Genomic DNA, 222,684 nt, shown 5'->3' on the forward strand with positions numbered 1-222,684 from the left:
GGTATCAGCAACTTCCAGTGATTCATACTCTGCTTGTAAGCGGCGTTGTAACCCTTGCATCTGTGTGACGTAAATGGGCTGGAACTGCTTTATACGAGCAGCGGCCGCATCGCTTTGTGCCATTGGCTCACTGTCTTGAGCGTTTTCTGGATCACTGGTCTGACTGGCGTCGACTACATCTGACTGCTGCTGACAACCTGTCAATAAAATTATGCCGGTCAGTGTTGCTGCTAGCAGTGTTGGGGACGAGCGCCGTGGCTGAACACTCTCATTAAGAGAATTATCATAAGCCGAACGGTTATTCGCTTTATGGCTGGCACTCAGAGCGAGCTTTACTGGCAAAAATTTAAACATGAGTGTAAATATCCTTGTTAAAGCACAAATATTAAAAGCTATAGTTATCGTAGCAATCCTTTGCTAATTTACTTTTCTCAGAGTTATCGTGACCTTGTAAAGCATAAAGCATGCTTTATACTAATTCTTATCATATAGTCATTCCACCATAAAAGTATCACTGCTTTAACCCTTCTTGAAGTATTACACATACATCTATACTCGGTTGCCTTGTACTACTTTTAAATTGGATCAGCTATAGTCACTATTTATCTCTATAAGAAAATTAAATTATAAACGAGCTATCTGTATTTTTTGTTTCGTCGATAGAGCTTGTGACCAAAAATGGAATACAGGCTTCCAAAGCTTGGCAGTCTTGCCCGCGCCGATGACGAATAAAGTAATCCTGTACCATGCGTGCTTGCTGCTCTATACCATACTTAAAAAAGGGTTTCCCTACCTCAATCACATAATCATAACGACGATCGATAACTGCACCACGCACGACCTTTAAACCTTGCTGCAACTGCCAGACATGGGTCAGCTCATGTATCAACCAGCTTTGCTTGCCTAAAGGAGCGTCGCTAAAATCTGTAATCCAATCTGCAGGATTAAAGTAAATATTGCCATTAGGGCTAACGGCATAATTTTTTAGCACCCACCAAGCAGTCTTAAGCTGAACGCCATCAAGGTCAATGCTGTCACCGAATACTGAACGTGCTAGCGTCACCTCGCTCACAGTGAGTAAGCGTGATTTTTGCTGTGCGCTGCGATATAAACATCGATTCAACAAACGCTTAAATATCGATTGAGACTTCATCACTGTAATACCCTATGCTTGATAGACAACTTCTAATAAATTATGCTTGGTTAATCATGCATATTGATACTGCTCATCAATATGACTGAACCGTTAATAGGGATAAAGTCTGAAAACCAAAGTAGCTGGGACATAAGCGATACACTTAGCGAGCTTTCATTAACATAAGATTGCGTTAGCCTGTCGTGTAGACACATAGCAAATATAGTCGATTCAATTAGCCTTTTTTTATTGCTAATATCTAATTTTCATTTAAGCTCTGATATTCGTCAATGCGAAAATCATGCCAAGCAGGTAGAAAGGTTTAGCTTCGATAAAAATGATAAATATAGCGTGGTGTGTAGCGGTTTAGATGCACCCATAAAAATTTATCCACCATTGCTGTGACAGACAAATTGATCGCCGTTTAAATTGATAATAGAGAAGCCCTATGCCACCTAGTTTTCATGCTGATACTCCGCTTGCTCAGCGTATGCGCCCAAGCACACTTAATGCCATTATCGGTCAAGAGCATTTACTGGCAGCAGGTGCACCTCTGCGGAGGTTAGTAGAACAAGGGCACCTGCCATCGATTATTTTGCATGGGGAAGCAGGTATCGGCAAAACAACCATTGCTATGCTACTGGCTGATGCGGTTAATCGACCCTTTCACGCACTCTCTGCATTGAATACTGGAGTCAAACAGTTACGCGAAGTATTAGACAATAAGGACTCACTGGTATTCGAGTCGCCTGTGGTGTTCATCGATGAGATTCACCGATTTAATAAGGCACAGCAAGATGCACTACTGGGCGCGGTAGAGTCTGGCGATATCACTTTGATTGGTGCTACGACTGAAAACCCCTCATTTAGTGTCAACAATGCCCTACTCTCACGTTGCCAAGTGTATCGTCTAGAACCTCTGACACCAGAGCAAATCAGTGTGGTATTACAGCGAGCGCTGTCAGAAGACAACGTGCTAAAAGAACTGACCGTCGACTTGCAAGCAAAAGACACTATCAGCCAACTGGCACATGGTGATGCTAGAAAGGCGCTAAACTTATTAGAGCTTGCCATTCAAACGGCTGACGCTAAGCAATCACCGATTATCGTCGATGATGCATTGGTCGGTCGGGTAGCACAGACTGCACTGATCCGCTACGATAAAGATGGTGAGCAGCATTACGATATCGTCTCAGCAATGATAAAATCAGTGCGTGGCTCCGATCCTGATGCTGCACTATATTGGATGGCTCGGATGCTGGTAGGCGGCGAGCCTGCTGACTTCATTGCACGCCGTTTGGTCATTTTGGCCAGCGAAGATATCGGCAATGCCAACCCTAATGCCTTACTTCTTGCTGATGCAGCACTACGCAGTGTGCAATCCATTGGTATGCCTGAGGCACGTCTAATTTTAGGTCAAGTGGTGGTTTATCTGGCGACCAGTGCCAAAAGCAATAGCACGTATAAAGCGATCAATGCTGCGATGACGTTGGCAGAAAAAGATGCCTCCCCAGTGCCGCTACATCTACGCAATGGTGTGACCAAACTGATGCGCAGTCAGGGATACGGTCAAGGTTACGCCTACCCGCACGATTATCCCAACCATTATTATCCGCAGTCTTATTTACCAGAAAATTTAATCGGCACACGCTTTTATGAGTTTGCAGACAATCAACGAGAGCAGCATAGCAAACAATTTATGGACTGGCTAAAAACACAAGCAGCAAGTAATGACTAACCATGCATGACATGGCTCAGTTCATTATCTAATGTACGCTTTAATGCACAAATGATAGCGGTCATTGATAATACTTATGACTATTTTTGACATACTGAACGATATAGTGGGAAGATGACACAGCACATTGCGATGAAAAGCGTTAAAATGACCTCATAATGAACTATACAAGCCATTAAGTGCGTCACTTTTTATTGAATGACATTACTGATAGCGCGCTTTGCTTGACCGTAACAGCGCTTTGTATCATCTGCTGCTACAATAGGCAGATAATGCTCTATATTCCAAATCACACCTATCTATAAATAATAAAATATTGAGATTTACTATGAGTTTAAATACGATCCCTGAGATTATCGAAGACATTCGTGCTGGTAAAATGGTCGTCTTGATGGATGATGAAGACCGCGAAAACGAAGGTGATATCATCATGGCAGCGACCCATGTGCGCCCTGAAGATATTAACTTTATGATTACCCATGCGCGTGGCTTAGTCTGTTTGACTATCTCACAAGCTCGTGCGCATCAGCTGTCTTTACCACTGATGTCTGAGCGCAACGAAGCGAAATTCAGCACCAACTTTACCGTATCAATCGAAGCGGCTGAAGGCGTTACCACTGGTATTTCTGCTGCCGATCGCGCCCGTACTATTCAAGCGGCTGTTTCTGCTACTGCTAAAGCTGAAGATATTGTACAGCCTGGCCATATCTTTCCTATCATTGCGCAAGATGGTGGCGTATTGCATCGCGCTGGTCACACAGAAGCAGGTTGTGATTTATCACGCTTAGCAGGTCTTGAGCCAGCATCTGTGCTGGTCGAAATCATCAATGCTGATGGTACGATGGCACGTCGTGATGATCTAGAAATATTTGCTAAAGAGCATGATCTAAAAATAGGTACGATTGCTGATCTTATCAACTATCGTATTGCAAATGAGCAAACCGTAGAAGAAGTAGAATCATATCCTTTTGAAACTGAACATGGTACGTTCACTTTGCATCGCTTCCGTGAATTTGGTGCTGATGAGACTCATTTAGCATTAGTCAAAGGCGATGTCAGCGAAGGAATCAGCACAGTACGTGTTCATGGCTTCCATCCATTACGTGATTTATTTGCGGCTAAAAATGACATGACTGGCCGTAGTGGCTGGAGCGTACAAGCGGCATTAAAAGAAATTAGCGCCTCAGATCGCGGTGTATTGGTTTGGATTGGTAGTAACCAACCCGTTGATTTAGGGGATGCGTTAGATAAAGCTGCAGACAATGAATCGCAATCAACGCTCACTCAACAGCCGTATCGTAGCGTTGGTGTTGGCGCACAAATATTACGTCACTTAGGTGTCCGTGATATGCGTCTATTATCATCACCGATGAAGTTTTATGCGTTATCAGGTTTTGAATTAAACGTGGTCGATTTCGTTCAAGCACCACAACAAGACTAATATCTGTTGGTGTTATTGAGTCGAAAAGTTAAGCTTAAAAAAGGCACGCTACTCCAATGTTAGCGTGCCTTTTTTATGTTTGATGATTTTACTTACTCTTTCAACTCATTCACTTATATAGAATAATTCTTTGAGTTTTAGTACTCAGGCGTATGGCCAAATTTTGCCTCTAGTGCTAATAGCCGTTCACGCTCCTCGATTGTCCATGGTAATTTATCCTTTCCACTACTATCTAGACGCACCACAACTGCCTCAGCCGTCGCAACGACTGCCTGTTGTGCCGTACTGTAGTAACTGTATTCTATTACGATGCTGGTCCTACCCAAGCGCTGACAGCGCACACCTAGAAGTAACGTATCTGGATAAATCACAGGACGTAAATACTGACAGCTGGATTGCGCCAATACGGTGATCATGCTGCCATCAAACATCCCTAATGCCTGCAAATACCCAATACGTGCTGATTCAGCATAGCGATAATAAACGACATTGTTTAAATGATTAAAGGCATCCATTTCACCCCAATGAATGGGTTGATGATGAATCACTGGATAGTGAGACAATTCGTCAGGATTATGGTTTTCTGCGATAGTAGAGGCCAAATGTGATTCTTGGTTCAAACTGTCCATAATGTCATTTCTCTTATTCTTTGTATTAATAAATTTTTGGCATAATAGGGTCTGTTGAACATTAACGTTTTGGTTGATCCAAAATCTGTGTCGTTAACAACGGTGTTGGTTTTGGTGCATTAGCAATTAATCGATCTAACCAATCTATGACTTCTGGAATATTCGCAGGTGATGATTTAGTTTGCACATTGGTTTCGTTAACTGATTTTTTTGTACTTAGCGATTCTTGTTCGTCTGAATTTTTTGGCTCTGGGTTTTGAGGGACTAGACTCTGTAATTGCTTTCGTGCTTGCGTCAAATAGCTGATAAATTGATCTTGCTCACGCATATTACTGGCTTGATTTGCTAGATTCAATGTCATGATGACTTCATGAATCACGAGCTGTCTACGTGTTAGACCTGCATTGTTATCGGTGGTTTTCGTCGGAGTCGTTGTATTAGTCGCACGCTCATGACTGTGCAAAAAATCTTGAATGTTTTGGATGGCTAAGTTTTGTAGCTGCCAAGGACTGGGTTGCGAGCTTCTGGCTTGTAAACGCTCAATATCTTTCATCAAGCTTTGTTTAATAACGATGGTCAGCGCTGGTGCAATCTCATTACTACTTTGTGAAAGCTGCCAATGTAACCCTCTCAGCAACTCAATCGCTGCATTATCATTATTATCTACCAATAACCTATCAGCGGCTTGTATTTGAATACGTAATAAGTCTAGCTGGTTTTGAGCTTGACTGCTAACAGTGGCACTAGGCTTTGGTAACGTCTGTTGACTCATCGAAAATAAGCGATCATCCATCTCATTAAGACGACTGGCGATTTGCTCATTGCTTTGTAAGCGATCATTGACGTTATTTTGAAAACGCTGTTGACTGATATAGAGCCAAAACAACGCAGCGACCAGTAGCAAAATAACGAACCATTGCAGTCGCACCAACAACATATTTGCTTGCCGACGTTGTTGAACAGTCGAAGGTTCCTTAGGTAACGATTCAGAATTAATTGACATAAGGCAACGCCGTTATTGGTAGATTTAAATATAGTTAGAATAAAGAATGCAAAAAATTAATGTTTAGATCTGATCGCAGCGAGGATAGTTTCTGGCGCCAAGTCTTCCACACGCCAATAATATAGTTGCTGCTCTGCAACCATATTAGCTAAGCGCTCGCCTAGTACCACATACACAAAATCTGCTAGCTCAAGTGGTCGAAGAACTGTATCAGCAGCTGGTTCTAGGCCCTTCTCTGCCACAGCGCTAACGATGGTTTCCCAATGCTCAAAAGCAGCACCACTACTGACAACCACGATTGGCTTCGGCTGCTCTGATAACGCTATATCTTGCTTCGAACAAGATGTCAGAGAACCTTGTAGCCATTGCTGATACTGAGCCATTGCTTCTAGAGGCCTCTTACGCTCATACCAAGCAATGCTATCAACATGGACACCACGCGCCTGTAATGCATCAACCAATAATCGCCGACCACCAAGCCCACGCCATACCAGCAGCTTATCACCTGCCTGCAAACTCTCAATCTCAGGCATCGCCAACATACTTTCATTATTGGCAACTTCTGGCTGGCGCACCTGATACTCTAACTCATGAGCAAGGCTATTACTTAAGACCGCCGCCGTCGCCTCACCAACTGCAATGATATGGCTTGGTGCTTTTAAAGGTGCATCTACTTGATCATTTTCGTCATCTCGCACTTGATTCTCATGCTCCAGCATTTGCCAGACAGCTAGACCTGCAGCGGCCGCCGTTGGACTGACGATAACAAGTGCCTTATAAGCCCCTGCTAGCCACTGCTGCATCAACATAATGTCATCATCAGTCGTTGGGCGCGACTGTAGCGCCAACATTGGCATCTCAACCACACTCAACCCCGCCGCTTGTAAGTGCTGCGTCAGTGGTGCTGACCGCTCTACTGGGCGGGTATTGATGACGACTTGTGATAGCAACAGATGGGCATCCGTTGCCTGACCTTTATGCACAGATTTGGCGTAAATTGACGATGACATAGACGTACCATGACAAAAGACTAATAAAGTTGGCTTAACCACCCATCAACATCTACAGTGAGGCCGTTATGGCTAAGCTAATAAAGATACTGACGTGTTATTCAGGGTGATAAATCGCTGATAAGATATCACCAGCGCCATCGGCAAGTAGGAGCTTAGCAACATCAATACCAAGTTGATTGGCCTGTATTTCTTGCTCTTCTTGCGTACCGACTAATGTGACACGCTTTTCTGCTTTTAATAATTTGCTACCATCAGCTTGACCTACTCGGCCACGGAGCCACAACACATTACCATTGTCGTTATTACCGTTATCGCCATTGTCATCGTTATTGGCATCTGTCTCACTAGCCATCTGTAAAACAGCATAGGCTGCAATAGGCACTTGGCAACCACCCTCTAAATGACGGTTTAGCGCTCGCTCTGCGATAAGACGAATACGAGCTTTATCGTCATTAAGCGGTGCTAGTAGCTTTAATACTTCATCGTCACCTTCACGGCATTCAATTGCTAGCGCACCTTGTCCAACTGCAGGTAAGCAAGCATCAATCTCAAGCTCACCGCGTATACGCTCATCCAACTCAATGCGCTGCAAGCCACTGGTCGCTAAAATAATCGCATCATACTCGCCCGCGTCTAGCTTACCCAAACGAGTACCAACATTACCGCGCAAAGTCTTGATCTGTAAGTCTGAGCGATAGGCTTTGATCTGACACTGACGACGCAAGCTAGACGTTCCCACTACTGCGCCTTTTGGCAACTCATCAATACTATTATAAGTATTAGAGACAAAAGCATCCGTAGGTGAAGCACGTTTACAATAGACACCTAGCATCAACCCTTCAGGCAGCTGCATCGGCACATCCTTTAATGAATGGACTGCAATATCCGCTTGCTTGTCATACAACGCTTGCTCAAGCTCTTTGACAAATAATCCTTTGCCACCAATTTTGGCCAATGGTGTATCCAATATCTTGTCACCCTTAGTGACAATTTTGAGCAAGTTAATCGTTAATTCAGGATACATCTCTGATAGCCGAGCACGAATATGCTCAGCTTGCCATAGTGCTAAAGGACTCTGACGTGTGGCGATGTTTAAAGTGGTCAATGCAGGTTGCTGCGAATTGCTCATAAAGGGCCTCAATAAGTTCGGTATTATTATGTTGGTACTGTAATGTTGGGCTGTGCTGTCAGTGCTGCTCGTATCTGTACGGCATAATATCTTTGTAGTATGACACCCGTACTAAACAATGCGGAAACTTGCCTCAGAAAACGAGCGCTATACACCTGTTATAGTGAATACTGACGCAAAAAAATACCCCTATTTAAGCATAAATAAGGGTTTGATGATATGGGATGATTATTTCTCTATTAAAACAGCAAGTTACATATTTTAAGTTACATACTTTGAATTTTGTCACGTAGTGCGGGCAAGTGGCGACGACTAACGGCTAATGTCTCATCAATACCCTTGAAACGTATCTGATACTGCCCTGCATCTAATGTCTCTAAGTAGTCTAAAAAGCTAAGATTGATAATTGCGTTACGATGCACGCGAAACAGCCGATCTTCAAACTCTTGCTCAAGCTCTTTTAACGTTTCATCAATGAGTACAATGCCATCTTTATGGCGTACTTTGACATACTTCTGATCAGCCGTAAAATAGTAAATATCTTTAAGCTTAATAAGCTCTACGCCTCGGTGAGTACGAGCAGCGATATGTTCGCGTACTGGCCGTGCGGTGGGATCTTCTAGCTTACGAATTTCATTCAACTGAGCAGCATTTAGATTTTTAGCTTTATTCAGCGCTTCTACTAGTTCATCTTTATTAGCAGGCTTCAATAAGTAGCCAATCGCATTGGCTTTTAAAGCAGCAATTGCATAATGATCATAAGCCGTGACAAATATAATCGCTGGTGGGTGATCAAGTTGCGAAAGCTCTTGAGCACAGCGTACACCATCCATTTCAGGCATACGGATATCTAACAATATGATATCTGGCTGCTGCGTTTTAACAGCCATAATGGCTTCTTTACCTGTTGTTGCTTGAGCGACCACTTGATGACCTGACTCTTGTACAATTCGGACCAAACGCTCACGCGCTAGCGGTTCATCATCACAAACTACAATACGCATGCAAACTCCCATCCCTGGACAAACTTAATACTTTCAATAGACATTACAAACATACTATCACTCATTACCATTCGCTTAGCATAAAAATATTTAATAAAACCACAAATAAAAAATTCTATAATAACCGATAAATCAGGGCTAATAATAAATTTAATACGAGGCTATTTTTTGTATCTCGTTTTTCATGTTTATTTATTCACCATCAATAATAATGATTCTTAATCACTACTAAATACAAAGTAAAACAATAATATAGATATACGATGCAATATGTATGCCACGGTTATTTATTTATAAGAAAAATAAAAAATAAGTAATGAAAAAATCATCATAGACTGACGTCTTGTAGCGGATAGTCAATAACAGTAATAATTTGGGTGTTGGTCACTGTGCTTTTAATATCAGCACTTTGACCGAAATAGGAACGTAAACGCTCAGCTTGAACATAAAAACTCATGTTTTGGCGTAAATCATGATTAATGATTAAGGTTCTTTTGGGAAGGTCGACACCAATTACAATCATAACCTGATGCTGCTGCCACGTTACTTTAATATTGATACAAATAATTTCAGTGGTCATCTCAACCACATTTAGCAGCATTCGTTCCAATATACTCTGCAGGGTTAAGGCATTGATAACCATGTCATACATAACGTCTTCGTCAGGTAGATCCCATGTCACCTCAAGCTTATCTGCCAAACGGCTAGCTTCAATCGCCAAATAATGCTCACATAGAGCGATCTCTTCTTCGAAGCTAATCTCGCGCGCCCCATTAAAGCTAGCACGGAATAGTGCGGAAACGTTCTGTAGCAAGGCAGCAGCTCGTGGTGGGTTGGATTCGATAAGTGACACAAGCGTGTTAATGGTATTAAAGAAAAAATGCGGGGAAAGACGCGCTTTGATGATATCGTTTTGGGCACTCAACTTGTGCTCAAATGACTGCTTAAGCGCATTCATCTCACGATAGCGGCGTAAGAAATACAGCAAAAATATCAAGGCAAAACCACCGGCACTCACGGTATCAATTAATATATCTGGAATGAACGTCTGATGATTGTACTCGACCCAACCCATATTAATCATAATAAGACTGATTAGCGTCATTGAAATGGCATAGGTAGTCATTAGTATACTGACTACATATACCGTGACTTTAGGGATGCTCATACTTTTAAAGATATGGCGCAGATAGTCAATGATATACAGCGATGGCATGATGCTCAAAATATTTTGGAGCAACCTGCTCGAGAGTTGCATCAAAAAATCTGCCCAAGTGGCGATCTCGTAACGATGCGTCACCGTTACGAATATCGACCAAAAAAAGACATACAACAGCCACTGCCAAACTTTCATGACATCCATGAGCTTGGGCATAAAAAACTCTAAGCGCTCCGCTAGCAAGGCTACCTCATCCTTTGCTATACTCGAGTTCTTATTCTCTTGACTTGTCTTGTACCGATATGAACGCCAATTCTTCAAACCTTAGTAATCCCGAATCAAATGTAACTGCATCTGTCTCTGATTCTAGCACAGATGCCGCTACAACAAATAACAGCCCTACAAGCAGTCAGGGTCAGCAAATGTGGGGTGGTCGCTTTAGTGAAGCGACCGACAGCTTCGTTGCTGCCTTTACCGCATCTGTCGGCTTCGACCAACGTTTTGCGCGTCACGATATTCAGGGCTCAATCGCTCATGCGACGATGCTCAAAGAATGTGACATTCTAACTGCTGACGAAGTGGCCACTATCATCGATGGCCTGCAGCAAGTGTTGCGCGAGATTGAAGCCGGTGAGTTTAACTGGTCAATCGCGCTCGAAGACGTACACATGAACGTCGAATCACGTCTGACTGACATTATAGGTGCGGTTGGTAAAAAACTACATACTGGTCGTAGCCGTAACGATCAGGTAGCTACCGATATTCGTCTTTGGTTGCGTGAAGAGACGGATAACATCATCGCCCTATTGGTACGTTTGCAAAGTGGCTTGTTGGATTTGGCTGAGCAACATACCGATACCATCATGCCAGGCTTTACCCATTTGCAAACGGCACAGCCCGTCAGCTTTGGTCATCACGTGATGGCATGGTTTGAGATGTTGTATCGCGATACTGAACGTTTAGTCGATGCGCGCCGCCGTATCAATCAGATGCCACTTGGTAGTGCTGCTCTAGCTGGCACAACGTTCCCAATCGATCGTACGATTACTGCTGAACTGCTTGGTTTCGAAGGTATCTGCCAGAACTCCCTCGATGCAGTCTCAGACCGTGATTTTGCGATTGAATTTACCTCTGCCGCGTCTATCCTTATGATGCACATGTCACGCATGAGCGAAGAGATTATCCTGTGGATGTCAGCGCAATTTAACTTTGTGCAGATTCCAGATCGCTTCTGTACTGGCTCATCTATCATGCCGCAAAAGAAAAACCCTGATGTGCCTGAATTGGTACGCGGTAAAGCAGCACGTGTCTTTGGTCAGCTAATGACTCTGCTCAGCCTGATGAAGAGTCAGCCACTGGCCTATAACAAAGACAATCAAGAAGACAAAGAGCCACTCTTTGATTGCGTCGATACCCTTACCGGCTGTTTATTGGCTTTTGGTGATATGCTACCTAATATCACGCCTAATAAAGAAAACATGCGTGCTGCCACTATGAAAGGCTACGCGACCGCCACTGACCTTGCAGATTATCTGGTACGCCAAGGTGTTGCGTTCCGTGATGCCCATGAAGTGGTTGGTAATGCCGTTGCTTTGGGTATCAAAGAAGGCGTTGATTTGAGTGATTTATCATTGGCACAGCTACAGCAGTTTAGCGATGCTATCGGTGAAGATGTCTTTGATTATCTAACGCTAGAAGGCTCATTGGCCGCTCGTGACCATTTGGGTGGCACTGCACCGAATCAAGTGAAAAAGGCCGTAATCAATGGTCGGGCTCGTTTGAAAGCTTTTGCTTAAAAGCGACTTTATAACCAAGTAGTTTATTACTCTAATAATTGAAAAACACCCGCTACTTAAGCGGGTGTTTTTGTTACCATAAGCAGGTAACGTCATTTAAAATATATTTATAAAGACCCATACATAATAAGGAACGCCTTATGACTGAAACTTTTAATCCTCAAGCCAATACTGTATTTTGCCGTAAATATAAGCAAGATTTGCCAAAGATGCCACACCCGCCTTTTCCTAATAAAAAAGGTCAGGAGCTGCAAGAAACCGTCTCTGACAAAGCGTGGAAAGAATGGATCGAACATCAAACCATGCTGATCAACGAAAATCATTTAAGCATGATGGATCCTGCCGCCAAAAAGTTCTTAACCGAACAACGTGATAAGTTTTTGGATAATGAAGACTATGAACGTGCGCAAGGTTGGACACCTGAAAGCTAGCCTTTCCTCGCTTTCTGATAACCATCAAAAAACGCGCTATTTTATATAGCGCGTTTTTTTAGGCTCAAATACCAACTGAATAGTTTTTGCTAGTCTTCATCACTGTCTGACGCATCGAAATCAGAAGCTGCCATTGTGGCTGATGTTATATTGACTTGGCGCGCTGCCATACGGTCATTGGCTTCTTGTACGGCTTTTTCGACCATTGCATAATCAGAATGACGAACATCTTGACCACTACTATAGTTAATCACCAGCTCGGCGACATTTTGTGCATGATCGCCAATACGCTCAAGCGCGCGCAATACCCACATAATATTGATTACTTTTGAGACATGGCGTGAATCTTCCATAATATAGGTCATTAGTGCGCGAATAGCCGACTGGTATTCATCGTTGACCACATTGTCATTACGCATGACTTCAAACGCTTGCTCCGCATTCGACTGACTAAAGGCCTCTAACGCATTGTGTAGCATGAGGCGAACTTGATTACTTAGGTGCTGTACTTCTGAATAGCCGTACGACAATTTGCCTTGCGCGGCGATTTTATTTGCCATTTGGGCAATTTTTACAGCTTCATCACCAATACGTTCTAAATCAACCACACCTTTACTGATGGCCATGACCAAACGTAAATCACTGGCGGCGGGCTGGCGTTTTGCGACCAATAACAAAATATGCTCATCCAACTCTACTTCCATTCGATTTATCTCAAAATCTAGATCGATGACCTCTTGTGCCAACGTCTCATTTTTATCGATGAGCGCATGAATAGCTTGGGCCACTTGATCAGCGGCCCTATCACCCATGTATAGAAACAACCGAATGGCTTCGTCAAGATCTTGATCAAAACTTTTAGAGATATGCTTATCACTTTGCATAAGAGGTATTCCCTGAAATCCATATATTAGTAACGCGATGAGATTTTTAGGTTAAACGAATTGGCTCACGAAACACTATCAAACGTATCGAGCATTTTTCACTTATTGATGCTCAGTGTTAGCCATAACGACCTGTAATATAGTCTTCTGTCGCTTTCTGAGCAGGCTTAGTAAATACTTGATCCGTCTCACCCATCTCAATCATATCGCCCAAATACATATAGACGGTGTAATCAGATACACGCGCGGCTTGCTGCATATTATGAGTGACGATGGCGATCGTATAGTCTTTTTTAAGATCTTCAATCAAATCTTCGATAGCACCCGTCGAGATAGGATCAAGCGCGGATGTCGGCTCATCGAGCAATAACACTTCAGGCTTGGTCGCGACACTTCGGGCGATACATAAGCGTTGCTGCTGTCCGCCTGATAAAGACAATCCAGAAGCCTTTAGTTTGTCTTTTACTTCTGGCCATAATGCAGATTTTTTGAGTGCCCATTCCACGCGATTGTCTAGCTCAGCCTTGCTTAACTTCTCATAAAGGCGTACCCCAAAGGCGACATTGTCATAAATCGACATTGGGAATGGGGTTGGTTTTTGAAAGACCATGCCGACTTGGGCGCGTAGCAGATTCACATCGACGTCTTTACCCAAAATATTATTGCCATCAAGGTTGATACTACCTTCGGCACGCATACCTGGATATAGGTCATACATACGATTGAAGGTACGTAGTAGCGTGGACTTACCACAACCTGATGGACCGATAAAGGCGGTTACTTTTTTATCAGGGATATCGATATTGATGTTTTTCAGTGCTTGGAAATCACCATAATAAAAATTTAAATCACGAATCTGCATTTTTGCCGGCGGCATATTTTGCGGGAGATCATGAAGTGTTTGTTTGGTTAGGCTGGCAATATCGGGTTGCTGCATTTGTGTACTCGTAGACATGGATCGATTCAATAAATTGCCAGTTGTCGTATTGAATGTATCAACCGTGCTTTTGGTGCGTGTTTTGCTTGCGACATCATTCATAATATTATCCAACCTAGCTTAATTGATTTCGTATAAGTGTGAGTAAATGCTTGGTATCTTCGTGCTGTGTCATCTGACATCAGGCTTTATTTGACCTGACCTCTACTACCAATGAATCTCGCCAAAATATTGAGTACCAAGACAGAAGTAGTAATAAGGAGCGCCGCTGCCCACGCTAAAGTGTGCCAATTATCATAAGGACTCATCGCAAACTGGTAGATCGTATTTGGTAAGTTGGCAAGGGGTTGACCCATATCAGTGCTGAAATACTGGTTATTCAGCGCGGTAAATAGCAATGGTGCTGTCTCACCGGTGATTCTCGCAAAGGCCAATAACACCCCAGTCGTAAGTCCTGCTCTAGCAGCTTTGATCGTTACTTGAGTAACCATCTTCCACTTAGGTGTACCCAATGCATAGGCTGCTTCGCGAATGCTATTAGGAACCAGATTCAGCATATTCTCAGTGGTACGCACGACCACAGGAATGACGATGAGCGCCAATGCCAATGCGCCCGCCCAACCAGAGAAACTTTGACCTTTTACCATAAGCGCATAAATAAACAGACCGATGACAATAGATGGTGCCGATAACAAAATATCATTTAAGAATCGCGTGACTTTACCAAGCATGCTACCTTGAGAAAACTCAGATAAATAAATACCTGTCATCAGTCCGATAGGTGCCCCGATAAACAATCCTGAAAACGCTAACATGACTGAACCGACAATCGCGTTGCGTAACCCGCCAGCACTCATCGGTGGCGGTGTATCAGCAGTAAAGATAGGCAGTTGCACCATGCCCTGAAAGCCTTCCACTAAAAGCGTAAGCAAAATCCAAAACAGCCAAAATAAACCGAAAACCATCGCCGCCATAGCAAACCCTAGACCCACTTTATTGGCCCAGCGGCGCTTATTATATAAGCTTCTGTTATAACGCCCTTCAAAACCTGTGTTCAGCGGTGACGGTGCATTGATTGCGTTGGTAGCATTGTTAGAAGGCATAAAATGTGTTTCCCGTATTTTTATCAATACCAATAACCATCGACACTTAACTGATTGATTCACTCGAACTGACTCAATCAAACTAAGGCAATCTAGCAACTAGCGATTACCTGCTTTTTTATCCATACTCATGAGCATCAGCTTAGCGAGCGATAGCACGATGAAGGTAATGACAAACAAGATTAAGCCCAGATGTAGTAAGGAAGCCAAATGTAGCTCACTCGACGCTTCTGCAAATTCATTCGCCAAGGCTGACGTAATCGTCACGCCTGACGTAAAGAGACTTGGACTGATGTTGAAGGCGTTACCAATCAAGAAAGTGACTGCCATCGTCTCGCCCAATGCACGACCCAATCCCAAAATGACGCCACCTACCACACCTGCTTTGGTATAAGGCAGGATAATCTTGAACATGACTTCCCAAGTGGTCGCACCCATTCCATAAGCCGACTCTTTCAACAGGTCTGGTACAACCGAAAAAACATCACGCATGGTGGCTGCGATAAACGGAATAATCATGATGGCAAGTACAAGGGATGCTGTGAACATACCTAGTCCCATTGGCGCACCTGCAAATAGTTTACCGATGATAGGCAGTGGGCCAATGTGCTCAATGAACCATGGCTGAATGTGATCACCAAAGAAAGGCGCAAAGACAAACAATCCCCACATACCGTAAATGATAGAAGGGATACCAGCCAATAGCTCAATAGCGATACCAAGGGGCTTTTTTAAGAACTTTGGGCACATCTCAGTTAAAAATATGGCAATACCAAAGCTGACTGGAACCGCAATTAAGATAGCAATAAACGATGTCACTAACGTGCCGTAAATAGGCGCTAATGCACCATACTCATTGGCAACTGTATCCCAGTTATTACTGGTATAAAAACCCAAACCAAATGCTTGAATGCTCGGCCATGCGCCGACTATCAATGAGATTAAAATACCACCTAAAGACATTAGAACAAGAATGGCAAAAGCTTTGGTTGCATTAACAAACAAAAAATCGTAACGTTTTTGTTTAGCCAATTGGGACCTTAAATCATTCATAAGTGTCTCAGCATTGAATAGGGTTGAGTCAAAATATTAGAAATCTTTATTGGGTTTTATCACAGCAAGCTTAGGCTCAAACTTACTGTGATAAAACCTCTCAAATAACTACCGGAGAATAATTACTCGAGAGGGTAACTCGTAACGTGCTAAAGCCGATTTAGCAGATACCAGTTACTGAGCTGGCTTGTAGACTGGTTGTCCATCGCTACCTTTTACGTCATTCCATTTGGCTTTGAATAAGGCAACAGCCGTATCAGAGAATGGAACGTAATCTAGTGCCATGGCATCATCGTCACCTTGGGTATAAGCCCAATCAAAGAAGTTCAGTACGCCAGCCACTTGCTGAGGATTCTCTGGTTGTTTATGTACTAAAATAAAGGTCGCAGCAGCGATAGGCCATGCTTGCTCAGTCTCAGAGTTGGTAATAACTTTATAAAAGCCTTCTTGCTGTGACCAGTCGATATCACCAGCCGCTGCAAAGGTTTCTGCAGAAGGTTGTACGAAGTTACCTGCGGCATTTTTCAGCGCTGTGTGTGACATTTTATTTTGCTTAGCGTAGGCATACTCAACGTAGCCGATAGAGTTTTTCATACGGTTTACGTAGCTTGATACGCCTTCGTTACCTTTACCGCCCGCACCGGTAGCAGAGGTTGGCCATTTCACAGTCTTATCAACGCCGACGCTGTCTTTCCAGTCCGTTGACACTTTTGCTAAATAATCAGTGAAGTTAAAGGTTGTACCTGAACCGTCTGAGCGGAATACGGTAGTAATAGCAGCATCAGGCAAGGTCAAATCTGGGTTCATTGCTTTGATAGCCGGATCATTCCAGTTGCTAATTTTGCCCAAATAGATGTCTGCTAACGTTGTACCGTCTAACTGTAATTGACCAGGCTCAACACCATCGATGTTTACGATAGGTACAACACCACCGATAACGGTTGGAAACTGAATCAAGCCTGCTTCGTCTAACTCTTCAGGCGTCATCGGTGCATCAGAAGCGCCGAAATCGACAGTTTTTGATTGAATTTGTTTGATACCACCAGATGAGCCAATTGATTGATAATTGACTTGACCACCAGTCGCACCATTGTAGTCATAAGACCATTTGGCATAGATAGGCTGCGGGAACGATGCGCCTGCACCCGTGATGTTCATTGCGATATTCTCAGCAGATTTAAAACCTGCTGTAGAAGAAGATGCTGTCTGAGTGGTTGCCTCAGTGCTGACAGCGCTACTATCAGCAGCTGACTCTGTCGTTTCAGTCGATTTATTACATGCCGTAAGCACTAATGTACAACTAACGGCCACTGCTAATAACGAATAACGCATGTAAGACTCCTAAAGTTTAACAACGATACAAAAAAGCATTGTTTGTGACATGCGTGCTATCTTGACAAGTTTTTATGACAGTTTAATGACAACCTTATGAATCTTTCATTTGCTGTAATAAATGTGCAATTTGAAAAGTCTTAGAAGAATAAAGATGCGCCTACTTATTACAGCGCATTTATTAAGTAATAATTAAAGAGCGCTTATCGAAGGGAGTTCATATTCTGTGCTTATCACAGATTTGAAATCTGCTATGTAGATGAAACACCTATGGCCAAATACCATTAGCCCTCATAGCAGAATTTTGTTAGTATGAAGGTGATTCACAACACTGACAGACTCGGGGTGCGGTGTATTATTGGCTCGCTTTACTAAACTTGCTTTATTAAAGTCATCGCCTTGATACATTCGCTGAGAGATCACCCGCCGAACCTGATGCGGTTAGTACCGACGCAGGGAAGTCTTAAGCACTTTGTTATTTATAGCAAGGGACGTGCAGAAATGCCTTTTCATCTTCATTACTATCTTAGTGTGTGTGATGTACTACTAAATAGTGAAGAATGATACAAAGCTGCGTCCAACGTTTGATGAGTATCACTCACGACTATATCACTCAGTTTTAGTCGCGAATGATGCTCATGAACTGAATTTGCCAAAATTACAAATGCTACCCCCGCAGCTACTGGCGGTGTTGATTTTATTCAAAAACCAACACGCTAGGACAGCATATGACGACTTCTAATGTACAAGCAGCAAAGACCCATATCCCAGCTGACAATACTCTTCTGACTTCAGAGCCAGCTCAAACGACCAACAGTAAAGCCGATAAAAAAGCAGACGCGCTAAAAACGCCTGCTCATCGCACAGCAAGTGATGCTCGCTTCGAAGAAGATGCCCGCGATTTGCACCGGATACTTCCCGCCTCTCGTAAAGTTTATATCGAAGGCTCACGCCCTGATATTCAAGTGCCCATGCGCGAAATCACCCTTGACCCTACTCCTATACAGGGCGTTTCTGAAGGTGAGTGGGAGCAGAACCCACCATTTTATGTCTATGACACATCAGGTGTTTATACCGATCCCAATGTCGAGATTGATTTGACAAAAGGCTTGCCGAAACTACGTGAAGGCTGGATTGCTGAGCGTGGGGATACCGAACAATTAAGCGGATTGTCTAGTTCATACGGACTGGCACGCGCCCGCGATATCAGTACTGCCAACCTTAGATTTGCTCATATTGATAAACCTCGCCGTGCCAAAGAGGTCGATGGCAAAGCTGGCAACGTCACGCAAATGTACTACGCACGTCGCGGTATTATCACCCCAGAGATGGAGTACATCGCCATTCGCGAAACACAAAAACAGCATGAGCTGACCGATATGCGTCAGCACGATGGTGAGAACTTTGGTGCTAACACGCCGACGGTTATCACCCCTGAATTTGTGCGTAGCGAAGTAGCGGCAGGTCGCGCGATTATTCCAAACAACATCAACCATCCAGAATCTGAACCGATGATTATCGGACGCAATTTTTTGGTGAAAATCAACGCCAATATCGGTAATTCAGCACTAGGTTCTTCTATCGATGAAGAAGTGTCTAAAATGACATGGGCCACGCGTTGGGGTGCGGATAACATCATGGATTTATCTACTGGCAACCATATTCACGAAACCCGTGAATGGTTGATTCGTAACTCGCCAGTACCGATTGGCACCGTACCAATTTATCAAGCATTAGAAAAAGTCGACGGCGTGGCAGAAGACCTGACGTGGGAAATCTTCCGTGATACGTTGATCGAGCAAGCTGAGCAAGGGGTGGATTACTTCACCATTCATGCAGGTGTGCTGTTAGATTATGTGCCAATGACTGCCGGACGTCTAACAGGCATTGTATCGCGCGGCGGCTCTATCATGGCGCAGTGGTGCATGGTGCATCAACAAGAAAGCTTCTTGTACACGCACTTTGAAGACATCTGCGAGATTATGAAAGCCTATGATGTGGCCTTTAGTTTGGGTGATGGTCTGCGCCCAGGTTGCTTGCAAGATGCCAATGACGAAGCGCAATTTAGCGAACTCAGAACCTTGGGTGAGCTGACCAAAGTGGCATGGGAGCATGATGTGCAGGTGATGGTTGAAGGACCTGGGCATGTGGCAATGAACCGTATTAAAGAAAATATGGATTTGCAACTTGAGCTGTGTGCTGACGCGCCATTTTATACTTTGGGGCCATTAACGACAGATATCGCGCCGGGCTATGACCATATCACCAGTGCTATAGGGGCTGCGATGATTGGCTGGTTTGGTACAGCCATGCTCTGCTATGTCACACCAAAAGAGCATTTGGGTCTACCCAATAAAAAGGATGTTAAAGACGGCATCATTACTTACAAAATCGCGGCTCACGCTGCTGATCTTGCTAAAGGTCATCCAGGTGCGCAATCTCGTGATAATGCATTATCTAAAGCCCGTTTTGAATTCCGCTGGGACGATCAATTTAATCTAGCGCTTGACCCAGATACGGCACGTGAGTTCCATGACGAAACGTTGCCAAAAGACGCTCACAAAGTTGCCCACTTTTGCTCGATGTGTGGCCCTAAGTTTTGCTCGATGAAAATCACTCAAAACGTACGGGATTATGCGGCGGGGCTGAATAAAGATGCCACTAATCAAAAAGTCACGTCTTAAACGGGTAACTTTACGGATGCTCTTCATCTGATTTAAGACGTGGATACTGAGCTGGTTCATCAAGTTGGTGAAGCCAGTGCTGAGGAAATTCGTCAAGGCATGGCGGAGATGACCGAAAAGTATAATAGTGAAGGACGTCAGTTGTATAAAGAGGTGTAGCGCTTTACTTACTAGAAACTGATTAACTTAAAAAGCTTGAATCCAACCACTGGGTTCAAGCTTTTTTTATATTCTTCCTTTTAATCTCTATAAATGCCACAAAGCTAATCACCAGATAGATAGGTGTCAACACCATATAACCTAATGGCAGGACCCAAATAGAGAATAAAGCTCGACTTTCTCCCGTTGCACCTTTACCAATGACTATGTCCGTTACCAGTAGAAAGATATAGTAGGCTATCAAACTAAGAAAAGGGACTAGGAATCCGCCGGTCAGTATAACGACCCAACGATTCTCAGGCTGAGTTTCTTCACGTCGACTCATCATGAGTAAATGTAATATACCTAGCGCAAACAACGCAATGAAAGCTATAAATGGCGAGGCTGCCGTTAAAACCTTAGCCAATGGACTCAGTGGTTTCTGAATAATAAAATCAGTCTCTTTCGCAAGATTATCGTTGAAATATAATGGTTGATTCACCGATAATGCCGCTTCTTCATTATCGATATTGACAGTGACATGGTCAGTATCACCATCAAAATTTAGAGTGACCGTTGAACCTTGAAATAGCTGGCTCTGTGTATCACTCTGCTGCATAGGCTTTAAGCTATATGAATAGGTATGTCTTGCCGTCCAATCACTACCATAATAGTGTGGATGGGCATCATAAGTAGCTATGACAGTGTGCAACCCTTGTGATAAATCTACGTTGATATATTTAGACTCTGCTCTAAACGTTTGACCGTCTGTATCTGTAGGCGAGTAATAAAAGTCAGCCGTATCAAGCACCGTATCATCTTCGGCAAGTACCTCAACAGGCACTGATTGACCATCTATAGAGATTTCGAAATCACCACTTTGCTCAAACTATCCAAACCATCGAACACCTCAAACACTAATGGGAATTGCAGACCTTCACGATTGTTATATAGCTCATAGGTTACCGTATAACTATCATTATTAGTATCTTCTATAACGTCGATGTCGACCGACTCTGATATGACATCAATACTCTTATTGAAATAAGCAGCACTTGCCCAAGTTCCTGAATAGGTGACTGGTTCCATAGCTTGGCTAGAAACAGTCCAACTTAGTAACAACAACCCTATGATAGTAAGTCGAAACACAATATCTCCAAGCTTTATTAAAAATAAACACAAGTTTACTATTCATTGATAATAAAAACTATAAAAAAATCCCAGTAAACATGACATTTACTGGGATTACAAATTCGCTTTCAATCTTTAACTTTAACCCTTCGACGCCTCATAAATCTCTTCGATTGACGCATCAATGACACTGGTAAATGCTTCATCACTCTGTTGCTTACTCAAACCTTCAGTAAAGGCACGTGAAAAGCTCGCAATCATACCTGGGTTTTGCTTAAGCTTATTACAAGCATCGGTACGGCTATAACCACCCGACAATGCCACGACTTTCAATACTTTTGGATGATCAATCAGTTCTTGATAAAAACCAGATTCCTCTGGTAATGTCAGTTTGAGCATGACTTTCTGCTCATCGTTCAAACGCTCCAGATTATGCAAAATACTAGTCTTCAATATAACTTCGCACTCATGCTTTTTGCTACTATTGATATCTACTTCAGGCTCAACAATGGGCATCAAACCTTTTGAGATGATCTGCTTTGCGACATCAAATTGCTGCTGCACGACTAGCTCGATACCATCGACATTTGGCTCATAGATTACTGAGCGCATTTTAGTACCAAAGACGGGATAATTTTTTGCTTTGTCTAATAATAGGTCTAAGTTCGGCATTGGCTTCATAACTTGCACACCATTCATTTGCTCAGCCAACCCTTTATCCACTTTTAAAAATGGCACGATATTCTTATCTTCCCATAGATAGTTAGCCGTTGATTTGCCATTGACCTCACGCTCCATGGTATCTTCAAATAAAATCGCGCCAAGGACACGCTCGTTATCAAAAGCGGTGCAAGTCATCATACGGGCACGCATCTCATGGACTAAGTCGAACATAGCTTCGTCATTGTCATAATCATCACTTGTGACACCATAGTTTTCTAGCGCCTTTGGTGTGCTACCGCCACTTTGGTCAAGTGCTGCGATGAAACCTGAACTGGTTTTTACGCACTGTAATTGTTTTTCGTATTCCATTAAGAGTGCATCCTATTTTTATTGATTGAGGTCAAGTGTCACAAAACCAACTGCTTTTTGTCAACTTATATCAGCCTTGCTGTTTGTAGACAACCTTAACATAGGACGCTCTTTACGCCTATATCTGATCGGTTAACGCTTTCATAAAGTCGTCATCACACTCACGTCTTTAGAATAACTTTTTATGCTAAAAACAGTAGCGCCACACAACAAATCGCTAATAATAAACCTAATACATTAATACGATTAAGATGCTCTTTAAAAACCCCAACACCAATCAAAGTGGCGACTGCGATAACGCCAACATTCATACCAGTAAAGACGATACTGGGAGAGTCATGCATTACTTGATGGGCCCGTACATAGGCATAGATATTACCCATATTAAGCGTACCTAATAACAGTCCTGCCGCAAGCGCATTTCCTTGCCAGCGCACGCGAGTAACCAGTAAATAAATCAGCAGTAATAAACCTGCTAACCCAAAACTGACAAATAGCGTGAGTGGAAAAGCAGTGCCTTGTTTGGCAACCTGCTTGAATAAGATATCAATGATGCCATAGCCCGCCCATACGCCAAACAACCAAAGTGGAGTACGTTTAGCGTGCTGACTAATCTCAGCATGCTGTGGACGATAGACCAAAGCTGCTAATGCCAGAAATCCTAACGCCAATCCCAATATATGCGTACCCGTGATCAGCTCACCAAACAATAAGAAAGAGGCCACGATAGGAATAATTAATGATAGACGCTGTGCTGCATCGGTCGCGACCATACCCACTGCTTCGATTGTCCGACCAAGGATAATGAACACAGCAGGTAGCATTATACCGAGAGCGCCAATCACACCCCATGCGCTACCAAGGGTACTCATCCCGCTTATATCTGGTTTTAGCAAAAGCCAAGTTAATAAACAAGCCACTGGATAACCAGCAACGATGGTCTGACGTATATCTATGTTTTTTTGCCGTAAAATCTTTAATAACACTGAAACAGCGACGCTACAAAACACCGCTATCGTTAAATACACCATGAGTTTTTACCTTGTTAAACGACTATTTTTGCGTGATGACTTTTCAAAAAATCAGAAAGTTCAAAAAAATAGCAAATTCAAAAACCAGAAAGTTTGCATATGAAATTTGAGCTGCCGAAAAGAGTAGAATAATAACATGTAACAAAATATTTTTGCGTAGCTATCAATTGAATTGAGGACAAGACCTAATAACTAGGGCGTGTCCTCATTTTAAAAATGGGGATGAAAATGAGATAAATCGCAGTCAAACAAGGAAAATAGCGCAGATAATATCGAGATATTAGTCAGCTATTTGACGCTGTTTGGCAAGATTTAGCCATTTTTAACCCATTTAGATGACTATCGATTGAATTGAGGACACGCCCTAATTGACCTATACCGTTCAAATTACAATTAGCATGCAGGTCTAATTGTGAAGTTTGCTAAAATAGCGAGCAATCCTAATAACTAAAGTAACGATTCAAAACAACGAGTGATACCGTTGATTTTGGCGTACTGCTATTGATGTTTTATGACTACCTATGAATACTCTATTTCGCTTTTTTGAAACTCGCCTGCCTGCCTTCCCTGATTCCCCTATGCCGCTACCCTCACCTCGTGATGGCATGCTTAAATTTCTGTGGGTGTGTACCAAAGGTCTACGCGGTTGGCTACTGCTATTTATGCTGTTGTCAGCAGGTATTGGTATCTATGAAGCGATGCTGTTTGCTTGGATTGGTAATATCGTCGACTGGCTTGGCGTATATACACCGCAGAATTTATGGTTAGAAAAAGGCGATATGCTGCTGATGATGCTAGCAGTCATGATAGTCAGCCCATTATGGATTGCCTTATCATCGTTCATTCATTTTCAGACCTTGCAAGGCGTGTTCCCAATGCAAATGCGCTGGCGTTTTCATCAGCGTATGCTTGGGCAGTCAATGCAGTTTTATCAGGATGAATTTTCAGGGCGTGTCTCAGCTAAAGTAATGCAAACGGCACTAGCCGTGCGTGATACCGTGATGACCGTTACCGACATGTTTATGTATGTCTCTGTCTACTTTATTACCTCGGGTATTATTTTATTCAACTTAGACAGCTTACTATTAATTCCATTTATCATCTGGTTCGTCTTGGTTGCCCTGAGCATTTGGTACTTTATTCCTAAATTAAAACACACTGCCATTGTTCAGGCAGATGCCCGTGCATTGATGGTTGGACGGATCACTGATGCTTATGCCAATATCATGACCGTCAAGCTATTTAGTCATTCACGCCGGGAGCTAGGTTATGCTAAGAATGCCATGGGGCAGTTTCTAGGCACTGTCCATGCACAGATGCGCTGGGTCAGCTATCTAGAAGTCTCGACTCATCTTATCAGTGTTATTTTGGTCAGTAGTACTGCTGGTATTGGTCTATATCTATGGCAGCAAGGAGACGTCGGTGTGGGCGCATTTGCTGCTGCAACGGCGATGGCACTACGTTTGAATGGTCTGACACGTTGGATTATGTGGCAAACTGCCAGTTTATTTGAAAGTATCGGTACGGTACAAGATGGCATGCGCACATTATCAGCCCCACAAACCATTGTCGATCAGCCAAGCGCGCCCGCCCTAGATGTATCTAAAGGTCGTATCGTGTTCGATGACGTAGATTTTAGCTATGAAAGTAATAACAGTGCCGATAATATCGAAAGCCAAAATATAGACGAAGCAAAGTTACCAGCAACCTCTACTATCAAACTTCTCGATAACTTTTATTTGGACATCGCGCCAGGTGAAAAGATAGGTTTGGTTGGCCGCTCTGGTGCAGGTAAATCAACGTTGGTAAATTTACTATTACGCTTTTTTGATGTTGATAGCGGTAAAATCCTGATCGATGGTCAGGCGATTGATGCGGTTACTCAAGAGTCTCTACGCCAACAAATCGGCATGGTCACCCAAGACACCTCTTTATTACATCGTACCGTACGCGAAAACATCGCTTACGGCCGTCCTGATGCAACCGATGAAGAAATCATTACGGCTACCAAGCAAGCCCAAGCTTGGGACTTCATCAAAGACTTATATGATGATAAAGGCAATGTTGGTCTTGATACCCAAGTCGGTGAACGTGGTGTCAAACTCTCTGGCGGACAACGTCAACGTATTGCCATCTCACGTGTTATGCTAAAAAACGCGCCGATTTTACTATTGGACGAAGCAACCAGTGCACTTGACTCTGAGATTGAATTTGCCATTACCGAAAGCCTGAATGACATTATGACTGGCAAAACAGTCATTGCCATTGCTCATCGTCTCTCTACCATTGCCGCACTTGATCGACTGGTCGTCATGGATAAAGGTCGAATTATCGAGCAAGGCAGTCATGATGAGCTATTGGCTCTACACGGTGTCTATGCACGGTTATGGCATCGTCAAAGTGGTGGCTTCTTAGGTGAAGACAGCTAGGGCGTGTCTTCAATTCACTCGATAGTCATCTCAATAGGCTAAAAGTGGTTAATTCTCATTAAAAATCAGACACAAGGAGGTGTTTACCTTATGAAAGCATTTGCAAAAAGTATTAATATTAGTGGAAAACAAGCGCGCTACTATAATCTTAGTCGGCTTGCTCCGTCGGTACCATCAAACACTGCCTCACGTGTACCGGCACACTTTTATGGTGGCAATAGCTTCACTGTTGGCACCTATCTACCACTACTAGGTGCTTTGGCAACTAACTTTGACATCAAATCCCTAGCCTTACGCGGCTACTGGTACGACAAACCGCAACGTCGTCGTCTAACGCGCGAACAAGATGCCGAGATACTTATTGAATTCCTAGAAAGAACACAAGACAAGCCTGTCGTTGGTATTGGCCATTCGCAAGGAGCAACTTCCACTGCAATCGCGGCGGCCAAACGCCCGGAACTGTTTTCACAGCTATATTTAATAGAGCCTGTGACGTTTACTAAAAGACAAGCCAGACTATATAACCTATTGCCACGTAAGCTTCTGCTGAACCGTGAGCCTTTTAAGAGCACGCTAGTCAAACAATCTATCTGGTCAAATATCGATGATTATTATGAGAGTTTACGCGAGCAACGTGCCTATCGACGTATCAGTGATGCACACTTACGGATATTCGCTGAGCAAAGCTTAATCAAAAATCCTGATGGCAGCTATACCTTGATATTCGCGCCCGAGCAAGAGCTCGCCAATTATTTTGGCGCCCCTCATATTGATAGCGCACTCAAGCAGCTTAAATGTCCTTATACGTTGATTACTGGCAAGCCCACTTTGTTTATCAATGACAAAGTGCGTAAGCAGTGGCGCAAATTCGTACCGGACAACCGTATAATATCCCTATCAGAATATGGTCATCTGTTGCCGATGGAAGCACCTGAATTATGTGCTCAAATCATCAATGAGAACTATCAAAGTAGCAAGTAAGCGTATTTATGACTGACCTCTTCTCCCCTGCACCGACTGACAATCTATTGCCTTATAATGGTAATGTGAACGACTTCGGTGTTGTTGTTGAGAACTGCGACACTTTGTATGATCGCTTATTAAATGAGTTACCTTGGCAATCTGATATCGTGACATTGTTTGGACAGACTCATATCACCACACGTCAAATCGTTTGGATGGGTGAAAGCAATACTACTTACCACTACTCTGGACAATCACGCTATGCCACTCCATGGACAGACTCTGTGTTTCACGTGAAACAATACATCGAGCAACAGCTATCAAGTATTGGCATCGATACTACTTTTAATTCTTGTTTACTCAATTATTATCCGTCTGGTACTGATGGTATGGGCTATCATGCAGATGATGAAAAGGAATTGGGTGCTCAGCCAATTATTGCTTCACTCTCTCTTGGTGCCACACGCAAATTTATCTTAAAGCATAAAAAAACCCAAGATAAAGTCGAGCTTCATCTTGAGTCAGGTCAGTTAATCGTCATGCATGGTGATACGCAAAAATTTTGGAAACACACCATTACAAAAACCAAAACCGTTGCAGCGGGACGTATCAGCCTAACGTTTCGACAAATACTCTCTCATTAGATTAAATATAGTCTAGAGCGTGTCTTAGCTTACTTTCAAAACAATCTTGCCGAAAGCATCGCCTTTTTGTAGCTCATGGTGAGCCGCAACCACGTCAGACAATGGATAAGTTTGCTGAATACGTAACGTCAACGCACCATCTGCAACAAGCTGTAAAACTCGAGCCATGTCCTCACCACTACGCTGCGACTTATAACCTGCCACATTTAAGTTCTTTTGGCTGCCTGCTTCTTTAAGCTTATCAACCCAAATCGTTGGTAATACATAGACATCACCTTCAGACTTCATGACATCAAGCGCTCGCATACCTGCTTCATTACCGACTAAATCTAGTAGCACATCCGCTTGCAGCTCAGGGAATGCCTCATCCTCAGTATAATCAATCCAGCCAGTCAGCTTAGATACATCTATCAATTCATCAAGCTGGGCGTATTTTTCTGGTGAGCAAATTACCGTCACCTTGATATTATCTTGCGCCACTTTATTCATTAGTAATTGAATCAATAAATGTCCGACGCCGCCTGCTGGAGCATTGATCACCACATGCTCACCGTCTTTAATATCTGCAAACTCTACAAACTGTATCGCCGTCTGTCCGATACAAGGCAATGCACCTGCTTGCTCCAATGTCACTGATTCTGGCACTTTTGCCAGTAGCTGGGCATCGACTGCGACATACTCAGCATAACCACCACCATTGAAAGTCAGCGCAGCAACTTGATCGCCAATACTGAAATGCTCGCTATTACTATCGACCACCACACCTGATACATCGAAACCTAAAATAGCTGACTCATTATTATCGAATTTTTCTTTTTGGATAGCGGCAGCACCCCAACCTTTTCCTTGACGTGTTTTATAATCGACAGGGTTGATACCAGCATAAGCGACTTTGACTAATACTTGGTTATTTTCTAATACAGGCACAGCGACATTGTCTTGGTAAATCATCACTTCAGGTGTACCGAACTCATTGATGAGTACAGCATGTTGGGTCGTTAGTAGTTGGCTATTAGACATCGTTATATATCCTTATATATTATCGGGCGTTTTTTGCACCCACTATTTTGATTGGTATTGTTTTAATAAAACGTTAATTTCAAAACATACTGACGACTACTTTATAACGGATTTAGATGTATTTTACAACAGCGACAACTCTGCACTGATTGGCAGATGATCCGACAGCGTCGACCAAGGCTTACCAGTGTGTACCCACGCATCCTTTATCTTTAGATTTCGCACATAAATGCGATCTAGACTGAGTACAGGTAACTTGGCTGGGAATGTTGGCAACAGCTTACCATGGCAGTGTTTAAAGGCTTCCGTCATCCCTAGACTAGTGGCCAGCTTATCGCAGGACATTTTTTTCCAATCATTAAAATCACCTGCCAAAATCAGGGGCTGATCATCAGAAATTTCATGACATATATAGTTAGTAATGGCTTCGTATTGCTTGATACGATCACGCTCAAACAAGTTCAAATGCGCGCACAGCACCACAACCGGTCTCTCCCAACCTATCGGCTGTACTTCACAATGCAACACGCCGCGCTGCTCTAGCTTATTGACGGTAATATTAACATTGTGTTTTGGATCTAAAGGAAAACGGCTCAATACGGCATTGCCATGATGACCATTCTCGTACTCTGAGTTTTTGCCATAGCTATTCTGTAGCTGTAAATACTCACCGAACCACTCATGCTGTGATTGATCAGGATATTCATTGTATTGCAGGTTTCGCTTCAGGTTTTGACCTTGCACTTCTTGCAGACATAGTATGTCGGAACCAACGATATCAAGTGCTTGGGCAATACCTTGCATTTTGACTTGTCGATTTAATGGCGACATACCTTTATGAATGTTATAGCTGGTTAGAACAAAAGAGGTCGTAGTTTTCATTTTATTAGTCATAGACTTAGTATTTATAAAGTAAGGATTGATAGTGCTTCTTCAAAATTTATCGCAAAAATATTTAGTAATGTGGGGTCAAACACACATCAACATAAAAAAGCATTGATTCGTATAGAACCAATGCTTCCATGTTATACCTATCCGCCATCAATGGCTAATTCATACATAACTCTCATTGATGGAGTGTCTTAGCAAATCAGTAACGGGTTACCAAAGCAATCGGTTGATCTGCACCCATGATTTCTTCTGGTAAGAATACCGCTTTACCACCATTGTGAATGACATGCTCAATGATTTCGCCTACTGCATCATCAGTGACACCTTCGGTGGTAGCATCATCTACGATACTCAATGTTTGCGCTTGCTCATCAATTTTAGCAGACTGGATATATCGGCGGCGCACGTAAAGTGTCTCACCCACCCCTTGGAACGCGCTACGATAGATTTCTTGTAGGTCAGTTTGTAACATATTGGCACCGCGAGCTTTATCAATCTCACCCATGGCTGCTTGATGTAGCGACGTACGATAGCCTTCTACTGCTTCTTGTACACTGTCGATGATATGCTGGGCATGGCCATCTTCTAAGTTGGTTGCATTTGATACTGTGGCAATGATGTTATCTGGACGGTCGCATACTTCTTTATAATAGCCGATATTTTTGGCATCGCCCACGACCACGAGCGGCATTTTATGCTCGCCCCATAGCTCTTGCACACTCTTATCTACTTGGTTAAAGAACTCTTTTAAATAGCTGCTCTCATTGTTCGACGAGCGATCTGTGCCGCCATCTCCTGTTGTATACAGGCCATTATTTTCGATTGGGAACGGGATATTATCCATATTGTTTTGCACATCGTCGTCTTTACCTAACTCTCTAATGACTCGATCATTAGATGCTTCGATTAAACGTGCACCATCACGGGTTAGCACTACCGTATAATAATGAACCGCACTTGCCATATCACGCACCAAATCTCGAGTCGCAAAACGATGTGAAATCATAACGCGCTCAGTGGTATCGATCGGCATACGAATCACTTGCACATCTTCAGTACTGGCAAAAATAGCTAAAGTATCGAGATTTAAGTTATGATTTAGCTCTTTGGTTTTGGCATGAATATTATCTAGAATCGTGGTCGCTATACGCTTGTCGTATTCATTGGTTAAGCGTTCTTCGACTACTTTTAATTGGTTTTTTAGGGCGATTGGATCTTGATCATTGGCAGGATGCTCACGATGAGTCTTGACAAAAATACTGACCGCAGGATTAGCATTGGTCTCGCGTAAGCTTTTGAGAGTTGCTTTCATATATTGCTCCTTGTTTTATTATCATTTACTCTTAACGTTGTAGATTTTCTAGGTGTCAGTTATTAATAACTAACCACTTATGCAATGTACGCTTTTAAAACTGATAAAAAATCGAGGCCTTATAAATGCCTGCTTTCATGTGTCAGGAAATTTAATCATATCCTCTTTGATTAGGGCGTGTCCTCAATTCAATCGATAGTTATTTAAATGGGTTAAAAATGGCTAAATCTTGCCAAATGGCGTCAAATAGCTGGTCAATATCTCGATATTATCTGCGCCATTTTCCTTGTTTGACGGCAATTTATCTCATTTTTATCACCATTTTTAAAATGAAGACACGCCCTAATGTTCTATTACTTTTCTTTCGAGGCCGTACATACTTTCATATCAGTCTATGTAGTCGATATTTAATACATAGAATCTTAATACCTTACATAGAACCTTAATACCTTGGGTATCAACGCATTAACGATTATTTTTTTGTGCTATTACTTTGATGCTAACAGTAAGGTCACCCTATCTATACGACTAATTTGCAATCAAATGATGGTTCTTTGTAAATAGAAAGATTTCTATCACCATAGACATTGAGGCTTTTTGTTCCATATCCTCTGTATATCAACGACGACATTCCTTTACCCTCTATATTATGAGTACTCAGGTTGTATTTCTATCAATCGAACCCATCTTTTATATAACCTACCTATAAAACTGTAAGATACTAAAAAGCCAACGCACTGCATTTTTGGTTAATTAATATTTTTATCACATCACACTTAATTAATAATAATTCATTCACTAATATCGGATACCTTTATGACATCTATTTCTTCAGACTTACGGCTTGTCGATTTTGCTACTGCTACGCCGAGTATGTTACAAAGCCAAGTTATCGATGCTATCGATAATGCCAATGCATTTTTAGATGCGATGACAGATACCATAGATAATAGTACTTCCGCCCTAGAGGATGTGATGACTTTTGATCATATCAATCTCGCGCTAGATCGCAGTTGGGGTATCCTATCGCATCTTAACAGTGTGATGAGTAATGATGAAATTCGTCATGTACATCATGAACTACTGCCTAAACTATCAGCTTATGGCACTCGTGTAGGACAACATCAGCCACTATTTAATCGTTATCAAACGATCGTGAATGACACAGTATTTTTTGCGACGCTTGAGCCTGCGAGATCACGTGCCATTGAGCTTGCTCTAAGAAGCTTTGAGTTATCAGGAGTTGCACTACCTAAAGCTGAACAAGAAAAGTTTGCGGCCATTCAAAGCAAACTATCCACCTTATCGGCAACCTTCTCTGACCATGTTTTAGATGCCACACAAGCATTTGCACTGCCTTTACAAAAAGAACAGTTAGCAGGTTTGACCGAAAGTGGTTTGGCATTATTGGCAGATGCAGGTGAGCAATACAAAGCCCGTCAGCTTGCCAGCGATGTGCTCACGCAAGCTGATATTGAGACGCTACCAACGCCTTATTATGTGGCAAGTTTAAACATTCCTGTCTATCTCGCTATCATGACCCATGCTGATAATCGCGATTTGCGTGAGACTATGTACCGTGCTTACGTTACCCGTGCATCTGAATTTGATAAGCATACCAATGCTAAAGGTGAGTCGCTAAACAATGCTGATATCATGAGTCAAATTCTAAGCTTGCGTGAGCAAAAAGCAAAACTACTAGGTTTCGATAATTATGCAGAAGTCTCACTATCGACCAAAATGGCTGACAACGTAGCGGAAGTTGAAGCCTTCTTACGTGACCTAGCAGAGCAAGCAACGCCTACTGCTAAGCAGGACTTAGCACAACTACAGAAATACGCGAAGAACCATAGTATCGATGACCTGCAATCATGGGACAGCGCCTATATCGCTGAAAAAGTAAAGCAAAGCGAATTTAGCTTGTCACAAGAGGAAATACGACCTTACTTCCCATTACCAAAAGTGATTGATGGTTTATTTGCCATTGTTGAGCGCTTGTACGGCATAAAAGTTCAAGAGAAAAGTGAATCTGTGTCACGCTGGCATGAAGATGTGCGTTTTTATCAGTTGTTTGATGCTGACGACCATTTACTTGGCGGCTTCTACTTCGATTTATTTGCACGCAGTGGTAAGCGAGGCGGTGCTTGGATGAGTGGTTTCCAGTCGCGTTATACTTATGATGAGCAAGATCACCAACAGCTGCCTGTTTGCTTTATGGTCGGCAATTTCACGCCTGCACTTGCGGGCAAGCCAAGCTTATTGACTCATGACGAAGTATTGACATTATTCCATGAGTTCGGTCACGGCTTACATCATCTACTAACCCAAGTGACTGTCGGTGATGTCGCTGGTGTCAATGGCGTCGAGTGGGATGCAGTTGAACTACCAAGCCAGTTTATGGAAAACTGGGCATGGGATGCGGAAGGTATCGCACTGATTAGCAGTCATGTTGAGACCGGAGAGCCGTTGCCTAAAGACAAACTCGATGCACTATTGGCTGTCAAAAACTTCCAAAGCGGCATGCAAACACTGCGTCAAATCGAATTCGCCCTGTTTGATTTATTGATTCATGGGCATTCGCCAGCACTTGATTATGATGGTGTTTTAGCAACGCTAAACAAAGTACGTAGCGATATCTCTATCATGCAAACGCCTGATTATAACCGCTTTGCTAACGGATTCAGCCATATCTTCGCAGGTGGTTATGCGGCTGGCTATTACTCTTATAAATGGGCTGAGCTGTTATCTGCAGATGCCTTTAGTAAGTTTGAGGAAGACGGTATTTTTAACTCAGCCACAGGTAAATCTTTCCGCGAGTCTATCCTGTCCGTTGGTGGCAGTTTTCCAGCCAAAACCAATTTTGAGAACTTCCGTGGTCGTAGTGCCAGCATCGATGCTTTATTACGTCATAGTGGTTTTGATAGCTCTAAAAATATCAACGCTGCCAATGCTCAAACGACTCACGAGGCGATTTAAATGCGTTACCAATCATCAAGCCCTAAACGTCGGTTTTTAGCAGGCGTTCGCTGTCCAAAATGCCAAGCGATAGACGCGGTAGTACAGGTGAATATCGTGACTCCAGCACCTGATGAATACATCGAGTGTACTTTGTGTGGGCACGCAGAGCATCGCCCTGACCCTGATGCGATCAGTGCCAAAAACCATCTCGAGGATCAACTGGCTCGTGATGCAATGGTCACGGGTACAAGTGGTACAGTGAAGTTCAAATCCTAATTATCTGATATTACGCGTCAAGTCCTAATCGCTACTGGCCTATCTATCAATAGATAGGCTTTTTATTTTGAGTTTGCTATAGTATGGCTATCTATATTTCTAACATAAATCGACTACAATATGAAAAGCCAAAATATGCGTCCTTTATCAACTAAACTATCAGAAGAAAATTCTACTAAATCTTGGAAAAAATGGTTGCTAGCATTGATATTAGCAACGCTATTTATTGGTTACTTGATTTGGAAAAGTGCTTTGTCTGATACAAGCACATCTCTACCAGTCACAAAACAAATTGAAGCGACAGAGTCTATTTCTACGCCACTTAATAGTGTGACGAGCGATTTGGAAGATACAAATGTACCTGTATCTTCAAATAATCAATCGCTTGATCCTGATGCTATTTTGAGCGCGCCTTTACCAGAAACTGACAGTTTGGCCAAAGAAGAGAGCGATCGTCTCAATGACGAAACCAACCGCTTAGTTGAGCAAGAGAAGTTACTGGCTGAACAACTTGCTATGAATAAGCAGTTGGCTGACATGAAAGCAGAGCAAATTACATTGGTTGAGCAACAGATAGCTCAACTAGAAGCGAGTGGTACTGTTAAGACTGAGGTCAAATAAATTTATATTTATTATAAAGGGGCTGGCAATGGCGACTCTACAATTAACCCAGGCCCCTATTCTCACGAGTAGCGCACAACTACTTATTCTGCCAGTTAATACGGCAGGTATTCTTCTAGATCCTGTACTCACAAAATCTAAAACTTTATTTCCTGATAATTATCAACGTTACTATCGCGCGTGCCGTGATGGTAGTTTAAATGTGGGTAGTTGTATGCTCCATAAGCGTGCACTTGAGCAAGCTGGACTGGGCATAAGCAGTAATGGCAATCAACCAAGCTATATCGCCAACCTTGTTATATCAGATCATCCTTATCACCCGGTACGCATGCGTTGGTTGACAGAAGCAGTAACAGACTGTCAACAGCAGCTCATACCTTTGATACGCTATCAAGGTATCCGTAGAATTGCCCTACTTGCACGTCCGCTTATACATAATAGTGTACGGAATAACGACCCTGAAACACGAAGTTCAGGGCAATCACTTCCTTTAGATTGGGATGCTGATATTTTGCCGTTACTGATTGAGAAATTACAAGATCTGCCTAAGTTACGTATCGACGTACATGTGCCTAAAAATATTGAATTTTAAAATGGAATAAGCCGAAATGGTTAAGACAAGATAGCACCAAAAAGCACCATTATTAGCAGTGGTGAGCCTCAGTGAGTGAAAAGCTCATCCTTGCTCGTTCAACGTTATAACCTCGTCCAATATTATATAATCTAAGAATAATATCCATAAAAAAACCGCCTTGAATACTCATGAAGAGTAGCTCAAAGCGGTTTTTTTTGTACTAAATTAAACCAAACCAATTGTTAAAAATTAGTTCTGCTCAATACCTTTCATAGTCAGCTTAATGCGACCACGGTTATCAACGTCTTGAACGAAGACCTTAACGATCTGACCTTCTTTCAAGTAATCTGATACATTTTCTACGCGCTCTTCTGCGATTTGTGAGATATGTACTAGACCATCAGTGTTTGGCAATACGTTAACGAATGCACCGAAGTCAACAATACGAGCAACTGTACCTTCATAAGTTTTACCGACTTCAACTTCAGCAGTCAATGCTTCGATTTTACCAATAGCGGCTTTAGTCGCTGCTTTGTTTTCACCAAAGATACGAATCGTGCCACCATCATCGATATCGATAACGGCGCCAGTTTCTTCAGTTAGCTGACGAATCATCGCGCCGCCTTTACCGATTACGTCACGGATTTTGTCCGGATTGATTTCGATAACCGCATAGTTAGGTGCATGAGCGTTGATTTCAGTACGGCTCTCTGGCAATACTTTATTCATCGCATCTAGGATATGGATACGACCAGCATGGGCTTGCTTAAGCGCTTGCTCCATGATATCAGGTGTAATACCTTCGATTTTGATATCCATCTGCAGCGCAGTAATACCATCTTTAGAACCAGCAACTTTAAAGTCCATATCGCCAAGATGATCTTCATCACCTAAGATGTCTGATAGTACAGCGAAACGCTCGCCTTCTTTGACCAGACCCATCGCAATACCAGCAACTGGTGCTTTTAATGGTACGCCTGCATCCATCAATGCCAAACTTGCACCACAAACAGATGCCATAGAAGATGAACCGTTTGATTCAGTAATCTCTGATACCACACGGATGACATATGGGAAGCGTTCGCTATCTGGAAGCATTGCTTGTACACCGCGACGTGCTAAACGGCCATGACCGATTTCACGACGTTTTGGAATACCTTCACGACCCGTTTCACCTACTGAGAAATGCGGGAAGTTGTAATGCAGCATGAAATGGTCACGGATAGTGCCACCTAGCGAGTCAATCATGTTGACGTCACGACTGTTACCCAATGTGGTCGTAACCAATGCTTGCGTCTCACCACGAGTGAATAGTGCTGAACCATGCGTGAATGGCAGTACACCAACTTGTACGTCAAGCGCGCGAACGGTCTCAAGATCACGACCATCAATACGTGGTTTACCTGACAAAATATTGTCACGAACCGTGCGATACTTAAGGTCGTTATAGATTTCTTTAAGCTCAGTTACTGTATCAGCATAACTTTCTGACTCAGCATCACCAGCAAGCGAATCAATAATTGACTGCTTGATTTCGTCAAGCTTAGCGTAACGTTCTTGCTTGTCTGTGGTAGTGTAAGCATCTGCAACTTGCTCACCGAACTGCTCTTTCATGCTGCTTGTAAGCGCTTGATCGCGTTCAGGAGCACTATACTGTTGCTTAGCAGTACCGATCTCTTCTGCCATTGACGCAATGTTGTCAATAACGATTTGCTGTTGTTGATGACCGTATAATACTGCGCCTAGCATCTGATCTTCTGAAAGCTCTGCGGCTTCAGACTCAACCATCAATACTGCAGACTTAGTACCAGCCACAACCAAATCAAGATCGCTCTCTTTGAGCTGCTCAATGGTTGGGTTCAGTACGTATTCACCGTTGATAAAACCAACACGTGCTGCTGCAACTGGACCATTGAATGGCGCATCAGAAATAGCCAATGCCGCTGAAGCACCGATTAGTGCAGCGATATCAGCTGATTGAGTTTTATCTGATGAAACGACTGTCGCTGTGATCTGAATTTCGTTAACATAGCCTTCAGGAAATAGCGGACGAATCGGACGATCGATTAAGCGCGAAGTTAAAGTCTCAAACTCGCTCGCACGGCCTTCACGTTTGCCATAAGCACCCGGAATTTTACCCGCTGCATACATTTTTTCTTGGTAGTTTACCGTTAGCGGAAAGAAGTTTTGACCTGCTTTGGCTTCTGATTTTACGACTGCTGCGACTAGTACAGTAACGCCGCCCATGTGAACTAAAATAGAGTTTGCCTGACGTGCTACGCGACCAGTTTCGATAACAACTTGCTGGTTACCGTATTGGAATTCACGCTTAATAGTGTTAAACATTGTCATATAATATTCCTAATGTTGACTGACAAAAATAATATCAGCGCTATAAAAATCTGATATCTGTCATTAAAATTCTTTGTATATAGCCGTTTATTGACAAGGCTCCTGTTGTAGGATGATGTCAATTAGGGTCAATATCGCTACCTATTTATCTCATATATATGTCTATGATAGACATCGTACGCTTACGTATATTTGGTCGTTCAAATTTGGTTGTACTATAAATACTATCAAAGGCCTTCATACAAAAGGCATCAGTGATCAAAACTACCATACATGATATTTTCTGTGTTCTTTAAGTATTTATATTTATAGTGGCTAGACTACAGCCAATCACTCTGTAAATAATCGCTATATAACTAGCAGCCATATGATAAAACTTCCTAGGCATTATTTTACAGTGATTTATAGTCATTGACCAATGAATTGCAAAACGGCACGTATCCTGCCAGTTCGCACTTCAGTTGTGATTAAACCATCAATGTTATCGCTAATCAGCTATTTATTACTTACTCTCAGATGGCTATATCAGTTAAGACAACAACTCTTAATAGCCCATACTGATAAGCATAAAAAAACGGCGTGAAACTATTCCACACCGTTTTTAGAAAAATCTATTTTATCGATATTAGCGAGCAAATGCTAAGCGGCTTAGCAAAACCTTTAAAGTAATGCCACATACGGGCACTTTTTAATTTGGCAGCCACTCGCACTGTTGTCGCTAGATTAACGACGTAGACCTAACTGGCTAATAAGGGTGGTATAACGACCAAGATCTTTACCTTTTAGGTAATCAAGCAATTTACGACGGGTGTTAACCATACGGATAAGACCGCGACGGCTATGATGATCCGCTTTATGCGCTTTAAAATGGTTCTGTAGATCGTTGATACGAGCACTTAATAAAGCTACTTGAACTTCTGGTGAACCAGTGTCGCTTTCGCCACGTTGGTATTGAGCAATGATTTGTTCGCGATCAGTATTAGTTAGCATAAATATCTCCGGCAATGCTAAAAGCTTAAAAATACACTCGAATTTGAGTCGTTTTAAAAGCAGTAGAATAGTAAATAAAGTAACTTGCACGTCATTCAGGACAACCCTGCATTACTAGAGTTGACCTAGTGTACGACAAGCTCAATTAATTATAACGATCATTTATATGAAGCTGCTATGAGACAGTATCTAATATAGCCATCCGTTTTGAATAGTCTACTGGATACAATATCCCATCTAAACTAAATTTAAATGTGACGCTGATTATAACAAAAAACTGCTGAACTCGCAGCAGTTTTTCACATTAGTTTTACGGCTAAATTAGCTTCTATCGAAAACATCAAACCTAGTCATTTACAAACTCTAGTCATTTACAAACTCTAGTCATTTACAAACTCTAGTCATTTACAAACTCTAGTCATTTACAAACTGAGCCATCTGATAGTGCTATTTATTTTTTGATATCGCTCTCAGTAGCATTACCACCAAGCTGGTCATCTCCGAGCGGTGCCGCTGTAGTGACTTCCGCTAAGCTAGCTGGAGTACTATGTTCGCTAGGATTAATCTCTTCTGCAAGCTTTTCAATCTCTTTTTCTTGCTCGTCCATACTGTTTGATGAATTACTCATATTAGCTCCTGAATTATTATTTTTTTGGACTAACTGCGATTGCACTCATTGATACTGAAACGTGCAAACTATAAATACATTAGTATGGCTCTACTCTGGAAAACACATTGGACAAATTATTTGCTTTCTTTCGTACTTTCTACATTATCAGCAATACGGTCTGCAGCTGCTTCAGTATCTGCTGCATGATTGTTTTCAGTCTGGTCTTTGAGCGCTGCAGTCGCTGCATCAGAACGTTGTTGCTCAAGCTTAGTATCGTTTGGGTTAGAATTTGACATAATATTTTCCTTAGTTATGGTTATGAATGATTAAAGTATTTTGATGCTTGTTTGACGATTAGATAGCAAGAACTCTAAAATAGTGCTTTATCTATAGCATCAACAAAATTGGTTATATCATCTGGATTACGCGAGGTGATAAGATTGCCATCAACTTGTACTGTTTTATCTACATAATTTGCGCCAGCATTTTCTAAATCTGTCTGGAGCGTAGGATAAGCAGTCAATGTTTTACCCTTAGCGATACCTGTGTTAATGAGTATCCAAGGTGCATGACAGATAACAGCCAACGGCTTATTCGCATCATTGATAGCATTAATTATTCTATGAGCTTCTTTATTGCCTCGGATGGTATCTGCATTCACAGTACCGCCTGGTAGCACTAATGCATCATACTCAGTAACACTGGCTTCATTTGTAAAGATATCAGCAGTGAAAGTATCACCTTTATCGACATCTTGCTTCATCGCTTGGACTTCTTTATCTTCGTTAGTAGTAATAAGAACTGTCTTGTAACCTTTGTCTTTCAGTTGGTTATTAACCTCTTCGTACTCTGCTTGTTCAAAGTTATTGTGTAGTAAAAAAGCAATAGTTTTCATAATACTTCCTATCTTTATATTTGTGATTTTATATAAGAAAATTTATTATTGATTTGCCTATTTTTCTTGTTATTAGTGCCTTTTGTTTTTATTGAGCGTCGAGCCTTGGGCCGTAAAACCTTCCTTGTTAGAACTATTCCATACTAGTTTTTTATTATTGTAAGTTTTTATTATTAGCCTGCTTTTTGTTTTTCTTACTTTTTTTTGTCATTTTATTATATTAATTATTTCGTCTGGCTTTCCCTAGCTGACATATCTAATGTACAAAAAAAACAGGTTCCACCATAGGTGAAACCTGCAATAAAATGTGAGGATATGTGATTAATGTAAACTGTTAGTAAGCCAAAAAGGCTTTATCGCGACTTATTTAACAAGAATAAAACTAACGCTGAATTAATTTTTTTGGCTGTAATCGACCATTCAGACTGACTGCACCTAAACCTAAAAACTGACCGTCTTCGTTTATCAAGCGAATATCCACAGGTATTTCATGCTTTAATGGCTTCGTATCAGTAAGCTGCTCGCTATCATCTGTTTCAGAAATAAATTGCTGATTAACATTAACAGCTACTTCGTTATTTTCCAATGATTCGCTGTCAATATTGCCTGCTATATACGTTCTGATATCATCTGTCAGTTGCTCAAACACATTTAGACGTTGCCCCATATGTATACGAGTACACTGTTCAGTCGTCAATATCATTTCGGCGTCAATATTGACACAAGCATCCACTGGCATCAGCTGCCCTTGTCGACTATCCAACGCTAGCGCTTCTAAATCCGGCAAGGCAATCGCATTATCAATGTTAAAATCACCCACTTGCGTACGTCGCAATGCTGTCAGATGACCTAATGTACCTAGTGCTTTAGCAATATCTTCACCAAGAACACGTACATACGTACCTTTAGTACAAGTCACTGTCAATTGGATTTGCTCGTGATCAATTGCTTTTAAATCAATCGCCTTAATCACAATATCTCTAGAGGCTCGCTCTACTTCTATACCAGCACGGGCATATTCATAGAGTTTTTTACCGTCTTTTTTTAGTGCAGAATACATTGGAGGTATCTGCTGCTGAGCGCCTGAAAATTGCTGAGCAACTTGCTCTAATAGTGCAGTACCGAAAGTTGGAATAGCTGCTTGCTCAACGATTTTGCCATCTGCATCGCCAGTATCGGTCTGACCACCAAGCAAAATAACGGCTTCATAGGATTTGTCAGCATCAAGCTGATAATGACTGAACTTCGTTGCTTCACCCATGCATATCGGCAATAGACCCGTTGCCATTGGATCAAGCGTACCCGTATGCCCCGCTTTTTTGCTGTCATGATTCGGTGATTTAAATAAATATTTCACCTTTGACACCACTTGCTGTGAGGTCATACCTTTGGGTTTATCTACTAAGATAACCCCTGAGACTTTTATTTTATCGCATTGCTTGGATGATATAGACATAATATAAAATTACTCGTCATTCTCATTTTGTTCTGTCTTAGTGACGGCCTGGCTAATCAGATCCATCATATAATTACCACGAGCGGTCACTTCATCATAATGAAAACGCAAGCGCGGTGTAGTACGTGTCTTTAAACTATGACTGAGCTCAGTACGTAAGAAACCCGCTGCGTTGTTCAGTACGGTAACGCTCTCTTCGTGATTCGTCTTGGTCATTGCATCATTAAGCCCAGGCTCCATGATAGTGACATAGACATCGGCATATCCTAGATCTGGGCTAACCTTGACACTAGAAATAGTGACAAAACCAGTCAAACGCGGGTCATTAACTTCATCGCGAATAAGAACAGCAAGCTCACGCTGAATTTGATCGGATAAGCGTTGTAAACGTTGGTTCATTTTATTACCTTAATTTGGTAGGGCTCATTTTCATTGATTAGCCCATTTGCTTATTAATACATCTAAGGGCTGGTATTTGTTAAAAAAGGCCTAGCAGGATGTACCTGTTAGGCCTAAGTACAGCTAGATATGAAAGGTATACTAATATGCTCAGCGAATTAAGCGTATTGCATTATTAGAGACCTTTATATCGAACAGCGACTTTAGATAGTACGTGCGAACTCTTGGATTTCGAAGACTTCGATCTTATCACCAGCTTCGACATCGTAACCACGTACCGCTAGGCCACATTCCATACCAGTACGTACTTCATTGACGTCTTCTTTGTAACGACGCAATGATTGCAATTGACCAGTAAAGATAACTTGGTCAGCACGCAATACGCGGATAGGCTTGTTGCGATAGATTGTACCTTCAACGACCATACAACCAGCAGCCGCACCGAACTTACTAGAGCGGAATACTTCGCGAACATCTGCAACACCAAGGATTTTCTCACGATGTTCAGGGGCCAACATACCGCTCATTGCTGCTTTTACATCGTCAATCAAGCCATAGATGACACTATAGTAGCGAATATCCATGTTGGCAGAATCTGATTTACGACGTGCAGTAGCATCCGCACGAACGTTGAAACCTAGTAGTACTGCTTCGCTAGACTCTGCAAGTGTTACGTCAGACTCAGAGATAGGACCAACGCCTGAACTAATCACTCTGACTTTAACTTCGTCAGTTGACAACTCATTTAGTGCAGAAAGCAATGCTTCAAGTGAACCACGAACATCAGTTTTCAATACGATATTCAAGAATGACACATCGCCTTGTTCCATCTGATCGAACATGCTTTCAAGACGCATAGCGTTTTGACGTTCAAGTTGACGCTCACGCTCACGATTGGTTCTAAAGTCAGCAACTTCACGAGCTTTTTTCTCATCAGTTACTACTAAGAATTCACTACCAGCAGCTGGCGTTTCAGGCAGACCCAAAATCTCTACAGGGATAGAAGGACCGGCTGATTGGATACGTTGACCATGCTCATCTGTTAGCGCACGGACTTTACCATAATGCTCACCAGCTAGAACCAAGTCGCCTTGCTTCAATGTACCTTTTTTAACTAGGACACTAACAACAGGACCACGACCTTTTTCAAGTCTTGATTCAATGACGACACCCTGTGCAGCGCCATCTACAGGTGCTTCTAGTTCCATTAACTCAGCTTGTAAGCTAATAAACTCTAGCAAGTTGTCGATACCTTCGCCTGTTTTGGCTGAGATACGTGCCATTGGTGTATCACCACCCCATTCTTCTGATACGACTTCTTTCGTCGTCAATTCATTAAGAACGCGGTCAGGATCAGCGCCTGGCTTATCCATTTTGTTGATAGCAACAATAATCGGCGTACCAGCAGCACGAGCATGATCAATGGCTTCTGCCGTTTGTGGCATCATACCATCGTCAGCTGCGACAACAAGTACCACAATATCAGTCGCTTGAGCACCACGTGAACGCATTGCGCTAAAGGCTGCGTGACCTGGTGTGTCAAGGAAAGTAATAACACCGCGCTCGGTTTTTACATGGTAAGCACCGATATGCTGTGTAATACCGCCAGCTTCGCCATTCGCAACTTTCGTTTCACGAATTTTATCTAGTAGTGACGTCTTACCATGGTCAACGTGACCCATGATAGTTACGACTGGTGGACGCGTTTGCACGTTGCTACTACGTTCATCAACCGCATACTGTAAGTCATCTTCAACTTTAGTATCACTGACTGGAACTGGGTTGTGACCCATTTCTTCAACAAGTAGACTTGCTGTCGCTTGGTCAATAGTGTCTGACTCACGAGCCATTTCACCCATTTTCATGAGCAGTTTGGTCACTTCACGAGCTTTAACCGCCATACGTTGAGCAAGATCGGCTACTGTAATTTGCTCACTGATCTCAACGTCATAAACGATTTTTTCGACAGGTTTTTCAAATTTATGCTGTGATGCTTGCGTTGAGCGCAAACCGTTTTTACGGTTTTTGATCTCACGCTCATCTTGATTCTTACGACGACGACCACGAGCACCAGTGCTGCTTGCACCGCGCTTGATTTCGCGACGTTCTTTTTCAAATGACTCTTCTAATGCGTCACCGACTAGACCTTCAGCCAATGGCTCATCTTTACGAACTTCAGCAGCAGGCTGATCCGTGTATTTACCAGCCATTTTACGCATTTGCTCAAGTGTGCGCTTTTGCGCTTCTTCAGCTTGAACACGGCGTGTTTCTGTTTCGATTTCACGTAAACGTGCTTCTTCTTTTTCACGTGCTTCACGAGCTTTACGCTCTACTGCTGTTTCAACTTTTGGTTTCGTAGCAGCGACTTTTTTCTTCGGTTGTTCTTTAGGCTTGACTTCAACAGTCGTTTTTCCGCCTTTCTTAACAACAACTGACGTTGAAATATCGTCGTTCTTGTCATCAGATTTTTTGCTAGAGCCCAAGCTTGCACGCATCGCGGCCAAGGTTGCTGCTTGACGTTCTTCAGATTTTTTCTTAGTAGCAGCACGCTCTTCAGCGTCCTTAGCAGCACGTTCTTGCGACTCAATCATCGCTTGCTCACGCGCAGCCAATTCTTCAGCCATTTTTTCTGGATCAGGCTTTTCGAATACTTTCTTTTTACGCACTTCAACATTGACACTCTTAGATTTACCTGAAGAGCCAGTCACACGCGCAGTGCTAGTCGTTTTAGACTTGAGACTAATACGACGCTTCTCTTGCTGACCGTGACTTTGCTTTAAATACGTCACCAACTTCTCTTGCTCAACTTCTGAGACTAGGTCATCCTCTGCACGAGCAGGTAGTCCAGCATCTACTAATTGCTGTTTTACAGCACTTGCAGTTTTGCCTACCATATCTGCCAGTTCTTTGACGGTCTTATCTGCCATTTATTATCACCTACTGTCTATTATTTGCTATATGTTCAATTCAGTTGTTGGCTACAAATGATTGGGGTAAGGCTGGTATTTGTGTTGCAGTCATACCAGCACTTTATTATCGATAGCATATCACCAAAAGACAGCGATATGCAGTTACCGCTTATTCATTGAACCAAGATTCCCGAGCTTTCATGATGAGTTTTCCTGCGGTTTCAGAGTCTAAACCTTCGATATCTTCGAGATCGAAGACTGCTTGTTCTGCCAAATCATCAACGGTAATGATGTCTTGTTGTGCCATTTTATAAGCCCAACTAACGGTCATACCTTCAAGCTCTTGTAGCTCTTGACTTGGCTCTTTCATGTTCTGTTGTTTGACCAGTTCATCAGCAATGACCACTTCTTTAGCACGCTCTTGAATCATCTCAATCGCGTCATCGTCTAGACCTTCGATATCATAAAAGGTTTCAACTGGTACGTAGGCCACTTCTTCAATACTTGTGAAGCCGATATCGACAAGCGCTTGGGCTAAGTCTTTATCCACTTCTAGACGTTCATAGAATAATTCGATAAACGCTTTAGATTCGTTTTGTTGACGTTGCTGATACTCTTCTTCTAGCATCATATTAAGCTTATAGCCCGTCAATTCAGATGCCAAACGTACGTTTTGACCTTGTGAGCCAATAGCACGTGCTAACTGATCGTTGGTGCTAAAGATAATATCAGCAGTCTGAGTATCTTCATCTAAAATAATGCTGCTAACGTCAGCAGGCTCTAAAGAGCTAATGATAAATTGGGCAGGATCATCTGACCAAACCACCACATCAATACGCTCACCATCAAGCTCTTGCTGTACTGCTTGGATACGCGTACCACGCATACCAATACAAGCACCTACAGGGTCGATACGATGATCATTGGTCTTCACTGCTATTTTAGCACGAGTACCTGGCAAACGCGCGACGTTACGAATTTCAATAATTTGTTCAGCAATCTCAGGTACTTCTTTTTGCATCAATGCTGAAAGCATTTCAGGATGAGTACGAGAGAGTAATAACTGTGCACCGCGGTTTTCACGGTTTACATGATATAAAATTGCGTTGATACGTGACTTGGCACGTAGCTGCTCACGTGGCAACATCTGATCGCGTGACAAGTAACCTTCGGCATTGTCGCCCAAATCGATGATATAACCATCGCGAGTCTGTTTTTTGACTTCGCCATACATCATCTCACCAATACGTGGCTCAAAAGCATCAGCGACTAGCGCGCGCTCAGCTTCACGGATTTTTTGGATAATAACCTGTTTGGCTTGCGTGGCAGCGATACGACCGAACTCAATCGATTCAATCTGCTCTTCTTTTATATCGCCGATTGACCATTCTTCTTGATCAAGATCGGTAATGGCTAGCTGACATGCAGGCATTTCATGGTCTTCATCTGCAACCACTGTCCAATAACGATAAGTATCATAATCGCCCGTTGCACGATCGATGGCAACCCGTACCTCCACTTCTGGCTGTTCGGTGTATACTTTTTTCTTGGTAGATACCACTAAAGCGTCTTCAATCGCTTCAAAGATATCTTCAGGATTTAAGCCCTTTTCATTACTGACAGTTTCTACTACCGTTAAGATTTCACGACTCATGCTATACCTGTCCTATCATTTTTTAATTGACTTAAATTTTATAATTTATGTACTGATATTATATTTTCACCATTAGCTATAAGGCTATTTGGAGATTCAAATCTTGATTTATAATAAGCTGCTCATTAGATCAAAATAGATACATTCATAAGATGAACACTCTAGCTGATTACGCGTCTTCATAAATCAAATTGGCTTTGTCTATATTACTCAGTGCAATCTCAAACTGCTGACCATCACTTGATGTCAATTTTAGCGAGGTTGCATCGATACTGTCTAAAGTACCTGTCGCTTTACGACGCTTTTGATCACCTTCACCAATCGCTTGTATCAAACGCAAGCTGACGGTTTGACCAACATAGCCATGCATCTGCTCATCTGAGAAGAATGCGCGATCAAAACCTGGTGAAGAGACTTCTAAGATAAACTCACCGGCAATCGGGTCATGAACCTCAAGAATACCGCTTACCTGATGATTCACTGCAGCACAGTTTTCAATCGTTACTTGCTTATCTTGGGCTTGCTCTTCTGGCAATGCCTCAATATAAATACGTAACAATGAACGGTTGCCTTGTGGTGCAAACTCGATACCCCATAGTGCCACATCGCAAGCAGCGACGGCAGGGGCAATAATGTTGGTCAGTTCTGTAACTTTGGTCGAAAGCTTCATAATCTATTTATCTTTTCCTATTCGCGTATCTATCATACTTAGTAAACCGTATTGAATTTTTCATTCATCTCTTACTTATTAGTAATATGCACTTATATAGTAGGAGACACGGTCATAATATTGTTTTAAATCACAAGCATATTGTTTATGCGCTATGCCTTTATATAGGGATGAGCATAAAAAACATCAAGCTCAGCCAGACAATGCTTTTATTATTCATAAAGCAATACTATCGATAAAAGAGTGAGGAGTATAAAGATAGTGTGCTTAAGGAGCATCACTCTAATAACGGTGAGTCACGACAAGCTACAGTAGATGTTATCGTACTCTATAGAGCTAGAGCTTAACATAAGTAGAATAAAGACCGCGATAATGCTGACAGCCAGATACAAAAAAACCCACAAGCATAATGGTGGGCTAATCGCTACTGACAAATTTAGTGTACAAAACATCAGTATAAAAAGTGGTAGCGGGGGCTGGATTTGAACCAACGACCTTCGGGTTATGAGCCCGACGAGCTACCAGACTGCTCCACCCCGCATCAATCTAGAACGCACATTATAGATAGGTTTGATAGAAGTGTCAACGTTTATTTTAAACTAATTTCAAATAAAACAATTGATGACTATAAAACATAACCTTACGCTGTGCTGCGTAATAAAACTTGGTGCGATTGGGGGGACTTGAACCCCCACAGCTTGCGCCACCACCCCCTCAAGATGGCGTGTCTACCATTCCACCACAATCGCATTTTACTACTCTGTTCCATCATATCCAGTCTACTATAAAAGATACTTAAGGTAGGCATCCATAGAGTGGTACTTCTGAAAACAGAAACGCATTGTAAATCTAACGCATCAAAATAGCAAGGGCTGCATGTTTAAAAGATACTTACTGAGGATCTTGAGTCAAAGGACGCGGTGTTTGTGGTACTGAAACGGGCGCATCTAGACGAAACTGATCTTCAGCTTGCTTACGGGCATGAACAGCAAGCGTCATACTAGTGATAAAAAATATCACCGTCAACACAGCGGTAGCGCGCGTCAAAAAGTTGGCAGTGCCCGCTGCACCAAATACGGTACCTGACGAGCCAGCACCAAAAGAAGCTCCTGCGTCTGCCCCTTTACCATGCTGTATCAAAATCAAGCCGATCATGGCAATCGCCACAATAATGTGCAGGGCTAATATAAACGTAAACATGGTGGCCTCTTTTGCCGCATAATGACGACTGATAACGGTAAATAAATCTTAAGTTTAGTAGGACGTATAATCACGCCAAATCGATTATATAAATAAGGCGCATTGTACACGATTGCAAGGGCACTGTTAAACCTACTTTTGCCAACTGATAAAGACACTTTACATACAGATAGTGAACTTTATATCTAAGTGCTACATTAAGGTCTAAGTGCTAACACGACTAAATGCATTAGCAATCGCCAAAAAACTCTCTGCCTTTAATGAAGCGCCGCCAACCAATGCACCATTGATCATAGAGTCGGCAGCAAAGCTATCCGCATTATCGGCATTGACACTACCACCATATAAAACAGTCATTTCATTCAAACTATCTGCAAAACCTGCAACCGTCTGCTTTATATGCTGATGGGTTTTACTGACCTCCGTCACGGTCGGCACTTTACCCGTACCAATTGCCCAGACAGGCTCGTAAGCAATGATCAGACGATCAGATAATGAAGCAGCTATATCTGGTTGTTGAACCAATAAGTCCTTGATGACGGATAGCTGGCCATCGATTACTTCTAGTGTTTCATTTGCATCATATTGCGTTTGGGTTTCACCGATACAAAGTACCACACCTAATTCTTGCGCTAATGCATGAGTCATTTTTTGCGATAAGCACTCATTAGACTCTTGATGATACTGACGGCGCTCAGAATGACCAAGTAATGTCCACATTGCACCCGTATCAGCCACTTGCTGCGCAGAGCAATCGCCTGTATATGCACCCGTACTCGCACTATGAGCACTAATGTTTTGTGCAGCACACAATATAGGCGTACCTTTTAAACGAGTACTGACAGCTGCTAAGTGAATACAGCTTGGTGCCACCATTAAGTTGCAATGACTATTTGAAAGCTCAGTACCAGCCTCTGCTCCACTATCTATTGCTGTCAATAAGTTCTCTAACAACGTATCAACATCTTGACTCGCGGCTGGATTCTGTTTCCAATTACCTATTACCCAAGCTTTCATACTCATCTACCCTGTCTCATGTATTCCTGCCAATTCGGCTAATATGCGCGCCAGTATAACAAATAATTCCCAAGTGCTATAGTATGCTGCTATCCGCAAAGAAACAGCCTGTTAAGACAAATACTAAAATGACACTATTATAAATGATGTTTTTTACGGGCTAGTCGCTTAATAGTCTATATAAAGTTTTTAAACTAAAGTAAAGTAAAGTTCTATACTATTGCATCTACATATAAAAGACTATGATTAGTCATCTGATGTATTAAGCCGATGATGGCATATACTATTAATAACAACTATCTATTGAACCTCTTACAAAAACACCTTTTCATCAATTTTCATTAGCAACAGTCCAAGGGGCAATGATGACTGATAAAATGTGTCTGTCAAAGACTATAAATAGTATCTAAATTTCAGGCAAATATACAGAATACTTGGTATCAAGGAGAAGTCGCAATGTCTATCACATCTAATAAGTATGGTGGTTTAGCACATCAGCTAATCAGCGAAGGTATTGTTAGCGAAGCAAACATGAAAACGGCACAGTCTGAGTCGCAACAGCAACAAATAGGACTCGTATCTTATTTAGTAGACCACAAACTCGCCGATGCTTATCATCTTGCTAAGATGCTATCACAGGCATTTGGCGACCCTCTCTTCGACCTTGATGCCTTAAGCAATGATGTCGTTCCAAAAGATTTAGTAGACGAAAAAATCGTTCGTAAATTTAATGCGCTGCCACTATTTAAACGAGGTCAACGATTATTTGTCGCATTGAGTGATCCCACTCGCGTTGATGCTATCGATGCCATTGCTTTTAATTCGCGGCTGTCTATTGAAACCATCGTCGTTGAAGAAGATAAGCTAAAGAAGCGTATTGAAAGCCTTTACGCTAATACTATGCAAAACTTTGATAGTTTCAATGACAGTGACTTGAACGTCGATTTTGATGATGGTGAAGATGACGAAAGTGAAGGAGAAACCAAGCTTACTGATAGTGTAGATGAAGCACCTGTTGTAAAATTTGTCAATAAAATGTTGGTTGACGCGATTCGAATGGGTGCTTCCGACTTACATTTTGAACCGTATGAAAAAACATATCGTGTGCGATTTCGTGTTGATGGTGTGATGCAAAGCATGGCCAACCCTCCTGTGCAGCTAGCAGGTAAGATTGCAGCACGCTTAAAAGTAATGTCGCAAATGGACATCTCAGAGCGACGTATACCGCAAGACGGACGTATCAAACTAAAACTGTCTAAAAACAAGGCCATTGATTTCCGAGTGAACTCTTTACCAACCCTGTTTGGTGAAAAAATCGTCTTACGTATCTTAGATCCTTCATCTGCTATGCTCGGTATTGAAGCCTTAGGCTATGAACCCGACCAAAAAGAGATGTTTTTAGAGGCACTAAATAAACCACAAGGCATGCTACTTATCACAGGACCTACTGGCTCTGGTAAAACGGTCTCACTCTATACAGGTATTAATATTTTAAACACTGGGGCGACCAACATCTCCACTGCAGAAGATCCAGTTGAAATTAATCTAGAAGGTATTAATCAGGTCAACGTTAATCCTAAAGTAGGCTTAACTTTTGCCAATGCGCTTAAATCTTTTTTACGCCAAGATCCGGATATTGTAATGGTTGGTGAGATTCGTGACCTTGAAACGGCTGAAATTGCTATAAAAGCTGCGCAAACAGGTCATATGGTCCTCTCAACACTTCACACCAACTCTGCACCCGAAACGCTAACCCGCTTAAAAAATATGGGGGTTGCATCATTCAACATTGCCACCTCAGTCAACCTAGTTATTGCCCAGCGATTAGCACGCCGCTTATGTAAAAACTGTAAAAAACCTATCAATATTCCACGGCAGAGCCTGATCGAGCTCGGTTTTACTGATAAAGATTTAGACAATCCGGATAGCATCATTTATGAGCCAGTTGGCTGTACTGAATGCCGTGAAGGTTATAAAGGCCGTGTGGGGGTTTATGAAGTAATGAAAATTAGTCCAGATATTTCACGAATTATCATGGAAGATGGTAATGCGATAGATATCAAAGATGCCGCTATAAAAAATGGATTTCGAGACCTACGACGTTCTGGTATTTTAAAGGTATTGCAAGGTGTCACTAGCATTCAAGAAATGATGCGTGTGACCTCGGAGTAATATTTTTATAATATACATAACACTATAATTGATAAAAATAAAACCACGTATTTTATACTTTCATAAACTAGCAATAGTTTCTACGAGATATACTTAAATATAAAACAGATATATACTGGTTTTTTACGTTAAAATAAAGTATGCCGCTTTTAAATAATGAGTCAGGCATCGTTATACATCTTTGCAATATCTATATTAGACAATATTTGAGGGTAGTATCATGGCAAAAGCGAAGACCGACATGCTGTTAGACTTTGTCTATGACGGGGTGAACCGACGCGGACAGAAAGTAAAAGGCGAAACGACTAGCCGTAGTCTAGAGCTCGCGAAAGCAACTTTGCGTAAACAAGGCATCTCTGTAAAAGGCATCAAGAAAAAGCCTAAACCTCTCTATACCTTCAAAAAGTCTATTAAGGCTATCGACATTGCCATTTTTGCTCGTCAGTTAGCAACGATGATGAAAGCAGGTGTACCACTGACACAATCTTTTGAGATTGTCGCAGATTCACTGGACAACCCTAGCATGAAGGAATTGGTCTTAAAGATAAAATCTGATATCGAAGCAGGTGGCACTTTCGCTTCTGCATTGCGTAACCATCCACGCTATTTTGATGATCTCTTTTGTTCCCTTGTAGACTCGGGTGAGCAGTCAGGCTCTCTTGAGACCATGCTTGAACGAGTCGCGACCTACAAAGAAAAAAGTGAGTTGCTCAAGGCTAAAATTAAAAAAGCCATGAAATACCCGATTGCGGTAATCATAGTTGCCATTATTGTTACCATGATTCTTCTGATTAAAGTGGTCCCTGTATTTGCTGATTTGTTCGGTTCCTTTGGAGCAGATTTACCAGCATTCACAAAAATGGTTGTGAGCATGTCTGAGTGGATGCAGGCATGGTGGTTTATTCTAATCATAGTGATGGGTGGCACCATTATTAGTTTTTCAGAAGCCAAAAAACGCTCTAAGAAGTTTCGTGACTTTCTAGATCGCGCAGTACTAAAGGCGCCGATATTTGGCAATATTGCTTATCAAGCGATTATCGCGCGTTTTTCACGTACGTTATCGACTACTTTTGCAGCAGGCGTGCCACTTATTGATGCTTTGGACTCTACTGCTGGCGCTACAAATAATGTTGTATTTTATAATGCCACTCAGCAAATCAAAAATGACGTATCTACTGGTCAGCAATTACAATTTTCAATACGTTCAACCAATCTTTTCCCAAGCTTGGTTATTCAAATGGTTGGTATCGGTGAAGAGTCAGGTAGTTTAGAAGAAATGCTTGACAAAGTAGCTATCTATTATGAAAACGAGGTTGATAATGCGGTTGATGGATTAACCAGCTTAATGGAGCCAATGATCATGGCTGTATTAGGTGTGTTGGTTGGTGGCTTAGTCATTGCGATGTACTTGCCAATCTTCCAAATGGGCGCAGTGGTAGGTTAAAAGCGAATTAAAGGACTGCTATTTCATGCAATTTATACAGTTACTGCAAGATAATACGTCTATGGCTTTAGTCGTATTTGGTCTATTGGGTCTTTGTGTTGGCAGCTTTTTGAATGTGGTGATTCACCGTATGCCACTAATGATGATTTATAGTTGGAGACAAGAATGTAGCCAGTTCATGTCGGATCAAATAGACATGCCACGCGAACACACTCAACCCTTAACCGATATCGTCGCTGCTGATCAGCCTATTACTTTGAGTCGTCCTGCCTCACGCTGCCCTCATTGTAGCCATAAAATTAAGTGGTATGAAAATATACCTTTAGTTAGCTGGTTGGTACTACGCGGACGATGCTCAGACTGCAAGGCTTCTATCTGTCTGCGTTATCCTATCGTTGAGCTGGTTACTGCATTACTGTCAGTGTTAGTGATTTATAAGTTTGGGGTTAGTGCCGCTGGATTGTCAGCGTTACTGTTAGTGTGGACGCTCATTGCCTTAACAGGAATCGATTTTGATACTCAGTTACTACCAGATCGCTTAACCTTTCCTTTAGCAGGTTTAGGATTGGCCGTGAACTCACAAGGCTGGTTTGTCTCACCAACTCAATCAATTTGGGGGTTATTGCTTGGCTTTTTATCATTATGGATAGTGGTTAAGATATTTTTTCTTATCACTAAGAAACATGGTATGGGACAAGGAGACTTTAAGCTTTTAGCAGTATTAGGGGCTTGGCTCGGGCCTATGATGTTGCCATTGATTATCTTACTATCTTCTTTGCTAGGGTCAATTGTCGGAATTATCCTAATGAAAAAACAAGGTGAGAGTAAACCGTTCGCCTTTGGTCCTTACATCGCTATTGCAGGTATCGTTGCTTTGTTATACGGCTCAGAGATTGTCAGCTGGTATCTCGGTATGTATCCTTAATCGTTTATGACAATAAAAACAGGCTAGGGCAGCAAACTATCAATCTTTAATGGTCCTACTTGAAAGCTATATTTTTCAATTGGCAACTGCTACTATTATCATACCAATCAGATAAGTCATCATTATGTCAAAATACACAACCAATTCTTCACCCTACTCGCATCAATCGCAAAGCCCACAAATTAAAAGTAAGACGCTAGTAGTCGGTTTGACAGGTGGTATCGGCAGTGGAAAGTCTGCTGCTAGTGCTTGGTTTGCTGAGCAAGGTATTGATATTATTGATGCTGATGTCATTGCCCATGAAGTCGTCGCTAAAGGCAGTTCGACCTTGCGAAAAATTCAGAATAAATTTGGTGATTGGGTATTGAATGGTGATGGATCAATGGATCGAGCGGCTGTAAGAACGCACGTATTCACACATCCTGATGCATTAATTGAGTTAGAAGCAATCACTCATCCTGCGATACGCGAGACAGCAAAAGCTCAGTTAGCGGCTAGTACCACACCTTATATAGTATTGTCGGCACCCCTGCTCATCGAAGCTGCGGAAGCAGGACTGGCAAATCTATGTCAACGTATTCTCGTAATGGATGCCACTGAGGACACGCAGCTTGCACGTGCCAGTCAGCGTGACGAGCAAAGCGTGCAAAAGATTAAAGCCATCATGCTCAATCAACTAAGCCGCGAAGAGCGCAATCGCTATGCTGATGATGTGGTGCTAAATGAAAGTAATCTTGCAGATCTATACTCACAATTAGAACCACTACATCAAGAATATCTTATACTGGCCCAGCAGCTAAAGTTCGCTGCCGATTAACTTCGTATAACGCCATACCAGTGGCAACGCTCACATTTAAACTCTGTAGGTTGCCATACTCATTCCCTGACATCGGAATATAAACCAGCTCATCGCAGCTCTCCATCGTCAGGCGGCGCATGCCTTCCCCTTCTGAACCCATGATAATAGCTGTCTTACCTGTTAAATCAGCAGCATGTATCGGCTTCGCATCAGAATTGAGCGCGGTCCCAAAAACAAATACGCCTGCACTCTTTATCTGTGACAGTGTACGAGCCAGATTGGTTACACTGATGATCGGCATCATCTCAGCTGCGCCAACAGATACTTTGGAAACCGTTGGTGTTAGGCTTGCCGCATGATGCTTTGGACAAACCACAGCATCTACGCCCATTGCTACAGCAGTACGCAAGCAAGCACCGAAATTATGCGCATCAGTGATTTGGTCTAAGACTAATAGTAAGCACTGATCACGTCCAACGATAGTATCAAGCAACCCTTCGTTAGCGAAGCCTAATGGACGAGCATTTAGCACAACACCTTGATGTTGTGGACTACCACATAGTTGCGTGAGATTGTCTTTTTGCGTCGGTTGGATACTGATACCATTTGCGCTTGCCTGTGCCATAATCGCTTGTACATGGCTATCAGTCTCGCGGCCTTGCTGTACAAACAAGCTAAGCCCGTCAAGAGGACGATGTTCGAGTAAGGCATCAATTGCATGAATACCATAGAAGTAAATAGGTTTTGCCATAGTAGGCCTACTAGTTATGAAGTGATTGTTTGTAAGATGGTTAACGCCTAATTCGATAAAACAGAAAAAGAATAGAGAGATGATTGTAGCAAGTCATTGTGAATAAAGGGGTGTGACAATTGAAAAAGAAATAAACAATGCCAATTCAGTATTGTTTATTTCTTTTGAATGAGAAGTGCTTGGCATGGTAAATGATAGGCCACTAAACTATGATTGTAAGCGGCTGATTTCGATCAAAACCTGCCAATCAAATTAGCCTTCTAGGTGACAAACATACTGTACGATTTCTTCGGTACGTAAGTTAAAACCACTATTGCCTTCAACCACGAATGACTGACCTGCACGATAGTAACTGAACTCTTCTTCACCATTTGTTTTGACTTCACACTCACCGCTGATGATTTCGATACGCTCAGAGGTATTGGTGCTAAAGTGATAGTGCTCGACCAAGTTATCACAAGGCAAGATAACGCCCAATGTCTTATGTCGACCATCTTCGAACATAATAGTGTGGCTAGAACAACGACCATCATAAGATATCGTTGCTTGAGCATTGACTGTTACATTAGTAAATTGCGCCGCTGTCATAGTGGCTTCCTTATCAAATAATTATTGCAAAACTAAAAAATAAGTAACTGGGTAGAGTACCGTGAAAGTGTATATTTTAGAAAATATAGATTCTAATTTGTGTTTTCTATTGTTCTAGAACCTGTGCTCTAGCTGTGGGCGCATGCTTTACAAAGACGATATAGACTCATAGCTGAGATTCTTACCTTTAGCACTATACCCGCTTAATTTGAAAGTATTGTGACTCGTTGTCATGTAACATGAGGCATGAAAGCTAGCCAGTAAGAGTTTATCATTATGTTAGATTATGCTACCACATTATATCTATAAAGTTTGTTAAAGCGGTTAGGAAAATTTTATCTAATGCCCATTCTAGAATGTCTTTGCAGCTGAATATTTAATGCTAATATATCACTGGAATTTGATTAACTTATTCAATTTATAGCTAATATTGGTCATCGAATAACAACGACGAACCATTAGCTTTTACAAGTTTTTTAATAATATTTTTCCTTCAATTTATTGTATTCATTACTATTAAAATTTGTATTTGACCACATTTAACACCATAATATTTGCTAATTATCGTTATATAGCTAGGGCGTGTCTTCAATTCACTCGATATTCATCTAAATGGGCTAAAAATGGCTAAATCTTGCCAAACTACGTCAAATAGCTAGTTAGTATCCCGATATTATCGGCACTATTTTTCTTGTTTGACAGCAATTTATCTCACTTTTATCACCATTTTTAAAATGAAGATACGCCCTAGTGTTAGTACCTGAACGATTTCACTTTCTTATTAATCCTATTTTAGATATGGCTTTACTGTTTTATAAGTGAAGCTCATTGTCTATCATGAGAGGCGTTGATGCTAGTATCATTAACTTTACATCAGTTTGCGTTGATCGCTCAGCATGAGCTGAGTGTGGCTGAAGGCTTCAATGTCATCACTGGCGAGACTGGAGCTGGCAAGTCGCTCTTACTTGATGCGTTATCACTGTGTGCTGGTGAGCGTGCAGACAGTGCCATGGTCAGACATGGTGCTGCACATGCAGATATTTATGCGCAGTTTGATGTAGAAGGCAATAACGTCATTGCTGACTGGTTCGCTAAAAACGATAGAGCACTAGAAGAGCCGGAAGTATTGATTCGCCGTCAGCTAAGTAACAACGGCCGCTCAAAGGCATGGTTAAATGGTGTACCAGTCAGTTTGGCCGAGCTGAAAAGCCTCGGTACGTTATTGGTCAATATCCATAGTCAACATGCTCAGCAAGCATTGCTTAAACCACAGTTTGTGGTGAAATGGTTGGACGAGATGGCGCAAATCACACCTCTAGCCTTACAAACAGCCAGCAGCTATCAAACCTATCAGCAGCTCAAACGCCGCGCTGATGATATCGCTAGTCGTGAAGCTCAACGTCAAGACCGTATTCAACTTTTGCAAAGCCAACTAGCAGACATTGCCCCATTACTAGCCGTCGATTATGCAGAGGTCGAAGCAGAGCATGAAGAGCTGTCTAATATAGAAGCACTGATGCAAGAGGCCAGCCACGGTTTACATTTGCTCGATAATGATACGGATGAGCCAGATGTTATGACCTTGCTTGGGCAAGCTATTAAGCTCTGTGACAATCAAATGAGCGTCAGCCAAACCTTTGAGCAAGCGTCTGAACAGCTACATTTAGCGCAGCAGCAAATCACCGAAGTAACTGGCTTATTATCAGATTATGCAGAGCAACAACTGCCTGATCCTGAGCGCTTGCAAACACTAGACAGTCTTATCAGCTTAGGACATCGTTTATCACGAAAGCACAGCTTGCCAGCTGGTGATTTAATCGAGGAAGCAAAAGGCTGGGAGATACAATTAGAACAATTGGAAAATGAGCCAAGTAGCGATGCAATGGCGGCACAAATTGAACAGGCTTGGCAAGAATATCTAACACTAGCCACTCAGTTAAATAAAGAACGCACTAAAGCTGCACCAATTGTCAGTAAGCAATTGATCAAACAATTACAACCACTTGCCCTACCCAATGCCCGCTGTGAGTTTGTTTTTACCAAAAAAGCAGATCCTAGCCAGTATAGTGCACAAGGTTGTTTTGATATTGATCTGTTATTTAGCGCCAACGTCGGTATGCCAATGCAGCCACTGCACAAGATTGCGTCAGGTGGCGAGCTGTCGCGGATGGCACTGGTCATGCAAGTATTGCAAGCCACCAATGCGGACAATAATGCTGCCAAGCCAATGCTAGTATTTGATGAAGTTGATGTCGGTATCAGTGGAGGCACGGCGCAAGTTGTCGGTGAGTTACTACGTGAGCTTGGCCGTACGCAGCAATTATTGGCTATTACTCACCAAGCACAAGTGGCAGCGCAAGCGCATCAGCATATCTTGGTACAAAAACACCATCAGGAGCAGACTGAAAGTGAGCTGTTAATATTGACCGATAGTGCACAGGTCGATGAGCTGGCACGCATGTCCGGTGGTGTGATTATTACTGACGTCACCCGTGACCATGCTCGTAGTTTATTGACGGATGTTAAGTAAACGTTAAGGGTTTATCATTAACCTCGCATCACGGCTAAATATTTGCTTTAGTTGATTTTTTACTCACTATCGCCATATAGTGGTCTTTCATCTTTATTATTAGGTTTTGCTTGTCTCTATGTCTAAAACCAATTTGACTCATCATTTCTTAATCGCGGCGCCAGAGCTGTCAGACCCAAGGTTTGAGCAGGCGCTAATTTATATCTGCCGTCATGATAAGCACGGTGCACTCGGCCTGGTCATCAATCGTCCATTAGAGCAATCACATGTGGGTAAGCTGCTAGAAGATTTAGATATTGAGGTGACTGATCCGCAGGTGATGGAAGATTTGGCATTAGAGGGCGGCCCTATGTATCCGGAGGTTGGTTTTGTTCTGCATACTGGTCAGCCAGAATGGGCGTCTTCTTTTGCTATCTCAGAGAATGTCTGCATCACGACCAGTCAAGATATCCTTAAGCGTATCGCCGCAGGTCAAGGTGTGGGTCATTATCAGCTGTGCTTGGGTCATGCCAGCTGGGGCAAAAAACAGCTAGACCAAGAACTGAATAATGGTGATTGGTTGGTCTGCCCTGCGGATCTAAATTTATTGTTCGATACGCCATTTGAAGAGCGCTGGCAAATAGCCGCTGATAAAATCGGGATCAACTTTGATTACCTAAGCAGTGATATCGGTCACGCTTAACCTCAGATGTTCCATGAATGCAGAAATAAAAAATCAAAACAGGATACATCCGTTACTATGGTAGATAGCACTCTTATAACAGATAGCACCAATGCAATAGAGACTGATACTGGCGTTGCTGAAGCGACCGTTAAGCCACATCTTGTCTTAGCCTTGGACTATGGCGTCAAAAAAATGGGGATGGCGCTTGGTAATACCATTACCGAGACAGCGCGTGCCTTTGATATTTTAGCGATGAATAATGGTCAACCTGACTGGGATAATCTACTCGGTATTATTAAGGTGTGGGGCGTGTCAAAGGTGGTCGTTGGCCTACCGCTTAATATGGATGGTAGTAGCTCGATGCTGTCTAAGCGTGCGCATAAATTCGCTCGTCGCCTAGCGCATAGAGTTATGGAGCAGCATTTGCCAGTGGTCGTGTCACTCTGTGATGAACGCCTGACTTCAGTCGCAGCACGAGAAATCGCTTGGGACAATGGTTGGATTAAGAATGAGCGCGACCCTATTGATGATATTTCTGCTTGTATCCTGATGTCGACGTACTTTGCTGATCCGAATAGCAGTATCGCCATCGATGCAATCAAAGCAGATTAGCTTAGCAACCAGCTTGTCACTCCTATTCCAATAATTTCTGCTATATAGTGGATTGACCATATCATCTAAACGGATAAATGACTGATTATTATGACTACTGTTTCAGACCAATCCACGCAAAATAAATCGCAACATGGTTTTTCTCCGCTTGCCATTGCCCGCATTAAAGGCGCACAGCGTGCAAACCAAGTCGCAATTTATCTTATTTATGCTGCTATCTTTGCGTTCATGGTCTTTGGCACCATTGCTAGTATTAAAGCATTTCATGACAATCAACTGCTTTACCAATTGTTCTACAACTTGCCATACGCCTTGGTTGCGCTCACGATTCCCATTACGCTTTATGATGCCTTAGTCGTTTATCGTTATCGTTTAAACCAATCTTCGATGATTGCCATGAGTATCGGTATATCGACCATCATATTAATTGGTGGTCTATTATTCGCTGACACTGCATGGTTAGGGTTGTCCTGTTGGTTGGGTGTGGCATTTTTATTCAAAGTGAGCTTTAAGCGCTTTTTTAACTTTTTAGAAGTGGCTGATTTGCCTGATACTGACGAAGTGCTAGAGACAGAGATTGTAGAAAAATCAGAAAGCATATCCTAATAAGCACATCAACAAACTATCCATTATCAAACTTATCTCTTAGGTTTATTAAAACAATTATGACAACTTCAATAACAGATATTTCTATCAGCCATCATCTGGACACGCAGGGGCTTATTTGCCCTGAGCCTGTGATGATGCTACATCGAGTCATTCGCAAAGCAGACAGTGGCGAGGTGATTGAAATATTGGCGACTGATCCTGCCACCACGCGCGATATTCCTAATTTCTGTCGTCATTTGGGTCACGAACTATTGGCTCAAGAGACGCTGGCTGAGAACGTGAGCTTAGATACTGACCCTGATGAAATCAAGGTCGATAGTGATGATACTGCACCTATGAGCGTGACGCTTTATCGCTATTTGGTTAAGAAAAAAAGCGCTTAAAAACGTTCAACAACTTTAGAACACTAATAATATAAAGATATCTTTGCTTTGTACGAGATATATCTTTCACAAAAGGTAGGCTACTACGTGTTACAAACAGAAAAGCAGTATGTACAATGGCAAGAAAACGAAACTATACGTAATGCTCTTTGGTTGTCTGAAAGCAATCATATGCCACCTGCGCGCATTGTATTGGTCGATGATACAACGACCGCAGATGATGCTTACCGTTTAGCTTGCGAAGGCACATCACTGCTATGGCGCGGTGATTTCCATAATGCACGGCAATTGCTACAAGCACTTGGTCGTCGCATAGATCGCACGAATGAACGATCTGAACAGCGTAAGATTAAGAAAGCGGCGAATAAACCTAACACAGCAAAGGTTAAAGGCATTCCCAACTTATTTCATCAGCAGCGTCAACTTCAAGCTCAGCGCTCACGCATATTGAGCCGTTTGCTGCTAGAGCTTGATGCCAGTTACGTCAGCCAACTACGCCGCGCCCCTGATGTCAGTGCGGCCTGTACAGCAGCGTTTGGTGAAATTGATGAGCCATGCGTATTATCATTTCGTGATATGCAAGGCGCACTTGGCGCGGCAGGATGGCGCGAAAAAGGCGTCCCAATAGACAGCTTAGGGTTATCGATTTTCCCGCATTATGGTGTGTTTGCACCAACCCGTCATGAGTATGTGCAGCTATTGCTCGATGCACAGCTACCAGCGATCCATGATGTCGCCTATGACATCGGTACTGGCACGGGTTTATTGGCCATTATCTTAGCGCAGCGCGGCATCCCACAAGTGATTGCCACTGACTTAAATCCGCGTTCTTTGGCCTGTGCTAGCGAAAACTTTGCGCGTTTGACGTTATCTAACGTACAGTTACAGCAAGCGGATTTGTATCCAACTGATGCACCACTCGCTAACCTCATTGTCTGCAATCCTCCTTGGTTACCTACTAAGCCAAGCTCACCTCTCGAATATGCAGTCTATGATGCCAATAGCGCGATGTTGCGTGGGGTGTTGCAGGGGGCTAAACAGCACTTAGCTGAGCATGGAGAACTATGGTTGATAATGTCGGACTTAGCTGAGCATTTACAGCTACGAACTCGTGATGAATTATTAAACTTGTTTGCCGATGCTGGATTGGCAGTAAAATACCGTCTCGATACAAAACCGAAGCATGGTCGCAGTCAAGATGATACCGACCCGCTACATGTCGCACGCAGTACTGAAGTTACCTCGTTATGGTGTTTAACGCTTATCTAACAGTCAACCATCGAGTATTGAATTATGAGTCGTGATCGTGCCGTGCAACAGCGCCAACCTAAGGCGCTGGCAGTAGATGACGAACCCAGTTATATGACTGAGTTTCGTCAAGCCATGCTGGCGCGCGGTCTAGCGACACGTACTCGTAACGCTTATGTCCGCGACCTGCGCTCCTGCGAGCTGACCAATCCTATTGCCCTGACACGCTGGCAGCCTGATGACGTGCTGCACTGCTTATCAACGCTTACTCAAGAAGGCAAAACCCCACGTACCCAAGCACGCATGCTCTCAAGCTTGCGTCAGTTTTATCTGTGGATGATTGCCAGTAATCTGCGTGAAGACAATCCTTGCGAGCGTATCAAAAGCCCAAAGCTAGGACGTCCTTTGCCTAAAGATTTAGCCGAGGCAGATGTCGATAATCTACTTGCCTCACCTGATACCAGCACTGCGCTAGGACTGCGTGATAAAGCCATGCTAGAGGTGCTATATGCCTGTGGTCTACGTGTGAGCGAGTTGATTAATCTCTCATTAGAGCAAGTAAATCTAAACGCTGGCTGGCTACAAATTACGGGGAAAGGCAATAAAACACGACTGGTGCCATTAGGCGAATATGCAAACGATGCGCTAGAAGATTATTTAACGCATGCTCGTGGTGATTTGATTGCGCATTTGAAATCAGGAAATTGCCAAGCGGTATTTTTGACCGCACAAGGTGGCTATATGACGCGGCAAAACTTTTGGTATTTGCTCAAAAAGTACGCCAAGGTTGCCAGTATAGATAAAGAGTTATCACCGCATACACTGCGTCACGCTTTTGCCACGCATTTACTGAATCATGGTGCAGACTTGCGTAGCGTGCAGTTATTGCTTGGGCATAGTGATTTATCAACGACGCAAATCTATACTCACGTGGCGACGGCGAGATTGCAGAAATTACATGCGGAGCATCATCCGAGGGGATAGAATTGAGACTGAGAGATAAAATTTATGACCAATAATAACAATCAAAGTTTTGTCAGAAAGATTACTGAACACTTTAAAAACTTGGATTTTGAAACTGGTTACAATATGTTGAAAAATTCAAATTTGCCAGCTATCGCTATTTTAGAATGCCAAGGAAATGCTGAGTTTTATAAGAAGAACTATCAAGACGCTTTTGCACTCTACGGTCAGGCGAATGAAATAGACAGTAGCTATCGCATAGCCAGAGATTGTTATCTGTGGGCTTCGAATTTTTTCGCTCAAGGTGATTTGGTTCAAGCTTTTGAATACTATCAAGAATCAATTGATATAGAGCCTGATTTTGTGGACGCCTATATCGATTTAGGGGCTTTAATGGCGGACATAGGAGAGTTTTCTTCTGCGAGAAAATGTTATGAAGATGCTCTGACTATAGATCCAAATGATTCTAATATAAGAAAGAGCTTAGACTCCTTAAAAAACATGTGAAGCTAAAAGAAAGATTGAGATTATAAAATGAGTCACTATCGAGAAGTAATTATCGAGACTTACGAAAATATCAAAGGTGGTTCATCAAAAAGAATTAGAGCTCGTCCAATCGAAGGACAAGGACTTGATACGAATATGAACGTCGAGTGTTCGTTAAAAATGAGAAAGTCTTACCCTGTAGGTACTAAGTTCTTATTACAGGCAAAAGTAACAGAAAAAGAAGGCGGTAAACCCTTTCTATACGCTCACTATGATGCCGAATACAAAGTAATTAAAGGTGATTAATTACTCCATAGTAATAAGAGTATAGATATCAGTACATCTATGGCAAAATCCACGCTCATAAACCAAAACTACTATATGGCTTATTATCCACACTAAATTTTTTTCGATTAAAGTATAACTAGCACTATTAATAGTCATCTTGCTAGCATCAAGGTAGATACAAGTAAGAAACGCGATTAGCGTTATAAAACGTCAATAATCCTTAGCTGCAATCTCTTTTAATTCTCGCTACAATACGCGTATGATGTGCACGCTGTATAACTGAGCAACGCACTGCCTTTTACTTATCCATTATCTGAGAATCTCATGAGCCATAGACCACCTGCTGACCTATTAAAAAACGCCCAACACTGGCGCGAAGACATTAACTTTCGCCAAAATGTACTTGGCAAACCGTTTGACTTTTCGACCACATGGGGTATTTTTTCACCACAAAAGCTTGATGATGGTAGCTTGATGCTGCTTGATTATATTGACTTTGAAGCTGACGATGATTCTATCGACTTAGGTTGCGGCTATGGTGTGCTTGGTATGACAGCAGCGCGTGAGTGTCCAAATGGTCTGCATACGTTAATTGATAAAGACTTTATGGCAGTAGAATATGCGCGCCGTAACTGTGAGAAAAATGGTTTGAAAAATGTCGATGTACATTTATCAAATGGCTTTAACCATGTGGCAAAAGACAAAGACTTTAGCTTGGTGATGTCAAACTTGCCGGCCAAAGTGGGTAAAGAGCAGCATTATTTGTACTTCCTCGATGCCTATGCACGCATGCGTAAAGGCGGCCGTTTTTATGTAGTGACCATCAATGGTTTGCGCCAGTTTGTGAAGCGCTCGTTTACCGAGGTATTTGGCAACAGCGATAAGGTCAAACAAGGTAAAACATATACCATTACCATGGCAACTAAAGACTAAATTTCTGAAAGTGATACAAATAAGAAGCCCGCTAAAACAATATGTTTTAGCGGGCTTCTTTATGGCAAATGATATCTGGCTACATCTGCCGTTTGAGCAAATAGCCACCCAATATCGCACTAGCGATGATCGGTAGTAGCACCATCAATAATGGCGAAAACCCAGTCGCGAGCGAGACAAAACCAACCAAATCTTGCACGTAACTAAACAGCAAACCAAACAATAACGCCACTACGATACGCAAGCCTAAGCTATGTGTACGCAATGAGCCAAAGACGAATGAGCAAGCGACGATCACCAATGACAGAATAGACAACGGTGATAACAGCTTTTGCCAAAATGCCAGCTCATGACTTAAGGAACGTGTGCCTTGCTGGCCCATAAACTGACGATGTTCATACAGCTGAGTCAGAGATAAATCCTCTGCCTTACGAGTGAGCAAATACACTGACTCAGGAGCAAACGGCAGACTTAAAGTATCTGACGGTGAGATGGCTTGACTGCTATCAAAACCCTGACCGATATTCAGTTTGGTCATATTATTCAGCTGCCACTCGTAACGATACTGCTCGCTTGGTTCATCAGTAGTGGTGTCAAGTGGTTCACGACCAATATACTTTCCATCTTCCGCATGAACAGCCGTTTGCAAGCTACCATTATTATCCAAATGCCAGCGTTTTACTTCACCGATATTGCCTTGTACATCAGCATAATCAATATACAGAACGTCGCTACCATCAGGTGTCGTGCCGCCATCCTCTGCGCGCGCAAACCGTGGCTGCACTGTCCAGTAGCCACGTACCGATGTGACCAACGAACGGCTATCTGCATCGTTGATCTCTTTTGCCAATTGATTAGAAGAAGGTAAGACAAACTGATTGATCGCCAATGCAATTAACACAAAAATCATTGCAGGCTGTAGCACCCAACCGACAATGCGATATACACTCACCCCAGCGGCACGCATCACTACCAGCTCGCTTTTGTTGGCGAGTAAGCCCAAGCCTACCACGGCACCAAGTAACGCACCCGTTGGAATAAACTGCTCTAAGAAGTAAGGCGAGCGATAAAAAATATATTTAATCGCCTGACCCATCGTGTAACTGTCATCTAGTGAATCAAGCTCTGACAAATAAGAGAATACTAGCTGCAAAGCCCACAGACCTAAAACTGCGCCGATAATCGCGAGCAACGCATTAAGTTTGACGTAGCGACTAAGAACTTTTAGATTGGCAGGTCTTTTGGCAAACTTAGCTTTAGGGTTTTGAGAGCCAGTGTTTGGAGATTTAGTATTTTGAGATTTAGCATCCTGAGGTTTAGAGAATAAAGCACTCATTAAGGTTGCCCTCCTTGTGAGCCATTGCTCTGACTGTCGATAACCGTTAGTGGCTCACTCTCTTGTTTGCGAAAGCGTAATCGATGCTGCACGCGGCTGCCCCAGTTCATATAAAGCGCTAGTGCCATAAACCCAAGCACCAACCATGCATTAGCCCACACACTCACACTGCCTTTACTCACGGCATTTTTGAGTGAAATAATACCCAGTGCACAGCTGACAAATAATAGAATTGAGGGGAACAGACGTAACCAGCGACCTTGACGCGGACGTACTTGCGCGAGTGGTACGGCCAGCATAGGCGCGATAATCATTAGCCACGGTAAGGCAAAACGATACCCAAGCTCACCTTGTGCTGCTCGTAGTGCATTGGTATTGCCCACTTGCCCGCTACCAGTCGCCGCCTGCCATAATGGGCCTATCTCTTGCGTTTCGATATTGTCTTCGGTTACCGCCTCTTTGGATGATTCAGTCAACGTGATGCGATAACGATCAAAGCCCACTTGATTGTATTTCAGACTGCCTGCACCAACTTCATAACGGCGACCTTGGAATAAATCCAACTGGGTCACGCCACTATCTCCCGTGTCTACTTGTTCAGCACGATTGGCGAGTGTGATGGTGTCTTTGCTAATATTAGCATTGATAACAGCGGCTGGCAGGTCTGGTATATCTAATGATTCTGCCGTTTCTGGATCGATACTGTTACTGGTATCAACCGCTGCCTTTTTAGCCACGCTACCCTTTGCTTCAGGTTCAGACTGAATAAGTATCACATTCTGTAATTGTTTTTTATCATCACTCAAGCTGCCGACATACAAATGATAATTGCCACTACTGATAAATTCATTCGGACGTATCAAATCAAAAGCACTGGTCAACGCTTGCTGCTGCCAAACACTCTCAGAAGAGCGTACGCCCCACGGTTTTCCGACAATTGAAAGCGCAGCTTCACCGACGAACAGTGCCAATATCAAGGGTGTTATCAAGCGGGCAAGCTTACCGCGCGAGACGCCACTGGCATTGATGACGGCCATTTCTTGATCGACGTACAAGCGTCCAAACACTAGCATGAGCGCGATAAAAAAGGCTAAAGGTAGAATCAACTCTAAAAAATACGGCAAATTATAACCAATAATGGTAAATAATAAGCTGATATCCAAGTTACCTTCTGCTGCAATGCCAAAGTAACGTATCAAACGACCACCGAGCATCATCACCACTAAAAACCCCAAGACCAGAGCAGTGGTTGAGGCAACTTGTTGGGTCATGTAGCGGCGTAATATCACAATAGGCACTCTTAAAAAAGGTTAGTATTCGCACTAATCAATTACACAATTATTGACAGAGTACTGACAAATTCAAGCGCGATAATTGAGTATTATAGGGACAGCACCGCTCAGTCAAAGACTTAAGCAGGTATAAAGATAACAGCGTCACTTGTTAGTGACACCCTATAAATACTGGCGATAAAGATAACCGCTAATGCTAGCATGTTTTGCCTAAAAATGGCGGTGAAATGTGTTTGGAAACATTACATTCCTATTGCTGATAGCCCATCCCCATTCAGTGGATGATAGACCATAAAGCAGTAAATGAATTATATATTCGTTATTAGTCATATTGACAGTGAGGCTTGTAGCAACGTTTAAGTTGACCATGCTTCTGTTGTGGCGTTTTTGCTTTATTTATTTTAGAAAGGTTTGTTTGTCATTCGTATCATGTCACACGGATGACTAAGATTAATTGCTAGACTGAATGACATCTGTTGAATATTCAAAAAATATGTTTATGCCATATGGAGAAACACAACTAATGAATAAAACCACGTCTATACCCTCTACCCTACTTGAGCTCGCAGGCGGCGCATTCGATACGCTTGATTGGTCCAATTGCGCTATCGTACTTATCGATTATCAAAACGAATATGTCGATGGCGCCATGCCATTAGGGCAAGCTGGCACCAAAGCCATCGCCAATGCGCGCTTACTGCTGGATAAAGCCCGTCAGCAAGATATTCCTGTCTTTCATATCATGCATCACGGTCCAGAAAATGGTAATGTCTTCGATCCTTTGTCACCCAACATCGAGATTGTCGAGCTATTAAAGCCGCATGATGGCGAAACAGTAATTGCCAAAAAGCATCCCAATTCTTTTCACGACACCCAGCTTCAAGCACTTATTACAGCGGCACAAAAAAAGCAAATTATCTTTGCTGGCTTTATGAGCCATATGTGTGTCAGCTCAACCGCCCGCGCCGCATTTGATTTGGGTTTTCAAAACTTTGTATGCCATGATGCCTGTGCCACTCGTGACCTACCTAGTGCCACAAAAGAAACGATAAGCGCCGACGTCATGCATGACACCGCCATGGCAGCACTACAAGATAGATTTGCCGCGATGGTAACGACTGATGAGCTGGTTAATGGTTAGGGCATATCCTCAATTCAAGCGATAGTCATCTAACTGGGTTAAAAATGGCTAAATCTTGCCAAACAGCGTCAAATAGTTGGTTAATATCTCGATATTATCTACACTATTTTTCTCGTTTGACGGCAATTTATCTCATTTTTATCTCCATTTTTGAAATGAGGACACACCCTAGTTAACTATTTTACCCAATATGACTCACCATAAACCATTCATACAGTATTAAATGATTGTGTAAATTGGTACAGCAGAATGGTTCAAACTCATTACCCAAGACTTGCTAACTGCGCACTGTCATCGCAATATGCTACACTATTGTGGTTGCTCGATAGACCAAATAATCTAATAATCTGACAGGTATAAGCAATCACACAAATCCTGCAATTTTCATAACTCTAATAAGGATAACTATATGAATATTAAATTATCTCAGCACCTACCAAAGACTCATACACAAAAAATTCTAAAAAAAGAAGCAAAGAGCAAAGATGAAGCTTGTCTGGTTGTTTTAGTCGATGACAAGAAAAACATCTTAGCTGAATCTGCTCTGACCGATTACACGGCACGTATTGAGCAATTGATTGACGTGTCACACTTTAAAGGTAAGGCTAGTGAAACTGTTGTTGACTACGCATTAGCAGGCGACAAAAAAACCACCAAGCAAAACCCTGTACAACTATTATTAGTCGGTGTGGGTAATACGGATAAGTTCAACAACACTGTTCTACAAAAAATTGCCAACACTATTTATAGCAGCACGCAAAAGCGTGTGTCTTCTATCACTGTCGCATTGGGTGATGCATTAGAAGAAAATCACTTCGGTCAATTTGCACTTAATCTATTGGCAGCGAGCTACCGCTTTGATAAATATAAATCTGAGCAAGCCACGCCAATACTAACTGATATCTACCTAGTTGCTGATGCTGCATTACAGCCTGCGCTAGCATTTGCACAGTCAGTATTTGCAGGTCAAAGCCTGACTCGCGATGTAGCCAATGAACCAGGTAACATTTGCTTCCCAGCTTACATGGCAGAAAAAGCCCAAGAGCTTGCAGCGACCTATCCTGACCTACTCACCGTTAAGGTACTGGGCGAAGATGAGATGTCAGCATTAGGCATGCATTGCTTCTTAGCAGTCGCACAAGGCTCTACCAAAGAAGGTAAGCTCGTACTCATGGAGTACCGTGGTAAGTCTAACTTCAGTAGTGATGCTGGCTCTGCCAAAGCAACAACTAACAGTGCTAAAGTCAGCGGCGGTCTAAAAGCATTGGCTGATAAATTGCCAACCAAAAAAGCGGCTAAAACCACCGATGCGAATGTGCAAGCAGCAAATGATGATGCTCCTATCGTATTGGTCGGTAAAGGCGTAACGTTTGATTCGGGCGGTATCTCTATCAAGCCTGGCGCGGCAATGGATGAGATGAAATTTGACATGGGTGGCTCAGCCTCAGTACTTGGCACAATCAAAGCCTTGTGTGAAGCGCGTCTACCAATCAACGTAGTCGGCGCACTAGCCTGTGCTGAAAACATGCCATCAGGTGATGCTACTCGCCCAGGTGATATCGTCAAAGCAATGAATGGTCTATCGGTTGAAATCTTGAATACTGATGCTGAAGGTCGTTTAGTATTGGCAGATACTTTATGCTACGTACAGCGTTATCAGCCAAAAGCCATTATTGATGTTGCAACCTTGACCGGCGCTTGTGTGGTTGCACTCGGTAGTGTTCGCTCGGCTGTCTTTAGTAATGATGAAGACGTATTGTTTGACTTAGAAAATGCCAGTAACTTATCAGGCGATCTCATCTGGCATATGCCGTTAGATGACGAGTATCAAGCGCAGCTAGAATCACCTATCGCTGATTTGCAAAACATCGGTGGTAAAGGTGCAGGTGCCGTCACTGCTGCTTGCTTCTTGTCTCGCTTTGTAGAAGAAGGTCAAGCATGGGCGCATTTAGACATCGCCGGTACCGCATGGAACTCAGGTAAAGACAAAGCTGCAACTGGTCGTCCAGTACCACTATTTATGCAATATCTAAAAAATAGCGCAGACATAATTTAGTCAATCAATGACAGTCAATTTATGAAAACAATTCTATGAAGATCAGCTTTTATGTATTAAGCGAGAGTAAAGCCCAAGATTTCTTGGGCTTTATTTGTCAATTGACCCAAACCGCGCTCAATAAAAGCACGCAGTCACTGCTGATTCTTGTCGAAGATGATGCGTTACTGTCGATGCTTGATGAGGCGCTATGGGCACAAGAGACCACGAGCTTTATCCCACATCAATGTCTTTTGGATACGGGTACGCAAGGTACTGACCCTGAAGGCACCGATGTGGATGCTGCTACTGCCAATACTGATAACGTATCGCTAGCACCTGTGCTACTTGGCAACTATATGCCAGCCGATTTTAAGGGAATCGTACTCAATACTACGATACGTCCTGTTAATACCTTTATGGCAGCGACCAGTAATGCCCAACCAACTCGAGTGCTTGAGCTGATAAAACCTGATGCGACTAGTGTTCAAGAAGGTCGTAATAAGTATAAAGCCTACCAACAATTAGGCTATGAGCTGACTCATTTCAAAGTTTAAGTTGCAGCCTGCACCATCACGTCTCTTTATGTCTCACGAAAAGTACGATTTCTCATCAGAGAATATTTGCCAATTTTTCTCATATTAAGTCTCTACCTTCATCTTACGCGCTTATACCGGTTCGTGGTAAAGGTAGGCTCTTATCTTAAAAAATGCTACCATCCTTCGATTAATTTTCTGTTTTCACTATAAACGTCTTATTTACAGTCAAATTATTTCAAAATGGCGACAAAGCAACCGAGCGGAAACTGCTTATTTTAAGCAAGATTAACGCGATAACCATTTATAAATAATTTGGAATATTGACTAAATCGAGGATGTATAGATGCGTTCACTAATTGCGATGTACCAGCGTATAGGGCTAGTGCCGCTCATTATTATTGGTTTAATTTTAGGGGTGTTGATTGGTTGGCTAGCACCAGGAATCGGTATTGCATTGGGATTATTGGGCACGCTGTTTGTAGGCGCGCTAAAAGCCGTTGCTCCGATACTGGTATTTGTTTTGGTCATGGCTGCTATCAGCCAACACCGTAGCGGCAACAAAGTTTATGTCAAACCTGTACTTATCATGTATATGTTCGGCACTTTTTTGGCTGCACTGACCGCGGTAGGTGCCAGCTTTTTATTCCCGACTAACTTAGTCTTGATAAATGCAACGATTGAGCAAGTACCACCAGCCAATTTAGAAGCCGTATTGACCAACTTACTGATGAACTTGGTGGCCAATCCTATTAATGCCATCGCTGAAGCCAATTATATTGGTATTCTGGCATGGGCCATCATCATTGGTTTTGCACTGCGTCAAGCCAGTGATACTGCCCGAACAGTAGTCAGTGATTTTTCTGATGCGATCTCGCAAGTGGTCAAATGGATCATTGCGCTAGCACCTTTCGGTATCTTAGGCTTGGTTGCCAATACTGTCGCTGAAACAGGCTTTGCTTCTTTGGCAGGTTATGCACGTATCTTGATGGTACTCATCGGCTGTATGCTATTTATTGCGTTGGTCGCCAACCCTCTTATCGTGCTAGTCAAAACAGGTAAAAACCCTTATCCGCTCGTATTCAGATGCCTACGTGAATCAGGCATTACGGCTTTCTTTACTCGCAGTTCAGCGGCCAACATTCCCGTTAACATGAACCTTGCGCGCAAACTGGGCCTGCACGAAGATACTTATTCTGTGACCATTCCACTAGGTGCTACTATTAATATGGCAGGTGCAGCGATTACGATTAACGTCTTAACGCTTGCAGCAGCACATACTTTAGGTATCGAAGTGAGCTTTGCATCAGCGTTGCTACTGAGTCTGGTCGCAACGATCAGTGCTTGCGGAGCCTCTGGTGTCGCCGGTGGTTCATTGCTACTGATTCCATTAGCTGCCAGCTTATTCAACATTCCAAACGATATCGCTATGCAAGTGGTTGCGATTGGCTTTATCATCGGGGTGATACAAGATTCGGCAGAAACAGCGCTGAACTCGTCAACGGATGTACTATTTACGGCAGCAGCTGATCCGACGTATTCTCGTTAATTTATAGAAAATAAAAAGGGCCCAATTTGTCATTGAGGCCCTTTTTTATTGGTTATTCTTTACTGCTAATTCGACTACTTTGGATGGTGAATATCCACTTCAATCACTGGTGCTTGTAGGTCTAGTTGGCGTTTTAATTGGCGTAATTGCTCCACCTCATCTAACAGCTCCAGTATCAAACCAATTGCAGGGACACTGGCTTCAAAGTCGCGGCTAAGTCGTGAAGCACGGCGCACAGTGGTCAGCTGATAACCAGTAAACTGCTCACGTTCTGGTACATCATATTCAATAATATTTTCTTCAATCAATTCGATGACCCATTGGCGCTCTTGGCCACAGGCAGATACTAGCTCATCTAAGCTCATGATAATATCGGTCAATTCAGGCGAGTGTTTCATAGCTATTATCCTCGTTTGCGCTTTATTTCATCGTTATCGTATGGTCTTCATCTCTGTTGCAGTGGTATCAGATTGTTATTAAGCACTGTTACTAAGCGCTATTACCAAGCATTGCCATTAGCGTTCTATACTCGTCTCAGCAAAGGCTTGTTTTAATTGCTCATAAGCTTGGCTAGCAGCCTCAGTATTGATATCAGGATTAATAATATTCAGGGTTAAATATAAATCACCCACTTGCTTGGCTGGAATACCTTTACCTTTTAATCGTAGATTGCTACCAGACTTACTGTTTTTAGGAACCGTCACACCAAGCTTACCTGCAGGCGTACTGACCGTTATTTTTTCGCCCAAAGCCGCTTCCCATGGCGCTATATTGACAGTCTGATAGACATCAGCACCTTCTATCCTGATATTGTCTGCATGCAAGATTTTGACTTTTAGAAATAAATCACCATTTTTACCACGACCAGCACCCGCAGCACCCTGTCCTGCTAGACGAATCTGCTTGCCATCAGTGATGCCTTTAGGAATTTTAATTTTGAGCGTCTTATTATCATAATCTACGCTGCCATTGGTCTGACGAACAGGTACGTTTAATTTGATACTGTAGTCGTCACCATTATAGACCGAGGCCAAATCAACCGTAATCTCTGCATGTTGGTCTTGACCTTTGCTATCTTGCGACCCAAAGCCGCCACGTTGTGATTGGCCACCAGCTTGCCCATCAGTCGAGCCACGCGCGCCATGACCAAATGCTGAAAAAATATCATCGAAGCGAAAACCACCATCACCATAGGCTTCACCATCACCGAACTGGTCTTTGACATCTTCCCAACGGAATCCGCCCTGACCACCACTTGTAGATTGACCACCGAAGCCGCCGGCACCAGCTTGACCTGCAAATGGATTATCTAACATGGCATCATATTCAGCACGTTTGTCTTTGTCTCTGATGGTCTCGTAGGCATTATTAATCTCCGCAATCTTGTTATCAGCATCTGGATGATCGCTGACATCAGGGTGATATTGACGAACGAGCTTACGGTATTTTTTTTTGATATCGGCGTCTGAGGCGTCTTTTTTGACCCCTAAAATGTCATAGTAGTTTTTCTCTGCCATGTTATTAGTCCTCAAAATAAAAGCATGTTGATGATACTGGTATGCCAATTTTAAACGGTATAGTGTGACAGCTTATTTGACTGCGACATATCAGGTTGTGGCTATGACCTAATTATAATAGCAATAATAAATAAAGACGGTCATATAAATATTACCAATAATGATGCCAAGCTATTGCAGCATTCAACGTATCTGAGTCGTCTAATATCACATCATTATCAGCCGTTACTGTGTCAGAGTACGTCACTATCAGTCTGGCATCGTTATTCTTCGATAACTGTTGGCGTACTGTGAATTTGGTCAAATCAATGGCATTACGCCCTTCTCGTTTGGAAGCAATGTAAGATAACTCAGCACTTCGACCATCACGTTTTGCACGTAAACCAAGCTCAATACCAACATCTGCGTGTTTGTCTTGGTCATGGACAGTCGCATTGACCATACCATAGCTAAGTAAGTGCTTGCCAAATTTGGCACCTGCACCAATGCCCGCTTGCGCATAAGGGCTATGGTGGTTACCCGTAAACCAATCGGTACGAGCGCCTGTTTTTAGTTGCCAAGACAGTTTAGGCTCACCTGATAACGGTTGTCTAAGATCTTCAATCTGTTGCATGTCTAAAAATACAAAATCCGTTAACGTCCATTGACGCTCATCAAAATTATAGCCCAATGAAGCCTTGACCGCTTCAAAACGTTTATCAATATCCGTATAGGCGTTGAGTGGGTCTTTTACAAATAGTGATAAACCAACTTCTGCCATCTCATCAGATAAAACGATTTTGGTCTGCGTGGTTTTGTTGCTCAATGCTGGAGACGCTTTATTCGGGACAGGCAGTTGAGCCAAACCATTGCTGGCTGGTAGTGTAAAACGCTGACTGAGCAGCACGCTTTTAAAGGCTTGCTGCTTCGGTGTATTGTCTTGTGATATTTTATAAGTACGATGCAAAATCAAGAAATCAAGCGCCAGTGCTTTGCTCTCTTCATCCAACGTAGCAAGCGGCGCAGTGTCCTCTGTACGAATGACAGCGTTTATAATGTCTTGTATTGGCTTTGAGAGCTGTACAAACTTCTCACGCAGCTGCGTTTGCTCAGACGGCAAATAACGTACCGAAGATACGAGTGACTCAGACTCAGTTTCGCCTTCATGCTCTAATAACTGATCGAATACATAATCTGGTGCATACCAAGGGCCTATTCGCTCAGTCGTTTTTACATCGCTTATCAGCTCAAGTATCTCGCCTGAACGATAACCACAGTTTTGCTTGATGAAGTAATAGTCAAAACGAGCGGATTTTGCTTCGTATAAATGGTAGTTCAATAATTGCGTATCGAATGTATCAAGATTGAGCACATACTCCCACATATCTCGTTGCTCATTCTTAGAGTATACCGCATCTTGTTTAAAGAACTCCGCCTCCGAAAACCCCGCATCATAAAGCCCAAAAAGCCCTTTAATAGCGTACATAGCGCCATTTTCATTTGCTGGAATGCGAGCACCAAAATTGTATGAACTGTTCAGCAAATCCTCGCTAGAAAGCTCTCTGACATCCTGTGCCATAGAATCTGCATCATCTATAGGTATATTGGTCTTGACCAGTACATGGCCGAATGAGGAGGCTGGATTTTTTAGGTAATTGCTCACCAAAATCAGGCTTATTTCTTGATTGGGATCTGGTAATTGTGAGCAATTTTTAAGATCGACATTCAATTCAGGTAGGTGATGAGTGAGCCATAAATATCTGGCTGGATATTTACAGACGACGCTTTCATCGTTACTTTGCTCTATCGTTGCCAAGAGCTCTGCATAAGGATCAAAATTGCGTTTCGAACGTGGCTTGGGGTTGGTTAAATAAAAATCTGGCGAGATAACTTCGGCCTTACCATTTTTGTAAAATAATAAATGCTGCCACTGAGGATGCTTCGCCAATGACTTTAGGGTTAAGGGATCGATAACAATATTTTTATTAGTGTTTGGTTTTTGCTCTTTTACTTGCTCTCGTACTTGCTCTCCTGCCAGTGGTTGTATGCTCTGCTCAAGACTTGACAAACTATTGAGTTCGCTGATAGCCAAATGCTCTTCAATAGCCGTATCAGTGTTAGAAGCAATCTTATTTTCCTTGCCTATCATTATTGGCTCTGACGTATAAGCATTTAACTCATCAACCTCTGCCGCACCAGCTGTCGTTGCCGCAAAACAAGCTACCCATAAAAATAATTTTTGCATTTTATCCAGACACCCTAAATACATGAGCAATAAAAAACACGTAAGCGCTAGGCTTACGTGTTTTCATCATAAAATAATCAAAAGCTTCCGCATTCAAATAATAGTTGAATACCTAATACTTTTAATCTTTAGATAGCACAGCTTTGCTTAACGATATCAAATAGCGCTTCTGCATTTTGATCTTGCGTAGCAGTACGATAAGCAGAAGTTTGAGCATATTGACCATATTGTGCACGTACGCTAGCAGCTGAATCACAGTTGGCAACACTCTGTAGTGCTGATAAATGAGCGCCTTGGCCTGAAGCTAGGTCTTTTTCTACACTTGGGAATGCTTCTTTGATCAAGACAGCAGCTCTAACATTACCACCTTGGCAAGTAGCAGGAGACATAGAGTCAGAAGTAGCCGCTGTTGTACCTAAATCCCAAGTCACGTTAGAGATAATAGCAAGGATAGGGCTTGAATTACCGAACAAAGCACCACCGATACCACATTGCTTATAAATCTGTTCGATAGTACGGCCGGTATCTGCTGTCTTGAAGTTAGAACCAAGGTCAGCATTCGCTGTGCTAAACGGAATCATTGCGGCGACAACTGAAGCAAATACAATTTTTTTCAACATAAAACTTCCTTAAAGGAGGATAAAAGATAGGTTATCCGGTAATACAATCAAATTTATTTTGAGTATTTTTGATAGATATTCCAGAACATTGTTTAACCTTGCGCATTGTACAAAATAGTAAGAATATAGCAAGGTTTTTTTACATTAGTTTCGATATTTTTGATTGGGCTTATTGGACGTTAATTATGCTATATGAACAGTTTCAGTCTTTATATATTACCTATTTATGTCGTGTTGCTAGCTCTCCAGTATTTTGTCGAGCTCTTTATAAGAATCAATCTCTATAAGACCATTTTTAGAACTTATTATCTTATTACTTATTCCAAAAAATGTCTTTTTCCCTTAAAAAACAGGCATTTGACCCTAAGAGTTTTTTTACATGACAGTAATAATATGACAAGCTCCTTCTTGTAAAATCCCCCTATTATTCATACTCATAGGGAGTATAGATAACGTAGGCAAGAGTATCTGTCTATCTTATAAATTGCTTAAAGGTATTAAATGTCTTATTTAATCAAGTCTTTAGTTATCACTTTATCACTACTGCTTAGTACCACTGTTTTCGCTGGCAACACCAGTTATTATGGTAGCAAGTTCCACGGGAAACGTACGGCTAGTGGTAGTATCTTCAACATGAACTCATTGACCGCTGCGCATCGCACGTTACCGTTCGGCACGAAGGTACAAGTAACCAACCAAAAGACAAAGCAGAGCGTAATCGTAAAAATCACTGATAGAGGACCTTTTATTCGAGGCCGTATTCTTGATTTATCGAAAGCCGCTGCTGGTCAAATAAACTGTCAATTGTGCACGACCACAATGGAAATACTCTCTTATGGTGATGGTAAATACCGTAAGGAATAATGTAATAAAAAGGGAGAGCGTTAGCTCTCCCTTTTTTATGCCTGCTTATATAATCTAAAAACTGCTGAACAAACACTCAAAACCTTCTGATTGCAGTTCTCTATATAACCCCCTCTACTTGGCAGCAGATTCTATTTCCTCTAACGTCGTCATCGATAGCAATAGTTTCTCTTCGTTATTACTATGCTGCTGTTGTAGTGCTGTTTGCTCGTTGAGTAGAACAAGCAGATCAGACTTACGACTCTCTTCATACAATGTTGTATCCGCAAGCTTCTCTTCAAGCGTCACAAGCTGGCCATCAATCTTAGCCAATAGTTTTTCTGTGTCTTCTATCTCACGGCGAATAGGAGCAGTAAGTTTGCGTTGTTCAGCTGCTAATTTACGCTGCTCTTCTTTACTAAGTGTAGGTTCGGCAGCTTTACTCTTTGATGAAGTATCAGATGCTTGACTGGTATTTGTTTCACGTGAAACAAACTTCTTGCTCTCTTTTTTACTTTTTTTCTTACCAGTGTTTTTATCTGATGAATTCTCTTGCTTGCGTTTTTCTGCCAACCATTTGCCATAGTCGCCGATATCACCATCGAACTCTTCGATAATACCGTCATGTACCAAATACAACTCATCACAAACGTTAGCAATCAATTCACGATCATGCGAGACCAAGACTACTGCCCCTTCGAAGCCTTGTAGCGCGATGGTCAATGCTTGACGCATCTGTAAGTCTAAATGGTTGGTTGGCTCATCAAGCACCAAAACGTTCGGGCGCTGCCAAACAATTAATGCTAGCGTCAAACGTGCACGTTCACCACCTGAGAACAGCTCGCTTGGGGTGTCAATACGATCACCACGGAAGTCAAAGCTACCTAAGAATGAACGTAGCATCGCATCAGACGTTTTGCCTGCTAGACGACGCAGCATCTCTATCGGTGTTGCCTTGGCGTCTAAGATGTCCATTTGATGCTGGTTAAAATAGCCCAGTTTCAGCGTATCAGACATACGGTACGTGCCTGTTAATACACCAAGCTCGCCAACCAATGCCTTAATCAGTGTAGATTTACCTGCGCCATTCATACCTAGTAAGCCAAGACGCGTATCTGGCGTCACCTGTACATTGGCATTATGCAGCAGTGGTACGTCGCTATAACCAATATCTGCTTTTGTCAGCTCAATCAGCGGTGAGCTCATATTGGCTGGTTCATAAAAGCGGAACGAGAACGGGTTGTCCGCCATCATTGGTGACAATTCTGCCATACGCTCAAGTTGCTTGATACGGCTCTGGGCCTGTTTGGCTTTACTGGCTTTGGCACGGAAACGACGAATAAAGTCATCCAAATGTGCCTTGGTCGCTTCTTGCTTCTCAAACGCTTGCTGCTGCTGCGCCATACGCTCATGACGCGTGCGAATAAACTGCTGATAGTTACCCGTATAAAGGGTGATTTTTTGTTGTTCTACATGCAAAATATGACCGACTGTCGCATCCAAAAACGCTTGGTCATGCGAGATGACAATCACCAGACCCATAAAAGCATTGATCCACGTTTCTAGCCAAAGGATCGCATCCAAATCCAAATGGTTGGTCGGCTCATCGAGTAACATAAGATCAGCACGGCTCATCAAAGTTTTGGCGAGGTTCAGACGCATACGCCAACCACCAGAAAAACCTTCTACTGGTAGCTCATGCTGATTGGTATTGAAACCCAAGCCCGCCATAATTTGTGCGGCTTTAGTTGGCGTACGATAGCCATCAATTTCATCAAACTGCTGATGCAATATGCCAATCTGCTCATCACTAACGCTACTCAAATCATTCAATGAAGCATTAATCTCATACCACTGCTCATCACCACTTAATACATAATCAATGGCCGTCTGCTTAGTCGCGCCAACTTCCTGCGCCATATGTGCCACATGCCAGCTATCAGGAATGCTCACTTCGCCCTTATCAAGGGTAACTTCAGTATCGCCCTTACCCATTCGCGTGAGTAATAAAGCGAACAAAGTAGATTTGCCTGTGCCATTATTGCCTGTTAAGCCAACCTTGTGACCCGGATGTAGCTGGAAGCTTGCACCTGCAAACAATTCACGACCATCACGGCGAACACCAACGTCTTTAAATTCGATCATATAATTTCTTCATCTCAACAGTAATATAAAAAATAAGGCAATAAAAACACACATCTGGCATGCTAACTGGCGGCTATTATTTCAAACGCTTGCCCGATAGGCAAACGATTAAATAACTATTTCAAAACTAAGTATTTATTCAGATAAAAAGCCTTTGGTTTTATAATCAATTATCAGGGCCACAAAGGCTTACATTGAATGCGATAAATTCGATTAGCAGCGTCACTCTTGACAAACGATTCGCGACCCCCATTATGATATACTGCTAAAAGATAAGTGCTCACAATCAATAAAGCGTGGTGATGGCACAAATACCAGCTTGATATGGCACAAACAGCTTATATTGCTCCAATAGCTTTATCCTAATAACAGCACCCAATTAAATCAAACGCCGTGCGTATCTTTATTTGCAACCATTTCATTGCAAACCCAAACAGGACGACGACCGCATTTGATCCTAGCAACTGAGGTAGATATGAACGAATCAGCCAACCAATTTAGTCCAAGCTCCAGCCAGCCAGTAGATCCTACGGTACTAAGCCTAACCGATAGTGCCGCACAAAAAGTACGTCGCCTACGTGAAGAAGAAGGTGATAGCGACCTTATGTTACGCGTCTATGTGACTGGCGGTGGCTGCTCAGGTTTCTCTTATGGCTTTAATTTTGCCAATGAGTTGAATGAAGATGATGCCAACTTTGACAATGAAGATGTGACCTTAGTGGTAGACTCACTAAGCTACCAGTATTTGCAAGGTTCTACTGTTGACTATACTGAAGGGTTAGAAGGCGCACGCTTTATCGTGACCAACCCGAACGCAACGACTACTTGTGGCTGTGGCTCTTCATTCTCAATCTAAATTAGCGGTATCCGTGAGTGTTCATTCAGATGCCCTAGTTATTGGCTATAGCGATGATAAGTAGCTTGACGTCATCTATTAAAAGCATCTATCTGCTAGGTAGGTGCTTTTTATTCACTTGGTTTTATAGTGCATAAATGACACGTTATTCAAAAATCAGTGTGGCTTAAATATCCGCTGACATTCAGACAGATAAGCCATTGTAAAGCTTATCGTATTTGTAATCGTCCGTGGTTTTCAAGGCAGCTTTGAGCTAAACTGACGGAATTATTAATCCAATATTTACCTCTTTTATGGTCGAACGCTAGTCGTGTTTTGATCCTCCATAATAAATAACAATAGATGACTATTATGAGTAATTTTGCGAGTAGCTTTGTGAACTTTGAAATCCCTAACTGGTTTGACAGCAAGCATTTAGCGGGCATGTTACGCGGTATCGAAAAAGAAGGTCTGCGCGTTAGACCTGATGGGTATCTGGCCCAAACACCGCACCCAGCCAAACTTGGATCAAAACTCACCCATCCATTTATCACCACCGATTATTCAGAAAGCCTGCTTGAGCTCATTACTGACCCCAAGACTTCACCAAAAGAAACGCTAAACATGCTGCGTCAGTTGCATGTATTGGTATATCAAGCCATGCCTGAAGGTGAGCTGATGTGGCCACTGTCGATGCCTTGCATGCTGTCATCAAAAGATGAAGACATCCCATTAGCTGATTATGGTAGCTCTAATACTGGTAAGCTCAAGACGTTATATCGTAGTGGTTTGGGCATTCGTTATGGTCGCCGTATGCAGACGATTGCTGGTTTGCATTATAACTTGTCTTTCGGTGACGGACTCTTTGACGTTTGGCAAGCGCAAACACCTACCGCGCAAGACCAAACGCCAACAGAATTCAAAAATGAAAAATACCTTGGGCTTATCCGTAACTTCAAGCGACTAACCAGTCTGGTTCTCTATCTATTGGGTGCCAGTCCAAGCGTTTGTCCTTGTTTCTTAGCGGGTCGCGAGCATGATTTAGAACTGCTAAACAACTCAACCTATTATAAGCCGACCGCCACTAGCCTGCGTATGGGCAAGCTTGGCTATACCAATAGTGTGCAAGAGCAGCTCGATATTCGTTATAACTATTTGCCAGAATATGTCGAAGGATTGCGCCGTGCGATTCAAACGCCACATGAGAGCTTTGCGAAGCTTGGATTAGAAGATGCTGAAGGTAATCCTATCCAAATCAACAATCATATCCTCCAGATAGAAAATGAATATTACAGCCCTATTCGTCCTAAACAAATTGCGATGAGTGGTGAGACACCGACCGAAGCACTTGAACGTCGCGGTATTGCATATGTTGAATTCCGTGCTATCGATCTCGACCCTTATAGTGATGTCGGTATTCGTCTGTCTAGTGCCTGCTTTTTAGAAGTCATGGCACTGTATTGCCTGTTCAATGACTCTCCAGATCTACTCCCTGAGGAAGAAGAAGCACTGGCTATCAACCTTGAACGTGTAGTAAACGAGGGTCGCCGTGATGGTCTACACATCATCAATAATGGCGAGGAGCAATTGCTTGAGAGCTGGATGCTGACACATCTAGAGCGCATGCAGCCACTTGCCGCGTTGCTTGATGCTCATTATGGCGGCAATGATTACCGTGCAGCAGTTGCGTTAATGCAAGGCAAAGCAGGACACTCTGAGTCAACCATCTCAGCACAAGTCAATTCTGATAGTCAGCGTTTGGGCAGCCTATGGCAGCTTGGCTTTACTTTGGCGCAGCAGCATCGCAATTCGTTATTGCAGCAAACGCTTAGTCCAAACACTCAAGCTAAGTATGAAGTGCTGGCAGAAAAATCGATACTGCAGCAAGCAGATATCGAAAAAGCAGAAACAGAAGATTTTATGGAATTTTTGCAACAGTACCGCTAAGTTCTGATTACCATTTAACATTTAACATTTATAGCTGACTATTTTATAAGAGTAACTGCCCAATGCTAAAGCTAGCCACCTACCGCTCTTTGCAAGTGTTTTTGGTCATTATGACCGTAATCGGTATGAGTTTTGCGCTGTTTTTTCTACAGCGTCATTTGGGGCTTTTACCGTGCCCACTTTGTATTTTTCAACGTGTTGGCCTGATTGTCATGGGCAGTTTTGCTCTGATATCGGCAGTATTTAATCCCAAGTCTAAAGGCATGAGACTGCTATTGTGGCTCGGTAGCTTGATAGGCATTGGCTGGTCTACGGCAGTCGCAGTACGCCATGTATGGTTACAGCACTTACCTGCCGATTTAGTTCCATCTTGTGGCCCAGGTCTAAATTATTGGATAGACACCCTACCTGTGTTGCAAGTGTTCAAAGAAGTTTTCGCCGGCTCTGGTGAATGTGCTGAAATTGCTTGGACCTTTATAGGATTAAGTATCCCTGAACAGTCTTTGATTCTATTTAGCGTGCTGTTATTGCTACATGTGCTGATATTATGGCGTATCTTACGACCTGTCACCCCCTAGCCACACCGCTTAATAACTGCTTAACAAATATGTAAATCCCATACTTTTTACGCTACCATCCTTCATCTAGATAGATATAAATGCGATATGACTTGATATCTATTTAGATGAAAACTGCTTTACTACTAAGCGCTGCTGACCTGATAACCACCTCTGCTACGCCGTCTTGTCCAAAGCTCTCATTGCTTAAACAACACTCCCCTTCAAGCAATCCATAACAAAAATTCTACAGAGATATCTTCAATCTTTGGTATCTTGACCCTGCTTATTTTGTTTTCTCATTGGTTGATATGACTGAGATAGCTTTTACTCTGACGTTTGTTTTTGGCTAATGTTCCGTCTGCTTCGTATCATATCTTTTGGCAACAAAACCTCAAATAATGCCCTTTCAACGCTTATATTTCCCACTATCCTGCATTTCTGACGATAGAATCACATTGCTCATAGTATGGGTAATCTGCAGAAATATTATTTAAAAACTGTTTTTGGTGTGACCATGATATATTTTGCGCCTGTTTGCTCTATTACTTTGACTGTCATCAGACGCTATGGCCGTTTTTTGCTGGCATTACCTTTTTGCGTAGTCCTTATCAGCTGTGACAATGCTTCGTCTAATACTGATCAGGGTATGGTAAATGAAGTTATCCCTGTTGATGGCTCAGCGTCAGCTGACCTTACAAATAGCTTGTCAGATAATAGTGACGGGTTACAAGGCTCTGATAGTGAGCAAGATAACGCAGAAGGCCAATCACTTATTGCTGCTGCGCAACCAAGTAATGAGTCGAACACCTACCAAACACAGACAGATTCAAAGTCACATAGCAGCGCATTACAAGCGACGTTAATGGGCGATTATGGTGGTATGGTGCCTTGTTCGTCTTGTGATAATATCGATGTCACACTGAACTTATTCGCTGATGGCTCAGTACTCAAGACCAGTATTTACAATAGTCCTGAGACGCCACGTTCACCGCTTTTTGAGTCTGGCATCTATCGTCAAGATAATAATAAGATTACGATTGTCTACCAACAAAAACAGATTGAGACCTATAGTATTCAAGACAATCATCTTATATTGATGGACGAAAATAAGAGTCCTAATAATGACTATACCTTGTCACGTAAATAAGACTGTAGGCAGACCGTCAGATATCAACAAGTTCGAATAAATAAACACCTAAGCCAATACACCAAACAACGCCTACTTTTAAGGCGTTTTTTATTGGTCATCTAATAGTGTTTACTTTACAATGAGTGGCTGTTTACCCTGTTGATACTTTGATGACTGCTTGCTCATTCTGCAATAAAGGTCCTTGGTACGGGTAATATGTAGGCGGGGTTCGACCTATAATAATCAGCTGTTTATTCTGCTGATATTACAAACGACTTTACGTTTTCATTCTTTCAATTTATGCTCATACGGAACGTCTATGCACATTCATATTCTTGGTATTTGTGGTACTTTTATGGGCTCGTTGGCCTTACTAGCGCGAGAACTTGGGCACACCGTAACTGGCTCTGATGCCAATGTGTATCCGCCTATGTCCACCCAATTAGAAAATGCAGGCGTCACTATTGAAGCAGGCTACCTGATAGAACATTTGCAGCCAGCACCAGACTTGGTCGTTGTCGGTAATGCGATGAAGCGCGGCATGGACGTGATCGAATATATGTTGGACACAGGACTACGCTATACGTCAGGGCCACAGTTTTTATCTGAGGAAGTGTTGCAATCGCGCCACGTGATAGCCGTAGCAGGTACTCATGGCAAGACCACAACGACGACCATGCTCGCTTGGATATTGCACTATGCGGGTATCGATACTGGGTTTTTGATCGGTGGTGTACCATTAGTCGATACAACGGATGAGCGTCTACAACAAGTCTTTGCGCACAGCAGTTATTTAGGTGCAGAAAAAGCGAGTGATGATAGCTCAGATACTGGCTATTTTGTCATTGAAGCCGATGAGTATGACTCTGCATTTTTTGATAAGCGTTCAAAGTTTGTGCATTATCGCCCGCGTACCGCCATTCTAAATAATCTTGAATTTGATCATGCTGATATCTTTGCAGATCTCAACGCAATTCAGACTCAATTTCATCATATGGTGCGTATGATTCCAAGCACTGGCAAAATCATCATGCCAGCAGCGACCGCCAGTTTAGAAGACACGTTGGCAAAAGGCGTTTGGACACCTGTTTGGCGTACATCAGTGGTTGATAAGAGCGCCGCTGACAACCTTGTAAATGATAGCGACTGGCAAGCTGAGCTTATTAGCGAAGATGGTAGCCAATTTAAAGTAAGATTCAGCGAAGACCTTGATTCTGCCGCCACCGTCAATTGGGCAATGAGCGGCATCCATAATGTTAATAATGCATTAGTTGCGGTATCCGCAGCTTACAATGTGGGTGTCAGCGTCTCTACTGCTTGTGCCGCTTTGTCTGCTTTTGCTGGTATCAAACGCCGTATGGAGCTGATCGGTGATGTAAATGATATCTTGGTCTTCGATGATTTTGCCCACCATCCAACCGCTATTACCACGACGTTAGATGGTGCCAAAAAGAAGCTGTCTGACAGACGTATTTGGGCTATTATCGAACCACGTAGCAATACAATGAAAATGGGCATTCATCAAGATAGTCTAGCCGAATCTGCTGCACTCGCTGACCATACACTGTGGTATGAGCCTACAGGTCTTGAATGGGGTTTAAGAGAAGTCATCGAACGCGCTAATGCTGCAAATCCGAATATGGGCAACCAACAAGTACTGTCTAGTACTGACGCTATCATTGAATATATCGGCACACATGCACAATCAGGTGATGCGATTGTCATCATGTCTAATGGCGGCTTTGAAGGGATTCATCAGCGTCTATTAACGGCTCTACATAGTAAATAACTGAGCTGAATATAGTTTTATTAAAGTGAAAGCGTGGCATTGTTATCGACGAGCCACGTTTTTTTTGGTTTTAATAAGCATCAATCACGACCAACGTTTGCGACTTTACTACCTTTGTAACCTTTCATTTACTTATCCTATCTTCATATTAGCAAATCAATGGATTTCCTCACATAGCTCATACACTGGTAACATTTCGCGCTTACCTTTACTTCGACGCAGTGCTTACAATGTACCTATCAAAACGAGAAAATTACTATAAATGATAATAAGTTAGGAGAATACTATGGGTTTTATTTGGATGATTATTGTAGGACTGGTCGCAGGTTTATTGGCACGAGCTATTAAGCCAGGCAGTGACCCTATGGGTTGGATAATGACTATCGTATTGGGTATCGTCGGTGCTTTAGTTGGTGGTTTACTGGCTAACCTAGTCGGTATCGACGCTGATGGCGGTTTCACTGGTCTTATATTCTCAGTTATCGGTGCGATCATACTACTGTTTGCATATGAGATGATTACCAACAAACGCGGTGTATAATCGATCACAGTATTGATTGCAATTCAGTAATGACAATATAAAGAGAAGGCCTTGCTGATTGCGAGGCCTTTTCATTTGCCATACGATAAGCCCTCACCTTCGTTATTTGGTATTAGGAAGAGGTGATAGTTGCGGGAAAGTATTGATAAACATTACTTTTGCCCCCATTTATCTTATAATATCAACCCTATTTTATCCTTATCATTGAGGTAAGCGTTATGGCTTTACTCCCTATCTTAAATTATCCAGATCCACGCCTGCGCACACTTGCCAAGCCTGTCAAAGAAGTGACTGCTGAAATAAAAACCTTAATCGCGGACATGATCGAAACGATGTATGACGCCCAAGGTATTGGTTTGGCTGCCAGCCAAGTGGATCGCCATATTCAACTTATCGTCATGGATTTATCAGAAGATAAAGATAGCCCTAGAGTTTTTATTAACCCAAAGGTGACGCCGCTAGTAGAAGAGAAGCAACCGTATGAAGAAGGTTGTTTGTCAGTTCCTGAGGTTTATGATAGCGTTGAACGTCCAAACAAAGTACGTATTGAAGCCTTGGATGAGAATGGCGAAAAAATCGACGAAGAAGTAGAAGGCTTACTCGCGGTATGTATCCAACACGAAATGGATCACCTAAATGGCGTCATATTCGTCGATTATTTATCACGTCTAAAACAGACTCGCGCGCGCGATAAAGTACGTAAAGTCGTCAAAATACGTGAAAAGCAAGGCGAACAAACCGCTGAGCCACAGCCTACCAACTCTTAATGATTCATCATATAAATTGATTGTCATATAAACTCACATCAGCTAAATATTACTAATGGCTCGATGGCAATATTATGATACTCGTTTTACCCTATAACATGTGCTGTCTATACTAAAGGTTCCCTACCATGACCATGATCAAAATTGACCAATATTTTGACCCTGCCAACTGGCAGAAATTCACCAAAGCTGCTGAAGGTCGTGAGACACCGTTTTTGATGGTGGACCTTAGCCGTATTAAGACCAAGTATCATGAGATGGTTGGGTTTTTTCCTAATGCTAAAATTCATTATGCCATGAAGGCCAGTCCTGCTGTTCAGGTCATCAATCTATTGGCTGAGCTGGGTTCAAACTTTGACTGTGCGTCAATTTATGAGCTTGACCGTGTGCTTGATTGCGGTGTTGAGCCATCACGTATCTCTTATGGCAATACGATTAAAAAAGCGGATCATGTCAAATATGCCTTTGAAAAAGGCGTTGATCTATATGCGACTGACTCAGAAGCCGATTTAAAAAATATCGCGAAGCATGCGCCTGGCTCTAAAGTATTCGTTCGTATTTTGGTTCAGGGTTCAGAGACTGCTGAGTGGCCGCTATCACGTAAATTTGGCTGTCACCCTAATATGGCGATTGAGCTATTGATTCAAGCCCGAGATTTAGGCTTGGTACCTTACGGTATCTCGTTCCATGTTGGCAGTCAGCAAAAAGACGTTGCCGCTTGGGACGATGCATTAGCGAAGGTCAAATATATGTTTGACTGGATGAAAAATGAAGAAGATATCAAGCTACAAATGATCAATTTGGGTGGTGGTTTTCCAGCCAACTATATCAGCGAAGTAAACCCTATCAAAGTTTATGCTGAAGAGATTACGCGTTATCTGACAGATGACTACAACGAAGAGGACATGCCTGAGATTATTCTTGAGCCAGGCCGTTCATTAGTCGGTGGTTCAGGCGTTCTAGTCAGCGACATCGTTTTGATTTCTCGTAAATCTCATACTGATTTAACACGTTGGGTCTATACGGATGTGGGTCTATTCCAAGGCTTAATCGAAACATTAGGGGAAGCCATCAAATACCCTGTCTATACGCCTAAGATGGAAACATCAACCAGCGAAGGTACTGTGGTATTGGCCGGTCCAACGTGTGACTCAACTGATATCATGTATGAAGAAGCGGGTTATCAGTTACCAGAAGAGTTAGAGATTGGCGATAAAATCTATTGGCTAACCACTGGTGCCTACACCAATTCTTACTCATCAGTTGAATTCAATGGTTTCCCACCATTAGAAGTGATTTACATTGACTAGTTTTTTGCTCTACTGTTAATAAAAAAGCGCGGCACTGATATCAACAGTGCCGCGCTTTTTTATGCTCGTTTAACGATATCATTGATAAACAGCTACTGTACCAAGAGTGAAATAGGCACACTATTATTACTACTGATTGCCTGATTACCGCCATAGCTGGTACTTTGGTTTTGACTGTTTTGAGAAATTTGTCCAATAGTCACCCATTGTCCACGAGGCACGATAATCGTACTGTTCAGACTTTGACCTTGAATAGCATTATTAACAGAATCGCTGCGATTATAAGGTGAATTGGATCGCACCAGTTTTTCTTCTACTTGAGACAACTGTACTTCGACTTGGTCATTAGGCAGCAGTCTTGGTGTTACTGCAATTCCCTGTGTCGTTGGTAACAGTACTTGCTGCTGAATAATAATCTGTGGCTTTAGATTATAGTTATTTGCATAGCGATTGCTACTATAATCCTGAGTTAGAGAGTAGAGCGTGCCAGTGCTGATACTTGCTGCACTGCCAGATAAGGTTTTTATTTGGTATGAATTACTGCCCTGCTGCTGACTGTTATTTTGATTAATGATACCTGACCCTTGAATACCACGATTAGTAATAATGACCTGACTTTGCTGGATACTACTCTGAGCGCTGCTATCATTGCCGACGCGTATTGAGATGGTTAACGCTTGTGGTTGGCCATCTATTTGAGTCAAGAGCTGCTGCACTGCTTGATAATTAGCCGCTGTGGTGTTCAGTACTAATTTGTCTTGATAAGTTGTGACTGTACCGCCGTCACGGCTGCTGTCTAACTGCTGACGCACCGCAGGTAGTAATGTGTCACCGCCATAAGTATGAATAACATAAGTCTGATAAGTGGCAGCTTGGACAACGACAGGCAGAGCCACCAGACTGATTGCAAAGACTGTTTGACCTACGCAGCCAATATTTTTACTAGCAGTAATAGCACTGCTAAGCACCTTTATCAAACTCCGTCTAAACGTATTCATGTTTGGCTCCTAGCAGCGACTCATCATTTATTAAGATTTAGAGCATGTTGAAGACACGCCCTAGTCATTTAGTCCTAACACGTCTTGCATATTGTACTGCCCTACTTCTTGCTGAATAATCCAAGTCGCAGCGCGTACAGCACCAGCGGCAAAAGTCATGCGCGCACGGGCACGATGGGTAATCTCGACTACCTCACCGTCAGCGATAAACATCACAGTATGATCGCCGATGATTTCACCACCACGAATCGCATGGATACCAATCGTACCTGCTTCACGTTCGCCTGTTTGTCCTTCTCGGCCATAAACAGCTACGTCTTTTAGGTTCTGTCCACGAGCTTCTGCGACAGCTTCTGCCATCATATAAGCCGTACCTGATGGCGCGTCGATTTTGTGCTTATGATGTGCCTCGATGACTTCTACATCTGCGTCATTGCCAAATGCTTTTGCTGCCATCCCTAATAGCTTCAATGACAGATTCACACCCGTCGAATAGTTACCTGCATAAACAATCGAAATTTGCTCACTCGCTTTTGCCAATACTTGCTCTTGCTGCTCATTAAATCCTGTCGTACCGATGACCATCGCAACATTATGCTCAGCACAAATTTGCATATTTTTTTCAGTCGCATCAGGCAAGCTAAAATCAATCAATACGTCGATGTCTTCTACGACTACTTTTAGATTATCTACAATCTGTACCTCTAAGCGCCCGATAGCGGCAACCTCACCGGCATCAGCCCCTACTAGGCTCGATCCTTGACGTTCAATCGCTGCGCTCAATGTCGTTTGCTTGTTGTCTTTTACCGCTTCGATAAGCATACGGCCCATACGACCACCTGCTCCAATGACACCGACTTTGATGGTTTGTTCTTTTACTTGTTGACTCATATCTTTGTCCTAAATGCTTTGTTTTTAGTAAAGGTGCTTTTAAATACTATTTATCGTAAGTTTAGCAAATATCCCTACCCGAGTGGCTTTTTATACGCTCAGCAAAAAGCCCAATAGTTTCACGTGAAACTATTGGGCTCAAAACAATGACGTTGTTCAGTTAAGCAAAATTATCAGTCAAATAGCTCGCCAATCTTTTTGAAGAATGACTTTTTATGTGGTGACTGTTGATGCTTGCTGTCACCATCTAACGTATCTTGGAATTGACGTAACAAGTCTTTTTGCTCACGAGTTAGATTGACTGGTGTCTCGATGACGACACGGCAAATCAAATCACCTTTCATGGTCGTACGAACTGGCGTCACACCTTTACCGCGGACACGCAGTAATTTACCACTTTGCGTGCCTTCGGCAACCTTGATTTTTACTTTACCATCTAACGTTGGGATTTCGACTTCTTTACCCAATGCTGCATCAGTGATGCTCACTGGCACATCCATATAGAGATCGGCACCTTGACGCGTGAAGACGTTGTGCTGTTTAACACGCACTTCGACGTATAGGTCGCCATTTTGGACACCCGCACCGCCAGCTTCACCTTCGCCTGCTAGACGAACGCGGTCACCATCATCGACACCCGCTGGGATAGACACTTCGAGCGTACGTGATTTGTCTTTGACGCCATTACCATGACAGTCAGAGCATGGGTTTTTGATTTGCTTACCAGTACCGCCGCAATGTGGGCAGGCTTGCTGAACAGCAAAGAAACCCTGCTGCATACGGACTTGACCTTGGCCATGACACGTCTGACAAGTCACAACGTCAGAGGCATTTTTTGCGCCTTTGCCATCACAAGTGTCGCAAGGTGCAGGTGCGGTAAAGCTGATTTCTTTTTTACAGCCACGTACCGCTTCTTCTAGCGTCAGCTCAATGACGTAACGCAAATCAGAACCACGACGTGAACGCCCGCCACCGCCGCCGCCACGCTGCTGACCGAAGATATCGCCGAAGTTGCCGAAGATATCACCAAAGATATCTTGGAAATTACCGCCACCACCGCCGCCAAAGCCACCGCCGCCCATGCCGTTTTCAAACGCTGAATGACCCATGCGATCGTAGGCTGAGCGTTTTTCTTCGCTGCTCAGTACTTCATACGCCATTGATGCTTCTTTGAACTTGTCTTCTGCATCAGGGTCGTCAGAGTTACGATCTGGATGGTATTTCATGGCCAGCTTGCGGTAAGCTCGCTTAATTTCCTTGCTATCAGCGGTCTTACTGACACCTAATATTTCATAAAAATCACGCTTACTCATGGGCTCTCCTATCGTCTTTACAGTCCACCGGCCGGTCGATTCAGTAACCCTTATCAATCATTATATTATTGCTACTCATTTTCTCACTTAAAGGTTTCACATGAAACATAATGAACAGTGAAGAAAAAGAGATGATAATGTTAAAAATCTTACAAGCGAATACGGCGGGATGCTGCTTAGCCAAATCAATTATTAAAAGTTTGCGCTATTTATGGAGATGGCATAGTGATTTATCAAGCTCTCAGGGATGGAAAGTATCGTTTAAGAGCGTTTCGTCACTACAAAAAGGTTTTATTAAGGAACGAACAAAGGTTTTCATACCTTAATACAATTAAGCTGTGCTAGTATTTATCGCCAAGTTTATAGTCATTTATCTTAAAATTACATAGCCATTTATCTTAAAATTACTAAGTTTGCGACAAGGTATCGTTTTTTATGAAGAAGCTGATTGTTTTATTAATCATCATCGTAGTCGCCGTCTATGCAGGCTCGCCTTATTACAGTGCATATCAGCTCAAAAATGCCTACGATGACAAAGACGGTGCCACTATTGCAGCGGCCATTGACTATGACCAAGTACGGCCTAGTGTCCAAAATCAATTGACCAGTCAGTTTACGGCAACGATGACCCAATATCCGTTAGTTTCTCAGCTGGGCGGCGAGCCTTTGACCGAGGCTGCCAATAGTTTTATTGCAAAAGCCGTTGATGGTGCCATCACTCCGCAGAATATCGAAAAAGTTATTAACACTCAGGGTCAGGCCAATACAGCAACCAAAGAGTTAGCAGCGGCATGGGCTATCGCGAGCAATCAGGTCAATCTGAAAAATTTGATTCAAAATCTCATTATCCAACGCGGTGATGTCGATGCGGTGGTAAAAAGCCAAATGCAGGAAATCATGACAAAACAAGCCGCTGAACTTGAGAAACAAGTGGCTCAAGGTTCTGATAGTGACAAACCTAAGCTGAGCTATTGCGGTATTAATTGCTTCACTATCAGCGGACAAGTTAAAGGCTATCCACTCACCATAGAGATGCAACGTGAGGGTCTGATTGACTGGAAAATAGTCGATATCGTATTGCCATAGTACAAGACGCTATGGTTGCAACTTTTGCGCTATCGCTAATTATCTATAAAAAAAGCACCTATCATAATCTATTATAAAACAGTCACAGCGCGAAACTCGCTAGGAGTATCACCTATATTCTTAGCAAGATTGCCTTGGCTGTTTTTTGAATCAACGAAGGCGTGTCATCAATTAGATTGTGGGCTTAAAATGAGAAAAATTTAGCCATTTTAAGTTCACTAAATGTATTAATGTGCTAATTGATGATACGCCCTACATCAAACCAATTTATAAGTGAGCTTACGATGCACACTCAAACAACCTCTCCAATGACAAATACAGTAACAGCCACTCAGCCTAATGACTCGCTTACCACGCCAGCGCCTAACTCTCTACCACCAATCACGATACTAGATGGCGGTATGGGACGTGAGCTTGAACGACGCGGGGCACCCTTTCGCCAACCTGAATGGTCAGCACTGTCATTGAGCCTAGCGCCAGATAGTGTTCGTGATGTCCATGTGGACTACATAAAAGCGGGTGCGACAGTGATCACAGTCAACAGCTATGCAGTCACCCCTTATCATTTGGGAGACAGCTTTTTTAGTGAGGGTGAGCATCTCATCAGAACTGCGGCGCAGCTCGCATTCGAAGCCGTACAAGCAAGCGACAAGCATAGTAGTTCTGAAGCCGTACAAATCGCTGGCTGTTTGCCGCCACTGTTTGGCTCTTATCGTCCAGATTTATTTGACTTAAAACAAGCCTCTACGATTGCGCGTCCGTTATTGTCTGCACAGATAGATTATGTGGATATATGGTTGGTAGAGACACAAAGCAGTATCGTTGAAGCACAAACGTGGCATCAGCTAATTACTGAATTTACAGCGGCTCAAAAAGAAGCTATATCTAAAAAGAAAATCGCACCTGAAAAAGAGACCGCATCTAAAACAGAAACTGTAGCCAAACCCATTTGGATCGCATTTACACTAGATGACAGTCAGCTAGATATTGCTGCCGATGACCTTGATAGTAGTGCTGAGCCTAGTCGCGCTGTGAGCAAACCGATTTTGCGCTCTGGTGAGTCAGTAGCCGAAGCTGTACAGGCTATGATGGCATTGAATGTCGATGCCGTACTATTTAACTGTAGTCAACCAGAGGTCATGAATGCAGCATTGCAAACTGCGAAAGAGTTGATTGATAAAGCAGCACACCCTATGCAACTGGGCGTCTATGCCAATGCTTTTGTCTCAAAGCAAGTCCATAAACAAGCCAATGCACAACTGCGCGATATGCGTGAGGACACCACACCTGAGCATTACTTGACATGGGCTGAGCTCTGGCAAGCCTCGGGTGCAAATATCATTGGCGGTTGCTGCGGGATTGGTGTTGAGCATATCGAACGACTCGCGCAGCATCTAACCGATAGATAACGATATCTTAGTAGCATCGCTAGTGGCGTGGTTTACTCTACGCCCAAAAACTCCAAGAATTCAGGGCTCTCAAAGCTAGCTTGATAGAGTACGCCATCCTCGCGGTAAATAGCAGGCGTAGCCATTACGGCCAGACCCGCTGCTTTTTCACGGTTCGGCGTTATATGATCAGTGCTACAGCTCGCTGGTGCAGGCGTCATCTGACCCGCTAGCATTGCTTTGTCAAAAGCCTTACGACGACTACTTTCATCAGCTTGACACCAGATACCACGCATTTGCGCAGGTGATGCCTCATATATTGGATAGCCGATAACGTTGACGGTGACACCTTTTGTATTGAGCATTGGTATCTGTTGATGCAATCGGCGGCAGTACGGACAATTCACATCATCAGCCACATAGATGACAGCGCGCTCTTTGCTAGTCGCTGGGTAAGTAATCAGTTGGCTCTTATCCAACGTCGCAAACACAGACTGGTTTTTCAGTGATTCAAACGCTTCGTCAAGCCCAATAAACTGGCCATTTTCGATAACAGATATCTCGCCATCGGTGATGTACTGCGCATCATCTGACAACAAGAAAGGTACGCCTTCTAACGTTGCTCCCCAAATAACACCAGGTACGGCAGTATAGAAAAACGGTGTTTTAGCACTCATGTTTTTTAGCGCTGCCATATTTGTTAGCATGTCAGATTTGACGCTAGCACTCACAGGTTTGCCTACCTGTGCACTCGTGCTACGTGCTGGTGTTTTGGTCACTACTCGCTTGCTTGGATTCTTTTGTAGCTCACCTTGGATGACATACCTACCATCTTCAGTGATATGCAAAGGCAACTGCCCAGCCAAATTGACTTGATACATATTGGGTAAGTTGGAAGGCACGATAGAGGTGATTTGCGTTTTGATGCCTGCCTGAGCCAGCAATTGTCGTAAGCGACTGTCAACAGATTTACTTACTGTGCCAGTAATTTGAGCGCCTTGAGCACTTTGACTGACATTCTTACTGGTAGCATCATTGGCACTAGGCTCAGCACATGCAGTCGTTGCCAACAGTATGGTACTGATTAGACCAGCAGATTTTAATACGGATAATTTCACAGAGACAGTCCTATCTGATTTGTAATAATGACAGTATTTAATAACGATAGTGTTTAAGAACGACAGTCGTTCATGCCCGCCACGTGGCATAACAAGTACCATATCATGTAAATATAGAGATTAAAGAGTTGAGAAGACTTTAGCACAAGGACAATGATTTCAAAGTATTAAAGGCTCAGTTTTGCAAAATTGCTACCTAGCTTTAAGAGATAGGCAACACATACTGCCCTGAAAATGAACGAAAAAAAGCAGCACACTGTTTAGTGGCTGCTCATTTTAGACAATATGTTTACGAGTTATTTCAAAGCAAAATCATTTTAAAGCGAAATCATCTTAAAACGAAAGAAAGTAACGATTTAGAATTTAGCAACTTCTTCTGGTGTTAAGAAACGACTGTCGCCTTTCTCTAACCCTTCTAAATTGATATGCCCAATACTGGCACGATGTAGCTCAGTCACTCGATTGCCAAAGTAGCCCATCATACGTTTAACTTGATGATATTTGCCTTGCTCTAACGTCAGGCGCGCATGTGTTGCATCGATGAACTCAAGAACCGCAGGTTTGGTTTCTTCGTGATCACCTTCTAACAAGATACCTTCCGCTACTTCTTTAACTGCATTGGCCTGAGCATCGCTGTCCATTGCATCAGCTAAGGTCAGCTCATATGTTTTTGCATGCTCGTGCTTAGGACTGGTCACACGATGTAGCCAACCGCCGTCATCACTGATCAGCAGCGCACCAGTAGTATCGACATCGAGGCGACCAGCAATGCGTAAGCTGCCAAGCTCTGGAACTGAAATCAGCTCAGTAACGATAGGATACTCTTTGGCCTTTAGCGTACATTCAAAACCTTCAGGTTTATGAAGCAAGATATAACGATTGCCCGCTGCTACCGAGAGTGGTTCGCCGCCCCACATCACTTCGTCATTGACGATATCGACATGCAAACCGGGATCTTTGACGACCTGCTCGTTCACCATAATCTCACCAGCGTGCATGATTTTTTTGGATTCTTTACGTGACAGCTCAGTGGCTTTACTAATAAACTTATCTAGACGCATACTATTTACTACCATCCATTTTATGATACCTACTCTACCTCGGTATATTCAGTTCTATCTAAATTAGAGAGGATGTCAGGCTAGTGTCGTCTACTGTTTGTAGTCCTTTCACTAGTCGTCCTTGTCTCTAAATTATCTTGAACCGACTATAGCAGCAACGCAGGCACTCACATTGAGCTTGCATCGCTATCTTCACGGGTAAGAAGTGGTACTATAATAAAAATTAAATAAACACTGCGCCAAATACGGACGACAGTGAAAGTAAGACAAGTTTACCATATCCAACCTAGACCTGATGAAATATGAGCTATCAAACGCTAAAACGTACCGTCACTGCTCGCTTAGAAATTAAGAAATCTGAGTTTATTGCTTACGCTTATCCCGTGGCCTCACGCGAGGACGCAATGTTTCACGTGGAACAACTACGTACGCAATATCCCGATGCTCGTCACCACTGCTGGGCTTATATCATTGGCGATCCAAATAATACCACCAGTGCTGGCTTCGATGATGATGGTGAGCCAAATGGCACGGCAGGACGCCCGATATTAAATGTATTGCAGCACAAATCTATCGGCAATGTCATTATCATCGTGGTGCGTTATTTCGGTGGTATCAAGCTAGGCGCAGGTGGTCTGACCCGTGCGTATGCAGGTTCAGCGCAAGCAGCCGTTGACCAGATGACATTAAACCCTTATGTCCCAATGGCACAAGTACAGATATTGGCAGAGTTTGCCACCGAAGCCCAATGTCGTTACGTCGTCGATAGTCTGAACGGCAGCATCGATGACGTCGCTTATAGTAAGCAAGTGACACTGACCGTGACGCTAGCTGAGGCCGATATCGATAATTTAAAAGAACGCTTGGCAATGGATGGGCGGGTGTTGGATAAGCCCTAAATGATACATGATGCTAATTGACCGCTTCTCAGCATTTACTTTTGAATGACTGTTTTTAAGCGTCTACTTTGCAGTGGTTGTTTTAAGTAACGGTTTTAAGTAGCTGTTTTGAGTATATGACATTGAGGAACTGATATTCAGTAACCATGCGTTCACTGAAAAGCATTGGTTTTGGCCATTGCCATCGGTATGATAAGCCATTGCTTTTTAACAATAATTAAATAAGAGCCGTTTATGTCTGTTTCCAAATCAAACAAGCCATTCTCTCCAGCCCCTTTTAAACCGCCATTTTGGTTGACCAATCCTCATCTACAAAGCATCTTGCCCAAGTTCTTTGCACCCAAAGCGCCAACCTATCGCCGCGTGGTAATGCAAGATTCCTTAAGTGAAACCGATATTGCTTACGACTTTTATGATGCGCATTCTGTGGAGGCATCAAAAGCTGGTGAGCTTGAGCAAACGCCATTGATTGTGCTATTTCATGGTATGGAAGGCAGCAGCGATAGCCATTATGCTCGCGCGCTGGCATATCAAATGCATGCGCAAGGCTGGCATTTCGTGGTGGTGCACTTTCGTAGTTGTGGCGGTATTCCAGCTAATGGTCGAGTTTTTTATAATGCGGGTGATACTGCCGAGGTGCATCACGCGCTACAGAACTTACGTGCGCAGTATGCCAATATATATGCGGCTGGCGTGTCACTAGGCGGTAATGCACTAGCGAAGTACATGGGCGAGTATGGTGACGAAGCCGTCTGCAAAGGCGCTGCGGTCATCTCTGCTCCCGTCGATATGTCGTCAGCGGCCATTACCATGCACAGCTTTTTGAGTCATCGTATCTATACGCCTTATTTGCTCAATCCAATTATCAAAAAAGCGTTGGCGAACGATATTACCAAAGAAGAAATTGATGCTATAAAAGCTGTCAATCGTATCAGCGACTTTGATGATATCTTTACCGCCCCGCGTCATGGCTACCGCTCTAACAATCACTATTATCAATCTTCTTCTGCCCTACCTTATTTGATCAACGTAACCAAGCCTCTGCTACTGATTAGTGCAAAGGACGATCCTTTTATTGGCTTTACTGCCACGCCAAACGATGTTTCTGATAGCGTCACTATCTTGGATACGGAACACGGTGGTCATATCGGTTATTTGCGTTATCGCTCAGACAATCATTCAGAAAATAGCGCAGACAATTCTTCAGTAAACGGTCAATCTACTGATGATAAATCTAACGTTAAGCAATCTGGAACCAATGGTAAAAAAGCAAAAACCTCAAAGTTCGATATCAACTGGATACCCGAAACCGTCAGTGCTTATTTTAATCATATTGGCGTGGCTTCTATTAGAGAACCTTATCAAGATGCGGTCTCTGACAATAAATAATCATTGCCATAGATGACAAAATAATAACGCCAACGTTTATAAACTTTTGAGAGTGTTTTATGTATCCATTTATCCGCTACGCCAGCACCATCGCTCATGCCGCCCTCAAAGCAAAACGAGGTGATACCTTGACGTTCAAGGACACCAGTGAGATTCAATTTCGCTGCCGTTTATCTGATATCGATAACTTTTTGGAGATGAATAACGGCCGCGTATTCACGCTGTATGATTTGGGGCGCATGGATTTTGCGGTACGGACTGGGCTTGGCAAGCAACTGTTAAAACAGCGTTGGGGTTTGGTCATCGCTGGCAGTACTATTCAATATCGTAAGCGTATTCGCGCCTTTCAAAAAGTCACGCTAAAGACCAAAATCGTCGGTATCGATGCGCGTTGGCTCTATATCGAGCAATCAATGTGGGTCAAGGGACAGCCCTGCTCATCTGCGCTACTGCGTACGGGCGTGACAAAGGGTGGCAGAGTGATCGACACAGCACAAGTACTGGCAGCATTGGGACAGTCTGATTGGGATTTACCGCCAACTGGCTACGTTGCTGAATGGATAGAGAGTGATGCCGACCGCCCATGGCCACCGCAGGCGTAACCTTATACCAAGTAAGACTCAGCAAGCTGTTAATCATTTATCAACTTTTTGTTTCGAGCAAATCATCATCACTAGCTCCGCACAACTAAGTAACCTTATGGCTACTATTGCATAACAATACATTATATAAATATATATATTAAATGTTAGGATGGTAGTGAGTTTGACACTCAATCAAATACTATCTAATTAGAATAGTCTCATAAGGAAAATAATATGATTAATAATACGGATTACGTCGGTACTCTATTCGACAATAGCGAATCAAACCCAAGCAAAATCACCTTGGCTTTTACCATGGCAGGTGTGGCACTTAAAAAAGGACACTCTGCCTCAGTAATATTGATGGTAGATGCGGTACATTTGGCATTGCCCAACGCGTTGACAAAAGTGGATATCGGCGCACCGTTTGAACCTGCTGGCGAGTTATTAGAAGCCTTTATCGAAAAAGGTGGCCAAGTATTGGTCTGTAGTGCATGTATGAAACATAACGGTATCGGAGAGTCAGCTATCGATAAGCGCTTTACGGTCATCAGTGGTGATGATGTGGTTGAGCTATTGATGAATGCGAAGGGGTCGTTGCAGTTGAGTTAAACAGGAAGCAAAGCTAGTTAATAAAGCTATAAAAATGGGTCAGTTTTCTTAATCATCATTTTGGATGGTTCGGAGGCTGGCTTTTTTTTGTTTCGTCAAAAACTCTAAGAACTTAAATTAATATATGAACTTTAGTATGCTAATATCTCATTAATGGATTATAAGCAATGAGTAAATATGAAAATAAATAGTAAATCAGCTAATGTTTTTTTTAGTTTTCTTTTACCTACTATGTTTTTGATAGGGTGCTCAGGGCTTTCTACAAATATCAAAGGACATACTTTTGATAAAAATAATAAGCCTTTTTATTTGGAGTTTGATAGTCTTAAAGCAGATAGTCTTCATTTAATAAAACATAGTAAACTGACTATGGATAAATTCGAGCTATTTTGTGATAGTGATGATTTTACTGTTTTACCCAATTGGTCAATATATGATGGCGAGCCTATAGATTCGATTGCAAACCTTGATTTATCACATATATATTTAACTTTCGATGACAGAGACCGTTTACAAAAATTACATCTTATAAAAACTGTCAGCACCGAAGATGAGCAAAAACAAGTATATGATAAAATAAAAAAACATCTCGACCAAAACTATCGTCAAATCAAGCCCCATCCGTTACGCACACTAAATATGACTACTAATGAGGTAATTAGAAATGAAGGTAGTAGGTTTTATACGGGCTGGTCTAACTACGATATTATTTCTTATAAGACTAAAGACGGTTATCTCCGTTTAAATAAAGGTTCAACTGGAACTGTTAAAGCTCCCGCTGCCATTCGTTCCAGTACTAATGGGATTTACGCCGACTATGCTAATATTGGAAATGACGTACCTGAGTGGAAAGACTCTGTAAACGGAGTAGCGCTAGGAATTAACGTTGATTACTTCTCAAATTCTTTTTCAGATATGTATGATAAAAAATGTAGCTGATTTACTTAGCAACATTTTTATAGTCAACTAACTTAACTATAATTTCATAGCCAAAACCCACCCCTCCTATTTCCTAACTAAATAAACACTATCTCACATACTCTGTACTCAGCTCTGTTAAAGTAAGTCATGCAAACATCCTAATGAACAGGAAACTCGTCATGACCTTACTTGATACCCTAAACTTAACCTACCCTATCGTCCAAGCTCCCATGGCAGGTGCATCCACACCTGAACTGGCGGCGACGGTGAGTAACTTTGGCGGACTGGGCTCATTAGGATCTGGTATGACGGCGCCAGATGTTTTGACCAGCCAAATTGATACCATCAAAGCCCTAACTGACCGTCCATTTATGATCAATCTGATGGTGCTCTCTGAGCAGGACTCCACGACCTTTGATACCGCAATACCTGCTTGGTTAAGTCAATACTACCAAGACAATAATATCGAATTTGCACTACCTGAACACCCCGCTCAAAATTTCGCAGACCAGCTACAAGTGCTCTATGACAATCCCATTCCTGTCGCCAGTTTTACCTTTGGCATTATCAGTGCCGAGCAAGTCCAACGTCTGCAAAGCCTCGGCACACTCGTCATCGGCACTGCCAATCATCCATTAGAAGCGAAAGCATGGGCCGATATTGGTGCAGATGCAGTATGTGTACAAGGAGTCGAAGCTGGCGGACATCGCGGTGGTTGGTTGCCGCAAAGTGAAAGCGATCCACTAGGGTTATTGACGCTGATTAGCCAAACGCGTGCCTGTACCCATATTCCGTTAATCGCAGCAGGCGGCATCATGACGAGACAGGATATCAAAGCGATCCAGGCAGCTGGTGCCGAGCTGGCTCAAATAGGGACGGCGTTTTTGACCACAGACAAGTGCGGTATCAATGACACTTATAAACAAGCTTTACTCGATGCCAGTCACAGCAAACGCAGCGCTGAGACACGCTTAACTAGATTGTTTTCAGGTAAGCTCGCTCGTGGTTTATTAAACGATTATCTACGTGATTTTGCCAAATTTGAAAGCACTGATGCGCTACCACCCTATCCTCAATTGAATGCCATGACCAAATTTATGCGAGCTCATGCGTCTCAGAATAGAGATGCAGAACATCAATCGTTATGGGCTGGACAAGGGGTAGCTTTGGTCAAACAAGAGAGCACGCTTGAACTGCTTGAGCGATTGGTAAAAGCGTTATAAATTTACTCATCTTTTAGCGTTGCCCGAAATTTTTTATAATCCGCTGCTGTCTCTTTTACTGCTTCTATCATCGGTACGTGGCCGACTTCTGGCATCATAATAACTGTCGACTGCGGGATGATTTCTTTAATCAACGCAGTCGTTTCAGGCTTGATGACTTGGTCTTTTTCGCCCCAAACGACCAGCGTCGGAATCTGATAGTTCGCAACGACTTTGGCACGCTCTTCGACATTGTCTGTGACGATCTGCTCTAGTATTTTGGACTCAAGCGCTTTATTAGCAATACGCTCTTGCGCAAACACAGCTTTTATCGATTTGGGCAAATAAGGCGGCTTGTACATGACAAAGTCATACATATCGTAGATATCTTCCGTCTTATTGACCAATAGCGGGTTGTTCTCAAGCGTGGCATTTTCCAATGATTTAGGAATGCCCGCTGACCAAAACCCTGCGCTATCGATGAGCCATAGACTTTTGACATCGTCTGGATACTTTGCTGCGTAAGCCACACTGATCGCCCCGCCCATTGAATTACCGCCGATATGGATATTCGATGCCAAGCCTTTCGCTTGCATTAATTCATGCAGACGTTGCGCTTGAGCATCAGCGCGATAATCCGCAGTATCAGGCTTACTCGAATCCCCAAACCCTAATAAGTCTGGGATAACAAGATGATAGTCTGCCAACTTGTCAGCGATACGAGTGAAATTGTCTTTATTACCGCCAAAACCATGAATTAACAATAGAGATTCAGCATTGATCGTATTATTTTCGGTATAAGTGAGTTGTTCACCAGAAGCGAGTGTGAATACTTTGCTGGTAAGATCTGATTTAGCACGTTCGTGTTGAATGATTTTTTGAGTTGTATTTACGGCTAATGTATTGGGTGCGGTGGTACAGCCGACGACTGACAAGCTGAGTACAGTGGCGAGGCTTAGGCGTTTTAATATCATCGAAACTTCCCTATTAAGAAACAGTAACAGACTGGTGTGCAAGATGCGGCTAGTGCTGCGTATAGTCAATCTACTATAACTCGTCACCAAACAATAAAATTTATAAACTAACTGCTTTCCATCAATCTTTACCTAATCATTTTTACCTAACAGAAAATTAACCGCTGCGGCAGCATGAATAGCCGTGGTATCAAATACTGGAATCGGGCTATCGGCTTGACTGATAAGTAAGCCTATCTCGGTACAGCCCAATATCACACCCTCTGCCCCCTCATTGGCTAAATCTGTAATGACTTGGCGATAATACTGACGTGAGCTATCGATTATCTGTCCTTGGCACAGCTCGTCATAGATAATACGATGCACCTCTGCGCGAGCATCAGCCTCAGGAATCAATACTTGTAATCCTGCATCGATAAGGCGCTGCTTATAAAAATCTTGGGTCATGGTGAGCTGTGTACCGAGTAGCGCAATCTTGGTCAGACTTCGCTGCTTAATCGCCTCAGCCGTAGCATCCGCAATATGAATAATCGGTAAGTCGGTCGCGTCCTCAACATCACTGACCACTTTATGCATGGTATTGGTCGCAATTAATAACCCTTGTGCGCCAGCTGCTTGTAATCGCTCGCCACTATTTGCCATCATTGCGCCAAGCTCAGTCCACGCTCCTTGTGCTTGCAACGCACCAATCGGTGCAAAGTCGACACTATGAATCAGCAAATCTGCTGAGTGTAAGTTACCCAATTCAACTTTGATGCCGTCATTGATTAAGCGATAATAGACCTGAGTACTCTCCCAACTCATACCACCAATGATACCTAATGTGCGCTGCTTTTGAGCTACCATTTCATTGTCCTACGTGTTTATTGTGATCGACTTTATCGTAGCAAAATTAATCAGATTTAGTGCGCTATTTCTTTATACTGTACTGCTGTAAAAACTATCCTGCTGTAAGAATGGCTATAGTTTAACCATAACAAATATCAGCATTTATAATAACCATTTTATTCATTGGTCAGCACGCGATATGATAGTACTCAATGGCAAATTTTAACGACCCCTACCACCATTTATTATATAAAATTGACACTTACCTCATCAGTGAAGTGTCTTTAGCACCACTCAGGACACTCTAAAGCTATGGCAAATTTTCCTACCATCAGAATACGCACACGGCGCAAATACTACCGCCTTATCTTCACAGGTATCATGGCAATGATGATGTCACTGATTATCTCAACGGCCTTATTGGTGGTAAAACAAGGCTTTATCGACGGATTTTTTATGGAGTTGATGCATTCGTGGGGACTGGCCTTTATGTTTGCGTGGCCAAGCGCTTACATCTGCGCCTATCTGGTACAAGAGCATGTGCTCAGTCGTATTGAGTTTTATTAAATAGTATCGATAGCTATCATCAGCCTGATCCATCATCAGTCTGAGCTATCGTCATTCTAAGATAGTTTAGATATAAGGCAAGCCAGTCAAGGTTCTACAGAGAATAGACTGAACTGGCCTGATGCCGTATCCCATATATATGAGCTTGGCTATCTAACGCTAGAGAATATTACTGATGTAAGCCAAGCTTTCTATAATAAAATCCCGTTAGCGCAAATGTATCTGACGTCTAGACGACCAGTCTATTTTTAAGTATAGTGTCTTTGTTAGCCGATAACCTATAAGCATCATTATCATGGTATCGTTTCTACTATAAGAAAAAATACATTGGTGAATGACCTTGATGAGATGATGCTTATAGTCGGTTATTCATACATTTATAAATAAACCAAATCATAAATAAATAAAGGAATTATTATGCGTAGTGCTATTCATAACAGCTTTGGCAAACCTTCTGACGTATTGAGCGTGGGCGACAGTCCTATGCCGCAGCCTGCTGCCAACGAAGTCCGTATCAAAACCATCCTCTCACCTATTCACAACCATGACATGCTGACAGTGAGCGGACAATATGGCTATAAGCCTGAGATGCCAGCCATCGGTGGTAGTGAAGCGCTAGGCATTATCGATGCGGTAGGCGATGATGTGACAGACTTTAGTGTGGGTCAACGTGTGGCGTGTGCCAGTGTGCACGAAACGTGGGCAGAGTATTTTGTCGCCCCTGCCAGCATGGTATTTAACATGCCTGATAGTATCGAAGACGAACTGGCTGCACAGCTGATTGCGATGCCGCTATCTGCATTAATGCTATTAGAATTCTTAGAAGTAACTAGCGGTCAATGGATCATCCACAATGCGGCAAACGGCGCTGTCGGTAAAACCCTTGCCATGCTCGCAGCAGCGCGCGGCGTGAACACGATTAATCTGGTACGTAGCAAAGACGCGATAGAAGAGCTGACCTCACTTGGTATCAAAAACAATGTTGTCACTGCTGATGACGACTGGAAAGATCAAGTCCGCGCCATCATCGGCGATGACAAGATCACAGCAGCCGTTGACTCGGTCGGTGGTGAGTCGAGCAATGAGCTAATATCGCTACTGGGTAGCAAAGGAACGCTGGTCTCATTTGGCATCATGTCAGGCAAGCCAATGGCACTGGACGCTGGCAGCTTGATCTTTAAGCAAGCCACTGTGAAAGGATTTTGGGGTAGCAAAACCAGCCAAGAAATGGATCTAGACAACAAACAGCGTCTGATCACTGAGTTGCTAGAACGCGCATCGAATGGCGATTTGAAGCTACCGATCGAAGCCGTCTATAGCTTGGACGATATCGCAACAGCGGTCTCTGGAAAAGTACAATCAAGTAAAAAAGGCAAAGTATTGTTAAAGCCTTAATTCCTACACTCGCCTCGTAATTTCGTAATAAGGGCAAAAACCAGCGGTATTAGCAAATATAAGAAAGCCCATGTGTATTAGCGATAAGATACGGTGGGCTTTTTTAACCATTCTGCTGTAATAGTATCGCTAAGCCAATCAGCACAAATAATAAGATTTAATAAGGATATAACCATGTCAAACGATACAACATTTAAAGCATTAGTCGTTGAAGAAACCAGCGATGGTGAATTCAAAAAAAGCATTCAAGAACGCAAGATTAGTGACTTACCAGAAAATGACTTGCTCATCGAAGTACATTATTCGTCGTTAAACTTTAAAGATGCGATGTCGGCATCGGGCAACAAAAGAATCACCAAACAGTACCCACATACCCCTGGTATCGATGCCGCTGGCGTGGTCGTCAGTGACAAATCAGGCACGTTTGCTGTAGGGCAAGAAGTATTGGTATTCGGCTATGATCTCGGTATGGATACGGATGGTGGCCTCGGTCAGATGATTTCAATTCCTGCAGATTGGGCGCTGGCGTGTCCAAAAACTCTCACGTTAAAAGAAGCGATGACCTATGGTACAGGCGGCTTAACCGCAGCGCTAAGTGTGCAAAAGCTAGAAAAAATGGGCGCAAAACCAAGTGATGGCCCAGTTGCTGTCACTGGTGCAACAGGTGGCGTCGGTACTATCAGTATCGCTATCTTAAAGCAGCTCGGCTATGAGGTGATTGCATTCTCTGGTAAGCCTGAGCAAAGCGAGCATTTAAAGGCATTGGGCGCAAGCGAAGTACGTCATCGCGATACCATCAATGAAATCGGTAATAAGCCTGTTGGCCGTGAGCTATGGGCAAACGCTATCGATACCATCGGCGGCGACTACTTACCCAACCTGCTCAAGCAAACCAAATCTGGCGGTGCAGTGACCAGTTGTGGCTTAGCTAGTGGCGCTGATTTTTCGATGTCAGTGATACCTTTTATCACCCGCGCGGTGTCGCTATTGGGTATCGACTCGGTTTATATCCCATTGGCTGATAAAGAAGCCATTTGGAAACGTGTCGCCACCGATATGAAACTGCCTAATCTTGAAAGCTATGGTGAAGAGATTACGCTTGAGCAAACGCCAGAATACCTAGATCGCTTTATGTCTAGCAAAGTAGTTGGGCGTTATGTGGTGAATGTGAAGGGCTAAGTTTTTAAGAGTTAGTGTTATAAGTAAAAGGCAGCATCTCTTTTGAGGTGCTGCCTTTTATTTATTCAATAAAAATATTGTAGTGTTGTTGAGCGCTCAAGCTTATACTTCTATTCTGTAGTAGTTGGGGTATTAGAGTAATCAGGATGAAAAAACTCTTAGTACATTCCTACCCCCAAACTAAATAATTTTTTTGTATTTGAGAAACGTTCAATGTCGAAGATTTCGTTAGTAGTCGGAAATGGTTTATCAATGAGCTTTGGAGCTCAAAGTAAAATTAATCATACTTTTAATTCACAAGAGCCTTTAAAATGGAATGTAAAATGTCCATCGACAGGTGACTTACTAATAAGCAGCTTCCCTAATTTGAAAAAACTTTTTGTAGAAAACGAAGCCAAAAATCATTTCGATATATTTGCGCTTGCTCTAGACGAAGATTATTGCCGTAGTATTTCCCTAGACTCATCACAAGTTATTTTAGAGTCTAGACATTTTTTAACTATCGCTTTTTCAGAGTATAGTTTACTACAAAAAAATAATTTAGATTTAGACTGGAGTTGGTTTAAGTGGATTAGCTCAAATAAATCTAGAATTAACGGAGCTTTTTCACTTAATTATGATTTATTACTTGAATCAGTTTTTGATAAGTTAGCAATGACTTACCACTCACTACAAGTTAATCATGATAGAAAAGGTATACCTTTAGTAAAACCACACGGTTCCGTAGATTTTGAAATAGCGGATGGAATGATCGATATTGGCAAAATACAGTATCCAATGACAAATTTATTCATTGATGAGAACGATATACCTATCAAACGATTAGATTCTGACAATCTACTTTATCCTCGTACACAAGCTCATTGTATAATTCCAAATGAAGCTAACAAATACAAAGACTACCAATGGGTTAAACCAGCTAACAATTGGTTTGAATCTATTATAAAAACAAGCAACTATTGTCTTTTTATTGGAATTTCCTATTTTTATTGTGATCGTATAGAAATAGATAAGATTATCGATTCATTACCTTTAGCATGCACAATAATTATTGCTAACCCATCTCCTCCTAAAGAATTTTTACAGAAAATTAAGGACAGAAAATATTTAGTTTGGGACTCTTTGAATGGGCCTATAGATGAAAGCGGTAAATTATATAATCTCAAATAGATGAAAACTTAGCCTTTGTTATGTTGCTTCTCTCTATCAATATTCAAAAAAAACACCCAACCAAGTTGAGTGTTTTTTCTTACTATACCGAACCAGTTAGATTACTGATAAATCGTATATCAATTCAAAAAAAGCTGAGCTGAAAAGCTATTTAGATAAGTTTACGTAGTCTAAGATGGTAACAAGGCAACCGAGCGCAGATAGTACGTGTTTGTACATCTAGTGAGGTTAACAAAGTTACCGTTTAGAATACTTAAACGATTTATTCCCACTCAATCGTTGCAGGCGGCTTGCTCGAAACATCATAAGTCACGCGTGATACTTCAGCAATTTCATTCATGATACGGTTCGATACCGTCTCGATCAAATCATACGGCAGATGCGCAAAGCGAGCCGTCATAAAGTCTACCGTCTCAACAGCACGTAGCGCGATTACCCACGCATAGCGGCGGCCATCACCGACCACACCGACTGATTTGATAGGTTGGAATACAGCAAATGCTTGAGCCGTTTTGTCATACCAGCCTGATTTTTCTAGCTCTGCCATAAATATCGCATCAGCCAAACGCAAGATATCCGCATATTCTTTTTTCACTTCACCAAGGATACGCACGCCCAAACCTGGACCTGGGAACGGATGGCGATAGATCATTTTGGCTGGTAGGCCCAAAGTAATACCAAGCTTACGTACTTCGTCTTTGAACAAATCTCGTAACGGCTCAATGAGCTTAAATGCCAAGTCATCTGGCAAACCGCCAACGTTGTGATGGCTCTTAATCACGTGTGCTTTGCCTTGATGCGACTTAGCAGATTCGATAACGTCAGGATAAATCGTACCCTGCGCCAAGAACTCAACGACTTTGCCATCGCTTTGCTCACTCACTTGACGCGCGCTATCAGCGAATACATCAATGAACGTTTTACCGATGATTTTACGTTTTTTCTCTGGATCAGACTCGCCAGCTAGTGCATTTAAGAACAAGTCTTCTGCATCAACACGGATGACTTTTACGCCCATGTTTTCTGCAAAGATTTGCATCACTTGGTCGCCTTCGTTCAAACGAAGTAAGCCATTGTCTACAAATACGCATGTCAGTTGATCGCCAATGGCTTTGTGCAGTAATGCTGCTACTACTGAGCTATCGACACCGCCTGATAGACCTAGCAATACCTGCTTGTCACCGATTTGCTCTTTTAATTGTGCGATACGCATCTCAGCGATGTTGTCTGGTGTCCAATCGCCTGCGCACTCACATATTTCATGAACGAAACGACCTAGCAACGCCTGACCTTGTAAAGTATGCGTCACTTCTGGATGGAACTGTAGGCCATAGTATTGCTTGTCATCATTGGCCATAATCGCAATTGGGCAACTTGGTGTACTAGCCACGATATCGAAGCCTTCAGGTGCTTCAATCACTTTATCACCATGACTCATCCAGACATTGAGCGTGCCAGCTGCATCTTCGATACCATCGATCAAGGTAGACGTGCCATTGATGTTGATAGTCGCTGCGCCAAACTCATGGATATCACTGGCATGAACCTGTCCGCCGAAACGATCTGCCATCGCTTGCATACCGTAGCAAATACCCAATACTGGTACGCCTAAATCGAATACAGCGTCGTTGATACGTGGGCTGTTTTCTGCATGGACACTCTCAGGGCCACCCGATAGGATAACGCCTTTTGCGCCAAAATCGATGATGCGCTGAGCGTCGATGTCATAAGGGAACATCTCACAAAACACCCCAGAATCGCGCACACGGCGGGCGATCAGCTGGCTATATTGCGAGCCAAAATCGAGGATTAAGATGCGGTCTTCTTTAATGGTAGGAGTGGCAGCAGTTGTGGTCATAAATCGATGTCCATCAATAGATAAATTGGTGCCCTATTTTAACAAGTTTACGCCCTCTATTGGCTATTAGATGATTAATTATTCGCGATTATTATTAGAGCGTGCCTTCAATTCACTCGATAGTCGTCTAAATGGGCTAAAAATAAGAACAGAAGAGACAGTAAGCCCAATCATAAGCCCAGTGACAAACAAGCTATCTGCCCCTCTATTCATCAGCCATTTACTAGGCTTACTGCACTTACTACGTAGCATCACCCAACGCTGCATGCATACGAGTCAACCCTTCTAGTAGCAACGCTCTAGGACATGCAACATTAATACGCATTTTAAGATGCCCTTCTTCACCATATTTAAATCCTGCACTCAACTCAACCTTGGCAGCTCGAAGAGTGTCATAAAGCACTTGATCCTCTTGACCATACGCTGAGCAATCTACCCAAATTAAATATGAGGCTTCTGGGCGCATGACCTTAATCTTCGGCAAATGCTCTTCTAAAAACTGCACCGTTACATCAATATTGGCTTCGATATAATTCAGCGCCTGCGTCAACCACTCATCGCCCTGCTCATAAGCCACACGCATGGCCGTATAAGCGAATAGATTCAACTCGTATTCATCATTTAAGTGCTGCTGCTGGCTAATTTTTTTGACTAATGCGGCATCTGTCGCAAATATCATCGAGCCTTTGATACCTGCGATATTAAAGGTTTTGGTCATCGATGTCAGGCTTACGACATTGTGCTCGTAGCCTTTTGCTAGTGTTAAAAACGGTATAAATGTGTGACCAGTCAAGGTCAAATCTTGATGAATCTCATCACTGACAATCGCCACATTGTGCTTTTTACAAATCGCAAGAAATGCTTCAAGCTCATCAACCGTCCACACGCGCCCGCCCGGATTGTGCGGATTACAGAGTAGGTACAGCTTAACGTTATGCTCAACTATTTTGGCTTCGATATCCGCCAAATCTAGATGATATTTACCCTCAACTTCCTGTAATGCAGAGAGCACAAGCTTACGACCATTTTGCTCAACTTTGCTCATAAACGGCGTGTAGATAGGATCATTGACCAATACTGCTTCGCCCACTTCGGTAAAGACGTTCATCATCAGCGCCAAGCTTGGCACAACGCCGGGTGAGAACAAGATATTCTCTTTAGTCAGCTGCAAACCATAACGACTGCCATGCCACTGAATAATTGAGTCATACAGGCTATCTGTAGGTTTGGTATAACCCAATATGCCGTGCTGCACTGATTGTTCAATTGCGTTTAAGATCGGCTGCGCAGCCTTAAAATCCATATCTGCCACCCATAGCGGAATCGTGTCATCGCTATAATGCCACTTGAGTGAACCCGTGTTACGTCTGTCGATTACTTCATCAAAGTCGTATTGCATTGGCATTCTTCTTAATTATAAAAATAGTGGTTTAGGGTACAACATGAAGGGCGTCATCGCCAATGGCTTTATGGTTGTTATATGGATAGACGAATGGTTAGCGTGTGTTAGACCCTGACTGTTTGTTCAGCTGTTTAATTACTGTTTACTCATTCGCTTAACCACTTTTTGAAGAGATAGTTGATTCAGTTTAAAAGAGGGTCAAGGCAACCGAGCGCAGATGTATATCTGATACCTCAAGTGAGGTTAACGCTGTCACTCTTTTATAGAGGATTGACTATATAGAATATTGATTGCTTGAACGGTCACTATAAGTTAATGTAAAAGTCGTATATAGTCGGTTCAATATCATTTGGATACAAGGAAGGCGAGTGAAAGTACTACAAATCGTAGACTAAGCGAGACTGACACCGTATCCAATGTATAGGGGATTGACTAGAGTTAAGCTTACCTACCGACTGGAACGAATGTCATCATAGTATGTCAACACTATATACCTGATGGCTTTGATCCATCCAAATCACCTACTAAGCCGTTAAGGCTATCAAAAAGGAATTAAGAATGAAAATGGACTTTCTACCGAATTCAGTGCTAAAAATCAGTGCGCTCACGTTAGCCATCGCCGCAACCACGGCATGCACAACGATGGCAACAGGCGCTGATCATAAAATGTCAGATGCTCCAACCACTGCAACTGCAACTAGCAGTACCGCCATCACGCTTGGCAACGCTGCCACAACTAGCGGCACTAATGATACTGTCGCTATCGGTAGTCAAGCCAATGCAGGTCTGAACTCAGCAACCGCTGTCGGTGGTCAAGCCAATGCAGCAGGGCTAGGCTCAACCTCTATCGGTTGGCAGTCAAAAGCCACCGCTGAACGCGCGCAAGCGTTCGGTCATTTGGCCAATGCTAGCGGCGTTCGCTCTACTGCAGTTGGTGAAGCAGCCATGGCTGGTGGTACTAATGATACGGTCGCTGTCGGTAATAAAGCCAATGCAGGCCAGAACTCAGCAACAGCTGTCGGCGGCGAAGCCAATGCTGCTGGTCTAGGCTCAACGTCTATCGGCTGGAAATCCAAAGCCACAAGCGAGCGCGCACAAGCGTTCGGCCATTTAGCTGACGCTAGTGGTGTTCGTGCTACGGCAGTCGGTGAAGCGGCCGCAGCACAAGGCGCAAACTCAGTCGCTGTTGGTAATAAGTCTATGGCAGCTGGCATGAATAGCATCGCTATCGGTAATGAGGCAAAAGCGGCTAAAAATAACCAAGTCGTCTTAGGTAGTGCAGGACAAGTACAATCAAGTACCGCAGCACAATCAGGTACGGTCAGAATTGTCACTATTGATGACAACGGCACGCTAGGTACGATGATGGTTGATTACTACCAAAAAGCTAAATAATTATAGTTGAGTGGTCAACACTGATGCTGTTGTAGTCAGTCATACTAGATAAAACAAAAACCTCGCGATTGCGAGGTTTTTCTGGGTCGTATGTTTGGTTCGCTTGATGGTATTTCGAAGTGCTGCGTTAAATTTCGTGGTTATCAAAGTTATTATGAAGTGGGAGCCAATCCTGCCATCCGCTATTATCTGCTTATCTAGGCGTGGCGAGGCAACGGTTTGGGTCATTCCTGTTTGGTGACGAGACTGCCCCAAAACCTAGCCTTCGCAACACGCCTATTCAAGCAGGATAGCCGCTACTGTCAGGGCTAAAACGCATCTCAAGGCAACTATTACGAAATGATTTCAAACTTTAGATAGTTGAAAAAGATTCATCGACACTTTGCTTAAAAGATAGCTCTTCAATAGATGCAATTAACTTTGTCTCATTCACAGCAATAACCTGTTTAAACTCTGGATAACTTGCAACATGTTGGGGAATGGATAGCTTAAACTTGTGGATACTGCCACCAAAACCGTTAAGCAATCCCATATTTAGCGCCAAGTCATTCTCTTCTGTAGGGGCAATATAACCTCCGATATCCGCTTTATACAAAAACAAGTATGACAGGACTTGATTAAGGTCATCTCTATCGATTTTATTATCTTTCATACGCTTATATTTAGCGTCTAAAATAATACGATTGTCTTTCACAAAGTCAGGATAACGACGCACGTTATTACCTGAAAACTTTTGAGCATAGACTTTGATACCACCTTGTCGGGTATTATTAGTGGGATGGTCATATCCGATAGGACGTAGTAGCGTGTTGAGGTACTCCTCCCATAACCACGCTCCATCAAACAAAATGCCGTGAGCCTTATCATCGTTGTTGGCGTATTTCAGACCTTCATAACGTAAAATTTGTAGGCAGATTTTTTGCAAACCACTGTATTCCGTAAAGTAAGGATGTACAAAAGGCTTACGGTTAGTATTGATGATAGTATGTCGGTCGCGTACATGATATGACGGAGTGTGTTGGACAATCAGATTGACGAAATCAAGTGTTTCGCTGTCGCTATGCAGCACATCCCTCAGGTTAGGTTTTTGTTTGATAAGCTCTATGGCATGACGAATAAGCTGGGAGATTGGGTTATCAAAACTATGCTCGCGCACATTGTAGGTAACATTACCCCGAAACGGCAGGTTTTTGCGTAGATGGGTTTTGACATCGATAGCCCCTTTGAGACTACTGTCATTATAGCTTTGCTTTTGATACTCTTTATACAGGCCTTGTGAGAGTGCTTTTTTAAGAAAATAAGGAAACAGATATACCAAAAAATCAAATAAATTGGTTTGATTTCGACTGTGCTTTAAATCAAACAGGTTAATACATAATACTTTTTGCAGCATATAATGTAAAAAACAATCTTCTTCAATAGCCTCTTCTTGATTGGCATGGTCATCACTATCAACAACAGAAGCCCGAGCAAAACGGGACTGGATTTTCAACTGTGTATCTTTTACACCAATAAAACCCATGACATTGCCTGTCTCTAAAACGGTCTGAGACTCATTAACCTTTAACTCAAAGATTGGTTTACTGGCAATATCATCTTCGTTATCCTCAAAATGCGCAGGGAAAATCAATAAATTAGGATGTGTGGTCACTAGCTCGCCAATATTCTTACTAGCGAGTAGTGATAAATCAGCTATAACTCTATTAATATTTGGAACATTAGCGTCTAGAGTTAATGAAGAATTATCCGTCGTTACGATCATCATCAAACCCTAACTGTAGATTATAAGCATCTTTTAATCCTTGAATCTGTTGGTCAGCATCAGGATAACCACGCAGATACTCAAGAAGTAGCGACTCTAAATGATATGTCCATAACTTATCAAAATCGCCATCGTAGTTAGTAAGCTTTAGGAAGTAAGATGGGCCAACATGATAAGCAGAATTCAATCCTTGCACAGATTCGATAGCCTTATTTAAATCCGTTAGGCGCTGTTTAGCTTCCTCTGCCCAATCATCAATTTGACCTTCCCACATAGATAGTCGATCTGCTGATTTAATTTCTTTCCATGCAAAACGGCGGCGCATAGCAAAATCAAAAGACTCAACACTGCGGTCGATGTCATTCATTGTGCCAATAATATAGACGTTATCTGGTATATAAAAACCTTCTTTGAATACATCTTCATCCGTTTGCAAATTGGCGTATTGAGTAGTGACTCTACCACTCTCCCCTCGATAGCCAGGGTCAATAGAGAAGAAAAGCTCACCTAAGACTTTTGAGATTTCAGCACGATTAATCTCATCAAGGATAATAATGAATTTTTTGTTTTTATCGCACGTATCAGACATTCTTAGTGCATATTTTTCTTTGATATAGTTACAAATTGGTATTAAGTAAGGCTTCCAATCTATTACTTTGCCAGTTTCAAAATAAGTTTGAATATAGCTTTTAGTAACTATCATTGGTGTTTGTTTGATTGTGTCAGGTATGGCAACACAATCACCTTTCTTGTTTATCGTTATTCGAAAAGGATTACCTTGAACACGTGTCGCAAGCTCTAAGCCTTTTTCAGTAACATCCTCTATAAAACTCGCATACGCTTGATCAAAATTATCAAGCTCTTGGTTGGCTTGGTTTTTGAGTGCTCTTTTACAAAAATTCTTGAAACTACCATCTCGTAGCTCAAAACCAACTTCTCCATTTTCATTTTGAATAGGCCTTAAGCCTTCAACAAAGTCAGTATAGTCATAAGATGGATGAAACTGAATGAGTTCATATTCTGCGCCCCATTCCTCAGCCAACGTTTTAGCTAAATAGGTTTTGCCTGTTCCGGGTGCACCTGTAAGAACAATGTTTTTGTTGGCTAGTAATAACTCGCTAATTTCTTTAAGTAGTGGATTATTAATCGGTTGCTGAATCGGTTGCACACTTGATTTCTCAGTCATATTTAACTCATTGGCGAGTTTAAAAACATTTTTATAGGCATTAAATAGATCACCTTTTAGATCATTTATAATATTGTAGTATTCTACTAAATGCAGTTTTTTTGCATCATCTAACGCTATTATTCTACCGAATAAGTAATGCTCGTCTCTAACAGGATTTTGGAAGTTGTATTCATCCGTATTTAATACAAAGCCTCTATCGGCAAGCTTGACCATCTCGTCACTATCTTTCAAAGCCATGAAAGCATCTATATAAGGCTTGATATACTCTATCGGAGTCTTTTCTTCTTTGAATCTGACATACAGCGTATTAAACCCCAGTCCATAACCAATTTTATTGTCTGACAAGTAAATATGGTATTGAACTTCCGTACCAGCCCCTTCATTAATTGCCCACTCTCTGTCTTCGCTATCATATTTGAACAGCAATTTAGAGTTAGTTATTCTTTGATTGCCTGTTAGCTCTTTTCTCGCTATAAGAAAGTCTCTTTTTAAATCACCAATGTCTTTGTTTATAAGAATAACTAAATGACCAATGCTATCTATTCTGATAGCATTGGCATTGATATAATCGAGTTCCTTTATTGCTTCAACTAACTCGTCCCGTAGTGTCCATTCAAACAAGTTACCCGCTACCTTCTTACCAAGCATTGTAACTAGCCAGTAGGTCTTATCTCCCTCCTCAGTAGTTATTTCAAACCTATTTAAACGCTCTTGAACACTTCTACTAAAATGTGTTACTAGAGCAGTAAGAGAGTTAGAGTGAGTATGATATTTTTCTGCTAAATATTTACAGGTTGCCTTGTACTCAGGTTCTAAAAAGAAGATGCTCAGCACATATTTATAGTTATTGGTCATAAAATTATCATCAGATAATATCTCTAACCATTCATACTTAGTGACTTGTGATTTAGAATTATAATCATCACTTCTAACGACGACCTGCTCCATACCTAACCCTTATAAACTAATTGTATTTTTAATATTTTAATTATTTAATACCTTGAAACTAACGCCCCTTAAACTTAGCCTCACGTCTCTCAACCATAGCCATCACACCTTCTTTTGCATCTTCTGAGTGAAAGAGCGGCGGCAGATAACTATGGATATTGGCCAATGCAGTGGCTGCCCCATTTCGACTGGCATCTTGCGCTGAAGACAATGCCCCTCTCACACCCAAAGGTGCAGCTTTACAGATTTCTTGTGCCAACGTCAATGCACGCTCATATTCAGTGCCGTTTGCTACCACTTCACTGACCAAATTCAGTCTATCAGCCGTTTGCGCATCGAATGCCTTACCAGTAAGCAAATACGGCATGGCTTTTTGCCAGCCAGCAGCGGCTACAAAACGAACCGTCGCACCACCAAATGGCATGATGCCGCGCTGGACTTCCATTTGTGCAAAGTTGCAGTTATCACTGGCGATGACCACATCACTGTTGAGCATCAGCTCAATAGCCACAGTGAAGCAAGTGCCTTTGACCGCCACGACCACAGGTTTGGTACGCAGCTTTCCACTGATGCCCCATGGGTCAATTTGGTTACCATCAAACTCAAACACGCCATCGTTTAGCTTGTCTTGCAGCTCGACCAAATCCAGCCCAGCGGTAAAGTGATCACCATGCGCAAATATCAATGCACAGCGTAAGTTGTCGTCTTGCTCGTAGCGAGTCATCGCGTCAGAAAGCTGACCAATCATATGACTGTCAAAGGCGTTGCGTTTATTGGCACGATTTAGCCCGACCAGGCAAACATGGCCTTGGGTGTTATAAGTGATGCGGTTTTCTGTAGCGTTACTGTCCGTAGTCATGGTTCTGTCCTTGTTGAAATAATCATTATTATGTAGTGGGTAGTTATGTCGTTGCGCCTCGATATCCTTGATAGCCTTGATATATCCTCAGTCGCAGCAATCGGCTATCTTCAATGTAGTTCTGACCAATACAGATCTTACTAATGAAGATAAGAATACGGTAGTGGATTCATAGAAATTTGTCGATAAACCCACTTTTAATATAGACACCCTCGCGCGATAACACAAGCAGTAGAACTGCTACGAATAAAGCTCCCATTAATATAAGTTGACCCGATTCATGTTAAGTGTAACCATGAGGAAAATATAGACATTACTCAGAGCATCTTATGGAATTTTGGCACGGTTTTTTGCTGATTACTACAGTCCACTTACTGGCTGCAGCCTCCCCGGGGCCTGATTTTGTCTTGGTATCACAGCAGACATTGGCGAAAGGTCGACGCACTGGTTTGATCTGTAGTCTCGGTATTACCTTGGGTCTTGCCGTACACATTATCTATTCGGTATTAGGACTGGCGACGGTCATCGCACATTCGCAGCCGCTATTAACTGCTATCAAATGGTTGGGCGGTGGTTATCTGATTTATCTCGGTTGGCAGGGCATACAAGCCAAGCCTCAAAAGCCAGCAGATTTAGCCAACTTAACAAATGCAGCAGACTCAGAAGTAAGTTCAAGCACTCACGTTTCAAAGGATGCGCTTACTAGCCAAACCACGCCCACAACTAAAGATATCTCTACCCAAAAGTTACCTAGCAATAGCGAATCCACCTTTGCTACGTTGCGCCGTGGCTTTTTTTGCAATGTCTTTAATCCAAAAGCGCCCGTATATTTCGTCGCGATATTCACGCTCGTATTGTCACCTGATATACCGCTGTGGCAGTTGGCCATTTATGGCGTATGGATGATGGTCTTACAAATGGCATGGTTTAGTACAGTCGTGATACTCCTTTCTATCCCTGCGATTCATCGCCGCTTTCAGCGTTTTGAACATTGGATAGACCGCGTATTGGGTACAGCGATGATAGTATTGGGATTAAATCTGATTTTACGTAGTCGATAAGACATTCGTTACTCGTGAAATCTGCTAAAATGGTCGATTATATTCAAACATCAAAGCCACACACTATGACCCGTATTCCAGCAAATAGTACACACAGAAACAGATCACCGGCAACCGCCAAAAAACTCGGTCAGCTACATCCGCGTAACCCACATCAGGGTCGTTATGATTTTGCAGTATTGACTCGCGCGTTGCCTGAGCTTGCCAAGCATACGATTACCAACCCTAAAGGCGAGCCGACGATTAACTTCTCGGATCACCAAGCGGTACGTGTCCTCAATCAGGCGCTACTGGCCCATTATTATGGCGTGAAGTTTTGGGACATTCCAGAAGGCTATTTGTGCCCACCTATCCCAGGACGCGCTGATTATATTCACTATATTGCGGACTTGCTTGCGCAGACCACTCATGTGAATGCGGATAACACACCGCCGACAGGTAAAGAAATCCACGCTTTAGATATTGGAACGGGTGCCAGTGCCATCTATCCAATTATTGGTAGCCAGAGCTACGGCTGGCGCTTTACTGCCAGCGATATTGATCCAATTTCGGTCAATACCGCCGCGCTTATTTGCGATGCCAACCCAAAGCTAAAAGGTGCGGTAAAAGTCAAACTGCAAACCAATCCTAAGCATATGTTTGCAGGCATCATCGGTCGCCAAGACTACTTTGATGTGGTGGTCTGTAACCCTCCATTCCATGCCTCATTAGAAGAAGCGATGGAATCCAACAGCCGCAAGCAACATAACTTGCAAAGACATCGCGGTAAAAATGAAAACGAGCAAATAAGCCGTAGTTCGTCGAAGACAGGTAATGCTGCACAAAACCTAAACTTCGGTGGTCAGCATAAAGAGCTATGGAGTGAAGGTGGCGAGATTGCCTTTTTGACCAAAATGGCAAAAGAGAGTCAAGATTTTGCAGAGCATGTCGGTTGGTTTACGACGCTAGTCTCAAAGTCTGAAAACGTGAAACCATTACAGTTATTATTAAAGCAACTTGATGTCGCCCAAATGCGTATTATCGAGATGAGTCAGGGTCAAAAGAGCACCCGTGTATTGGCATGGCGCTTTGGCACTGACGAAGAGTAGCCGTTAGCAGTTTATCCGTTTAGGTTTCACGTGAAACAAAAAAGCACCGCTCTAAATTTTAGAGCGGTGCTTTTTATTGAGAATAATAAATTAAAAAAACGACTTGTTATATAGTCAGTTCAATATAATTTCGATACAAGGAAACCGAGTGCAAGTTATACATTAGTATGCTTAGCGAGGATGACGATGTAGCGGACTTATATAGACTTGACTATACCATTCACAAAAATTAGAGTAGTAAGGAAAACGAGTGCAAGTATAGTCGATTCAATTTAAAAGTAGTGCAAGGCAACCGAGTGCAGATGTATACGTGATACTTCAAGCGAGGTTAACGCTGTAATATTTTTATAGTGGAATGACTATAATACGCATTGTAGACTAAACAAGTTTGACACCACTAACCGTATTTTTTGGGAGTGGTGTTAACTAAAAAACATCAACTTTAACCCAATTAAGATCAGCACTAATCCACCTAGCGCTTCTGCTTTATCCTCTAACCACGTACCAGATCGCCACCCCAAATAAACACCAAACAGGCCAAATATAGCAGTGATTAACGCGATGATTAAACAAGCTAACCATGCATTTAGCTCTAACAGATTAAGTGTGAATCCTGCTGCCATCGCATCAATACTCGTCGCAATGGCGAGTGTAAATAAGGTGCGATGATTGATAGTTTTATGGCCGTTATGAATAACTGTCATTGCTTCACTATCAGCATTTATAGCGTTGCCGTTTGTGTGAAGCGCACTGTCGACAGCATCTTCTTCATCCGCAGTAAATACTTCGTAAAGCATCTTTCCACCGAGAGCGATAAGAATAAACCCACCAATCCAAGGTGCAGCCGCAGCTAACCAACCCAAAAGTGCTGCCCCTAATAGATAACCAATAAGTGGCATCACGCCCTGTGCAATGCCAAAATATAAGGCCGCATAAATAGCCAATCGCAGCAGATAAGACCTACTCTGTTTTTGTGACTTAGCACCCAGTCCAATAGCCACAGCGAATGCATCCATTGCCAATGCAATAGCGAGTAATACGACTTCGATCATTTTATTTTTCTCGTAAAATAGTCAATTTTTTGTTCCACGTGAAACAAAAATACCGCTTTGGATGCCAAAGCGGTATTTTTATATCTTATTAACAGCCAACTCTAAATTTAGATATCTAGGTTAGAAACAGTCAACGCATTCTCTTCGATGAAGATACGACGCGGCTCAACATGATCGCCCATTAGACAGGTAAACATATGGTCAGCGGCGATCGCATCTTCGATAGTGACGCGTAGCATACGACGGTTTTCAGGATCCATCGTTGTGTCCCAAAGCTGATCGGCGTTCATCTCCCCTAGCCCTTTGTAGCGCTGGATTGCTAGACCGCGACGTGCATCAACCATCATTTGCTGCCAGAGATAATCGAAGTCACGTACTGGGATATCTTTAGTCGTACCCGCTGTTGCTTCACGGCGGATAAAGGCATCACTTTCAAGCAACGTGTTCCATTCAGCAGATAAGCGCAACAGCTTGCTGTATTCACCTGAACTAATGAAACTCGCATCCAGTAGATAATGATGAGCCAACTGATGCACATAGACCGTGATACGTGGTAGCCACTGTGCTTTGGTAGATAACGCTTCACCGTCGATAGTTTCTTCAGCCACCACTTCTGGCTTCATGCCCAATAGATCAGCCGCTGCCGCATCCATATTTTTTGGCTGAGGAGCATGAATATTAATCAGTTCAATCTCAGGACTTAGATCACTACCAAAATGGTCCAGCTGCGTTTGCATGGCGTCTTTCCATGCTTGCATAGCAGACTTATCGTTAGTCATATCCGTAGTCAGCTTTGGTGTATGCGTCAACGCATCCAAAAGTACCGCTGGGAAACGAATCTGCAAACGGGCTTTGATCAGCTGCGTTTGGTTATAGTCATTCAGTAGTGTCTCAAGCGCTTGACCAGTGATCGCAGGCGCATCAGCACTGATATGCAGCTTGGTATTGTCAATTGTCGATGACAGTAGATACGCTTTAAGCGCTTCATCGTCTTTTAGGTATAGCTCTTGACGACCTTTTTTGACTTTATATAGCGGCGGCTGAGCGATATAAACATAGCCACGTTCGATTAATTCAGGCGTTTGACGGAAGAAGAAGGTCAACAGCAACGTACGAATGTGTGACCCATCAACATCGGCATCGGTCATGATAATGATTTTATGATAGCGTACTTTATCAGGGTTATATTCGTCAGGGCCAATGCCACAGCCAAGTGCTGTGATTAGATTGCCTACTTCAGCAGAAGACAACATTTTATCAAAACGAGCACGCTCAACGTTCAAGATCTTACCTTTTAATGGCAAAATAGCTTGAGTTTTACGACTGCGACCCTGTTTCGCTGAACCACCTGCAGAGTCACCCTCCACAATATATAGCTCTGATAGTACTGGGTCTTTTTCTTGGCAATCAGCCAACTTACCCGGCAAGCCTGCGATATCCAAAGTCGTCTTGCGACGCGTCATCTCACGCGCTTTACGAGCAGCATCACGCGCACGTGCCGCATCGATAATCTTACTCGCAATCGCTTTACCCGCACTTGGGTTCTCTAATAGATAGTCATTAAACTTATCATGCATTGCCGATTCAACAGCTGATTTAACTTCGCTTGATACGAGCTTATCTTTAGTCTGACTTGAGAATTTTGGATCCGGTACTTTTACAGAAACGATAGCTGTTAGACCTTCACGGGCATCATCACCCGTTGCAGCTACTTTCTCTTTTTTGAATAAGTTTTCACGATCCATATAGCTATTCAGGCAGCGCGTCAATGCTGAACGGAAACCTGATAGATGTGTACCACCATCTTTTTGAGGGATGTTGTTGGTGAAACACAGTACTTTTTCGTTATAAGTATCTGTCCACTGAAGTGCGACTTCTACACTGATACCGTCGTCTTGTTGACTGGTAAAATGGAACACTTCGTTGACACCGTCTTTGCCAGCATTGATATAACTAACGAACTCGAGCAATCCGCCTTTGTGTTCAAACTCATGACGCTTATCAATGCGCTCATCAGTCAATACAATACGCACACCAGAGTTCAAAAATGATAGCTCACGTAAGCGTTTTGCCAAGATGTCATATTCAAAAATAGTACCGGTAAACACATCACTACTAGGGTAAAAACGGATTTGCGTACCCGTTTGATTTGTGGCTTCCATCTGCTGAATATCAGCATCAGGTACACCATCGGTATAAGTCTGATTATAGTGATAGCCTTCACGCCAGATATTCATCTCAAGCTTTTTAGACAAAGCATTGACCACCGAGATGCCTACGCCATGCAGACCACCTGACACTTTATAGCTATTATCATCGAACTTACCACCAGCATGCAGTACCGTCATGATGACCTGTGCTGCTGATACACCCTCTTCTGGATGGATATCGACAGGCACACCGCGACCGTTGTCCATCACACTGACAGATTCGTCTTCATGGATAATGATGTCAATCTGATCACAATGACCCGCAAGCGCTTCGTCAATAGAGTTATCCACTACCTCAAAGACCATGTGGTGGAGGCCTGTACCATCATCGGTATCACCGATATACATACCAGGACGTACACGTACCGCCTCTAACCCACGTAATACGCGAATATCTTTAGAGCTATAATCAGAGGGTAATACTTCAGGCGCCACAGCTGGCACTGTCGTTTCAGCAATGCTGTCTGATGTTAGTTGCTCGGTAGGTAATGAATCACTCATGTGTCTTCCTTAATCTAGCCATAATCAGCCGTTTGCTATGGACTCACCACTACGATGATGCCTCATAACGTTATTTTAGACTCAACTGTTGTAGTAAAAATCTTCGATACGCATTATTGGCTAAAACATAATTAACCAAAATTTCGTCAGAGATGATATTGACTCAGAGAATACCAAGTCAGTGTATTATCACTTCACAATCAGCTTCTTTTTTTTAAACATTATTAAAGCCAGTAGAATAAATTAAACACATATTTATCAAATACTTAGAAACCTGTAGATAATAAAAAATATCTACATAACGCTATTAAACAACTTGCTGAAAACAGGATAAAAATAAAGCCTAATTTTACCATTTTTTTGCTTCTAAGTCACTGTTTACTGACAGTTTTCTTAGTATCAATGGCTCTCAAAAAATAAACGGTATTGTAGAAAAATGATGGTAGGTATAGAGGATTTATAAGGTTGTAAATCAGGGTGAAATAGACAGTATAAGGAAGTTATTAAAGTGGTTGGATATTACCTTGTTTCACATGAAACATATTAGGATTTGACCATAAATCTTGTATCATTGGCACGATATCATCAGTCAAACTGCTCATAAATACCTGACATGGCAACTGCGATAAAGTTGATAATAAGATCTCTATTGCCCTACCATCAAGCTCTGCCGTTATATCGTCTAGCAATACGACTGGCGTGGCTCTAGTATTGAATCCATCTCTATGTGAATCGATATCCTGTTCAGCATTGAGCAATAATGGTAACTGAGACAGCCTTAACGCAGTGATTAACAGCTTCTTTTCCCCACGAGACAATACGTTAGCCGCTTGCTCTTTTAGAGTTGGTAATTTAGCACTGACATCGTTTTTTGGCGTTGTGCTTGCAGACTCATTATTCATCTCTAGTGAATCATCAGAATGCCAATGCACATGAACATCAGCTCGATGGTTACCGATACGAGTGTATCCCAGCTGCAGATCCTGCTCTAGTCGCTCATTAAGCTGCACATCTAACGCAATACTCGTATCGTAGCCAGCATTGTAGCTTAAGCTCAATTGTTCGGCATAAGATGGCAGTAACTGCTCAATACTCTCAGCAAAATAAGGCTGCCATTCAGTAAATATTCGCTCTCGGTAATAATGAATGAGTGCGGCATGACTGCTCAAACCTTGATCCCATGACTTCAGCTCAGAAAGCTGCACTTGGGTCAAATGACGCGATTTTTTTAATAAACTATTGCGCTGTTTTAGCAGTCGTTGATAAGCAACCCACTGTGGATGAAAGCCTTGTTTCATGTGAAACACTAACCAATCCAACAGCTGTCTACGACTGGCGCTACCCTGCTCTAACATATCCATCGTTGATGGATCTATCAGTAGTGTTGGCAGTTGCTCAGTCAAAATACTTTGGTTGTAGACAGTGGTCTGATTAAGACGTAAGAGCGTTGTAGCATCAGCTTGTTTTTGGATAGCTAAGGTACTGCTATCATTAAGCTTAGCATGTACAGTAACTGTGTTTTGGTGATGTTGAATGTAGCGTTTAGGCTGGTGATGACGGAAGCTCTTGCCTCTGGAGAGCAAAAATATGGCTTCAAGTAAGGATGTTTTTCCACTACCGTTCGCGCCGATAATGACGTTACACGCAGTAGGCTGTAAATTGACTTGTGTTAGATTTCGAAGGTGTGATATTTGCAGACGTTCAATCATAATACCGATAGCCGCCTATTAAAATAGCATATAAAAAGTAATCATAAGTTGACTAAATTGTAGGCAAAAAAGATTAAAACTTAAAGGTGCAAATCTACTCTAAGAGTAAACTTGCACTTAAACACAGCTAAAACACCTAATTTCACCGCTTTTGTAAAACGAATATCACTATATTCGCATTGGCATAATGACATACTGATGAAATTCGTCATTCAGCTGATTGACCAACACTGAAGCGTTTGATTGGCTCATATGCATTTGCAAATCACCTTGGATAACGCCCAGTACATCTTGTAAGTAAGCAGCGTTAAACGATAGCTCCATGGGCTCACCTTGATACTTAGCTTGTATCATTTCCACCGCTTCGTCTTGCTCAGCATTATTGGCACGTACTTCTACCATACCGTCACTGGCAAAGTTAAAGACCACACCGCGAGATTTTTCATTACTCAAAATCGCAACACGACGTAATACATCAGTCATTTTTTCTTGGTTGAACAAAGCCAGCTTATCCGTATTACTCGGCATAACACGGCGATAATCTGGGAACTTACCATCGATCAGACGTGCTGTAAACGTGACCATTAAGTTATCGCTCACCTGCCCTGTACTATCAACATCACCAAACGGTAAGCTGACTTGCAAAAACTCACGCCCAAAGCTTAACGTAACTGGATTATCTTTATCTCCGAGCATTTTACCAAGCTCAGAAGCCAAGCGCTCAAGCTCAATGACAGCTTTGCGTGGCAAGATAGCCTGCATATTCAGATCAGCACTCACATCGATGACACTACGCGCTAAAGCCAATCTATGCCCATCAGTGGCAACCGTGGTTAGCTGCTGCTGTGATACATCAAACAGCATGCCAGTTAGATAATAACGCACATCTTGAATAGCCATCGCAAACTGAGTTTTGTGGATCAAATCAGTAAGGCGGCTACGGCTGATAATTAACGGTGTGATGTTTTCTGGATTACCCAAGCTTGGATAGTCTTCGGCTGGTAATGTACCTAATGTAAAACGGCTTTTACCGCTGGTCAGTAGGCAACGTTCATTTTCTTGAGTTGCCAGATTAACTAGCGCCTGTGCTGGTAATGATTTGCAAATATCTTTCAGCTTCGTCGCAGGTAACGTTGTTGTCCCAGCTTCAACACAAGCACCTGCAGGCAATTTCAACGTCGAGGTCAACTCTACTTCTAAATCAGAAGCTGTCAAAACAAGCGCTGACTCAGACAGCTGTAGCTTAATATTACCTAAAATAACCATATTATGGCGTTTATCAGCAGCCTTGGCGATCAAGTTAATGGCTTTTAGTAACGACTCTCGATTAATCGATAATTGCATGCTTAGTTACTCTTATTTAAATGACTGTATTTTTATCAATTCAGAACAATAGCTTAGGCTTAATAATACCTTGTCTACTGACTATAATCCATTAGCTATCTGTGTGCATATACCGTCAATATTATAAACCATATCATCCTACTAAAACATAGTGATACTGTGGCCTACTAACCTGCTTGCAACATTAGCGCTAGGGTCTTGTAATCCTTATCAAACGCAGGATCTGCGGCTCGTAGTTCATTAACTTTATCACAAGCATGCATCACCGTTGTGTGATCACGTCCACCAAATGACTGACCAATCTCAGGAAAACTATCCCCCGTCAATTCACGTGATAGAGCCATCGCAATTTGGCGAGGTCTAGCAATACTGCGCGTGCGCTTACGACCCATCATATCTTTGATAGTCACATCATAGTATTCAGCGACTACTTTACGAATATTATCCATATTAACGGCTTGCACACGCATCGCGACGATATCTTTTAGCGCATATTGCACCATTTCAAGCGTTATCTGTGCACCTGTTAAATTCGCATTGGCAAACACTTGATTTAGCGCACCTTCTAATCGCCTAACATTCGACACCACATTTTGTGCGATAAATAGTGCGCATTCCTTAGGTAACACCATTCCATATGATGCTGCTTTTTTCTGCAAAATTTGAACACGAGTATCAATCTCAGGTGGATCAACTGCTACGGTCAAACCCCAAGAGAATCTTGATCTAAAGCGCTCGTCAAACTCAGTCATTTGTGATGGATGACGATCAGAGGCCAAAATGAGTTGTTTATCACCACTGGTAAAATCTGCAAACAATGTTAAAAATTCATTACTACTTTTGGTCTTTCCAGCTAATACATGAATATCATCTACAATTAATAAATCTACTTTTTTAATTTTCTTTTTAAAATCTTCTATTTTATTGTTTCTTAATGAATAAACTAATTGATTAATAAATTTTTCAGAAGTGAAATAATAAAAACTTTGATTATTTTTTAAATAGCGATGTGCTACAGAATGCATTAAATGGGTTTTTCCCAAACCAGAAGGGCCATATATAAATAGAGGATTGTGACGATTTTTCGACTGACGTTTACCAAGCTCATAACAAGCTTTGTAAGCAAGGTTATTAGACTTACCCGTCACGAAGGTTTCAAAAGTAAACTCAGGATTAAGATAACTAAGTGACTTAGCATCAGCAGAATCAACTAGTTCTGCATGACGCATGTTGGCATCAATGTCCGCTTTCGCATTATTGTGATGGATCGTCTCAAAATTATGTTCTGCTGGGGGAGGGGAGGGCTTATCTTCTGCAAATAAAGACCCTGACTGTGGTTGGTTATCGTCGATATCACGACCTGCATTATCAACACGTACGATAACCTCTTCAATACTTCCTTGGCTATGCTTGGCGACCAATTGCTGGATATCTTGCAAATGGTTCTTTTTAATATAAGTGACAAAATAATCGTTAGGGGCAAGTATTATAAGGGTTTGAGCCTCTTGATGTGCTGATAATGGTCTCAACCACATAGTAAATACATTGTCTTTTACGTTATAGCGTAAATCGTTTAAACATTTATCCCAAATATTTGCTGTGTCTATCATGAAAAGTACTAACCCTATAATTTGAAATAACAGATATCTCAACGGTATAAATCGCTATTAGAGCACTAATGCAGTGCCTACTTGCTAGACCGAAGATAGTCACTGTAAACCGAGTAAAACTACACGTCGAGTAGGTAGCTAATTTAACACAGTTACCCTGTGGATAAAACCTTGTTTTTTGGGGATAAGACTGTGGATAGTTTTGTGGACAACTTCCAACCTTGAGTTATCCATATTTAACCCACAGGTTATCCACAGGTTTGCCCATAGCCTAGTATTTTGATTATAAAAAGAAAATTAGAGTTAACCACAGATAATAGGGCTCCCAATAACAACAATACTTATATATATTAATAGTTAATTATTATAGAGTTTGAGACAAACTGTGGATAACTTTTAAATATTAGTTTCACAAACTAGGTTTACTGAACAGTTAAACTAATGCTAGTTATTTCTACTTATCAAAAATCAGCTACTAAAAACTTGCTTCTAACAATAGTAATTTTTACCTGTATAAATACTGATTAAATTAGTTTATTGACCAAGACAGTATCTGGTGGTATAATCCTCCGTTATTACGAATTTAGTCCATTATTTTGATAGGTGAGTTATGAAACGTACATTCCAACCAAGCGTGATCAAGCGTAAACGTACTCACGGTTTCCGTGCTCGTATGGCAACTAAAAAAGGCCGTCAGGTCTTAGCTCGTCGCCGCGCTAAAGGACGTCATCGCCTTACTGTATAATCAGTAGATTGCGATAAGCATGGCTAATTGTGCTTGTTGTGTCTCTATTATTCATAGATTGCGATAGTCAATCATCACAACTGACACTTAGCCATATATTAAAAGCGCCCAAATAGGCGCTTTTTTTGTCTCTATATTTTACTATTATTTCCAATCTTGCTATTAGCTCTTATACTAGGTCTTAATATGCCAAATACTGTTTCAGCTACACCTACCGCACATTTCACTAAAGAGCAGCGACTGCTAACACCAGCGGCCTTTCGTGAGGTGTTTGATGCGCCTGAACGTAAGATTCACCAAAGTCATTTGATGGCCTTTGTACGTACTAATACTCATGATAAACCGAGAGTTGGTATGGCTATTACAAAGCGCAAAGTACCTACTGCAGTCGCTCGAAATCTAATTAAACGTCAAATACGTGAACAGTTCCGATCAAAGGCTTTTAGAATAGAAAGTAAAGACATTGTTTTTATTGTTAAGAAATCAATAAAAGACATAGATAAAAAAGAATTAAAAAATCAAATAAATAATATTTTTAAAAAAGTAGAAATAAAATAAAATGAATTTTTTTATAAAAATTAATAAAGTTATTTTTTATAAATTTTTATTAAATATAATTAATTTTTATCAAAAAATAATTAGCCCAATGATACCTGCTCGTTGTAGATATTATCCAACTTGTTCAAATTACGGTAAACAGGCTTTGATGTGGCACGGTGTCCGATCTGGCAGCTGGCTACTGTTAAAACGTATTGGCAGATGTCACCCTCTAGGTGGGCATGGCATTGATTTCGTGCCACTACCTTTAGCTTCTTACCAATATAGTTACGTATCTTTTGCTTGCTTACCACATATAAACGTTCAAGGATTGGGTGTTTATCGAGATAGCAAAAGCTATGTTTCACGCCTTAATCATTTAATGACGTTAGGATCGAAGTGAATATCGATTGGCTTTGATATAAAGACCAAAGAGTTACCCACAAGTTATCCACACTCTTGGTATCATTTAAGGCTGATTTTTAGTAAAATAATGCACATTTTATGTAAATGACTCGCAATACTGTTGTTAAACATCAGGACAGCCGTGCTGTACAGTCATGACACATGCCCTAATTTTTCATTCCCTAATTTTTTAATCTAGGAAAGGTTTATGCAAAAGATATTTCGGGTGATGATCATCATTGCGATGCTAATCACCGCTTATCTGCTGATTTTGGCATGGCGAGATGATTATGCCGATGCACCAGCGGTAGATGTGCTGCCAGAAACGACCACTTCAGTGGGTGCTGACATTCCATCTTCGACCGGTGCAGCAGGTGATATTCCGGCACAGACACAACCTGTCGATAGCGACACAGTGACTGCGACCCCTACTCCTGCTAAAGACACAGGTCTAATCACGGTTACGACCGATCGCTATGATATAAAAATCAATCCAGAAGGCGGTGATATTGTTTATGCTGCTCTTAAGCAATATAACGCGAAGCTCGATAGCGATAAGCCTTTCGTATTGCTAGAAAATAATAGCAATCGTGTATACGTGGCCCAGTCTGGTTTAATTGGTCAAGATGGTATTGATACGGCAGAAGGTCGTGCCAATTACAGTCATACTGCCAATAATTATGTAATGGAAGAAGGGCAGCAAACACTGTCTGTACCGCTAACTTACAAAAAAGATGGCGTGACAATTACCAAGACCTTCACCTTTACTGAAAGTAAGTATCCGATTGATATTAGCTATCAAATTCAGAATACCTCTACCAATGCTTGGCAAGGTCAGATGTTTGCGCAGTTAAAGCGTGATGACAGTAAAGACCCTGGTACGTCTGACAAAGGCGCATTGAGCATGGCTACTTATTTGGGCGGTGCTTGGGGTACTCCTGACGATCCTTATAATAAGCTGAAGTTTGGTGACTTTAGTGATGGCGAGTTGACGACGACCAGTGATAAAGGTTGGGTTGGTATCGTGCAGCATTACTTTGTATCTGCATGGACGCCTGAAAACTTTACCGGTAATTTCTTTAGCCGCGAAACGGGTGATGATTACTTTATTGGTTTTAATAGTCAGCCTATTAATGTAGCACCAAACAAGCAGTTGACGTTGAATGCCACATTATATGCTGGTCCAAAAGTACAGTCTGAACTCAAAGAAGTTTCGGTAGGCCTCAACAAAACGGTCGATTATGGTCTGTTATGGCCAATATCTAAGATCTTGTTTGCTATCTTGGATGGTATTCACAAAATCATCGGTAACTGGGGTTGGTCAATTATTCTATTGACGGTGCTAGTTAAAATTGCCTTGATGTGGTTCTCTAACAAGAGCTACTACTCAATGGCGAAAATGCGAGCTATCGGACCGAAACTCAAAGCGCTCAAAGAAGAGCATGGCGATGATCGTATGAAGATGTCGCAAGAGATGATGGCCATTTATAAAGAAGAGAAAGTCAATCCAATGGCGGGTTGTTTGCCTATTCTGATGCAAATGCCGATTTTCTTAGCGTTATATTGGGTACTGGTTGAAAGTGTTGAGCTGCGTCATGCCCCTTGGATCTTGTGGATTCAGGATCTATCATCGATGGATCCATGGTTTATTTTGCCGCTACTAATGGGCGCATCCATGTTTATCCAGCAGCAGCTTAATCCGCAACCAGCTGATCCAATGCAAGCAAAGGTTATGAAGTTCTTACCGATTATCTTTACTGCATTCATGCTGTTCTTCCCAGCAGGTCTGGTTCTATACTGGACTGTGAACAACTTGTTTAGTATGACTCAGCAATATATCGTCAACAAAAAAGTTGAAGAAGAGCAAAAGCGCCGTACTGTGAAAGTACTGGACTAACTAGCTCTAGCTTATGAATTGATAGAAAACCATCGCTACGGCGGTGGTTTTTTTATGCGTGGCACATATCTATCGCCTTTAACTTATTCTCAATAAAAAATAAAAGAAACGTGCCACATGCTTAAAGTGTCACTATGTAAAGTTTGCTTTGTCAGTCTGTGCTGAGGCGTCTATAATGGGGTTTTTAGTTATTGAGAGTTATAGTGGATTCCCTAGAAAACGCGTCAACCTCGCATCACTCATCTGATAAACCTAGCTCGGCTGGATTGGCTACGATTGCAGCCATTGCAACACCGCTTGGCCGTGGTGGTGTCGGCGTTATACGTTTGTCAGGTGTGCGTGCGTATGATATGGCCTGTGCCTTAACAGGTAAGTCTGCCTTTACGCCACGTATGGCCAGTTTTTGCCGATTTTATCAGGCTGATGGCACAGTGATTGATGAAGGTTTGGTGCTTTACTTCAAAGGTCCACATTCATTCACCGGTGAAGATGTGATTGAGCTGCAAGGGCATGGTGGCATGATTTTGCAAAATCAATTGCTAGCCCGTGTGTTTGAGTTGGGTGCAAAACAAGCCAGTGCAGGGGAGTTCTCTTATAGAGCTTTTGATAATGACAAATTAGATTTGGTTCAAGCAGAGGCGATTGCTGATGCGATCGATGCGACCAGTGCGGCGGCAGCTAGTAGTGCTATTCGTTCTCTCAGCGGTGAGTTTTCACAAAAAATTAATCAACTATTAGAGCAACTCATTCATCTGCGCTTGCACGTTGAAGCGGCTATTGATTTCCCTGATGAAGAGGACGTCGACTTTTTATCTGATGGTGTGATACAAAATAAGCTTGAGCAAACACAAGAAAAAATACAGCAAGTACTGGCAACGGCAAAACAAGGCCAGCTGCTACGTGATGGCATTCATGTGGTACTAGCAGGTAGACCAAATGCAGGGAAATCAAGCCTACTCAATCGTCTAGCGGGTCAGGAGAGGGCTATCGTTACTGACGTAGCAGGGACTACTCGTGATACGCTGCAAGAGACAGTAGTTCTCAATGGGCTCACACTTCATTTAACTGATACGGCAGGTCTACGTGACACAGAAGACACGGTAGAGCGTATTGGTATTGAGCGTGCACGCACGGCCATTACTCAGGCTGATATGCTACTCATGGTCTATGATGTCACCCGTGATCTTGAGGAAGAAAGTACACCGCTACAGCTTGCAAAGCAATTATTTGGCGAGTTGCCAGAGGCCAAACGTTTATTAATCATTGCTAATAAAAGCGACTTATTAAACGACAGTAAGCGCGAGCAAGCTATTTCCACTTCGCAATCTGAAATAGAAAGTCGTGGCTATGAACAAGTGAATGTTTCATGTGAAACAGGCATTGGCATCGATAATTTGGTCGAAACATTGTGTGCTAAAGTGGGTTTTCATCCACCAGAAAACAGTCTCATTGCTCGTACAAGACATTTAGATGCGCTTAGGCGGACGGCTGATAATCTGGTCGAAGCGCACGAACAGTTAACGGTCTTTCAAGCAGGAGAGTTAGTCGCTGAAAGCTTACATCAAGCACAGCGCAGTCTGGGCGAAATTACGGGCGAATTTAGCGCTGATGACTTGTTGGGCAAGATATTTGGTAGCTTCTGTATTGGCAAATAATAGAGTATTACTATGATGTACTCATCTAACATGGGTCTCATAAATAAAGACTTCGACTCTCAATGTTAAAACAAGGAAAATGCGATGCACTGTCCGTATTGTAATGCGTCAGAGACTAAGGTTATTGACTCGCGTCTTGCTGCGGAAGGTGCGCAAGTTCGCCGCCGCCGCTCATGCAATAGCTGCCAAGAGCGTTTCACTACCTTTGAGATGGTCGAAGTCGTGATGCCAAGAATTATCAAATCAAGTGGCAAGATTGAGCCTTATGATAATGAAAAATTGCGTCGCTCTATTTTATTGCCTTTGCAAAAGCGTCCTATCACAATTGATGAGCAAGAGGCGATGATTAGCCGAATTGAGAAACGTGTTAGACAAATGGGTGAGCGTGAGATTAGTAGTAAAGTCTTAGGTGAAATAATCATGAGTGAACTCAAAACACTAGATGATGTCGCTTATGTGCGCTTTGCTAGTGTCTATCGGGACTTTCAAGATATTGATGCTTTTCATCAAGAAATTGCGAATATCCGCCCAAATGAAAAACAATCGAACGAAACTGATAAATAAGTCATAGTTACTCTATTAATCAGGTCTCAAACACTTACTTTCTTATATAGAACCCTCAATTATTGATTAAGTCTACTGCTATGTCTATTCAAAACCATGCTCAAGATGCACAAGATCGCTACTTTATGATGCTTGCTATTGAGCAGGCGAAACAAGGTTTGTATACCACAAGGCCTAATCCTGCAGTAGGCTGTGTCATTGTCCAAGCAGGAGAAGTAGTCGGGCAAGGATTTCATCCCAAAGCAGGTGAGCCTCACGCAGAAGTATTTGCGCTCAAAGAAGCAGGTATGAAGGCAGTAGGAGCCACAGCTTATGTAACTTTAGAGCCTTGTAGTCATACAGGGCGTACACCACCTTGCGCATTGGGTCTTATTAATGCGGGTATAAAGCGTGTTGTAATAGCAGGCCTCGACCCTAATCCACAGGTTGCTGGACGTGGTATAACGTTGTTAGAGCAGGCTAGTATTGAAGTTATAGTTGGTGTGCTGACAGCGCAAGCAGAAGCCTTAAATCGCGGGTTTTTAAAGGCGATGCGTACTCAAATGCCGTATGTACGACTGAAAATAGCAACCAGCCTTGATGGTCGCACAGCGATGGCGTCTGGTGAGTCAAAATGGATTACCTCAGCCGCCGCCCGTGAAGACGTACAGAAACTACGCGCACAAAGTGGTGCGATTATTACGGGTAGTGAAACGGTTATTGCAGACGATCCACAGCTTAATGTACGTTCTAGCCAATTAGGTGTGCCACCTGAGCAAGTGCCAGCACCTATCGTAGTGGTGCTCGATAGACGTCAACGGCTAGCGCATAGTCCAGAGTCTAGTCATCAGTTATGTCGTCGTCCAAATACGCTATATTGGCGTGAAGACGACTTGACTGCATTACTGAAAAATTTGGTCAGTGAGCATCAGTGTTATGACGTGTTAGTAGAGGCTGGTGCTAGCGTCGCTGGTAGCTTTTTAAGCCAACAATTGGTGGATGAATTAATCGTCTATCAAGCACCCTGTTTATTGGGCGCACAGGCCAAACCGATGGTCGAGTTCAGTCCGCTGTCTTTAGCAGAGCAGCTACGTTTTAGTGTTAGTAGCCATGAACGGGTAGGCTCTGATCTTAAGTTAACGTTGTTACATCTATAAGCCATTGAGTATAAAGGGTTTATCTATAATTTATATCTGGTGTGGGCTAAATGTGGATAAGTAATGTTATATAACTTAGGTTTCACATGAAACTGTGTATAACTTCGTTTCACATGAAACTTATATTATGCGTCTCCACACAATAATATTAATAAAAGTAATTAAATTAATAACTTAAACTTAATTTATAAGTAGCTTGTTCTATTCTTGAATTTTATTTTCCTGTGGATAACTTGTTATTATCGAGGGTTTTTGGCTTACTAAAGGTTGATTTATCATTACTTATCCACAAGTTATCCCATAATGAGCATAGAATTAGCTTAGGTTTCACTAAAAATTTAGTTTGGACAAACACTACCAAAATACGAATGAATTAAAATATATTGTCGATAACGGCAGTATTACAAAGAGATGAGGCCAATATGTTTACTGGAATTATAGAGAGTGTGGGAAAAGTAAAATCTATGCAGCCTACGGGCGGTGATATACGTTTGACAATAGAATCTAATGATTTAGATTTCAGTGATGTGAAACTGGGAGATTCGATTGCCTCAAATGGCATTTGTTTGACGGTGGTAGAGTTCGGCAGCAATCATTATTCTGTTGATGTTTCACGTGAGACAATTGCTCGTACAGCGTTAGAGACATTAAAACCCGGTCATATTGTCAATCTAGAAAAAGCCATGCTACCAACAACACGTTTCGGTGGTCACATTGTGGCTGGTCACGTGGATGGCGTTGGGGTAGTAAGCAAGATACAACAAGATGCACGCTCTATCTATATTGAAATCGAAATACCACAAGAGCTGGCACATTACACAGCGACTAAAGGCTCTATTACGATTGATGGCATTAGCCTGACAACCAACCTTGTACGTGACAATATTGTTTCTTTAAATATTATTCCACATACGGCGCAAGTTACCAATATCGCTAAACATTGGCTGGTTGGAAACAAAGTTAATATCGAAGTGGACATCGTTGCACGCTATTTAGAGCGTTTATTGAATAAGTCGCAAACGGGCGGTATGAATGCGCCAAGTCCACAAAGTCAGATTACGGAAGCTTTCTTAGCAGATAATGGCTTTATGAAGTAATCGCTAACCATATAAAAATAAGTATTTGAGCAATTGAGTAGCTGCCTAATAACATACTACTCAGTTGCAATTAGCGTGATTTTTATGCTTCTATTAAGCGTTCTAATACGGCCTCTAATTCTTTCTTGTTAATCGGTTTAGATAGAAAATCATCCATTCCTACGTGCATACAAGCATCACGATCTTCTTGTGCATTGTTTGCCGTCAGCGCCACGATAGGAATATCGTCATCTTGCGCACGGATAGCACGAGTAGCCTGCAACCCATCCATGACAGGCATTCTACAATCCATCAAGATAAGGGAAATATCCTGACGCTGCTCTTTCAGTTTGTGTAATGCTTGCTGACCATCTTCTGCGACAACACTACGATAGCCCAGTTTACTCAATATCTTGCAGGTTATTTTTTGATTGGTGGGACTGTCTTCTGCTACCAAAATAAGTGGTGATAGAGTTTCGTCTTTTGGTTTAGCTGTGTCTATTGGTTGTTGGTTACTCTCTTTTTCACAGCTGATAGGTGCTGTAAGCTTTTTCCTAGCTGATATCGTTAAGCGCAGCAATTCAGAAATCAGTAAATTAGCATCTAATGGTTTGGTTAAAAAGCCATCATATTTGTCTAATAATACAGATGGAATATGACGTTCAGGCTTCATGCTAAATAATAATTTTGGTAATAAAGGCGTTGCTAGCAAGTCTTTCAAAGCCTGAAGCTTATCGCTATTATTGAGTGTTTTATATTTCCAGTCTACTTGCTTCTCTACTATATCTGTTTCTATATTTTGAGAGTTGTCATCATTATCAGTTAAAGTGATGGTTTTGTAGTACTCATAATCCAATAATAGGATAGGCGTGAGTATCTGCTCGTTCTGTATTAATGTATTTGTTAATTGCCTCAAGGTGACTAAGTCTACAGTGGTATGAATAGTCATCGGGATGGCTAAGTGTTTGCACAAGCGCTGTAAATTTTCAGCAACAAGTGGTTGCTCGATGACAGCGATGAGGTGGATGCCACTTAAATGTTGATTCTGATGATATACCGGCTGATAGTTAGGACGGCGGCAAGGGAGGTAGACATTAAATATACTCTCCTTACCTATCGTACTTTTCAACTCGATAAAACCACCTAATAATTGTGCAAAGCTATTGGCATTATCTAACCCTGTGCCTGCTTGCTCAGTAGCTTGAGTTGGTTTGTTATTATCTAGATTGGTTTCTTGATTAAAAACAGTGATAAGCTGATTTTTTTTATCAGCATCAATGCCAACCCCTGTATCTTTTATACTGAAATGAACCCAGTGGGAAGCCTGAGTAGGTACCATAGTATTATGGGTAGGAAGTATACGATCGCTATTTATGCGTTTGATTTGCTCTTCTGTGACGCGATCTATCGTGAGTGCGACATAGCCTGAAGTTGTAAATTTTATGGCATTTTTTAATAAGTCTAATAGGATGTGACGTAGACGAACGTCATCAGTATCAATGTAACGTGGGCAATCTGGGGCAAAGAAGTAAATTAACTCCAATCCCTGCTGTCTTATGTCATTGATGACCAGATTATTAACTTCCTTAGTCAGTTGATAAATATCAACAGGTTCAATACTCAGTCGACTTTTTCTAACTTCAATATTGCCAATATGCAGCGTATCGTTGAGTACGGTTAGCATGTTTTGGCTGGTTTTTATCAGAGTATCTAACGTCTTATTCTGCCTAGCATCCAGTCTCTTGGGATCGATTGGCTCAAGAGTATCGATCATTGCCTCTATCGGTACACGCAGCTTATGACCGATAACAAGGCGAAGCTTATAGAATTCGTCAAGCTTAGATTTCAGCTGTTTGTTTTTTTGCTGCAATTGCTCGTTTTGATTAACGATTTCATTGATGTTGTTAAAAATCACTGTAAAGCCATGAACTTGTCCGTGTTCACCGAACCATGGTGTGATATTTAATTGGTAAGCTTGTCCATCCTCTAATCCATAAACGCTCAAGGTACGAGTGACACGTAGATTAGACAGTGATTGTAATAGCAGCTGGGTAGACTCATCTTTACCTGCGACGAAGTCTATTAGCTCATAGTTTTTATTACTCTCAGGAGGACAAGTAAATACTTGGTCAAAACGTTGATTACAAAAGCTAATCTGACCGTGACGCATAATCATAATCATCGGCAGTGGTGCTTGGTTTACCAAACGTTCAAGACGGTGTGTTAGGGTTTTTATACGGCGATAGTTACTGTGTAGTTGGTAGCTGACACGGCTCAGCGCATGACCTAAGCGCAAAAACTCAGGCGTGGATTTCTTATATAGAAAAGGTGGTGTGCTATAAACTTCTTGTTTATGACTGTTTAGGCTGTCGGTATAACTTATTAGCTGTTCCCAATTGATACGACGGTTGAACATGTAAAGCAAAGCGATGATAAAAAGTACAATCGCTGTCATTAGCGGCAACCAATAGCGGTAAGATATCCAGTCAATGATAAGCGGTTTATGACGTAATATAATATAAATTTGATGACCACTTTTGAGCTTGATGGTACCAGTCAAGTTACGGCTGTTAAGCTTATAGGCGCTATGACTACTGTTATCAGGAGGTGACGATGTAATAGTGGGAAAGCTGACAGTAGGGAAAGCACGCTCATCTGGACGGGTATAGCGGTGAATATAAGTCTGACCAGATGGCATCATAAACACCAACTGATAGCTGATACCCTCAAAGGCAAGCTGCTTCAAAAATCTGTCAATTTCAGGATTTAGTGGGCCTGCATGCTCAGTGATTTCATGTTGTAATGAATAAAAGGTATTGATACTTTGTTGTTCACTGTTTGTCTTTATTTCGTGAAAAAGCGTGAAGTAATACAGCACTAGCATCACTAGCAACGTCAGTGCATAAAATATAAGTAAGCGCTTTAAGGACTGAAATTGTTGCATGAAAACGTGGTCCTATATCGACACGAAAAAACATAGTGAGTGAATCGTAAGTTTGAATCAGTAGGTAGCTTGCTTAATTCCTTATGGTTTTAAGTTCTTTAACTATTATAAAGATAAACGGCGTCATTAGTAACGCCCCATTGCTACAGTTACAATCATGGCACAACGTTGTAAACTCACCTATAATGAGCAACTTAACACTATATAATGCATGATTATGACTACAATTGCTTCTACCTCAGATATATCTACGCCATCTATTCCCCATAATCCTCTATCTACTGACCGATTGAGGGTGGTATTTGCGGGGACGCCTGAGTTTGCAGCGATTAGTCTGGAGTCACTAATTAGTCAGCAAGACGTACTGAATATAGAGATTATCGCGGTGTACACGCAGCCTGATCGCAAAGCAGGTCGTGGCCAAAAGCTGGCGGCTTCTGCGGTAAAAGAGGTTGCCCTCGCAAACGATATCCCTGTAGAGCAACCACTCACCTTTAAAAAATCCAGCATCGAAGGATTGGCCGCTAGGCAAACTCTGCGCACTTACCAGCCTGATATCATGATTGTCGCCGCTTACGGGTTGATTTTACCTGTCGGCGTATTAGAGACACCTATTCATGGTTGCTTAAACATCCATGCTTCACTATTACCGCGTTGGCGCGGTGCTGCACCTATTCATCGTGCACTTTTAGCCGGAGATGATGAGACGGGTATTACCATTATGCAGATGGACAAAGGATTGGATACAGGCGACATGATTTATAAAGTCAGCGCTAGTATTGATCCTATTGATACTGCTGCCAGTCTACACGATAAAATGGCTGCGCTTGGTGCAACAGCCATCAGTACGGTTCTAAAAGACTTATCTACCTATCAAGCGCAAGCTATCCCTCAAGATAATAGTCAAGCCAACTATGCTGAAAAGCTGGTCAAAACGGAAGGCGAAGTTGATTGGTCACAGCCTGCTGCCGCTATTGAACGCCAAATCCGAGGGCTGACTCCGTGGCCGGGTGCTTATACTTTTCTCGCAGGGCAACGTGTCAAAGTGTTGGCTAGCTTACCTGTGAATGCATCTCAACAAACCAATGAGCCTGCTGGAACGGTAGTGAGTGTCGGACGCAAAGCGATTCTAGTGGCTTGTGGTAAGGATAATGATACCGAGTCGTCGGCTACTACTTTAGCCATTACTCATTTACAGTTTGCGGGTGGTAAGCCGATGACTGCCGAACAAGTTTGCCACGGCAACCAATTAGATGACGGCGATCAATTTACGACAGAACCAAAACAACTGAACCTAACTTAATGATAGTTAACCCTATCTGCACAAGACGCTATCGATGATACGTCAAGGAAATGAAATTTAATGAGACAAAACAGTACTGCGCCTAGAAACAATAAGCTCAAACCATCAAGCAACCTTATTATGAATGGTAGCGTACGCGTGCGCGTGATTCGCACCTTACTGGCTATTCAAAACGGTCAGTCGCTCTCAAGCGTCCTTGATCCATTATTGAATAGTTTGCATGATGGCGACAAAGGCTTTGCCCATGCCTTACTGCTCACAACACTACGCCAGTGGCACGCGCTGGCACGTTTGCTCGACAGCTTAGCAGACAACCCTATCGACGAAGTTGAAGTTCGTACCACCATTCAAGTAGGTTTAGTGCAGCTGCTTTATTTAGAAGTAGCTGACCATGCTGCGATTCATGAAACCGTTGAAGCAGCCAAAGAGATTGAGTTCGCTCATTCTACGGGTTTGGTGAATGCTATTTTGCGTAAAGTCGCGAAGAATCCAAGTAAATTCCGTAAGAAGTGCGATAAAAAGCATAGCCTACCGAATTGGCTCGCTTATCAGCTTAAGCAAGACTGGAGCGAGCAGTATGATGAGCTGACACAAGGCTTGCGCCAACCAGCACCTATGTTTTTACGAGTGAATTCGGCGGTTACTTCGGTAGAGGATTATCAGCATGCATTGGATGGGGCAGAGATTGATGCAGATATCGTTGAGCTAACGACTGGTTTTAAGGTAGCGAGCTCGTCAGAGTCTGCCATTTCTACCACGCTATCAACCAAAGGTCTTAGACTACATCAAAGCACTGCCGTCAACGCTTTACCTGATTTTGCTGTAGGGACTGCTAGCGTTCAAGACATGCATGCCCAGCTAGCTGCACCGATTATTAATAAAGCATTGATGGCTAAGCTCATTGCTGAAAGTGCGAATACTGACAGCGACAGTGATGAAAGTAATAATGAGATACACATTTTAGATGCTTGTGCGGCACCTGGTGGTAAATTGGCTCACTGGTTAGAGCTCATAAGCGCTAATGACGAATCATCGTTGTTTCACGTGAAACAAGATAATGCTGAAACGTCACCTGCAATTACTGATATCAAGGTAACAGCTATTGATAATGAAGCACCTCGTATCGAGCGTATTCGTGAGAATTTACAGCGCCTAAATTTGAGTCAGCATGATTTGCAGCAAGCAGATAACAGCATTGCATTGAACATTGTCTGTGCAGATGCGACCAGATGGCAGCATGGCAAGAATAAAAAAGCAGCGACAAATGAACCAGTATTTGATGCGATATTATTGGACTCTCCTTGTACCGCGACGGGAGTGATTCGTCGTCATCCTGATATCAGTATCCTGCGTACCGAAGAAGACATCGAGCAAACGGCGCTGCTACAAGCAGACATCTTGCATAATCTATGGCCACAACTCAAAGCTGGTGGTTATCTGCTGTACGTGACATGTTCTATCTTAAAGCAAGAGAACGTTGAGCAAATGCAGGACTTCATCACTCATCATAATGATGCGGTAGCGATTGAGTTTACTGACGATTGCAGTTGGGGTATCGAACAAGCGATCGGTCGTCAGTGCTTACCGATTGATAGTGCGAGTGGCGATGGTTTCTATTATGCGTTGTTGCACAAAACGGCTGAATAAACCGTTTTTAACTATTGAATAAAATTATTGTAGACAGGACAATCTAATGAAATATATCAGTACCCGTGGTCAGACAGCGCCAATGGATTTTAGTGATGTGCTTTTGATGGGTCTTGCCCCAGATGGTGGTTTGATGTTGCCTGAGCATTATCCGAATATTGATAGTGCAACGCTTAATGAGTGGCGTACGCTCAGCTATCCAAAGCTTGCGATGGTGATTATGCAGCGTTTTGCGACAGACATTCCTGTGGCTGATTTGCAAGACCTCATTGAACGCACTTATACCACTGAGGTGTTTGGCTCTGACGAGATTGTTCCTGTCCGCAAGCTTGAAGATAGTTTATATATTTTAGGATTATCAAACGGTCCGACATTGGCTTTTAAAGATGTTGCCATGCAATTTTTGGGCAATGCTTTTGAATATGTGCTTAAGAAAAAAGACGCGCGTATTACGATCATTGGTGCAACCAGTGGTGACACGGGTAGTGCGGCAGAGTATGCACTGCGCGGCAAAGAAAATATCGAAGTCTTCATGTTGTCACCACATGGCAAAATGAGTGAATTCCAACGTGCGCAGATGTATAGCTTGACCGATGATAATATTCACAATATCGCTATCGATGGTATGTTTGATGATTGTCAGGATATCGTCAAAGCGCTACAGCAAGACGCTGAGTTTAAAGCGGCTTATAACCTAGGCACAGTAAATTCTATCAACTGGGGTCGTATCCTAGCGCAGATTGTTTATTACTTTAAAGCTTACTTTGCGGTCACGACGAGCAACGATGAAAAAGTCAGCTTTAGCGTACCATCAGGTAACTTCGGTAATATTTGTGCCGGTCACATCGCTCGTGAAATGGGACTGCCAATTGACCGTTTGATTGTCGCAACCAATGAAAATGACGTGTTGAATGACTTTTTTAATCAAGGCGCTTATCAGCCGCGTCCGACTGAAAAAACCTATATCACCTCAAGCCCGTCGATGGATATCTCAAAAGCCTCTAACTTTGAGCGTTTTGTTTATCTATTATTAGAGAAAGACAGTGCACGCGTCCATGAGTTATTTGAAGGGGTGAAATCTGGTCAAGGTTTCGATCTATCTGAACTAATGGAAGCGGTTAATACTCGATATGGCTTTGCTGCTAGCAAATCTACCCACAGCGATCGCTTGCAGACCATCAAAGCACTGTATGAGCAACATGGTGAACTGGTTGATCCACACACAGCTGACGGTATCAAGGTCGCTAAAGAGTTGCAGAAAGAGGGCGAAATCATTGTTTGTGCAGAAACAGCATTACCTGTTAAGTTTGCGGATACCATCGTTGAAGCTATTGGCCAGATAGATATCGCTCGCCCAGCTCATACCGAAGGGTTAGAGAGTTTGCCGCAGCATGTGGTCGTGCTTGATAACAATGCTGAATTGGTCGCTGAGCAAATTCGCCAGCATGTCACGCCAAACCCTGCATAAACCACTGCTAATGGTGAGCTTATATTCAATAGAAAACCTAAAGAAAATATCCACATAAAGGTTACACTATTGTAATAAAGTGTTTATGATTGTGTTATGGTAGATATAATTGTAATATTAGGAACAGCGTCAGCGAGTCATCATTGTGCTAGGCGCTTTTTTAGGAATAAAACCAGTCAACTACACTGAACAGCTGCCCTCTAGGCGTCACAATAAATGCAACTTTAAGTCTATATTTTTTTTGGATCTTGATGCTGGCTTATTTGCTTAAGTATCGAAAAAAGAGCTTCTAGAAAAATAGACTTAAGTACGATTTTAATGGCGATAATAGCGGTACATATTGTGGATATAACAATGAAGATGAGCTTAAACAAGATAGCAAAAGCACTGTTACTGACGACATTTAGCAGTGCGATGCTGATGAGCACTGCCCACGCTAACAATCCACCACCCACTCTTAAAGCAGATGCACCCAATCGTTACACTGTCAAAAAAGGTGATACGTTGTGGGATATCTCAGGGCGCTATCTGGATAGTCCATGGCGTTGGAAAGAGATTTGGGCGACCAATAAGCAAATCAAAAACCCCAATCTTATCTATCCTAACGACATTCTTATCTTGTGTGTGATTAAAGGTCAGACGCTCATTGGTGTGGATACAGGTGAAGGTTGTGCTGGGGTTGAAAAGCAACTTACAGGCAACGTGGTTGCTAATAAGGTAACGGTTACTTCAACTGCCAACAGTATTCCTTCTATTCCTCGGTCTGCTATTCAACATTGGCTAGATAAAACAGTCATTGTTAATCCACAAGATTTTAATACGACTCCTTATATACTGGCTTCTAAAAAAGGTAACTTAATCACTGCAACTGGTGACAAGATATATGCTAAAGGTGTGCCGCTTATCATCGGACAGCGCTACGGTATCTATCGTGAAGGCGAGTTATATACTGATCCCACTACAAAAAATATTATTGGCTTAGAAGTCACGCAAGTAGCAACGGGTTTGGTCACATCTACCGAAACCAATGGTGTTACTAGCTTGCAGCTTACCGACAGTTATGGCAAAGAAGTACGTGAAGGTGACCGCGTATTTGTTGAATTGAATAATTCTATTCCACCTGTGTTTTACCCAACGCCTGCTAGTACCAGTCGTGGTGGTATGATTGTACGTGTAATGGATTCAATCAGTTCAGCAGCGAAGGGCAGTGTGGTCGCTATCAATCTAGGTAGTACCGAAGGTGCTAAGCCTGGTGATGTCCTGACGGTCTACCAAAAAGGTGCTTTGGTACGCGATATCAAAGATGAAGATACGCCTGTACGCCTGCCAAATGAACAAACTGGTATGGTAATGGTCTTCAATACGTTTGACCATATTAGCTATGCTTATGTGCTTAGTTCTGAGCTACCGCTTAATGTCGGTGACCAGTTACTACCACCTCCTTATTTATAAGGAAGTAACAGGATTATTGGAAGGCTAACCATTCCAAATTCACCTATAAGAGATAAAGGACTATGACAGCAGTCACTTCTTCTTTAACAGACGATCAGCGTGCCGTACTGGCGCTGTGGTACGAAGTGAATGCGTCATTATCTGCTTATCATAAGCTACTTACTTCCTTTGGAAATGCAGAACTTGCTTGGCAAGCCAAAGTAGAAGCATGGCGGCAAGCAGGTATTCACCATACTCATCTCAAACGTCATGAACAGCCAGAGCAAACACAAGCCAATATTGATAAAATTCAGCAAGCACTTATAGAGAGACGTTACGGCCTACTATTTGCTGATGAGTCCAACTATCCCGCCCAACTCTTACAAATCTATGATCCACCGCCATTACTATTTTATCGTGGCAATCATGCGCGTCTGCATCAAGCACAAATTGCTATCGTCGGTAGCCGAAAACCCACCGCACATGCACAGAAAATCACGTTTGATATCGCTCAATATTTGGCACAGGCAGGCTATATCATTACCAGTGGGCTAGCCATGGGTGTGGATAAACGAGCGCATTTAGGTGCGTTGGCTCAAGCGGATGCTGACTATCAAGGCCGCACGATTGGGGTGATGGGTACGGGTATTGATGTTAATTATCCCAACCATCATGATAAGTTGTTCGCTCAGATTATCGATCAAGGTGGCTGTATTATCAGCGAGCTATTGCCACATACGCAGCCACACAAGCATACTTTTCCGCGCCGCAATCGGCTGGTATCTGGATTGAGTCTAGCGACCATTGTGACGGAAGCCACGATTAAAAGTGGCTCGCTTATTACTGCACGTCTCACTTCAGAGCAGGGCAAACAAGTCTTCGCTATTCCAAGTCATATTGACAATAGCAATGCTGAAGGCTGTCATCACTTGATACGTGAAGGCGCCACTTTGATTTATCATCCTCAGCAAGTCTTAGAAGATGTCAATGGTCAGTTGACCTATGACCGCCGTTCTTACACACCAGCAGACATACCTCAATCGAATAATAGCCCCTCTCAACAAAATATCGATGCAGAGAAAGGCGCGGTAACCACAGCTGGCCATGCTACCTCATCACCTTCTAATATTAAATCTCCTGCTAGTGCCATCGTAGTACCTGAGCATTTAACCCCTGTTTATGAACAGCTGGATTGGCATGGACAGGATTTAGATGCGCTTATCGTAGCAACTGCGCTTGCACCACCGCAATTGATTGGGCAGCTAATGGAACTTGAATTAATGGGTATTATTAGTGTACAGGGCGGACGTTATTTACGCGTCTAATGTTACACTTACCTACCTTTAAACGTTTCTGTTTTTCAGTCTCTAACTCATTTAACATAGTAAAAAATTGGCAGCTTTTGAAATTTGTTGTCTGAGCCCAACTTTCTCCTGTGTTATGATTAGCGCCTAATTTTCTATTATCCTAAACAATTTCAGCCATGAACCATCTCACACCTTTCATCACTGATTCTACTCTACAAGCAGCTCAGAGCCTCAAAGAAGGGCAGTTGCTCGCGTACCCGACTGAAAGCGTTTGGGGTATTGGCTGCGACCCTTATGATAAAGCAGCCGTTCAACGTATTCTAGATATTAAGCAGCGTCCACAAACCAAAGGCATGATTGTCATTACGGACAGCGCAGAACGTTTGGCTCCTTTGCTATCGTCTTTAACGGATGAACAGCGTGACCCTATTCTAAAGAGTTGGCAGATAGATAGTGGCCATAATAACGATGATGGTTTGCAATATAAGCAAGCGCATACTTGGTTGTTGCCTATTCCTCAGACACTGGCTACTACTATTCCTTCTTGGATAACGGGGCAGCATCAGACAGTCGCAGTAAGGGTCATTGCTCATCCTATTATTCGTCAGTTGTGCCAGCAATTGGTCAGCGCACACAATCCATTTGGACTGTTGGTCTCTACCAGCTGCAATCCATCAGGACAGCAGCCTGCCATGACCTTCGACGATGCTTATGCCTATTTTGGCGAGCACATCAGTTACTTACAAGCTGATACGTTGGGCTATACCTTGCCTAGTCAAATTCGCGATGCAACCACTGGCTTAATCATTCGTTAGAGAGTAGCAGTCATTTAAATATAATGAGTTAAGCGTCGTCATACAAATGATAGGTATTGTTTTTTATTTCACTATTGACAGAAATAAAAGAATGGCGCAAGATAAGTCAAGAAGTACAACAATCAAGAAATAAGCCATATTGCAAAAAAATAAGTGAATAGCCATTATGAAACTAAATCCTGTGACCGAAAAATTTATCTTACATTGGGGTGAGATGGGCTCGCAGTGGGGTGTTAATCGCACCATGTCACAGATTCATGCATTGTTATTCATCATCGGTAAGCCGCTAAATGCTGAAGAAATTACCGACACACTTGGTGTTGCTCGCTCTAACGTCTCAAACAGTATCAAAGAGTTGCAGCATTGGGGCTTGGTACAAAAAGTCTCCATATTGGGTGATCGTCGAGATCATTTTACGACCAATATCGACGTTTGGGAGTTAGCACGCATTATTGTGGTTGAACGACAAAAGCGCGAGTTAGAGCCTACGGTGCAATTCTTACAAGAGCTGATGGACAGTCCTGAATTCGAACACGAAAACAGCGATGTAAAAGCACGTATCCGTGATACCCAAGAGTTCGTTAGTACGCTCACCACTTGGTCTGCTGAGATGCTCAAGCTACCTACCAGTATTCTCAAAAAAGTCCTTAAACTGGGTGCGAGTATTAAAAAAATCCTACGTTGATAGTGATATGTGTTATCTAAAATAAAAAATTTGAGTAACGGTTTCTGTTTAGACAGAAATTTATGTAAAAAGTATAAAGGCTAGCCAAGTTTAAGTGATACGAGTTTCGATAAAAATAGCAGCAAGAAACAGCAACGACAAATGGATGTGTAAAATGAACGCAAATAAGACACACGCTAATAAAGAGCTAGCTATTAAATATGCAATGGCTTCAGTTGAGTGGCAGGATTTGCGCCAACTAACGCGCGCTCAAATTACTTATAACCTCATTTTGCCTTATCCGTTTTTATTGCTGTCTTGGTGGTTCGCCAGTCAGTCTTGGTATGTGTTGGCATGTGGCGCCTCTTATTTATTTTTCGCTGCTGCTTTTCGTCAGGCGCACGATGGTTATCATTATAGCTTGGGTGTGAGTAAACGTACCGTTACCGGCATATTGTTATTACTCAGCGTACTATTGATGACCAGCTTGCATAGCATCCGAGCCACTCACATGGAACATCATCGCAATCCATTGGGTGATAGTGACATTGAAGGCCGTTTGGCAAAAGGTTCATGGTGGCAAGCGCTACTTGGCGGGATAGCGTATCGATTGGATATTTATCGCCAAGGACTGCGTCTCAGCAGCCGTCGTAATCAACGTATTGCGTGGCTAGAGTTTGGCTTGATTGGCCTTGTTATTATCACTGCGCTGGTATTGACTGTGGTTTCTGTGGCTGTTCCTACTATTGCGACGTTGGCGCAAGTGTTGATATATCACCTACTGACGATGATGTTGGCCAATGCCAGTGTCGGCATCATCGCCGTGTGGGGTGTGCATCATGATTGTGATGAGACAATCGCCCGAACTGAGCGCAATCCTTTGGTCAACCTGCTGACTTTTAATTTGCTTTATCACGTAGAGCATCATCTATTCCCTGCTGTGCCATCCAATCATTTACCTGAGCTTGCTAAGCGTGTAGATGCGGCAGTGCCACACCTGACCAAAGCATATGTATTGCCAAATATGGCGACTGCCATGGAATCTATAAATAATTATGCGAGTAAGTTAAAAGATAAAGATCAAAATAGTAATGATAGTGAATGTCCTATTCGTAAGCGTTTTGCTTAGTAGAATGGACAGGCATGTCAGCATTACTTACTTTAGAAGAAAATGTTGAATGCTTGAGCTAATCGACTGAAAAAATAGCTAAAAAACTGTCTCTAAGGATATCGTCATGGGTTCAGGTTCTAATAAAAGTCATGAAAATTATTCAAAAGCAAATGTCATAGCATCCTATTTATTCTTTGGTGGAGCTGTTGGTGGCAGCTTAATAGGATTAATAGCAGCTATATTTGTGGTTTTAGAAGCTATCTTGCAAGATGCTGTCTGGCAGAATATCGTTAGATCAATAGTGCTAGCTGTATTAGCAGTACCTATCTGTGCATTTTTTGGTTTCATGATAGGTCTCATTCCTGCAACATTGACTGGTTGTTTAGTCGCGAGTTTGAAGCTATACCGTAATCATAAAGGTTTATCGTATTCAGCTATCATCGGTACAGTATCGACAGTTATCTGTACTTTGCTATTCATGGTTTTTAACGACATACCTTTTTCACTTGCTGCTTGTATCTTTGCTGCCTTTATCGGAAGTTCTAGCGGATATTTCACAGGGTTATCCGTCTTACCAAAACTATGATTCACAGAGAGAAGTTACGCTATTCATTAATTCTCCACAGTAATTTCATGGGCTTTGCCAACGCCATATTTATACTAAATTAACGACGAATGTTAATGGGATAAATAGAATGAAAACGAATAATGAGTTAGGTGCGTACCCTTATATGCAAGTGATTGTTCTGTTTGCAGGGGTTGGTAGCTTGGTTGGTGGGCTGGTAGCGCAGCTTTTCTTGTTGTTTGTTTTTAGGGATGCTGATTTTGCTCAAATAGGTTATCAGCCATTACTCTATGTTGGATTACTTGGTTTTATTCCTGCTTTATTAACGGGCATGATCGTTGCTAGTCAACAGACATGGCGCGGTGATCGTAAGAGTCTACGCACGACATTCTTAGTTGGGTTCGTAACATCAGCATGTTATATGGGCGCAATCGTTTTATATTTAGGCATAAACTCTTTGATAGAGATTGGCGTGCTATTGGCATTTATGGTTGCTATAGGGTTGTTTGGTGCGATCAACTCAGCGATCGCTAGCTGCATTGCTTTACCAAAAGTATGTAAAAGTCATTTTGATATAAAGGCTAAAAAAGAAGACGATAACTATAACGGGTTACGTTTTATTGAAAAATAATACACATAGGGAGTAGAGCATGAATATTCTAATCAGTGGCGGTTCAGGATTTTTGGGTAGTGCGTTCAGTGAAGAGACTCAGAAGCGTTATCAACAGGCTGATAGAGACCTACATGTTACTTGGCTGACACGTGATGATAGCCAAGCACATCCCAGTAATATTGAAATGATGACTTATGACGAGCTATCAAAAACAGAAAATACTTTTGACGTAATTTTAAATCTAGCAGGCGCAGGTATTGCCGACTCGCGTTGGAGTGATGAGCGCAAAGAGCAGTTGCTTGCCAGTCGTATTAAACCGACCGAATCCATACTGGCATTTATCGCTCGCACCAGTACCAAACCTAAGTTATTAGTCAGCGGATCAGCGATTGGCTGGTATGGTGTACAAGGTGATAAACCATTAACCGAAAGCAGTGGTTTTGAGACCGATTTTTCACATCAGTTATGTGAGCAATGGGAGCAGCTAGCTTTAACAGCAACAGATTATGCTGTACCTGTGGCTATCGTGCGAACTGGTGTGGTGATTCATCCTGAGGGCGGAATGGTCGGCAAGCTTTTGATACCGTTTAAAATGGGTGTCGGTGGTCAGTTGGGTAATAGTCAGCAGATAATGAGCTGGATCAGCCGTGAAGATTGGGTAGGAGCCGTGATATTTATCCTTGAGCAGCATCTTGCTAGTAAGGGCGATAGTGATGCTAACACTACACATGATAATGCATTGCAGACTACTAATGATACACCAGCGTTTGTGTATAACTTAACATCGCCAAACCCAGTAAGTAATCATACTTTTACCAAAACGCTTGGAGCATGGCTGCATCGTCCGACCTTTTTCACCTTACCAAATTTTTTACTCAAGCTGATGTTTGGTGAGATGTCGACACTATTGATAGATGGTCAAAAAGTATTACCACAAGCATTACAGGACGCAGGTTATGAGTTCCAGCAGCCAACGCTCAAGCAAGCGTTAGCAGGGCAGAAGCTTTGAATAGCTTAAGGTAGGTTTCATGTGAAACAAGGAGGTTAATATATTCTTTAAGATTATACTTTCGTAATGCATGATATTCCGGTCACCTCACAGTATTAAGATAGTAAAAATATGGTTTCTAAAAGCGATGAAAATTCAAATTTAATGTTAAAAAAGAAAAGCATTAAGAAATCTTACCCTTGGTTAAAAGTGCTTATAGGCTTCGGTCTACTCGGTGGATGGGTAGGGGCTAACGGCATAACTTTCACGCTCTTCTTATTTGAGAGCTTCGTACCAAGACCGTGGCAAGGTTTTGATTTTCAGTACTTTATAGAAAATATATTTGAAGGTCTGGCTTTTAAAATGATAGTAGGTTTACCTCCTGCATTGATAACTGCAGGTATTGTTATTTATATAAAACTGTACCTTAGAACGTTTAAAAACTGGCTTGCCTTAGGCTTACTTGGTTTTATTGTAACTATTCCATTTAGCTTGATCGCTATGACAATGGCTGAATCAATAGATTTTGAACTATTTCTCTTAGCTATGTTAGTGGGCTTGTCGGGATTATTTAGCGCTATTATCATAGGTGGATTAACTATTCCTAAGTCTTAAGTTAGCTAGGTTTTCATTAAAAATAAGAAATTTATTTATAAATAGAATTGTTTCATGTGAAACTTATGTAGAGGTATTTATGAACGAACTTAGGAGTAGCGCTACAATTACTGTCTCAAACTATCCAAAAGGTAAAGTAATAGGACTCTATGGATTGCTAGGTGGTGCGATAGGAGGTTTAATTGCTACTTCTTCTATAATTGTATTTTCTGTAATTGAGGGAAGTATTTCTCTGCAAGAAATACCAGACTTTATAAAAATACTAGCAGTTGGTACGGTTTTTGGTTTCCCTTTGGGTTTGTTTCCTGCATTATTGACTGGCTATAGCGCATACAAACTTGAGATTTATTTTGATTCTATGAGAAAGGTACTGCCTTTATTTACTGTTGGTTTTATGAGCACGTTTCTATGTATAGTTTGGTTTATGTTAAAGTCGGATTCGATAGATTCCGTAGTAAATATCATGCTAATTTGCTGTGTTGGTGGCGCAAGTGCCATAGTCACGGGTCTGATCGCATTACCTAAACATCAATAAAATTTGTCTTTTTATTTCACTTTTGACAGAAATAAAATAAATAATACTAAGCCAATTAAATTAAGCGGTCGCGCCAGTAAGACAGCTACTGCTTATCACTAAGTAAGGAGAACATCATGCGTCATCCTTCGTTAGCCAGTATTGAATGGCAAGATTTGCGCCAGCTTAGTCTGAGCGAGACTGTTTATAATATTTTTTTATCATTACCTTTTCTATTACTGTCATGGTGGAGCGCGTGGCAAGGGTGGTGGTTACTTGGGCTTACTGCGACTTTTTTCTTTTTTACCGCTGCACTGAGGCAAGCACATGATTGTTATCATCGAACGTTGGGAGTAGGGAGGCTTGCCACTGAGCTCATGCTGTTTTTTCTCAGTATTACGATGCTCTGTAGCACGCATGCTATTCGGCACACACATCTCAATCATCATCGAGATCCGCTGGGAGACAGTGACGTTGAGGGTAACTGGGCACGCTTGCCGTGGTATCAGGCAATATTGGGAGGCGGGATTTTTTCGATTGCGATTCAGTGGTTTGGCCTGACGCATGGTAGCCGTCGCAATCGTATTCTCGTTGCCTGTGATATGTTGCTCATTTTCGCAGTGATTGCCGCTGCTTTTATCACGATGCATCCAGTATTAATCTATCACGTATTGGTGATGATATTGGCCAATACGATGGTGGGATTCTTTGCGGTATGGAGTGTACATCATGGTTGTGATGACGTGGTATATGCCCGTAGCGAGCGCCATCCGCCGATTAATCTACTGACTTTTAACTTGCTCTATCACATCGAGCATCATCTATTTCCAGCGGTGCCGACCAATCACTTACCGATACTGGCTAAGCGCTTAGATGCCGGCGCACCGCAGTGGACGCAGCAGCCCGTCATTCCTTTTTTAGTACCAGTTTTAACACCAGTCAATAATTATCAAGAATCTAGCGTGATTAATAAAACGAATAGCCTCGATGCTGAGGTATCACTCATAAAGGAGTCGTAACATGATTATCCAAAACCATATCAACAGCTATAGAGAGCAAGCGAATTTGTCTGTTACCATGTACTACGATGATGCGTGCGTGATATGTAGCACCGAGGCGCATAATATGAAAAAACGTCAACCGGAAAAGATACGCTTAGTTCCTGTAGATGAAGGGCTAGATGAGTTGTCTATTGCAGGATTTAGCCGTGAGGATGCGATGACGTATATGTGTATGAAAGACAGCTATGGCAATTGGTACACACACATGGATGCTGTACGTCTGCTCTACAGGACAGGTGGCGTTAAATGGTCACCGTTGTTGTTTTTGCCAGTGATCAAACAACTGGGTAACTTTGTTTATCCGTATGTCGCTCGCAATCGTTATCGAATTCCAAACTGGGTGACCAAGATGGTGTATGGCACAGCAGTCCTGCAAGCGTGTGAAAATGGCGTTTGCAAAATAGCGCCAGACAAACGTTAAGGCAGTTCTATCAAAAACAATTAAGACAGTTCTATGGAAAGCATTTTTACGACATGTCATTTGTCGTAATAGCATGTGCTTTCTTATTTGATACCAAAAGAATAATAAGACTGATAACCCCGACGCATAATGACAATAAAGCACCAGTTATTAACGTCATGGCAAAACTTGATAAGAAGGGTTGGTGAAAATCCAACCCTAGAAGTTCAACGATATAGATAGCCGCTACCCCTGCCAAAATCTCAGGTGATATAAAAGGGAAAATAGGTGTAACTAGATTCAGAATCTGTAATCCTGCCTTTATATAGATGCCTTTCTTTAATGCTGCTATAAACCGATGCCACTGATTTTTACGTGCCAAATCATCAAGCAACGTATAAAAGACAATAAAGCAGCCAATTCCTGACCCCATGCCAGCTATAGATAACCAAGAATTATCATTTAATGCAACTCCCCATACAAAACCAGCTATTGCACTAATACAAACCCAAAGTATCCAAAAACCCCAGCGTTTATTCATCTTTTCACCTTTGTTATCTGTACGACTCTTACGATAAATCATACGATTTTATCTTATAAAGCTTTATGTGAAAAATATGGAATATAGTCTAAGTGCCAATAGTAAGCTGTTTTTAACGTAATATAATCTCATTTTTATCTGAGTAGATTTTACTATGTGGCTTTTTATTGGTTTCACGCAACTGCTCTCTATCATGACTTGTCTGTTGCTTTGGTGGTTTATCAAACCAAAACGCCAGAGTGTAAAAATGAGTTTGGTACTCAGTGTTTTTATCGTTAATTATGGCTTTTTACTTTACGGTCTAAGCGATTTTTGGGGTGATCGTTTTAACGTTTATCTGGTCATTGGTATCTTACAAGGCTTTATGTTCTATGCAGGTATCGCCACTACTGTCTTAGCACTCTTTTTTAATAAGTTGTTAAAATTTCAGCCGCGCCCTAAATGGTTACGCGTGTTTGCCTTGACTACTTATGCGTTTATTGTCAGCTTAGCCGTATTTAATGCCTATTCGCCTGTGGTACACCGTTTAACGGTTACGACAGATAAGCCGCTCAATAAGCCTATGAGCATAGCATTAGTGTCTGATACTCATTGGGGTAGATGGTTTGGAAACCACCAGATAGATAAGTTGGTGGATTTGGTCGATGCCCAACATCCTGATGTGGTCGTCATAGCAGGAGATATCATGCATGACACGACGATTCATTATGACAATACCAATATGCATGAGCATTTATCAAAGCTAAAGGCGCCCCTTGGGGTTTATGCTACTTTAGGCAATCATGACTATCGAGGTTACGATGAAGAGATCGCTCAGGCTGTTGAAGCAGCAGGAATCAAAGCGCTTGATAATGAGAGTGTGCTGCTCAATGATTCAGTGTGGTTGATTGGGCGTTCAGATGATGTCGACCAGACTAGGTTGTCAGCGGATGAGTTATTGACTCAGATTGATACTGATAAGCCTGTGGTGTTTTTAGAGCATCGTCCTTCTATGATGGAAGAGATAAAAGAGTTGCCAGTGGATTTGCACCTGTCTGGTCATACCCATGGCGGACAAATATTTCCATTAACGATACTGATGAATTGGTTCTCGCCGCTAAACTATGGCACCAAAACAATAGAGAATACGCAGTTTTTGGTGACGTCAGGTTATGGTATAGGAGCAGTGCCTTTTAGATTAGGCACGCGTTCGGAGGTTTGGATGATTACGTTGCAGGCAGCAAAGTAAGAATTATTACTTTATTGGTTTTATGAACATAGTAATAAGGAGGTAGTGCCCCAAAACAGAAGCTATAAAAACAGCGGCTATGAAGACAATGATTCTAGCTTTAGTATTATTGTAAAACCTCCGCATAATAATATTGTGTATCAAGCCAGTACACTATAATAAGATAAAACAAAAGAGGAACGCCCATGCGCTACGTATTTTTTGCAGTCATCACTGGTTTACTGCAACTATTTAGCTTGGGCGCCGCATTAAGCCTACAGTGGTGGTTACAGCCCTGGACAACCTCCGCATTACAAACAGCGGTTATGATAACGGTTTTTATAATCAGTAATGGTTTACTGCTGCTAAGCGTCAGCAAATTGCTGGCAAATAGCTACCGATGGGTGAGTGGTTGGATGCTAGTGATGCATTTTATAATACTTACCGCTGGATTTACCGGTGCGGTATATGGCAGTTATTTATTAAGCACAATGGTGTTTGGTGGCACGACTGATCTGCTCATTATGCTGCAGCCACAAACCATTGCTTTTGGCCTTCGTGTATTTGCCTTTGCTTTATTTATTGGGCTGTTTTTTTACGCCTTACATAGTGCTTATGTGCCAGTGGTAAGGAAGCGCACTATTCATATCAATAAGTCTATGCAGGGACAATTGCGTATTGCGGTGGCCAGTGATTTACATTTGGGTCGCTTATTTGGAAACCGTGCGATTGACAGGTTAAGTCATCTGCTTGTTGAGCAGCGCGCTGATATGTTGTTGATGCCGGGCGATATCATGGATGACAATACACACGCTTATACAGCATATGATATGCAGACCAACCTGACCAAACTTTGCGACCAATTGCCCTTAGGTGTGTATGCCACACTGGGCAACCATGATTTATACGGTCATGAGCGACCGATTAGTGACTCGTTACGCAGCGCTGGCGTGCATTTATTAAATGATGATGTGCTGTGTATTAACCATCAAGATCAACCAGTTTGGTTGATTGGGCGTTTTGATAATCATAAGCGTGAGCGAGTCGCAACCACTGAGCTGTTATCGCAAGTAGATACCACTGTGCCCGTAATACTGCTAGATCATAGACCGAGTGATATTATAGAACACAGCAAGTTGCCTATTGATTTACAGGTATCAGGTCACACACATGATGGGCAAATATTTCCTGCCAATTTTATTGTGCGAGCCATCAACCGTTTGGGTTACGGTTATGAGGCCATTGGGCTTGGGCACTTTGTGGTGTCATCAGGCTATGGCTTTTGGGGCATTCCTTTTCGATTGGGGTCACGGTCTGAGGTATGGCTTATCACCGTTCAGTCAGCAGTCTGACACAGCGTGTGTACCCATTTAGCAAAATCATTGATAATGTGATTGACCTCGTGGTTTAGACCACTATGAATGCTCATCAAATGAATAAAGCCATGCGGTGCACCCAGAACTGTATGGACTTTAACCGGATATCCTTTAGCTTTTAGCTGCTCGGCATAGTCGAGTGCTTCATCGCGCAAAATATCAAGCTCCGCGGCCACGATATAGCTTGGGCACATGTTTGTGCTATCACCACGTGCCACCGAAACAAAGCCATGCTCTGGCGGGATGGTACTATGCCCCACATAAGCGGCGTCAAACACTTCAGCATCATTATGATCTAAAAACAGCCCTTCGCCGTACAGTGCCCAACTAGGGTGTTCGGCGGTAATGTCGATCACAGGATAAAGGGGCAACTGCGCTAATGGTTGTGGCAAGCGCTGGATGGTCTGCATATCAGTTGCGCCATGTATCTTCAATTGCTGCCACTGTGCCTCGTCAGGTGAGATCACTTGCTGCGCCACTAGTGTTGCAAGGCAACCACCTGCACTGTCTCCCGATAAAACAATGCGAGAGGGTAACGCACCCATCGTATGACAATGCTCTGATAGCCATAGATAAGCGGCTAAACAATCTCTGAGAGCTGTTGGAGCAGTATGTTCAGGCGCCAATCGATAGTCGACACTCGCAACTGCCCACCCAGTTTGCTGGCAGACGGTATGGCAAAATTCATGATGCGTATCGATATCACCGATACAAAACCCACCACCATGAATAAATAGCATCATGACATTATCAGGATTGCTATGTGGCCCTGCCTCATAGCAGCGTATTGTCATATCTTCGCCATCGGCATTAGCAATCGTTTTGTCTTGCCAATGCACTTGCTGGCTGGTTGTTTTCTTAGCTTGCAGGCTTTTAGCTTGCGGGTTTTCAGCTTGTGTCCGTGTGCTATTCGGTTGCGTCTGCCAGACGTTTGGCGATTGCATGGATACCGCATCTACAGCAAACTTTTTGCGCATCTGCGTGAGCTGAGATACGGTTAATGGGCGTTTCATTTTTCTATTGGCACCGATGATGGCACGCAAATGCTCGTCAGCATGTGGATACTGTGCCATGGTGGGCGCATTTATAGATCGATTTAAGCGCTCTAACAAAGGGGTAGGTAAGTAGCTCAAGCTTTTTAACGCATAGTGCAAGGCGTGTCTACGGTAGCGTGATACAGGTAACGTTAGCATGGGCATAAGAGTCCTCACAGGGTTAAAGAAGTGGCTAGAATTACCATCAACGGCCAAGTTATATGTCAAAAATTTTAGCACTGCTGCTTGTTTAATACCATCTAGAGTGCCATTAATAGTTCATGAGTTAGGGCGCTAAAGATGCTTATTAAAGGTAATAGTTAGTAATTCTTTACTCTAAAGTAAAAAATCCTTGGTTTTAGGCTTGAAATTTATGCTCATCACCTTTATCAAGCAGCTAGTAAAGCGCATTAATAAAAACAATGAGTAAAATATTTTAAGTATCTAATAAGGTCGCAGTATGACTGGCGATGAGCCTATCTATTGTGCCCTATATGAATCGTCATTATTACATTCTAAGGAGCTATCATGAGCGAGCAAAACACCAACCACGAATCTGCTGAGCAAAATATGGCGAATGACAATGTCAGCCATACTGACAGTATTTTAGAAGAAACGATGAAAGAGTTTGATCCACAGAATAACTCAGGCGAAGAGATGACTATCGAAAATGATATCGATCTTGATACTTTTAAGGCGCGCATCGCTGAGTTAGAAGGCGAAGTTAAGCAAGCCAAAGAAACCACTGCCCGTGCCAATGCAGAAGCTTACAATGCGCAAAAACGCATGGAGCAAGAAGCGGAAAAGAGCAAAAAATTTGCTCTACAAAAATTCGCTAAAGAGCTATTAGATATTGTTGATAACTTAGAGCGTGCCATGGAAAATGCTGATGCCAATGATCCAGTAGCTGAAGGCGTGCAATTGACGCACAAAGCGCTCTTGGCGCTATTAACCAAAAACGGCGTAGAAGCGGTTGATCCACAAGGCGAAAAGTTCAACGCGGATCTTCATGAAGCTGTCGGTATTGATGCAGACGCTGAAGCTGATACCGTTGGAACCGTACTACAAAAAGGCTATAGCTTGAATGGTCGTCTGTTGCGCCCAGCAATGGTACGTGTCGGTCAATAGTATTTAAGCCAATATTGCTTGAGACAGTGGCGTTTGAAGTCATCGCCTTATTATATAAGCAGTGAACAATCAGTTTTTAATTGTGCTAAACCTCATTATTAGTAAGGGTTTTCACAAAAAGTCACACAAAAGGCAATTTTTGCGTGGCTTTTGACTTGAAAAAATTAATAAGTAAACCGATATATAGCAACAAGTGACCGACTATGGTCTGAACATATAAGTATTTATATTGAAAATAAATTAGGAGCATTTGATTATGGGTAAAGTAATTGGTATTGATTTAGGTACAACGAACTCATGTGTAGCAGTAATGGAAGGTGACAAAGTTAAAGTCATCGAAAATGCTGAAGGCACTCGCACAACACCATCGATCGTCGCTTATAAAGATGACGAAATCCTCGTTGGTCAGTCAGCTAAGCGTCAAGCGGTAACGAACCCAAACAACACGTTGTTTGCAATCAAGCGTTTGATCGGTCGTCGTTTTGATGACAAAGTCGTGCAAAAAGACATCGGTATGGTGCCTTACAAAATCGCTAAAGCAGATAACGGCGATGCATGGGTAGAAATCAACGGCAAGAAATTAGCGCCACCACAGGTTTCTGCTGAAATCTTGAAAAAAATGAAAAAAACAGCAGAAGACTATCTTGGTGAAAGCGTAACTGAAGCAGTTGTAACTGTACCTGCTTACTTCAATGACTCACAGCGTCAAGCAACTAAAGATGCGGGTAAAATCGCTGGTCTTGATGTAAAACGTATCATCAACGAGCCAACTGCTGCTGCTCTTGCCTACGGTATGGACAAGAAGCAAGGCGATAGCACTGTTGCTGTATATGACTTGGGTGGTGGTACTTTTGACGTATCAATCATCGAAATTGCTGACGTTGATGGCGAGCAGCAATTTGAAGTACTTGCAACCAACGGTGATACTTTCCTTGGTGGCGAAGACTTTGACTCAGCATTGATTGACTTCTTAGTAGACGAATTCAAAAAAGACCAAGACGTTAACCTAAAAGGTGACTCTCTTGCGATGCAGCGTCTAAAAGAAGCAGCAGAAAAAGCAAAAATCGAGCTATCAAGTGCTCAAAGCACTGAAGTGAACCTGCCTTATATTACTGCTGACAGCAGTGGTCCTAAGCATTTGGTTGTTACTATCAGCCGCTCAAAACTAGAAAGCTTAACGGAAGAATTAGTACAGCGTACTATGGGCCCTTGTAAAATTGCTCTTGAAGATGCTGGCCTAAAAATTGGCGATATCGATGACGTTATCCTAGTTGGTGGTCAGACTCGTATGCCACTAGTACAGCAAAAAGTACAAGAATTCTTCGGTCAAGAGCCACGTAAAGACGTGAACCCTGATGAAGCCGTAGCCGCTGGTGCAGCTATTCAAGGTGCCGTATTGTCTGGTGACAAAACTGACGTATTGCTACTTGATGTGACGCCACTGACACTAGGTATCGAAACGATGGGTGGTGTAATGACGCCAGTTATCGAGAAAAACACGATGATTCCTACCAAGAAATCACAGGTATTCTCAACGGCTGAAGACAACCAGCCAGCAGTAACGATTCAGGTATATCAAGGTGAGCGTAAAATCGCTAACCAAAACAAACAGCTTGGTCGTTTTGATTTGACTGATATTCCACCAGCACCACGTGGTTTGCCACAGATCGAAGTAACTTTTGACATCAATGCTGACGGTATCATGAACATCTCAGCAACTGATAAAGGTACTGGTAAAGCACAAAGCATCCAAATTAAAGCGGATTCTGGCTTGTCGGACGAAGAAGTTGAACAAATGGTTCGTGATGCAGAAGCCAATGCTGCTGAAGATGAGAAATTCGCTAACCTAGCGCAAGTTCGTAACGAAGCAGATGGTCGTATTCATGCCGTGCAAAAAGCACTAAAAGAAGCAGCAGATAAAGTGTCTGATGAAGAAAAATCTTCAGTTGAGACTGCTATCACTGAGCTTGAAGCAGCAGCTAAAGAAGATGATCATGATGACATCAAAGCCAAGCTTGAAGCGTTAGATAATGCTTTCTTACCAGTTAGCCAGAAGATTTATGCTGATGCAGGCGCTGGTGCAGAAGGTATGGATCCAAGCCAGTTCCAACAAGGTGCTGACGGTGCAGCAGATAGCAGCCAAGCCGATGATGACGTTGTTGATGCTGAGTTTACTGAAGTAGACGAAGACAAAAAATAATACCAAATCCAAAAACGCGATTAGCTGCGTCAAACTCGCTTAGTCTACTTAATGTAGTACTTACGCTCGTTTTCCTTGCTACTCAAGTTTTTGAAAATGGTATAGTCGATACAAATCGATAAGTAGTTGAATTAAAAAACGCATCCTTCGGGATGCGTTTTTTTGTGGCTGTTATTTCTACTAGCTATTTTTTTTAATATAAATTGCGTGATTAAAGTTTAAATGCACTCACTGTCAGCACTTCATACGTTAAGTTGACACAAGGCTGTCCTTCCTCGTCTTGCGCTGAGAAGTGTTGCCAATAGTCTGACTCAAACTGCTGTAGGCGCGACTTTGTCCACATAAAGGTCTGGGTATTATCTGATTTTACTTGTGTCTGATTGGTCGATACGCCAGTCAGCTTCATATGTTTTAGAATAGCGTAGGGGGTAGGGAACGGTAAATCAAAGCGCTGAGTTGAGAGTTCGATATTCTCAAAACCTGCATTAACTAATGCAGATTGCCATTCGTCGATATCTGGATAGTAGAGCCCTTGACCAGTGAGATTCTTAATTTGCAAAAAGTTATTTGGGGTAAAGGTACTAAAGACCAGTTGGCCTCCAGCTTGTAGACGGCTTGCAGACTGCGTGACGAAACTCAATGGATTATCAAACCACTGCACTGCATTGGCACTGACGATTAAACTATGATTTGCCTCCAAATCTATGGTTTCAGCATCACCAATAACGATGTCAGCAGTTGGCAATATGGATTGCAATGTAGCAGCTTGCTCACTACATAATTCATTAATGACCCAGTGTTCGCTCTTTATATGCTCAGCGAGCAGTCGTGTCATTTGACCTGTGCCCGCACCGACTTCTAATACACTATTTTGTTTGGTTTGAGCAATATTGGCGATTAAGTGCTGACAGACCTGCTGCTGAATACTGGCATGTTGGTCATAGTCACCAGCACTCTCAAAATGACGAGCGATGGTTTGCTTTCTAGCACTGAGGTCATCAGGTGTGTCGAGTTTTTTCATAGAGTGTATTACATCCAATTGAGCCAGTTATCAATCGATATAGTCATTCCACTATAAAAATATTACTGCGTTAACCTCGCTTGAAGTATTAAATATACATCTACGTACGGTTACCTTGTACTACTTTTAAATTGAATCGACTATAGTGGGACCATTGTCCCTGCTAGATAGTGGAATTATAACTGTTGTATTAGCCGTTCGCAGTCTTCATTGGTCAGTTTGGCATTCATGACTAAACGAATACGAGCAGTGTTTTCAGGAACGGTGGGTGGTCTAATAGGCAATGCGTAGAACCCTGCTGCCTGTAACTGGTTCGCTTTAGTAAGCGCACGCGCATTATCGCCCAATATATAAGGAATGATAGGAGAGTCATAACTGATATGTTGAGCAGTAGGTGATACACGGTATTGTGGGTCGATAGCCTGACTAAGTGTGATAGACAATTGCGCTAAATGCGTACGTTGATCAGTTAACTGCGGCATTTTGGCTAAGATAAAGCGTGTCCAAGCATGATTGATAGGGGGTAATGCCGTACTAAAAATCAGTGGGCGCATCGTATTAATCAGCCATTGTTTGACGGCCTCATCACACATGATATAAGCGCCAACTGAAGCGAAGGCTTTCCCAAATGTCCCCACCAAATAATCAATATCGGGCAACGTATTTGTTTCTTCTGCCAACCCCAAGCCTGTATCACCCAATATCCCGACAGCATGAGCCTCATCGACATACAGCTCGATACGGGCATCTTTGGCTTTTAACTGCACTAGCCGAGGTAAATCAGCACGGTCGCCATCCATACTAAAAATACTCTCAGTGACAATAATGATGCGCTCAACCGTTTCATCTGCTTGCTCAATAAATCTGGCCAAATGCTCGTAATCGTTGTGACGGTAACGACGATAGGTGACCAGTTTGCTTTGGCTCAGACGCAACCCATCGATAATACTGGCATGTACCAACTTGTCAGCCAGAATAAGTGTTTTGACTGGTAAAGTCGTCAATGCTGGCAAGATACCCAGATTAGCATGATAGCCACTGTTCAATACCAACACTGATTTTGAAGCAGATGTATTTTGCTTATCGATGGCATTTTGATACCAGCTTTGCAATTCAGCTTCTAATGCTTGCAGCTGTATATCGTTGCCTGTGAGGAGCCGTGAGGAAGTGGCACTCATTTTAGGTGTCTGTGCAGTGGGTAGCTGTTTTATTTGATTGAGAAACTCAGTTTGCAGCTCGATATCACCGCCCAAGCCGAGATAGTCATTACTTGCAATGTTGAGCAAAGCTTTACCCTCGCTCATAACGTACTGCCCCTTATGTTGCAGGTTTGGCAGTTGACGATATTGTTGATTTGCTTTGAGGTCTTCGAGCGCTACTTGTAGACGATCAGTGATGAGATTGGTCATTCTTTCTTCCTTCATTTTTGTTATTTGACAGTATTTAAGGCATTTAAATCTTGGTTTTTAGTAGGAAGAGCGTGAAATGAGTAGGGATTATTGCATAAATAGGTTGGTTGTAACAAAAGGTTTCATATCTTGGCCTTTGTAACCCACTCGCTGATGAAAACTTGCAAATCTTAACTCTCATACTATTAAACACTGACAGAGTGTCTGAAATAGTTTGTTACTATTACATTCATCGTAGCAAGCAAGACGATAGGGCTATAAGAGCCAGTATAAATAAATAGATAACTTGTTTGTTTAAATGGATGTTAAGGAGCTAATAATGAAAATTCTACAAAAAACTCTAATCACGCTAGCAGCGGGTTCTTTATTAAGCATGGGCGCACAAGCCGCAACGTCCTATAGCAACGGCTACACTGGTCAACCGTATATCGGTGCCAAAGTCGGTCAGTTTGATTTAGACATTGATAACGCAGATGATCCTACCGCTTATGGTGTCTATGGTGGTTACAACTTCGATTCTACTTTCGGTGTTGAAGCTGAATATGTCGGCTCAGATGACGCTGATTATAGAAATGGCGACCTGGATGCCAAAACTTATGGCGCATACGGTACCGCACGTTATCAGTTTCCAAATACTGGCTTGTACGCCAAAGGTAAGCTAGGTGTGGCTAAGACTGAAGTAGAAGGTGACTATACCAACGGTTTGGTTAAAGTCTCAAACTCTAGCAGTGATACTGGTATTGCTGGTGGTGTAGGTCTTGGTTATTCAGTCAATCCTAATTTTGGTGTCGAAGCTGAATATTCAATGATGGACAGTGATGTAGATGCCAAATTATTGACCGTCGGTGCTCAATTAAAATTCTAAATACTTTTTCTAACCCTTTTTATTGAAGGCTTATCTGATGTGCTTTTCTCATACAGATAATATATAACCAATCAAAAATGTAATTTTAAGGAAATAAAATGAAAACTCTACAAAAAACTCTAATGGCAGTAGTAGCTGGTTCTTTATTAAGCATGGGCGCACAAGCTGCTGGTTCTTATGGTAATGGCTATACTGGTCAGCCGTATGTCGGTGCTAAAGTCGGTCAATTTGATTTAGATATCAATAATGCTGATGATCCAACGGCTTATGGTGTTTATGCTGGTTATAATTTTGATCCTAACTTTGGTCTTGAAGCTGAATATGTAGGCTCAGATGATGCTGATTACCGTGGTGGTGATATCGATGCTAAGTCTTATGGTGCTTATGGTACTTATCGCCATGCGTTCGCGGATACCGGTCTATATGCAAAAGGTAAGCTTGGTGTAGCAAGAACTGAAATCGAAGCTACTAACACAGACCTTGGTGGATTTTATAATGGCGAAGATAACGATACTAGCTTAGCTGGTGGTGTAGGTCTTGGTTATTCAGTAAATCCTAACTTCAACGTAGAAGCAGAATACGACATGTTGGGTAGCGATACAGATCTTATGACTGTTGGTGCAAACATCAAGTTCTAAACGCTTGAATAGCTGTACAATGAATAAAAAACGCATCCTTCGGGGTGCGTTTTTTTATTCGTGAAATACAAAACAGTTGTATGCTTTAAGGTTGGAAATTGCTAATATACCGCCGTCAGTTATGGATATGCGATATTTCTACTGACAAAATTCTATCTAAAAGTTAATTGTTAACTAAAATAGCCTTGGAAAATACAATGAGAACGATGCAAAAAACACTATTAACTTTAGTAACTGGTGCTGTGTTAAGTGTAAGTGCACAAGCGGCCGTTAATTATGCAGGTCAGCCTTACGCTGGTGTAAAAGTGGGTCAGTATAGTCCTGATGAAAGCGGTGTTGATGATGCTGTGTCTTATGGCGTTTACGGTGGTTACAAGTTCACGCCAGAGTTCGGTGTGGAAGCTGAGTATCTGACTACTAATGATGCTGATGCTTTTGAAGATGAGTTTGAGAAGAATGAGTACAGCGCTGATGTTTACGGTCTATATGCTACTTATGATTATGCATTCCCTAATACGGCACTGTATGCTAAAGGTCGTTTAGGTATCGCAAAAAATGAAATTGATGCGGATTACACAGATAAAGAAGATTCTAGCGAAAATGATAGCTCTAGTTTTTCCGATACTGGTATTGCAGGTGGTTTAGGTTTGGGTTATAACATTACTCCTACGGCTTCTTTTGAAGCTATGTATAACATCTATCCTCAAGTTGACGATGTGGATGTTGGTGGTTTCAGCTTAGGCGCGCACTTTAAGTTCTAATTGGCTTGCAAAGAAATAAAAAACGCATCCTTCGGGGTGCGTTTTTTTGTGTCAGATTTTTATACTTTCTCGCATGTTTATTAAGCTGTGAACATCATAGATTGATGATTTTTAAGAAGTTATGAATACTAAAAGTGTGTTACATTGAAAGTTAGAATATCAAAGATAAGAGGTATAGCAGCGATGGACATACTTTGGATGATTGAACCTTGGCATTGGCTCGTTTTAGGCTTTATATTGCTGATTGTTGAGATGTTTGTGCCCACATTTGCAAGCCTATGGTTTGGTGCTGCTGCTATCATTGTGGCAGCCCTTTCTTGGTTATTGCCGATTTCAGTCTTTGTTCAAGTGATTATTTGGTTGGTGTTATCGGCTATATTTCTGTTGGCATGGTTCAAATTCATTAAGCCGTTATCGATAGACCGTACCAAAGCAGGTTTGGGTGGCAGCGTTATCGTTGGTGAAACAGGTATGATAATCGTACAGCCGCAGCCTAATCATGCGGGTACGGTAAGGTTTAGTGTTCCTATTGTTGGTGCGGCTGAATGGATGTGTCGTACGACAGGAGAGCAGGTAGCAGTTGGTGATCGAGTAGTAGTGACAGACATCGTCGGCAACGAGTTGATCGTGAGCAGTATGAAATCGCAGGCAGCGATGAATAATAGTAAACAAATATAATAATAGGGGTGGGTTATGGGAAGCTTTAGTATTGTCATGTTGGTCTTGGTGGCACTGGTGGTGTTTACGGTGTTTAAGGGTGTTCGCATCGTACCGCAAGGCTACAAATGGGTGGTACAGCGCTTGGGGAAATACAGCCAAACGTTAGAGCCTGGGTTAAATCTGATTATTCCTTTCGTCGATGATGTCGCCTATAAAGTGACGACTAAAGACATCGTTCTTGATATTCCATCACAAGAAGTCATTACTCGAGACAACGTGGTGATTATCGCTAATGCAGTGGCTTATATTAATATCGTACGCCCTGACAAAGCAGTATATGGCATCGAAGATTATGAATATGGTATTCGCAATCTGGTACAGACCTCATTACGCTCAATCATCGGTGAAATGGATCTAGATAGTGCCTTGTCTAGTCGTGACGAAATCAAGATGAAGCTAAAGCATGCAATCTCAGAAGATATCGCTGATTGGGGCATCACGCTGAAGACGGTAGAAATTCAAGATATTAACCCATCGCAAACTATGCAAGCGTCAATGGAAGAGCAGGCGGCGGCAGAGCGTCTACGTCGTGCCACAGTGACTCGTGCTGATGGTCAAAAGCAAGCAGCTATCCTAGAAGCCGATGGGCGTCTAGAGGCCTCGCGCCGTGATGCTGAAGCGCAGGTAGTGCTAGCGAGAGGCTCAGAAGAGTCAATTCGTTTGATTACCAACGCCATGGGCACAGAAGAGATGCCGATTGTTTACTTACTTGGTGAGCAGTATATCAAGGCAATCCGTGAACTGGCTGAATCTGATAACTCAAAAATGGTAGTGTTGCCTGCTGATATTTTAAGTACCGTAAAGGGTATGGTGGGTGATAAATTAAAAGTGTAGTAACTATTATTTCAGATAAAAAAAGACCTCTATTGAGGTCTTTTTTTCGGTTTATTCAAAATTATTCTAAATCACTTTCGAAAAACGATCCTTATGCTTTGTCTCAAGATACTCATCAAAGACCATCGCAACGTTTCGACCCAATAAGCGTCCCCGTGGTAAAACACGAATACCAGCGGCATCCATATCAATGAGCTTATCGTCTTGCATGGCGCCGAGCTGTGCTATTTCATCAATAAAATAGGTAATCGCATCGATACCGAATTTCTGATTCACATCTTTAAAGTCGAGATAATCATGACATAGCAAATTCATAATGACATATTCACGGAGACGATCTTTAATCGACGTCTTGATTACTTTTACCGCTGGCATGACAGTAGGATTGATTTTTGCCATGTCAATATTGGCTTGATAGGCTTGTAGATCCGTATCATTCTGTAGGATATAGCGGGTACTGGCATTGGCAATCTGACTGATAGAAGAGACACCGAATCCTAACAAATCACAGTCACCCATGATGGTGTAACCCTGAAAATTACGATGTAATTTGCCCTCACGCTGTGCGACAGCGAGTTCATCATCAGGCTTGGCGAAATGGTCAATACCGATATATTGATAGCCCGCTTCGCTCAACATATTGATGGTATTGCCAAGCATCGTAAGCTTCGCTGCTGGATTGGGTAGGTCTTCATCTTTAATCTGACGTTGCGCTTTAAATCGTTCTGGCAGATGCGCGTAGTTAAATACAGACAGACGATCTGGTGACATCTCTATGATGCGCTGTACGGTCTTGTCCAACGTCTCAGGCGTTTGATGTGGCAGACCATAAATCAAGTCGATGTTAATAGAGTGAAAGCCGAGTTCGCGCGCCTCGTTGAGGACGTTCTCAATCAATTCTGCGGAATGCACACGATTGACAGCGATTTGTACGGTTTCATCTAAATCTTGCACACCTAAACTGATACGGTTGAAACCAAGACCACGCAATACTTTTAGTGTGTCTTCGCTCAGCTCGCGTGGGTCAATCTCAATAGAGTAATCACCTTCATCTTCGGGCAAAAATTCAAACTGAGTCTGTAAAAACTCCCACAGCTGAACCATCTCTTCGTCACGCAAAAATGTGGGTGTACCACCGCCCAAATGCAGCTGCTTGACCAACGGCTTGCTGCTACCTTCAGGCGCCGATAATAAGCGACGCTTGTGCTTAATTTCGGCAATTAAGTACTGTAAATAATCGCCTGAGTCGCTATTCTTTTTGGTAATAATTTTATTACAAGCACAGTAGTAGCAAAGATGACGACAGAACGGAATATGAAAATATAGAGACAGTGGTGCACGTGCTTCACGGTTCTGCAGGATTCTGGTCTCAAGACTGTCAGCGATTGGCGCGAACTCTAAAGCCGTTGGATAAGAGGTATATCGTGGCCCTGAGCGGTTGTATTTATTGATAACAGCTTCATCAAATGCGGGTAGATGTTTGCTCGTAATACTACCGCGCATACTGGCATAAGGATTGTCTGGCTGCATGACAGGACGTGTCGTGGTCGGTTGCTCTCCTGCACGATTATAAGGCTGCTCGATATGGTCAGCACTGTTAGAATTGTTTTGTTCTGAATGTTCTGTCATGCGATATTCCTCGTTTTGACCATATATATTGCTAGGGTTTATGTGGTTCAAAGGTAGCAATTGAAACCGTTCGTTTATGACCACCTTTCTAGCAATATTTATGTCTAAATAGACAGTGGCTAGTATAACAAATCCTTGTTATTAGTGGGGTGAATAGCGAGTGCTCTTAGGCAAAACTTATTAAGATAATGAGCTCATGATTGAATCATCAATCACATGAGGTTTTATGACTCAAAACACGACATTTGCGTACCTATGTGTAATCCTCTATTATCGAGAGAGCCTCTTTATAGGAAACACTCATGTCGTTTGCTCAAGTCTATACCCGTTCAGTCGTCGGTCTGCACGCACCAAAGGTCATTATTGAGGTGCACTTGTCGCAAGGTTTGCCTGCATTGACCATTGTTGGTCTGCCTGAGGCTGCCGTACGTGAGAGTAAAGACAGAGTGCGTTCTGCGATATTGAATTCTGGATTCCAGTTTCCCAATCGTCGTCTCACTATTAACCTAGCACCTGCGGATTTACCCAAAGATGGCGCAAGGCTAGATTTACCGATTGCCATAGGGATATTGGCAGCCAGTGATCAGCTCGATCCAGAGGTATTGTCAGGATTTGAGTTTATCGGTGAATTGGCGCTAAACGGAAACTTGCGGCAAGTAACAGGCAGCTTGGCAGTGGCACGAGCGATCAAAGCGGAAGGGTTGGCGGCAACGTCATCGAATAGTAATGAGCGACGACTAGATGAACAGCAGGCAGTAGAAGCAGTAACACCAGTCAAATTAATCGTGCCAATGGATAATGGAGCAGAAGCCAGCCGTGTCGAGGGAGTAGAGGTATTAGGCGCGCAGAGTCTCAAAGCCGTTTGTGATCACTTACAGTCGCTAGCGAATCCAAGCATACCCAATGAGTCTTTGGCAGTCGTCACACCCAGCCCAGCACCGCAGCATGTAGGTTATCAAGTAGACTTGGCTGATGTCAAAGGTCAGCATCATGCACGGCGTGCACTAGAGATTGCAGCAGCAGGTGGGCACTCGATATTATTCACAGGGCCGCCCGGTTCAGGCAAGACATTGATGGCATCGCGTCTACCGACTATATTGCCTGACCTTAGTGACGAAGATGCGTTAGAAGTAGCCAGTACTTATTCAGTCGCAGACAGCGATTATGACTATGGCACACGACCGTTCAGACAAGTTCATCATACAATATCAGCTGTGGCATTGGTCGGTGGCGGTTCACGCCCGAAACCTGGTGAGATTACCCTTGCGAATAAAGGTGTGTTATTCCTTGATGAATTGCCAGAGTTCGATCGTACGGTGCTAGAGGTGTTGCGTCAGCCATTGGAAGCCAAGCAGATAACCATCAGCCGTGCTAACTCACAAATGACCTTTCCTGCCAACTTCCAATTAGTCGCCGCTATGAATCCCTGCCCATGTGGTTATGATGGTGATACATCAGGGCGTTGCCGCTGACAACTATAAAAATAAATGATAATTACAAAAATAGATGATAATTTACAACTATAATTGATAATATGCATATGTGCTTGATTAAAGTAAAGAACTTATAAATTTCGCTCAAAATTATATTTATCAAACAAAGTATGTGCAAATTGGAATAGGTATTAATGTGAAGATAATATTTGAGGACGAGCGTTTTGAAAATAATTATTTCATAAATGAGACACTATACAGATTAGAGGCGATTGAAAATATTAGTAAGAATGAAGTATTCGGGTTTCTTAGAGTTAAGTTTTTTCAGTTACATAAAACAGTTTCGATAAATGGATTAGAAAATAAAGCTCTAAATAGAAACTATAGTGGATATTTTGACTCTATTGGTACAAAATTTAATGAAAGATTAGTCATTGTAGACATAAGAGTTGAATATTTATACCTTCTATCAGCAGGCTCAATTTGGAAGGCTGTAGATTCAAGATCTATTAAAAAAGTTTTTGAGCCCATTACCTCAGAAACTATTGAAATAGGTATAGAACGAACTAAGGTTACTCAAGGGGATATTTACAAAGACTTGGGTGTCTCTGCTAAATTTAATCCTTTAAATCAAAATAATAAATTGTCTTTGCTAGCTATTTCAGATTCTATCGTCAATGGCGAAAAAGTCACAGTTCTTATTCCTTATTCTGAAATTATCAGACACTATTTTTCTGCTTCAAAATACTTTATTTCTAAATTATTCGAAGAAGATAGAATGACAGAGTTAGCTGAGCTGATAGGAAGTGTGCCAGATAACTATGACACATGTTCAATAAAGCTGAACAGCAGATATTTTCTCGATAGTGATGTCCCTTTCATAGCTAGAGCTTTAATGGATAGAAAAGCACTACTTGCAATGCGATTAATCTATAGTCGTGCGAACAATGCCCTGAAACATTCAGAACGAGAGGGTTATTATCATAAGTTGACTGGATTACCCTTAGAAACAAACTTACCTTTTGAAGATCGAACTGAACTTGAAGTTATAGGATACTATCTGAATAAAGAAGATAGTGAAAAAAAATTCTTTTTAATACGTAAAATTCAAACTTGCTATCATCCTTGGCCGTTTGAAAAATTACACATAATCAGTGCGGAAACCTTTAAAGACCATGAAAGAGAAGAGTACAAACCTAGAGTATCTAAAGAACAAAAATTAGTAAAAGAAGATCAAATAGGATTTACTGCTGGAGATAGACCTAGTGCTAACGAAACTGAGTTAATTATAGAGCTTGATCAAGGTGGACGTTTTCCTTGCCTCGATACATTATCAGTTAAAAAGACACATGATCAAGATGGCATAGAAGAGACTATTTATAATGCTATAGGCGTTAGTCAATTATTTCAAATGCAAGACCAACATTATGTAGACCAAGGATCTTTAGGTCAAGAAAACTATACAAGAAATAATGTGATTAACCCAGTACAAATCATTCCCGAAAGAGGTGAAACTAAAATTAAGACCCTTGATGAAATTTCTAAAATTTTTCATGAAATTGAATCGGGAAAGGATAACTGGACTATTACAGCCCTTCCGTTGAATCAGACTGACAATACTCATCCATATGGGTTGTTCAGTTTTGAAGGTACGAAATGGTCTCAAGTTTATGATAGAAATCGAAAGGGATTACTATTAAGAGTGGAGATAGAAAATAGTGGTATGCTGTACTGCTTAGATATTGAACCTTATAAAAGTACCACATTCAGTTTATTTCTCTTTGCAGACTTCAAAATCGGCACAAATGAGACGGTACTAGCTAGTATTATAAATAAAATTAATGAGAATAGTGGTAGAGGAATAAAATCAATATTAGAGTCTGGATTTAATATAGTAAAACCACTAAAGCATACTAGTAGTCTTAATAGACCAATTGAAAACAGGATAATTGATAAAGCTGATGAAGTTATTCAGCAGCTAAGTGAGAATCTATTTACTTAAATAATAGAATCTGCCCTTGAAAGCAAAAGTTTCTTCTCCTAACCTATTACTTATAGAGAACAATGCATATTTTGATTACTTTAATAGTGTAGCAATGTGGAATTGAGCTGCGCTGTAGAGTATTACCGATTGCCGCATCAGGAACTGCCCCAATTATATTAGAGGCTGTTTACTGAATTTGGTTCGCTTGGTCTGCTAGATCAGGACTAATGTAATACTATTGTTCAAGATTTTTGGTGAGTTGGTCTTGTATCTGTGTAAATATAAGAATAGTTTGGCCTATATGCTTTTCGTGTCGTGAATGTAGAGTTTCGGGCGTGCGACTAATCTTAAGAGTGATTGCTTGAATGGCTGACTATGTAGAGGAATGGTTGTTCTGTGCTTCAATGATCATACGAACAGCGCGTTTTTTAATCTCGGAAGCGTAGTTTTATAGCCTTGCTCTTTCAGAATGTTAAGTTTACGATAATACTGCGTAGGTTTACTTCTCAATATTTTGGAGTTTTTATCGTTGTGCAAATAATTATCTAAACTGTTTTCAAATCATCGATTGTGACTGAATAATTAGTGCTTCTAGTACCTCCTAGAGTTGCATAACTTAATTGCTCTAAAGTTTTCTGAGACTTATATGGACTGAATAGCTCATCAATAGTGTGATAAAAACTACTATCATCTACTCCAAATACATAATCAAAAAATATTTTGGTCATCGCAGACTGAGGGTGGCTAGCATCGCGAAAAGATTTATTGTGACTCCAACTACCACTATATATTTTACCGAATACTCTTTCTATATTACCAGAAATAGAGTTTGAAGCATGTCTTCGAGTGATACCTGGTTTTTGCACGTATGCAGCAGCATTTTCAACAGACTTCCAAATGACATAATGCATGGTTGATACAGAGCATTCAGCTAAACATGCTCTGAGAATGCTAACTAGCTTGTCGCCAATAGGCGGTGCTAGATAGTTTAGTCTTGACCTAGTAATCAGGTAGCTTAAACACTCTCCTAGCTGTAACTTTTCACACCAGCTCTTAAATTGACTATCCGCTACTAGAGCACTGGTATTTTTTCTAGATTTAGCGTTTATCATAATCCTAGTAAGATTCTCAATACTATAAGTAAACTCAAAAATCGCTTGATAGAAGTCTATTTCTAACTCCTGTTCTTCGTTGATGGTTACGTATTCGTAGCTATTTTCAGGAGCTAGTATGAGCAGATTTCGGTTAAAGAGATGATGTAGTATCTCTTCATCTAATTTAGAGAACGGTGATAAAGGTAATGATAAATTGTCACGTAGAGAGACTGTATTCCTTATATTATCTGCCCCTAGGCTCTCTACAGTCGCTGCGAGTAGAAGTTTATCCACATCGTTAAGCTCAGTGACTGAAGGAATATTGCTCAATTGAATGCTCCTGTACTGATTGATGTACTCTAGAGCGGTCTGTCTTCTCTCTTCTACTAAGCGGTCTTGTTTAAGACGATGCTCTAAGTACTCTTGATCCATTCTTTTTTCAAGCGCCTCCTTGCAATCATCACACCGCCATCTAATAAGATCCAATCGAATTAGCTGTGAACGAGTATAGCAAACCTTAGTTGTACCGCAGTCTATGCATTGACAGTCCAGTACGACAAGATGAGCATTTATTTTAACGATACTAGGTATATCCTGATGCTTAACATCAAACTCTTGACCTATCTCTCTACAGGTATATATAAAACCACTTCGTTTATCGCCTTCTCTTAACCAGTACCTCTGACAGATAAGCTTATTAGTTTCTGTTATATCCGACTGATACTCTAATTTAGTTTTCACGTTTACCTCTCAATACCGACTATATCCCGTGGATATTGTAGCTCACCACTGTGAGTATTGCTATCTTTAGCAGTGGTTAATGAAATGACAACAGATGATCGTATGATTGCCTTTGGGAAGCGCGTTCGTGAGATGCGTAAAGGTAAAGGAATATCTCAAGAAAGATTGGCAGAGATGGCAGGCATTGATCGAAGCTATATGGGAAATATTGAGCGTGGAGAGAAGAATGTTACGCTGAAGAAGGCTTATGAGATATGTGATGCGTTAGGTATTGAGATACAAAACCTAATTTGAAATTTCTACATCTGCAAGCTTCAAAGGTTACTAATGCCTATTGAGAAAACCTTTGAATGAAAAGTTTGCATTTAGTTCAATAATAACTGACTCTTTGAAAGGATTCATCAGTAATTAGTTCAAATTAAAAAATGTACATTGAAATAGTGTTCTGCTAGTACAAACTCTTCTCATTTATTATATGCTTTGAGTATTTTAGAAATACTATCTACGTTTGTTGATTATTGTATCTTCTTCTCTTTAAGTTAGTATAATCTCTTATACGCCTTCCAGTTTTATTGTTCCATTACAAAATAATATCATATAAATATGAGACTCTTATATCTAGTGAGGCTCAAAATATAAGGATTAAAATGAGCATCGAAAAAATTCCATTCAAAGTCTCTGCTAGGACAGCTAGGCTAATAGGTAGAGAGAATGTAGCTTCAGCCAAAGGAGCTGTTATTGAACTTGTTAAAAATGCTTACGATGCTGATAGTGATTTATGTATAGTCTATTTCGATTTTACATATACTAGATTGAAGGAAGAAGCGGATGAGAACTATCTATGTGAGTTGTATAAGTCTGGAATCAGCAGATGCATTTTAAATAAATACTATAAAAAACATAGTGTGAAGAACGATATATATAAGTTTCAATCTGAATCAGACGAGGATATATTAGACTTCAAGAGTCATCTTTCAAAATGTGTTGTCCTATATATAATCGATTTTGGCGAAGGAATGACCAAAGATATTATCATTAACAATTGGATGACTATAGGTACGGATAATAAAGCTAATGATATATTTACTCAATCGGGAAGAGTAAAGTCAGGAGCTAAGGGGATTGGAAGATTTGCTCTTGATAGGTTGGGGTCAAAATGTAAGATGACCACTGTTTTTAATCCTGACGTCCACCAAAAGTTCAAAAGTATAGATATGGCAAATGGATATGAATGGGAGGTTAACTGGGAGGACTTTGACGGTCAAAACAAGACGATTGATAGTGTCAATGCAACTCTTATGCAAAGAAATAGCCTTGATTATCTAGATGAGGTTAAAAAAATTATACCAGAAGAAGAGTGGAGCATAATTAGGGATCGTATCTATGAAACAAAAAACAGTAGTATATCAACTGATTTCGGTACTATTCTTAAGATATCTGGCTTGAGAGATGATTGGAGTGAGTATTACATCAATCAGTTGTATAAGGACCTAGAAGTACTTGTCCCTCCGAAAGAAACTGCTGAGTTTATCTTGTTTCTTTATAGTTCTTCACATAAGACTGATTACGGCGAGATTCAGGGAATAGTATGTGATGATTATGATTTTAAGCTAGTCGCTAAGGCAAGCCGGGATAAAAATGTAGAAATAAAAGTTTATAGAAATGAGTATGATGTTCAGTCTCTACCAGACTCACTCTTTGAAATGCCTACTTTCCAAGAAGAACCTTATCTAAAAGAAGATTTTGAAAGGGGGTTTTGGCAAGTAACAAGAACCTTCGGTGAGTTATTGCCCGGATATACAGTCGTTGATCAGGACAACGTTTTTGATGACATTGGTGAGTTTGAGTTCACATTATTTTTTATGAAGAAAACTTATAGCTCTCCTGATGCTAAACGTTTTTTTTATAGAGCAATTAACTCAAGCCAAAGAAAATATTGGTTAGATTCATTTAGTGGGATCAAGATTTTTAGAGATGATTTTAGAGTAAGACCTTATGGTGAAGTGAATCAAAGCTCTTTTGATTGGCTTGGTCTCGGTAGTAGGAAGGCAGCAAGTCCTGCTGGTGTTGCAAAAAAAGGTGCTGGCTATAGAATTAATCCTGAAAACATATCGGGCGCAATAAAAATATCTAGATTGACTAATATTGCATTTGAAGACAAATCAAGTCGGGAAGGTCTTCAAGACAATAAAACTTTTGAAGTATTTAAAAAAATCATTAACTCAATAATTCATGTTTTTGAAATCGATAGGTCTTATATAGCTCAGCATATGGATCAATACGATAGATCTTTCCATCAAGGCTCTAGAGATAAAGAGAAAGCTAATAAATTAGCTGAAGAGATAATCAAAAGAAGTAGAGAGAAATCTGGTAGTCAGGCCTCTAGCAGCAATGTAAGTAGCGATCCTGAGAAAGAAGTTCTAGCCTATGCAGTCGAATCTAAAAATGAAGAAATAGAAAAGTTAAAAGAAGAGCAAAAAATGCTTAGAGCTTTAGCTAGCAGTGGTATTGTTATGGCTTCTTTCAGCCACGATTTAAGCAAATTAAAAGATATCTTAAAACATAGAATTAGTAGATTAGAACGGGTTCTCTCTGAAAGTTTAGAAGAAAATGATTTTTCTAATGTACCTGTATTTAGAAACCCATTTCATCTAGCAAGAAATATGAAGAAAGACGATATGAAGTTAGCGAATTGGCTAAGCTTTTCATTAGGATCTACTAGAAAAGACAAAAGAAATCGAAAGAATATAAAACTTGTACCTTATTTCAAAAACTACAAACAAGATTGGACCGGAGTCTTAGACAGCCGTAACATCAATCTAATTATTGATGACGTCAATGACTGTTCTATAAGGGCTTTCGAGATTGATTTAGATAGTATTTTTAATAATCTTTTAGTTAATTCAATAGACTCATTTAACATCCTAAAAGAAAATAGGGATAGAGAGGTTTGTGTTAAAGTATCTGAAACTGACAGTCAATTGATTATTGAATATAAAGATAGTGGGTGCGGGCTAAATCCAGAGATTACGAATGCTAATGAAATTTTTGAACCGCTTTTTACAACTAAGAGGAGCTCTTCCACTGGTGACGAAGTAGGTACTGGTCTAGGAATGTGGATAATAAAGTCAGTTATCGAAGAAAATGATGGTGATATCCAGCTCCTTTATCCTAATATTGGCTTTGCAGTAAAAATAACTTTTCCTACAAAGTTTAAGAGAAAAGAAAATGATTAAAATAATGTTTATTGATGAAGAGAAAGCAACACATGAACTATTTGAGGAGTATGTATATAACTCTTCTCTAGCTGATGAAATCAAGCTGATTCCAGTGTTTCCAGAATCAAAACTAGATGACATGTGTGAGAAAATATTAAAATCTGATATTGATGCTGTCGTTTCTGATTTCATGCTTAATGAGATCAAAGAAGATATTGTTTATGCCATAGAATACAATGGAGTAGACCTTGTGGAATCTATTCTAGAGATAAAGAAGGGCTTTCCTTGCTTTGTTATGACTTCCTACGATACTGATGCTATTGATGCAAGTGAAGATGTAAACAAAGTTTACGCTAAAGAGATTTTATATGGTGATGATACGGCTAAAGGAAATGACCCATTTCTCATTCGTTTGAAAAGCCAGTGTGATAAGTATCGAAAGAAAATTTCTGAGGCTCAGGAAGAGCTAACGTCACTAATAGAAAATTCTAATGAGCGTAAATTAAGTATCAAAGAGGAAGAGCGGTTAATAGAGCTTGATGATTTTCTTGAAGAATCTATAGATGCTAGAAATCCAATACCTCATGAGCTAAAAAAAATATCAAACCAAGACAATTTAGTTAAATTACTATCTAAAGTAGATGAGTTCATTGAGGAATTCAAAAAAAATGATCAAATTTAGAAAACAAGCTCCGGTAAGAACATGCACGATAACCTATAAAAATTATAGATCGTTTAAAACATACTTAGCTAGCGATTTTAATAAAAGATGCGGATATACAGACTGCTCAGATATTTGGTTCGGTGGCTCAGGAACATTTCATATTGACCACTTCAGACCTCATTCCCTGCATCCTGGAATCAAGACTGCTTATTCAAATTTAGTTTATAGCTGTTCTTATGTAAATAACACCAAATCAGATATAGATAATCCACATTTTCTTGACCCTTGTGATCACGATTATAATACACATTTCAATAGAAATAGTAATGGTAGTATCGTGCCAGTTTCATCAGATGCAAAAATTATGTATCATGTATTAAAACTTTATTTATTAAGATATCAAATAATATGGATGCTCGATGAGATTCATCAAAGAATGGAAATGATTAGTGAAATAAATAGAAATAATCCTAGTCTGAGAGCCAAAGACTTATTAGCCGAGCTTGTTGATTATTGGGTCATATACATAAAGTATTTGAGATCACATCAGTAATATCAGAATATATGAGGTTAAATATCAATCTCCAATCAGCCCATTTAAATCAATTTCGTATTTGGCTTCGAAATAGCTATTTATCTTATTAATATCTTTCTCAGAAAGTAGATAGTCAATTTCATGTTCATTAAAGTTATATATACCAAAGTTACGAATATAATTTCCATTTAATGAATAATAATTAGCAGAATAAGGTTTGCCTGTCGAAGATATATAGAACCAAAATAAACGTGTTTGCATAATTAACCTGGCAAATTCAATCTCTTTCAATGAATTACCTATTAGAGCAAGTCCATTATAAAATTTGACTGACCTGTCGGTATTTATTATGAAGTATGGATTTGAATTTGAATACTTTGGGAAAAAGAGTTTGTATTCTAAATTCTGCAGAGACTGCGTTCTACCGAACGAGTACCAAGCCGCATAATTCCCCTTACCTTTATCTCGTAAAGCTAACTTATCTTTATTCAACTTTAAATATTTGTATGCTTGAGGGAAATGTGTCTGTAGTTCTTTTTCATCAATTAAGACAGCTTTATCATTAAAAGTTAAATAAGGAAAAATGATCTGTTGTACTAGCTCTTCTGCAACTTGCATACTACTCAATTTATTAGTATTGTAAATATCTCGACAAATTCCTTTTTCAATTGGATATTCATTATTCTCATCATCTAGAAGGTAATGGTAACTTTCATTACTCCTGCAGGGTTTAAAAATAAAAATATCGTTTTTGAGTGTTGCAATTCCATGACGTGTTGTGAAAATTTCACCGAAAGGCTTCCCTGTTGCCTCAATTTTCTCAATCAAATCATGATTTTGAAGATTCCAACCAGTATGAGAATTTAAATTATTGTAATATACTTGATGAAAGTCTATTTCATTGATTTCTGAAAGGTTCTGCGAGTTAGTACGTACATAGTTAATGTGGTTTTGCTTAGATTTCTTAATTAAACATAAGCAAGTATATGTGTTCTTTGATTTAAATACTTGTTCAGAACCAAAATCAATAATTTTCATTTGTAATGATAGAGTTTTAAAATATTCTCTTAAAAGTCTTGCATTTAAGCTCTTAAAGAATGAGTTCATCGTGATAAAACCAATTAAACCATTGGGCTTTAAGTTTTCAATCGCAATTTGGAAAAAAGGAATATATAAGTCTGTATTTCCAGAATTTGTAACACTCCAATGTTTGAGGTTTTTTTTGCTATTTTCATCTAGGTTTTTTGCACAAACATATGGCGGATTTCCAATAATGAAATCAAAACCTTTAAAATCATCAACTACATTTTGCCACTTAAAAATTAAAGCATCTTGTACGTATAAATTAAACTTGTACTCTGAGTCATCTTGACCTTGTAATAATGCATTTAGAGAAAGCAGAATCTTTGTTCTATTAATTGAATATTCCTTGATATCTATACCGAATAAGTAGTTTTCATAAATATCTTTAAAGTCTAAATTTTTTTTCTGTTTCAATACTTGAGCTGTAGTTAGTAGGAAACCACCACATCCACAGGATATATCCACAAATGTAGATTTTTTAACTTTTTTTCTATAAGAAACTGTGTTAATTATATATTCCCTTATATAATTAGGTGTATATATTGCGCCACTAACAATCCTATCAGAAGGTGAAATGACAAATTCAAACATCTGAATTAAGTGTTCAAGAGTAAAAGAAATAATGCTTTCTTTCACCCTATTTAAGAAATCGCAATATTGAGAGAAATAAATACTACTTTCACAAACTAAGTAACTTAAAATAAATTTATTATTATTCACTGAGATATTATTAGCTTTTACAAAAGCTGAAACTATAAAGCTATCAACTAACTGTGGATCAGTAATAGATTCGCTTTTGAGTAAATCAAATATATTTTTCATTATTAAGTTGCTTCAAGTTATCTTTCAAAGTTTATATGACTAGATTGCCACAATAGGATTAAGGTTTTTATAAAAAATGCATAGTTAAGTTTAGGTTTATTAACCTATATTTTTGTCTGGAGCCAGCTCTGAGTCTAAGACCTTGTTCAACCAGAAAGGATAACTGAGGTGTGGAGAGTACATGTATCGTTTAGTAATTCCAAATTCTTTACAGATTTTAATAAAACTTATAGGCCAGTCTCTCATTATATAACATGAGAAGATCATACTGACTTTCCGCATGCCAAGTGACAAGTGTTCAGGCTCTGAATGCTTACGTATCATCACCCTATCAGTAATATACTTTTTATCTAAGTTGTTTATACGGATAATATACTTGAACATCTCAAAGCCGTTTTGACTGCAGAGTATAAATGACATAATCCGTTTAAAACCATCAAAGTAGATATGTGAGTAATTAAAATTTGAGTTGCCGATATTACCGTAGCCTCTAGTTAGCAATTGAAAATGCTCTCGGTTTGTCTTGAGCTCGTAATAACAGGGCTTTATTTTTGGGGCGTCTCTCAAGTCAGAATAGCATTGACTGCATTTTAGATAATCAAATTGTTGAAAGTGCTCGTTATGATTCTTTTCATAACGAATCAGGTCTATTGAGGCACCACACTTATAGCAGTTGTCTAAAAAACAAACACTATGAATATTACAAACCGTCAGAAATCCTAATCGCCAATACATCCTAAAATATGGAGTCTTATCTGTTGAGATACATACTGGACAGTACTGAATACTGCTCTTTTGACCCCTCTGATGAACACCTATGCTCAAAACCCATTTTATCTGCTTAGAATCATTTAAATGAGGATGAAAATAATCACAGTTAAAAGAGATTAACGTTTTATCTAAATCTTCTTTTTTAATTTTTACAGTGCTTAAAAGTGACTCAATATTTTTTTTAGAAAGCTGAGTATCAATATCTGACTTCCAAATATCAGTGTTTTGGAAAATAATAGTAGATAGCTGTGATGGTTTCATATTGAGAAATAAGGCATTACGGATGAACCAAGACCTAAGTAGTTCGTCTTTACATATTGGAAGTAACTGCAACCTATAGGATAGCTCTAGACCCTGATATTTACTGCTCATCTTAACTGACTTAATAGTTTACGTCTGCTAGAGGGTGGTAATAAATTCAAAGATTTGAAAGTGTTTTCATTGATACTAGTTTGATTGTTTTTAATAGAAAAAATAGCTAACTGTCTCAGGATTTGAAAAACTTCACCAATCAAGCCTTCACTCAGATAATGAATTTTTTCAAGATAAGGCTTCTTATATAGATACGAGGCCTCTGGTAATATTAAACCTTGCTCAATAGACGCAACTAATCGTGCAAAATTCTTGGTGTTATCTGGTGTATTCATCTTCCATCTTGGTAACACTTCTACCTGAAATCGATTGGCCAACTGTGGATCTACTTGAATAGCATGAAAAGCATCCTCAATGCCAGATCCAACGATTGGAATTTGTAGCGTGTTACTTAAATCCTTTATTGCATTGAGAAAGTTTTTTTGAGAGTTGTATGAACCTGCAATAACGTGCTGAATTTCATCAATAATCAACATTCTGGTTTTACGCTTTTTTAACACTCTAATGACTCTTTCTCTTTTCACACTAGCGCTTTCATTCTTCACATAAGGCGTACACAGCTCTTGCAATAGTCTAATATAGAAACTATTTTCATCTGGTTTTGAAGGTGCTGAAACCATGACTACAGGCTGAACATTAAGTGCAGTATCCTCATCAATATCGACTGGATAACGCCTTAAGAACTGTTTCAATATCTTCGTCTTCCCATTGTTAGAATCGCCAATAATCAATAAATTTGGCATTCTATCTGTCTTTGGGTAGCACATCAAATCTTCTAAACTATTAAGCACTTCTTGAGATCGTGGATAGCCAATCCATCTATCTGTATTCATATAGAAGATTTTTTCATCATTTGGAACTTTTATTAAACTTCGAGCTTTATCTGATAAATGTTCCACAGGTTACTCCTCTATATCTTCAAATGGCTGAATATCAAAGTCTATGTCCTCAATTTCTTCTAAATGAAGTTCTTCTAAATGCTTAGCTTTCACAACCATCTGTGGAATGGATTCTTTTACTCTGACAGACTCCTTTTGTTTCAAGCGTCTTATTTTTTTTGTCTCTTTCGAAGCGTTTTCAACGATGTTTGCCATCTTAATTCTAGCTTCAAAAATCTCGTCTTCGGTTACCTGACCTGTTGGGGCTGAATCTGCTAATCTTTTTTTGATCTCTCTTAGTTCCCATAAAGATATCGCTGGTCTACTCGAATTTCTATATGGCACAGTAATGTATGAGTTCATATCAGGATCATAGAAGAATACTGAACTTAGATCTCGTGGATCATATTTGATAGTAAATTGTTTCGACTTTCTACGTGTCTTGTCTGGTTGACGTATCCATTTTCTTAGCAGGTCATGATAATAGAGAATACCAAAAAGTTGTATGCCGTATTTTTGTACACTTCTTTCTTCATATGGTAAGAAATCTATTTTAAGTTGTAGTTCATGTTCTATCTTAGGAGGAAGCCCTCTACCCAAAGTAGTATCGTTACCTAATATTCCTTCTTTATACTTCTCAAATGGGGTTATTCCAAGTTCAGAATGAACAGTATGATGATAAATATTGACAACCAGTTCAGTAAACCAAGTTTCGAGTTCAAACAAAGTTAATACTGCTTTCTTTTCTGAATCGTATTCCCCTTTATCCACAATATTTGATTTAGTAGTTCCGGGTAGAGTATGTATGCCTGTATCATTGAAAGTCTTAAACAGCCTTTCGATATGACCGCCATACCTTGGCGTCCCAACTGGTCTTTTGGTTAGATTAATATGGTATTTCTCACATGCTCTTTTTAAAGCTTTACCATGAAACTCTTTGCCATTATCTGTATGGATAGTATCTATTAATCCATACACTGGCCATTGAGCATCTATTTTGTGATCTGCTAACCATTTCTTCTTATCTAAGATTGAGTGTGTAATACAACATCCTGTTAGCAAGGTATTTGGCTTTTCTAGTGAGATGTAAAAACCAGTAACCATCCTACTGAAAACATCAATTGCTAATGTAATTGTTGGCCTACCTATGGCCAGTCGATTAACATCATCAACAATCATAAGATCTAGAGGGGTATGGTCAATTTGTACAATTTCTAAAGGTTTTATCACCTCTGGAAACTTCCCAATGACAGGACGATAAGATTCTTGACCATTTTTACCTAGTCTTGTCGATCCAATTTCAGCAGCAGTAAGTTGAGATATTCTGTACCTTATAGTATTGATGTGTGGCGTAGTGAGTGAAGTTCCATGCAGCTTGTTATATTGATAAACTTGGATTTCTAGATTTCTAAAAATATCTGAAACTTTTAATTTATCTGTTGATAGATATTGAGTTATACATGATTGTATTATTGCCTCTATCTCAGGCTCGAAACGCCCATTATCCACACGCTTTTTTCTTAACAAACTGGTTGGATCACCGTTACTTGCTTTGTACTTTTGCAATTGCTTATATAAGGTCGGCTCTGATATCTTTAATTCTTCAGCAGCTTTTTTTATCTCGTCACGTCTGTCTTCATATTCAGATTGAAGAATGTTGTTAAAAAGTCCAGCCTTATTATGGATTTTAATCCACTCATCGTCTGGAATGTGCATTAGCTCAATAGCTGGTATTATCTCCGAACAGTCTTCATTGACAGGGCTTGAAGACAATTCAGAAATATGAATTTTTTTTGTCTTCCCAGTAAAACTGCTACGAACGCATACATGTTCTATATCCAGAATAGCTGTTATTCTATAACGAGAGTTACCACTAAAGACCTCTTCACCTACATTGAGTTTCACTTCATACATTTTATTAGATCCATATAGAAGATTGCATTGTTAAGGGACGAGTTAAATCAGCCTTTATTATCTGACTAGACAAGGCATACCATAAAGTATTTAAGAATTCAGCACGAGCTTCTAAATTGCTGGAACATATTCCAATAATATCTTCAGGGGTTGTTTCATCGAATCTTGAAACGACTTTCTTAATCATTTCAAGCTGATAGTTTTCGAAGCTTCTATGTCTATATGGAAGCAAAAATGTAGCATTCTTGAGGAAAGGAGTTCTAATTTCTTTTTCTGTCCAGATTTTAAATCGTGTGTCTGTTTCACTAGATAATTCTTTAATGGCTGCTCTAAACTTAGGTTTTAAAATACTCCAGTCTTCCTTTAGGTCTTCTCGATATTTAACCTCGATATAAAGCTTTTTCCCATTTTTATATTCTATAAGAATATCAGGTGTATATGTCCTACGTTTATTATCATGAAAGTAATCGAATGTTCTTGGTTGAGAAAGGTAACTTATAATAGATGGATTAAATTCAGTTAATATCAGAGCATCGCGTTCTAGGCTTGATTCAAAGCCTGAGTACATACCGTTGTTATTACCATGAACAAATCCTGTCATAGTTCTATGATTTCTAGGGATAATTCTTGCGGGAGAATTATCATTTAAAGTTGTATATTTAGTCATTTTTATCAAATTATCATTTATTGTTTTATTATTAGAACTGTTACCTCCTCGATATTATCAGTTAAAATTGTAGTTGTCAGCCGCTGTCGACCCGAGCAAATCAAACGCTATCAAGACAAGCTCTCAGGGCCACTATTAGATCGTATTGATTTGCATATCACCGTGCCTGCTTTGCCCATTGCCGACTTGCAAAATGCTCAAGCAGGTGAGACCTCCGAACAAGTGCGTGTTAGAGTCATTGCCGCTCATAAGCATCAGATGCAGCGACAGCAAAAGGTCAATAATGAGCTGAGCCCTAGCGAGATTGACAAATATATTCAGCTAGGAGATAGTGAGCAGCAGCTATTACAACTCGCTCAGCAGCGCCTAAACTTGTCCGCGCGTGGCTACCATCGAGTATTGCGAGTAGCGCGTACTATCGCAGACCTTTCTGATAGTGTAGATATCACGAGTGTCCATGTATCCGAGGCACTCAGTTATCGTAGCAAGTGACTTTATTCCCACAAGATGAGCCACACATTCCCACAAGATAAGTCTTACAAGGTAAGCCACAAAAGATGCGACTAACCTTGTGGAAATTTTTGAGATTATAATTATTTAAGCAGATAATCTTGCAGCGCCTGAAAGCTATCAAACGCTTCGGTAGGATTTAGCTCACGAATATCTTGCCCGTAGTTATAGCCATAAGATAGCCCAAGCGTGTCCATATTGGCATTTTGTCCGGCTAAGATATCGTTTCTAGAATCACCAATCATAACGGCTTGTTCTGGAGAAATGTTTAATGCTTCACAGACATGCAATAGCGGTGCCGGATCAGGCTTTTTAGTCGAGAGACTATCACCGCCCAGTACTTCACTGAATAAGTCTTGCCAGCCAAAGGATTGTAAGATTTTTGGTACAAAACGAATGGGCTTATTGGTTACTAACGCCAGTGTATAACCTGCGTCCTTTAGTTTCTTTAGTCCGCTATCGACATCTGGGTAAGCGACGGTTTTGCTGCCACTGAGATTTTTATAAGCCTCAAAAAATATTTGCTCTGCGTGATCAGCTTCCTCGACCGTTAACTCATTTTCTAACACTTCTACCTTACCCACTAGCGCGCGCTCGACCAATAATCTTGAACCATTGCCTATCCAGTTGCGTATCGTCTCGATAGGGTAGGTCTCTTTGCCAAGGGTGGTTAGCATGGCATGGGTCGCATCAGCCAAATCTGGTACGCTATCGATCAATGTACCATCGAAATCAAAAATCAAAAGTTGTTTCGTTTTTACAGTCATTATTATTTACCCATGCTATTAAGTGTGTACTTTTTTGAATTGCTGGCTACAGTTTTTATTACCTTAGCATAGCGAGACGTTAAGTCTAAATTTTTGTCACCAGTAACGATAAACGATCATTATAAACAGTCATTATGACCATTGATTATGAATGGCCATTTGTTTACGTGATATTTATGGGTTGTGGACGATACTTTAAGTCTACTCAACCTCTTTATAACGTTCGCGATGCTCTTTTTTCATTCTTAAATAGTCTTCGTTTTCGCGGCACAGATCCCATTTCTGTTTAAATATACGTGCAGATTCGGCCTTGATAGGGTCTTCCTCTTGCCGTGGCAGCTCTTCTCGCCCATGTGCACCGCTTTGGCCTTTTTTATCATCAGGGACGGCTCCCTTATATTTTTTGCCACCTTTATGGTTGGCATAGCGACGGGCACGGGTATAGCCCATTTGAATAAATTTGCGCGCCATATCCGCACCGACAAAGTCATCGTTAGCCAAATAATCTAAGAACATCTGATAAATAGTGTCACTACTCTCGGTCGCAATGTCAGGATCGGCAAAACGCCAGTGTGGTAATATTTCAGATTTGTATGGCTCTACGAGCAGCACTCCTTGCTCACCACGACCAACACGATACAGCTCGGGCTGCACACGCAAGTCTAGATTTTGGTAGTCTAAGTCGTAATCAAATTCTCTCATAACGTTACCTGCTGAGGATATTGATATTTAATACACCCTAGTATACTGAGCCGGACTGTTGAAAAAACAGCCTATAAATGTTGTTCAGCTGTGACTGTCAGCGTTATATTCTGCCTATTATAAAACCGCTTCAATACTATCGCGGGTTGAAGACATTACTTATCAGGAAGCCAATCATCATGAATAAAATAACGACTACGTATTCACGTTTTATGCGGTTAACACAGAACAGCTTTATGATGTCAGCCGTACTGATAAGTATGCTAATCTCTAGTGCAGCTCATAGCGCTTGGTTTGAGGGTTTGATTCCAAAGGGGGAGACATACACGGTACGCGAGATAGATCGTGATTTGGCATTTGTGATTGATGGGTTTATTTATGATGCGCGTACATCTTGTTTCTTAGCCGTGGGCGATCGAGTGATATTTTTCGAAGGACGTCATGGTATTGATTACCGTGCGACGGTTTATGATTTGGACTCGCGTGAGCGTTGTGAGTTACTATTAAGAAAGCGTTTGTGATAAGTAAGAAAGCGCTTATAGCCATTCCACTATAAAAATATTACTGCGTTAATCTTGCTTGAAGTATTTCATATACATCTGAGCATGTCACCTAAACATAAAAATCCAAACATAAAAAAAGCCCCAAACATAAATGTTTGGGGCTTTTTAGAATTCTTAAACGAAATGGTGGCTCGAGGCAGGTTCGAACTGCCGACACACGGATTTTCAATCCGTTGCTCTACCGACTGAGCTATCGAGCCGTCTTCGTTGAGGCGCTATTAAACTAAATATACGCACTGCTGTCAAGCAGTTTTTGCATTATATCTGATAAAAGACGATAAATAGTCAGAAATGGGCAAAATTAAACACTCTAGTTGTCAGTTTAGTCTTTGACACGCAGTAGTTCGTACTCGCTCATGATCCGATGAATGTCGGTATCGACAGGCACAAACTCACGTACGCCTTTTTTCACTTCGGCATCATAGACCAGTTTAATAAACTTGGCATCAATGGCTCGGCCGCGATTTTGCGCATGTACGGTCAGGTATTGTAAGCGCTTAGCATTGGTCTGCCCATCATCAAAGCAGGCGACAGCAGCGATAGGCTTGTCATTGAACATACCAACATAGAGATACTGTCCACGCTTAAATCCTTGCTCAACGAGACTTAACACATCGGCACCACTGGGCTGAGCATCATCGCTGTCATATAAAGCCTGCAGGCGTTCTGCTAGCTCGTTTTCGCGTGCAGGTTTTTTAATTAGTGGTGCGTCCAAACTATTGATGGCGATCGCTTCTAAAGGCATAGCAGTTCCTATAAACAGAGGGTTTCTATGATGTGAGACATCATAATGTCATAGAGTGTGATGTCGCAAATGGTCGTGTTATAGCATTAGCGTGCGTCATGATTGATAATACTGAACACACTATTTTAGCAGAATGACGTAAATTTGTGCGTGGTTTACGGCTTGGACATAGCAGTAAATGTTAGGGTTTGCTATGATAAGGCTAGATAACATTTAATACGTATAACGCCTAATATCTTGATACCTTTTGTATATATCACTTTCTAATACCTTTTTCGCTAAGGTCTGATTCAGACACTAGTAAAATATTTTGGGCGTGTTTTCGTCCTATTTTATTGACCGCTTTTCACTGATAAAAAACTGATAGAGAGTAGCCATGACAGCCAATGCAACTGAGCAAAACCCATCACAGAACCCGAACCTACATGGTCGTCCAGCACGTATCGCCACGGTTGAGCGTATCACTGCAGAGACGCAAGTGAAGTGTACTGTCAACCTTGATGGTACTGGTCAAGGCACTGTAGACACTGGTGTACCGTTTTTGGATCATATGATTGATCAAATCAAGCGTCACGGTTTATTTGACTTGGATATCAAGTGCACAGGCGATACCTTTATCGATGATCACCATAGCGTCGAAGACACAGGTATCACCTTGGGACAAGCGTTCAATAAAGCATTGGGCGACAAAAAAGGTATCCGTCGTTATGGGCATTTTTATGCGCCACTCGATGAGTCGTTGACTCGCGCCGTTGTCGATCTATCAGGTCGTCCTGGTTTACACATGGACATTCCGTTTACCCGCTCGCACGTGGGCGGTTTTGATGTTGATTTGTTCAGTGAGTTTTTCTACGGCTTCGTCAATCACTCATGGATGACCGTGCATTTGGACAATCTCAAAGGCAAAAATAGCCATCACCAAATCGAGTCGACCTTTAAGGCTTTTGCCCGTGCCCTACGTATGGCTTGTGAGTATGATGAGCGTGCGTTGAATACATTGCCATCGACTAAAGAGGCTTTTTAATGGCTAAAGTAACCAAAATTGCGCTACTAGATTATGGTATGGGTAATTTGCATTCCGCCAGTAAAGCATTGTCAGTGGTCGGGGCAGAAGTCTCTATCACCAATGATCCCAAAGTCGTCGCTGCGGCAGACAAGATCGTCTTCCCCGGTGTCGGTGCCATGCGTGACTGTATCGCTGGTATGCATGATGCTGGCATTGATGATGTCATACGTCAGGCGATATTTAATAAGCCCGTCATGGCCATCTGTATAGGCATGCAGGCATTGTTTGAGCAGTCAGTTGAAAATGGCGGTACAGACTGTCTTGGCATCTTAAACGGCACGGTAGAAGCATTTGACCCTACGTGGAAAGACAAGCAAGGCGCAACTATCAAAGTACCGCATATGGGCTGGAATACCATCAGTGGCATGGACTTTGATCATCCATTGTGGAATGGTATTCAAGACAACGCGCATTTTTACTTTGTGCACAGTTATTACTGCGAGCCTGCCGATCACTCACAAGTGGCTGCCATTTGCGACTATGGTCAGCCGTTTTGTGCCAGTGTCATCCAAGACAACTTGTTTGCGACCCAGTTCCATCCAGAGAAAAGCCATACCGCCGGCTTGCAGCTGTTAAAAAACTTCGTCGAATGGGATGTATAAATAGACGATAAACGTGAATTGAATATTTGATTCAACAGTAAGGTAGATTATCCATTGTATAATCTGCCTTTTTTGTTCTCAGCTATTACTTTTTAGCGACTACTTTTAGCCATCATTGTTTAGTGATACGCTCAGTTGTTTTCTGCTCGTTTATATTTGGAATATCTCAGTGGATTTTACTGCCTTTAAAATGAATATTATCGAGACAACAGGGCTGGCCAAAGATGCTTTGCATATCTATGTTGGCATCGGTGTCTACCTACTTTGCCTCGTGGTGCTACGCCCTATTTTTAAGAAGCAAGGTATCAGGTCATTCATAGCTGTCATTGTCGTAACTGGCATTGCGTTGTTGGGTGAGTATTTGGACAATCGAGAGACGATTGAATCGTTAGGCATGGCAGGTCTAAGCCGTGATCAGATTACCGCAAGTATCCGTGATTTGATCAATACCTGCATGCTGTCTTATGTGCTTTATGGGCTTATGACGTGGACGAAAATCTTTAATGCGTCCAATCCCTCAACTAAGCTACTAAAGCAACGCTAATATTCCGAAGTGATTTTATTTTAGATGTTAACAAAGTGAACTTAAGTGGGATTTTATGATGTAGAATTCATAATATAAAATATATAGCAGTCCATATTATGCCTTCATTTAAAATACCTACTTACATTTTTTCTTCTACTATTTTATGTCTAACGATGTTTAGCTATCATTCAGCAGTGGCAAATCAAAACGTCATCATTGACCTAAATAAACCAATATCGGCAGTACTTTTGGCACAGTACAATCGTGATGGTATCGAGATTGACTACGATGATACGACTGTATTAAAAAAAGTCTTCGTGACTGACGACAATGGGGCAATCGCTCGTCAGTTACCAAGCGGCGCTGCTAGAAAGGTGAAAAGCTATACCTTTGGAGAGAAATTAGAGGTTATTGAAGATAGAGGTGACTGGTATGCGGTGCGGGACAAAATTTATAGAGAATATGATGAGAACGGTGACGGGGTTGTAGAGACTAATATTGTCAAATGGGAAAAGGTCTTTGTGAAAAAAGATCATACAGGAGCCATTCGTAAAACTATCTTAACGCCTGATGAATTAAACATCATAACCTACTTATTAGCAGATGGAAAAGATGAACGTTTTGAAAAGGGAAAAGCACTTAAAACTTATCTTAAGTTCGAATTAATCGACAAATCCTTGTTTGAAAAAAAGCGTCCACTTGCGGTCAATTTTTTATCTAAAGACAAAATGATTAAAAAGCAAAAAGGTGTCCTGTCGATTCCAACTACCAAAAAAGTAGTTAAGCTGATCGATATTGACACTGATGATGACAGTAGAGCTAGCTTTGAATATATTGGACAGATTAATGCTTTAAATCAGCATCTAATTTTTGGGCAATTCTGGGAAATCTCTGGTTATACGATGATTGATAAGACGAACGGAGAGGAGACTCAAAGTATTATAGGCTTCCCTTATCTTTCTCCAAATAAGAAGTACATTATTGCTGTCTATGCCGATCCTTACGGTGAACAACATGCTGACCTTGAGCTATATCGTATTGAGAATAAGCAAATCGTACCTATACTGAATGCAGAGTTCAAAAACTGGATGCCAGCTACTGAACCAGAAGACATATTTTGGGCAAGAGATGGCTACCTGTATCTAGCGGTTACCCATAGCCTTAATTTTTGGAAAGAAGATGGGCTCCTCAATGATAAATTCCGATATATTAGGATAAAGGTGGCTCTATAGAGAAGACGCCACCAAGACCTTTAGAAACCTATTTTTGATTATACAACTCACGCACCACTTCACCAATCGCTGCAATACCATCAGTCAGCGTCTGCTCATCAGCGGCGATACTCATACGAATACACTCATGTGCATGCTGATAATCACTGACATCGACACCGGGAAAGAAATACTGACTTGGCACAATGAGCGTGCCTTTTTCTTTTAAAATCTCGTACAGCTCAACCGTGCTAATCGGCAAGTCTTTAAACCACAACCATAAGAATATCGCGCCTTCAGGCTTATGAATCATCAATGGGTAATCGCCCAATGCTTCTTTTAACAGCTTCACGGCAAGGGTGGCCTGCTTTTGATAAAACGGCTTAATCTCATTATCAGCTAATTGCTTGATACGATCGTTTTCTACCAATGGCGTGGCAATCGCTGCACCAAAGCGTGTCGGGGCTAGATTCACCACCGCATTCATCGCGCTGACTGCTTTTATCACTTCAGCATCGGCTACGATAATACCAGTACGCATACCGGGCAGGCCAATTTTAGACAGGCTAAAGCACAGAATCGTATTGTTATCCCACGTCAAATGCGCATCTGAATAAATGATGTTAGGGAAGGGCATACCGTAAGCATTATCGATGATAAGGGGTATGTCATAACGTTTGGCAATCTCGGCCAAATGCGCCATTTCTTCATCAGTCAGCACGTTGCCAGTCGGGTTGGTCGGGCGTGAGCAGCAAATCGCGCCAATACGGCCTTCCTTTAGTGCTGGCAAGTTTTCTAATGCGTCAAAATCCACACGATATTTAAAGAAGCCTTCCTCGCCATCATGAGTCACTTCATCGATATGTGGCAATACCGCTGCGAAATGCTGACCTTCGACATGCACGTCGCTATAGCCGATATACTCAGGGGTCAATGGCAGTAGAATGGATTTGTCTACAGCTCCATTCTTTTCATCAGCAAAAGCGCCGCCAAATAGATTAAACAGATAGAAAAACGCATTCTGTGAGCCATTGGTCAGGGCAATATTTTCTGATGTCAGATTCCAATCATAATGACGGTTAAAGAAGCCAACCAAGGCATCGATAAAGGCCGAATCACCTTGCGGATTAGAGTAATTCGCCATGCTAATAATAGCGCTACTATTGGCCTCACCTGCATCGTTATCTGTGCCTAGTGCCTTATACGTCTCCAAAAACAGCTCATTGACGGCATCAATTTTGGCAGGGTTACCACCGCCCAGCATGTTGACTGGCTGATCGCTTTTGAGCGCATCGCCTAGATCGTCCATTAATTGTGAGATGCCAGTGGGTTGGGTAAATTTTTGACCGAACTTTGAGAATTTCATAAGACTACCATACTGTTTTGGAGGGTTTGATAAGAAGGAATTTGATTGATAAAAGTTAGGCTAGTATAGCAAATGAGGGCTGGGTAATCCCCCCAATAAATCAGCAAACTGCATGGCTGATATCGGTTAATACGTCTAGACAGCAAATGGACTAAAAAACACTCGCTAAATAAACAGTATGTTTAGGCCATAAAAAAACAGATTAATTAATAACCTGTTTTAGTGGAGCTATATCAACTATGCTAGTAATCTTTCAGTTACAAAAGATTAATTTGCTAATAGTTTTTTAAAAAGCCCTTCAGTGTTACAAAGTATGGTTGGATGATAGGTTCCCGCCTCAAGTACCTTCACAACATTAACTGAAATAAGATGGATATCTATAATATTAGCAAAATAGGCTAATACTTCTAATAAGTGAACTGGGTTGACAGCTACTCTATCTTTTTTAGCGTTTCTATTCATAACGTCAGTTAACTGATTATGAAAATTCTTACTTCTCTCTTTCATATTATTGCAACTAACTAATCTACTTTTTAGTTGTATTAAATCTTCATAAATTGGCTGTTTAACCAATCTATTAGTCGAACTTTCATATTCATAAAATACGTCAATTGTTATAGTTTTATAGATAATGTTTAAATCGATATTAACCGGCATCAGACATGTAAGATAAAAAACGCCAATAAAATTCTCCCAAACGTCTCTAGAAATTAGCACATCATTATAAATAGAATTTAAAGCTGGAATAGCTTCGTATACTTTATTGAATTCTAATAATATGTCTTGAGGATTTTCTTTAAACTTTCCGTGTAGACTAAGGCTATGTTTTAGTAACTCATCCTTCAAAAGTTCTTTGTGAAATTTTACGTTTAGATCTTCTATCAGGATAAACGGTCTAAGACCTTCTATAATATCTTTGAAGTTTTTAAACTGTCTAATCCAGTTACCTGTTGGTAGTATGCTTCCACTATTTATAGAGCTCGTTGTTTCCTTATTTTTGCCAATCTCAGAAATAAAACTAGTAATCAATTCAGCGTTAGTAGCAAACTTGGTAGTAAAATTTAAGACTTCGTCTTGTTTCTCTTTTTCCAAGTTATCAATCTTTTTTAGATGTTTTTCAAGCTCACTTCTTGTTTCCTTCAGCTGCCAAACCTCGTCTCTCACAAAGGAAATAATTTGAAGCTTACCCTGCTCATGTAGTTTATATGCTTCACGATACTCCTGACGCGTAATTGAAACTTTATTTTGATCATCATAAAACCCACCTACTCTACTACCAACAAGTAAAATAAAATAGTCACACTCTTCTATCAGTTTTAGACAAGCATCATAGCTATGCTGATCATTTGCAACCTTAAAGTCATTATATTCAGAGGCATAAACTTGATAGCCTAGTTCTTCAAGATAAAACTTCAAAGCTGATCGTAAGTCTCTAAAATCATAAATTGTTGATGATATGAAAAATGTGGGTTTTTTATTCATGTCTAGAGATCCTTATTTCTTAAGAGGAATAATACGCTTTATAATTTCTATTTCATGGAGTTCATTTAAAGAGTACAAGTTAAGCTAAACCTAATATTATCAAGCAATGTTAGGTCTTTAAACCATCGCCCTTACCCGCGCCATAATTCCGCGACCAATCACTAGTTTCACATAAATAATAGCAATGGCAAACAGCAAGGCAACTAACGCAATACCGCCAAGTCCTAAGTTTGCCCACGGCACACTAAAGCGCAGATTAAACCACTGAGTAACCGCCAGCCACGCACCGCCAGTGGCGATAATCACCGCAAATGTCGCCGCACTAATTCCAAGCACACCCAGCTCTAAGATATTGAGAATATACAAGTCACGCTTTTGCATACCCAATAATCTAAACGAAGCACTCTCTTTCATACGATCTTGTGACGTAGAGAGTAGCGAGCTGATGAGCACCATGATGCCCGTCAGCAAGGCAAGCAAGGTAAAGATATACACCAAGCGGCTCATCTGCGCGACCAACCCTTGGACTTGCTCCGCGATAATCGTACCGTCAATACTGGTCACCGCTGGGAATTCGCGTACCAGCTCACCTTGCAGGTCAGGAATATCATCGGCAGAGACATGCGCCGTCGCAAATTGAATTTGCGGTGCGCTAGCCAGTATCTCAGGCTCAAATAAGAAGTAGAAAAACGGACTCGGGCCGCGCTCGAAACGCGAGCGAATACTGGTAATCTCTCCAACCAACTCGATACCTTGAATATTAAAGCTGATCTGATCGCCCATGCCGACATTTAGCATCTCGGCTGCCGTGTCCAAAATAGACAACGGCTGTACTTGCGAAATGGCAGAGGCACTCGCATCTTGATTTTCAATGGGCGTATAAAGCGCATCGTCAGTCTGCGTCTCAGTAATAAACTCTGTGTCCATGATGCTATCGGAATAGCTTAAATTGAATACCCGAGTCGGGTCGTCTTCGCCTTCAGGCGCGTCGATATCTTTGGGTTCGACACCATTGGCCGTGCCGATACGTGCTCGAATCACTGGATAATACGTGACAGGTGCTTTGAGAATACTGTCTATCTTATCGTGCTGCTCGGTTTGCACATCTAACAAAAACAGATTCGGTGCATCTTCAGGATACGCATTGATAAACTGCTCATTGATACTATGGTTAATCGACGTGATAAGGGTCAATACCGCAACGGACAATGACAATGTCACAAAGAACAACGCTGATTGATTGCCTTTACGCGCTAGATTATGAATCGCAATGCGCTGCATCCAACTTATTTTTTTGCCAGTAGCGATGCGAGCCAGCAACCAGAGCCAACCGCGTGCCAATGCCCAAAATATCGCAATGAATACAATCAATCCGACCAGTATCTGTGCACCCAACGCTAAAGATTGTACTTCGTAAGCAAGGAAGGCATACAGTCCGATGAATAATAAACCATAGCGTAAGAATGGTATGCGCTGCTGCCAAGGCAAACGTTTTGATGATTTGCCAGTACTTTGATTAAGCAGTGCCGCAGGTTTCGTGCCATCAAGCGCACGCAGACTGCGCTGGGTAATCAGTAGCGTCATGACAAGCGCGATGACAATCGTTTTGAAGATACTAATAGGATTAATCGCCAATCCTAAGTCCGACGGCAAAATAGCCGTCAGATACGGTTGACCAATCTTGAGTAATACAAGGCTTAGCGATACGGCAGCGACGCAGGCCAAGACAGACATGATTAATAGCAGCCAATAATAGCTACGCTTAATCGAACGATTGGTTTCACCCAGCGCCATACGTATGGCATCGTTGGATTGCTGCTTGGTCACAAACGCAGTGATTACCCCATACATGGCAACCGCAGATAATAAGAGAACGGCAATGACCAATAGTTTAAGGAACATTAATACATTATCAGAGATACGTGAGACAGACGTCTCCTCTGAGGTAGGGTCAGACATCTCTATATCAGGATAATTAACCAGCATCTGCGTCAACTGCTCACGCTGATTGGCAATGACTTCTGGCGTGCCTGCCATCTCGATTTGATAACTGACTCGGCTACGCTGACCGATTAGATTGGTCGATTCTAATGCGTCTTGCTGCATCATCACGCGACCACCAAAACCAAAGGCTGTTAGCGGGCGATCTGGCTCTTTGACGAGCTCATCACTGATGGTGAATTTTCCCTCGCCGATAGTGATACTGTCACCAATCGCGACGTTTAGACTTCTTAGGACTTCAGGCGCGACCACCACGTTGGTTGCACTCAGCTGCTCGGACAAGGGTTTGCCTGACGCCAGTTCAACCTCACCGTATAAAGGATAAGCAGCCGTGACGCCTTTGATACGAGCCAATAGCGTTTGGTCTGCTGCAACCAACATAGCGTTGAATTGATAATCATAAACCGTTTGGCTATCAGGTAATGTCTGGACTTGCGCCAAGACTTCCTCAGGCCATGCTTGATTGCTTTCTAATATTAAATCACCACCGACGAGTGCCAGCTGATTGTCATTGACGTAGGTATTTACTGACTGTTGGATAGAGTCCAACGTCAGATAGGTGGCAAGCGATAGCATCAACGTGAGTAGAAATAGCAGGGGATATACCCAGCGTCGCCACCAACTGCGAGACAACGCTTTTGCACCTAAGGTTCTGCTGCTAAAAAAACCGCCACTTTTAGCATTAGCAGTTTTATTATTGATAGCAGTATCGTTTTCTGTGATTGTGGCTTTAGTCATAAGTTTTTTGCTTAATCGATAGAAGTGTTAAGACGTTTTAGAGGTGTCATCAGGTAACCAAATATAGATAAAGTCGAACAACTCTGCATCTGTCATATCAGTTAACGAATGAACGAACTTTTTATCTTTGACTTTCTTGTATACCGCACTAGCCACTACTTTGTGATAAAGAAGAGATTTACCTTTTACTTGCTGCTCAAACCATTGGCTATCTATTTCGCTAGGCAAGCTATAAAACAAAGAAAAGTCTAGCTGTTCATTGAGGCGGTTTAACTGTTCATATTTGTGGGTATCAAAGTAATATAGGTGTCTTAATACATCATTCTGTAGGGTATCTTGCTGATTGTATAGTAACTTCAAAAAACAAAGGTATTCTTCATCATGTTCCATAAAGTAAACTAAGGGGTAGAGAAGATAGCAATTCGCTCTACAATATCCCTTGTTTATTGCTTGTAAAATAAGCTGACTTACCTCGTCTTTATTCGAATTAATGAAAGGTTTTGAGTAATGCTCTAATATAAAGGAGAGTGCAAAAATAATGGAATAATCGTCTGAGCTAGCCATCTGTTTTAGATAATAAAGCGCGTTATCTAGTTTATAGATTGAAACTAATTTATTAATGGCTTGGCTATAGTCTTCGGTTTCAAAAGTGAAATTGCCAGCAATTAGCTGCTTTGCTAACCTTTCTATTTCGAGAGCTTCCATCGCACTGACCTTATTTAAAAATGAAAAAAAATTCTTATTTAGCTCTCAACCTGTCCATCATGCATGGTAATGACTCGATCTGCCATCTCAGCCAGTGCAGGGTCATGGGTCACGACAACCAATGCCGAGCCGACTTGCTGTCGTAAATCTAATAATAGTTGCATAACTTGGTCGGCGTTTTGCTCATCCAAGTTCCCCGTAGGTTCATCAGCGAATACGATTTTTGGATGCGATACCAATGCGCGAGCGACAGCAGTACGTTGCTGCTCACCACCTGATAATTGATTGGGCAAGCTATCACGTCTATGACCGAGTCCAACGGCTCCGATTAACTCATCGACTCGTGCAGGGTTTGGCTGCCGTGCAATATCTAGCGGAAAGGCAATGTTTTCTGCCACGGTTAGCGTTGGCAGTAGATGAAATGACTGAAACACAAAGCCCATGTCACGCTGACGGATAGCTGCCAGTGCATCTTCATCAAGGCTGCTGAGCATTTGTCCTGCCAGCTCAACCGTTCCACTATCAGGGTAGTCGAGTGCTGCTAGCAATCCCAATAACGTCGATTTACCAGAGCCAGACTTTCCCATGATGACCACAAACTCGCCCGCATTAATATAAACGTTCACGTCTTTAATAATAGATAGGGTCTGTTCGCCGACTTGCACGGTTTTGTTTAAATGCGAGGCGGTCAGTAATGCTTTTGCTGTAGCGGTAGGCGTCGTCACTGTGTCAGCTGAAGGTGATGATGTCATTGCGTGGTCTCAGTTGGCGTGTTGTTTGATGCTCGTTCATTAGGCGTTTTTGATGCTGTCGTATTAGTGCTATTACTGGCTTTTAACTTTTCAATCTCAGGCTTTAAGATAGGCAAGATATTATCTTTGACGATAATCTGATAACCTTCCTTGGTCGGATGAATCGCATCGGCTTGATTCAGCTCAGGGTCACCGCCCACACCTTCTAAAAAGAAAGGTATCAGAGGCACATTCATGTCTTTTGCCACACGAGGGTAGATGTCTGAAAACGCGGACACATAGTCATTACCTAGATTGTCATAGATCGACATACCACCCAAGATAACGTGACTACCATTGTCTTGTAGAGTCTTAACCGCAGTACGGATATTTTTTTCAATGGTAGCCACATCTAAGCCGCGAATCGCGTCATTGGCACCAATCGTCAAAATAGTAATGTCAGGTTTGGTCTGCGCTACCCAGTCTAGACGATTGACTAGGCCAGTACTGGTTTCACCACTTAGGCCTGAGTTGATGACTTTGGCATTGGTATAGCCCAACTCTTTTAAGCTAGCTTCTAATTGTGCAGGATAGTTGGCATCACTATCAACACCAAGACCTTCAGTCAATGAGTCGCCAAGCGCTAATATCGTCAGTGGCGAATTGATTTGCTGGCCGGCGGATACTGGCGCGTCAGTCATTACTTTACTGGTGTCAGTTTGAGTATTGATGGCTTGAACATCAGTGTTTTGCGAGCTGGTATTTTGCGAATCAGTCGCGTCAGTTGGTTCAGCGTCTTTTTGGCAACCACTGATAGCCACGGCGATGGTCAGCACTGCCATTGCTGGCAAGCGTCGAGAGAAATGAGGGAATGCTTTCATAATAATTATTCTGTCCTATATGCAATCGAACCAGTGTAGCAAAATAAGACGAATACCAATATTATCCGAAGGTTACTTTATCTAATCGTAAATATTAAAACTTTTTACCATCGACCATAACAGGACGACTGACTAGCCACGCAATGCCAACATTGACGACCATTAGTATCAATATCAATAAAAGTGGTAAATCCCAGCTACCCGTCGCTTCATGTAGCCAACCAGTACCCAACGGACCAAAAAACGCAATCAAATAACCGACGGCTTGTGCCATCCCAGACAGCTCACTTGATTGATTGGTGGTATAAGTCCGTAACGAGAATAGCATCATACTCAAGGTAAAAATCGCTGAGCAACCAATGCCCATCATACCTGACCATAGCCAAGCCAAATTCGGTGATAAGTAACTGACGCCTAATACTCCGATGACATTTAATACCGACGCAAACACCGCTAGCGCTTGAATAGGACGACCACGGTTGATCAGCCACGTTAGGCTTAAGATAGATATCGGTGCCATAAATTGGAACACCGAAGCCATATGTCCTGCCCGAACAGCGGATAACCCTTTATCAATCCAAATGGATGGTAAGAAGCTGGCGACGGTATAGAATAGCAATGATTGCAAACCCATAAAGATGGCGATTTGCCAAGCAAAAGACAGACGCCATATAGATTTGCTAGATGTGTCGGAAGAAGCTGACGTGGGTAGGACGGCTGTTTGATGGCTAGATGACCCTAAACGCAAGCGCAAAAAAATCCAGAAAATAATCGCAAAGATACCCAAAATTGCCCAGCCACCCAGTGCCCATTGCCAGCCTACTTGCTCGGACAAGGGTAATACTACGCCCGAGACAATGCCTGCGGTCGCCGTCATAGTCAGACTAAACAGTCCTGTTATCAATGGGATATGTTTGGGTGTACGCTGTTTGATGATAGGTGCTGCTAAGGTATTGGCAAAACCGATAGCCAATGTCAGTAATAACGTACCAACCAAAAACCAATTCCAAGTCGGCACAATACTGCGAATAATCATACCAGCGGTTAATAGCGCAATCATCGCAATCAGTGTGTTTTCTAGACCGAATCGCTTACCAATGGCTGGTGAGATCAATGCACCAATGGCAAACCCTAGCATCGGCACTGCCCCTAGCCAGCCAATTTGCGTCTCGGAGATATTGAGTGCGTCTTTTACGACTGGCGCAATAGAGCCTAGTGCTACGATAGGCGCTCGCATATTGCTGGCAAGTAAAATCATGGCACATAATATGAGCCAAAACGTGAAACGCGAAGAAGGCAGCTTCAATGGCGAGGCGCTATCTACATGAGACTGTGATGGCAAATTCGGCTGAGAGTGAGAAGAGGTAGGCATAACAGGACGACTATTATTAGAATAAGGAAAAGAACACGTTGTTAAACCGCGCCGAAGAATCGTCGCGGTTTAACAACACCAAAGAAAATGCACTTAGAGAGTGACTAATATGGCAAATCAGAATAGTAAAACAGAATCGCAAATTAAAAATAGAAATACGTGCAGAGTACAAAATATGAGTCGTGACTTTGAAAAGAACTATATGACTTAAGCGATATAACCTGAGCAACATGATTTGAGTAATATAATAAAAATAGCGCCAGTCCTTTTCAAAGAACTAGCGCTATTATAAGAACAGATGTCAGGCAAATACTACCAGCGTATGGTAACAAACGCGGTGTATATAAGGATTAAGTCTATACCGACTTGCCTAATTGAGCGGCTTTAAGCGCGTTCTCTTGCTGTTCAGCGATGATAGAATCGCACTTATTGGGATCATCGCCGCAGTATGAGCATTTTTCGTTGCCCATAAGTTTAGCAACACCGCCACAAGACCCTCTAAGTGGTGTCTTTTTTACCATATAACCGATACCCATAAAAACAAAAAATAGGACAAATACAGTAAAAGTAATAGCGAGCATGGGAAGCAATTGGCTAAGCATAGTGGGCACCTCAGTTCTCAAAATAGGGTAGTTATCTTTATGATAACGATATATCTTCAACATTATCTACATAATAGTATAGCAAATTTTTGTTTCGCTCGTTTATACCTATCGTGTTAGTTCATGTATTATTAGGGCGTGTTGAGCATTCACAGATAGGCACTGCTGATCGCTAAAACAGTTCCAGACAAGGCGTAAAACGACGGTAATGCTCATGCCTTAACGAGATTTACAACGCAGTATGGGGCCGTTTTAGCATCAGCTCCAATACCAACAGAAGGAGACAGGACTATTTTTCGCCATTTCATTGTTAAAATATAGACGCTTAGAATGACTAAACTTACTATTTTTAACGTCGAACTGTCTAAAAAATAGTCTCTGTCAGTGCTATGGTTGAGTGCTCAACACGCCCTAGCACCTAAGACTTTTTATCAGCGCGTAGAGCTTGCATGGCAGGTGTTTCTATCACTTGCCAATCATCGATGCTATCGTCGGTATTGTTTGTTTTTGCATTGTCAGTCAAGACGACAAACATAGCAGCTAGGTTTTGTTCTTTAGCAGTTTCTAAGGCCTTCTGATAAGGCATCGCAGTGAGTGCGGTGGCCCATGCATCAGCCAGTGCAACTGAGTCAGCGGCCACGGTGACAGAAGGTGCGCCACCAGCGATAGGCTCTCCAGTGGTGGGATCAATCGTATGGCTATAACGTTTACCATCAAAGATGACGGAATTACGATAATTGCCAGACGTCGCTAAATGCATTTTATTGTGTGTATTGATTGGTTGGCGAATGACCGATATCGTCTCGCGCTCGCTCACTGTGCTACCTTCAATAGGCGCATCTATTGCAATTTGCCATGGCTGCTTTTGATTATTGACACCAGCGGTCGAAATCTCACCCCCAATCTCGACCATATAATTGCGAATCTTATAATCTTCTCTCAACACGTCAGCGATGACATCGACGCCATAGCCTTTTGCCACTGCTGAAAAATCAAGTTCGACACCCTCTTTGGTTTTATAGATGGTTTTATCTTTGTGTATGATACTGTCAAAATCTACTAACGCTTTAGCTTGGGCAATCTCTAAGGCCGTCGGTGGGCTCTGTAACCGATCAACGGTCATAGTACTACCAAAGCCCCATGTTTCTACCAATGGCATCACAGTCGGATCAAATGCTCCGCCAGATTGTTCGTACACGATACGTGAGACGTCGAGCACGTGACTAAAATCTGCATCGATAATGATGGATGTCTCTTTGCCCAATTGATTAAATTTAGAGATAGTCGAGTCTGCTTGATAGGTAGACATACTGTCATTGATTTGCTTCAGGCGTTTATCGATTGATGCTTGTATGGTCGCTTCATCGACATCATCAGGCAGCTGATAGCTAATGTGATAGCTCGTGCCCATCGTCTCCCCAGCCAAATAGTCGTAATCTGGTGTTTGCTGGCAAGCGGTGAGGCTAAGCGCACCGAAAAGAGCGATGATGCGGTAGCCTGTACGAGTTGTTTTAGTAGAAAGTATTATCGTTTTCATAAGCTTTTTGCTATAGCAGAGGAGTGAAAGGTGTAAAACAAACTGTGCTTATTTTACACCTCTTGCCACCGATAACGCCAATTGCTTTGAGTGTAAACAACATTTTTGCTCTATGTATTCATAGCTAATGCTAGAGGGTTGCACCTTGCTTAGGTCACTTTTGACTCACGAATGAGTTTATATAGCTTAGGCGGAGATATGCGATTGACCTTGGTGGCGAACTTCTCTTTTGGACCAGAAATAACAATATATTCTTCTTCTTTTAATAGCGCTTTGACGGCTTGTTTGGCAAATACTGCGGCAGTCAACCCTTTCTTAGTGGCGTCATCCATCGTATCCTGCACGCTACCATCTCCAGTCAACGCATTGATAGACACATTGGTTTGGATAAACCCTGGAAATATAGTGGCAACTTCTATGCCTTGATCATGTAATTCAGCACGCAAACTGTTTGCCCACATATGAATAGCGGCTTTGGCAGCACTGTAAGCACCGCGATACTGAGTACCTAGTAGACCTGCGATACTCGATATCATGACTATTTTACCGCCACCTTGTGCGATCATCTTTGGTAATACCAGTCTAGTCAGACGTGTTTGTGCAAAGTAATCTATCTCCATCAATTGCCGTTCGACGTCTTCTGTGGTGTCCATGATTAATGAGCGTTGACTGATGCCAGCATTATTAATCAGCCAATCGATTTTACCTGCCTGTTGAATAGCTGACTCATACGCTATTTTTGTCTGACTGGTATCACCAATATCGAATGGGATGACAATATGGTTTTTGCTACCTTTGCAGTTTTTTCTGACCGCTTCTAGTTTCTCTTGATCACGACCACTCAGTATAATTCTGGCGCCTCGCTTGGCGAAAGAAATAGCAAGTGCTTGACCAATACCACTAGAGGCACCAGTAATCCAAATGGTTAATTTTTTAACGTTGGTTTTCATAAGAATCCTTTCTTCACATGTGAATAGTTCATGATATAGGATGATAAGTGCTAGCGACTAGTTAAATTTGTAGCCTTATACTACATCCAAAAAATACGATTATCAGAAACAAAAAAAAGAGCCTCAATTGAGACTCTTTTTTATGGTATTAACTTAATCGTACTTTCTAACCAGTGGGTTTAACCACCGAAGTCATCAAGCATGATGTTTTCATCTTCAACACCCATGCTATGTAGCATATCGATGACCGCAGCATTCATCATCGGTGGCCCACACATGTAATATTCACAGTCTTCTGGGTTTGGATGACCTTTCAGATATTCTTCTAATAAGACGTTATGGATAAAGCCGGTGTAGCCTGTCCAGTTGTCTTCAGGAAGCGGATCTGATAATGCCACATGCCACTCAAAGTTAGAAAAATCTTCTTGAAGTTGATCATAGTCTTCTACGTAGAACATCTCGCGAATAGAGCGTGCACCATACCAAAAGCTGATCTTACGGTCTGTGTTCAAACGCTTAAGCTGATCAAAAATGTGCGAGCGCATTGGTGCCATACCTGCACCACCGCCGACGAAGATCATTTCAGCTTCAGTTTTCTTAGCAAAGAACTCACCGTAAGGACCTGATACCGTTACTTTATCGCCAGGCTTTAAGCTAAATGTCCAAGAAGACATCTTACCTGGTGGGATACCGTCTGGGCCACGTGGTGGTGGGCTTGCGATACGGATGTTGAACTTGATAAGACCTTTTTCTTCAGGATAGTTGGCCATTGAATAAGCACGAATAACTGGCTCATCAACTTTTGACACATAATTAAAGATGCCAAATTTATCCCAATCTTCGCGGTATTCTTCTGCAACATCAAAGTCTTTATAGTGCACTTCATGCGGTGGCGCTTCTAGCTGTACATAACCACCAGCGCGGAAGTTAACTTCTTCGCCTTCAGGAATTTTTAGTACCAGCTCTTTAATGAAAGTGGCAACGTTATCGTTAGAGACAACCTCGCACTCCCATTTTTGTACATCAAAAAACTCAGGATCAATCTCGATTTTCATGTCTTGCTTAACAGCTACCTGACAAGCTAAGCGCATGTGATTGCGGATTTCGCCTTGAGTAAAATAGCCTTCTTCGGTCGGCAAGATAGAACCGCCGCCTTCAATAACGCGGCAACGACACTGCGCACAGGTACCACCGCCACCACATGCTGAAGATAAGAAAATACCTTCGCTCGCAAGTGTTTGCAGTAGTTTACCGCCCGCTGGTGTCACGACGTCATTATCGGAATTATCATTGATATGGATGGTAACATCGCCTGAACTGACCAGTCTTGAGCGCGCCGCCAAAATAATGGCGACAAGGCCCATGATGATCAAGGTAAACATAGCAACGCCACCAATCGCCGTAGCGTAATCCATGGTAGGTATCCTTAATCTATGGAGTAGGGGAGCGAAGTAACGTCATAACGTTTTTCTGAACCCCTACCGAATAAATGAATTAAATAGGTCAAATCGCTAAATAAGTGTTTAAGCTTAGCGGTCTAAATTGACATACCGCCGAAAGACATAAAGCCAAGTGACATCAGACCAACGGTGATAAACGTAATACCAAGACCACGCAGCGGTGCTGGGATATCTGAGTATTTCAGTTTTTCACGGATACCAGCCAATGCGGTAATCGCTAATGCCCAACCAAAGCCTGCACCCACACCATAAACGACTGATTCGCCGAAGTTATAGTCACGCTCAACCATAAATAGTACACCACCTAAGATAGCGCAGTTTACAGTGATAAGCGGTAAGAATACACCGAGGGCGTTGTATAGACTAGGAACGAACTTATCCAAGAACATCTCTAGAATCTGTACGGTAGCGGCAATAAGACCAATATAACTAAGCAAACCTAAGAAGCTTAAATCGATATCAGGGAAACCTGCCCATGCCAGTGCACCATCTTTTAGGATGAACTGGAATAGTAAGTTATTTAGCGGAACGGTAATCGCCATGACGACGACAACGGCAACACCAAGACCGATAGCGGTTGAAACCTTCTTTGATACTGCCAAGAAAGTACACATACCTAAGAAGTAGGCAAGCGCCATATTCTCAATAAAGACTGAGGTTATAAATAAACTAACATAATGTCCCATTAGTGACCGCCTCCATGTGCCATGCCTTTAGACTGCGGCTTCATTACAAACTCAGCTTCTTCAACCTGTTCTGGTTTCCAAATACGGACGATGACAATGAACAAAGCAATAATAAAGAATGCTGACGGTGGCAATAATAGTAGGCCGTTTGGTATGTACCAACCGCCGTCAGTCACTGGTTGTAGAATAGTGATACCGAACCAAGTACCTGCGCCTAATAGCTCACGGATAGTGGCAACGAATAGCAGTACCGCAGAGTAGCCAAGACCATTACCAATACCATCTAAAAAGCTTGGTACTGGTGGGTTGCTCATGGCAAACGCTTCAGCACGGCCCATCACGATACAGTTAGTGATAATTAGACCAACGAAAACTGACAAGCCCTTACTCACATCATAAGCCACGGCTTTTAGGACCTGATCGACCAAGATAACCAATGAGGCAATGATGGTCATCTGCACGATGATACGAATACTTGATGGAATCTGCTTACGAATAATCGAGATAAAGAAGCTCGAAAATGCCGTTACCAGTGTCAATGCTACACACATAACCATGGCGTTTGCCATGCTTGTGGTGACCGCTAGTGCCGAACAGATACCTAAGATCTGTAGGGCAATAGGGTTATTATCAAAGACAGGCGAGGTTAAAATACTTTTAGTGTCAGCCATGTTAAGCCTCCTTGCCGTTTGCTACTGGTAGTTTCGCTGCCAGTTCGGTTTTAGGTTGAGCGGTTTTCTTTGATTGATTTGCTTGTGTTTCTGCATTATCAACTGTCTGACCACCCTCTTTGCGTAGCATGTCTAGATAAGGCTTATAACCTTGCTCGCCTAACCAAAACTGAATCATGTTACTGACACCGCGGCTAGTCAATGTCGCACCACTGATACCATCAACCCAGTTGTCTTTTGGATTACCTGCTTTGGTTACACCAGTGGCAACTTCACCGTTTTCATCATAAGACTGGATGCCGGTCCACTTGGCACGCCACTCTGGCTCTTCGATACGAGCACCCAAACCTGGGGTTTCTTTATGCTCATAGAAGCTGATACCTTTAATAGTATTCATGTCGCTTTCAAGCGTCAAGAAACCATAGATAGTACCCCATAGTCCGTAACCTTGAATAGGCAATACGACTACTTCAGGTTGACCAGCATCGTCTTTTTTGACATAGACTTTGGCATATTTAGGCTTACGACCGATACCCGCAGGATCATCGTTACCTAGGTCATCACTCAACGCTTGATTCTTAGTCGCTTGACTAGCGTCATAAGCATTGCGATCAGGGATACCCGCATCTGCTAGGGTTGCATCATCGACATAGTTGCCTTTGTTTAAGTCAATAATTTCGACATCAAAGTCTTTGAATCGTTCGGCAACATCGTCTTGTGTGTCAGACTCAGCATCGTACATGTCAGCCGCGACCAAGATGTTTTTGTTACGGTCTAAGCGTGCATTTTCGAGTTGTGCAGGCTTTAGGCCAACCGCAACTGCTGAGACCAATACTGAACACACCAAGCATAGCGTTAATGCCACACTGATGGTTTTCGCATTATTACTTTTGGGCTTGGACATAACGAACCCTCCGAGCTGTTTGGCGTTTGATGTTTGCTTGGGTCACAAAATAATCAAACAATGGCGCAAATAAGTTGGCGAATAGAATAGCCAACATGATGCCTTCTGGGAAAGCTGGGTTGATGACACGAATCAATACCGTCATAAAACCAATCAAGATACCATAAGCCCAACGGCCTTTATTGGTATGTGCAGCTGAGACTGGATCGGTTGCCATAAACACCGCACCGAAGGCAAAACCACCGATGACTAAGTGCCAATAGAATGGCAAGTTCATCATCATGTTGTCTTTAGAGCCAATCATGTTGAAGATAAGCGAGGTAGCCACAAGACCAACCACACAACCTGTCATGATGCGCCATGAGGCAATACGCGTCCATAGTAGAACAACGGCACCCATTAAGATTGCTAGTGTTGATACTTCACCGATACTGCCTTGCATGTTACCGAAGAATGCATCACTCCACGTGATCGCATTACCATAGACATCGACGAAATCTTGAGGAGAGACACCAAGTGCAGCAAGACCGAGAGGCGTTGCTCCTGAGAAACCATCAACCGCTGTCCATACAGAGTCACCAGACATATAGGCTGGATAAGCAAAGTATAGGAATGCACGACCCGATAGGGCAGGGTTAAGGAAGTTTTTACCTGTACCACCGAATACTTCTTTGGCTACGACCACACCAAAGATAATACCCAAGGCAACTTGCCATAAAGGAATATCTGGTGGTAGACATAGTGCAAATAGTACCGAGGTCACAAAGAAGCCCTCGTTGACTTCATGCCCGCGCACGACGGCAAAGATAATCTCACAGAGAATACCAACGGCAAATGTCACAAGGTAAATAGGTAGGAACTGCATCGCACCGTAGACAAAACTTGCCCAGACACTGTCTGGGTTATAGCCTGCCATGCTAGTGATAACAGTGCGCCAGCCTTCAGGCTGCAAGCCAAGCTGAGCAACCGCAGTTAGCGCTTGATGACCGATATTGTACATACCCCAAAACATCGCTGGGAAAGTACATAGCCATACAGTAATCATAATGCGCTTTAGATCAATCCCGTCGCGTACATGTGATGACGCGTATGTGGTTGAGTCTGGTTGACGCAAAAACGTATCAAACATCTCAAAGATGGCATAGTATTTTTCGTGTTTGCCGCCTTTGGTAAAAGATGGCTCCATACGATCGAACATATTGTGTAAAAATTTCATCGTGGTTAGCCCTCCAGTTCGATGCGCGTTAAGTTATCACGCAAGATATCACCGAATTCATATTTGCCAGGAGATACAAAGGTGCATAGTGCCAAATCTTCTTCATCCAACTCAAGTACGCCTAAATCAACCGCGACCAACATGTCTTCAACAATCAATGCGCGTAGCAGTTGGGTTGGTAGATAATCTTGAGGCATAACTTCTTCATAGACACCAATTGGTACCATCGCTCGCGGTGAGCCATTACTCGTGGTGGTGAAGTTGTACTTTTTGCCACCAAAAAACTGAGAGATATAGATAGGCAGCTTTGAGAAACGGTTTTTACCTGGCGTAAAGAAGTGGAACGCTGGGCGCTCATGACCTTCCGTCAGCACACTGATCTGATTATGAAAACGACCAATATAGGCAATATTGCTAAACACTTTGCGACCAGATAATACCGACCCTGAAATGATACGGTTCTCGCCAGCTGCTAGCTGACCTTTGGTCAAGGCAGTAATATCAGCACCGCGCTCAGTCATAACTAAGTGTGGGTTACTGACAGAAGGGCCTGCTAAGCTAATCAAGCGAGGCGTGTATAGACGGCCGGTGGTAAATAGCTTACCAATCGCAATCACATCTTGATAGCCAATTGTCCAGACGCTCACGCCACGCATAATTGGGTGTAAAAAGTGAATGTGCGTACCTGCCAGACCAGCTGGATGCTTACCAGAAAAGCCATGATACTCAGTGACGTTATTCGCAGCAGTTTTTGCGACTGGTGTCAGCTGGGCATTACCATGATGGCAGACAAACGTCTTTGGACTGAGTGTCGACAACACAGCAAGACCATCGTTGAACGCTTGTAGCTGCTCATTGATCAGCAACATCGGATCAAACGCTAGGGGACTGGTATCTATAGCAGTGACAAAGATGGCATGAGGACGGGCACCGATTTCTGGCGTACGGCTAAAGGGGCGCGTGCGAAACGCAGTCCATTCGCCAGAGGCAAGTAATTGGGTTTCGACAACTTCAGAGTCTAGGTCAGCCAGTTGCTGGGAGTCATAGCGCTCGAAGTCTACTTCTTCACCGTTTGGGTCGACCGCAATAACGAGGCTCTCAAACACACGACGGTCACCGCGTTTAATCGCGACAACTTTACCAGCAGCAGGGGCAGTGTAGATAACGCCTGCACGTTTTTTATCTTCAAAAACGGGCTGACCTTTTGCTACGATGTCACCTTCTTTGACATTCATCGTGGGCTTCATACCGATATAATCATAGCCAATAAGGGCTACGTGTGTCGGTTTGTGCTCAGATATCTCGCGGGAGGGTTCGCCGGTGATGGGCAAATCCAAACCTTTTTTGATGGTAATCATAAGCGAAAACTTAGTCCATAGTCTAAAACGATACCAGACTTCCTGTTTGGTACATCGGTAGCATGAACATATGCATCATTTAATAAAGCACTCACTCACCTATTCCTATAATAGGATGGTGATAGAGTTCTCTAAAAATAAAGCACGATCATAACTACTATTAAGAGTATTAACGCTGACCTTAGACTCCTTAACAACACGTTAATGTCTTATTCGAATTACCAAAGTGGCGACTGGCTACCAAGGTGTATATTAAAACCATTCAATTAAAAACCATCGCTAAAGCAGTGAGCTAAAAGTGACAGTTCTTAAGATAAACAGCTTTATCATACGTTTCATTGAAAATCAAAGTTCTTAATACCAGTATTGTAGACCCCACTTATGAGTTCAGTATCCTAGAAAAGATACTTAATTGAATAAGTATGTAGCCAAATAACGATCTATTGAGATAGATGATAAACTGGTAAAAAGACAAACTGGCTAAGCAATTAACAAGCAGCGTTCACTTATCGTATAATATTGCTATAAAGCCAATAATAGCTATTTTAGTGTCGTTGACCAGTGATAAAGACAATATGAAAACGTTAGGAAAGGCATTTAATTAGAGTGTGTAATACTGCAGGGTAATCTGTTTCGATCGACCAGTTGAGATTTCTAATATAACCTTTCTTAGCAAGAAGTCAGCCAATATCATGTAAATGTATTTAGCTCTTACTCGATTCATCCTGACCGCTAATCTTTTTTTAGTCGTGATTGACCTAATAAAAATATAACGTATGGTTACTATCACATAGAAACAAATAAAATTTACCTAGGATTATACGCTAAATTGACCTAAAATTGCCAGTCAGGAATTCAATTTACCTAATGTTTTCAATGGCTGTAATTATAAAAACTTATAGTTATCACTTTTAGTTTTATTATCATGAATGCAGTTTTGAGCAATATTTTTTATCATTATTTAGCGTGTGTTGAGTACTTAATACACCGTAATATTCAAAGTTTATTTTTTCAAATTTATTCAATATTTTGTTTTATAAGGAATGCGATATGTGTGCTGTGCCTGTCATTATCCCGGCGATTGATTTAAAAGATGGTAAATGTGTACGCTTAAAACAAGGCCGTATGGAAGATGATACGGTATTCTCTGATGATCCAGTTGCGATGGCAGCACGCTGGGTAGAGGAAGGTGCACGCCGATTGCACTTGGTCGATTTGAATGGTGCATTTGATGGCGTTCCTGTTCATAGACAAGTGGTCAACGATATCACCAAAGCTTATCCGAACTTGCCTATTCAGTTGGGCGGTGGTGTGCGTAATATGAACACCATTGAACAATATATCACTGCAGGTTTGACTTATATTATTATCGGTACAAAAGCAGTGGAAAACCCTGAGTTTGTCGCAGAAGCTTGCCGCGAATTTCCAGGGCATATCATTGTAGGTATCGACGCAAAAGACGGCATGGTCGCAACCCATGGTTGGGCGAATGTTACTGATACCAAAGCAACTGAGCTTGCCAAGCGTTTTGCTGATGTAGGTGTCTCTTCAATCGTTTATACTGATATTGCCCGTGATGGCATGATGCAAGGCGTCAATGTTGAGCAAACGGTTAACTTGGCTCGTGAAGGCGGCTTACCAGTGATTGCGTCAGGCGGCGTGACTGATATGAAAGATATTGAGCTACTGAAGCCCTATGGTAACTGTATCGAAGGCATCATTACTGGCCGTGCTATTTATGAAGGCACGCTAAGTTTAAGTGAAGCGCAGATTTATCTAGATCGTAAATAAGAAACAATTTAGCAGTGAAAATTAGCAATAAAAATCAGTAAAGCAAGCAAAGGATGCTTATGGCAACTCGTTTAGACCTTCCAAGGATGCGCAGTTGTCCAAGAGCGTGGTGTCAGATATGGTTGCTACTAAGCCTCCTTTGCTCTTTTCCAGTTTATGCTGTTGGTGAAGAAACCATTGATATCACCAAAGTATCAGAAATAGAGCGTGCAGAAAGCATTGTATCAAATGATATTGCGGAACCAGAAGCTGACATTGTTGAGCTTCCTACGCAGTCATCTGAACCTGAGCCAACTCCATCGTCGGTAATCGTCAGCGAAAGTACCAATAACGCCCAAATTGAAACCACGCCGACCCCGCAAAAAGACAATGACATTCGTCAACGTATCGAAGGTATTTTTTCTGAAATTGATGGCTTACAAGCGGTCAATGTTGGTGTCGCCCAAGGTGTTGTTACATTAACTGGAGAGACCCCAAACGAAAAGAAAGCACAGCAGGCCATTAATTTAACCAATCGTTTGACAGATGTGGTCACCGTGTCAGATCAGATTGATCGTACCCTAGATGTACAAGATAACGTCACTACTGTCTATCAAGGTCTTAAAATACAAGCCAAAAATTTAGTCAAAGCCTTACCACTATTATTGGTCGGTATCATTCTGTTTATATTAGTGAGCTGGTTTGGCAGCTGGTTGTCTAATCGCAAAAGAATGTGGCAACGGTTGACACCCAATCCATTTGTTGCTGAGCTACTGTCACAAACCGTCAAAGTCATCTTTATTATATTTGGCCTTATCCTAGCGCTAAGCTTAATAGGAGCAGAGACCATCTTAAGCACATTGCTTGGTGGTGCTGGCGTCATTGGTATTGCGGTTGGTTTTGCGGTCAAAGATACGATTGAAAACTATATCGCATCGCTAATGCTTAGTATTCGCCAACCCTTTCGTGCACGTGACCATATTGTGATTAATGGACAAGAAGGGATAGTGGTGCGCTTGACCTCACGCGCAACGATATTGATGACACTAGATGGCAATCAATTGCGTATTCCTAATTCTGAAGTCTTCAAAGGTACTATCCTCAATTACACCAAAAACCCCGAACGTCGATTCACCTTTGAGTTGGGCGTCGATGCTAATGATGATCCATTAGCTGCTATCAAGGTTGGATTGGACGCAATACATAGTTTGGCGTTCGTATTAGATGAGCCAAAAGCGATCGCTGTCATTAATAATGTTGGCGACTCTAACATCGTCTTAGAGTTTCAAGTTTGGGTGGATCAATCAGATACTGACTTTTCAAAAGCACGCAGTATTGCCATTCGTGAGACCAAGCATGCATTAGAGGATGAAGGTTTCAGCCTACCTGAACCTATTTATCGATTGCGTTTTAATCACGATTTAGAAAAAGCTTTTGAGCATATGCAAAGCAGTCATGTAGACAATACATCTAACGTGACGGTTATACCGACTGTACCCGATAGCGCTGTAAATGGTGATAGTAGTAACACTGATAATAAGGACAAAAAACAAGCAAAAGCACGTGCCAAGCTTATTTTGCAAGATGACAATGCTAGTGACGTTCTCAGTGCGCGTTCTGATGACAAACTAATGAAAAAGGTCGAGCAAGAGATTGCAGAGCGTTCAGATGAGACTGATTTATTAAACAATAATAGCCCGCAAGAGTGACATATGGTCAATCCTCTATAAACTGGATACTGTGTCAGTCTCATTTAGTCTACTATTTGTAGTACTTGCACTCGCCTTTCTTGTATCCAAATTATATTGAACTGACCATATGCAGACCAGTTTTAAAATAGGCATAGAAAATGCAACGAAACGTATATCTGATAATTATTCAAATACGAGACATTTCCTATGCAAATGAAACATCTGATTATATTCGCGCTAGTTGGCATGGTAGCCTTACTTGGCTTTAACCTTATTAATGGTAGTCAACGTGACAAAAATAGAGAAGCGCTCGTCAGTAGCGTAACATCTGAGCATAGTGATATCAGCGCAGAAATACCTGAGACTCATATCGAAGCAAGCAGCTCTGATGCTATCACTAGCAAGCCTTTGGGTGAGCAGCCTAAAGCCATCCTTGACAGTGCCACGACTCAAATAGATCAAGCTCAACAAGCAGAACAGAAAAATCTAGAAGAGATGGACAACACTGCACAGTAGCCAGTGCTTATTAAGCAAGTACCACGCATTTATATGAATAGTGAGACATAAAAAAAGGCTAACGATGACGTTAGCCTTTTTTATTTCGAGCGTCTAACCAAAACTAGCCTTTCTTATTAGCGCCTTTACTACGACTGCTACTTCTCTTGGCTGGGCTCTTTTTAGCGGGTGATTTTTTTGTCTGATTCATTTCACTAGATTGCAGTTTGGCTTTTAAATCAAAGTCAATTTGCAGCAGATCCATGTTCACGCCAGCAACTTTGACCTTAACCGAATCACCAAGTCCAAACAAAGTACCTTTGTCTTTACCAATCAGTTGTTGCTGCTGTTCATCATAGACGAAGAAATCATCGCCGACGTTTGAGATATGGACCAAACCATCGATATATAAGTCAGTCAATGTCACAAATAGACCGAAGCTAGTAACGGTAGTCACCACACCTTCGAACTCTTCGCCGACATGGTCTTTCATGTAATGACATTTGAGCCAAGACTCTACATAGCGAGAGGCCTTTTCTGCACGGCGTTCTGTATCTGACGTTTGCGTACCAGCACCTTCAAGAGAAAAGTCCATGGCAGGCTGTTGGCTATTAGTCACTTTTGCTTTAATAGCACGATGCAGCATCAGATCAGGATAACGACGAATAGGGGACGTAAAGTGGCTATATTCGTCATATGCTAGACCAAAGTGACCGATATTGTCAGGTGCATAATTTGCTTGCATCATCGAACGCAATAGCATGCTATGGATACTAATCGCATCGGGTCTGTCTTTAGTCGCTTCAATAATGCGCTGATAATCCGCTTGCGTTGGATTCTCTTCTGGGAACGACAGGCCAAAGTTCTTTGCATATTCATGAATACGCATTGATTTTTCACCATCAGGCTTATCATGGTTACGATACAAGACAGGCAGTTCATGCTTTAGCGCAAAGTTCGCTGCACAGGTATTGGCCAGTAGCATACACTCTTCGATAAGCTTCTGAGAATCACCACGAGTACGTGGCAGAATAGCCTCGATGCCGCCTTTTTCGTTGAACTTGATATAGGTTTCAACGGTTTCAAATTCCATCGCATGACGTTCTTCACGTTTTTTAAGCAGTAGCTCATAAAGCTGATGTAACGTGTCGACAGATTTTTTAACGTCTTTATTACCTGTTAATGATTCAGGCAAGCGCTTATCAGTCGGATTTACCAGATAATCATTTACTTGATTATAGGTTAAACGTGCTTGTGAATGCATGACGGCAGGATAAAACTCATACCCAGTAACCTTGCCAGCGCGTGATATCTTAATATCAGCAACCATACACAGACGATCAAGATTAGGGTTCAATGAACACAGACCATTAGAAAGCACTTCTGGCAACATCGGAATCACGCGATGCGGGAAGTATACTGAGGTACCACGCTCGTAAGCATCTTGGTCAAGTGCTGAATTTGGCGTTACATAATAACTGACATCAGCAATCGCTACTAAAACGCGATAGTTACCACCAGATCGTTTTTCAGCGAATACAGCATCATCAAAATCACGTGCATCTTCACCATCGATCGTGACAAGTGGTAAATGACGTAAGTCTGTGCGACCTTTAATGTCTTTTTCAGTTGGCTCTTGATAGCCATCAGCTTGTTTGAGTGTGGCTTCACTGAAGTCTGACGGGATGTCATAATTAAGTAGCGTGGTTTCAATAATCAGTTCACGATCATTGTCATCAGACAGGAGTTCCGTGATTTTACCAGTAGCAAACTCATGCTGGTTTGGCCAATCGATAATATCGACTTTGACAGGAGAGCCTTGCTTGGCATTAAATGCTTGTACATTGTCCTCAGTGACCGTAATCGGCTGATGATTATTTGGACTGCCAAGCTCGACACAGTAGCCATCGTCATCACGAGCTAATGTGCCAATAAAGTTGTTTTGGCGACGTTCAACGACATCGACAATACGCCCTTCGGTACGGCCACGATTGTCTGTTGAAGTACCGACTGCTTCGACGGTGTCTCCGTTAAATACCCAACGCATTTGCTTTTCATGCAAGAACAAATCTGGCATATCACTCAAAAGCACAAAACCAAAACCTTTAGGATGCGCAGACACTGTACCAGTGACGACATCTTGCTGAGTCACTGTGCGATAGCGATAAGGACGACCGTCGCGGTTTACTTGTCCATCACGCGCCATTGCTTTTAGGCGATTGCCCAAAGCATCAAACTGGTTCGGATCATCAATATTAAAGGCTTTTGCCAATTGCTGATGAGTGACTTCGCCATGCTCAGTAATCGTGCTAAGTATCAGCTCACGACTAGGGATGGGATTGTCATATCTTTTTGCCTCGCTTGAGGCGTTTGGATCATTCCAACTCATAAATTACCGTATCTATTTTTAAAATTATTAATAGGGGCTATCTTAACACGAACAACGTGGCAATATCTTGCGTCAATTGTCTTATGTGTGTTCAGTAGCAAGGAGTTGTTACTTTCAATTAGTAACAACTATTGTGATAAATCAAATATCAACATCGACCTTACTTGATTTATTGGCTATCTTTTTGCTGTCAATTTCTTTTGAGACTTCTAGCACAGTTGTTTGATTAGACTTGTCGAGGTATTTTTGTGCTTTATCTACTTCAGTAGTCAAGGTATTGACCGTTTGTTTCATGTTCTCTAACGCTTCAATCTTATAATTGCTAATCATATCCATCGTATCATAGACATTATTAAAAGCGTTTTGCAGTTTATCAAGCTCGATACTGCTGCTAGTGGCTTGTTCATGAATTTCACCCGACTGACGTTTTAGCATCGCTGAGGTTGATTCAATCAAGCTACTGGTGGTTTTATTCAACGCAGTGATTTGATCAAGTACCAGTTTCTGATTGGTCATTGCTTGAGCAACAACGACAGCCGTACGTAATGCTGACACAGTCGTTGTTGTAGCACGATCTACGCCTTTGATTAGCTCTAAATTATTACGACGAATGGTATCAAGCGCCAAATAACCTTGTACATTGACAGCCAATTGGGTCAAGAAATCTGTATTTTTTTGACGCACATAGAACAGCATTTCTTCTTTGATAATGCGAGCTTTTTCAGGGTCAGTTGCTTCTATTGCATAGACTTTTTGCTCTAGCTGCTCGTCAATTTTTTTGCCGACATAGACATACTGACGAATAGACTGCATCAACTCCCACATATTGACTTTTTCTTGCTCAATCATCGCATTGTCTTTGAGCAGCTCGTCTTTGCCATTATAAAGACTGGTCACCACTGCATTGATATGTGATTGTGCTGATTCGTACTGGCGAAAGTAGTCTTGCACTTTGTTACCAAAAGGTATGAGACCGAACAGCTTGCGTGAGCTGGTCAGTTCTTTTTTACTCGGATCTAAATCTTCTACGATACCGCGCAATTCAGTCAATGACTTGGCAATAGGGGAGTTGTCAAACAAGCTATCATTGAGACTTTTCGCTGGCAAATCCAACATACGGTTAGATACTTGTGCCGATTCACGAATCTCTTTCGTACCCAAGTTATGAATAGACTGCACGTTTTGTCTAAACTCATCGCTATGCACAGAGTTAGTAAGAACGTGATCTACAAAAGCGTCAACTTTGGCATCGAGCTCTGGAATCTGGCTTTCATCCAACTTGACCATCTGATCTGCTTCACTTTTCTGTATTTCTTTCACAGGTTCAGGCGGCGTCAAAGAAATACTTGGAGTTGTTGCGTTTTCTGGTGGAGTCAATTCTTGCATGAAGTTTCCTATAATATCTGAAATGGACAGTATTTTTGGTCAATAGCTACAAAAGACGGTAATCGTAAAACACGTTAACAGTAAATGGATGTTTTTATACACTCGATTATAATTATTCGAATGATATAAATGTGGTACAGCAGACCTTTAGATTAACTGGTAATGAAAAGGTTGAGAAGATAGATTTTGTAAAGTAGCGTCGACTTATTATATTAAAAAATGGCTATTTACAGGCCTAAATATTAAAAAACCATCAATATCCCGCAGCATATTGATGGTTAAGATTACAAGTATCTACATCGACTAACAGCCACAACTAAAACAATCTGAAAAACAGATTATTTTTTCTTAGTTGGCCCAAGCAGCATACCCATTTGACGACCTTCCATCTTAGGGTACTGCTCGACGTTTGAGATATCAGCGGTATCTTCAATAATACGATCAAGTTGTTTACGACCGATATCTTGGTGCGCCATTTCACGTCCGCGGAAACGGATGCTAATTTTAACTTTGTCTTGATCTTCCAAGAAGCTAACGATTTTTCTCAGTTTAACCTGATAATCGGCTTCTTCGGTACTTGGACGTAGCTTCATCTCTTTGAGCTGAGTCTGTTTTTGGTTTTTCTTAGCTTCTTTTGCCTTTTGCTTTTGATCATAGAGGAAATGCTTATAATCCATGATCTTACATACTGGCGGTTTAGCTTCAGGAACTAATTCAACCAAATCTAGACTGTCTTCACGTGCCGCTTTCATCGCGGTGTCGATATCGACCACGCCCATTTGTTCGCCGTCTTCTTTAACCAGACGGACTTCTTTGGCACTGATATCTTCGTTGATGTTCAAACGGTTCGACTGTTTAATAGGTATTACTCCTCATCTGTTTTTGGGGTCTGTCGGCCTTTCTCAGCGACAGCGGTCTGTACTAATGTAATAAATTCAGAAACACTCATCACGCCAAGGTTCTCACCTTCACGCGTACGGACGTTGACACTGCCCGATTCGACTTCTTTATCCCCTAATACTAGCATATAGGGAATACGTTCTAATGTTTTCTCTCGTATCTTAAATCCAATCTTTTCGTTACGCAAGTCACTAATAGCTCGCAAACCTGCATTTTTTAGTTCGCTGACGACGTTTTCACAAGCTTCGCCTTGTTTATCGGTGATATTCATGACGACTACTTGCTGTGGTGCTAGCCATACTGGCATCCAACCGGCATAGTTTTCAATCAATATACCAATGAAACGTTCGAATGAACCTAATATAGCACGGTGCAACATAACAGGTACTTCGCGCTCATTCTGCTCATTGACAAATTCAGCATCTAAACGCTCAGGCATGTTTGGATCAACCTGAATAGTACCGCACTGCCATACACGACCTAATGAGTCTTTTAGACTGAATTCAATCTTTGGACCGTAGAATGCGCCTTCGCCTGGTAAATAATCCCAGTCAAGACCTGAGCTATCGAGCGCATCTGACAAGGCTTTTTCTGCAAAATCCCATGACTCATCACTACCAACACGTTTTTCAGGACGAGTTGAGAGTTTCATAATAATGCTATCGAAACCAAAGTCTTCATAGACCGCAAGCGTTAGCTTGATAAAGTCAGCCACTTCTTGCTGAATTTGCGCTTGAGTACAGAAGATATGTGCATCATCTTGAGTAAAGCCACGAACACGCATCAAGCCATGTAATGAACCTGATGGCTCGTTACGATGACAAGAACCAAATTCTGCCATACGCAAAGGCAGGTCACGGTAAGACTTTAGGCCTTGGTTAAATACTTGCACATGGCAAGGGCAGTTCATCGGTTTTACGGCATAATCACGGTTTTCACTAGAGGTCGTAAACATATTGGTGGCATAGTTGCCCCAATGTCCAGAACGCTCCCACAAGCTACGATCCACGATTTGTGGGGTTTTGATTTCTTCATAGCCATTATCATGTTGCACTTTACGCATATATTGCTCAAGCACTTGATAAATTGTCCAACCATTTGCATGCCAGAACACCATACCAGGTGCTTGCTCTTGCATATGAAACAGATTCAACGCTTTACCAATTTTACGATGGTCACGTTTTTCTGCTTCTTCAATACGCTGAATATAAGCTTTTAGCTGTTTCTTATCTGCCCAAGCAGTACCATAAATACGTTGCAACTGCTCGTTTTTCGCATCACCGCGCCAATAGGCACCAGACATTTTAGTCAGTTTAAATACTTTTAGGAATCGTGTGTTTGGCACGTGTGGGCCACGGCACATATCCACATATTCTTGATGATGATAAAGACCGAAGGCTTCTTCACCTGGCATATCGTTGATTAACTTGAGCTTATAATCTTCGTTACGTGACTCAAATATCTCAATGGCTTCTGCACGTGGTGTCATCTTTTTAACAACGTCATAATCTTGCTTGATCAGCTGCATCATGCGCTTTTCAATCGCTTCCATATGCTCAGGGGTAAAAGGCGTCTCACTATAGATGTCATAATAAAAGCCGTCTTCGATTACTGGACCGATGACCATCTTCACATCAGGGTACAGCTGCTTGACCGCATGACCTAACAAATGCGCACATGAATGACGGATAATATCAACACCGTCGTCGTCTTTTGGCGTCACGATTTCGACTTTAGCATCAGCAATGATAGGATCATGCGCATCTACCAACTGCCCATCTACACGTCCAGCAACTGTTGCTTTCGCTAGTCCTGTTCCTATACTTTGCGCCACTTCCATGACCGTAGTATTGCCTTCGAAGTTTTTTACGCTACCATCGGGTAAAGTAATCGCTACCATAATCTATTCACCTTTTTGGGTCCATTGGCAGTGATGATTGCAACCATCAATCATATAACCGTGAGACCACGTCAATTATATCTAACTACTATGATATGTTGTAAGAGATAAGCACAACTTAATAGCACTATCTTTTACCTTGATATAGCATGATGATTAAGCGCCATTTAACAAGCTATAATCAACGCTATATAAGGTGAAACGAACTACCTTCTCGTACGATAAAGCAGAACGGCTATTAAGCAATGTCATAAAAGCAACTATTATAGCAAAAACTGCCTATCAACACTAGATAGTAAGGGGTTAGGTCTGCTTCTATATATAGGTACACTTTGTACCAATATCAATAGTGATGAATATAGGTAGCGTTAAATATCAGATCAATGACTATAGTAAGTTCATAGTGAGAGACTAGATAGTAGAAATGAGCCTTCCAACCACATAAAACAGCCGTAAAAAGACTTTTTTAGAATATCGTTTAAGTATCTTAATTCCTAACCCATTGAAAAGAATAGATTATTAAATATACTGTTAAGTTAGTCAAGAAACCTTTGGCAAAGCAGTTGACACAGCTCTTAAACTCTATATAATACGCCCCTCAACAGGGAGAACTGGCAGTAATTAGGAGATAATTACTTAATTAAAACCCAGTTAACTCATTGAAACGAATTAAAAAAGAAGTTGACAGACTATTAAAACATGATATGATAGTCAGCTCGCTAAATAGGATAAGCCACATTGGCTGGGAATAGTTAGTTAGAAATACTAACACTGGACGACAGTGATTAGGCATTATTTAAAAGCATAACTAAAGAACAACTTGTGTGGATTTTTGCTGATTCAGAATGTTAAAAAATAAAGTTGGTTGACTATCTTTTCGATAGGATTCTAACTATAAAAATTATCATTTAAGACAGCAGAAAAACTCAAAGTTAATTCATTACGAACATAATTTTTAGCGATTTTGCCAGATTAGATGAGCCAAGTTTAGAAGCTTCTTTAAAGAGCTTCATAGCAAGATTAAACTGAAGAGTTTGATCATGGCTCAGATTGAACGCTGGCGGCAGGCTTAACACATGCAAGT

The 222,684-nt window shown here is 41.8% G+C and carries 191 protein-coding genes, 3 tRNA genes, 2 pseudogenes and 1 riboswitch (1 of these 197 running past the window's edge); of the genes and pseudogenes, 100 read left to right on the forward strand and 96 right to left on the reverse strand.

Translation table 11 applies throughout. From position 1 onward, the window contains the following. A protein-coding gene (locus tag AAEY75_RS04775; protein ID WP_227681255.1) for a hypothetical protein crosses the window boundary here: on the reverse strand, positions 1–354 show its start. Its footprint begins 615 nt before the window's first position; only the first 354 of its 969 coding nucleotides appear in the window; the start codon lies at positions 352–354; the stop codon falls past the left edge of the window. 265 nt (positions 355–619) lie between these two features. Next, on the reverse strand, positions 620–1,153 hold the full coding sequence (locus AAEY75_RS04780; RefSeq protein ID WP_227681277.1) for a type IV secretion protein Rhs: 534 nt from the start codon (positions 1,151–1,153) through the stop codon (positions 620–622). A gap of 430 nt (positions 1,154–1,583) precedes the next feature. On the opposite strand from AAEY75_RS04780, the gene AAEY75_RS04785 reads away from it, so the two are divergent. After that, entirely contained in the window at positions 1,584–2,873 is a 1,290-nt protein-coding gene (locus tag AAEY75_RS04785; RefSeq protein ID WP_352258768.1) for a replication-associated recombination protein A, read from the forward strand. 328 nt (positions 2,874–3,201) lie between these two features. Beyond that, the gene (gene ribBA, locus AAEY75_RS04790) at positions 3,202–4,314 is read left to right on the forward strand and encodes a bifunctional 3,4-dihydroxy-2-butanone-4-phosphate synthase/GTP cyclohydrolase II (protein WP_352258770.1); all 1,113 of its coding nucleotides are present in this window, start codon (positions 3,202–3,204) and stop codon (positions 4,312–4,314) included. Positions 4,315–4,451: 137 nt separating this feature from the next. Here ribBA and AAEY75_RS04795 read toward each other — a convergent pair whose 3' ends face one another. From AAEY75_RS04795 to AAEY75_RS04820, 6 genes are all read right to left on the reverse strand, one after another. After that, positions 4,452–4,943 carry an acyl-CoA thioesterase gene (locus tag AAEY75_RS04795; RefSeq protein ID WP_197215549.1) on the reverse strand — a complete coding sequence of 164 codons (492 nt, stop codon included), beginning with the start codon at positions 4,941–4,943 and terminating at the stop codon, positions 4,452–4,454. A gap of 61 nt (positions 4,944–5,004) precedes the next feature. After that, positions 5,005–5,946 (reverse strand): hypothetical protein, encoded by a 942-nt coding sequence (locus AAEY75_RS04800; protein WP_352258772.1) that lies wholly within the window; start codon positions 5,944–5,946, stop codon positions 5,005–5,007. Between the two features lie 56 nt (positions 5,947–6,002). Next, a complete protein-coding gene (locus tag AAEY75_RS04805) occupies positions 6,003–6,956 on the reverse strand; it encodes a uroporphyrinogen-III synthase (RefSeq protein ID WP_352258774.1) in 954 nt (317 codons plus the stop codon). A gap of 97 nt (positions 6,957–7,053) precedes the next feature. After that, positions 7,054–8,088: a hydroxymethylbilane synthase gene (hemC, locus tag AAEY75_RS04810; protein WP_352258776.1), complete on the reverse strand. Its 1,035-nt coding sequence runs from the start codon at positions 8,086–8,088 to the stop codon at positions 7,054–7,056. Positions 8,089–8,354: 266 nt separating this feature from the next. After that, complete coding sequence (locus AAEY75_RS04815; RefSeq protein ID WP_110922044.1) at positions 8,355–9,092, reverse strand: LytR/AlgR family response regulator transcription factor; 738 nt, start codon at positions 9,090–9,092, stop codon at positions 8,355–8,357. Between the two features lie 328 nt (positions 9,093–9,420). Beyond that, on the reverse strand, positions 9,421–10,494 hold the full coding sequence (locus tag AAEY75_RS04820) for a histidine kinase (protein WP_352258778.1): 1,074 nt from the start codon (positions 10,492–10,494) through the stop codon (positions 9,421–9,423). Positions 10,495–10,673: 179 nt separating this feature from the next. On the opposite strand from AAEY75_RS04820, the gene argH reads away from it, so the two are divergent. Then, positions 10,674–12,047 (forward strand): argininosuccinate lyase, encoded by a 1,374-nt coding sequence (gene argH, locus AAEY75_RS04825; protein WP_352259002.1) that lies wholly within the window; start codon positions 10,674–10,676, stop codon positions 12,045–12,047. A gap of 140 nt (positions 12,048–12,187) precedes the next feature. After that, a complete protein-coding gene (locus tag AAEY75_RS04830) occupies positions 12,188–12,478 on the forward strand; it encodes an oxidative damage protection protein (protein ID WP_110922046.1) in 291 nt (96 codons plus the stop codon). 89 nt (positions 12,479–12,567) lie between these two features. On the opposite strand, the gene phoU is transcribed toward AAEY75_RS04830, so the two are convergent. The 5 genes from phoU to pstS form a co-directional block, all read right to left on the reverse strand. After that, positions 12,568–13,362 carry a phosphate signaling complex protein PhoU gene (gene phoU / locus AAEY75_RS04835; protein ID WP_352258780.1) on the reverse strand — a complete coding sequence of 265 codons (795 nt, stop codon included), beginning with the start codon at positions 13,360–13,362 and terminating at the stop codon, positions 12,568–12,570. A 118-nt stretch (positions 13,363–13,480) separates the two neighbouring features. Further along, the gene (pstB, locus tag AAEY75_RS04840; protein ID WP_227687412.1) at positions 13,481–14,239 is read right to left on the reverse strand and encodes a phosphate ABC transporter ATP-binding protein PstB; all 759 of its coding nucleotides are present in this window, start codon (positions 14,237–14,239) and stop codon (positions 13,481–13,483) included. 248 nt (positions 14,240–14,487) lie between these two features. Further along, a complete protein-coding gene (pstA, locus tag AAEY75_RS04845; protein ID WP_197215534.1) occupies positions 14,488–15,402 on the reverse strand; it encodes a phosphate ABC transporter permease PstA in 915 nt (304 codons plus the stop codon). 99 nt (positions 15,403–15,501) lie between these two features. Beyond that, on the reverse strand, positions 15,502–16,455 hold the full coding sequence (gene pstC, locus AAEY75_RS04850) for a phosphate ABC transporter permease subunit PstC (protein WP_197215532.1): 954 nt from the start codon (positions 16,453–16,455) through the stop codon (positions 15,502–15,504). 174 nt (positions 16,456–16,629) lie between these two features. Continuing rightward, on the reverse strand, positions 16,630–17,787 hold the full coding sequence (gene pstS / locus AAEY75_RS04855; protein ID WP_197215530.1) for a phosphate ABC transporter substrate-binding protein PstS: 1,158 nt from the start codon (positions 17,785–17,787) through the stop codon (positions 16,630–16,632). A 331-nt stretch (positions 17,788–18,118) separates the two neighbouring features. Beyond that, a riboswitch (TPP riboswitch) is annotated at positions 18,119–18,263 on the forward strand. Between the two features lie 252 nt (positions 18,264–18,515). On the opposite strand from pstS, the gene thiC reads away from it, so the two are divergent. Then, complete coding sequence (thiC, locus tag AAEY75_RS04860; protein WP_227681253.1) at positions 18,516–20,471, forward strand: phosphomethylpyrimidine synthase ThiC; 1,956 nt, start codon at positions 18,516–18,518, stop codon at positions 20,469–20,471. 214 nt (positions 20,472–20,685) lie between these two features. On the opposite strand, the gene AAEY75_RS04865 is transcribed toward thiC, so the two are convergent. From AAEY75_RS04865 to AAEY75_RS04880, 4 genes are all read right to left on the reverse strand, one after another. Beyond that, on the reverse strand, positions 20,686–21,453 hold the full coding sequence (locus AAEY75_RS04865) for a hypothetical protein (RefSeq protein WP_352258783.1): 768 nt from the start codon (positions 21,451–21,453) through the stop codon (positions 20,686–20,688). 11 nt (positions 21,454–21,464) lie between these two features. Next, positions 21,465–21,758, reverse strand: a complete 294-nt coding sequence (locus tag AAEY75_RS04870) for a hypothetical protein (RefSeq protein WP_197215526.1) — start codon at positions 21,756–21,758, stop codon at positions 21,465–21,467. A 123-nt stretch (positions 21,759–21,881) separates the two neighbouring features. Beyond that, positions 21,882–22,772 (reverse strand): fructose bisphosphate aldolase, encoded by an 891-nt coding sequence (locus tag AAEY75_RS04875; RefSeq protein ID WP_352258785.1) that lies wholly within the window; start codon positions 22,770–22,772, stop codon positions 21,882–21,884. A gap of 182 nt (positions 22,773–22,954) precedes the next feature. After that, on the reverse strand, positions 22,955–23,803 hold the full coding sequence (locus tag AAEY75_RS04880; RefSeq protein WP_197099601.1) for an EamA/RhaT family transporter: 849 nt from the start codon (positions 23,801–23,803) through the stop codon (positions 22,955–22,957). Between the two features lie 521 nt (positions 23,804–24,324). Here AAEY75_RS04880 and AAEY75_RS04885 point away from each other — a divergent pair. From AAEY75_RS04885 to AAEY75_RS04895, 3 genes are all read left to right on the forward strand, one after another. Further along, positions 24,325–26,232 (forward strand): ABC transporter ATP-binding protein, encoded by a 1,908-nt coding sequence (locus AAEY75_RS04885; protein WP_352258787.1) that lies wholly within the window; start codon positions 24,325–24,327, stop codon positions 26,230–26,232. 90 nt (positions 26,233–26,322) lie between these two features. Next, the gene (locus AAEY75_RS04890) at positions 26,323–27,213 is read left to right on the forward strand and encodes an alpha/beta fold hydrolase (protein WP_197215520.1); all 891 of its coding nucleotides are present in this window, start codon (positions 26,323–26,325) and stop codon (positions 27,211–27,213) included. Positions 27,214–27,221: 8 nt separating this feature from the next. Then, complete coding sequence (locus AAEY75_RS04895) at positions 27,222–27,839, forward strand: alpha-ketoglutarate-dependent dioxygenase AlkB family protein (RefSeq protein ID WP_197215518.1); 618 nt, start codon at positions 27,222–27,224, stop codon at positions 27,837–27,839. 24 nt (positions 27,840–27,863) lie between these two features. Here the strand turns inward: AAEY75_RS04895 and AAEY75_RS04900 are convergent, their stop codons facing one another. The 3 genes from AAEY75_RS04900 to AAEY75_RS04910 all read right to left on the reverse strand — a co-directional run bounded on the left by AAEY75_RS04900 (position 27,864) and on the right by AAEY75_RS04910 (position 31,062). Continuing rightward, complete coding sequence (locus AAEY75_RS04900) at positions 27,864–28,859, reverse strand: NADP-dependent oxidoreductase (RefSeq protein ID WP_197215516.1); 996 nt, start codon at positions 28,857–28,859, stop codon at positions 27,864–27,866. A 123-nt stretch (positions 28,860–28,982) separates the two neighbouring features. Continuing rightward, positions 28,983–29,741, reverse strand: a complete 759-nt coding sequence (locus tag AAEY75_RS04905) for an endonuclease/exonuclease/phosphatase family protein (RefSeq protein ID WP_197099595.1) — start codon at positions 29,739–29,741, stop codon at positions 28,983–28,985. A 208-nt stretch (positions 29,742–29,949) separates the two neighbouring features. After that, on the reverse strand, positions 29,950–31,062 hold the full coding sequence (locus AAEY75_RS04910; RefSeq protein ID WP_197099593.1) for an AOC03_06830 family ribosome hibernation factor: 1,113 nt from the start codon (positions 31,060–31,062) through the stop codon (positions 29,950–29,952). An 816-nt stretch (positions 31,063–31,878) separates the two neighbouring features. Here AAEY75_RS04910 and AAEY75_RS04915 point away from each other — a divergent pair. The 4 genes from AAEY75_RS04915 (at position 31,879) to AAEY75_RS04930 (ending at position 35,509) form a co-directional block, all read left to right on the forward strand. Then, on the forward strand, positions 31,879–34,038 hold the full coding sequence (locus AAEY75_RS04915; protein WP_352258791.1) for a M3 family metallopeptidase: 2,160 nt from the start codon (positions 31,879–31,881) through the stop codon (positions 34,036–34,038). Next, positions 34,039–34,296 (forward strand): YheV family putative metal-binding protein, encoded by a 258-nt coding sequence (locus tag AAEY75_RS04920; RefSeq protein WP_110922062.1) that lies wholly within the window; start codon positions 34,039–34,041, stop codon positions 34,294–34,296. It abuts the gene before it with no gap. 120 nt (positions 34,297–34,416) lie between these two features. Then, entirely contained in the window at positions 34,417–34,917 is a 501-nt protein-coding gene (locus AAEY75_RS04925; protein ID WP_352258795.1) for a hypothetical protein, read from the forward strand. Positions 34,918–34,945: 28 nt separating this feature from the next. Continuing rightward, positions 34,946–35,509, forward strand: coding sequence for a hypothetical protein (locus tag AAEY75_RS04930; RefSeq protein WP_352258797.1), 564 nt, complete (start codon positions 34,946–34,948; stop codon positions 35,507–35,509). A gap of 231 nt (positions 35,510–35,740) precedes the next feature. On the opposite strand, the gene pnp is transcribed toward AAEY75_RS04930, so the two are convergent. The 14 genes from pnp to tpiA all read right to left on the reverse strand — a co-directional run bounded on the left by pnp (position 35,741) and on the right by tpiA (position 49,643). Then, positions 35,741–37,843, reverse strand: a complete 2,103-nt coding sequence (gene pnp / locus AAEY75_RS04935) for a polyribonucleotide nucleotidyltransferase (RefSeq protein ID WP_197215508.1) — start codon at positions 37,841–37,843, stop codon at positions 35,741–35,743. Between the two features lie 723 nt (positions 37,844–38,566). Further along, complete coding sequence (gene rpsO, locus AAEY75_RS04940) at positions 38,567–38,833, reverse strand: 30S ribosomal protein S15 (protein ID WP_110922066.1); 267 nt, start codon at positions 38,831–38,833, stop codon at positions 38,567–38,569. A 451-nt stretch (positions 38,834–39,284) separates the two neighbouring features. Further along, complete coding sequence (locus tag AAEY75_RS04945; protein ID WP_197215506.1) at positions 39,285–39,461, reverse strand: hypothetical protein; 177 nt, start codon at positions 39,459–39,461, stop codon at positions 39,285–39,287. Positions 39,462–39,577: 116 nt separating this feature from the next. Further along, on the reverse strand, positions 39,578–39,739 hold the full coding sequence (locus AAEY75_RS04950; RefSeq protein WP_197215504.1) for a hypothetical protein: 162 nt from the start codon (positions 39,737–39,739) through the stop codon (positions 39,578–39,580). A 74-nt stretch (positions 39,740–39,813) separates the two neighbouring features. Continuing rightward, positions 39,814–40,338 carry a type 1 glutamine amidotransferase domain-containing protein gene (locus tag AAEY75_RS04955; RefSeq protein WP_197215503.1) on the reverse strand — a complete coding sequence of 175 codons (525 nt, stop codon included), beginning with the start codon at positions 40,336–40,338 and terminating at the stop codon, positions 39,814–39,816. Positions 40,339–40,720: 382 nt separating this feature from the next. Then, positions 40,721–41,794 carry a tRNA pseudouridine(55) synthase TruB gene (gene truB, locus AAEY75_RS04960; RefSeq protein WP_197215502.1) on the reverse strand — a complete coding sequence of 358 codons (1,074 nt, stop codon included), beginning with the start codon at positions 41,792–41,794 and terminating at the stop codon, positions 40,721–40,723. 9 nt (positions 41,795–41,803) lie between these two features. Beyond that, positions 41,804–42,193 (reverse strand): ribosome-binding factor A, encoded by a 390-nt coding sequence (locus AAEY75_RS04965; protein WP_197215501.1) that lies wholly within the window; start codon positions 42,191–42,193, stop codon positions 41,804–41,806. A 203-nt stretch (positions 42,194–42,396) separates the two neighbouring features. Further along, the gene (gene infB / locus AAEY75_RS04970; RefSeq protein WP_194196209.1) at positions 42,397–45,120 is read right to left on the reverse strand and encodes a translation initiation factor IF-2; all 2,724 of its coding nucleotides are present in this window, start codon (positions 45,118–45,120) and stop codon (positions 42,397–42,399) included. A gap of 151 nt (positions 45,121–45,271) precedes the next feature. Further along, complete coding sequence (gene nusA, locus AAEY75_RS04975) at positions 45,272–46,756, reverse strand: transcription termination factor NusA (protein WP_110922071.1); 1,485 nt, start codon at positions 46,754–46,756, stop codon at positions 45,272–45,274. Positions 46,757–46,925: 169 nt separating this feature from the next. Further along, positions 46,926–47,426: a ribosome maturation factor RimP gene (gene rimP, locus AAEY75_RS04980; RefSeq protein WP_110922072.1), complete on the reverse strand. Its 501-nt coding sequence runs from the start codon at positions 47,424–47,426 to the stop codon at positions 46,926–46,928. A 464-nt stretch (positions 47,427–47,890) separates the two neighbouring features. Next, positions 47,891–47,967 (reverse strand) — tRNA-Met (locus AAEY75_RS04985). Positions 47,968–48,091: 124 nt separating this feature from the next. Next, positions 48,092–48,175: transfer RNA gene (locus AAEY75_RS04990), tRNA-Leu, on the reverse strand. A 142-nt stretch (positions 48,176–48,317) separates the two neighbouring features. Next, entirely contained in the window at positions 48,318–48,626 is a 309-nt protein-coding gene (gene secG / locus AAEY75_RS04995; protein WP_110922073.1) for a preprotein translocase subunit SecG, read from the reverse strand. Between the two features lie 204 nt (positions 48,627–48,830). Continuing rightward, a complete protein-coding gene (tpiA, locus tag AAEY75_RS05000; RefSeq protein ID WP_352258802.1) occupies positions 48,831–49,643 on the reverse strand; it encodes a triose-phosphate isomerase in 813 nt (270 codons plus the stop codon). A 456-nt stretch (positions 49,644–50,099) separates the two neighbouring features. Between tpiA and pilB the strand changes: the two genes are divergently transcribed. From pilB to coaE, 4 genes are all read left to right on the forward strand, one after another. Continuing rightward, complete coding sequence (gene pilB, locus AAEY75_RS05005; protein WP_352258804.1) at positions 50,100–51,815, forward strand: type IV-A pilus assembly ATPase PilB; 1,716 nt, start codon at positions 50,100–50,102, stop codon at positions 51,813–51,815. Positions 51,816–52,035: 220 nt separating this feature from the next. After that, positions 52,036–53,259 (forward strand): type II secretion system F family protein, encoded by a 1,224-nt coding sequence (locus AAEY75_RS05010; RefSeq protein ID WP_352258806.1) that lies wholly within the window; start codon positions 52,036–52,038, stop codon positions 53,257–53,259. Between the two features lie 25 nt (positions 53,260–53,284). Beyond that, positions 53,285–54,184: a prepilin peptidase gene (locus AAEY75_RS05015; protein WP_352258808.1), complete on the forward strand. Its 900-nt coding sequence runs from the start codon at positions 53,285–53,287 to the stop codon at positions 54,182–54,184. A 124-nt stretch (positions 54,185–54,308) separates the two neighbouring features. Beyond that, entirely contained in the window at positions 54,309–55,001 is a 693-nt protein-coding gene (coaE, locus tag AAEY75_RS05020) for a dephospho-CoA kinase (protein ID WP_197215495.1), read from the forward strand. Here the strand turns inward: coaE and rlmB are convergent. Together rlmB and ppnP are read right to left on the reverse strand one after the other, a co-directional pair. Continuing rightward, the gene (rlmB, locus tag AAEY75_RS05025; RefSeq protein ID WP_197099560.1) at positions 54,964–55,734 is read right to left on the reverse strand and encodes a 23S rRNA (guanosine(2251)-2'-O)-methyltransferase RlmB; all 771 of its coding nucleotides are present in this window, start codon (positions 55,732–55,734) and stop codon (positions 54,964–54,966) included. The two genes, coaE and rlmB, sit on opposite strands and share 38 nt — an antisense overlap. A gap of 252 nt (positions 55,735–55,986) precedes the next feature. After that, the gene (gene ppnP, locus AAEY75_RS05030; RefSeq protein ID WP_197099558.1) at positions 55,987–56,322 is read right to left on the reverse strand and encodes a pyrimidine/purine nucleoside phosphorylase; all 336 of its coding nucleotides are present in this window, start codon (positions 56,320–56,322) and stop codon (positions 55,987–55,989) included. An 850-nt stretch (positions 56,323–57,172) separates the two neighbouring features. On the opposite strand from ppnP, the gene recN reads away from it, so the two are divergent. The 10 genes from recN (at position 57,173) to AAEY75_RS05080 (ending at position 65,038) form a co-directional block, all read left to right on the forward strand. After that, the gene (gene recN / locus AAEY75_RS05035) at positions 57,173–58,852 is read left to right on the forward strand and encodes a DNA repair protein RecN (protein WP_352258811.1); all 1,680 of its coding nucleotides are present in this window, start codon (positions 57,173–57,175) and stop codon (positions 58,850–58,852) included. 118 nt (positions 58,853–58,970) lie between these two features. After that, positions 58,971–59,534: a YqgE/AlgH family protein gene (locus AAEY75_RS05040; protein ID WP_194196217.1), complete on the forward strand. Its 564-nt coding sequence runs from the start codon at positions 58,971–58,973 to the stop codon at positions 59,532–59,534. A gap of 57 nt (positions 59,535–59,591) precedes the next feature. Beyond that, positions 59,592–60,128: a Holliday junction resolvase RuvX gene (ruvX, locus tag AAEY75_RS05045; protein WP_201588965.1), complete on the forward strand. Its 537-nt coding sequence runs from the start codon at positions 59,592–59,594 to the stop codon at positions 60,126–60,128. Between the two features lie 90 nt (positions 60,129–60,218). Beyond that, positions 60,219–60,734 carry a hypothetical protein gene (locus AAEY75_RS05050; RefSeq protein ID WP_352258814.1) on the forward strand — a complete coding sequence of 172 codons (516 nt, stop codon included), beginning with the start codon at positions 60,219–60,221 and terminating at the stop codon, positions 60,732–60,734. 59 nt (positions 60,735–60,793) lie between these two features. Next, entirely contained in the window at positions 60,794–61,120 is a 327-nt protein-coding gene (gene tusA / locus AAEY75_RS05055) for a sulfurtransferase TusA (RefSeq protein ID WP_197099552.1), read from the forward strand. Positions 61,121–61,207: 87 nt separating this feature from the next. Further along, on the forward strand, positions 61,208–62,389 hold the full coding sequence (locus tag AAEY75_RS05060) for a methyltransferase (RefSeq protein ID WP_352258816.1): 1,182 nt from the start codon (positions 61,208–61,210) through the stop codon (positions 62,387–62,389). 24 nt (positions 62,390–62,413) lie between these two features. Then, positions 62,414–63,352: a site-specific tyrosine recombinase XerD gene (xerD, locus tag AAEY75_RS05065; protein WP_197099547.1), complete on the forward strand. Its 939-nt coding sequence runs from the start codon at positions 62,414–62,416 to the stop codon at positions 63,350–63,352. 24 nt (positions 63,353–63,376) lie between these two features. Next, positions 63,377–63,838 carry a tetratricopeptide repeat protein gene (locus AAEY75_RS05070; RefSeq protein WP_352258818.1) on the forward strand — a complete coding sequence of 154 codons (462 nt, stop codon included), beginning with the start codon at positions 63,377–63,379 and terminating at the stop codon, positions 63,836–63,838. A gap of 27 nt (positions 63,839–63,865) precedes the next feature. Next, the gene (locus AAEY75_RS05075) at positions 63,866–64,123 is read left to right on the forward strand and encodes a hypothetical protein (RefSeq protein ID WP_352258820.1); all 258 of its coding nucleotides are present in this window, start codon (positions 63,866–63,868) and stop codon (positions 64,121–64,123) included. Positions 64,124–64,429: 306 nt separating this feature from the next. Further along, complete coding sequence (locus AAEY75_RS05080) at positions 64,430–65,038, forward strand: class I SAM-dependent methyltransferase (protein ID WP_352258822.1); 609 nt, start codon at positions 64,430–64,432, stop codon at positions 65,036–65,038. 79 nt (positions 65,039–65,117) lie between these two features. Here the strand turns inward: AAEY75_RS05080 and lptG are convergent, their stop codons facing one another. After that, positions 65,118–66,374 carry an LPS export ABC transporter permease LptG gene (lptG, locus tag AAEY75_RS05085; RefSeq protein WP_352258824.1) on the reverse strand — a complete coding sequence of 419 codons (1,257 nt, stop codon included), beginning with the start codon at positions 66,372–66,374 and terminating at the stop codon, positions 65,118–65,120. Next, on the reverse strand, positions 66,374–67,645 hold the full coding sequence (locus tag AAEY75_RS05090) for an LPS export ABC transporter permease LptF (protein WP_352258826.1): 1,272 nt from the start codon (positions 67,643–67,645) through the stop codon (positions 66,374–66,376). The genes lptG and AAEY75_RS05090 overlap by 1 nt, the downstream gene beginning before the upstream one ends. 544 nt (positions 67,646–68,189) lie before the next feature. On the opposite strand from AAEY75_RS05090, the gene AAEY75_RS05095 reads away from it, so the two are divergent. The 4 genes from AAEY75_RS05095 to sstT all read left to right on the forward strand — a co-directional run bounded on the left by AAEY75_RS05095 (position 68,190) and on the right by sstT (position 72,927). Next, positions 68,190–68,807: a cysteine hydrolase family protein gene (locus AAEY75_RS05095; RefSeq protein ID WP_352258828.1), complete on the forward strand. Its 618-nt coding sequence runs from the start codon at positions 68,190–68,192 to the stop codon at positions 68,805–68,807. A 409-nt stretch (positions 68,808–69,216) separates the two neighbouring features. Beyond that, on the forward strand, positions 69,217–70,863 hold the full coding sequence (locus tag AAEY75_RS05100) for a leucyl aminopeptidase (RefSeq protein WP_352258830.1): 1,647 nt from the start codon (positions 69,217–69,219) through the stop codon (positions 70,861–70,863). Between the two features lie 35 nt (positions 70,864–70,898). Continuing rightward, complete coding sequence (locus tag AAEY75_RS05105; RefSeq protein ID WP_352258832.1) at positions 70,899–71,399, forward strand: DNA polymerase III subunit chi; 501 nt, start codon at positions 70,899–70,901, stop codon at positions 71,397–71,399. 325 nt (positions 71,400–71,724) lie between these two features. Continuing rightward, on the forward strand, positions 71,725–72,927 hold the full coding sequence (sstT, locus tag AAEY75_RS05110) for a serine/threonine transporter SstT (RefSeq protein ID WP_201549701.1): 1,203 nt from the start codon (positions 71,725–71,727) through the stop codon (positions 72,925–72,927). Between the two features lie 74 nt (positions 72,928–73,001). On the opposite strand, the gene AAEY75_RS05115 is transcribed toward sstT, so the two are convergent. The 4 genes from AAEY75_RS05115 to AAEY75_RS05130 all read right to left on the reverse strand — a co-directional run bounded on the left by AAEY75_RS05115 (position 73,002) and on the right by AAEY75_RS05130 (position 77,288). Beyond that, positions 73,002–73,325, reverse strand: a complete 324-nt coding sequence (locus tag AAEY75_RS05115) for a chaperone modulator CbpM (RefSeq protein WP_352258834.1) — start codon at positions 73,323–73,325, stop codon at positions 73,002–73,004. A 117-nt stretch (positions 73,326–73,442) separates the two neighbouring features. Continuing rightward, a complete protein-coding gene (locus tag AAEY75_RS05120) occupies positions 73,443–74,444 on the reverse strand; it encodes a DnaJ C-terminal domain-containing protein (RefSeq protein WP_352258836.1) in 1,002 nt (333 codons plus the stop codon). Between the two features lie 151 nt (positions 74,445–74,595). Continuing rightward, positions 74,596–76,668 (reverse strand): Lnb N-terminal periplasmic domain-containing protein, encoded by a 2,073-nt coding sequence (locus AAEY75_RS05125; RefSeq protein WP_352258838.1) that lies wholly within the window; start codon positions 76,666–76,668, stop codon positions 74,596–74,598. Between the two features lie 128 nt (positions 76,669–76,796). After that, positions 76,797–77,288, reverse strand: a complete 492-nt coding sequence (locus AAEY75_RS05130) for a DUF3015 family protein (RefSeq protein WP_352258840.1) — start codon at positions 77,286–77,288, stop codon at positions 76,797–76,799. Between the two features lie 501 nt (positions 77,289–77,789). Between AAEY75_RS05130 and AAEY75_RS05135 the strand changes: the two genes are divergently transcribed. After that, entirely contained in the window at positions 77,790–78,152 is a 363-nt protein-coding gene (locus tag AAEY75_RS05135) for a septal ring lytic transglycosylase RlpA family protein (RefSeq protein ID WP_110922100.1), read from the forward strand. A gap of 114 nt (positions 78,153–78,266) precedes the next feature. Here the strand turns inward: AAEY75_RS05135 and AAEY75_RS05140 are convergent, their stop codons facing one another. Next, the gene (locus AAEY75_RS05140) at positions 78,267–80,276 is read right to left on the reverse strand and encodes an ATP-binding cassette domain-containing protein (protein WP_352258842.1); all 2,010 of its coding nucleotides are present in this window, start codon (positions 80,274–80,276) and stop codon (positions 78,267–78,269) included. Between the two features lie 475 nt (positions 80,277–80,751). On the opposite strand from AAEY75_RS05140, the gene erpA reads away from it, so the two are divergent. The 8 genes from erpA to AAEY75_RS05180 all read left to right on the forward strand — a co-directional run bounded on the left by erpA (position 80,752) and on the right by AAEY75_RS05180 (position 89,154). Next, the gene (gene erpA, locus AAEY75_RS05145) at positions 80,752–81,132 is read left to right on the forward strand and encodes an iron-sulfur cluster insertion protein ErpA (protein WP_110922102.1); all 381 of its coding nucleotides are present in this window, start codon (positions 80,752–80,754) and stop codon (positions 81,130–81,132) included. 351 nt (positions 81,133–81,483) lie between these two features. Then, on the forward strand, positions 81,484–83,058 hold the full coding sequence (gene gshA / locus AAEY75_RS05150) for a glutamate--cysteine ligase (protein WP_352258845.1): 1,575 nt from the start codon (positions 81,484–81,486) through the stop codon (positions 83,056–83,058). A gap of 62 nt (positions 83,059–83,120) precedes the next feature. Further along, entirely contained in the window at positions 83,121–83,636 is a 516-nt protein-coding gene (locus AAEY75_RS05155; protein WP_197215476.1) for a disulfide bond formation protein B, read from the forward strand. Positions 83,637–84,132: 496 nt separating this feature from the next. Next, positions 84,133–84,765, forward strand: coding sequence for a copper resistance protein NlpE N-terminal domain-containing protein (locus tag AAEY75_RS05160; protein ID WP_197215474.1), 633 nt, complete (start codon positions 84,133–84,135; stop codon positions 84,763–84,765). 301 nt (positions 84,766–85,066) lie between these two features. After that, on the forward strand, positions 85,067–86,536 hold the full coding sequence (gene mpl / locus AAEY75_RS05165) for a UDP-N-acetylmuramate:L-alanyl-gamma-D-glutamyl-meso-diaminopimelate ligase (RefSeq protein WP_197215472.1): 1,470 nt from the start codon (positions 85,067–85,069) through the stop codon (positions 86,534–86,536). 286 nt (positions 86,537–86,822) lie between these two features. Beyond that, entirely contained in the window at positions 86,823–87,077 is a 255-nt protein-coding gene (locus tag AAEY75_RS05170) for a GlsB/YeaQ/YmgE family stress response membrane protein (RefSeq protein WP_201549709.1), read from the forward strand. Positions 87,078–87,295: 218 nt separating this feature from the next. After that, the gene (def, locus tag AAEY75_RS05175) at positions 87,296–87,844 is read left to right on the forward strand and encodes a peptide deformylase (protein ID WP_194196239.1); all 549 of its coding nucleotides are present in this window, start codon (positions 87,296–87,298) and stop codon (positions 87,842–87,844) included. A 134-nt stretch (positions 87,845–87,978) separates the two neighbouring features. Then, complete coding sequence (locus AAEY75_RS05180; protein ID WP_352259005.1) at positions 87,979–89,154, forward strand: type III PLP-dependent enzyme; 1,176 nt, start codon at positions 87,979–87,981, stop codon at positions 89,152–89,154. Positions 89,155–89,246: 92 nt separating this feature from the next. Here the strand turns inward: AAEY75_RS05180 and AAEY75_RS05185 are convergent, their stop codons facing one another. The 3 genes from AAEY75_RS05185 to dnaJ form a co-directional block, all read right to left on the reverse strand. After that, positions 89,247–90,152: a secretin GspD/PilQ domain-containing protein gene (locus tag AAEY75_RS05185; RefSeq protein ID WP_352258849.1), complete on the reverse strand. Its 906-nt coding sequence runs from the start codon at positions 90,150–90,152 to the stop codon at positions 89,247–89,249. A 60-nt stretch (positions 90,153–90,212) separates the two neighbouring features. Beyond that, positions 90,213–91,043, reverse strand: a complete 831-nt coding sequence (gene dapB / locus AAEY75_RS05190; RefSeq protein ID WP_352258851.1) for a 4-hydroxy-tetrahydrodipicolinate reductase — start codon at positions 91,041–91,043, stop codon at positions 90,213–90,215. 173 nt (positions 91,044–91,216) lie between these two features. Next, complete coding sequence (dnaJ, locus tag AAEY75_RS05195; protein ID WP_197215464.1) at positions 91,217–92,356, reverse strand: molecular chaperone DnaJ; 1,140 nt, start codon at positions 92,354–92,356, stop codon at positions 91,217–91,219. A 435-nt stretch (positions 92,357–92,791) separates the two neighbouring features. On the opposite strand from dnaJ, the gene AAEY75_RS05200 reads away from it, so the two are divergent. Further along, complete coding sequence (locus AAEY75_RS05200; protein WP_197099528.1) at positions 92,792–93,442, forward strand: DUF2939 domain-containing protein; 651 nt, start codon at positions 92,792–92,794, stop codon at positions 93,440–93,442. Positions 93,443–93,726: 284 nt separating this feature from the next. After that, entirely contained in the window at positions 93,727–94,851 is a 1,125-nt protein-coding gene (locus AAEY75_RS05205) for a homocysteine S-methyltransferase family protein (RefSeq protein WP_352258854.1), read from the forward strand. Positions 94,852–94,883: 32 nt separating this feature from the next. Here AAEY75_RS05205 and AAEY75_RS05210 read toward each other — a convergent pair whose 3' ends face one another. Both AAEY75_RS05210 and AAEY75_RS05215 read right to left on the reverse strand, forming a co-directional pair. After that, positions 94,884–95,948 (reverse strand): disulfide isomerase DsbC N-terminal domain-containing protein, encoded by a 1,065-nt coding sequence (locus AAEY75_RS05210; RefSeq protein WP_352258856.1) that lies wholly within the window; start codon positions 95,946–95,948, stop codon positions 94,884–94,886. A 356-nt stretch (positions 95,949–96,304) separates the two neighbouring features. Beyond that, complete coding sequence (locus AAEY75_RS05215; RefSeq protein ID WP_197099524.1) at positions 96,305–97,009, reverse strand: pseudouridine synthase; 705 nt, start codon at positions 97,007–97,009, stop codon at positions 96,305–96,307. A gap of 302 nt (positions 97,010–97,311) precedes the next feature. On the opposite strand from AAEY75_RS05215, the gene AAEY75_RS05220 reads away from it, so the two are divergent. From AAEY75_RS05220 to AAEY75_RS05245, 6 genes are all read left to right on the forward strand, one after another. Next, complete coding sequence (locus tag AAEY75_RS05220) at positions 97,312–97,908, forward strand: YigZ family protein (RefSeq protein WP_197099523.1); 597 nt, start codon at positions 97,312–97,314, stop codon at positions 97,906–97,908. 234 nt (positions 97,909–98,142) lie between these two features. Then, positions 98,143–99,297, forward strand: coding sequence for a YheT family hydrolase (locus AAEY75_RS05225; RefSeq protein WP_352258858.1), 1,155 nt, complete (start codon positions 98,143–98,145; stop codon positions 99,295–99,297). A gap of 59 nt (positions 99,298–99,356) precedes the next feature. Further along, positions 99,357–99,899: an acyl-CoA thioesterase gene (locus AAEY75_RS05230; RefSeq protein ID WP_352258860.1), complete on the forward strand. Its 543-nt coding sequence runs from the start codon at positions 99,357–99,359 to the stop codon at positions 99,897–99,899. A gap of 216 nt (positions 99,900–100,115) precedes the next feature. Beyond that, positions 100,116–100,493, forward strand: coding sequence for a DsrE family protein (locus tag AAEY75_RS05235; RefSeq protein WP_352258862.1), 378 nt, complete (start codon positions 100,116–100,118; stop codon positions 100,491–100,493). A 177-nt stretch (positions 100,494–100,670) separates the two neighbouring features. Then, positions 100,671–101,432, forward strand: a complete 762-nt coding sequence (locus AAEY75_RS05240; protein ID WP_352258864.1) for a hypothetical protein — start codon at positions 100,671–100,673, stop codon at positions 101,430–101,432. 161 nt (positions 101,433–101,593) lie between these two features. Then, the gene (locus AAEY75_RS05245; RefSeq protein ID WP_352258866.1) at positions 101,594–102,637 is read left to right on the forward strand and encodes an NAD(P)H-dependent flavin oxidoreductase; all 1,044 of its coding nucleotides are present in this window, start codon (positions 101,594–101,596) and stop codon (positions 102,635–102,637) included. A gap of 2 nt (positions 102,638–102,639) precedes the next feature. Here AAEY75_RS05245 and AAEY75_RS05250 read toward each other — a convergent pair whose 3' ends face one another. Together AAEY75_RS05250 and AAEY75_RS05255 are read right to left on the reverse strand one after the other, a co-directional pair. Beyond that, positions 102,640–103,590, reverse strand: a complete 951-nt coding sequence (locus AAEY75_RS05250; RefSeq protein WP_352258868.1) for an alpha/beta fold hydrolase — start codon at positions 103,588–103,590, stop codon at positions 102,640–102,642. 132 nt (positions 103,591–103,722) lie between these two features. Then, on the reverse strand, positions 103,723–104,436 hold the full coding sequence (locus tag AAEY75_RS05255; protein WP_352258870.1) for an aspartate/glutamate racemase family protein: 714 nt from the start codon (positions 104,434–104,436) through the stop codon (positions 103,723–103,725). A 294-nt stretch (positions 104,437–104,730) separates the two neighbouring features. Here AAEY75_RS05255 and AAEY75_RS05260 point away from each other — a divergent pair, with 294 nt between their 5' ends. The 4 genes from AAEY75_RS05260 (at position 104,731) to AAEY75_RS05275 (ending at position 108,729) form a co-directional block, all read left to right on the forward strand. After that, positions 104,731–104,985, forward strand: a complete 255-nt coding sequence (locus tag AAEY75_RS05260) for a DUF2798 domain-containing protein (RefSeq protein WP_110922124.1) — start codon at positions 104,731–104,733, stop codon at positions 104,983–104,985. Positions 104,986–105,402: 417 nt separating this feature from the next. After that, positions 105,403–106,380: a zinc-binding dehydrogenase gene (locus AAEY75_RS05265; RefSeq protein WP_352258872.1), complete on the forward strand. Its 978-nt coding sequence runs from the start codon at positions 105,403–105,405 to the stop codon at positions 106,378–106,380. 174 nt (positions 106,381–106,554) lie between these two features. Then, entirely contained in the window at positions 106,555–107,559 is a 1,005-nt protein-coding gene (locus AAEY75_RS05270; protein ID WP_352258874.1) for a YhdH/YhfP family quinone oxidoreductase, read from the forward strand. Between the two features lie 213 nt (positions 107,560–107,772). Further along, complete coding sequence (locus AAEY75_RS05275) at positions 107,773–108,729, forward strand: hypothetical protein (RefSeq protein WP_352258876.1); 957 nt, start codon at positions 107,773–107,775, stop codon at positions 108,727–108,729. Between the two features lie 262 nt (positions 108,730–108,991). Here AAEY75_RS05275 and guaA read toward each other — a convergent pair whose 3' ends face one another. Then, a complete protein-coding gene (gene guaA / locus AAEY75_RS05280; protein ID WP_352258878.1) occupies positions 108,992–110,587 on the reverse strand; it encodes a glutamine-hydrolyzing GMP synthase in 1,596 nt (531 codons plus the stop codon). Positions 110,588–110,828: 241 nt separating this feature from the next. Next, on the reverse strand, positions 110,829–111,986 hold the full coding sequence (locus AAEY75_RS05285) for a MalY/PatB family protein (RefSeq protein WP_502944372.1): 1,158 nt from the start codon (positions 111,984–111,986) through the stop codon (positions 110,829–110,831). Between the two features lie 561 nt (positions 111,987–112,547). On the opposite strand from AAEY75_RS05285, the gene AAEY75_RS05290 reads away from it, so the two are divergent. Next, positions 112,548–113,384 carry a hypothetical protein gene (locus tag AAEY75_RS05290; protein ID WP_352258882.1) on the forward strand — a complete coding sequence of 279 codons (837 nt, stop codon included), beginning with the start codon at positions 112,548–112,550 and terminating at the stop codon, positions 113,382–113,384. 352 nt (positions 113,385–113,736) lie between these two features. Here AAEY75_RS05290 and AAEY75_RS05295 read toward each other — a convergent pair whose 3' ends face one another. From AAEY75_RS05295 to AAEY75_RS05305, 3 genes are read right to left on the reverse strand one after another with little or no spacing between them, the layout of a single operon-like run. Further along, entirely contained in the window at positions 113,737–115,149 is a 1,413-nt protein-coding gene (locus tag AAEY75_RS05295) for an McrC family protein (protein ID WP_352258884.1), read from the reverse strand. Beyond that, complete coding sequence (locus AAEY75_RS05300; RefSeq protein WP_352258886.1) at positions 115,127–117,283, reverse strand: McrB family protein; 2,157 nt, start codon at positions 117,281–117,283, stop codon at positions 115,127–115,129. Before AAEY75_RS05300 ends, AAEY75_RS05295 begins: the two co-directional genes overlap by 23 nt. Before the next feature lie 58 nt (positions 117,284–117,341). Beyond that, positions 117,342–118,142, reverse strand: coding sequence for a crotonase/enoyl-CoA hydratase family protein (locus AAEY75_RS05305; protein ID WP_352258888.1), 801 nt, complete (start codon positions 118,140–118,142; stop codon positions 117,342–117,344). A 329-nt stretch (positions 118,143–118,471) separates the two neighbouring features. On the opposite strand from AAEY75_RS05305, the gene AAEY75_RS05310 reads away from it, so the two are divergent. Continuing rightward, entirely contained in the window at positions 118,472–119,203 is a 732-nt protein-coding gene (locus AAEY75_RS05310; protein ID WP_352258890.1) for a LysE family translocator, read from the forward strand. Between the two features lie 29 nt (positions 119,204–119,232). Then, positions 119,233–120,291 (forward strand): 23S rRNA (adenine(1618)-N(6))-methyltransferase RlmF, encoded by a 1,059-nt coding sequence (gene rlmF / locus AAEY75_RS05315; protein ID WP_352259007.1) that lies wholly within the window; start codon positions 119,233–119,235, stop codon positions 120,289–120,291. Positions 120,292–120,713: 422 nt separating this feature from the next. On the opposite strand, the gene AAEY75_RS05320 is transcribed toward rlmF, so the two are convergent. From AAEY75_RS05320 to dnaA, 5 genes are all read right to left on the reverse strand, one after another. Next, entirely contained in the window at positions 120,714–121,343 is a 630-nt protein-coding gene (locus AAEY75_RS05320) for a manganese efflux pump MntP (protein ID WP_352258892.1), read from the reverse strand. 107 nt (positions 121,344–121,450) lie between these two features. Next, positions 121,451–124,054 carry a DNA topoisomerase (ATP-hydrolyzing) subunit B gene (gene gyrB / locus AAEY75_RS05325; protein WP_352258894.1) on the reverse strand — a complete coding sequence of 868 codons (2,604 nt, stop codon included), beginning with the start codon at positions 124,052–124,054 and terminating at the stop codon, positions 121,451–121,453. Positions 124,055–124,557: 503 nt separating this feature from the next. Next, complete coding sequence (gene recF, locus AAEY75_RS05330; protein WP_352258896.1) at positions 124,558–125,763, reverse strand: DNA replication/repair protein RecF; 1,206 nt, start codon at positions 125,761–125,763, stop codon at positions 124,558–124,560. A 168-nt stretch (positions 125,764–125,931) separates the two neighbouring features. After that, positions 125,932–127,107: a DNA polymerase III subunit beta gene (dnaN, locus tag AAEY75_RS05335; protein ID WP_352258898.1), complete on the reverse strand. Its 1,176-nt coding sequence runs from the start codon at positions 127,105–127,107 to the stop codon at positions 125,932–125,934. A gap of 167 nt (positions 127,108–127,274) precedes the next feature. Continuing rightward, positions 127,275–128,717, reverse strand: a complete 1,443-nt coding sequence (gene dnaA, locus AAEY75_RS05340) for a chromosomal replication initiator protein DnaA (RefSeq protein ID WP_197215425.1) — start codon at positions 128,715–128,717, stop codon at positions 127,275–127,277. A 610-nt stretch (positions 128,718–129,327) separates the two neighbouring features. Between dnaA and rpmH the strand changes: the two genes are divergently transcribed. The 8 genes from rpmH to AAEY75_RS05380 all read left to right on the forward strand — a co-directional run bounded on the left by rpmH (position 129,328) and on the right by AAEY75_RS05380 (position 136,753). Beyond that, the gene (gene rpmH, locus AAEY75_RS05345; protein WP_007394757.1) at positions 129,328–129,462 is read left to right on the forward strand and encodes a 50S ribosomal protein L34; all 135 of its coding nucleotides are present in this window, start codon (positions 129,328–129,330) and stop codon (positions 129,460–129,462) included. A gap of 186 nt (positions 129,463–129,648) precedes the next feature. Beyond that, on the forward strand, positions 129,649–130,020 hold the full coding sequence (rnpA, locus tag AAEY75_RS05350; RefSeq protein WP_197215423.1) for a ribonuclease P protein component: 372 nt from the start codon (positions 129,649–129,651) through the stop codon (positions 130,018–130,020). Position 130,021: 1 nt separating this feature from the next. Then, a complete protein-coding gene (gene yidD / locus AAEY75_RS05355; RefSeq protein WP_197215421.1) occupies positions 130,022–130,402 on the forward strand; it encodes a membrane protein insertion efficiency factor YidD in 381 nt (126 codons plus the stop codon). Positions 130,403–130,612: 210 nt separating this feature from the next. After that, entirely contained in the window at positions 130,613–132,301 is a 1,689-nt protein-coding gene (gene yidC / locus AAEY75_RS05360) for a membrane protein insertase YidC (RefSeq protein WP_110922146.1), read from the forward strand. Between the two features lie 266 nt (positions 132,302–132,567). Then, positions 132,568–133,956, forward strand: a complete 1,389-nt coding sequence (gene mnmE, locus AAEY75_RS05365) for a tRNA uridine-5-carboxymethylaminomethyl(34) synthesis GTPase MnmE (protein ID WP_352259009.1) — start codon at positions 132,568–132,570, stop codon at positions 133,954–133,956. 84 nt (positions 133,957–134,040) lie between these two features. Then, positions 134,041–134,520 (forward strand): transcriptional regulator NrdR, encoded by a 480-nt coding sequence (gene nrdR / locus AAEY75_RS05370; protein WP_110922147.1) that lies wholly within the window; start codon positions 134,041–134,043, stop codon positions 134,518–134,520. An 80-nt stretch (positions 134,521–134,600) separates the two neighbouring features. Further along, entirely contained in the window at positions 134,601–135,656 is a 1,056-nt protein-coding gene (ribD, locus tag AAEY75_RS05375) for a bifunctional diaminohydroxyphosphoribosylaminopyrimidine deaminase/5-amino-6-(5-phosphoribosylamino)uracil reductase RibD (RefSeq protein WP_352258902.1), read from the forward strand. Between the two features lie 422 nt (positions 135,657–136,078). Continuing rightward, positions 136,079–136,753, forward strand: a complete 675-nt coding sequence (locus AAEY75_RS05380; protein WP_110922149.1) for a riboflavin synthase — start codon at positions 136,079–136,081, stop codon at positions 136,751–136,753. An 82-nt stretch (positions 136,754–136,835) separates the two neighbouring features. Here the strand turns inward: AAEY75_RS05380 and AAEY75_RS05385 are convergent, their stop codons facing one another. Then, complete coding sequence (locus AAEY75_RS05385) at positions 136,836–139,676, reverse strand: response regulator (RefSeq protein WP_352258904.1); 2,841 nt, start codon at positions 139,674–139,676, stop codon at positions 136,836–136,838. Positions 139,677–139,893: 217 nt separating this feature from the next. Between AAEY75_RS05385 and fmt the strand changes: the two genes are divergently transcribed. The 15 genes from fmt to AAEY75_RS05460 all read left to right on the forward strand — a co-directional run bounded on the left by fmt (position 139,894) and on the right by AAEY75_RS05460 (position 154,199). After that, complete coding sequence (gene fmt / locus AAEY75_RS05390) at positions 139,894–140,979, forward strand: methionyl-tRNA formyltransferase (protein ID WP_352258906.1); 1,086 nt, start codon at positions 139,894–139,896, stop codon at positions 140,977–140,979. A 60-nt stretch (positions 140,980–141,039) separates the two neighbouring features. Next, a complete protein-coding gene (locus AAEY75_RS05395; protein ID WP_352258908.1) occupies positions 141,040–142,626 on the forward strand; it encodes a transcription antitermination factor NusB in 1,587 nt (528 codons plus the stop codon). Between the two features lie 46 nt (positions 142,627–142,672). Next, positions 142,673–144,094: a threonine synthase gene (gene thrC / locus AAEY75_RS05400; protein ID WP_352258910.1), complete on the forward strand. Its 1,422-nt coding sequence runs from the start codon at positions 142,673–142,675 to the stop codon at positions 144,092–144,094. A gap of 354 nt (positions 144,095–144,448) precedes the next feature. Further along, positions 144,449–145,546 carry a LysM peptidoglycan-binding domain-containing protein gene (locus AAEY75_RS05405; protein ID WP_227680754.1) on the forward strand — a complete coding sequence of 366 codons (1,098 nt, stop codon included), beginning with the start codon at positions 144,449–144,451 and terminating at the stop codon, positions 145,544–145,546. A 62-nt stretch (positions 145,547–145,608) separates the two neighbouring features. After that, complete coding sequence (gene dprA, locus AAEY75_RS05410; protein WP_352258913.1) at positions 145,609–146,850, forward strand: DNA-processing protein DprA; 1,242 nt, start codon at positions 145,609–145,611, stop codon at positions 146,848–146,850. Positions 146,851–147,008: 158 nt separating this feature from the next. Continuing rightward, positions 147,009–147,647 (forward strand): L-threonylcarbamoyladenylate synthase, encoded by a 639-nt coding sequence (locus tag AAEY75_RS05415; RefSeq protein WP_197215411.1) that lies wholly within the window; start codon positions 147,009–147,011, stop codon positions 147,645–147,647. Between the two features lie 166 nt (positions 147,648–147,813). After that, positions 147,814–148,332, forward strand: coding sequence for a GbsR/MarR family transcriptional regulator (locus tag AAEY75_RS05420; protein ID WP_197215409.1), 519 nt, complete (start codon positions 147,814–147,816; stop codon positions 148,330–148,332). 154 nt (positions 148,333–148,486) lie between these two features. Further along, positions 148,487–149,440 carry a fatty acid desaturase family protein gene (locus AAEY75_RS05425; protein WP_352258916.1) on the forward strand — a complete coding sequence of 318 codons (954 nt, stop codon included), beginning with the start codon at positions 148,487–148,489 and terminating at the stop codon, positions 149,438–149,440. Between the two features lie 106 nt (positions 149,441–149,546). Continuing rightward, entirely contained in the window at positions 149,547–150,008 is a 462-nt protein-coding gene (locus tag AAEY75_RS05430; protein ID WP_352258918.1) for a hypothetical protein, read from the forward strand. A 109-nt stretch (positions 150,009–150,117) separates the two neighbouring features. Continuing rightward, positions 150,118–150,618 (forward strand): hypothetical protein, encoded by a 501-nt coding sequence (locus AAEY75_RS05435; RefSeq protein ID WP_352258920.1) that lies wholly within the window; start codon positions 150,118–150,120, stop codon positions 150,616–150,618. Between the two features lie 19 nt (positions 150,619–150,637). Further along, a complete protein-coding gene (locus tag AAEY75_RS05440) occupies positions 150,638–151,609 on the forward strand; it encodes an epimerase (protein ID WP_352258922.1) in 972 nt (323 codons plus the stop codon). A gap of 111 nt (positions 151,610–151,720) precedes the next feature. Continuing rightward, on the forward strand, positions 151,721–152,203 hold the full coding sequence (locus AAEY75_RS05445; RefSeq protein WP_197215401.1) for a hypothetical protein: 483 nt from the start codon (positions 151,721–151,723) through the stop codon (positions 152,201–152,203). A 79-nt stretch (positions 152,204–152,282) separates the two neighbouring features. Then, the gene (locus tag AAEY75_RS05450; RefSeq protein ID WP_197215400.1) at positions 152,283–152,738 is read left to right on the forward strand and encodes a hypothetical protein; all 456 of its coding nucleotides are present in this window, start codon (positions 152,283–152,285) and stop codon (positions 152,736–152,738) included. A gap of 116 nt (positions 152,739–152,854) precedes the next feature. Beyond that, entirely contained in the window at positions 152,855–153,736 is an 882-nt protein-coding gene (locus AAEY75_RS05455) for a fatty acid desaturase family protein (RefSeq protein WP_197215399.1), read from the forward strand. A gap of 1 nt (position 153,737) precedes the next feature. Then, on the forward strand, positions 153,738–154,199 hold the full coding sequence (locus tag AAEY75_RS05460) for a thiol-disulfide oxidoreductase DCC family protein (RefSeq protein WP_197215398.1): 462 nt from the start codon (positions 153,738–153,740) through the stop codon (positions 154,197–154,199). A gap of 46 nt (positions 154,200–154,245) precedes the next feature. Here AAEY75_RS05460 and AAEY75_RS05465 read toward each other — a convergent pair whose 3' ends face one another. Further along, the gene (locus tag AAEY75_RS05465; RefSeq protein ID WP_197215397.1) at positions 154,246–154,719 is read right to left on the reverse strand and encodes a hypothetical protein; all 474 of its coding nucleotides are present in this window, start codon (positions 154,717–154,719) and stop codon (positions 154,246–154,248) included. A gap of 154 nt (positions 154,720–154,873) precedes the next feature. Between AAEY75_RS05465 and AAEY75_RS05470 the strand changes: the two genes are divergently transcribed. Then, positions 154,874–155,947: a metallophosphoesterase gene (locus AAEY75_RS05470; RefSeq protein WP_352258925.1), complete on the forward strand. Its 1,074-nt coding sequence runs from the start codon at positions 154,874–154,876 to the stop codon at positions 155,945–155,947. Between the two features lie 185 nt (positions 155,948–156,132). Next, entirely contained in the window at positions 156,133–157,278 is a 1,146-nt protein-coding gene (locus AAEY75_RS05475; RefSeq protein ID WP_352258927.1) for a metallophosphoesterase, read from the forward strand. Here the strand turns inward: AAEY75_RS05475 and AAEY75_RS05480 are convergent. Then, complete coding sequence (locus AAEY75_RS05480; protein ID WP_352258929.1) at positions 157,263–158,495, reverse strand: alpha/beta hydrolase; 1,233 nt, start codon at positions 158,493–158,495, stop codon at positions 157,263–157,265. The genes AAEY75_RS05475 and AAEY75_RS05480 overlap by 16 nt on opposite strands. A gap of 369 nt (positions 158,496–158,864) precedes the next feature. Between AAEY75_RS05480 and grpE the strand changes: the two genes are divergently transcribed. Then, positions 158,865–159,464, forward strand: coding sequence for a nucleotide exchange factor GrpE (grpE, locus tag AAEY75_RS05485; protein ID WP_352258931.1), 600 nt, complete (start codon positions 158,865–158,867; stop codon positions 159,462–159,464). Between the two features lie 256 nt (positions 159,465–159,720). Further along, complete coding sequence (gene dnaK, locus AAEY75_RS05490) at positions 159,721–161,664, forward strand: molecular chaperone DnaK (protein ID WP_110922170.1); 1,944 nt, start codon at positions 159,721–159,723, stop codon at positions 161,662–161,664. A gap of 211 nt (positions 161,665–161,875) precedes the next feature. Here the strand turns inward: dnaK and AAEY75_RS05495 are convergent, their stop codons facing one another. Then, a complete protein-coding gene (locus tag AAEY75_RS05495) occupies positions 161,876–162,685 on the reverse strand; it encodes a methyltransferase domain-containing protein (protein ID WP_197215388.1) in 810 nt (269 codons plus the stop codon). Positions 162,686–162,861: 176 nt separating this feature from the next. Next, positions 162,862–164,094 (reverse strand): 8-amino-7-oxononanoate synthase, encoded by a 1,233-nt coding sequence (locus AAEY75_RS05500; protein WP_197215386.1) that lies wholly within the window; start codon positions 164,092–164,094, stop codon positions 162,862–162,864. Between the two features lie 319 nt (positions 164,095–164,413). On the opposite strand from AAEY75_RS05500, the gene AAEY75_RS05505 reads away from it, so the two are divergent. The 5 genes from AAEY75_RS05505 to AAEY75_RS05525 all read left to right on the forward strand — a co-directional run bounded on the left by AAEY75_RS05505 (position 164,414) and on the right by AAEY75_RS05525 (position 167,912). Beyond that, a complete protein-coding gene (locus AAEY75_RS05505) occupies positions 164,414–164,959 on the forward strand; it encodes a porin family protein (protein WP_110922173.1) in 546 nt (181 codons plus the stop codon). A 98-nt stretch (positions 164,960–165,057) separates the two neighbouring features. Next, a complete protein-coding gene (locus AAEY75_RS05510) occupies positions 165,058–165,597 on the forward strand; it encodes a porin family protein (RefSeq protein ID WP_352258934.1) in 540 nt (179 codons plus the stop codon). Between the two features lie 197 nt (positions 165,598–165,794). Then, on the forward strand, positions 165,795–166,358 hold the full coding sequence (locus tag AAEY75_RS05515) for a porin family protein (protein ID WP_352258936.1): 564 nt from the start codon (positions 165,795–165,797) through the stop codon (positions 166,356–166,358). Between the two features lie 183 nt (positions 166,359–166,541). Continuing rightward, positions 166,542–167,036, forward strand: coding sequence for an NfeD family protein (locus AAEY75_RS05520; RefSeq protein WP_197099447.1), 495 nt, complete (start codon positions 166,542–166,544; stop codon positions 167,034–167,036). A gap of 15 nt (positions 167,037–167,051) precedes the next feature. Continuing rightward, positions 167,052–167,912, forward strand: coding sequence for an SPFH domain-containing protein (locus AAEY75_RS05525; RefSeq protein ID WP_110922177.1), 861 nt, complete (start codon positions 167,052–167,054; stop codon positions 167,910–167,912). A 66-nt stretch (positions 167,913–167,978) separates the two neighbouring features. On the opposite strand, the gene hemN is transcribed toward AAEY75_RS05525, so the two are convergent. After that, positions 167,979–169,442 (reverse strand): oxygen-independent coproporphyrinogen III oxidase, encoded by a 1,464-nt coding sequence (gene hemN / locus AAEY75_RS05530; RefSeq protein ID WP_502944375.1) that lies wholly within the window; start codon positions 169,440–169,442, stop codon positions 167,979–167,981. 401 nt (positions 169,443–169,843) lie between these two features. On the opposite strand from hemN, the pseudogene AAEY75_RS05535 reads away from it, so the two are divergent. Then, positions 169,844–171,010: pseudogene (locus tag AAEY75_RS05535) on the forward strand (YifB family Mg chelatase-like AAA ATPase); the annotation flags it as partial. Positions 171,011–171,146: 136 nt separating this feature from the next. Further along, positions 171,147–172,976, forward strand: coding sequence for a hypothetical protein (locus AAEY75_RS05540; RefSeq protein ID WP_352258939.1), 1,830 nt, complete (start codon positions 171,147–171,149; stop codon positions 172,974–172,976). 527 nt (positions 172,977–173,503) lie between these two features. Here the strand turns inward: AAEY75_RS05540 and AAEY75_RS05545 are convergent. After that, positions 173,504–174,793, reverse strand: a complete 1,290-nt coding sequence (locus AAEY75_RS05545) for a hypothetical protein (RefSeq protein WP_352258941.1) — start codon at positions 174,791–174,793, stop codon at positions 173,504–173,506. A gap of 102 nt (positions 174,794–174,895) precedes the next feature. On the opposite strand from AAEY75_RS05545, the gene AAEY75_RS05550 reads away from it, so the two are divergent. From AAEY75_RS05550 to AAEY75_RS05560, 3 genes are all read left to right on the forward strand, one after another. Further along, positions 174,896–175,087, forward strand: coding sequence for a helix-turn-helix domain-containing protein (locus AAEY75_RS05550; protein ID WP_352258943.1), 192 nt, complete (start codon positions 174,896–174,898; stop codon positions 175,085–175,087). Positions 175,088–175,440: 353 nt separating this feature from the next. Then, positions 175,441–178,029 carry an ATP-binding protein gene (locus tag AAEY75_RS05555; RefSeq protein WP_352258945.1) on the forward strand — a complete coding sequence of 863 codons (2,589 nt, stop codon included), beginning with the start codon at positions 175,441–175,443 and terminating at the stop codon, positions 178,027–178,029. Between the two features lie 4 nt (positions 178,030–178,033). Continuing rightward, positions 178,034–178,693, forward strand: a complete 660-nt coding sequence (locus AAEY75_RS05560; protein ID WP_352258947.1) for a hypothetical protein — start codon at positions 178,034–178,036, stop codon at positions 178,691–178,693. A 559-nt stretch (positions 178,694–179,252) separates the two neighbouring features. On the opposite strand, the gene AAEY75_RS05565 is transcribed toward AAEY75_RS05560, so the two are convergent. The 5 genes from AAEY75_RS05565 to AAEY75_RS05585 all read right to left on the reverse strand — a co-directional run bounded on the left by AAEY75_RS05565 (position 179,253) and on the right by AAEY75_RS05585 (position 185,717). Beyond that, complete coding sequence (locus AAEY75_RS05565) at positions 179,253–181,115, reverse strand: HsdM family class I SAM-dependent methyltransferase (protein WP_352258949.1); 1,863 nt, start codon at positions 181,113–181,115, stop codon at positions 179,253–179,255. 99 nt (positions 181,116–181,214) lie between these two features. After that, a complete protein-coding gene (locus tag AAEY75_RS05570) occupies positions 181,215–182,258 on the reverse strand; it encodes a TniQ family protein (RefSeq protein WP_352258951.1) in 1,044 nt (347 codons plus the stop codon). After that, positions 182,255–183,157 (reverse strand): TniB family NTP-binding protein, encoded by a 903-nt coding sequence (locus AAEY75_RS05575; RefSeq protein ID WP_352258953.1) that lies wholly within the window; start codon positions 183,155–183,157, stop codon positions 182,255–182,257. The genes AAEY75_RS05570 and AAEY75_RS05575 overlap by 4 nt, the downstream gene beginning before the upstream one ends. 3 nt (positions 183,158–183,160) lie before the next feature. Then, positions 183,161–185,050, reverse strand: coding sequence for a TnsB C-terminal domain-containing protein (locus AAEY75_RS05580; protein ID WP_352258955.1), 1,890 nt, complete (start codon positions 185,048–185,050; stop codon positions 183,161–183,163). A 4-nt stretch (positions 185,051–185,054) separates the two neighbouring features. Next, positions 185,055–185,717, reverse strand: coding sequence for a TnsA endonuclease N-terminal domain-containing protein (locus AAEY75_RS05585; protein WP_352258957.1), 663 nt, complete (start codon positions 185,715–185,717; stop codon positions 185,055–185,057). Positions 185,718–185,798: 81 nt separating this feature from the next. Here AAEY75_RS05585 and AAEY75_RS05590 point away from each other — a divergent pair. Next, positions 185,799–186,209: pseudogene (locus AAEY75_RS05590) on the forward strand (magnesium chelatase subunit ChlI family protein); the annotation flags it as partial. A gap of 101 nt (positions 186,210–186,310) precedes the next feature. On the opposite strand, the gene AAEY75_RS05595 reads toward AAEY75_RS05590, so the two are convergent. Both AAEY75_RS05595 and AAEY75_RS05600 read right to left on the reverse strand, forming a co-directional pair. Continuing rightward, positions 186,311–186,994: a phosphoglycolate phosphatase gene (locus AAEY75_RS05595; RefSeq protein ID WP_197099444.1), complete on the reverse strand. Its 684-nt coding sequence runs from the start codon at positions 186,992–186,994 to the stop codon at positions 186,311–186,313. 201 nt (positions 186,995–187,195) lie between these two features. Next, positions 187,196–187,696: a DUF4385 domain-containing protein gene (locus AAEY75_RS05600; RefSeq protein ID WP_197099443.1), complete on the reverse strand. Its 501-nt coding sequence runs from the start codon at positions 187,694–187,696 to the stop codon at positions 187,196–187,198. A 179-nt stretch (positions 187,697–187,875) separates the two neighbouring features. Here AAEY75_RS05600 and AAEY75_RS05605 point away from each other — a divergent pair, with 179 nt between their 5' ends. Beyond that, complete coding sequence (locus tag AAEY75_RS05605) at positions 187,876–188,217, forward strand: hypothetical protein (RefSeq protein ID WP_352258960.1); 342 nt, start codon at positions 187,876–187,878, stop codon at positions 188,215–188,217. Positions 188,218–188,383: 166 nt separating this feature from the next. Here the strand turns inward: AAEY75_RS05605 and AAEY75_RS05610 are convergent. Next, positions 188,384–188,459: transfer RNA gene (locus AAEY75_RS05610), tRNA-Phe, on the reverse strand. 122 nt (positions 188,460–188,581) lie between these two features. Continuing rightward, positions 188,582–189,004, reverse strand: a complete 423-nt coding sequence (locus AAEY75_RS05615) for a hypothetical protein (protein WP_352258962.1) — start codon at positions 189,002–189,004, stop codon at positions 188,582–188,584. Positions 189,005–189,380: 376 nt separating this feature from the next. Here AAEY75_RS05615 and hisB point away from each other — a divergent pair, with 376 nt between their 5' ends. From hisB to AAEY75_RS05635, 4 genes are all read left to right on the forward strand, one after another. After that, positions 189,381–190,028: an imidazoleglycerol-phosphate dehydratase HisB gene (hisB, locus tag AAEY75_RS05620; RefSeq protein ID WP_110922184.1), complete on the forward strand. Its 648-nt coding sequence runs from the start codon at positions 189,381–189,383 to the stop codon at positions 190,026–190,028. Further along, entirely contained in the window at positions 190,028–190,672 is a 645-nt protein-coding gene (gene hisH / locus AAEY75_RS05625; protein WP_352258964.1) for an imidazole glycerol phosphate synthase subunit HisH, read from the forward strand. Before hisB ends, hisH begins: the two co-directional genes overlap by 1 nt. A 169-nt stretch (positions 190,673–190,841) precedes the next feature. After that, positions 190,842–191,216 (forward strand): hypothetical protein, encoded by a 375-nt coding sequence (locus tag AAEY75_RS05630; protein WP_352258966.1) that lies wholly within the window; start codon positions 190,842–190,844, stop codon positions 191,214–191,216. A gap of 98 nt (positions 191,217–191,314) precedes the next feature. Next, positions 191,315–192,430, forward strand: coding sequence for a hypothetical protein (locus AAEY75_RS05635; RefSeq protein ID WP_352258968.1), 1,116 nt, complete (start codon positions 191,315–191,317; stop codon positions 192,428–192,430). Between the two features lie 28 nt (positions 192,431–192,458). Here AAEY75_RS05635 and AAEY75_RS05640 read toward each other — a convergent pair whose 3' ends face one another. From AAEY75_RS05640 to AAEY75_RS05715, 16 genes are all read right to left on the reverse strand, one after another. After that, on the reverse strand, positions 192,459–193,775 hold the full coding sequence (locus AAEY75_RS05640; protein ID WP_352258970.1) for a valine--pyruvate transaminase: 1,317 nt from the start codon (positions 193,773–193,775) through the stop codon (positions 192,459–192,461). 267 nt (positions 193,776–194,042) lie between these two features. Continuing rightward, complete coding sequence (locus AAEY75_RS05645; RefSeq protein ID WP_352258972.1) at positions 194,043–195,257, reverse strand: DUF4062 domain-containing protein; 1,215 nt, start codon at positions 195,255–195,257, stop codon at positions 194,043–194,045. A 117-nt stretch (positions 195,258–195,374) separates the two neighbouring features. After that, a complete protein-coding gene (locus AAEY75_RS05650) occupies positions 195,375–197,996 on the reverse strand; it encodes an ABC transporter permease (protein ID WP_352258974.1) in 2,622 nt (873 codons plus the stop codon). A 27-nt stretch (positions 197,997–198,023) separates the two neighbouring features. Beyond that, the gene (locus AAEY75_RS05655) at positions 198,024–198,701 is read right to left on the reverse strand and encodes a hypothetical protein (protein WP_352258976.1); all 678 of its coding nucleotides are present in this window, start codon (positions 198,699–198,701) and stop codon (positions 198,024–198,026) included. 38 nt (positions 198,702–198,739) lie between these two features. Continuing rightward, positions 198,740–199,453: an ABC transporter ATP-binding protein gene (locus AAEY75_RS05660; protein WP_352258978.1), complete on the reverse strand. Its 714-nt coding sequence runs from the start codon at positions 199,451–199,453 to the stop codon at positions 198,740–198,742. Then, positions 199,450–200,313, reverse strand: a complete 864-nt coding sequence (locus AAEY75_RS05665; protein ID WP_352258980.1) for an arylesterase — start codon at positions 200,311–200,313, stop codon at positions 199,450–199,452. The genes AAEY75_RS05660 and AAEY75_RS05665 overlap by 4 nt, the downstream gene beginning before the upstream one ends. A 94-nt stretch (positions 200,314–200,407) precedes the next feature. Further along, positions 200,408–201,685 carry an MFS transporter gene (locus tag AAEY75_RS05670; protein WP_352258982.1) on the reverse strand — a complete coding sequence of 426 codons (1,278 nt, stop codon included), beginning with the start codon at positions 201,683–201,685 and terminating at the stop codon, positions 200,408–200,410. Between the two features lie 356 nt (positions 201,686–202,041). Further along, on the reverse strand, positions 202,042–202,287 hold the full coding sequence (nqrM, locus tag AAEY75_RS05675) for a (Na+)-NQR maturation NqrM (protein ID WP_110924429.1): 246 nt from the start codon (positions 202,285–202,287) through the stop codon (positions 202,042–202,044). A 418-nt stretch (positions 202,288–202,705) separates the two neighbouring features. Then, entirely contained in the window at positions 202,706–203,824 is a 1,119-nt protein-coding gene (locus tag AAEY75_RS05680) for an FAD:protein FMN transferase (RefSeq protein ID WP_352258984.1), read from the reverse strand. Between the two features lie 149 nt (positions 203,825–203,973). Beyond that, entirely contained in the window at positions 203,974–204,774 is an 801-nt protein-coding gene (locus AAEY75_RS05685) for an SDR family NAD(P)-dependent oxidoreductase (protein WP_352258986.1), read from the reverse strand. A 179-nt stretch (positions 204,775–204,953) separates the two neighbouring features. Then, positions 204,954–206,189 (reverse strand): NADH:ubiquinone reductase (Na(+)-transporting) subunit F, encoded by a 1,236-nt coding sequence (gene nqrF, locus AAEY75_RS05690; protein ID WP_110924426.1) that lies wholly within the window; start codon positions 206,187–206,189, stop codon positions 204,954–204,956. 122 nt (positions 206,190–206,311) lie between these two features. Further along, positions 206,312–206,920: an NADH:ubiquinone reductase (Na(+)-transporting) subunit E gene (gene nqrE / locus AAEY75_RS05695; protein WP_011281361.1), complete on the reverse strand. Its 609-nt coding sequence runs from the start codon at positions 206,918–206,920 to the stop codon at positions 206,312–206,314. Further along, positions 206,920–207,591, reverse strand: a complete 672-nt coding sequence (locus AAEY75_RS05700; protein ID WP_110924425.1) for an NADH:ubiquinone reductase (Na(+)-transporting) subunit D — start codon at positions 207,589–207,591, stop codon at positions 206,920–206,922. The genes nqrE and AAEY75_RS05700 overlap by 1 nt, the downstream gene beginning before the upstream one ends. Before the next feature lies 1 nt (position 207,592). Further along, positions 207,593–208,495, reverse strand: coding sequence for a Na(+)-translocating NADH-quinone reductase subunit C (locus AAEY75_RS05705; RefSeq protein ID WP_194363277.1), 903 nt, complete (start codon positions 208,493–208,495; stop codon positions 207,593–207,595). Next, positions 208,476–209,711, reverse strand: coding sequence for an NADH:ubiquinone reductase (Na(+)-transporting) subunit B (locus AAEY75_RS05710; protein ID WP_197215355.1), 1,236 nt, complete (start codon positions 209,709–209,711; stop codon positions 208,476–208,478). Before AAEY75_RS05710 ends, AAEY75_RS05705 begins: the two co-directional genes overlap by 20 nt. 5 nt (positions 209,712–209,716) lie before the next feature. Continuing rightward, the gene (locus AAEY75_RS05715) at positions 209,717–211,069 is read right to left on the reverse strand and encodes a Na(+)-translocating NADH-quinone reductase subunit A (RefSeq protein ID WP_352258990.1); all 1,353 of its coding nucleotides are present in this window, start codon (positions 211,067–211,069) and stop codon (positions 209,717–209,719) included. Between the two features lie 1,050 nt (positions 211,070–212,119). Here AAEY75_RS05715 and hisA point away from each other — a divergent pair. From hisA to AAEY75_RS05730, 3 genes are all read left to right on the forward strand, one after another. Continuing rightward, a complete protein-coding gene (gene hisA / locus AAEY75_RS05720) occupies positions 212,120–212,860 on the forward strand; it encodes a 1-(5-phosphoribosyl)-5-[(5-phosphoribosylamino)methylideneamino]imidazole-4-carboxamide isomerase (protein ID WP_352258992.1) in 741 nt (246 codons plus the stop codon). Between the two features lie 59 nt (positions 212,861–212,919). After that, entirely contained in the window at positions 212,920–214,548 is a 1,629-nt protein-coding gene (locus tag AAEY75_RS05725) for a mechanosensitive ion channel domain-containing protein (RefSeq protein ID WP_352258994.1), read from the forward strand. A 189-nt stretch (positions 214,549–214,737) separates the two neighbouring features. Continuing rightward, positions 214,738–215,046, forward strand: a complete 309-nt coding sequence (locus AAEY75_RS05730; protein WP_197099426.1) for a hypothetical protein — start codon at positions 214,738–214,740, stop codon at positions 215,044–215,046. A gap of 103 nt (positions 215,047–215,149) precedes the next feature. Here AAEY75_RS05730 and rnr read toward each other — a convergent pair whose 3' ends face one another. The 4 genes from rnr to thrS form a co-directional block, all read right to left on the reverse strand. Next, positions 215,150–217,414 (reverse strand): ribonuclease R, encoded by a 2,265-nt coding sequence (gene rnr / locus AAEY75_RS05735; RefSeq protein ID WP_352258996.1) that lies wholly within the window; start codon positions 217,412–217,414, stop codon positions 215,150–215,152. A gap of 141 nt (positions 217,415–217,555) precedes the next feature. After that, positions 217,556–218,800 (reverse strand): toxic anion resistance protein, encoded by a 1,245-nt coding sequence (locus tag AAEY75_RS05740; protein WP_352258998.1) that lies wholly within the window; start codon positions 218,798–218,800, stop codon positions 217,556–217,558. Positions 218,801–219,138: 338 nt separating this feature from the next. Further along, positions 219,139–219,642, reverse strand: coding sequence for a translation initiation factor IF-3 (infC, locus tag AAEY75_RS05745; RefSeq protein WP_010197324.1), 504 nt, complete (start codon positions 219,640–219,642; stop codon positions 219,139–219,141). Between the two features lie 23 nt (positions 219,643–219,665). Continuing rightward, the gene (gene thrS, locus AAEY75_RS05750) at positions 219,666–221,600 is read right to left on the reverse strand and encodes a threonine--tRNA ligase (protein ID WP_110924416.1); all 1,935 of its coding nucleotides are present in this window, start codon (positions 221,598–221,600) and stop codon (positions 219,666–219,668) included. Between the last annotated feature and the right edge of the window lie 1,084 nt (positions 221,601–222,684).

The sequence above is a fragment of the Psychrobacter sp. TB55-MNA-CIBAN-0194 genome (genome assembly GCF_040309505.1).
GTDB lineage: Bacteria > Pseudomonadota > Gammaproteobacteria > Pseudomonadales > Moraxellaceae > Psychrobacter > Psychrobacter fozii.

What these genes read in the sequence shown, in the direction of transcription:
- AAEY75_RS04780 (WP_227681277.1), bottom strand. Translation starts at nt 1,153, where the DNA reads ATGAAGTCTCAATCGATATTTAAGCGTTTGTTGAATCGATGTTTATAT.
- AAEY75_RS04785 (WP_352258768.1), top strand. Translation starts at nt 1,584, where the DNA reads ATGCCACCTAGTTTTCATGCTGATACTCCGCTTGCTCAGCGTATGCGC.
- ribBA (WP_352258770.1), top strand. Translation starts at nt 3,202, where the DNA reads ATGAGTTTAAATACGATCCCTGAGATTATCGAAGACATTCGTGCTGGT.
- AAEY75_RS04795 (WP_197215549.1), bottom strand. Translation starts at nt 4,943, where the DNA reads ATGGACAGTTTGAACCAAGAATCACATTTGGCCTCTACTATCGCAGAA.
- AAEY75_RS04800 (WP_352258772.1), bottom strand. Translation starts at nt 5,946, where the DNA reads ATGTCAATTAATTCTGAATCGTTACCTAAGGAACCTTCGACTGTTCAA.
- AAEY75_RS04805 (WP_352258774.1), bottom strand. Translation starts at nt 6,956, where the DNA reads ATGTCATCGTCAATTTACGCCAAATCTGTGCATAAAGGTCAGGCAACG.
- hemC (WP_352258776.1), bottom strand. Translation starts at nt 8,088, where the DNA reads ATGAGCAATTCGCAGCAACCTGCATTGACCACTTTAAACATCGCCACA.
- AAEY75_RS04815 (WP_110922044.1), bottom strand. Translation starts at nt 9,092, where the DNA reads ATGCGTATTGTAGTTTGTGATGATGAACCGCTAGCGCGTGAGCGTTTG.
- argH (WP_352259002.1), top strand. Translation starts at nt 10,674, where the DNA reads ATGTGGGGTGGTCGCTTTAGTGAAGCGACCGACAGCTTCGTTGCTGCC.
- AAEY75_RS04830 (WP_110922046.1), top strand. Translation starts at nt 12,188, where the DNA reads ATGACTGAAACTTTTAATCCTCAAGCCAATACTGTATTTTGCCGTAAA.
- phoU (WP_352258780.1), bottom strand. Translation starts at nt 13,362, where the DNA reads ATGCAAAGTGATAAGCATATCTCTAAAAGTTTTGATCAAGATCTTGAC.
- pstB (WP_227687412.1), bottom strand. Translation starts at nt 14,239, where the DNA reads ATGCCGCCGGCAAAAATGCAGATTCGTGATTTAAATTTTTATTATGGT.
- pstA (WP_197215534.1), bottom strand. Translation starts at nt 15,402, where the DNA reads ATGCCTTCTAACAATGCTACCAACGCAATCAATGCACCGTCACCGCTG.
- pstC (WP_197215532.1), bottom strand. Translation starts at nt 16,455, where the DNA reads ATGAATGATTTAAGGTCCCAATTGGCTAAACAAAAACGTTACGATTTT.
- pstS (WP_197215530.1), bottom strand. Translation starts at nt 17,787, where the DNA reads ATGCGTTATTCGTTATTAGCAGTGGCCGTTAGTTGTACATTAGTGCTT.
- thiC (WP_227681253.1), top strand. Translation starts at nt 18,516, where the DNA reads ATGACGACTTCTAATGTACAAGCAGCAAAGACCCATATCCCAGCTGAC.
- AAEY75_RS04875 (WP_352258785.1), bottom strand. Translation starts at nt 22,772, where the DNA reads ATGGAATACGAAAAACAATTACAGTGCGTAAAAACCAGTTCAGGTTTC.
- AAEY75_RS04880 (WP_197099601.1), bottom strand. Translation starts at nt 23,803, where the DNA reads ATGGTGTATTTAACGATAGCGGTGTTTTGTAGCGTCGCTGTTTCAGTG.
- AAEY75_RS04885 (WP_352258787.1), top strand. Translation starts at nt 24,325, where the DNA reads ATGAATACTCTATTTCGCTTTTTTGAAACTCGCCTGCCTGCCTTCCCT.
- AAEY75_RS04890 (WP_197215520.1), top strand. Translation starts at nt 26,323, where the DNA reads ATGAAAGCATTTGCAAAAAGTATTAATATTAGTGGAAAACAAGCGCGC.
- AAEY75_RS04895 (WP_197215518.1), top strand. Translation starts at nt 27,222, where the DNA reads ATGACTGACCTCTTCTCCCCTGCACCGACTGACAATCTATTGCCTTAT.
- AAEY75_RS04900 (WP_197215516.1), bottom strand. Translation starts at nt 28,859, where the DNA reads ATGTCTAATAGCCAACTACTAACGACCCAACATGCTGTACTCATCAAT.
- AAEY75_RS04905 (WP_197099595.1), bottom strand. Translation starts at nt 29,741, where the DNA reads ATGAAAACTACGACCTCTTTTGTTCTAACCAGCTATAACATTCATAAA.
- AAEY75_RS04910 (WP_197099593.1), bottom strand. Translation starts at nt 31,062, where the DNA reads ATGAAAGCAACTCTCAAAAGCTTACGCGAGACCAATGCTAATCCTGCG.
- AAEY75_RS04915 (WP_352258791.1), top strand. Translation starts at nt 31,879, where the DNA reads ATGACATCTATTTCTTCAGACTTACGGCTTGTCGATTTTGCTACTGCT.
- AAEY75_RS04920 (WP_110922062.1), top strand. Translation starts at nt 34,039, where the DNA reads ATGCGTTACCAATCATCAAGCCCTAAACGTCGGTTTTTAGCAGGCGTT.
- AAEY75_RS04925 (WP_352258795.1), top strand. Translation starts at nt 34,417, where the DNA reads ATGAAAAGCCAAAATATGCGTCCTTTATCAACTAAACTATCAGAAGAA.
- AAEY75_RS04930 (WP_352258797.1), top strand. Translation starts at nt 34,946, where the DNA reads ATGGCGACTCTACAATTAACCCAGGCCCCTATTCTCACGAGTAGCGCA.
- pnp (WP_197215508.1), bottom strand. Translation starts at nt 37,843, where the DNA reads ATGACAATGTTTAACACTATTAAGCGTGAATTCCAATACGGTAACCAG.
- rpsO (WP_110922066.1), bottom strand. Translation starts at nt 38,833, where the DNA reads ATGCTAACTAATACTGATCGCGAACAAATCATTGCTCAATACCAACGT.
- AAEY75_RS04945 (WP_197215506.1), bottom strand. Translation starts at nt 39,461, where the DNA reads ATGAGTAATTCATCAAACAGTATGGACGAGCAAGAAAAAGAGATTGAA.
- AAEY75_RS04950 (WP_197215504.1), bottom strand. Translation starts at nt 39,739, where the DNA reads ATGTCAAATTCTAACCCAAACGATACTAAGCTTGAGCAACAACGTTCT.
- AAEY75_RS04955 (WP_197215503.1), bottom strand. Translation starts at nt 40,338, where the DNA reads ATGAAAACTATTGCTTTTTTACTACACAATAACTTTGAACAAGCAGAG.
- truB (WP_197215502.1), bottom strand. Translation starts at nt 41,794, where the DNA reads ATGTCTATATCATCCAAGCAATGCGATAAAATAAAAGTCTCAGGGGTT.
- AAEY75_RS04965 (WP_197215501.1), bottom strand. Translation starts at nt 42,193, where the DNA reads ATGAACCAACGTTTACAACGCTTATCCGATCAAATTCAGCGTGAGCTT.
- infB (WP_194196209.1), bottom strand. Translation starts at nt 45,120, where the DNA reads ATGGCAGATAAGACCGTCAAAGAACTGGCAGATATGGTAGGCAAAACT.
- nusA (WP_110922071.1), bottom strand. Translation starts at nt 46,756, where the DNA reads ATGAGTCGTGAAATCTTAACGGTAGTAGAAACTGTCAGTAATGAAAAG.
- rimP (WP_110922072.1), bottom strand. Translation starts at nt 47,426, where the DNA reads ATGAAGCTTTCGACCAAAGTTACAGAACTGACCAACATTATTGCCCCT.
- secG (WP_110922073.1), bottom strand. Translation starts at nt 48,626, where the DNA reads ATGTTTACGTTTATATTAGCCCTGCACATTATTGTGGCGATTGCCATG.
- tpiA (WP_352258802.1), bottom strand. Translation starts at nt 49,643, where the DNA reads ATGAAAGCTTGGGTAATAGGTAATTGGAAACAGAATCCAGCCGCGAGT.
- pilB (WP_352258804.1), top strand. Translation starts at nt 50,100, where the DNA reads ATGTCTATCACATCTAATAAGTATGGTGGTTTAGCACATCAGCTAATC.
- AAEY75_RS05010 (WP_352258806.1), top strand. Translation starts at nt 52,036, where the DNA reads ATGGCAAAAGCGAAGACCGACATGCTGTTAGACTTTGTCTATGACGGG.
- AAEY75_RS05015 (WP_352258808.1), top strand. Translation starts at nt 53,285, where the DNA reads ATGCAATTTATACAGTTACTGCAAGATAATACGTCTATGGCTTTAGTC.
- coaE (WP_197215495.1), top strand. Translation starts at nt 54,309, where the DNA reads ATGTCAAAATACACAACCAATTCTTCACCCTACTCGCATCAATCGCAA.
- rlmB (WP_197099560.1), bottom strand. Translation starts at nt 55,734, where the DNA reads ATGGCAAAACCTATTTACTTCTATGGTATTCATGCAATTGATGCCTTA.
- ppnP (WP_197099558.1), bottom strand. Translation starts at nt 56,322, where the DNA reads ATGACAGCGGCGCAATTTACTAATGTAACAGTCAATGCTCAAGCAACG.
- recN (WP_352258811.1), top strand. Translation starts at nt 57,173, where the DNA reads ATGCTAGTATCATTAACTTTACATCAGTTTGCGTTGATCGCTCAGCAT.
- AAEY75_RS05040 (WP_194196217.1), top strand. Translation starts at nt 58,971, where the DNA reads ATGTCTAAAACCAATTTGACTCATCATTTCTTAATCGCGGCGCCAGAG.
- ruvX (WP_201588965.1), top strand. Translation starts at nt 59,592, where the DNA reads ATGGTAGATAGCACTCTTATAACAGATAGCACCAATGCAATAGAGACT.
- AAEY75_RS05050 (WP_352258814.1), top strand. Translation starts at nt 60,219, where the DNA reads ATGACTACTGTTTCAGACCAATCCACGCAAAATAAATCGCAACATGGT.
- tusA (WP_197099552.1), top strand. Translation starts at nt 60,794, where the DNA reads ATGACAACTTCAATAACAGATATTTCTATCAGCCATCATCTGGACACG.
- xerD (WP_197099547.1), top strand. Translation starts at nt 62,414, where the DNA reads ATGAGTCGTGATCGTGCCGTGCAACAGCGCCAACCTAAGGCGCTGGCA.
- AAEY75_RS05070 (WP_352258818.1), top strand. Translation starts at nt 63,377, where the DNA reads ATGACCAATAATAACAATCAAAGTTTTGTCAGAAAGATTACTGAACAC.
- AAEY75_RS05075 (WP_352258820.1), top strand. Translation starts at nt 63,866, where the DNA reads ATGAGTCACTATCGAGAAGTAATTATCGAGACTTACGAAAATATCAAA.
- AAEY75_RS05080 (WP_352258822.1), top strand. Translation starts at nt 64,430, where the DNA reads ATGAGCCATAGACCACCTGCTGACCTATTAAAAAACGCCCAACACTGG.
- lptG (WP_352258824.1), bottom strand. Translation starts at nt 66,374, where the DNA reads ATGAGTGCTTTATTCTCTAAACCTCAGGATGCTAAATCTCAAAATACT.
- AAEY75_RS05090 (WP_352258826.1), bottom strand. Translation starts at nt 67,645, where the DNA reads ATGACCCAACAAGTTGCCTCAACCACTGCTCTGGTCTTGGGGTTTTTA.
- AAEY75_RS05095 (WP_352258828.1), top strand. Translation starts at nt 68,190, where the DNA reads ATGAATAAAACCACGTCTATACCCTCTACCCTACTTGAGCTCGCAGGC.
- AAEY75_RS05100 (WP_352258830.1), top strand. Translation starts at nt 69,217, where the DNA reads ATGAATATTAAATTATCTCAGCACCTACCAAAGACTCATACACAAAAA.
- AAEY75_RS05105 (WP_352258832.1), top strand. Translation starts at nt 70,899, where the DNA reads ATGAAGATCAGCTTTTATGTATTAAGCGAGAGTAAAGCCCAAGATTTC.
- sstT (WP_201549701.1), top strand. Translation starts at nt 71,725, where the DNA reads ATGCGTTCACTAATTGCGATGTACCAGCGTATAGGGCTAGTGCCGCTC.
- AAEY75_RS05115 (WP_352258834.1), bottom strand. Translation starts at nt 73,325, where the DNA reads ATGAAACACTCGCCTGAATTGACCGATATTATCATGAGCTTAGATGAG.
- AAEY75_RS05120 (WP_352258836.1), bottom strand. Translation starts at nt 74,444, where the DNA reads ATGGCAGAGAAAAACTACTATGACATTTTAGGGGTCAAAAAAGACGCC.
- AAEY75_RS05125 (WP_352258838.1), bottom strand. Translation starts at nt 76,668, where the DNA reads ATGCAAAAATTATTTTTATGGGTAGCTTGTTTTGCGGCAACGACAGCT.
- AAEY75_RS05130 (WP_352258840.1), bottom strand. Translation starts at nt 77,288, where the DNA reads ATGTTGAAAAAAATTGTATTTGCTTCAGTTGTCGCCGCAATGATTCCG.
- AAEY75_RS05135 (WP_110922100.1), top strand. Translation starts at nt 77,790, where the DNA reads ATGTCTTATTTAATCAAGTCTTTAGTTATCACTTTATCACTACTGCTT.
- AAEY75_RS05140 (WP_352258842.1), bottom strand. Translation starts at nt 80,276, where the DNA reads ATGATCGAATTTAAAGACGTTGGTGTTCGCCGTGATGGTCGTGAATTG.
- erpA (WP_110922102.1), top strand. Translation starts at nt 80,752, where the DNA reads ATGAACGAATCAGCCAACCAATTTAGTCCAAGCTCCAGCCAGCCAGTA.
- gshA (WP_352258845.1), top strand. Translation starts at nt 81,484, where the DNA reads ATGAGTAATTTTGCGAGTAGCTTTGTGAACTTTGAAATCCCTAACTGG.
- AAEY75_RS05155 (WP_197215476.1), top strand. Translation starts at nt 83,121, where the DNA reads ATGCTAAAGCTAGCCACCTACCGCTCTTTGCAAGTGTTTTTGGTCATT.
- AAEY75_RS05160 (WP_197215474.1), top strand. Translation starts at nt 84,133, where the DNA reads ATGATATATTTTGCGCCTGTTTGCTCTATTACTTTGACTGTCATCAGA.
- mpl (WP_197215472.1), top strand. Translation starts at nt 85,067, where the DNA reads ATGCACATTCATATTCTTGGTATTTGTGGTACTTTTATGGGCTCGTTG.
- AAEY75_RS05170 (WP_201549709.1), top strand. Translation starts at nt 86,823, where the DNA reads ATGGGTTTTATTTGGATGATTATTGTAGGACTGGTCGCAGGTTTATTG.
- def (WP_194196239.1), top strand. Translation starts at nt 87,296, where the DNA reads ATGGCTTTACTCCCTATCTTAAATTATCCAGATCCACGCCTGCGCACA.
- AAEY75_RS05180 (WP_352259005.1), top strand. Translation starts at nt 87,979, where the DNA reads ATGATCAAAATTGACCAATATTTTGACCCTGCCAACTGGCAGAAATTC.
- AAEY75_RS05185 (WP_352258849.1), bottom strand. Translation starts at nt 90,152, where the DNA reads ATGAATACGTTTAGACGGAGTTTGATAAAGGTGCTTAGCAGTGCTATT.
- dapB (WP_352258851.1), bottom strand. Translation starts at nt 91,043, where the DNA reads ATGAGTCAACAAGTAAAAGAACAAACCATCAAAGTCGGTGTCATTGGA.
- dnaJ (WP_197215464.1), bottom strand. Translation starts at nt 92,356, where the DNA reads ATGAGTAAGCGTGATTTTTATGAAATATTAGGTGTCAGTAAGACCGCT.
- AAEY75_RS05200 (WP_197099528.1), top strand. Translation starts at nt 92,792, where the DNA reads ATGAAGAAGCTGATTGTTTTATTAATCATCATCGTAGTCGCCGTCTAT.
- AAEY75_RS05205 (WP_352258854.1), top strand. Translation starts at nt 93,727, where the DNA reads ATGCACACTCAAACAACCTCTCCAATGACAAATACAGTAACAGCCACT.
- AAEY75_RS05215 (WP_197099524.1), bottom strand. Translation starts at nt 97,009, where the DNA reads ATGCGTCTAGATAAGTTTATTAGTAAAGCCACTGAGCTGTCACGTAAA.
- AAEY75_RS05220 (WP_197099523.1), top strand. Translation starts at nt 97,312, where the DNA reads ATGAGCTATCAAACGCTAAAACGTACCGTCACTGCTCGCTTAGAAATT.
- AAEY75_RS05225 (WP_352258858.1), top strand. Translation starts at nt 98,143, where the DNA reads ATGTCTGTTTCCAAATCAAACAAGCCATTCTCTCCAGCCCCTTTTAAA.
- AAEY75_RS05230 (WP_352258860.1), top strand. Translation starts at nt 99,357, where the DNA reads ATGTATCCATTTATCCGCTACGCCAGCACCATCGCTCATGCCGCCCTC.
- AAEY75_RS05235 (WP_352258862.1), top strand. Translation starts at nt 100,116, where the DNA reads ATGATTAATAATACGGATTACGTCGGTACTCTATTCGACAATAGCGAA.
- AAEY75_RS05240 (WP_352258864.1), top strand. Translation starts at nt 100,671, where the DNA reads ATGAAAATAAATAGTAAATCAGCTAATGTTTTTTTTAGTTTTCTTTTA.
- AAEY75_RS05245 (WP_352258866.1), top strand. Translation starts at nt 101,594, where the DNA reads ATGACCTTACTTGATACCCTAAACTTAACCTACCCTATCGTCCAAGCT.
- AAEY75_RS05250 (WP_352258868.1), bottom strand. Translation starts at nt 103,590, where the DNA reads ATGATATTAAAACGCCTAAGCCTCGCCACTGTACTCAGCTTGTCAGTC.
- AAEY75_RS05255 (WP_352258870.1), bottom strand. Translation starts at nt 104,436, where the DNA reads ATGGTAGCTCAAAAGCAGCGCACATTAGGTATCATTGGTGGTATGAGT.
- AAEY75_RS05260 (WP_110922124.1), top strand. Translation starts at nt 104,731, where the DNA reads ATGGCAAATTTTCCTACCATCAGAATACGCACACGGCGCAAATACTAC.
- AAEY75_RS05265 (WP_352258872.1), top strand. Translation starts at nt 105,403, where the DNA reads ATGCGTAGTGCTATTCATAACAGCTTTGGCAAACCTTCTGACGTATTG.
- AAEY75_RS05270 (WP_352258874.1), top strand. Translation starts at nt 106,555, where the DNA reads ATGTCAAACGATACAACATTTAAAGCATTAGTCGTTGAAGAAACCAGC.
- AAEY75_RS05275 (WP_352258876.1), top strand. Translation starts at nt 107,773, where the DNA reads ATGTCGAAGATTTCGTTAGTAGTCGGAAATGGTTTATCAATGAGCTTT.
- guaA (WP_352258878.1), bottom strand. Translation starts at nt 110,587, where the DNA reads ATGACCACAACTGCTGCCACTCCTACCATTAAAGAAGACCGCATCTTA.
- AAEY75_RS05285 (WP_502944372.1), bottom strand. Translation starts at nt 111,986, where the DNA reads ATGCAATACGACTTTGATGAAGTAATCGACAGACGTAACACGGGTTCA.
- AAEY75_RS05290 (WP_352258882.1), top strand. Translation starts at nt 112,548, where the DNA reads ATGAAAATGGACTTTCTACCGAATTCAGTGCTAAAAATCAGTGCGCTC.
- AAEY75_RS05295 (WP_352258884.1), bottom strand. Translation starts at nt 115,149, where the DNA reads ATGATGATCGTAACGACGGATAATTCTTCATTAACTCTAGACGCTAAT.
- AAEY75_RS05300 (WP_352258886.1), bottom strand. Translation starts at nt 117,283, where the DNA reads ATGGAGCAGGTCGTCGTTAGAAGTGATGATTATAATTCTAAATCACAA.
- AAEY75_RS05305 (WP_352258888.1), bottom strand. Translation starts at nt 118,142, where the DNA reads ATGACTACGGACAGTAACGCTACAGAAAACCGCATCACTTATAACACC.
- AAEY75_RS05310 (WP_352258890.1), top strand. Translation starts at nt 118,472, where the DNA reads ATGGAATTTTGGCACGGTTTTTTGCTGATTACTACAGTCCACTTACTG.
- rlmF (WP_352259007.1), top strand. Translation starts at nt 119,233, where the DNA reads ATGGTCGATTATATTCAAACATCAAAGCCACACACTATGACCCGTATT.
- AAEY75_RS05320 (WP_352258892.1), bottom strand. Translation starts at nt 121,343, where the DNA reads ATGATCGAAGTCGTATTACTCGCTATTGCATTGGCAATGGATGCATTC.
- gyrB (WP_352258894.1), bottom strand. Translation starts at nt 124,054, where the DNA reads ATGAGTGATTCATTACCTACCGAGCAACTAACATCAGACAGCATTGCT.
- recF (WP_352258896.1), bottom strand. Translation starts at nt 125,763, where the DNA reads ATGATTGAACGTCTGCAAATATCACACCTTCGAAATCTAACACAAGTC.
- dnaN (WP_352258898.1), bottom strand. Translation starts at nt 127,107, where the DNA reads ATGCAATTATCGATTAATCGAGAGTCGTTACTAAAAGCCATTAACTTG.
- dnaA (WP_197215425.1), bottom strand. Translation starts at nt 128,717, where the DNA reads ATGATAGACACAGCAAATATTTGGGATAAATGTTTAAACGATTTACGC.
- rpmH (WP_007394757.1), top strand. Translation starts at nt 129,328, where the DNA reads ATGAAACGTACATTCCAACCAAGCGTGATCAAGCGTAAACGTACTCAC.
- rnpA (WP_197215423.1), top strand. Translation starts at nt 129,649, where the DNA reads ATGCCAAATACTGTTTCAGCTACACCTACCGCACATTTCACTAAAGAG.
- yidD (WP_197215421.1), top strand. Translation starts at nt 130,022, where the DNA reads ATGAATTTTTTTATAAAAATTAATAAAGTTATTTTTTATAAATTTTTA.
- yidC (WP_110922146.1), top strand. Translation starts at nt 130,613, where the DNA reads ATGCAAAAGATATTTCGGGTGATGATCATCATTGCGATGCTAATCACC.
- nrdR (WP_110922147.1), top strand. Translation starts at nt 134,041, where the DNA reads ATGCACTGTCCGTATTGTAATGCGTCAGAGACTAAGGTTATTGACTCG.
- ribD (WP_352258902.1), top strand. Translation starts at nt 134,601, where the DNA reads ATGTCTATTCAAAACCATGCTCAAGATGCACAAGATCGCTACTTTATG.
- AAEY75_RS05380 (WP_110922149.1), top strand. Translation starts at nt 136,079, where the DNA reads ATGTTTACTGGAATTATAGAGAGTGTGGGAAAAGTAAAATCTATGCAG.
- AAEY75_RS05385 (WP_352258904.1), bottom strand. Translation starts at nt 139,676, where the DNA reads ATGCAACAATTTCAGTCCTTAAAGCGCTTACTTATATTTTATGCACTG.
- fmt (WP_352258906.1), top strand. Translation starts at nt 139,894, where the DNA reads ATGACTACAATTGCTTCTACCTCAGATATATCTACGCCATCTATTCCC.
- AAEY75_RS05395 (WP_352258908.1), top strand. Translation starts at nt 141,040, where the DNA reads ATGAGACAAAACAGTACTGCGCCTAGAAACAATAAGCTCAAACCATCA.
- thrC (WP_352258910.1), top strand. Translation starts at nt 142,673, where the DNA reads ATGAAATATATCAGTACCCGTGGTCAGACAGCGCCAATGGATTTTAGT.
- AAEY75_RS05405 (WP_227680754.1), top strand. Translation starts at nt 144,449, where the DNA reads ATGAAGATGAGCTTAAACAAGATAGCAAAAGCACTGTTACTGACGACA.
- dprA (WP_352258913.1), top strand. Translation starts at nt 145,609, where the DNA reads ATGACAGCAGTCACTTCTTCTTTAACAGACGATCAGCGTGCCGTACTG.
- AAEY75_RS05415 (WP_197215411.1), top strand. Translation starts at nt 147,009, where the DNA reads ATGAACCATCTCACACCTTTCATCACTGATTCTACTCTACAAGCAGCT.
- AAEY75_RS05420 (WP_197215409.1), top strand. Translation starts at nt 147,814, where the DNA reads ATGAAACTAAATCCTGTGACCGAAAAATTTATCTTACATTGGGGTGAG.
- AAEY75_RS05425 (WP_352258916.1), top strand. Translation starts at nt 148,487, where the DNA reads ATGAACGCAAATAAGACACACGCTAATAAAGAGCTAGCTATTAAATAT.
- AAEY75_RS05430 (WP_352258918.1), top strand. Translation starts at nt 149,547, where the DNA reads ATGGGTTCAGGTTCTAATAAAAGTCATGAAAATTATTCAAAAGCAAAT.
- AAEY75_RS05435 (WP_352258920.1), top strand. Translation starts at nt 150,118, where the DNA reads ATGAAAACGAATAATGAGTTAGGTGCGTACCCTTATATGCAAGTGATT.
- AAEY75_RS05440 (WP_352258922.1), top strand. Translation starts at nt 150,638, where the DNA reads ATGAATATTCTAATCAGTGGCGGTTCAGGATTTTTGGGTAGTGCGTTC.
- AAEY75_RS05445 (WP_197215401.1), top strand. Translation starts at nt 151,721, where the DNA reads ATGGTTTCTAAAAGCGATGAAAATTCAAATTTAATGTTAAAAAAGAAA.
- AAEY75_RS05450 (WP_197215400.1), top strand. Translation starts at nt 152,283, where the DNA reads ATGAACGAACTTAGGAGTAGCGCTACAATTACTGTCTCAAACTATCCA.
- AAEY75_RS05455 (WP_197215399.1), top strand. Translation starts at nt 152,855, where the DNA reads ATGCGTCATCCTTCGTTAGCCAGTATTGAATGGCAAGATTTGCGCCAG.
- AAEY75_RS05460 (WP_197215398.1), top strand. Translation starts at nt 153,738, where the DNA reads ATGATTATCCAAAACCATATCAACAGCTATAGAGAGCAAGCGAATTTG.
- AAEY75_RS05465 (WP_197215397.1), bottom strand. Translation starts at nt 154,719, where the DNA reads ATGAATAAACGCTGGGGTTTTTGGATACTTTGGGTTTGTATTAGTGCA.
- AAEY75_RS05470 (WP_352258925.1), top strand. Translation starts at nt 154,874, where the DNA reads ATGTGGCTTTTTATTGGTTTCACGCAACTGCTCTCTATCATGACTTGT.
- AAEY75_RS05475 (WP_352258927.1), top strand. Translation starts at nt 156,133, where the DNA reads ATGCGCTACGTATTTTTTGCAGTCATCACTGGTTTACTGCAACTATTT.
- AAEY75_RS05480 (WP_352258929.1), bottom strand. Translation starts at nt 158,495, where the DNA reads ATGCTAACGTTACCTGTATCACGCTACCGTAGACACGCCTTGCACTAT.
- grpE (WP_352258931.1), top strand. Translation starts at nt 158,865, where the DNA reads ATGAGCGAGCAAAACACCAACCACGAATCTGCTGAGCAAAATATGGCG.
- dnaK (WP_110922170.1), top strand. Translation starts at nt 159,721, where the DNA reads ATGGGTAAAGTAATTGGTATTGATTTAGGTACAACGAACTCATGTGTA.
- AAEY75_RS05495 (WP_197215388.1), bottom strand. Translation starts at nt 162,685, where the DNA reads ATGAAAAAACTCGACACACCTGATGACCTCAGTGCTAGAAAGCAAACC.
- AAEY75_RS05500 (WP_197215386.1), bottom strand. Translation starts at nt 164,094, where the DNA reads ATGACCAATCTCATCACTGATCGTCTACAAGTAGCGCTCGAAGACCTC.
- AAEY75_RS05505 (WP_110922173.1), top strand. Translation starts at nt 164,414, where the DNA reads ATGAAAATTCTACAAAAAACTCTAATCACGCTAGCAGCGGGTTCTTTA.
- AAEY75_RS05510 (WP_352258934.1), top strand. Translation starts at nt 165,058, where the DNA reads ATGAAAACTCTACAAAAAACTCTAATGGCAGTAGTAGCTGGTTCTTTA.
- AAEY75_RS05515 (WP_352258936.1), top strand. Translation starts at nt 165,795, where the DNA reads ATGAGAACGATGCAAAAAACACTATTAACTTTAGTAACTGGTGCTGTG.
- AAEY75_RS05520 (WP_197099447.1), top strand. Translation starts at nt 166,542, where the DNA reads ATGGACATACTTTGGATGATTGAACCTTGGCATTGGCTCGTTTTAGGC.
- AAEY75_RS05525 (WP_110922177.1), top strand. Translation starts at nt 167,052, where the DNA reads ATGGGAAGCTTTAGTATTGTCATGTTGGTCTTGGTGGCACTGGTGGTG.
- hemN (WP_502944375.1), bottom strand. Translation starts at nt 169,442, where the DNA reads ATGCAGCCAGACAATCCTTATGCCAGTATGCGCGGTAGTATTACGAGC.
- AAEY75_RS05550 (WP_352258943.1), top strand. Translation starts at nt 174,896, where the DNA reads ATGATTGCCTTTGGGAAGCGCGTTCGTGAGATGCGTAAAGGTAAAGGA.
- AAEY75_RS05555 (WP_352258945.1), top strand. Translation starts at nt 175,441, where the DNA reads ATGAGCATCGAAAAAATTCCATTCAAAGTCTCTGCTAGGACAGCTAGG.
- AAEY75_RS05560 (WP_352258947.1), top strand. Translation starts at nt 178,034, where the DNA reads ATGTTTATTGATGAAGAGAAAGCAACACATGAACTATTTGAGGAGTAT.
- AAEY75_RS05565 (WP_352258949.1), bottom strand. Translation starts at nt 181,115, where the DNA reads ATGAAAAATATATTTGATTTACTCAAAAGCGAATCTATTACTGATCCA.
- AAEY75_RS05570 (WP_352258951.1), bottom strand. Translation starts at nt 182,258, where the DNA reads ATGAGCAGTAAATATCAGGGTCTAGAGCTATCCTATAGGTTGCAGTTA.
- AAEY75_RS05580 (WP_352258955.1), bottom strand. Translation starts at nt 185,050, where the DNA reads ATGTATGAAGTGAAACTCAATGTAGGTGAAGAGGTCTTTAGTGGTAAC.
- AAEY75_RS05585 (WP_352258957.1), bottom strand. Translation starts at nt 185,717, where the DNA reads ATGACTAAATATACAACTTTAAATGATAATTCTCCCGCAAGAATTATC.
- AAEY75_RS05595 (WP_197099444.1), bottom strand. Translation starts at nt 186,994, where the DNA reads ATGACTGTAAAAACGAAACAACTTTTGATTTTTGATTTCGATGGTACA.
- AAEY75_RS05600 (WP_197099443.1), bottom strand. Translation starts at nt 187,696, where the DNA reads ATGAGAGAATTTGATTACGACTTAGACTACCAAAATCTAGACTTGCGT.
- AAEY75_RS05605 (WP_352258960.1), top strand. Translation starts at nt 187,876, where the DNA reads ATGAATAAAATAACGACTACGTATTCACGTTTTATGCGGTTAACACAG.
- AAEY75_RS05615 (WP_352258962.1), bottom strand. Translation starts at nt 189,004, where the DNA reads ATGCCTTTAGAAGCGATCGCCATCAATAGTTTGGACGCACCACTAATT.
- hisB (WP_110922184.1), top strand. Translation starts at nt 189,381, where the DNA reads ATGACAGCCAATGCAACTGAGCAAAACCCATCACAGAACCCGAACCTA.
- hisH (WP_352258964.1), top strand. Translation starts at nt 190,028, where the DNA reads ATGGCTAAAGTAACCAAAATTGCGCTACTAGATTATGGTATGGGTAAT.
- AAEY75_RS05635 (WP_352258968.1), top strand. Translation starts at nt 191,315, where the DNA reads ATGCCTTCATTTAAAATACCTACTTACATTTTTTCTTCTACTATTTTA.
- AAEY75_RS05640 (WP_352258970.1), bottom strand. Translation starts at nt 193,775, where the DNA reads ATGAAATTCTCAAAGTTCGGTCAAAAATTTACCCAACCCACTGGCATC.
- AAEY75_RS05645 (WP_352258972.1), bottom strand. Translation starts at nt 195,257, where the DNA reads ATGAATAAAAAACCCACATTTTTCATATCATCAACAATTTATGATTTT.
- AAEY75_RS05650 (WP_352258974.1), bottom strand. Translation starts at nt 197,996, where the DNA reads ATGACTAAAGCCACAATCACAGAAAACGATACTGCTATCAATAATAAA.
- AAEY75_RS05655 (WP_352258976.1), bottom strand. Translation starts at nt 198,701, where the DNA reads ATGGAAGCTCTCGAAATAGAAAGGTTAGCAAAGCAGCTAATTGCTGGC.
- AAEY75_RS05660 (WP_352258978.1), bottom strand. Translation starts at nt 199,453, where the DNA reads ATGACATCATCACCTTCAGCTGACACAGTGACGACGCCTACCGCTACA.
- AAEY75_RS05665 (WP_352258980.1), bottom strand. Translation starts at nt 200,313, where the DNA reads ATGAAAGCATTCCCTCATTTCTCTCGACGCTTGCCAGCAATGGCAGTG.
- AAEY75_RS05670 (WP_352258982.1), bottom strand. Translation starts at nt 201,685, where the DNA reads ATGCCTACCTCTTCTCACTCTCAGCCGAATTTGCCATCACAGTCTCAT.
- nqrM (WP_110924429.1), bottom strand. Translation starts at nt 202,287, where the DNA reads ATGCTTAGCCAATTGCTTCCCATGCTCGCTATTACTTTTACTGTATTT.
- AAEY75_RS05680 (WP_352258984.1), bottom strand. Translation starts at nt 203,824, where the DNA reads ATGAAAACGATAATACTTTCTACTAAAACAACTCGTACAGGCTACCGC.
- AAEY75_RS05685 (WP_352258986.1), bottom strand. Translation starts at nt 204,774, where the DNA reads ATGAAAACCAACGTTAAAAAATTAACCATTTGGATTACTGGTGCCTCT.
- nqrF (WP_110924426.1), bottom strand. Translation starts at nt 206,189, where the DNA reads ATGGATTACGCTACGGCGATTGGTGGCGTTGCTATGTTTACCTTGATC.
- nqrE (WP_011281361.1), bottom strand. Translation starts at nt 206,920, where the DNA reads ATGGGACATTATGTTAGTTTATTTATAACCTCAGTCTTTATTGAGAAT.
- AAEY75_RS05700 (WP_110924425.1), bottom strand. Translation starts at nt 207,591, where the DNA reads ATGGCTGACACTAAAAGTATTTTAACCTCGCCTGTCTTTGATAATAAC.
- AAEY75_RS05705 (WP_194363277.1), bottom strand. Translation starts at nt 208,495, where the DNA reads ATGTCCAAGCCCAAAAGTAATAATGCGAAAACCATCAGTGTGGCATTA.
- AAEY75_RS05710 (WP_197215355.1), bottom strand. Translation starts at nt 209,711, where the DNA reads ATGAAATTTTTACACAATATGTTCGATCGTATGGAGCCATCTTTTACC.
- AAEY75_RS05715 (WP_352258990.1), bottom strand. Translation starts at nt 211,069, where the DNA reads ATGATTACCATCAAAAAAGGTTTGGATTTGCCCATCACCGGCGAACCC.
- hisA (WP_352258992.1), top strand. Translation starts at nt 212,120, where the DNA reads ATGTGTGCTGTGCCTGTCATTATCCCGGCGATTGATTTAAAAGATGGT.
- AAEY75_RS05725 (WP_352258994.1), top strand. Translation starts at nt 212,920, where the DNA reads ATGGCAACTCGTTTAGACCTTCCAAGGATGCGCAGTTGTCCAAGAGCG.
- AAEY75_RS05730 (WP_197099426.1), top strand. Translation starts at nt 214,738, where the DNA reads ATGCAAATGAAACATCTGATTATATTCGCGCTAGTTGGCATGGTAGCC.
- rnr (WP_352258996.1), bottom strand. Translation starts at nt 217,414, where the DNA reads ATGAGTTGGAATGATCCAAACGCCTCAAGCGAGGCAAAAAGATATGAC.
- AAEY75_RS05740 (WP_352258998.1), bottom strand. Translation starts at nt 218,800, where the DNA reads ATGCAAGAATTGACTCCACCAGAAAACGCAACAACTCCAAGTATTTCT.
- thrS (WP_110924416.1), bottom strand. Translation starts at nt 221,600, where the DNA reads ATGGTAGCGATTACTTTACCCGATGGTAGCGTAAAAAACTTCGAAGGC.